Annotated in this window: 214 protein-coding genes, 2 tRNA genes, 2 pseudogenes and 2 CRISPR repeat arrays (2 of these 220 only partly in view); of the genes and pseudogenes, 114 read left to right on the top strand and 104 right to left on the bottom strand. The window is 71.6% G+C overall.

Going from position 1 to position 230686, the window contains the following annotated elements:
* A protein-coding gene (locus OG245_RS20310) for an SURF1 family protein (RefSeq protein WP_371624913.1) crosses the window boundary here: on the top strand, positions 1-659 show its 3' portion. Its footprint begins 244 nt before the window's first position; 659 of the gene's 903 nt are visible here — the last part of the coding sequence; its start codon lies off the left edge, out of view; it ends in the stop codon at positions 657-659.
* A gap of 90 nt (positions 660-749) precedes the next feature.
* On the opposite strand, the gene OG245_RS20305 is transcribed toward OG245_RS20310, so the two are convergent.
* The 6 genes from OG245_RS20305 to OG245_RS20280 form a co-directional block, all read right to left on the bottom strand.
* Complete coding sequence (locus tag OG245_RS20305) at positions 750-2276, bottom strand: hypothetical protein (RefSeq protein WP_371624912.1); 1527 nt, start codon at positions 2274-2276, stop codon at positions 750-752.
* A complete protein-coding gene (locus OG245_RS20300; RefSeq protein ID WP_075025223.1) occupies positions 2273-2935 on the bottom strand; it encodes a SigE family RNA polymerase sigma factor in 663 nt (220 codons plus the stop codon). Before OG245_RS20300 ends, OG245_RS20305 begins: the two co-directional genes overlap by 4 nt.
* A 272-nt stretch (positions 2936-3207) precedes the next feature.
* Positions 3208-4281 (bottom strand): aspartate-semialdehyde dehydrogenase, encoded by a 1074-nt coding sequence (locus OG245_RS20295; RefSeq protein WP_371624911.1) that lies wholly within the window; start codon positions 4279-4281, stop codon positions 3208-3210.
* Complete coding sequence (locus OG245_RS20290; protein WP_274031776.1) at positions 4278-5549, bottom strand: aspartate kinase; 1272 nt, start codon at positions 5547-5549, stop codon at positions 4278-4280. Before OG245_RS20290 ends, OG245_RS20295 begins: the two co-directional genes overlap by 4 nt.
* Before the next feature lie 448 nt (positions 5550-5997).
* A complete protein-coding gene (locus OG245_RS20285) occupies positions 5998-7008 on the bottom strand; it encodes a hypothetical protein (protein WP_371624910.1) in 1011 nt (336 codons plus the stop codon).
* A gap of 318 nt (positions 7009-7326) precedes the next feature.
* Positions 7327-7848, bottom strand: coding sequence for an SgcJ/EcaC family oxidoreductase (locus OG245_RS20280; protein WP_371624909.1), 522 nt, complete (start codon positions 7846-7848; stop codon positions 7327-7329).
* 180 nt (positions 7849-8028) lie between these two features.
* Between OG245_RS20280 and OG245_RS20275 the strand changes: the two genes are divergently transcribed.
* Positions 8029-8871, top strand: coding sequence for an NAD(P)H-binding protein (locus tag OG245_RS20275; RefSeq protein WP_371624908.1), 843 nt, complete (start codon positions 8029-8031; stop codon positions 8869-8871).
* A 136-nt stretch (positions 8872-9007) separates the two neighbouring features.
* Here the strand turns inward: OG245_RS20275 and OG245_RS20270 are convergent, their stop codons facing one another.
* From OG245_RS20270 to OG245_RS20260, 3 genes are all read right to left on the bottom strand, one after another.
* Positions 9008-9667: a DUF5063 domain-containing protein gene (locus OG245_RS20270; RefSeq protein ID WP_018961761.1), complete on the bottom strand. Its 660-nt coding sequence runs from the start codon at positions 9665-9667 to the stop codon at positions 9008-9010.
* A 161-nt stretch (positions 9668-9828) separates the two neighbouring features.
* A complete protein-coding gene (gene recR / locus OG245_RS20265; protein ID WP_097868467.1) occupies positions 9829-10428 on the bottom strand; it encodes a recombination mediator RecR in 600 nt (199 codons plus the stop codon).
* A gap of 145 nt (positions 10429-10573) precedes the next feature.
* Complete coding sequence (locus tag OG245_RS20260; RefSeq protein WP_003967515.1) at positions 10574-10918, bottom strand: YbaB/EbfC family nucleoid-associated protein; 345 nt, start codon at positions 10916-10918, stop codon at positions 10574-10576.
* Positions 10919-11285: 367 nt separating this feature from the next.
* On the opposite strand from OG245_RS20260, the gene OG245_RS20255 reads away from it, so the two are divergent.
* The gene (locus OG245_RS20255; RefSeq protein WP_371624907.1) at positions 11286-12086 is read left to right on the top strand and encodes an SLATT domain-containing protein; all 801 of its coding nucleotides are present in this window, start codon (positions 11286-11288) and stop codon (positions 12084-12086) included.
* Between the two features lie 130 nt (positions 12087-12216).
* Here the strand turns inward: OG245_RS20255 and OG245_RS20250 are convergent, their stop codons facing one another.
* From OG245_RS20250 to OG245_RS20240, 3 genes are all read right to left on the bottom strand, one after another.
* Positions 12217-12867, bottom strand: coding sequence for a hypothetical protein (locus tag OG245_RS20250; RefSeq protein ID WP_371624906.1), 651 nt, complete (start codon positions 12865-12867; stop codon positions 12217-12219).
* A gap of 103 nt (positions 12868-12970) precedes the next feature.
* Complete coding sequence (locus OG245_RS20245) at positions 12971-13729, bottom strand: GntR family transcriptional regulator (RefSeq protein ID WP_371624905.1); 759 nt, start codon at positions 13727-13729, stop codon at positions 12971-12973.
* A 198-nt stretch (positions 13730-13927) separates the two neighbouring features.
* A complete protein-coding gene (locus tag OG245_RS20240) occupies positions 13928-15310 on the bottom strand; it encodes an aspartate aminotransferase family protein (protein ID WP_371624904.1) in 1383 nt (460 codons plus the stop codon).
* Between the two features lie 179 nt (positions 15311-15489).
* Here OG245_RS20240 and OG245_RS20235 point away from each other — a divergent pair, with 179 nt between their 5' ends.
* The 3 genes from OG245_RS20235 (at position 15490) to OG245_RS20225 (ending at position 18957) form a co-directional block, all read left to right on the top strand.
* The gene (locus OG245_RS20235; RefSeq protein ID WP_371624903.1) at positions 15490-16113 is read left to right on the top strand and encodes a DJ-1/PfpI family protein; all 624 of its coding nucleotides are present in this window, start codon (positions 15490-15492) and stop codon (positions 16111-16113) included.
* A complete protein-coding gene (locus tag OG245_RS20230) occupies positions 16106-16615 on the top strand; it encodes a MarR family winged helix-turn-helix transcriptional regulator (protein WP_371624902.1) in 510 nt (169 codons plus the stop codon). The genes OG245_RS20235 and OG245_RS20230 overlap by 8 nt, the downstream gene beginning before the upstream one ends.
* A gap of 578 nt (positions 16616-17193) precedes the next feature.
* Positions 17194-18957: a serine/threonine-protein kinase gene (locus tag OG245_RS20225; RefSeq protein WP_371624901.1), complete on the top strand. Its 1764-nt coding sequence runs from the start codon at positions 17194-17196 to the stop codon at positions 18955-18957.
* Here OG245_RS20225 and OG245_RS20220 read toward each other — a convergent pair.
* Positions 18939-20252: an MFS transporter gene (locus tag OG245_RS20220; RefSeq protein WP_371624900.1), complete on the bottom strand. Its 1314-nt coding sequence runs from the start codon at positions 20250-20252 to the stop codon at positions 18939-18941. The genes OG245_RS20225 and OG245_RS20220 overlap by 19 nt on opposite strands.
* 250 nt (positions 20253-20502) lie before the next feature.
* Here OG245_RS20220 and OG245_RS20215 point away from each other — a divergent pair, with 250 nt between their 5' ends.
* From OG245_RS20215 to OG245_RS20205, 3 genes are all read left to right on the top strand, one after another.
* Positions 20503-21081 carry a TetR/AcrR family transcriptional regulator gene (locus OG245_RS20215; RefSeq protein ID WP_371624899.1) on the top strand — a complete coding sequence of 193 codons (579 nt, stop codon included), beginning with the start codon at positions 20503-20505 and terminating at the stop codon, positions 21079-21081.
* Positions 21082-21267: 186 nt separating this feature from the next.
* Positions 21268-22221, top strand: coding sequence for an aldo/keto reductase (locus OG245_RS20210; RefSeq protein WP_371624898.1), 954 nt, complete (start codon positions 21268-21270; stop codon positions 22219-22221).
* Positions 22222-22287: 66 nt separating this feature from the next.
* Positions 22288-23538: a serine hydrolase domain-containing protein gene (locus tag OG245_RS20205; RefSeq protein WP_371624897.1), complete on the top strand. Its 1251-nt coding sequence runs from the start codon at positions 22288-22290 to the stop codon at positions 23536-23538.
* Positions 23539-23594: 56 nt separating this feature from the next.
* Here the strand turns inward: OG245_RS20205 and OG245_RS20200 are convergent, their stop codons facing one another.
* Positions 23595-24257: a TetR family transcriptional regulator gene (locus tag OG245_RS20200; RefSeq protein ID WP_371624896.1), complete on the bottom strand. Its 663-nt coding sequence runs from the start codon at positions 24255-24257 to the stop codon at positions 23595-23597.
* Between the two features lie 111 nt (positions 24258-24368).
* Between OG245_RS20200 and OG245_RS20195 the strand changes: the two genes are divergently transcribed.
* The 10 genes from OG245_RS20195 (at position 24369) to OG245_RS20150 (ending at position 32439) form a co-directional block, all read left to right on the top strand.
* A complete protein-coding gene (locus OG245_RS20195; protein ID WP_371624895.1) occupies positions 24369-25487 on the top strand; it encodes an IS701 family transposase in 1119 nt (372 codons plus the stop codon).
* Between the two features lie 123 nt (positions 25488-25610).
* Complete coding sequence (locus OG245_RS20190) at positions 25611-26054, top strand: MarR family winged helix-turn-helix transcriptional regulator (RefSeq protein ID WP_371624894.1); 444 nt, start codon at positions 25611-25613, stop codon at positions 26052-26054.
* A 237-nt stretch (positions 26055-26291) separates the two neighbouring features.
* A complete protein-coding gene (locus OG245_RS20185; RefSeq protein WP_371624893.1) occupies positions 26292-27737 on the top strand; it encodes an AMP-binding protein in 1446 nt (481 codons plus the stop codon).
* The gene (locus OG245_RS20180; protein ID WP_371624892.1) at positions 27737-27997 is read left to right on the top strand and encodes a phosphopantetheine-binding protein; all 261 of its coding nucleotides are present in this window, start codon (positions 27737-27739) and stop codon (positions 27995-27997) included. Before OG245_RS20185 ends, OG245_RS20180 begins: the two co-directional genes overlap by 1 nt.
* A 143-nt stretch (positions 27998-28140) precedes the next feature.
* Complete coding sequence (locus OG245_RS20175) at positions 28141-28515, top strand: ectoine synthase (protein ID WP_050362458.1); 375 nt, start codon at positions 28141-28143, stop codon at positions 28513-28515.
* A gap of 81 nt (positions 28516-28596) precedes the next feature.
* A complete protein-coding gene (locus OG245_RS20170; protein WP_371624891.1) occupies positions 28597-29727 on the top strand; it encodes an acyl-CoA dehydrogenase family protein in 1131 nt (376 codons plus the stop codon).
* A gap of 13 nt (positions 29728-29740) precedes the next feature.
* Entirely contained in the window at positions 29741-30472 is a 732-nt protein-coding gene (locus OG245_RS20165; protein ID WP_371624890.1) for a transglutaminase family protein, read from the top strand.
* 92 nt (positions 30473-30564) lie between these two features.
* Positions 30565-31398, top strand: a complete 834-nt coding sequence (locus OG245_RS20160; protein ID WP_371624889.1) for a maleate cis-trans isomerase — start codon at positions 30565-30567, stop codon at positions 31396-31398.
* Positions 31395-31637: a DUF6253 family protein gene (locus tag OG245_RS20155; RefSeq protein ID WP_050362454.1), complete on the top strand. Its 243-nt coding sequence runs from the start codon at positions 31395-31397 to the stop codon at positions 31635-31637. The genes OG245_RS20160 and OG245_RS20155 overlap by 4 nt, the downstream gene beginning before the upstream one ends.
* Before the next feature lie 55 nt (positions 31638-31692).
* Positions 31693-32439, top strand: coding sequence for a 4'-phosphopantetheinyl transferase superfamily protein (locus OG245_RS20150; RefSeq protein ID WP_371624888.1), 747 nt, complete (start codon positions 31693-31695; stop codon positions 32437-32439).
* A 79-nt stretch (positions 32440-32518) separates the two neighbouring features.
* On the opposite strand, the gene OG245_RS20145 is transcribed toward OG245_RS20150, so the two are convergent.
* Positions 32519-33409, bottom strand: coding sequence for a ScbA/BarX family gamma-butyrolactone biosynthesis protein (locus OG245_RS20145; protein ID WP_371624887.1), 891 nt, complete (start codon positions 33407-33409; stop codon positions 32519-32521).
* Positions 33410-33703: 294 nt separating this feature from the next.
* On the opposite strand from OG245_RS20145, the gene OG245_RS20140 reads away from it, so the two are divergent.
* From OG245_RS20140 to OG245_RS20130, 3 genes are all read left to right on the top strand, one after another.
* Entirely contained in the window at positions 33704-34333 is a 630-nt protein-coding gene (locus OG245_RS20140) for a ScbR family autoregulator-binding transcription factor (RefSeq protein ID WP_371624886.1), read from the top strand.
* Between the two features lie 176 nt (positions 34334-34509).
* The gene (locus OG245_RS20135) at positions 34510-35229 is read left to right on the top strand and encodes an HAD family phosphatase (protein ID WP_371624885.1); all 720 of its coding nucleotides are present in this window, start codon (positions 34510-34512) and stop codon (positions 35227-35229) included.
* A 29-nt stretch (positions 35230-35258) separates the two neighbouring features.
* On the top strand, positions 35259-35996 hold the full coding sequence (locus OG245_RS20130; protein WP_371624884.1) for an SDR family NAD(P)-dependent oxidoreductase: 738 nt from the start codon (positions 35259-35261) through the stop codon (positions 35994-35996).
* Between the two features lie 80 nt (positions 35997-36076).
* Here the strand turns inward: OG245_RS20130 and OG245_RS20125 are convergent, their stop codons facing one another.
* The 5 genes from OG245_RS20125 to OG245_RS20105 all read right to left on the bottom strand — a co-directional run bounded on the left by OG245_RS20125 (position 36077) and on the right by OG245_RS20105 (position 39461).
* Complete coding sequence (locus OG245_RS20125; RefSeq protein ID WP_371624883.1) at positions 36077-36490, bottom strand: multidrug efflux SMR transporter; 414 nt, start codon at positions 36488-36490, stop codon at positions 36077-36079.
* A 105-nt stretch (positions 36491-36595) separates the two neighbouring features.
* Positions 36596-36916, bottom strand: a complete 321-nt coding sequence (locus OG245_RS20120; RefSeq protein WP_371624882.1) for a multidrug efflux SMR transporter — start codon at positions 36914-36916, stop codon at positions 36596-36598.
* Between the two features lie 137 nt (positions 36917-37053).
* A complete protein-coding gene (locus tag OG245_RS20115) occupies positions 37054-37533 on the bottom strand; it encodes a nucleoside deaminase (RefSeq protein WP_371624881.1) in 480 nt (159 codons plus the stop codon).
* A gap of 139 nt (positions 37534-37672) precedes the next feature.
* Complete coding sequence (locus OG245_RS20110) at positions 37673-38803, bottom strand: NADH:flavin oxidoreductase (protein ID WP_371624880.1); 1131 nt, start codon at positions 38801-38803, stop codon at positions 37673-37675.
* Position 38804: 1 nt separating this feature from the next.
* A complete protein-coding gene (locus OG245_RS20105; protein WP_371624879.1) occupies positions 38805-39461 on the bottom strand; it encodes a DsbA family protein in 657 nt (218 codons plus the stop codon).
* A gap of 242 nt (positions 39462-39703) precedes the next feature.
* Here OG245_RS20105 and OG245_RS20100 point away from each other — a divergent pair, with 242 nt between their 5' ends.
* A complete protein-coding gene (locus OG245_RS20100; RefSeq protein ID WP_371624878.1) occupies positions 39704-40321 on the top strand; it encodes a GNAT family N-acetyltransferase in 618 nt (205 codons plus the stop codon).
* Here OG245_RS20100 and OG245_RS20095 read toward each other — a convergent pair.
* A complete protein-coding gene (locus tag OG245_RS20095; RefSeq protein ID WP_371624877.1) occupies positions 40310-40717 on the bottom strand; it encodes a hypothetical protein in 408 nt (135 codons plus the stop codon). The genes OG245_RS20100 and OG245_RS20095 overlap by 12 nt on opposite strands.
* Before the next feature lie 156 nt (positions 40718-40873).
* Between OG245_RS20095 and OG245_RS20090 the strand changes: the two genes are divergently transcribed.
* Both OG245_RS20090 and OG245_RS20085 read left to right on the top strand, forming a co-directional pair.
* A complete protein-coding gene (locus tag OG245_RS20090; protein WP_371624876.1) occupies positions 40874-41710 on the top strand; it encodes a Scr1 family TA system antitoxin-like transcriptional regulator in 837 nt (278 codons plus the stop codon).
* Complete coding sequence (locus OG245_RS20085) at positions 41707-41943, top strand: DUF397 domain-containing protein (RefSeq protein WP_371624875.1); 237 nt, start codon at positions 41707-41709, stop codon at positions 41941-41943. The genes OG245_RS20090 and OG245_RS20085 overlap by 4 nt, the downstream gene beginning before the upstream one ends.
* 91 nt (positions 41944-42034) lie before the next feature.
* On the opposite strand, the gene OG245_RS20080 is transcribed toward OG245_RS20085, so the two are convergent.
* On the bottom strand, positions 42035-42415 hold the full coding sequence (locus OG245_RS20080) for a hypothetical protein (protein ID WP_371624874.1): 381 nt from the start codon (positions 42413-42415) through the stop codon (positions 42035-42037).
* A 140-nt stretch (positions 42416-42555) separates the two neighbouring features.
* Between OG245_RS20080 and OG245_RS20075 the strand changes: the two genes are divergently transcribed.
* Positions 42556-43545 carry a transcriptional regulator gene (locus OG245_RS20075; protein WP_371624873.1) on the top strand — a complete coding sequence of 330 codons (990 nt, stop codon included), beginning with the start codon at positions 42556-42558 and terminating at the stop codon, positions 43543-43545.
* A gap of 44 nt (positions 43546-43589) precedes the next feature.
* Here OG245_RS20075 and OG245_RS20070 read toward each other — a convergent pair whose 3' ends face one another.
* Positions 43590-45050, bottom strand: a complete 1461-nt coding sequence (locus tag OG245_RS20070) for a helix-turn-helix domain-containing protein (RefSeq protein WP_371627930.1) — start codon at positions 45048-45050, stop codon at positions 43590-43592.
* Between the two features lie 381 nt (positions 45051-45431).
* On the opposite strand from OG245_RS20070, the gene dnaN reads away from it, so the two are divergent.
* Both dnaN and OG245_RS20060 read left to right on the top strand, forming a co-directional pair.
* The gene (gene dnaN, locus OG245_RS20065) at positions 45432-46559 is read left to right on the top strand and encodes a DNA polymerase III subunit beta (RefSeq protein WP_371624872.1); all 1128 of its coding nucleotides are present in this window, start codon (positions 45432-45434) and stop codon (positions 46557-46559) included.
* 9 nt (positions 46560-46568) lie between these two features.
* Positions 46569-47213: a hypothetical protein gene (locus tag OG245_RS20060; RefSeq protein WP_371624871.1), complete on the top strand. Its 645-nt coding sequence runs from the start codon at positions 46569-46571 to the stop codon at positions 47211-47213.
* Between the two features lie 139 nt (positions 47214-47352).
* On the opposite strand, the gene OG245_RS20055 is transcribed toward OG245_RS20060, so the two are convergent.
* Entirely contained in the window at positions 47353-48234 is an 882-nt protein-coding gene (locus OG245_RS20055; RefSeq protein WP_371624870.1) for a glycoside hydrolase family 19 protein, read from the bottom strand.
* A 308-nt stretch (positions 48235-48542) separates the two neighbouring features.
* On the bottom strand, positions 48543-49364 hold the full coding sequence (locus OG245_RS20050) for a glycoside hydrolase family 19 protein (protein WP_371624869.1): 822 nt from the start codon (positions 49362-49364) through the stop codon (positions 48543-48545).
* 273 nt (positions 49365-49637) lie between these two features.
* Between OG245_RS20050 and OG245_RS20045 the strand changes: the two genes are divergently transcribed.
* Positions 49638-50762 carry a DUF6183 family protein gene (locus tag OG245_RS20045; RefSeq protein ID WP_371624868.1) on the top strand — a complete coding sequence of 375 codons (1125 nt, stop codon included), beginning with the start codon at positions 49638-49640 and terminating at the stop codon, positions 50760-50762.
* A gap of 58 nt (positions 50763-50820) precedes the next feature.
* On the opposite strand, the gene OG245_RS20040 is transcribed toward OG245_RS20045, so the two are convergent.
* Entirely contained in the window at positions 50821-52104 is a 1284-nt protein-coding gene (locus OG245_RS20040) for an adenylosuccinate synthase (RefSeq protein WP_371624867.1), read from the bottom strand.
* Between the two features lie 186 nt (positions 52105-52290).
* Here OG245_RS20040 and OG245_RS20035 point away from each other — a divergent pair, with 186 nt between their 5' ends.
* From OG245_RS20035 to OG245_RS20025, 3 genes are all read left to right on the top strand, one after another.
* Entirely contained in the window at positions 52291-53172 is an 882-nt protein-coding gene (locus tag OG245_RS20035) for a diacylglycerol kinase (protein ID WP_371624866.1), read from the top strand.
* 33 nt (positions 53173-53205) lie between these two features.
* Positions 53206-53478, top strand: coding sequence for a DUF1876 domain-containing protein (locus tag OG245_RS20030; protein WP_371624865.1), 273 nt, complete (start codon positions 53206-53208; stop codon positions 53476-53478).
* Positions 53479-53629: 151 nt separating this feature from the next.
* The gene (locus OG245_RS20025; RefSeq protein WP_371624864.1) at positions 53630-53971 is read left to right on the top strand and encodes a hypothetical protein; all 342 of its coding nucleotides are present in this window, start codon (positions 53630-53632) and stop codon (positions 53969-53971) included.
* Between the two features lie 40 nt (positions 53972-54011).
* On the opposite strand, the gene OG245_RS20020 is transcribed toward OG245_RS20025, so the two are convergent.
* The 18 genes from OG245_RS20020 to OG245_RS19935 form a co-directional block, all read right to left on the bottom strand.
* A complete protein-coding gene (locus OG245_RS20020) occupies positions 54012-55217 on the bottom strand; it encodes a cytochrome P450 (RefSeq protein ID WP_371624863.1) in 1206 nt (401 codons plus the stop codon).
* A 90-nt stretch (positions 55218-55307) separates the two neighbouring features.
* Positions 55308-55976: a response regulator transcription factor gene (locus OG245_RS20015; protein ID WP_050358460.1), complete on the bottom strand. Its 669-nt coding sequence runs from the start codon at positions 55974-55976 to the stop codon at positions 55308-55310.
* The gene (locus OG245_RS20010) at positions 55973-57322 is read right to left on the bottom strand and encodes a sensor histidine kinase (RefSeq protein ID WP_371624862.1); all 1350 of its coding nucleotides are present in this window, start codon (positions 57320-57322) and stop codon (positions 55973-55975) included. Before OG245_RS20010 ends, OG245_RS20015 begins: the two co-directional genes overlap by 4 nt.
* Positions 57323-57451: 129 nt before the next feature.
* Positions 57452-58279, bottom strand: coding sequence for an NAD(P)H-binding protein (locus OG245_RS20005; RefSeq protein WP_371624861.1), 828 nt, complete (start codon positions 58277-58279; stop codon positions 57452-57454).
* Positions 58280-58387: 108 nt separating this feature from the next.
* A complete protein-coding gene (locus OG245_RS20000) occupies positions 58388-59287 on the bottom strand; it encodes an alpha/beta hydrolase (protein WP_371624860.1) in 900 nt (299 codons plus the stop codon).
* Positions 59288-59409: 122 nt separating this feature from the next.
* Positions 59410-60672 (bottom strand): kynureninase, encoded by a 1263-nt coding sequence (gene kynU / locus OG245_RS19995; protein ID WP_371624859.1) that lies wholly within the window; start codon positions 60670-60672, stop codon positions 59410-59412.
* Entirely contained in the window at positions 60665-61513 is an 849-nt protein-coding gene (locus tag OG245_RS19990; RefSeq protein WP_371624858.1) for a tryptophan 2,3-dioxygenase family protein, read from the bottom strand. The genes kynU and OG245_RS19990 overlap by 8 nt, the downstream gene beginning before the upstream one ends.
* 142 nt (positions 61514-61655) lie before the next feature.
* Entirely contained in the window at positions 61656-62069 is a 414-nt protein-coding gene (locus tag OG245_RS19985) for a DUF3151 domain-containing protein (RefSeq protein WP_015609558.1), read from the bottom strand.
* A 99-nt stretch (positions 62070-62168) separates the two neighbouring features.
* Positions 62169-63677, bottom strand: a complete 1509-nt coding sequence (locus OG245_RS19980; RefSeq protein WP_371624857.1) for a DHA2 family efflux MFS transporter permease subunit — start codon at positions 63675-63677, stop codon at positions 62169-62171.
* A 48-nt stretch (positions 63678-63725) separates the two neighbouring features.
* On the bottom strand, positions 63726-64058 hold the full coding sequence (locus tag OG245_RS19975) for a DUF6191 domain-containing protein (RefSeq protein ID WP_371624856.1): 333 nt from the start codon (positions 64056-64058) through the stop codon (positions 63726-63728).
* 137 nt (positions 64059-64195) lie between these two features.
* The gene (locus tag OG245_RS19970; RefSeq protein ID WP_371624855.1) at positions 64196-65359 is read right to left on the bottom strand and encodes a MalY/PatB family protein; all 1164 of its coding nucleotides are present in this window, start codon (positions 65357-65359) and stop codon (positions 64196-64198) included.
* A gap of 94 nt (positions 65360-65453) precedes the next feature.
* Positions 65454-66485, bottom strand: coding sequence for a class II fructose-bisphosphate aldolase (gene fbaA, locus OG245_RS19965; protein WP_371624854.1), 1032 nt, complete (start codon positions 66483-66485; stop codon positions 65454-65456).
* A gap of 143 nt (positions 66486-66628) precedes the next feature.
* Positions 66629-67168 carry an orotate phosphoribosyltransferase gene (gene pyrE, locus OG245_RS19960; RefSeq protein ID WP_371624853.1) on the bottom strand — a complete coding sequence of 180 codons (540 nt, stop codon included), beginning with the start codon at positions 67166-67168 and terminating at the stop codon, positions 66629-66631.
* 48 nt (positions 67169-67216) lie between these two features.
* Positions 67217-68023 (bottom strand): aldose 1-epimerase, encoded by an 807-nt coding sequence (locus tag OG245_RS19955; RefSeq protein WP_371624852.1) that lies wholly within the window; start codon positions 68021-68023, stop codon positions 67217-67219.
* Between the two features lie 58 nt (positions 68024-68081).
* Positions 68082-69110, bottom strand: a complete 1029-nt coding sequence (locus OG245_RS19950) for an SRPBCC domain-containing protein (protein WP_371624851.1) — start codon at positions 69108-69110, stop codon at positions 68082-68084.
* A gap of 66 nt (positions 69111-69176) precedes the next feature.
* Positions 69177-70775: a polyamine aminopropyltransferase gene (locus OG245_RS19945; RefSeq protein WP_371624850.1), complete on the bottom strand. Its 1599-nt coding sequence runs from the start codon at positions 70773-70775 to the stop codon at positions 69177-69179.
* A 67-nt stretch (positions 70776-70842) separates the two neighbouring features.
* Complete coding sequence (locus OG245_RS19940) at positions 70843-71364, bottom strand: DUF2617 family protein (RefSeq protein WP_371624849.1); 522 nt, start codon at positions 71362-71364, stop codon at positions 70843-70845.
* Positions 71365-71682: 318 nt separating this feature from the next.
* The gene (locus OG245_RS19935; RefSeq protein ID WP_371624848.1) at positions 71683-71949 is read right to left on the bottom strand and encodes a hypothetical protein; all 267 of its coding nucleotides are present in this window, start codon (positions 71947-71949) and stop codon (positions 71683-71685) included.
* Positions 71950-72089: 140 nt separating this feature from the next.
* Between OG245_RS19935 and OG245_RS19930 the strand changes: the two genes are divergently transcribed.
* Positions 72090-73286 (top strand): pyridoxal phosphate-dependent aminotransferase, encoded by a 1197-nt coding sequence (locus tag OG245_RS19930; RefSeq protein WP_371624847.1) that lies wholly within the window; start codon positions 72090-72092, stop codon positions 73284-73286.
* A gap of 87 nt (positions 73287-73373) precedes the next feature.
* Here OG245_RS19930 and OG245_RS19925 read toward each other — a convergent pair whose 3' ends face one another.
* Positions 73374-73919, bottom strand: coding sequence for a YbjN domain-containing protein (locus OG245_RS19925; protein WP_371624846.1), 546 nt, complete (start codon positions 73917-73919; stop codon positions 73374-73376).
* Between the two features lie 199 nt (positions 73920-74118).
* On the bottom strand, positions 74119-76704 hold the full coding sequence (clpB, locus tag OG245_RS19920; protein ID WP_371624845.1) for an ATP-dependent chaperone ClpB: 2586 nt from the start codon (positions 76702-76704) through the stop codon (positions 74119-74121).
* 141 nt (positions 76705-76845) lie between these two features.
* Here clpB and OG245_RS19915 point away from each other — a divergent pair, with 141 nt between their 5' ends.
* On the top strand, positions 76846-77247 hold the full coding sequence (locus OG245_RS19915) for a pyridoxamine 5'-phosphate oxidase family protein (RefSeq protein ID WP_371624844.1): 402 nt from the start codon (positions 76846-76848) through the stop codon (positions 77245-77247).
* Positions 77248-77376: 129 nt separating this feature from the next.
* On the opposite strand, the gene OG245_RS19910 is transcribed toward OG245_RS19915, so the two are convergent.
* Together OG245_RS19910 and OG245_RS19905 are read right to left on the bottom strand one after the other, a co-directional pair.
* On the bottom strand, positions 77377-77697 hold the full coding sequence (locus OG245_RS19910) for a hypothetical protein (protein WP_030588701.1): 321 nt from the start codon (positions 77695-77697) through the stop codon (positions 77377-77379).
* Entirely contained in the window at positions 77694-77969 is a 276-nt protein-coding gene (locus OG245_RS19905; protein WP_371624843.1) for a hypothetical protein, read from the bottom strand. The genes OG245_RS19910 and OG245_RS19905 overlap by 4 nt, the downstream gene beginning before the upstream one ends.
* A gap of 128 nt (positions 77970-78097) precedes the next feature.
* On the opposite strand from OG245_RS19905, the gene OG245_RS19900 reads away from it, so the two are divergent.
* The 4 genes from OG245_RS19900 to OG245_RS19885 all read left to right on the top strand — a co-directional run bounded on the left by OG245_RS19900 (position 78098) and on the right by OG245_RS19885 (position 81970).
* A complete protein-coding gene (locus tag OG245_RS19900) occupies positions 78098-79081 on the top strand; it encodes a helix-turn-helix transcriptional regulator (RefSeq protein ID WP_371624842.1) in 984 nt (327 codons plus the stop codon).
* A 232-nt stretch (positions 79082-79313) separates the two neighbouring features.
* On the top strand, positions 79314-80300 hold the full coding sequence (locus OG245_RS19895; RefSeq protein ID WP_371624841.1) for a LuxR C-terminal-related transcriptional regulator: 987 nt from the start codon (positions 79314-79316) through the stop codon (positions 80298-80300).
* A gap of 25 nt (positions 80301-80325) precedes the next feature.
* Entirely contained in the window at positions 80326-81327 is a 1002-nt protein-coding gene (locus tag OG245_RS19890; RefSeq protein WP_371624840.1) for a LuxR C-terminal-related transcriptional regulator, read from the top strand.
* A 118-nt stretch (positions 81328-81445) separates the two neighbouring features.
* Positions 81446-81970 (top strand): hypothetical protein, encoded by a 525-nt coding sequence (locus OG245_RS19885; protein ID WP_371624839.1) that lies wholly within the window; start codon positions 81446-81448, stop codon positions 81968-81970.
* 134 nt (positions 81971-82104) lie between these two features.
* Here the strand turns inward: OG245_RS19885 and OG245_RS19880 are convergent, their stop codons facing one another.
* The 4 genes from OG245_RS19880 to dnaK all read right to left on the bottom strand — a co-directional run bounded on the left by OG245_RS19880 (position 82105) and on the right by dnaK (position 86346).
* A complete protein-coding gene (locus OG245_RS19880; protein WP_371624838.1) occupies positions 82105-82557 on the bottom strand; it encodes a heat shock protein transcriptional repressor HspR in 453 nt (150 codons plus the stop codon).
* A gap of 1 nt (position 82558) precedes the next feature.
* On the bottom strand, positions 82559-83749 hold the full coding sequence (dnaJ, locus tag OG245_RS19875; protein WP_371624837.1) for a molecular chaperone DnaJ: 1191 nt from the start codon (positions 83747-83749) through the stop codon (positions 82559-82561).
* Positions 83750-83845: 96 nt separating this feature from the next.
* Positions 83846-84496, bottom strand: a complete 651-nt coding sequence (gene grpE, locus OG245_RS19870) for a nucleotide exchange factor GrpE (RefSeq protein WP_371624836.1) — start codon at positions 84494-84496, stop codon at positions 83846-83848.
* On the bottom strand, positions 84493-86346 hold the full coding sequence (dnaK, locus tag OG245_RS19865) for a molecular chaperone DnaK (protein WP_371624835.1): 1854 nt from the start codon (positions 86344-86346) through the stop codon (positions 84493-84495). The genes grpE and dnaK overlap by 4 nt, the downstream gene beginning before the upstream one ends.
* A gap of 634 nt (positions 86347-86980) precedes the next feature.
* Between dnaK and OG245_RS19860 the strand changes: the two genes are divergently transcribed.
* The 4 genes from OG245_RS19860 (at position 86981) to OG245_RS19845 (ending at position 92434) form a co-directional block, all read left to right on the top strand.
* Positions 86981-87595, top strand: a complete 615-nt coding sequence (locus tag OG245_RS19860) for a sugar transferase (RefSeq protein ID WP_371624834.1) — start codon at positions 86981-86983, stop codon at positions 87593-87595.
* A 95-nt stretch (positions 87596-87690) separates the two neighbouring features.
* The gene (locus tag OG245_RS19855) at positions 87691-89958 is read left to right on the top strand and encodes a (Fe-S)-binding protein (RefSeq protein ID WP_371624833.1); all 2268 of its coding nucleotides are present in this window, start codon (positions 87691-87693) and stop codon (positions 89956-89958) included.
* Positions 89959-90177: 219 nt separating this feature from the next.
* The gene (locus OG245_RS19850; protein WP_371624832.1) at positions 90178-91326 is read left to right on the top strand and encodes an FG-GAP repeat domain-containing protein; all 1149 of its coding nucleotides are present in this window, start codon (positions 90178-90180) and stop codon (positions 91324-91326) included.
* 118 nt (positions 91327-91444) lie between these two features.
* Complete coding sequence (locus tag OG245_RS19845) at positions 91445-92434, top strand: Yip1 family protein (protein ID WP_371624831.1); 990 nt, start codon at positions 91445-91447, stop codon at positions 92432-92434.
* A gap of 123 nt (positions 92435-92557) precedes the next feature.
* Here the strand turns inward: OG245_RS19845 and OG245_RS19840 are convergent, their stop codons facing one another.
* Together OG245_RS19840 and dcd are read right to left on the bottom strand one after the other, a co-directional pair.
* Positions 92558-93058: a phosphoribosyltransferase gene (locus OG245_RS19840; RefSeq protein WP_007452875.1), complete on the bottom strand. Its 501-nt coding sequence runs from the start codon at positions 93056-93058 to the stop codon at positions 92558-92560.
* 6 nt (positions 93059-93064) lie between these two features.
* Entirely contained in the window at positions 93065-93640 is a 576-nt protein-coding gene (gene dcd / locus OG245_RS19835; RefSeq protein ID WP_003967584.1) for a dCTP deaminase, read from the bottom strand.
* Between the two features lie 511 nt (positions 93641-94151).
* On the opposite strand from dcd, the gene OG245_RS19830 reads away from it, so the two are divergent.
* The 9 genes from OG245_RS19830 to OG245_RS19790 all read left to right on the top strand — a co-directional run bounded on the left by OG245_RS19830 (position 94152) and on the right by OG245_RS19790 (position 107408).
* Positions 94152-94222, top strand: a tRNA-Gly gene (locus OG245_RS19830).
* A gap of 169 nt (positions 94223-94391) precedes the next feature.
* On the top strand, positions 94392-94823 hold the full coding sequence (locus OG245_RS19825) for a hypothetical protein (RefSeq protein WP_371624830.1): 432 nt from the start codon (positions 94392-94394) through the stop codon (positions 94821-94823).
* A complete protein-coding gene (locus OG245_RS19820; protein ID WP_371624829.1) occupies positions 94820-95467 on the top strand; it encodes a hypothetical protein in 648 nt (215 codons plus the stop codon). The genes OG245_RS19825 and OG245_RS19820 overlap by 4 nt, the downstream gene beginning before the upstream one ends.
* Before the next feature lie 3 nt (positions 95468-95470).
* Positions 95471-100237: a putative T7SS-secreted protein gene (locus OG245_RS19815; protein ID WP_371624828.1), complete on the top strand. Its 4767-nt coding sequence runs from the start codon at positions 95471-95473 to the stop codon at positions 100235-100237.
* 8 nt (positions 100238-100245) lie between these two features.
* Positions 100246-100677, top strand: a complete 432-nt coding sequence (locus OG245_RS19810) for a hypothetical protein (protein WP_371624827.1) — start codon at positions 100246-100248, stop codon at positions 100675-100677.
* 1035 nt (positions 100678-101712) lie between these two features.
* A complete protein-coding gene (locus tag OG245_RS19805; RefSeq protein WP_371624826.1) occupies positions 101713-102264 on the top strand; it encodes a hypothetical protein in 552 nt (183 codons plus the stop codon).
* A 130-nt stretch (positions 102265-102394) separates the two neighbouring features.
* Positions 102395-102643 (top strand): hypothetical protein, encoded by a 249-nt coding sequence (locus OG245_RS19800; protein ID WP_371624825.1) that lies wholly within the window; start codon positions 102395-102397, stop codon positions 102641-102643.
* Entirely contained in the window at positions 102640-106626 is a 3987-nt protein-coding gene (locus OG245_RS19795; RefSeq protein ID WP_371624824.1) for an RHS repeat-associated core domain-containing protein, read from the top strand. Before OG245_RS19800 ends, OG245_RS19795 begins: the two co-directional genes overlap by 4 nt.
* On the top strand, positions 106620-107408 hold the full coding sequence (locus OG245_RS19790) for a hypothetical protein (protein ID WP_371624823.1): 789 nt from the start codon (positions 106620-106622) through the stop codon (positions 107406-107408). Before OG245_RS19795 ends, OG245_RS19790 begins: the two co-directional genes overlap by 7 nt.
* Positions 107409-108567: 1159 nt before the next feature.
* On the opposite strand, the gene OG245_RS19785 is transcribed toward OG245_RS19790, so the two are convergent.
* A complete protein-coding gene (locus OG245_RS19785) occupies positions 108568-110307 on the bottom strand; it encodes a GAF domain-containing SpoIIE family protein phosphatase (RefSeq protein ID WP_371624822.1) in 1740 nt (579 codons plus the stop codon).
* A 230-nt stretch (positions 110308-110537) separates the two neighbouring features.
* Between OG245_RS19785 and OG245_RS19780 the strand changes: the two genes are divergently transcribed.
* From OG245_RS19780 to OG245_RS19730, 11 genes are all read left to right on the top strand, one after another.
* On the top strand, positions 110538-110999 hold the full coding sequence (locus OG245_RS19780) for a hypothetical protein (RefSeq protein WP_371624821.1): 462 nt from the start codon (positions 110538-110540) through the stop codon (positions 110997-110999).
* 796 nt (positions 111000-111795) lie between these two features.
* Positions 111796-112326 carry a hypothetical protein gene (locus OG245_RS19775; RefSeq protein WP_371624820.1) on the top strand — a complete coding sequence of 177 codons (531 nt, stop codon included), beginning with the start codon at positions 111796-111798 and terminating at the stop codon, positions 112324-112326.
* A gap of 22 nt (positions 112327-112348) precedes the next feature.
* Positions 112349-112729, top strand: coding sequence for a hypothetical protein (locus tag OG245_RS19770; RefSeq protein ID WP_371624819.1), 381 nt, complete (start codon positions 112349-112351; stop codon positions 112727-112729).
* Positions 112711-113130 (top strand): hypothetical protein, encoded by a 420-nt coding sequence (locus OG245_RS19765; RefSeq protein ID WP_371624818.1) that lies wholly within the window; start codon positions 112711-112713, stop codon positions 113128-113130. Before OG245_RS19770 ends, OG245_RS19765 begins: the two co-directional genes overlap by 19 nt.
* A 41-nt stretch (positions 113131-113171) precedes the next feature.
* Positions 113172-113390, top strand: coding sequence for a DUF6193 family natural product biosynthesis protein (locus tag OG245_RS19760; RefSeq protein WP_371624817.1), 219 nt, complete (start codon positions 113172-113174; stop codon positions 113388-113390).
* Complete coding sequence (locus OG245_RS19755) at positions 113356-113559, top strand: DUF6193 family natural product biosynthesis protein (RefSeq protein WP_371627929.1); 204 nt, start codon at positions 113356-113358, stop codon at positions 113557-113559. Before OG245_RS19760 ends, OG245_RS19755 begins: the two co-directional genes overlap by 35 nt.
* 69 nt (positions 113560-113628) lie before the next feature.
* Positions 113629-113841 (top strand): TetR family transcriptional regulator C-terminal domain-containing protein, encoded by a 213-nt coding sequence (locus OG245_RS19750; protein WP_371624816.1) that lies wholly within the window; start codon positions 113629-113631, stop codon positions 113839-113841.
* Positions 113842-113863: 22 nt separating this feature from the next.
* A complete protein-coding gene (locus OG245_RS19745) occupies positions 113864-114499 on the top strand; it encodes a hypothetical protein (RefSeq protein WP_371624815.1) in 636 nt (211 codons plus the stop codon).
* A gap of 145 nt (positions 114500-114644) precedes the next feature.
* Positions 114645-115229 (top strand): TetR/AcrR family transcriptional regulator, encoded by a 585-nt coding sequence (locus OG245_RS19740; protein ID WP_371624814.1) that lies wholly within the window; start codon positions 114645-114647, stop codon positions 115227-115229.
* Between the two features lie 145 nt (positions 115230-115374).
* A complete protein-coding gene (locus OG245_RS19735) occupies positions 115375-116760 on the top strand; it encodes an MFS transporter (protein ID WP_371624813.1) in 1386 nt (461 codons plus the stop codon).
* A 124-nt stretch (positions 116761-116884) separates the two neighbouring features.
* Complete coding sequence (locus OG245_RS19730; RefSeq protein WP_371624812.1) at positions 116885-117649, top strand: SDR family NAD(P)-dependent oxidoreductase; 765 nt, start codon at positions 116885-116887, stop codon at positions 117647-117649.
* A 117-nt stretch (positions 117650-117766) separates the two neighbouring features.
* On the opposite strand, the gene OG245_RS19725 is transcribed toward OG245_RS19730, so the two are convergent.
* The 3 genes from OG245_RS19725 to OG245_RS19715 all read right to left on the bottom strand — a co-directional run bounded on the left by OG245_RS19725 (position 117767) and on the right by OG245_RS19715 (position 119971).
* On the bottom strand, positions 117767-118249 hold the full coding sequence (locus tag OG245_RS19725) for a hypothetical protein (RefSeq protein ID WP_371624811.1): 483 nt from the start codon (positions 118247-118249) through the stop codon (positions 117767-117769).
* A 473-nt stretch (positions 118250-118722) separates the two neighbouring features.
* On the bottom strand, positions 118723-119496 hold the full coding sequence (locus tag OG245_RS19720; RefSeq protein WP_371624810.1) for a polysaccharide deacetylase family protein: 774 nt from the start codon (positions 119494-119496) through the stop codon (positions 118723-118725).
* Between the two features lie 229 nt (positions 119497-119725).
* Complete coding sequence (locus tag OG245_RS19715) at positions 119726-119971, bottom strand: DUF4287 domain-containing protein (RefSeq protein ID WP_371624809.1); 246 nt, start codon at positions 119969-119971, stop codon at positions 119726-119728.
* Between the two features lie 355 nt (positions 119972-120326).
* On the opposite strand from OG245_RS19715, the gene OG245_RS19710 reads away from it, so the two are divergent.
* On the top strand, positions 120327-121469 hold the full coding sequence (locus tag OG245_RS19710; protein ID WP_371627928.1) for an NADH:flavin oxidoreductase: 1143 nt from the start codon (positions 120327-120329) through the stop codon (positions 121467-121469).
* 70 nt (positions 121470-121539) lie between these two features.
* Here the strand turns inward: OG245_RS19710 and OG245_RS19705 are convergent, their stop codons facing one another.
* From OG245_RS19705 to OG245_RS19685, 5 genes are all read right to left on the bottom strand, one after another.
* The gene (locus OG245_RS19705) at positions 121540-122616 is read right to left on the bottom strand and encodes a D-alanyl-D-alanine carboxypeptidase family protein (RefSeq protein WP_371624808.1); all 1077 of its coding nucleotides are present in this window, start codon (positions 122614-122616) and stop codon (positions 121540-121542) included.
* Between the two features lie 116 nt (positions 122617-122732).
* Complete coding sequence (locus OG245_RS19700) at positions 122733-123989, bottom strand: sensor histidine kinase (protein ID WP_371624807.1); 1257 nt, start codon at positions 123987-123989, stop codon at positions 122733-122735.
* Positions 123990-124006: 17 nt separating this feature from the next.
* Entirely contained in the window at positions 124007-124777 is a 771-nt protein-coding gene (gene cseB, locus OG245_RS19695) for a two-component system response regulator CseB (RefSeq protein WP_371624806.1), read from the bottom strand.
* 115 nt (positions 124778-124892) lie between these two features.
* Positions 124893-125918 (bottom strand): endonuclease/exonuclease/phosphatase family protein, encoded by a 1026-nt coding sequence (locus OG245_RS19690; protein ID WP_371624805.1) that lies wholly within the window; start codon positions 125916-125918, stop codon positions 124893-124895.
* A 172-nt stretch (positions 125919-126090) separates the two neighbouring features.
* A complete protein-coding gene (locus tag OG245_RS19685; RefSeq protein ID WP_371624804.1) occupies positions 126091-129750 on the bottom strand; it encodes a BTAD domain-containing putative transcriptional regulator in 3660 nt (1219 codons plus the stop codon).
* Between the two features lie 159 nt (positions 129751-129909).
* Between OG245_RS19685 and OG245_RS19680 the strand changes: the two genes are divergently transcribed.
* Genes OG245_RS19680 through OG245_RS19670 form a run of 3 tightly spaced genes read left to right on the top strand, consistent with a single transcriptional unit; the run spans position 129910 to position 133801 of the window.
* Positions 129910-131178, top strand: a complete 1269-nt coding sequence (locus OG245_RS19680) for an MFS transporter (RefSeq protein ID WP_371624803.1) — start codon at positions 129910-129912, stop codon at positions 131176-131178.
* Positions 131175-132536: an NtaA/DmoA family FMN-dependent monooxygenase gene (locus OG245_RS19675; protein ID WP_371624802.1), complete on the top strand. Its 1362-nt coding sequence runs from the start codon at positions 131175-131177 to the stop codon at positions 132534-132536. The genes OG245_RS19680 and OG245_RS19675 overlap by 4 nt, the downstream gene beginning before the upstream one ends.
* On the top strand, positions 132533-133801 hold the full coding sequence (locus OG245_RS19670) for an LLM class flavin-dependent oxidoreductase (protein WP_371624801.1): 1269 nt from the start codon (positions 132533-132535) through the stop codon (positions 133799-133801). Before OG245_RS19675 ends, OG245_RS19670 begins: the two co-directional genes overlap by 4 nt.
* A 72-nt stretch (positions 133802-133873) precedes the next feature.
* Here OG245_RS19670 and OG245_RS19665 read toward each other — a convergent pair whose 3' ends face one another.
* Complete coding sequence (locus OG245_RS19665) at positions 133874-134818, bottom strand: carbon-nitrogen hydrolase (protein WP_371624800.1); 945 nt, start codon at positions 134816-134818, stop codon at positions 133874-133876.
* A 340-nt stretch (positions 134819-135158) separates the two neighbouring features.
* Here OG245_RS19665 and OG245_RS19660 point away from each other — a divergent pair, with 340 nt between their 5' ends.
* The 7 genes from OG245_RS19660 (at position 135159) to OG245_RS19630 (ending at position 141818) form a co-directional block, all read left to right on the top strand.
* Positions 135159-136220 (top strand): LacI family DNA-binding transcriptional regulator, encoded by a 1062-nt coding sequence (locus OG245_RS19660; RefSeq protein ID WP_371624799.1) that lies wholly within the window; start codon positions 135159-135161, stop codon positions 136218-136220.
* Between the two features lie 300 nt (positions 136221-136520).
* A complete protein-coding gene (locus tag OG245_RS19655) occupies positions 136521-137777 on the top strand; it encodes an ATP-binding protein (protein WP_371624798.1) in 1257 nt (418 codons plus the stop codon).
* Positions 137774-138178 carry a roadblock/LC7 domain-containing protein gene (locus OG245_RS19650; RefSeq protein WP_007452160.1) on the top strand — a complete coding sequence of 135 codons (405 nt, stop codon included), beginning with the start codon at positions 137774-137776 and terminating at the stop codon, positions 138176-138178. The genes OG245_RS19655 and OG245_RS19650 overlap by 4 nt, the downstream gene beginning before the upstream one ends.
* Positions 138175-138549: a DUF742 domain-containing protein gene (locus OG245_RS19645; protein ID WP_371624797.1), complete on the top strand. Its 375-nt coding sequence runs from the start codon at positions 138175-138177 to the stop codon at positions 138547-138549. Before OG245_RS19650 ends, OG245_RS19645 begins: the two co-directional genes overlap by 4 nt.
* Positions 138524-139114, top strand: a complete 591-nt coding sequence (locus tag OG245_RS19640) for an ATP/GTP-binding protein (protein WP_371624796.1) — start codon at positions 138524-138526, stop codon at positions 139112-139114. The genes OG245_RS19645 and OG245_RS19640 overlap by 26 nt, the downstream gene beginning before the upstream one ends.
* A gap of 66 nt (positions 139115-139180) precedes the next feature.
* Positions 139181-140590 carry a cytochrome P450 gene (locus OG245_RS19635; RefSeq protein WP_371624795.1) on the top strand — a complete coding sequence of 470 codons (1410 nt, stop codon included), beginning with the start codon at positions 139181-139183 and terminating at the stop codon, positions 140588-140590.
* Between the two features lie 262 nt (positions 140591-140852).
* A complete protein-coding gene (locus tag OG245_RS19630; RefSeq protein WP_371624794.1) occupies positions 140853-141818 on the top strand; it encodes a TerC family protein in 966 nt (321 codons plus the stop codon).
* Between the two features lie 303 nt (positions 141819-142121).
* Here OG245_RS19630 and OG245_RS19625 read toward each other — a convergent pair whose 3' ends face one another.
* Complete coding sequence (locus tag OG245_RS19625) at positions 142122-142715, bottom strand: GNAT family N-acetyltransferase (RefSeq protein WP_371624793.1); 594 nt, start codon at positions 142713-142715, stop codon at positions 142122-142124.
* A gap of 179 nt (positions 142716-142894) precedes the next feature.
* Here OG245_RS19625 and OG245_RS19620 point away from each other — a divergent pair, with 179 nt between their 5' ends.
* The 5 genes from OG245_RS19620 (at position 142895) to OG245_RS19600 (ending at position 147649) form a co-directional block, all read left to right on the top strand.
* Positions 142895-143695 (top strand): VOC family protein, encoded by an 801-nt coding sequence (locus OG245_RS19620; RefSeq protein WP_371624792.1) that lies wholly within the window; start codon positions 142895-142897, stop codon positions 143693-143695.
* 163 nt (positions 143696-143858) lie between these two features.
* Positions 143859-144254: a molybdopterin-binding protein gene (locus OG245_RS19615; RefSeq protein WP_371624791.1), complete on the top strand. Its 396-nt coding sequence runs from the start codon at positions 143859-143861 to the stop codon at positions 144252-144254.
* Positions 144255-144292: 38 nt separating this feature from the next.
* Positions 144293-145123 carry a molybdate ABC transporter substrate-binding protein gene (gene modA / locus OG245_RS19610; RefSeq protein WP_371624790.1) on the top strand — a complete coding sequence of 277 codons (831 nt, stop codon included), beginning with the start codon at positions 144293-144295 and terminating at the stop codon, positions 145121-145123.
* A 124-nt stretch (positions 145124-145247) separates the two neighbouring features.
* A complete protein-coding gene (locus OG245_RS19605; protein ID WP_371624789.1) occupies positions 145248-147206 on the top strand; it encodes an ABC transporter permease in 1959 nt (652 codons plus the stop codon).
* A gap of 77 nt (positions 147207-147283) precedes the next feature.
* Positions 147284-147649 (top strand): PH domain-containing protein, encoded by a 366-nt coding sequence (locus OG245_RS19600; RefSeq protein ID WP_371624788.1) that lies wholly within the window; start codon positions 147284-147286, stop codon positions 147647-147649.
* Positions 147650-147675: 26 nt separating this feature from the next.
* On the opposite strand, the gene OG245_RS19595 is transcribed toward OG245_RS19600, so the two are convergent.
* Positions 147676-148446, bottom strand: a complete 771-nt coding sequence (locus OG245_RS19595; RefSeq protein WP_371624787.1) for a peptidoglycan recognition protein — start codon at positions 148444-148446, stop codon at positions 147676-147678.
* Positions 148447-148616: 170 nt separating this feature from the next.
* Between OG245_RS19595 and OG245_RS19590 the strand changes: the two genes are divergently transcribed.
* Positions 148617-150119 carry an APC family permease gene (locus OG245_RS19590; RefSeq protein ID WP_371624786.1) on the top strand — a complete coding sequence of 501 codons (1503 nt, stop codon included), beginning with the start codon at positions 148617-148619 and terminating at the stop codon, positions 150117-150119.
* 1 nt (position 150120) lies between these two features.
* Positions 150121-150545: pseudogene (locus OG245_RS19585) on the top strand (universal stress protein).
* A gap of 22 nt (positions 150546-150567) precedes the next feature.
* On the opposite strand, the gene OG245_RS19580 reads toward OG245_RS19585, so the two are convergent.
* Together OG245_RS19580 and OG245_RS19575 are read right to left on the bottom strand one after the other, a co-directional pair.
* The gene (locus OG245_RS19580; protein WP_371624785.1) at positions 150568-151794 is read right to left on the bottom strand and encodes a cation:proton antiporter; all 1227 of its coding nucleotides are present in this window, start codon (positions 151792-151794) and stop codon (positions 150568-150570) included.
* A 37-nt stretch (positions 151795-151831) separates the two neighbouring features.
* Positions 151832-153373, bottom strand: coding sequence for an alpha/beta hydrolase (locus tag OG245_RS19575; protein WP_371624784.1), 1542 nt, complete (start codon positions 153371-153373; stop codon positions 151832-151834).
* Between the two features lie 242 nt (positions 153374-153615).
* Here OG245_RS19575 and OG245_RS19570 point away from each other — a divergent pair, with 242 nt between their 5' ends.
* Together OG245_RS19570 and OG245_RS19565 are read left to right on the top strand one after the other, a co-directional pair.
* Positions 153616-155883, top strand: a complete 2268-nt coding sequence (locus tag OG245_RS19570) for an MMPL family transporter (RefSeq protein WP_371624783.1) — start codon at positions 153616-153618, stop codon at positions 155881-155883.
* Positions 155884-155933: 50 nt separating this feature from the next.
* A complete protein-coding gene (locus OG245_RS19565; RefSeq protein ID WP_371624782.1) occupies positions 155934-157019 on the top strand; it encodes an acyltransferase family protein in 1086 nt (361 codons plus the stop codon).
* 70 nt (positions 157020-157089) lie between these two features.
* Here OG245_RS19565 and OG245_RS19560 read toward each other — a convergent pair whose 3' ends face one another.
* The 5 genes from OG245_RS19560 to OG245_RS19540 all read right to left on the bottom strand — a co-directional run bounded on the left by OG245_RS19560 (position 157090) and on the right by OG245_RS19540 (position 160583).
* Positions 157090-157302 carry a hypothetical protein gene (locus OG245_RS19560; RefSeq protein ID WP_371624781.1) on the bottom strand — a complete coding sequence of 71 codons (213 nt, stop codon included), beginning with the start codon at positions 157300-157302 and terminating at the stop codon, positions 157090-157092.
* 51 nt (positions 157303-157353) lie between these two features.
* Positions 157354-157716, bottom strand: coding sequence for an SCO5918 family protein (locus OG245_RS19555; RefSeq protein WP_056702005.1), 363 nt, complete (start codon positions 157714-157716; stop codon positions 157354-157356).
* 149 nt (positions 157717-157865) lie between these two features.
* Entirely contained in the window at positions 157866-159437 is a 1572-nt protein-coding gene (locus OG245_RS19550) for a DEAD/DEAH box helicase (RefSeq protein WP_371624780.1), read from the bottom strand.
* A gap of 245 nt (positions 159438-159682) precedes the next feature.
* Positions 159683-159886: a cold-shock protein gene (locus OG245_RS19545; RefSeq protein ID WP_015609674.1), complete on the bottom strand. Its 204-nt coding sequence runs from the start codon at positions 159884-159886 to the stop codon at positions 159683-159685.
* A gap of 349 nt (positions 159887-160235) precedes the next feature.
* A complete protein-coding gene (locus tag OG245_RS19540) occupies positions 160236-160583 on the bottom strand; it encodes a MerR family transcriptional regulator (RefSeq protein WP_371624779.1) in 348 nt (115 codons plus the stop codon).
* A gap of 393 nt (positions 160584-160976) precedes the next feature.
* On the opposite strand from OG245_RS19540, the gene OG245_RS19535 reads away from it, so the two are divergent.
* The 4 genes from OG245_RS19535 (at position 160977) to OG245_RS19520 (ending at position 164099) form a co-directional block, all read left to right on the top strand.
* Complete coding sequence (locus OG245_RS19535; protein ID WP_097924875.1) at positions 160977-161552, top strand: hypothetical protein; 576 nt, start codon at positions 160977-160979, stop codon at positions 161550-161552.
* 10 nt (positions 161553-161562) lie between these two features.
* Positions 161563-162150 (top strand): toxin, encoded by a 588-nt coding sequence (locus tag OG245_RS19530; protein ID WP_371624778.1) that lies wholly within the window; start codon positions 161563-161565, stop codon positions 162148-162150.
* 66 nt (positions 162151-162216) lie between these two features.
* Positions 162217-163488: an MAB_1171c family putative transporter gene (locus OG245_RS19525; RefSeq protein WP_371624777.1), complete on the top strand. Its 1272-nt coding sequence runs from the start codon at positions 162217-162219 to the stop codon at positions 163486-163488.
* Positions 163485-164099 (top strand): hypothetical protein, encoded by a 615-nt coding sequence (locus OG245_RS19520; protein WP_371624776.1) that lies wholly within the window; start codon positions 163485-163487, stop codon positions 164097-164099. Before OG245_RS19525 ends, OG245_RS19520 begins: the two co-directional genes overlap by 4 nt.
* 116 nt (positions 164100-164215) lie before the next feature.
* On the opposite strand, the gene OG245_RS19515 is transcribed toward OG245_RS19520, so the two are convergent.
* Positions 164216-165688, bottom strand: coding sequence for a ParB-like protein (locus tag OG245_RS19515; RefSeq protein WP_371624775.1), 1473 nt, complete (start codon positions 165686-165688; stop codon positions 164216-164218).
* Positions 165689-165961: 273 nt separating this feature from the next.
* Here OG245_RS19515 and OG245_RS19510 point away from each other — a divergent pair, with 273 nt between their 5' ends.
* Positions 165962-166207 (top strand): hypothetical protein, encoded by a 246-nt coding sequence (locus tag OG245_RS19510; protein ID WP_371624774.1) that lies wholly within the window; start codon positions 165962-165964, stop codon positions 166205-166207.
* Positions 166208-166340: 133 nt separating this feature from the next.
* On the top strand, positions 166341-167198 hold the full coding sequence (locus tag OG245_RS19505; RefSeq protein ID WP_371624773.1) for a GNAT family N-acetyltransferase: 858 nt from the start codon (positions 166341-166343) through the stop codon (positions 167196-167198).
* Between the two features lie 86 nt (positions 167199-167284).
* On the opposite strand, the gene OG245_RS19500 is transcribed toward OG245_RS19505, so the two are convergent.
* On the bottom strand, positions 167285-169024 hold the full coding sequence (locus OG245_RS19500) for a SpoIIE family protein phosphatase (protein ID WP_371624772.1): 1740 nt from the start codon (positions 169022-169024) through the stop codon (positions 167285-167287).
* Positions 169025-169101: 77 nt separating this feature from the next.
* The gene (locus OG245_RS19495) at positions 169102-169851 is read right to left on the bottom strand and encodes an alpha/beta fold hydrolase (RefSeq protein ID WP_371624771.1); all 750 of its coding nucleotides are present in this window, start codon (positions 169849-169851) and stop codon (positions 169102-169104) included.
* 227 nt (positions 169852-170078) lie between these two features.
* Between OG245_RS19495 and OG245_RS19490 the strand changes: the two genes are divergently transcribed.
* From OG245_RS19490 to OG245_RS19470, 5 genes are all read left to right on the top strand, one after another.
* Positions 170079-170564: a peroxiredoxin gene (locus OG245_RS19490; protein ID WP_371624770.1), complete on the top strand. Its 486-nt coding sequence runs from the start codon at positions 170079-170081 to the stop codon at positions 170562-170564.
* Positions 170565-170686: 122 nt separating this feature from the next.
* The gene (locus OG245_RS19485; protein WP_371624769.1) at positions 170687-171196 is read left to right on the top strand and encodes a hypothetical protein; all 510 of its coding nucleotides are present in this window, start codon (positions 170687-170689) and stop codon (positions 171194-171196) included.
* 181 nt (positions 171197-171377) lie between these two features.
* A complete protein-coding gene (locus OG245_RS19480) occupies positions 171378-172841 on the top strand; it encodes a flotillin family protein (protein WP_371624768.1) in 1464 nt (487 codons plus the stop codon).
* A gap of 151 nt (positions 172842-172992) precedes the next feature.
* A complete protein-coding gene (locus OG245_RS19475) occupies positions 172993-173511 on the top strand; it encodes a hypothetical protein (RefSeq protein ID WP_371624767.1) in 519 nt (172 codons plus the stop codon).
* 81 nt (positions 173512-173592) lie between these two features.
* Positions 173593-173988, top strand: coding sequence for a hypothetical protein (locus OG245_RS19470; protein WP_371624766.1), 396 nt, complete (start codon positions 173593-173595; stop codon positions 173986-173988).
* A gap of 109 nt (positions 173989-174097) precedes the next feature.
* On the opposite strand, the gene OG245_RS19465 is transcribed toward OG245_RS19470, so the two are convergent.
* From OG245_RS19465 to cbiE, 3 genes are read right to left on the bottom strand one after another with little or no spacing between them, the layout of a single operon-like run.
* Positions 174098-174376: an e9imm peptide gene (locus OG245_RS19465; RefSeq protein WP_371624765.1), complete on the bottom strand. Its 279-nt coding sequence runs from the start codon at positions 174374-174376 to the stop codon at positions 174098-174100.
* Between the two features lie 5 nt (positions 174377-174381).
* Entirely contained in the window at positions 174382-175131 is a 750-nt protein-coding gene (gene cobM / locus OG245_RS19460) for a precorrin-4 C(11)-methyltransferase (protein ID WP_371624764.1), read from the bottom strand.
* Complete coding sequence (gene cbiE / locus OG245_RS19455; RefSeq protein ID WP_371624763.1) at positions 175128-176411, bottom strand: precorrin-6y C5,15-methyltransferase (decarboxylating) subunit CbiE; 1284 nt, start codon at positions 176409-176411, stop codon at positions 175128-175130. The genes cobM and cbiE overlap by 4 nt, the downstream gene beginning before the upstream one ends.
* A gap of 278 nt (positions 176412-176689) precedes the next feature.
* On the opposite strand from cbiE, the gene OG245_RS19450 reads away from it, so the two are divergent.
* Positions 176690-177100 (top strand): YciI family protein, encoded by a 411-nt coding sequence (locus OG245_RS19450; RefSeq protein WP_371624762.1) that lies wholly within the window; start codon positions 176690-176692, stop codon positions 177098-177100.
* Positions 177101-177120: 20 nt separating this feature from the next.
* Entirely contained in the window at positions 177121-178374 is a 1254-nt protein-coding gene (locus OG245_RS19445; protein ID WP_371624761.1) for an RNA polymerase sigma factor, read from the top strand.
* A gap of 31 nt (positions 178375-178405) precedes the next feature.
* Here the strand turns inward: OG245_RS19445 and OG245_RS19440 are convergent, their stop codons facing one another.
* The 13 genes from OG245_RS19440 to OG245_RS19380 form a co-directional block, all read right to left on the bottom strand.
* A complete protein-coding gene (locus OG245_RS19440) occupies positions 178406-179326 on the bottom strand; it encodes a discoidin domain-containing protein (RefSeq protein ID WP_371624760.1) in 921 nt (306 codons plus the stop codon).
* Positions 179327-179754: 428 nt separating this feature from the next.
* A complete protein-coding gene (locus tag OG245_RS19435) occupies positions 179755-180408 on the bottom strand; it encodes a phage tail protein (RefSeq protein WP_371624759.1) in 654 nt (217 codons plus the stop codon).
* A 4-nt stretch (positions 180409-180412) separates the two neighbouring features.
* A complete protein-coding gene (locus tag OG245_RS19430; RefSeq protein WP_371624758.1) occupies positions 180413-182395 on the bottom strand; it encodes a putative baseplate assembly protein in 1983 nt (660 codons plus the stop codon).
* A gap of 106 nt (positions 182396-182501) precedes the next feature.
* Positions 182502-182951, bottom strand: a complete 450-nt coding sequence (locus tag OG245_RS19425) for a GPW/gp25 family protein (protein WP_371624757.1) — start codon at positions 182949-182951, stop codon at positions 182502-182504.
* Between the two features lie 8 nt (positions 182952-182959).
* Positions 182960-183250: a PAAR domain-containing protein gene (locus OG245_RS19420; RefSeq protein WP_371624756.1), complete on the bottom strand. Its 291-nt coding sequence runs from the start codon at positions 183248-183250 to the stop codon at positions 182960-182962.
* Between the two features lie 38 nt (positions 183251-183288).
* Entirely contained in the window at positions 183289-185280 is a 1992-nt protein-coding gene (locus tag OG245_RS19415) for a VgrG-related protein (protein WP_371624755.1), read from the bottom strand.
* Complete coding sequence (locus OG245_RS19410) at positions 185280-186104, bottom strand: LysM peptidoglycan-binding domain-containing protein (protein ID WP_073799773.1); 825 nt, start codon at positions 186102-186104, stop codon at positions 185280-185282. The genes OG245_RS19415 and OG245_RS19410 overlap by 1 nt, the downstream gene beginning before the upstream one ends.
* Positions 186105-186109: 5 nt before the next feature.
* Entirely contained in the window at positions 186110-186547 is a 438-nt protein-coding gene (locus OG245_RS19405) for a phage tail protein (RefSeq protein ID WP_018488496.1), read from the bottom strand.
* A 67-nt stretch (positions 186548-186614) separates the two neighbouring features.
* On the bottom strand, positions 186615-187037 hold the full coding sequence (locus OG245_RS19400) for a hypothetical protein (RefSeq protein ID WP_371624754.1): 423 nt from the start codon (positions 187035-187037) through the stop codon (positions 186615-186617).
* 1458 nt (positions 187038-188495) lie between these two features.
* Positions 188496-188639, bottom strand: a complete 144-nt coding sequence (locus OG245_RS19395) for a DUF6760 family protein (RefSeq protein WP_371624753.1) — start codon at positions 188637-188639, stop codon at positions 188496-188498.
* Positions 188636-189091 (bottom strand): hypothetical protein, encoded by a 456-nt coding sequence (locus tag OG245_RS19390; protein WP_371624752.1) that lies wholly within the window; start codon positions 189089-189091, stop codon positions 188636-188638. Before OG245_RS19390 ends, OG245_RS19395 begins: the two co-directional genes overlap by 4 nt.
* The gene (locus OG245_RS19385; RefSeq protein WP_018960795.1) at positions 189091-189534 is read right to left on the bottom strand and encodes a phage tail protein; all 444 of its coding nucleotides are present in this window, start codon (positions 189532-189534) and stop codon (positions 189091-189093) included. The genes OG245_RS19390 and OG245_RS19385 overlap by 1 nt, the downstream gene beginning before the upstream one ends.
* Before the next feature lie 62 nt (positions 189535-189596).
* A complete protein-coding gene (locus OG245_RS19380) occupies positions 189597-191174 on the bottom strand; it encodes a phage tail sheath family protein (RefSeq protein ID WP_371624751.1) in 1578 nt (525 codons plus the stop codon).
* Positions 191175-191494: 320 nt separating this feature from the next.
* Here OG245_RS19380 and OG245_RS19375 point away from each other — a divergent pair, with 320 nt between their 5' ends.
* The gene (locus OG245_RS19375; protein ID WP_371624750.1) at positions 191495-195208 is read left to right on the top strand and encodes a hypothetical protein; all 3714 of its coding nucleotides are present in this window, start codon (positions 191495-191497) and stop codon (positions 195206-195208) included.
* A 415-nt stretch (positions 195209-195623) separates the two neighbouring features.
* Positions 195624-196391, top strand: a complete 768-nt coding sequence (locus OG245_RS19370; RefSeq protein WP_371624749.1) for a transposase — start codon at positions 195624-195626, stop codon at positions 196389-196391.
* A gap of 27 nt (positions 196392-196418) precedes the next feature.
* Here OG245_RS19370 and OG245_RS19365 read toward each other — a convergent pair whose 3' ends face one another.
* The 5 genes from OG245_RS19365 to OG245_RS19345 form a co-directional block, all read right to left on the bottom strand.
* Entirely contained in the window at positions 196419-197006 is a 588-nt protein-coding gene (locus tag OG245_RS19365) for an immunity 21 family protein (protein WP_371624748.1), read from the bottom strand.
* 231 nt (positions 197007-197237) lie between these two features.
* Positions 197238-199334 (bottom strand): AAA family ATPase, encoded by a 2097-nt coding sequence (locus tag OG245_RS19360; protein WP_371624747.1) that lies wholly within the window; start codon positions 199332-199334, stop codon positions 197238-197240.
* Positions 199331-200161, bottom strand: coding sequence for a Pvc16 family protein (locus OG245_RS19355; protein ID WP_371624746.1), 831 nt, complete (start codon positions 200159-200161; stop codon positions 199331-199333). The genes OG245_RS19360 and OG245_RS19355 overlap by 4 nt, the downstream gene beginning before the upstream one ends.
* 31 nt (positions 200162-200192) lie before the next feature.
* The gene (locus OG245_RS19350) at positions 200193-202214 is read right to left on the bottom strand and encodes a VWA domain-containing protein (protein WP_371624745.1); all 2022 of its coding nucleotides are present in this window, start codon (positions 202212-202214) and stop codon (positions 200193-200195) included.
* A gap of 195 nt (positions 202215-202409) precedes the next feature.
* Entirely contained in the window at positions 202410-203036 is a 627-nt protein-coding gene (locus OG245_RS19345) for a response regulator transcription factor (RefSeq protein WP_371624744.1), read from the bottom strand.
* A 212-nt stretch (positions 203037-203248) separates the two neighbouring features.
* Here OG245_RS19345 and OG245_RS19340 point away from each other — a divergent pair, with 212 nt between their 5' ends.
* Complete coding sequence (locus OG245_RS19340; RefSeq protein ID WP_371624743.1) at positions 203249-204607, top strand: hypothetical protein; 1359 nt, start codon at positions 203249-203251, stop codon at positions 204605-204607.
* A gap of 108 nt (positions 204608-204715) precedes the next feature.
* Here OG245_RS19340 and OG245_RS19335 read toward each other — a convergent pair whose 3' ends face one another.
* Positions 204716-205636: a DUF4157 domain-containing protein gene (locus tag OG245_RS19335; protein ID WP_371624742.1), complete on the bottom strand. Its 921-nt coding sequence runs from the start codon at positions 205634-205636 to the stop codon at positions 204716-204718.
* Positions 205637-205973: 337 nt separating this feature from the next.
* Between OG245_RS19335 and OG245_RS19330 the strand changes: the two genes are divergently transcribed.
* From OG245_RS19330 to OG245_RS19315, 4 genes are all read left to right on the top strand, one after another.
* The gene (locus OG245_RS19330) at positions 205974-206666 is read left to right on the top strand and encodes an HhH-GPD-type base excision DNA repair protein (RefSeq protein WP_371624741.1); all 693 of its coding nucleotides are present in this window, start codon (positions 205974-205976) and stop codon (positions 206664-206666) included.
* Positions 206667-206913: 247 nt separating this feature from the next.
* Positions 206914-208446 carry a M28 family metallopeptidase gene (locus OG245_RS19325; protein ID WP_371624740.1) on the top strand — a complete coding sequence of 511 codons (1533 nt, stop codon included), beginning with the start codon at positions 206914-206916 and terminating at the stop codon, positions 208444-208446.
* Between the two features lie 285 nt (positions 208447-208731).
* Entirely contained in the window at positions 208732-209028 is a 297-nt protein-coding gene (locus OG245_RS19320) for a type II toxin-antitoxin system VapB family antitoxin (RefSeq protein WP_003967677.1), read from the top strand.
* A gap of 251 nt (positions 209029-209279) precedes the next feature.
* Positions 209280-209882 carry a LytR C-terminal domain-containing protein gene (locus tag OG245_RS19315; protein WP_371627927.1) on the top strand — a complete coding sequence of 201 codons (603 nt, stop codon included), beginning with the start codon at positions 209280-209282 and terminating at the stop codon, positions 209880-209882.
* Positions 209883-209991: 109 nt separating this feature from the next.
* On the opposite strand, the gene upp is transcribed toward OG245_RS19315, so the two are convergent.
* Positions 209992-210627 (bottom strand): uracil phosphoribosyltransferase, encoded by a 636-nt coding sequence (gene upp, locus OG245_RS19310; RefSeq protein ID WP_371624739.1) that lies wholly within the window; start codon positions 210625-210627, stop codon positions 209992-209994.
* A 102-nt stretch (positions 210628-210729) separates the two neighbouring features.
* Between upp and OG245_RS19305 the strand changes: the two genes are divergently transcribed.
* The 4 genes from OG245_RS19305 (at position 210730) to OG245_RS19290 (ending at position 212735) form a co-directional block, all read left to right on the top strand.
* Positions 210730-210972 carry a hypothetical protein gene (locus tag OG245_RS19305; protein ID WP_371624738.1) on the top strand — a complete coding sequence of 81 codons (243 nt, stop codon included), beginning with the start codon at positions 210730-210732 and terminating at the stop codon, positions 210970-210972.
* A gap of 217 nt (positions 210973-211189) precedes the next feature.
* Positions 211190-211744, top strand: coding sequence for a hypothetical protein (locus OG245_RS19300; protein ID WP_371627926.1), 555 nt, complete (start codon positions 211190-211192; stop codon positions 211742-211744).
* A gap of 361 nt (positions 211745-212105) precedes the next feature.
* Positions 212106-212534, top strand: a complete 429-nt coding sequence (gene tadA / locus OG245_RS19295) for a tRNA adenosine(34) deaminase TadA (RefSeq protein ID WP_371627925.1) — start codon at positions 212106-212108, stop codon at positions 212532-212534.
* 113 nt (positions 212535-212647) lie between these two features.
* Positions 212648-212735 (top strand) — tRNA-Ser (locus OG245_RS19290).
* 512 nt (positions 212736-213247) lie between these two features.
* On the opposite strand, the gene OG245_RS19285 is transcribed toward OG245_RS19290, so the two are convergent.
* The 5 genes from OG245_RS19285 to OG245_RS19265 all read right to left on the bottom strand — a co-directional run bounded on the left by OG245_RS19285 (position 213248) and on the right by OG245_RS19265 (position 218048).
* Positions 213248-213844, bottom strand: a complete 597-nt coding sequence (locus tag OG245_RS19285) for a dihydrofolate reductase family protein (RefSeq protein WP_371624737.1) — start codon at positions 213842-213844, stop codon at positions 213248-213250.
* Between the two features lie 278 nt (positions 213845-214122).
* Positions 214123-215235, bottom strand: a complete 1113-nt coding sequence (locus OG245_RS19280; RefSeq protein WP_371624736.1) for a methyltransferase domain-containing protein — start codon at positions 215233-215235, stop codon at positions 214123-214125.
* Positions 215236-215580: 345 nt separating this feature from the next.
* Positions 215581-215880: a hypothetical protein gene (locus OG245_RS19275; protein WP_371624735.1), complete on the bottom strand. Its 300-nt coding sequence runs from the start codon at positions 215878-215880 to the stop codon at positions 215581-215583.
* Between the two features lie 300 nt (positions 215881-216180).
* The gene (locus tag OG245_RS19270; RefSeq protein WP_371624734.1) at positions 216181-217365 is read right to left on the bottom strand and encodes a helix-turn-helix domain-containing protein; all 1185 of its coding nucleotides are present in this window, start codon (positions 217363-217365) and stop codon (positions 216181-216183) included.
* Positions 217366-217412: 47 nt separating this feature from the next.
* Positions 217413-218048: an HAD family hydrolase gene (locus OG245_RS19265; protein WP_371624733.1), complete on the bottom strand. Its 636-nt coding sequence runs from the start codon at positions 218046-218048 to the stop codon at positions 217413-217415.
* A gap of 131 nt (positions 218049-218179) precedes the next feature.
* Here OG245_RS19265 and OG245_RS19260 point away from each other — a divergent pair, with 131 nt between their 5' ends.
* The 8 genes and pseudogenes from OG245_RS19260 to cas6e all read left to right on the top strand — a co-directional run.
* Positions 218180-218494, top strand: a complete 315-nt coding sequence (locus OG245_RS19260; protein WP_371624732.1) for a 4a-hydroxytetrahydrobiopterin dehydratase — start codon at positions 218180-218182, stop codon at positions 218492-218494.
* 46 nt (positions 218495-218540) lie between these two features.
* Positions 218541-219126 (top strand): annotated as a pseudogene (locus OG245_RS19255) (HD family hydrolase).
* A 359-nt stretch (positions 219127-219485) separates the two neighbouring features.
* Entirely contained in the window at positions 219486-220577 is a 1092-nt protein-coding gene (locus OG245_RS19250) for a MarR family transcriptional regulator (protein WP_371624731.1), read from the top strand.
* Positions 220578-220844: 267 nt separating this feature from the next.
* Positions 220845-221666: direct repeats of the CRISPR family, unit length 29 nt; unit sequence GTGGTCCCCGCGCACGCGGGGATGGTCCC.
* A 13-nt stretch (positions 221667-221679) separates the two neighbouring features.
* A CRISPR array of direct repeats spans positions 221680-222073; the repeat unit is 27 nt; unit sequence GGTCCCCGCGCACGCGGGGGTGGTCCC.
* Positions 222074-222470: 397 nt separating this feature from the next.
* The gene (gene casA / locus OG245_RS19245; RefSeq protein ID WP_371624730.1) at positions 222471-227132 is read left to right on the top strand and encodes a type I-E CRISPR-associated protein Cse1/CasA; all 4662 of its coding nucleotides are present in this window, start codon (positions 222471-222473) and stop codon (positions 227130-227132) included.
* A complete protein-coding gene (gene casB, locus OG245_RS19240; RefSeq protein WP_371624729.1) occupies positions 227129-227962 on the top strand; it encodes a type I-E CRISPR-associated protein Cse2/CasB in 834 nt (277 codons plus the stop codon). The genes casA and casB overlap by 4 nt, the downstream gene beginning before the upstream one ends.
* 87 nt (positions 227963-228049) lie before the next feature.
* Complete coding sequence (cas7e, locus tag OG245_RS19235; RefSeq protein ID WP_371627924.1) at positions 228050-229309, top strand: type I-E CRISPR-associated protein Cas7/Cse4/CasC; 1260 nt, start codon at positions 228050-228052, stop codon at positions 229307-229309.
* On the top strand, positions 229306-230103 hold the full coding sequence (gene cas5e / locus OG245_RS19230) for a type I-E CRISPR-associated protein Cas5/CasD (RefSeq protein ID WP_371624728.1): 798 nt from the start codon (positions 229306-229308) through the stop codon (positions 230101-230103). The genes cas7e and cas5e overlap by 4 nt, the downstream gene beginning before the upstream one ends.
* A protein-coding gene (gene cas6e / locus OG245_RS19225; protein ID WP_371624727.1) for a type I-E CRISPR-associated protein Cas6/Cse3/CasE crosses the window boundary here: on the top strand, positions 230103-230686 show its 5' portion. Its footprint extends 151 nt past the window's final position; 584 of the gene's 735 nt are visible here — the first part of the coding sequence; the start codon lies at positions 230103-230105; its stop codon lies off the right edge, out of view. Before cas5e ends, cas6e begins: the two co-directional genes overlap by 1 nt.

Below are 230686 nucleotides of genomic sequence, written 5' to 3'. Positions count from 1 at the left end.
ACCAGTTCCTGGTGCCCGGCCGCAAGCTGGACGACCGTCAGGGCTTCTACGTCCTGAACATGCTGCGCACGGACAGCGGCAAGGCCCTGCCGGTGGTACGGGGTTGGCTGCCCGGGTCCGCGACCGGCGCCAGGGTGCCCGCCGCACCGGAGGGCGAGGTCACGGTGACCGGCGACCTCCAGGCCTCGGAGAACTCCCGCAGCGACGGCGTCAACGCCCGGGGCGGGCTCCCCACGGGTCAGGTCGGCATGATCAGCGCCGCGACCCTGGTGAACATCGTGCCGTACGACGTGTACGACGCCTGGGTGACGCTTCCCGAGGCCGAGGCGGGAGGTACGGGCGGTGCGATGAAGCCGGTGCCCGCTGCGGCCCCCGAGGGCAGCGGCCTCGATCTGAAGGCCTTCCAGAACCTGGGCTACACGGGCGAGTGGTTCGTCTTCGCCGGCTTCGTGCTCTTCATGTGGTTCCGGCTGGTGCGCCGCGAGGCCGAGGCCATGCGCGACATCGCGCTCGGCATCGTCCCGGAGGACCCTGCCGCGGCCCCGGAGGGCTCGGCGGCCCCGGAGGCTCAGGCGACTCAGGAGGCGCAGGATGACCCGGCAGCCGCTGAGGCCCCAGGGGCTGCCGAGGCGGCGCGGAAGGCCCCGGCGGCCCCGTAGCGGCGCCTGTGGGGCCCTTTGCCCGTAGGGGTTCCTGTACGGCCCGTGGCTGGAGGGTCCGTGCCACCCGGAGGGCCCGTCGTCGCCGGGCTACGACGTGGGGAGCACGCCCGTGCGGTAGATCGTGCCCGAGCAGGCGTTGGGGATCTTCGTCTCCGCGGTGGGCGCTCCCGACTCCGGGGTGTGCGTCACGGCGATACTGCCCTCCGCGGTGCCCCCGCCGTCATCGTTCAGCGCCTGCGTGTCGACTCCGGAGGGCTGATCGGCGCCCCCTTCGCCGACCGATCCTCCGGCCCCGTCCGCGGACGGGGTCGGGCTCGGTGAGGGGCCCACGGTCGGACAGGTGTCGGCCGGCACCCAGGCGAACCGCACCTCGTACGCCATGGCCGGCTTCAACAGCACCGTGCCCGGCTCCTGCGAGGGGTCGGGCAGTCCGGGGGCCGCGTCGCCCGCGGCGTGCTGGACCACGCCGATCTTCAGCGGGTCGGCCGCGCCCATCGCGGTGAAGCCCACCGTGCCGTTGCTGCTGACCGTGCAGTCCGTGCCGGACACGTTGGCGATCTTGAAGCTGCCGTAGACCGTGCCGTCGGCTCCCGGTGCGCCGGTACCCGCGGACGCGACGCCGAGCTGGCTCGGGTCGCAGACCGGCAGGGAGGCGAACTCCGCGCTCGGGGAGTCGGTCGCCGCGCCCGTCACCGTGCTGTCGGGGTCACTGCCCTCGCCCTCGGTGGGACTGGGATCCGGATCGGCCTCGCCCGCGCTGCCCTCGCTCTCCCGCTCGGTGGGCTCCACCGTGCGCAGGCCGGGCGCGTCGGGGCCGGTCTCGTCCCCGTTGCCGCCCTGGGCCTGCTCGCCGTGCCCGGCGATGGCGGGGCGGGCGTTGGACGGGCCGTCCGAGGTCGCGACGTGGACGAAGGCGGGGACGGCGGTGCCGATCAGCAGGGCCGCCGCAGCCGCCCCGACGACGGCCTGCCGTCGCCTGGCCCGGCGGGCGGGGACGGCGCGGTGGAGGTGGTCGAGGGTCCCGTCGGAGGGGGCCAGCTCGCGCACAGCGCCGTGCAGCATGCGGCGCAGGGCCACCTCGTCCAGCTCGTCGGCGGCGGGGGCGCCCCTGCCACGGGCGAAGAGGTCGGTCAGCGTGCCGGCGAGATCGTCGTCGTCCGGCGCCCCGGAGGTCTTGCCAGGAGCCTTGTCGGGAGCCTTGCCCGGAGCGGAGGCGGAGGTGGAGAGGGTGCCGGAGGCTTCACCGGGTGCGGCGGCCGTCTCCGTATCCGTCTCGTCGGCCGTCTCCGCAACCGCCGCGGACTCCGTCTCCGCATCCGAGTCGGCCGCGGTCTCCGTATCCGTATCCGAGTCGGCCGCGGTCTCGGTGCCCCCCGCGTCCGCCACGGCTTCCGCCGTCCCCGGGTCCCGCTCGTCGGGGTCCTCGGCGGCCTCGTTCTCCACCCTTGCGGGTGACGTCGGCTCCGGGGTCTCGCCCGGCTCGGGCCCCGTGCTCCCGCCGTGCGGGTGGTCCGGATCGGTGTGCGGAGTCTTCTCCGGCCCGTGGTTCACAATTCCGTTTCCCGTCGGGTCATTCTCGTGCCTGTGCTCGTCGCGCTGCTCGGGCCCGCTCATGCCTGGGCCTCCATCACGACGCGCAGCGCCGCGATACCCCGGGAACCGTACGCCTTCACCGAACCGAGCGAGACGCCCAGCGTCTCGGCGACCTGGGCCTCCGTCATGTCCGCGAAGTAGCGCAGCACCAGCACCTCGCGCTGGCGTCGCTGGAGCCCCTTCATCGCCTTGATCAGCGCGTCCCGCTCCAGCTGGTCGTAGGCGCCCTCCTCCGCGCTCGCCATGTCCGGCATCGGCTTGGAGAGCAGCTTCAGCCCGAGGATGCGGCGGCGCAGCGCGGAGCGCGAGAGGTTGACCACCGTCTGCCGGAGATACGCGAGGGTCTTCTCCGGTTCGCGGACCCGGTTCCGCGCGGAGTGCACGCGGATGAACGCCTCCTGCACCACGTCCTCGCAGGACGCGGTGTCGTCCAGCAGCAGGGCCGCGAGGCCGAGCAGGGAGCGGTAGTGGGCCCGATAGGTCTCGGTGAGATGGTCGACCGTGGTTCCCGCAGCCACCGTCTCTTCAGCATCCCCGCGCTGCGAGGGCAGTTGTGCCGGGCGCGCGGCGGGCATGGGCGCGATCACCGGCATGCCACCGGGCGCACGGGGCCGCCGGAGCGGACGCACCGACGCGCCTCGCAACGGGCCCACCACTGTGATGTCGAGAACCTCTGCCACGCCTGTTGGACACGCTGCCCCCCGTCAGGGTTGTACGCGTACGGCGCCACGTTCGACGCTGTGCGACATGCCCTCATACGTACCTGCTCTTCCCCAAATGCCCCGTCATCGCGTCTGGCCACGCGAGAAGTGACCGCATAGACGCAGCCCGGCCGAGGTGCGGTTGCAGAGGGCCGGGAGATCATCGTCGGATACGACAACGTCCCAGCTCAAGAGGTTCAGACCAGCAAATCACTCATAGGGCGTTCACAGATCCTACAAAACAGGTTCGATCATGCCCGAGGGAATTCGGCGGCTACCGATTCGGCGATCTGCGCCACGTTCAAAGCCGCACCTTTTCGGAGATTGTCACCGCAAAGGAACATTTCCAGGGCATGCGGATCGTCCATCGAACGCCGGACGCGGCCCACCCAGGTGGGGTCGGTGCCCACCACATCGGACGGAGTGGGGAAATCTCCGGACGCCGGGCTGTCGAAAAGCACCACGCCGGGGGCGGTCGCCAGGATCTCGTGCGCCTTGTCGACGGCGACCTCGTTCTCGAAGCGGGCGTGGACGGACATCGAGTGCGTGGCGATGACCGGGACGTACACACAGGTCGCGGTGGTCTTCAGATCCGGCAGGCCCAGCACCTTGCGGCACTCCTCGCGGATGGCGATCTCCTCGGAGGACCAGCCGTCCCCGGCGTCCGTGCCGGCCCAGGGCACGACGTTCAGGGCGACGGGAGCGGCGAACGGGCTCCCCGCCGCCTCCGCGCTGTCGCCCAGGGCCCGGCGCACGTCCCCGGGCCGGGTGCCCAGCTCCGTACCGGCCACCAGCGCCAGCTGCTCGCGCAGGGCGGCGACGCCGTCCCGGCCGGCGCCGCTGACCGCCTGGTAGGAGGAGACGATCAGCTCGCGCAGCCCGAACTCGGCGTGCAGCGCGCCGATCGCGACGATCAGCGACAGCGTGGTGCAGTTCGGGGACGCGACGATGCCGCGCGGCCGGAGCCGGGCGGCATGGGGGTTGATCTCCGGGACGACCAGCGGCACGTCGTCGTCGAGCCGGAAGGCCGCCGAGTCGTCGATGACCACGACGCCCTTGGCGGCGGCGATCGGGGCCCAGCGGGCGGACACCTCGTCCGGCACCAGGAAGAGCGCCACGTCGATGCCGTCGAACACGTCCTCGGCGAGCGCGAGGACCTCGCTCTCCTCACCGCGCACGACCAGCTTGCGGCCGGCCGAGCGCGGTGAGGCGACGAGTCTGACCTCGCCCCAGATGTCCGCGTGCTGCGAGAGGATCCGGAGCATGGAACCGCCGATCACCCCGGTCGCGCCGACGACCGCGAGTGAAGGGCGGTGTCCGGTCATCGGCCGGTGCCTCCGTAGACGACGGCCTCGTCGGAGTCGCTGTCGAGACCGAAGGCCGTGTGCACGGCGCGCACGGCCTCGTTGACGTCGTCGGCGCGGGTGACCACCGAGATGCGGATCTCGGATGTCGAGATCAGCTCGATGTTCACGCCCGCGTCGGACAGCGCCTCGAAGAATCCGGCCGTGACGCCCGGGTTGGTCTTCATACCCGCGCCGACCAGGGAGATCTTCGCGATCTGGTCGTCGTAGCGGAGCGACTCGAAACCGATGGTGCTCCGGGTCCGCTCCAGGGCGTCGATGGCCTTGCGGCCCTCTGCCTTGGGCAGGGTGAAGGAGATGTCCGTCAGGCCGGTCGTCGCGGCGGAGACGTTCTGCACCACCATGTCGATGTTGACCTCGGCGTTCGCGATGGCGCGGAAGATCGCGGCCGCCTCGCCGGGCTTGTCCGGGACGCCGACGACGGTGACCTTGGCCTCCGAGACGTCATGGGCGACTCCGGAGATGATCGCGTGCTCCACCTGCTGGTCCCCTTGCGGCTCGTTGCTGACCCAGGTGCCGCGCAGTCCGGAGAAGGACGAGCGGACGTGGATCGGGATGTTGTAACGGCGTGCGTACTCGACGCAGCGGTGCAGCAGCACCTTGGAGCCGGACGCGGCCAGCTCCAGCATGTCCTCGAAGGAGATCCAGTCGATCTTCTTCGCCTTCTTCACGACCCGGGGGTCCGCGGTGAAGACGCCGTCGACGTCGGTGTAGATCTCACAGACCTCGGCGTCCAGCGCGGCGGCCAGCGCGACGGCGGTCGTGTCCGACCCGCCGCGGCCGAGGGTCGTGATGTTCTTGCCCTCCTGGCTCACGCCCTGGAACCCGGCGACGATGGCGATGTTGCCCTCGTCGATCGAGGTCCGGATGCGGCCCGGCGTGACGTCGATGATGCGCGCTTTGTTGTGGACCGAGTCGGTGATGACACCGGCCTGGCTGCCCGTGAACGACTGGGCCTCGTGGCCCAGGTTCTTGATCGCCATCGCCAGCAGGGCCATGGAGATCCGCTCACCGGCGGTCAGCAGCATGTCGAATTCACGGCCGGTAGGCATCGGAGACACCTGCTCGGCGAGGTCTATCAACTCGTCCGTCGTGTCGCCCATCGCGGACACCACGACAACCACCTGGTTGCCGTTCTTCTTGGCGTCGACGACTCGCTTGGCGACCCGCTTGATGCCCTCGGCATCGGCTACGGAGGAGCCTCCGTACTTCTGCACGACAAGGCCCACGTGCGCTCCTCGCTCAGTCATTACTGCGGTCGGCTCAGTTTAACGAGCAGTCCGGAATAGACCCGTCCATACCGGATGATGAGATGTCCCGCTCACCACCCGGTACGGCATGTCGTTCCGAACTGCTCGTACGGGGCTGTTGCCCACCCACCCCGGGAGCACTCCCGTTTGTGTTCCAGCCCACACGATCGGGCACATCCCGCCCCACCTGATCGAACACGTCCCGGACCGGAGTACGGGCACGTCCCAGCCCACACGATCGGGCGAGGTCCGGCGAGCCGGGAGGGTCAGTCGGCGTACTCCTTGAGCTTCTCGGTGTCGAGCGCGAAGCCGACCGGCGCGAGCTCCTCGAACTCCACGACACTCATCCGGGGCTGGGCGGTGGTCCTGGGGGTCATGGCGTCGCCTCCTCGCCTCCATGGTTCCCCGACCGGGATCTCCCGCACGCTCATCGGCGCAGCCTCGGGGCCGGGAGGACCGGGCGGACGGTGGCCGAGCGGAGTTCGGCCATGCGGGCGGCGACGTCGACCTCGGCGCGCGGCCGGGCCAGGAAGGTGTCCGGGACGTCGCCGGTCAGGCCCATCGCCTCGTCGCGGGCGATCTCGGCGCGGCAGTCGGAGCACACGCCGTGGTCCAGCGTGGTCGTCGTCTCGTCCTCGTCGCAGAACAGGCACATCATCACCATGTCCACGATCTGCTCGCCCGGGTGGTCCTGCTCCGGCCGGGGTGCGGGGCTCGGCGGCATCTTGGTCTCCAGTCGCTTGCGAAGGAAGTGCCCGGCGGAGTGCACGGGCGTCGGCAGGCCCGACGTCAGGACCCGGGTGAGCTGTTCGCGGCCGACGCCGCGCGCCAGCCACTCCCCGACCAGGTGTTCCAGCTCCACGCAGTCGCCCTCGGCGAGCTGGAGCCGGGGTTCGCGGCGGCCGAGCCCGGCGAGGACGTCGTACGCCTCCGAGCGCGGGGCCCGGACGCCCGGCTCGGGCTCCCCGGCCGTTTCCGGGGCAGCGGGGGCCGGGGCCCGGCCGGCGGCGGCGGGGGCCGGGGGCTGGCCGGGCGCGTCCATGCCCCGGACGAACCGCACCTGGGCGGCCCACCAGTCGGCGTCGCGGGCGGTCCGGGAGAAGTACGTACGCGTCACCCAGCGCATCTGGCCGTCGGACAGGGTGACCTGGACCCTGATGCGCCGCAGGTGTCCGGCCCGGGTCAGCAGATCCAGCGCGCTGCGGCACGCCTGCTGCCCGTAGTCCGGCAGCTCCTCGGCGAGCGTCTTGTAGCCGATCGCCGCGCCTTCGGGGAGCCGGTCGACGTACGCGGCGATGGCCGCCTCACGCGGCTCCAGACCGGCGAAGTCGTCGGCGCGGGGCGGGGCCTGGTCGGGGGCATGACGCTTTCCGTACCCGGCTTTCGCCATGGGGTGGGCGGGAGTGCGCGGGGCAGCACTAAGGTTGGCGGCAGCCATGAGGGATCGACTCACTTTCGATCTCTTACGGTCAGACCCCGGTCGGTGTTGCGAGCACCACCGGGGTTGTCCGTTTTACGGATAGTGGGTTGCTCATCGCGAACCTAGAGCGTGCGTACGCTCCGGCGCAACCTGGTCACCAAACGTCACCTCCGATCGAATTCGCGCAGCCCGCAGCGCAGTTCGGAACCTGGCCGGGGAGGGAGGGTGGGTGGGTTGAACCCAACCGCCCATTCCTACAGAGAGAGCTCGAAGCCCGGGGCTCGCGGCTCGGGGCTTGAGCCTCGGGCGGACCTGCGGGTTCGCGGCCGGTCCGATTCAGCCCGCCGTCAGCGTCTCCACGTCGAGGACCTGGGTGTTCTGCGCGGCCGCGACGCGCCAGACCCCGTCGTCCTTGGCGAGTACGTACGTCGGGGTGCCGGGGACCGCCTCCGGGTGGGCTGCCATCAGCCCGGAGGGGTCCTCCTGGCCGTGGAAGATCTCGTCCAGGAACCGGCCCCCGTCCCGGGCGACCGGGCGCTGACGGACCTTGACGGCGGCGATGTCGGGGCGGATGAAGAGGATCAGGTCGACCGTGTACGTGGCGGTCACCGGGGAGTTGGCCTGCGGGGGCAGCACCTTGCGGGTGAAGGCGCCGATCTCCGGCAGGCCGGTCAGCCGCTTGCCGTGGGCCGTGGTCCAGATGGCGTCCTCGCGGAAGCCGTCGAGGAAGGCGTCGGGCAGCGCGTTCTGCTGGGCGTGCTGCACGCCGGCGACGAACGCGACGATGGCGTCCACGTCCTCCTGCGGGGCGGGTACGCCGATGACGGTGGGCGAGGTGGCGGGGGTCGTGGCGCTCATGAGGAATCTCCTTGTGGGGCGGGGCCGTCGCGTCGGCCGTTCACCCGGAGCCTCCGCCCTCAAGCGCGGTTGAGGTCAAGGAGTGGTGATCCTGCGCAACCGGCTTGATATCAAGCTTGGTTGAGGTCCTAGCGTTCCCGGCGTCGAACGAACAGCGGCCGGACAGAGGAGCGCTCAGCGATGATTGTGGTGACCGGTGCGACCGGGAACATCGGCAGGGAGCTGCTGCGGCAGTTGTCCGTGGACGGGTACGGGACCGGCGTCCGGGCCCTGACCCGGGACGCGGCGCGGGCCGCGGCCGCGCTGCCCGACGGGGTCGAGGTGGCGGAGGGAGACCTGGGGCGGTCGGAGTCGCTGAAGTCCGCACTGCGTGGGGCGCGTTCACTCTTCCTGATCTCGGGCGTCGGCGACGACGCCCGAGTGCTCGACGCCGCCCGGGACGCGGGAGTCGAGCACGTGGTGCTGGTCTCCTCCATCACCGTCATGACCCATCCGCACCTCGGCCCGGCGCGGGCGAACCTCGCCGTCGAACGCCGGCTGCGGGAGAGCGGGATGGAGTGGACCGTCCTGCGGCCCACGCAGTTCGCTTCCAACACCCTCTGGTGGGCGCCGTCCGTGCGCGACGGATCCGTGGTGCGCGTGCCGTACGCGGACGTCGGTCTGCCGACCGTCCACCCCGCCGACATCGCCTCGGTGGCCCGTGCGGCGCTGACCGGGCCGGGCCACCGGGGGCGGATCTACCCGCTCACCGGGCCGAAGCGGATCAGCCCGCGGCAGCAGGCCGGCGAGCTGGGGCGGGCGCTGGGCCGGGAGGTGGCCTGCGTCGAGGTCACGCGGGAGGAGGCGTACCCGCCGATGGCCGCGATGATGGGGGCCGAGGTCGCGGACAGCGTCCTCGACCTGATGGGCGGGGACGTCAACGACGCGCTGCTGGCCGTGCACGACACCGTGGCCCGAGTCACCGGCTCGCCCGCCCGCCCCTACCGCCGCTGGGCCGAGGAGAACGCCGACGCGTTCAGGTGACCTCCGCGCGTGTTCCGGAGACCTCCGTTGCGTGGGCCGGTGACCTCCCGCATGGGCCGGTGACCTCCCGCATGGGCCGGTGACCTCCCGCATGGGCCGGTGGCCTCCGTGCGTTCAGGTGGCCCGCCGGATCCGGCTACTTCACCGGGCGCAGGCCCAGCGGCCCCGCGATCTCCTCCAGCATCACGCGGCCCGCCTCCTCGGCAAGGTCCTCCTCGCCCGGGTCCTGGTCGGTGTCCAGGCCGTCCAGCTCCTCCAGGGGCTGGCCGAGGCGGATGTGGGCGACCAGGGACTGGAGGGCGCGGAGGGTGGCGGAGGCGGTGGAACCCCAGTTGGAGAAGTACGAGAACTGCCACCACCACAGCGCCTCGGCGGTGCGCTCGGCGTCGTAGTGCGCGAGGCCGTGGCCGAGGTCGGTGACCAGGTCGGCCAGGTCGTCGGAGATCCGGTGCGGGACCGGGGCCTTGCGGGGCTCGTACGGGTCGAAGACCTCGGAGTAGACGTCGATCGGCTCCAGCAGCACGGCGAACCGCTCGCGCAGGCCGTCCGCGTCCGGCTCGGGGCCGAGGTCCGGTTCGTACCGCTCGTCGGGCAGGACGTCCTCGTACGCGCCGAGGCGACCGCCCGCGAGCAGGAGCTGCGAGACCTGGAGGAGCAGGACCGGGACGGCCTCTTCCGGCTCGTCGACCTTGGACACCTCCGTGACCGCGACGATGAACGTCTTGATCTGGTCCGCGATCTGGACGGCGAAGTCGCCCGGGTCCTGCGTGACGGAGTTCAGCGTGGCGTCAGACATCGAGGGGACCTCCCGTGGGCGCGGTCACAGACGGTGAAGCGGACGACAAAGGCGACGTCGAAGGGCACGTCGAGGGGCACGTCGAGAAGGACGACGAAAGGGACGACGCAGGGCGCGGCAGAGCGGAGTGCGGTACGGGACGGGGGCGTACGACGGTGGTGTCAGACATCCAGCAGCCGCCTCCCCTCGAAGGCGCGGCCCAGGGTGACCTCGTCGGCGTACTCCAGGTCACCGCCGACCGGCAGGCCGCTGGCCAGCCGGGTCACCCTGAGCCCCATCGGCTTGACCATCCGCGCCAGGTACGTCGCGGTGGCCTCGCCCTCCAGATTGGGGTCGGTCGCGAGGATCAGCTCCGTGATGGAGCCGTCCGCGAGCCGCGCCAGCAGCTCGCGGATGCGCAGGTCGTCCGGGCCGACGCCCTCGATGGGGCTGATCGCCCCGCCCAGCACGTGGTAGCGGCCACGGAACTCACGGGTCCGCTCGATCGCCACGACGTCCTTGGGCTCCTCGACCACACAGATGACGCTCCGGTCGCGGCGCGCGTCCCGGCAGATCCCGCACTGCTCCTGCTGCGCGACGTTGCCGCACACCTCGCAGAACCGGACCTTGTCCTTGACCTCCAGGAGCGCGTGCGCGAGCCGGCGTACGTCCGTGGGCTCGGCCTGCAGGATGTGGAAGGCGATCCGCTGCGCGCTCTTGGGACCGACGCCGGGCAGCCTGCCCAGTTCGTCGATGAGGTCCTGAACAACGCCTTCGTACAACGGAACGCCTCTCTTTGCTTCCTGCTCCGTACCGTAGTGGGTACGGGTCGGTACCAGTAGGCCCGCGGGCCCGCCGGTGGCCGGTCCGGTCCGGTCCGGTCGGAACGTCCGTCCCGGCCGGCCCGGTCGGTTCCGGTCGGTCCGGTCAGAACGGCAGGCCGGGGATGCCGCCCCCGCCGCCCAGGCCCTGCGCCAGCGGGCCGAGCTTCTCCTGCTGGAGCGCCTGCGCGTTCTCGTTGGCCGCCTGGACGGCCGCGACGACGAGGTCGGCGAGCGTCTCGGTGTCCTCCGGGTCCACGGCCTTCGGGTCGATCACCAGGGCGCGGAGCTCGCCGGAGCCGGTCACGGTGGCCTTCACGAGACCGCCGCCCGCCTGTCCGTCGACCTCGGTCCTGGCCAGTTCCTCCTGGGCCGCCGCGAGATCCTGCTGCATCTTCTGGGCCTGCTGGAGCAACTGCTGCATATTGGGCTGACCACCACCGGGAATCACGGTCACTCCTGGCATTTCGACGACAAATGTTTCGGTAAGCCGAGCCTACGTGCTCCCCGGTCACCGCGCTCCACCCGCCAGGGACCAACTCTTTCGGGTGAGATTCAGGAACCGGCGTGAGTGCTCCTATACCTGACCAGCGGCCGTGCGCAGGCGGGAATCCCGCGATTTCGACCCCGGGGCCCACCATTCGGCGGTAGGAAGGGCATGCGCATCGGCACACGAGCGTGCATGTGTGGTGACGCAGAGTTACTCCGCGGGGGTAGTCGGTCGTGCGGGCCGCCCCGCCCGCTCCGGGCCGGTCGAATCCGGTTCCGGGAAGCCCTACGCGTCCGTCCCGTCCGTCAGAGTGCAGAGGAGTGCCCCGGTGAGTCAGCCGGAGATGCAGCCCGAGGGGCCGCCCCGCAAGGAGTCCGATGCGGGATCCGGTGAGAACGGAGCTGAGCATTCCGCTTCTGGTCCGAGCAGGGGACGCCCCGCCGGGCGTGATCTGACCGGACGCCCGTTCCCCCTCGGCGACTGGGGCGAGCCCGCCGAGCGGCTCGACGAGCTCTACCGCTGGGTCGAGACCGGCGCGCTGGACACCGCCGACTGGTATCTCAACGACCGCGTCCGGAAGCGCCGGGCCGCCAGGGCGCTGCGGATGGGCACCGCCGCCGGGGTGGTCGCCGGGGCCGCCCTGCCGCTCCTCGACCTGACCGGCACGCTGAGCGGCTCGGCGGGCTGGGGCTATCTGTGCCTGTTGCTGGGGGCCGCCTGCATGGGCTGCGACCGGTACTTCGGTCTCACCTCCGGCTGGATAAGGAACCTCGCCACGGCCCAGGCGGTGCAGCGACGGCTCCAGGTGCTCCAGTTCGACTGGGCCTCGGAGTGCGTACGGGAGATGCTCGGGCCGACCGAGGGCACGGCCAGCGAGGCGGCCGAGCGGTGCCTGGGGGTGCTGCGGAGGTTCTCCGAGGACGTCACCGAGCTGGTGCGGTCGGAGACGGCGGACTGGATGGTGGAGTTCCGGGCGGGGCCCGCGCCGATGGGCATGCAGGCCCTGGCGACGGGGAGTGCCGGGGGGCGCGGGGAGTCGGGGGCGGCGCCGGGGCGGTTCTCGATGCCGTCCGTGGCGGCGCGGCCGAACATGCCGCGGCAGCGGCCGCCGGAGTCGCCGCCGCGGTGAGGAGTCCGGGGGCGGAGTGCGGGGTGCGGGCTTCGGAGGGCTGCCCCCGGACCCCCGGTTCTCCATCGCCGGACGGGCTTGCACGCGGCACCCCGGCCCGCGACGGGACGCGGAGAAGCCGGGTGTCGTCCTAGCTGAAGATGATCATTGAGCCCTGGGCCAGGCTGCGCGTCGCCGCCGCGTGGAGGCCGAGCCAGACGTGGCGTTCCCGGGCGAACGGGCTGTCGTCGTAGGGGATCGGTTCCGCGGGTTCCTCCAGGGCCGTGGGGCCGGAGGGCGGCCGCGGGGCGGCCGGCGGGTTGGCCGGGTCGATGCCGATGGACGGGGCGACGAACTCCAGCTCGCGGAGCAGCCCGTGCGCGGAGCCCAGCGGTCCGCCGCCCGCCAGGAGCGCGTCGTCGGAGAGCGGGGCCGGGAAGTCCACCGGGACGTACGCCCCGGCGTGGTCGAAGTGCCAGACCAGGTGCGACTGCTGGGCGCTCTGTTCGAACATCTCCAGGAGCTGTTCGTAGTCGCCGTCGAGGCCCGCGACGGGGGTGACGGCGAGGCCGCTCAGCTGGAGGAGGTAGGCGCGGCGCAGGAAGTGCAGGGCGTCGTAGTCGAAGCCGGCCACGGGAGCGACTTCCCCGTTGAGGCCCGGCATGTAGGCGTAGACGGGAACGGGCGGCAGCCCGGCGGCGTTCAGCGCCTTGTCGTAGACGGCGATCTCTTCGGCGAACGGATTGTCGGCGCTGTGGCACAGCACGTCGACGAGGGGGACCAGCCACAGGTCACAGGCCACGAAGTCTCGCTCTCGGAAGGGTTCGGGCGATCGTCGGGACAGCGTAATGCGGGGCGAACCTCACGCACAGTGCCCCGGAGACTTCCGGTGCCTCCCCGGATTCCTAGGTATCCGGGGAATCCAGGGGACGCGGGGAATCCAGAGGGTGCGGGGAGTCCGTGGGATCCGAGGGGCCGGGGCCGCCGCCCTCGGGCGCCCGCGCCTCCAGACGGTCCGCCCAGGCGAGCGCGTGCGCGTAGTAGGAGTGCATGGCGGCGCGGACCTGCTCGTGGTCGCTCCGGGAGAGGGCGTCGACCAGCTCCTCATGGCCGAACCACAGCACACCCTCGTCCATGCCGTCGCGGCGCAGCCGGTGGACGGCGAACACCCAGGCCTGGACGCGGAGCCGGGCGAGGAAATCGGCGATGTACGGGTTGCGGACGAACTGCCCCAGCTCCCGCCAGAACCGCAGGTCGTACCCGATCAGCACGTCGAGGTCGCCGCCCTTCGCCGCGCGGACCGCCTCCGCGGCCCGGCGGCGGATCGGGGCGAGCCCCTCGGGCCGGACGTCGACCCCCTCGGCGTAGTTGCGGAAGAGGCCCTCGACGACGAGGGCGCGGGCCTCGGCCATCGCGCGGTAGTCGGCGACGGTGAACTCGCGCACCTGGAAGCCGCGGTGCTGGTCGGAGGCGAGGAGCCCCTGTGCGGAGAGGTCGAAGAGCGCCTCGCGGACGGGCGTCGCGGAGACCCCGTACTGCTCGGCGATCTGCTTGACGGTGAACTCCCGGCCCGGCGGAAGACGCCCTGCCAGCACCTCGTCACGCAGCGCGTCGGCGATCTGCTGGCGCAGGGTGTTGCGCGTCACACCTCCGCTCGGACTCATACCGGCCCCCATCCGTCCGTCTGTCCCTGTCCGTCCCCGTTCGCCGACGTTTTTCGGCGGGGGGCCATTTCTGGCTCGGGTCACCTTAAGCCAGGGCCACCGCCGTGCCCGATTCCGGGCACGGCGGGGATGCGCACAGGGCCGATCGCGTACGGAACAAGGTCGTCCGGCTACTCGGCGTACGGGGAGGGCGTGCCGTTACGCGCCCTGCACCGTGTACGTGTCGGCGACGGAGAGGGCCACGTCCAGGGCCGCGAGCCCTTCCTCGGCCTCGGCCTCGGAGACGTTGCAGGCCGGGACGGCGTGGGTCCGGTTCATGTTGATGAACGGCCACAGCCCCTGCTTCTTCGCCGCCGCGCCGAAGGCCGCCATCGGGGCGTTGGCCTCGCCCGAGGCGTTGTACGGGACGAGCGGCTCACGGGTCTCCCGGTCGCGGACCAGGTCCAGCGCCCAGAACGCTCCGAGGCCGCGCACCTCGCCCACCGAGGGGTGGCGTTCGGCGAGTTCGCGCAGACCGGGACCGAGAACGGTCTCGCCGATCCGGGCCGCGTGCTCGACGACCTTCTCGTCCTCCATCACGCCGATGGTGGCGACGGCGGCGGCGCAGGCCAGCGGGTGTCCGGAGTAGGTGAGGCCGCCGGGGTAGGGGCGGGTCTCGAAGGTCGCGGCGATCTCCGCGTTGATGGCGACGCCGCCCAGCGGTACGTAACCGGAGTTGACGCCCTTGGCGAAGGTCAGCAGGTCCGGCACGACGTCGAAGTGGTCGGCGGCGAACCAGGCGCCGGTGCGGCCGAATCCGGCCATCACCTCGTCGAGCACGAAGACGATCCCGTACCGGTCGCAGATCTCACGGACGCCCGCCAGATAGCCCGGCGGCGGGGTCATGATGCCCGCCGTGCCCGGGATGGTCTCCAGGATGACCGCCGCGACGGTGGCCGGGCCCTCGAAGGCGAGGGTGTCCTCCAGGTGCTGGAGGGCGCGGGCGCACTCCTCGGCCTCGTTCGCCGCGTGGAACGGGGAGCGGTAGAGGAACGGGGCCCAGAAGCGGACGACCCCCGCCGAGCCGTTGTCGGAGGGCCAGCGGCGCGGGTCCCCGGTGAGGTTGATCGCCGTGGAGGTGGCCCCGTGGTACGAGCGGTAGGCGGAGAGCACCTTCGTACGGCCGGTGTGCAGCCGGGCCATGCGGATGGCGTTCTCGACGGCCTCGGCCCCGCCGTTGGTGAAGAAGATCTTGTCCAGGTCGCCCGGGGTGCGCTCGGCGATGAGGCGTGCGGCCTCGGAGCGCGCCTCGATCGCGAACGCGGGCGCGAAGGTGGCGAGCTTGCCCGCCTGCTCCTGGATCGCGGCGATCACGGTGGGGTGCTGGTAGCCGATGTTGGTGTAGACGAGCCCGCTGGTGAAGTCCAGGTAACGGTTGCCGTCGTAGTCCCAGAAGTAGGACCCCTCGGCGCCGGCGACGGCGAGCGGGTCGATGAGGCCCTGGGCGGACCAGGAGTGGAACACGTGCGCGCGGTCCGCGGCCTTCACGGCCGCACCGGCCTCGGGGTCGGCGGACGGGACATGAGGGGCATGAGGGGTCATGCGGCGAGCGTAGGCGCTGGTGGAGGCCGCCTCCATGGCCACCTTGTACGGCCTGGGGCGGATGGGTCGGCAGGGTGTCGGGTCCGGGGGCGACGGCGGACCCTTTCCTCCAGCACCTCAGCGATTGACAGCATGCTGTCGTGATGACAGTCTTCTGTCATCGAGCCGAGGAGGCCATCATGACCAGCAGCAGCGGCAGAACCGCACATCTCGCCGTCTACGACACCTTCGCCGACTGGGAGACCGGGCACACCACGGCCCATCTCACGCAGAACGGCTACACCGTGCGGACCGTGGGGCTGACCCGGGAGCCGGTGACGACCATGGGCGGCCTGCGAATCCAGCCCGACCTGGCGTTGGACGAACTGCGCCCGCAGGACAGCGCGTTGTTGATCCTGACCGGTGCGTCCGAGTGGGACGAGGGGGACGGTCTCGCCCCGTTCGCGCGGACGGCCCGGGCCTTCCTGGACGCGGGGGTCCCGGTCGCGGCGATCTGCGGGGCGACGGCCGGGCTGGCCCGCGAGGGGCTGCTGGACGACCGGGGGCACACGAGCGCGGTCTCCTTCTACCTCGCGGCGACGGGGTACGCGGGCGGCGCGCGGTACGTGGACGCCGACGCGGTCACGGACGCCGGGGCGGCCGGGGGCGGCGGGCTGATCACGGCCGGGCCGACGGAGCCGGTGGCGTTCGCGCGGGAGGTGTTCGGCCTGCTCGGGGTGTACGACGCGAAGAAGCTGGACGCGTGGTACCGGCTGTTCCACGACTCGGACGCGAGCGCGTACGAGGTGTTGCAGGGTGAGTGAGGGTGCGGGGCGCGTCTCGTCCGAGCAGGAGTTGCTGAGCCGGGCCGCGGTGACGGTGTTCCGGCTGAACGGGCAGTTCCTGTCGGTGGCCGACGAGTTGGCGCGGCCGGGCGGTCTCACGGCGGCCTGGTGGCAGGTGCTGGGGGCGGTGACGCGGGAGTCGTTGCCGGTGGCGGGGATCGCCCGGGCGATGGGGATCACCCGGCAGAGTGTGCAGCGGATCGCGGACCTGCTGGTCGGGCGGGGGCTCGCGGAGTACGCGGAGAACCCGGCCCACCGCCGCGCGAAGCTGTTGCGGGCGACGGAGGCGGGGCGGGAGGCGGTCTCCCGGATCGGCCCGCCGCACGCGGAGTTCGCCGCGCGGCTGGCGGGGGAGCTGGGGGTGGAGGGGCTGGCGGAGACGGTGCGGGTGCTTGAGCGGTTGTCGGGGGCGTTGGAGAACCTGACCGCTGCGGGGTCGCCCGCTTCCGGTCCGGGGCGCTCCGGTCCGTCCGGCGCCTGAGGGCGTCATCGGTGCGAGGCCGGCCACCCCGAGCCCGTCCGGCGCTTGAGGACGGAACCGGGACGGTGGCGGGTCCCTGCCTGACCGTGTCGGCTCCTCCGGGGCACCGGCGTCGTTGCGTGCGTCGCCCTCGTCCGATCAAGGGTTCCGTCCTCAAACGCCGGACGGGCTGGAGGGTGCGGAGGGTGCGGGGTCGCCCCGTCCCGGTCGACGGGTCCGTCCTCAAACGCCGGACGGGCTGGAGAGGGCGAGGGTGCGGGGCCGACCCGGCCCGGGTTGGAGGGGCATCCGTGGGGGTGGTGGAACCGGGCGGCCGGGGTGTCGTGTCCTAGGTCCTGTCGTCGAACTGCCGTCGTCGCCCGAAAGGGCGGCCCTGCGGGGTCAGGTGCGTGCTCCCGGTGTGCCGGGTGCGGGTCCTCGTACGGGACGTACTCGGGCCTGTGCCCGGTGCGGCGGGAGCGCGTGCATGGCGCCGCGGGGCAGGCGGCAGTTCGACGACAGGGCCTGGACCGGGAGCCGGGGCCCGCGCCGGATGGCGGCGCTATCCTCGTGCGGGCCGCACGGGGAGGAAGCGCACCATGGACAAGCTCGGGTCCCACGACCCGCACCGCATCGGTGCGTACCGTCTCCTCGGCCGCCTCGGCGAGGGCGGCATGGGCCAGGTCTTCCTCGCCCGCTCCGACCGCGGCCGCACCGTCGCCCTCAAGCTCGTCCGCCACGAGCTGGCCGAGCGGCCCGAGTTCCGGGCCCGCTTCCGCCAGGAGGTCCGTGCCGCGCACCGGGTCGGCGGCGCGTGGACCGCACCGGTGCTGGACTCCGACACCGAGGCACCCGTCCCCTGGGTCGCCACCGGCTACGTCGCCGGACCCTCCCTCCAGCGCGTCGTCTCGGGCCGCCCCGGCGCCCCGGTCACGGACTCGGGGGCGTACGGGCCGCTGCCCCCGCGTTCCGTTCGGTTCCTCGGCTCCGGGCTCGCCCACGCGCTCCAGCACATCCACGGGGCCGGGCTCATCCACCGGGACCTGAAGCCCTCCAACGTCCTGATGACCATCGACGGCCCCCGGGTCATCGACTTCGGCATCGCGCGCGCCCTGGAATCCGTGCCCGACGGCGATCTGACCCGCACCGGGGCCCTGGTCGGCTCGCCCGGGTTCATGGCACCGGAGCAGGTACGCGGCGAGCGCGTGACCACCGCGTGCGACGTGTTCTGCCTCGGGTCCGTCCTCGCGTACGCCGCGTCGGGCCGGCTGCCCTTCGGTACGACGGAGAGCGGCGGGGTCCATGCCCTGATGTTCCGGATAGCCCAGGAGGACCCGGACCTGACCGGGGTTCCGGACGACCTGGCCGACGTCGTCCGGGACTGTCTGGCGAAGGACCCGGCGGCCCGCCCCGGCACCGGCGAGATCCTGGCCCGCCTCGGCGAGGCGGAGGCGGACGAGCCCTGGCTTCCCGCCACCCTCATCGCCCAACTCGGCCGCCATGCCGTGGGGCTCCTCGACGCGGAGGACCCGGAGGACCCCGAGGACCCGGAAGTCCCGAAGGCCCCGGAGGGCCCGCGTGCCCCACAGGCCCTGCACGCCCCACAGCAGCCGCAGGCGGCCCGGACGAGCCCGGGGCCGCCGGGGGTACCCGCGCCCCCGCCCGCCGCCCCGGTACCGCCTGGCCCCCACCCGTACGCGCGGCACCACGCGCCGTACGGCGGCCCCGCCGCCCCGCAGCATTCCGCCCCGCACCCGGCGCCCGGCCCTACCGCCCAACAGTCCTTCCCTCCGGCCTACTTCGCGCCCACCCCTCCCCCGCCGGCCCGGGAGCGCCGCTCCCCCTGGGCCACCGTCGCGCTCATCGCCGTCGCCGTGGCCGTGGCGATAGGGGCGGGCGGATCGGTGTACGCGTATCTGAAGGGCGGCGCCCCGGGCACCACCGCCTCCCCCGGGCCATCGGGCTCCGGCGGGTCCGGCGGCGGGCAGCAGGGCGGCGGGGGAGGTGCCGTGCCGAAGGAGTTCCTGGGCACCTGGACCGGCTCCATACCCGGCGAACAGGGCTCGGCCTCACAGACGTTGACCATCCGGCAGGGGAAGGTGGGCGACCAGGTCCTCACGCTCACCGCCGAGGGGCCCCTCGCCTCCGGAGCCACGTACCACTGCGAGTTCACCGCTTCCCTCGCCGACCGGCCCGCCGGGGACGGCCCGGTCCGTATCGGCCCCTCCACGGTGTCCTCCGGTCAGCCGGCCTCCTCCTGCACGCCCGGGAAGCCCACCGAACTGACCCTGCTCCCGGACGGGGACCTGCGCCGGTCCACCGCCGGGACGGGCGAGAGCCTGACCTACACCAAGTCGGACTGAGCGGCTCCGGCAGCCCGCGCACCGGACGGCTCCCCGCCCGCCCCGGGGGCCGGCGTCCGCAGCGCCCGGGTGATCAGCGCCGCGCCGCCCAGCAGCACGAGCACCACCACCATCGCGTTGCGCAGCCCCACCTGGTCGGCCAGGAAGCCCAGCGAGGGCGGGCCGACCAGGAACGCCGCGTAGCCCGCCGTCGAGACCGCCGCGACGCGGGCCGAAGCATTCCGCACGCCCTCGCCCGCCGCCGAGATCGTGACCGGGAAACCGAGCGAGGCGCCGAGGCCCCACAGCACCACCGCCGCCCCGGCGAGCAGCGCGTTGTCGGAGAAGATCACCAGGGCCACGCCGACCGCCGCCACCAGGGCGCTGGCCCGGACCACGGCCGCCGGGCCGTAGCGCACGAGCAGCGGCCCGCCGGTGAACCGGCCCGTCGTCATCGCGACCGCGAACAGCATGAACGTCAGCGAACCGGCCGTCGCACTCGTCCCGTGGCCGTCCACCATCAGCAGCGGCAGCCAGTCGTTGGCGGAGCCCTCCGCGAAGGCCATGGCCAGCACGACCAGGCCGATCAGCACCAGCCGACGGTCCCGCCAGACCGCCAACTGCCCGCGCATGCCGCCCGGATGCCTCCCGCCGCCGGCCTCGGAGGAGCCCGCAGCGCCGTCCGGGCCGCCGGAGCGGCCGGCGCCCTCGGGGGCCGCCTCCTCCTTCCCCGTACCCGCGGGCACCGCCCGTACGGTCCACACCCCGGCCGCCGCGACGGCGACGGCGATCGCCGCCAGGTGCCAGCCGACCGGGAAGCGGGCAGCCGTCAGCGCCATCCCGAGCAGCGCGCCGACCACGGTCCCCAGGCTGAAGCAGCCGTGCAGGACCGGCAGCACCGGCCGGCCCAGGGTCCGTTCGACGGCCGCGCCCTCGATGTTGAACGCCACCTCCGCCAGGCCCATCCCGGCGCCGAACAGCGCGAGGCCGCAGAAGACCCCGGCCGACACCTCCAGCGCCGCACCCCCGGCGATCACCAGCAGCCCGGCGACGAGCAGCCCCGCCCCGACGGCGATCACCTGCCGCCCGCCGCGCCTGCGCACCAGCCCGCCGGAGGCCAGCACTCCGGCCATCGACCCGATGGAGAGCCCGAACAGCACGAGGCCCATCGATCCGGTCGTCACGTCCAGCGCGTCCCGCACGGCCGGGGTGCGGGCGACCCAGGACGCCATGCTCACCCCGGTGGCGAGCATGAAGAGGAAGAGCGCCGCGCGCCAGCGGCGGGTGGTGGCGTCCATGACCGGCGGGTTCTTCATAGGAGTCGAGCCTCGGGAGGTGGGGTGGGCACGGGAGGAGGGCGCGAGCTTCGGACGCACGGCGGCACCCGTGCGCGCGCGTACGCGTACTCGTAACCGCGCGTACTCGTGCTCGCGCGCACAGACGTACGAGCGTACGCCTGAAGCGTACGTCCGTACACTCTCGCTTCCGCTTCCGCCCCCGCCACCCCTGACGCCCCCTCCCCGCCCTCTATGCTGCGCGGAGGACCGAGCCCACCGAGGAGGCCGCGTGGCGACAGGGCGCACCGACCCCGAACGGCGGGACCGCATCATCGACGCCGCGCTGGACCTCATCGTCGACGAGGGCGTCGCGGGCGTCTCGCACCGTAAGGTCGCCGCCCGCGCGGGCGTGCCGCTCGGCTCGATGACGTACCACTTCTCCGGCATGGACGAGCTGCTGCACGAGGCGTTCACGCGCTTCTCCGGCACGATCGTCGCCGTCTTCGAGGAACGCCTCGGCGCGGCGAGCACCCCCGACGAGGCGCGTGAGGCCGTCGCCGACCTCGTCCACCACCTCTCCGGCGGCAACCAGCGCGAGCTGATCCTCACCCACGAGCTCTACACGCTCGCCGCCCGCCGGCCCGCCTACCGCGAGCTGACCCGCACCTGGATGGGCCGCAGCCGCCGCGCCCTGGAATGGCACTTCGACCCGGCCACCGCCCGCCAGCTCGACGCGCTCATCGAGGGCCTGTCGATCCACCGCGCCCTGGAGACCGAGCCCCACGAGCGCGCCCTGACGGTCGAGGCGATCGCACGGATCACGGCGCCGGCCCCCGCCGGGGACGAGGGGCCCGGACAGCGCGACTGAGCACCGTACGTGGCGCGTGCGGCCTGCGTGCGGCGCCCGGCTCCCGAACGGGTCGGTAACGGGTCAGCGGGAACATGCCGAAGTCGTCCGAGGTCGGCAAGTAGTAACGGGCTGCTGGGCTCAGACCTCCCGATCTGTTGCCATGAAGGGGTCGCTTTCCTCTGTGGAGAAGGGAGTTCTCGCAGGATGCGAACCACAACACTGGGCAGGGACGGGCCGGTCGTCGGACGGCTGGGACTGGGCGCGATGGGGCTCTCGTACCGCTACGCCCCGGCCCTCAGGGACAGAAGCAAGGCCGTATCGCTGGTCCAGGAGGCACTGGATCTCGGGGTCAACCTCGTCGAGACGGCCGCCGCCTACGCGGCCGGGGACAACGAGCGGCTGATCGGTGAAGCCATTCGCGGGCGCCGGGACGAGGTGGTGCTGTGCACCGGCGGCGGCCTGCTCGGCGACGCCGACGGTGTGCTGCGGCCCGCAGGCGGTCCGCAGGCGCTGCGGGCCGCGGTCGACGAGAGCCTGCGCCGACTGCACGTCGACCACATCGACCTCTATCTGCTGCGCCGCGTCGACCCGGGCGTGCCGCTGGAGGAGAGCTGGGGTGCGCTGGCCGAGCAGGTCTGGGCGGGAAAGATCCGCATGCTGGGGCTGCCCGTCGTCACCGTCCAGGAGGCCCGCGCCGCCGAGGCCGTGCACGAGGCGGCGGCGATGGCCGCCGAGGTGTCGCTCTTCACCCGCTGCGGTCTCGACGACGTCGTGCCGTACGCGGTGGAGCGCCGGATCGCGCTGCTGGCCGGCGCCCCGCTCGGCCGCGGTCTGCTGACCGGCGCGCTGTCACGCTCCGACGACCTGACCCCGGACGACTGGCGGCGCACCCAGCCCCGCTTCGCCCCGCGCGCCATCCGCCACAACTACGCCCTCACGCAGGCAGTCGCCCAGGTGGCCGCCCGGCATGAGGCAACCTCCGCGCAGGTCGCCCTGGCGTGGCTGCTCCGGCTCGGCGAGCACGTGGTGGCGCTGCCCGGCACCACGGTGCCGTACCACCTCGCGGAGAACCTCGGCGGCGACCGGATTCGCCTGACCGAACAGGACCTGACCGACCTGGAGTTCCTTCCCTACCCGGCGGGCGCTCCCGAGGTGTGAGCCGAGCCCGGCCCGCGCACCGCCCGCCCCCGTCCCTGACTCCCCACCACTTCTGGAGTTCTTGACATGACGACCTCTCTGGTACGGCAGGTCCTCCCGCGGCCCAGACCCCGTCCGACGACGGCCGGCGTCCACGGAACCACGGCGCCCGGGTTCGGCTCCGTGCGCCATGCCTTCGAACGGGCGTGCCGGGACGCGGGTCCGGCCGGTTCCCAGGGGGCCGCGCTGGCGGTCGTGCGGGACGGTGAAACGATCGTCGACCTGTGGCACGGCACCGCCGACCCGGTCACTGGGACCCCGTGGGCCGGCGACACCCTCGTACCCGTGCTGACGGGCTCCCACGGGATTCTGGCCACGGCGGTCCTGCTGCTCGCCGACATGGGCGCGCTCGCGCTGGACCGGCCCGTCGCCGACTACTGGCCGGAGTTCGCGGTGCGCGGCAAGGGCACGGTGACGCTGCGGGACGTGCTGACGTTCACCGCCCGCCTCCCGGGCATGGCGGCGGATCTCGACCAGCGCGATGTCGAGAACCCTCAGATGATGGCCGCGCTGCTCGAACTGCACAGCCCCGAGGAGGATCCGCGGGCGGGCGGCGTGCTGTACGGGCCCTGGACCGCCGGGTGGATCGCCGCCGAGGTGATCCACCGGGTCGACGGCCGGGATCTCGACCTGTTCTTCCTGGAGGAGATCGCGGGCCCGCTCGGTCTCGATATCCATTTCGGGCTCGTGCCCGACCAACTGCCGTACGCGGCACGGATCTCGTACGATGCCGGCTTCCGCGCCCGCTTCCCGTCGTCGGGACGCAGCGGGGCGGGCGGCAGCGGGGCCGACCTCGCCGGCCGGGTATGGAACAACCCGTCCCCGTTCCCCGCGGACCCCGGGGTGTGGAGCGAGAGCCGACGGCGGTACGCGGTCATCCCCTCGCTGGGGGCGTACGCGTCGGCCCGCGGTCTCGCCCGGCTCCAGGGCGTCCTGGCGGCGGACGCCGTACGGGCACCGGGCGAGGAGCCGCTGTTGTTGTCGCGCCGCACACTGGACCAGGCGCGGAACTTCTGGGCCGAGGGCCTTGATCCGCTGCTCGGCGGGGTCAGCGCGTACGGCGAGGGCGGCCTCCAACTCCTCGACGAGGGCCTTCACCCGGACGTCCGCTCCGGCGCCTTCGGCCACCAGGGCCCCGGCGGAATCGCCTGCCAGACCTGGCCGAAGGCCGGAGTGGGCGCAGCGCTGGTCCGCAGCCGGCTGACGGCGGGTCCCGGCGCGCAGGTCCTGGACGAGGTGGCGGACGCGGTGGCCGGATCACCGCGGACGGCCTCCTGAGATCGGCCGGAACGGGGCCGGAGCCGGCCTTCGGGCGGGTTCCGCCCCGCGCTCGGTCAAGTCGGCCGCGTCGGGCAGGTCTGCGGCGTCGGACACAACCGCGAGGTCGGCACGTCCGTCGTGGCCGCCCGGCCCGTCTGCCCCGCCCTCCCCGCCTGACCGGCCCGGTCCGCGGCGAGGCCGTGCAGGACGACGTTCCAGACCGAGTCCCAGGCCGAGTCCCGGGTCGCGCCGTGTGCGGCCATCGCGCCCTCCGCGAGATGCGCCAGCAGGGCCACCGCGTCCTCCGGAGACACTCCGGGGCGCAGCCGTCGCGCGTCGTGGGCCCGGTCGAGCAGGTCGCGGAGCACGGGGAGCCAGACCTCGGTCAACGGCGGTACGCCCTCGGGTTGGTCTGCCTCCAGGCGGCGCGCGGCGCGCGCAAAGGGGTCCTCGTGCGCCAGCCGGGCCAACGCACCGATGAGAGTCCGCAGTTCGCGTAAGGGGTCGTGGGCGGCCGCAAGGTCCTCCAGACAGCGCTCGAAGCGGGCGCGCCCCGCCGTGTGCACCTCCTCGGCCAGGGTGGTCTTGTTCCCGAAGTGAAAGGTCACAGCACCGACCGAGGTCTCGGCCCGCCAGCCCATCCGCTGGAGGGAGGCGCCCTCGTAGCCGCGCTCGGCGAACTCGTCGGCGGCCGCTTCCAACACGGCCTGGCGCGTCCTGGCCGCCCGTTCCTGCATGCGCGTTCTCCTTGGACCTCGGCAAGTAGTCGTGCCCTCTGAAAGAAATATAACGAACATTCTCTATGTTTGTTAGTCTGCTCAGCGACGCTCACCTGGGAGGGACCTGCAGTGACGACGACGCACGAGACGCCCGACATGGCGATCGGCCGACCGCCGGGCGATCTGTCCCGGCTCCTGTTCGGCCACCTACACCGCTCCGACCAGCAGCGTTGGGGGAATGTGTACCTCCAGGGACTACTGCGGACGACCGGAAAGAAGACCGTGCGCCGGATGGCGGCCGTCGTGACCGGATCGGAGGCGGCGTCCAGCTCGCTGCACCAGTTCGTCAACGCCAGCCCGTGGGCCTGGGCCCCGGCGCGCGGCGAGCTGGCCCGCTGGGCCGCCGGGTCGCTGCCGGTGCGGGCCTGGACGCTGGCGCCGGCGGTGCTGCCCAAGCGCGGCAACTGCTCGGCCGGGGTGCACCAGCGCTTCCTGCCGGAGTCCGGACGCACCGTCAACTGCCAGCTCGGACTCGGCCTGTTCCTGGACGCCGGGCGGACGCACGTCCCCGTCGACTGGCGGCTCTTCCTGCCTCCCCGGTTCACTCGGGACGAGGCCGTGCGCGACCGGGCGAAGATCCCCGCGACGACGCGGGCCCAGCCGCTGTGGGACCACGCCCTGCGCCTGGTCCAGGAGATGACGTCCCGGTCGCAGGGACGGACGGCGCCGGTGGTGGCCGACCTGACGGCCCTGTGCGACGTCGCACCCCTGGCGCAGCGGTTACAGGGCTCCGAGCACGCCTTCCTCCTCGCCATCCCGGGCCAGACCACCCTCGCCGGGCCCGAACTGCCCCCCGCGGAGCGGGAGTCGGCTCGGGGGATGCTGTTACGCCGGGGCGTACGGCACCCGGCAGGGGCGGGCCGGCAGATCATCTCGCACGACACACCGGTACACGGACTGCGCCCGGACGGCGAGCGCAGCCGCGGTGCGGGCCGGCTGATGGCCGAGTGGGACGCGGGCAGCGGGCGCCCGGGCCGCATCTGGCTGACGAACATCATCGACCGCCATCCGGTCGAACTGATGGAGCTGGCCCGCTCGCCCCGGGGGGCACGGGCCTCGATCGACCGCATGGGCGAGGACTTCGGACTCCTCGACTTCGAGGGCCGCTCGTACCCCGGCTGGCACCGGCACATGACGCTCGTCTCGGCCGCTTACGCGTGCAGCACCCTGGAGGGCATGAACAACTGACCCTTTACTTGCCCCTGCAACTATAAATGAGCCAGAGCCCCTTTCGCGAGCACCAGCACTCCCCAGATGATTGCATGGGCATGTATCTTGTTGTTCATCGCAGTCGAGAAGGGGAGCCGTTCCATGACGATCCACAAGCAGCCGCGCGCCGCCTCCGATCAGACCATGTGGGAGGCCGTCCTCGGCCTGCACGCCTTCGTGGAACGTCAGCTCGCACACACCCTGCAGCGCCGCTACGGCGTCGGCCTCTCCGAGTACCGCGCCCTGGAGGCCCTCACCCAGGCCGAGAACGGCGAATGCCGCATGCAGGAGCTCGCGGACCGCGTCGGCCTGGGCCAGAGCTCCGTGACCCGCCTGGTGGGACGGCTGGACAGCGCCGGCTACGCCTACAAGGACAACTGCGCCGACGACAAGCGCGGCGTCTTCGCCGTCATCACCGACGAGGGCCGCAAGCACTACCAGGACGCCCGCTCCACGTACGCCGACGTCCTCAGCTCGGCCCTCAACACGGCGAGCGCCGACGACCAGCTCGCCCGCGCGGTGCAGGCGCTGCGCAGCGCCGCCTGACCAGACCACGACAGACGGCGGGAGGCGTCCGGGCGACCGGGCCTCCCGCCGTTTTTGCATGCTCGGGGTTCTTCTCCACGAGCTGAGGCCCCTGTGACCTGGATCACTCGATCCATCAATTTACTTGCTTGACCATGCAAGTAGAACCCCGTAGGTTCTCTCTCGTAGCCAGACTGCCCATCCATCTAGGGGGGACCGTTGCCTTCGCCTCGCCTGTTGCAGGCATTCGACAGACACGTGCAGGAAAGGCCCGACAGCACCGCGCTCGTCTCCGCCGGCCGGCGGGTCACCTACGCGGAGCTCGACCGGCTGACCCACCTCGCCGCCACGGACCTCGACGGCGTCGGCCGCGGATCCGTACGCGCCCTGTGCGTTCCGGCCCACAAGTCGCCGGAGACCGTCGCACTGCTGCTGGCAGCCTGGAGCCGGGGGATCAACACCCTGGTCCCGTCGCCCGCCCTGGGCGCCGCCGCCCTGTCCACGCTCATCGCCCAGGCCCACGGCCCGCTGTCGGCCACCGCGGTTCCCGGCGGCGGTGCGACCCTGTCGCGGGAGGAGGCCGACCCCACGCTGTCGGACGGCTTCAGCGCCCCCGACCCCGGGGAGTCGCTGCTGACCCTCACCACCTCCGGCTCCACCGGCGTGCCCAAGCTCGTCCCGGTCCGCACCGAGGCCTTCGACCGCTTCGGAGACTGGGCCACGGAGAGGTTCGGGATCGACGGCACCACCAGCTCGCTGAGCTTCTCGCCGCTCAACTTCGACCTGGCCCTGCTCGACGTCTGGACCGTGCTGGAGGCCGGCGGCACCGTCGTCCTGGCCGACCCCGGAGCCAGCGGTGACGCCGGCTATCTGCGCGAACTCACCCAGCTCAACGAGGTGACCCTGGTCCAGGGGGTTCCGCTGCTGCACCGGCTCCTGGCCGCGGACGACGCCCGCTATCCGACGGTGCGCACGGTCGTGTTCACCGGGGAGGCCGTCTCCGAGCAGGAGCTGCGGGACACGTTCGCCGCCTGCCCGGCCGCCCGCTTCCACAACGTCTTCGGCTGCACGGAGACCAACGACAGCTTCATCCAGGACATCGATCCGGCCGCGTACGTGCACCCGTTGCCCATCGGCGCACCGATCGAAGGCACGGACGCCGTGCTGCTGATCGAAGGGCCCGAAGGCACCGAGGTCCTGCGCGGACCCGGCACCGGCGAACTGCTGGTGCACACTCCCTTCCAGACCTGCGGATACCTGGAACAGGCCCGCAACGCCCACGCGTTCATGCCCGATCCGCGCGGCGGCGGCGCCATGTTCTACCGCACCGGCGACCTCGTCCACCGCGACGCCGACGGCCGCTACTTCCTCCAGGGGCGCACCGACTTCCAGGTCAAGGTGCGCGGCGTGCGCACCAACACGCTGGAGGTCGAGACCGTCCTCGGAGCGCATCCGGACGTCGTCGAGGCCTGTGTCGTCGCCCTGCCCTGCCCCGAGGCCGGCAACCGGCTGCACGCCGAAGTGGTGCGCCGGGACGGCACCTCCCTCAGCTCACTGGGACTGCGGGCGTACGCGGCGAAGCACCTGCCGCGGCACGCCGTGCCCAGCTCGGTGGGGCTCGCCTGCACCCCACTGCCGAAGACCGCGACCGGCAAGCCGGACCGCAACTCGATCAAGAAGACCCGACTGAACGGAGACGTTTGATGAGCACCGTCACCAACGACCCGATCCGCGCCTACATCGTCAGCGAGTTCCTGGCCGGCGAGGACGCCGAGGACCTGACCGACGACTTCGACCTCATCGAGAGCACCGTCGTGAACAGCCTCGGCCTGGTCCGCCTCATCTCCTGGATATCCGAGACCTACGGCATTCCCGTCGACGACATCCCGCTGGAGCCGGCCGCCTACCGCACGCTCGCGGACATCCGCGGCTTCGTCGGCCGGGCCGCTCCGGCCGGGGTCTGACAAGCCTTCCCCTCAGCACGCAAGCCCCACACCCCACAGCCCCACACACCCCACAGCACCACAGGTCCCCCCTGGCACTGAGCCCCCCACACGCATCGCAGCAGCACGCACGTCCAGAAAACAACGATGACAGGAGTACTTCCATGATCGTCCGTTCTCTCTCCGACGTCCCCGCGATCGAGTGGGGCAGCGGCACCAGCCACCGCCTGCTCACCGAGGCCGACGGAATGGGCTTCACCGTCTGCGAAACGCTGGTCCGCCAGGGCACGTCGAGCGCGCTGCAGTACCTCGGCCACCTGGAGGCCTGCTACTGCATAGGCGGCTCGGGCGAGGTCGTCACCGTGGACGGCGCACACCACAAGATCACGACCGGGACCATCTACGCCCTGGACAAGAACGACGCCCACCACCTGATCGCCTCCGACGACGAGGACCTCCTCCTCGTCTCCGTCTTCAGCCCGGCGCTGCGTGGCGACGAGAAGCACTCGCTCTCCGAGGACGGCTTCTCCCGCTACTGATCCGCACAGCCGGGGGCGGGGCCGCGACGGCGCGGCCCGCCCCCGGCCCCCGCGCCCAGCGAAAGGCAAGGCGAGACACCCATGGCAGCAGAGAAGGCCCCGGACACGTACGGCATCACAGCGCCCTACGCCGACGAGCTGAACGACGACATCACGCACTGGGACCGGGTCGGCGAGTTCCCGCACGACAAGTGGAAGCCGCTGCAACGGTCCGGACTGTTCACCCTCCCCTTCGCCCCGGAGTACGGCGGCGCCGGCCGGACCCTCACCGAGACCATGGCGGCGCTGGAGGGTCTCGGCCACACCAGCCGGGACGCCGGCCTGAACTTCTCGGCGTCCACGCAGATCGTCAGCGTCGGCATCCCGCTCCAGGCGTTCGGCTCCGAGGACCTGCGCGGGCGGTACCTGCCGCAGGTCACCTCCGGCGAGGCCATCACCGCGCACGCGATCACCGAGCCGAGCCACGGCTCGGACGTGATGAACATCCGGACCACCGCCGTCCGCGAAGGCGACGAGTACGTCCTCAACGGCGGCAAGATGTTCATCACCAACGCCCCCGTCGCCGGCCTCTTCCTGCTCTACGTCCGCACCGGCAAGCCGGGCGCCTTCGGGCTGAGCACCTTCCTCGCCGAGCGCGACACCCCGGGCCTCACCGTCGGCGAGCCGCTGGAGACGATGGGTCTGCGCACCTCCCCGATCAGCGAGGTCACGCTGGAGGACGTACGGCTGCCCGTCGGCAACCGGCTGGGCAGCGAGGGCGCCGGCTTCCTGATCATGGACTACGTGATGAAGCGGGAGGTCCTCTTCTCCTTCGCCGTGAACCTCGGCGAGATGGCCCACCGGCTGAAGCGGGTGGTCGAACACGCGACCACCCGGCAGCAGTTCGGCAGCGCCATCGGCAAGAACCAGGCGGTCGCCCACAAGATCGCCGACATGAGGATCGCCGTGGAGACGGCCCGCAAGTGGCTGTACGACACGGGCCTCAAGGTCGAGCAGGGCAAGGACGCCTCGCTGGACGTGGCCGCCACCAAGATCGTGGTCAGCGAGGCCAACCAGCTCACCGCCCGGCACGCCATCCAGATATTCGGCGCCCGCGGCTATCTGACCGGCACGGGCATCGAGCGCGAGCTGCGCAACGCCACCGCCGGCTCCATCTACTCCGGCACCAACGAGATCCAGCGCAACTGCATCGCCGCCCTGATGGGCCTGTGACGAGAGGCATCCCATGACCGACACCCTGGCACCCACCCCGGCCCCCGCCCTGTCCGAGCAGCCGGCCGCCGACGACCTCGCCCGCCTCACGGCGGCCACCGACTTCCTCGACTACGAGCACCCGGAAGTCAAGGCCTTCGTCGACAAGGCCCTGGACGGGATCGACCGCGAGACCGCCACCCAGGTCGACCTCGCCGTCGCCCTCTACTACGCGGTGCGCGACGGCATCCACTACGAGGTCTACGGCGCCGACCTGTCGCCCGAGGGCCTCCGGGCGTCCAGCCTCATCGCCGGCGGCAAGGGCTTCTGCCTGCACAAGTCCGTCCTCTACGCCGCCTGCTGCCGCGCCGTCGGCATCCCCGCCCGGCTGCACTACAGCGACGTCCGCAACCACCTCGCCTCCGACCGGCTGCGCTCCTACATCGGCGGCGACGTCTTCTTCCACGGCCTGGCCACCGTGTACCTCGAAGGCCGCTGGCTCCAGGTCACCCCGGTCTTCAACAAGCTCCTGTGCCGGCTCTACGGCATGACCCCTCTGGAGTTCGACGGCCGCTCCGACAGCCTCTACCACCCGTTCGACGCGCAGGGGCGGCAGAGCATGGAGTTCCTCACCGACCACGGCGACTTCGACGACGTCCCGTACGCGTTCGTGATGGCCACGATGCGCCGCAAGCACCCGAAGTTCCTGGACGAGGACGGCACCGGCACCGTCAGCGGCGGCTCGCTCGCCGACGAAGCGGCCTGATCCGCGCCCGTATCCGTAACGCCGCGGCAGACAGCGGACACACAGCACACAGCAGGCACAGCAGAAGAACGGCAGAAGAGGAGAAGCACCCCATGACGCAGTTCCAGGCGCGCGAGGACGGCTGGGGCGCGGTCGCCCGCGTCGGCGTCGTCGTTCCGCACGCGGACGTCGGGCCCGAGTCCGAGCTCCAGGCGATGGCGCCGAGCGACGTCTTCATCCACGGTTCACGCGTCCACTTCGGGGCGATGCGCCCCGGTGGGGAGATGGACCCGAAGATCCCGCACGACCCGGTACGCGCCTTCATCGACCCGCCCTTCATCGACGACGCCGTCGAGCTGCTCGCCGCCTCCCCGCTGGACTCCATCGCCCTGGGGTTCACCAGCTCCGCCTACGTCCTGGGCGCCGACGGCGAGCAGAAGCTGTTCGAGCGCCTCTCGGAGCGGACCCGCGGCATCCCGCTCACCGGCACGACGCACGCGGCCGCGGCCGGCTTCCACGCCTTGGGCGCGGAGCGGATCGCCCTGGTCAACCCGCCGTGGTTCGACGACGAGTTGTCGGCGCTGGGCGCCTCCTACTTCGGCGAGCGCGGCTTCGACGTGGTGCACCACGCTCCCTGCGGCCTGCCCAGCAACCAGAAGCTGATCACGCCGGAGGCGCTGGTGAAGTGGATCGAGACGGCCGTCGCCCCGCAGCAGCCGCAGGCGGTGCTGGTCGCCGGCAACGGCATCCGCGCCGTGGGCACCATCGCGGGTCTGGAGGAGCGGCTCGGGTTTCCCGTGCTCACCGCGAACCAGGTGCTGTTCTGGCACGCGCTGCACGCCGCGGGCGGGAGCGAGGCGGCCGCGCGGATCACCGATTACGGAGCGCTGTTCGGCGTCCGCCCCGAAGGCGCGGCCAGACGCGTCGCCGTGGGGGCGGCCCGATGAGCCTGCTGCCCGCGTACGGCTACCAAGCCGCCGTGCAGGAGACCTGCGACACGCCGGAGTACCACCTCCCGCTCGTGTGCTGGCACGACGACGGGACGGGTGTGCGCGGCATGGTGCTGTACCGCGGAGCGCTCCGCCCGGCGGAGCAGGTGCCGGGGTTCCGGCGCTATCTCGCCTCCGAGGACCTGGAGCAGTACGCCACGACCGGCCCGTGGCCGCTGCTCGCAGCAACCGCCTGATCCGACCCGTGGCGGGGGCCGGCCGGGTCCCCGCCGCATCAGGAGCCGTATCGACATGACACACGACCTCAAGTGGTCCGACGCGCCTCCGGGGGAAGTCCTCGATCCGGTCGGCATCTGGATCGTCCGGGCCCCGGCCGGGCAGCTCCTCACGCCCGGTGAGGCCCCGCCCGACTGGCTGGACGAGAAGGAACGGAACCGGCTGGCCTCGATACCGCAGCAGGCGGGCCGGGACACCTACGCCTTCGCCCACTGGGCGTTGCGGAGCGTTCTCGGGACCTCGCTCGGCTGCTCCCCCAGCAGCGTCGGCTTCGTGCGGCAGCCGTGTCCCGGCTGCGGCGGGGCGCACGGAAGACCGGCCATCCGCGATCCGGGCCCGGACGGCGAAGCGCCGGAGTTCTCGATGTCGCACAGCGGGGACCACGTCGCCATCGCGGTCGCCGAGGCCACCATCGGCATCGACATCGAGTCCTGGCCGACCCCGGAATCCGTCGCCGGGTATCTGCCGTTCCTCCATCCGAAGGAACAGCAGTGGCTGGGCGGCCGTCCGGAGGACGAACTCGTCCGGGACTTCGCCCGCCTGTGGACCCGTAAGGAGGCCATGGCCAAGGCGACGGGACAGGGCATGGCCGCCGTCATGAACCGGCTGGACCTCACCGGCCAGCCGCTCGGTTGGCGGGTGCGGCAGCTGCTCGCACCTCCCGGGTACGAGGCCAGCTTCGCGGTCCCGGCCTCGGTGCACGTCACGGTCACGATGCACGAGGAGCTTCCGGAGCCGATGCCGGAGCCGGTGCGGGCCTGACGCCCGTCGGCGGGCGGCCGTTATCCCCACGGAGGGGTACCGGCCGCCCGCCGCGTCGCGGGGTGCGGCAGGACACGCCCTACAGACCGGTCGGCCCCTGGACGGTCACCCCGGAGGTGAAGACGCGGACGCCGTGCTGCTCGATCGACACGTTCACGCGGCTGCGGCCCGTGCGGTCGGGGACGGGTGTCCCGACCACGACGACGGCGGGGGCGTCGAGTTCGACGTACCGCGCGAAGTTCGTGCTCATCCCGGTGACGGTCGACGCGCCGTCGCAAGCGGCGTTCGCGGCCTGGCGGGCGGCTTCGAGGAGCAGCATCCCGGGCACGTGATCGACCGCGTGGTCGAACAGCACCGGGTGCCCGGGGTCCACCCGTAACATCCAGCGGCCCGGCGCCATGCCCGGAGCGGGTGAGAGCACCACGTCGGCCGGGGAGTCCCGGCCCACCCGGAGCGGCTCCACGGGCGGACCGGCCGGGAGGCAGGCGGCGAGCGCCTCGTCGGATTCGGCGTAACCCCCACGCAGCCGCCGGTATATGGCCGGCGGCTGGTTGTTGAAGCGGGTGAGCGCGGTGCCCATCAGCCGCTCCCCCAGGTGGACGTCGACGCGCATCGTCATACCGGCGAACCTGCTGCCGCGGCGGACCACGTCCGAGGAGGACACCACCAGGCGCACCTCTTCCTCGACGGTGGTCACCAGCGACGCCGACGGCTCCACCGTGAAGCTGAAGTCCTCCCACGCCTGCTTGTACTCCCGCGGGACGTCGTGCACCGCGTGGGACAGCAGCGGGACCGTCTGGCGCACGCTCTCGGCGACCAGCATCGGGTCGTACGACCCCCCCGACGGACGGTAGAAGGCGTGCCCCCGCGGCCAGCGCGCGGTGACTTCGTAGCACCCCGGAGCCGACTCGGCCCACGACGTGAGCAGGACTTCCTCTCCCCGAAGTTTGTGCACCTGCCACTGGTGCACCTGCTGCCGCTGGACTGGTCTCGCTTCACGGTTCCGAACGGAAACAGACAACTTGGCCCCCCAAGATCGATTGTTTCGGCGATCGGCTACGCAGAGGCGCAGGAGCGGCACTCCGCGTGCTCGGTTCCAAAAATAATGTTCCTTTTCTTTTTTCGCGTCAAGGGGGGTGAAGGTGCGAATCTCACTTGTGGTGATTTGTTGATCTATACAAACCAAGCCCACCAGAACGGACTTGCCCGCACCTCCCCCCACCCGGATAACATAAGGAGCATTCTTTTTGAGAGGGTGAGAGGTATGGCACTGAAGCAAGAGCGGGCGGAGCAGACCCGTCGGGCACTTCTGCTCGCCGCGGCCGAGGTCTTCGACGAGTACGGGTACGCGGGGGCCAGCATCACGCGCATCCTCAAGCGCGCCGGGGTGACGGCGGGGGCGCTCTACTTCCACTTCGGCTCCAAGGAGGACCTGGCCAAGGCGGTGATGAACAGTCAGCCGGACACCCTCGTCCCGCTGCTCGCCGCCAGCGGGCTCCAGCGGCTCATCGACCTCACCCTCGTGTGGTCGTGGCAGTTGCAGCGCGACCCGCTGCTCCGGGCCGGCGTGAGGCTGACGAACGAGCAGTCCTCCATCGACGGCTCCCTGAACGCCGATCCGTACGAGAAGTTCCGCGGGATCATGGGCTCCTGTCTTGACGAGGCGCGGGAGCGCGGCGAGCTGCAGCCCGGCATCGAATCGATCATGGTCGCGGAGTTCGTGATCTCCGCCTGCACCGGGATGCAGATGTACTCCAACGTCGTCAGCGGCCGCAGGGACCTCCCCGAGCGCACCCAGCAGATGTGGAACCTGCTCCTCCCGGGCATCGCGGTCCCGGCCGTGATCACCCGCGCCGAAGCCACCCCCGCACGCGGCGCCGCGATGACGCCCTGAGCGCCGGACCGCCGGCGCGCCCGACCCGGTCCCGCCCCGCCCGGTCCCGCCCCGCCCGGTCCTGCCCCGTCCCGGCCCCGCACTGACCTGACCTGACCTGACCTGAACTGACCGCCCTGGCTGTTGTGCCTGCTCTGCCTGTACCGAACGTCCACGACGATCATCTACGGAGCCGCATGATCTCCCTGCGCCTGGCCGCCCTCAACATCGACGGTGTCCTGCTCAACGACACCTTCAGCCCGGTCATCCACCACTTCGTCGTCAGCAGAGGCGGTACCTACTCCGCCGACCTGGAGCGATCGATCTTCTCCCAGCCGCAGCACATCGCCGGCCGGCTGCTTTCGGCCGCCGTGGGCGGCGGCATGACGGGAGAGGAGGCACTCGCCGCGTACTTCGAGGACCGCACCGCCCACCTCGACCGCCACCCGGTCACGGTCACGCCGGGCACGCGCGACCTGCTCCTCCGACTGCGGAGCGCGGGTCTGCGCACGGTCTGTTACGGCGGTCTGGGCAAGGATCACTTCGACCGCCATCTGGGCCACTACGCCGACCTGTTCGACGGCCCCGGCTACGTCTGCACCAACGACATCCGACCCGGCCTCAGGGAGGTGACCGAGGACGTGTTCGGGCTCCGCCCCGGCCAGGCCCTCTTCGTCGACGACGTCGCCCGGGTCGCCGACGTGGCCCGCGAGCTCGGCACCGCTTTCGTCGGCCGCCCCTCCTCGTTCGTCCACAGCCACCAGTCCGCTCTGATGCGTGAGGCGGGCGTACGCCACGTGATCAGCGGTCTCGACGCGCTCGACGACGAGCTGCTGCACCGGATCGACCGGGAGATGAGCTCGGAGACGTTCTGGAGATCGCCGCTGCCCGCGGTCGGACCGGCCCGGTGCGCGTGACGCCGGGGGGGCACCTGCTGCAAGGGAAAGTGGCGCTGATCACCGGTGCCTCCAGCGGCATCGGTGCCGCGGCGGCCCGGCACTTCGCCGACGAGGGTGCCACCGTCGTGCTCGTCGCCCGCAGGGCCCGGCTGGTCGAGGAGGTGGCCGAGCGCATAAGGAAGGACGGAGGCCGGGCGGTCGCCGTACCGGGCGACGTCACCCGCCGGGCGGACATGGAGCATGCCGTGGCCATCGCGGTCGCCCGGTTCGGCAGGCTCGACTGCGCGTTCAACAACGCCGGTTACGTCAGCACCGGAACCGTCCTGCACGAACTGCCCGACGACGCCTTCGACCGCACCATGGACGTCAACGTGCGCGGTGTGTGGAACTGTCTGCGCGCCCAGATACCCGCCATGCTGCCGAGCGGGGCCGGCTCCGTCGTCAACACCTCCAGCGTCGCGGGCGTGCGCGCGACCTCCGCCTCGGCGCCCTACGTGGCCGCGAAACACGCGGTCATCGGGCTGACCAGGGCGGCGGCAGCCGAGTACGGCGAGCACGGCATCCGCGTCAACGCGCTCGTGGTGGGCAGCACCGACACGGAGATGATGGACGGTGTCCTGTCGGCCGGCCCCGCCGTGAGCTCCGGCTTCGGTGGCAAGGCGATCCAGCAACGCCTCGCCGATCCGACCGAGATCGCCCGTGCCGCCGCCTGGCTCTGCTCGGACGCCTCGTCCTTCACCACCGGATCCGCCCTCGCGGTGGACGGCGGCAGAACCGCGAAGTGACGGGGGTACGCCGCAGGCGCCCGCGGCCCCCTGGTGAAGGGGCGGCGGGCGCCTGCGGCGTACCGGCGGAGGGAGGAACGTCAGACCTGAACCGCGGTGGGCCGGTCCCCGATCTGCTCGGAGCGGGGCGCGGTGGCCGCCTCGGGCTTCGTACGGTCGGCGAGCTTCAGCCAGATGACCCCGACGATGATGACGGCCAGCCAGATGCCCTTGGCCAGGGTGAGGGTCTCGTCGAAGAAGAGCGGGCCGAGAACCGCGGCGCCGACCGCGCCGATTCCCGCCCAGACGGCGTAGCCGATGCTCACGTCGATCGTGCGGAGAGCGAGGCTCAGCGCGTAGAGCGTCAGCAGGAAGAACACCACCGCGACCAGGGACCAGGTCAGGACGGTGAAGCCCTCGCTGCCGCCGACGGCGAGCGCGTACCCGATCTCGAAGACTCCGGCGAGCAGGAGGGAGAGCCAGGCATTGGTGGAGCTCTTGGCTTCGTTGGACATGGGAGGTGAGTCCTCTCTCAGGGAGGTCGTCAGGTGGTTGCGGGGGGGGTGCGCGGACTGCGCCGTGCGTGCGAGGCGTACGGGGCCGGGAGTCGGGCTCCGGGCTCAGGCGGAACCGCTCAGCTGCAGGCCGACGACGCCGCCGATGACGAGGAGAATGCCGATCGCCTTGTTCACGTTCAGACGCTGGCCGAAGAACAGCGCTCCGAGGATGGTGATGCCGACGCCCGCGACGGACGTCCACAGGGCGTAGCCGACGCCGACGTCGAAGGTCAGCAGCGCCTTGCTGAGGAAGAAGGTCGCGGCGGCGCCGCTGGCCAGGGTGATGCCGGTCCACTTGCGGTTCTTGAAGCCCTCGGCCTTTCCGGCGGCGATGGCGACCAAGATCTCGAAGGCGACGGCGATGGCGAGGTAGAGCCAGTGCATGGGAGTTCCTTCCGTGCGGTGAATGGGCGGGGATGAACGGGGTGAGCGGGAAGTACGAGTCAGCCGGGAGTACGGGGAATCGCGGCGAAGGGCGCCGGGCTGCGGTGCCGTGAGGCCACGCGGCGGAGGTCCGGTTGCTAGCGCGGGGAGCGGCTCAGGGTGAGGAAGTCCTGGAACGGCTGTTCGGCCTCGGGGAGTTGCAGCGCGGTGACCTTGACGGGCCACTTCTCCGGGTCCTCGGCGAAGACGGCGTACGAGCTCGTGTAGTCGAAGCCGTACCGGGCGGCGGTCCTGCGGTCGGCGGCGTGCACGATGTGACCGATGCCGGCGAACCGGGCCGCCAGATAGCACAGGGCGCAGGGCTCGCCCGAGGCGATCAGCGTGGCGCCCGCCACGGCGTGGATGCCGTACTTGGCGGCGGCTTCCCTGAGGGCCACGACCTCTGCGTGCGCCGTCGGGTCGTTGTCCTCGCGGACCCGGTTGAAGCCCGTCCCCAGGATGCGCCCACTGCCCACGACCACGCCGGAGAAGGGGATCCCGCCCTGCGCGACGTGCTCGCGGCTGATCCGGACCGCCTCGTGGGCGTAGGCCAGCAGTTCGCTTTCGTTTGTACCCATGAGCAGTTCGTCTCCCGAGTTGCCCTGCATCGATCGCCCTGTGCGGCCATTTGCCTGCACATGCAAGCGGTAGCTTTCACAATTCCCCGCCGGCAACGTGCCCTGCGGGAACTAATCTTGCATGTGCAAGTAATCACTGTCAAGCGTGTGCGTGCGCACGGGCGTTGTCCAGGGTCGCCAGCGGCTCCAGCACCCGGGGGTCGAACGCGGCCTGGACCGTCCCCGCGGCCACCCTGCGCGGCAGGTCGGGGTTGGCCAGCGCCCCCGTCCCCACGGCCAGCACGTCGGCGTGCCCCTCGTCCAGCACGCGCCGCGCCACGGCTTCCTGGTGCAGCCCGCCGTTGGCGATCACGGGCAGTCCGGTGGCCGTCCGGGCGAGCGCGGGCAGCGTCCGCCCCTCCGGGAACCAGTCCCGTCCGCTTCCCGCCAGATGCAGGTAGTCGGCCCCGGCCGCGGCGGCCGTCGTGAAGACCGCTTCCGCCTCGGCGTCCCCGCCCGGCCATCGCCAGGCCGGATCGTTGATCTTCCCCTGCGAGAAGCGGACGCCGACCGGGAAACCGGCCCCGGTCGCACCTCTGACCTCGGCCGTCACCTCCCGTACGAGCCGGAGGCGTTCCTCGACCCCCCCGCCGTACTCATCGGTGCGCAGATTGGTGTACGGGGTCAGGAACTGGTCGAGCAGATAGCCGTTGGCGGCGTGGATCTCCACCCCGTCGAAGCCGACGTCACGGGCGCGTGCCGCCGCGGCGGCGAAGCCGTGCACGGCCTCGGCGATCTGGCGGCGGGTCATCTCCATCGGCACGGGCCAGGGCCCCTCGCCCCGGTACTTGGCCAGTTGCTCGCCCAGCGGCCGTACCGACGACGGGCCGGCGGCCCGGTCGCGGAACCGGTTGCCCTGCGAGACGGCCCCGGCGTGCATCAGCTGGAGGACGACGCGCGCGCCCGCGGCATGCGCTCCCTCGACGACGGGCCGCCAGGCGGCGGCCTGCGCCTCGTCCGTGATTCCGGGCTGGTGCAGGTAGCCCTGGCTGAAGGCCCGGTCGGTGTAGGTCCCTTCGGTGATCAGGAGCCCGAAGCCGCCCTCGGCGTACGCCGCGTAGTACGCGGCCATCTCCTGGGTGGCCCGGCCGTCCTCGGTCGCGGAGACCCGGGTCATGGGGGCGACGGCGTACCTGTTGCACAGCTCCAGCCCCGCGAAACGGCAGGCCGTGAGCGCGGGATGCGTGCCGGGCCGGTTGCCGGAACCCGCGGCGGGATGCGTGGCGGCCACCTCAGCAGCTCCCGTCGATGCCGCAGGAGGCGCCGTAGACGTCGCCCTCCGCCTGCTGCGCCCGGGCGTCCAGGATCGCCTTCCGCAACTGGGCCGGACGCGGAACTCCCTCGATCCGGGTGTCGCCGACGAGCAGAGTGGGAACCGACTGCACCCGGTGGGCCGCCGCCTCCCGCAGGGCCTCCTGATGCCTGGCGCGATAGGTGCCGTCCGCCAGCGCGGCCCTGAACCCTCCCTCGTCCAGGCCGATCTCGCCGGCCAGGGCGACGAGGACGTCGATCTGCCCCAGGTCCTGGTTCTCCTGGAAGAAGGCGCGGAACATCCGCTGGTTGTAGGCGGTCCCCAGGTCGTGCTCGGCCGCGTACTGATAGCCCTCGAAGGCGAGAGCCGTGTACGGCTGGGGGGACACGGCGGGGAGCGTGATGTCGACGCCCAGGCGACGGGCCATGGGGTAGACGGCCCGTTCCCAGATGCTGGGCAGGTACTCGTCCTCCGGCCGCAGGGTGGGCTGGGGGTGGGGACGCAGCTCGAAGGGCATCCACTCGACCTCCACCTCGGCGCCGACGTCCTTGATCGCCTCTTCCAGCGGGCCTTCGGCCAGCATGCAGAAGGGGCAGACGTAGTCGGACCAGATCTTGATCTTCACGGGTTCAGCCATGCGCCGACCTCCAGGTCATTGATCGCGCAAGCAACAACATCCCGCGACGGCGCGGCAGGAGTTGACGGACGACCAGAAGGTTGCAGGATCATGCAGTTTTATGTCAAGTCTCCCCGCGTCCGATGAGGCGGCTGGCCGGGAGAGCCGACCGGAACCGGCCAGAAGCACCGACAGCGGAGGGGGCGGCGGCACGTAGTGGGAAACCCCTTGCGAGAGCGCTCCCACACCTGAAAGATCCCCGCATGACCTCTCCGTCGCCCCTGCTGCGCCCGTACCGCCCCGAGGACCGCGAGGCCCTCTTCGACATCTGCGTACGTACGGGGCACGTGGGCGAGGACGCCCGCCACCTCTACCCCGACCCCGATCTGCTGCCGAACATCTTCGCCGCGCCCTACGCCGCCCTGGAGCCGGAGCTGGCGTTCGTGGTCGAGGACGGCGGGCGCGCGGTCGGCTACATCCTCGGTACGGCGGACACCGCGTCCTTCGTCGACCGCTACCGCGCCGAATGGCTCCCCGGCCTCGCCGAGCGCTACCCGGCCCCCGGGCGCCAACCCGCTTCCCGCGCGGAGGAGATGACCGCCCTGATGCACGCCCCCGAGCGCATGATCGTGCCGGAGCTGGCCGACTATCCGGCCCACCTGCACATCGACCTGCTCCCGACCCACCACCGGGCGGGGCACGGGCGGCGGCTCATGGCGGCCTTCCTCGACGCCCTGAACGAACAGGGCGCCAAGGCGGTCCACCTGAGCACGCTCACCGCCAACACCCGGGCCCGCGCCTTCTACGACCGCGTCGGCTTCCACGAGATCGCCGTTCCGGACGCGGGGACCGTGACGTATCTGGGTCGCTCAACTCAGTAACGCATAGGCCGCGTTGAACAGGATCAGCGTATGCACGAACCGCCCCGTGCGCGTGGGCGGATACCGCCACGCCAGCGGCCAGGTGTCACCCCCCAGCGCCGGTACGGGAACGTAACTGATGCGGCCCGTAGCCGCGTTGAACGTCGTCACCACACGCGGCCACGGCCGCCCGACCGTCGAGCCCGGCGGCACGAGGAAGTACACCCCGCGCCGCCCGTTCGACTCGGTGACGACGGGTCCCGGTTCGCCGCCTACCAGCTCCTCCATCAGGTCGGCCAGCCGCCGCCCGTCGTCGCCGTCCACGCGGACGGCGTCGAATTGCACGCCCGCCTTGCGGAGATGAAATCCGGAGTCCGGAATCCACTCGGCCCTCAGCCCACCATTAAGTGCGTTCACGAGACGATTGTGACCCCGATCACCTAGCGTTCTCGCTACCTGCCGAGGTGCGTCGCACAGCCGTTGACCTGCTCGAACTTCTCTGAAGTGGGGTGGAATTCAACGACTTCGCTTAGTGACCGGTTGAGTTCGGTTGAGTCGAAAAGAGATCGCGTAATGGCGAGTGCTGAGAACAAGCAGACCGCGAGCCCGATGGCCCTCATGGTGGCGGAAGTGGCCCGGACGATGCGTATCCAGCGGGGCTGGACACAGGAACAGCTCGGTCACGAGCTCGGCTACTCGGCAGCGGCCGTCAGCGCCATGGAGACGTGCGCGCAGCCCGCGAGCGACGCGATGCTGGTCGAGTTGGAACGGGTGCTCGGCAACGGGACCTCCCTGTTCGAGAGCGCGCGGCGGTTCATGCGGATGGAAAAGTACCCGCGCCAGTTCCAGGACTACGCGCTGCTGGAGCAGGCGGCGATCAGTCTCCAGCTGTTCGCTATGACCGTCATCCACGGGCTATTCCAGACGGAGGCCTACGCACGCGCGCTGATCGGCGGCGCGTACCCGCCGCTCTCCGACCAGCGCGTGGAGGAGCTGGTCCAGCTGAGGATGGAACGCAAGGTCCTCTTCGACCGCGAGCCGGTTCCGATGATCGAGGTCATCATCGACGAGGCCGTCCTGCGCCGCGTCATCGGCAGCGAGGAGATCATGCGGGAGCAGTTGCTCCATCTCGTGGAGTGCGCTCGCCGCCGCAATGTCACGCTTCTCGTGCTGCCGCTGGACGCCGGTAAGTACGGGGAGTATGCAGGAGATCGCGGTTCGATGAGCCTGCTGGAGACTCCGGCGCACGAGCATCTCGTCTACCTGGAGCCGCAGGACGAGAGCTTGCTGATCAGCGAGCCGGCAAAGGTGAGCATCTACGCGCAGCGCTATGCGATGATCCGGTCACAGGCCCTGGGTCCTCGTGAATCGCTGGACCTCATCAAGCGGTTGGCAGGAGTAGCGGTATGAGCAGCACCCTCCGATGGTTCAAGTCGAGCTACAGCAGCGGCAGCGGCGGCGAGTGCATCGAGGTCGCCTTCGCCTGGCACAAGTCCTCGTACAGCAGCTCCAGCGGCGGCGAGTGCATCGAGGTCGCCACCTGCCCCCACGCCGTCCACGTCCGTGACTCCAAGGTGCCCGACGGGCCCGCCTTCGCCGTCGCACCGGACGCCTGGTCCGCGTTCCTCGGCTGGACGGGCTGACAACCCTCCATACCAGCCCTGGTGGTCTGCCTCCTGGCGTGCGTCAACCACCACGCCAGGAGGCAGACCGCTCACCGAAGGTGTGACTCCGTCACGGAGCCAGCTTGACGGAGTTGATCGGCGTGAAGTCGTAGTCGTAGTACGTGCCGGCCGCCTGGTTGCCCCCGCAGCCGGTGCCGTTGGAGCCCGTGCACCGGTACGCCTTGGCTCCACCGGTCTGGTTGTTGAACCAGCGCTTCATGCCGATCTGGTCGTAGATCCTGTGGGTGCCGTACGAGTAGAACGCGTGGCTCGGCTGGTCGCCGTTCCAGCTCGCGTTCGGGTAGAGACAGACGGCCCCGGACGGGCAGCCGTGGACCGTGGCCGCCGCCTCCACCGCGGTGGCGGTTCCGCCCAACGTGAGGACGGCACCCGTGGCGAGCGCCGTCGCGGCGATAGCAGTCCTCGTGATGGTGCTCCGAATCTGACGCATGCGCGTTTTCCCCCATCTGGTTGGTCTTCAGTCGCTCATCGCACGTTGAGGAGCGTCTACCACGATGATGAGGAAGCCCGCGCAAACGGGTCCAAGGGTTTTCATCGCACGGAAAACGGATGCGTTCATTCGGGGGATCCATGGAACTCCGTATCCATTTCACAGCAGACGACCTGACACGCATCACGGTGGCTCCCCGGCCCGACCCCATGTGGGAGCTGGTCAACAGCCTGCACGCCCTCCAGGCCCGGCGCACCGCCCCCGCCCACGCTCCGTGGCTGGAGCATGTCCGCGGACGTCTGGCCAGAAGCGACCTGAGGGAGCCGATCCGGCTGCTCACCACGCTGGTGCCGGCCCGGGGGAGGTTCCCCGACTTTCTGACCCCACCCCACAAGGGCGGGATGGAGGTCGCCCGTGACCTGATCCGCTCCACGCCGACGGATCGCGTGCGCGCCGAGCTTGCCGCATGCCGCACGCAGCGGACGCCGCCCGACCGGCTCCGGCGGCTCGCGGAGGGCGACCGCACCGCCCGGCAGGAGCTCGACCTCGCGCTGACCGTCTACTTCCGCGAACTCCTCGTCCCGCAGCGGCAACTGATCGACGACGTGGTGCACAGCGACCGCGCGCACCACAGCCGGGACCTGCTGGAAGGAGGCGCCGAACGGCTGCTGAGCACGCTGTCGCCCTGCATCCGCTGGGAGCCGCCGACGCTGGTCGCCGCCTATCCGCGCGACGGCGACCTCCACCTGCGCGGTCGCGGCATCTCGCTGATCCCGTCCTTCTTCTGCACCGGGCGTCCCATCACGCTCATCGACCCCGGCCTCCCACCCGTCCTGGTCTACCCGGCGAGCCGTCGCTCCGGCTGTACGGAGACCCTCGACGCCCTGCCCGAACTGCTCGGCCGCACACGGGCCATGGCTCTGTGCGCCCTGGCCTCACCCTGCTCGACGGGCGAACTGGCCGTGCGGATCGGTGTGTCGATCGCGAGCGCGAGCAAGCACGCGTCGGTGCTGCGCAAGGCAAGGCTCGTCACCAGTACGCGCAGGGGCTGCGAGGTCGTGCACGCGCTGACCCCGCTCGGGCGTGAGGTGGCACAGGGGCGGAGGCGCGGATCGTGGTGCGGTGAGTGACGGCTGCCGCCCCCGGCCGCACATCGACGGCAGCTCCTATTCCGCTATTCCGCCGCGGCCAGGTCGCGGGCCCTCAGCGCCAGCCACAGGTCGTAGCGGGCGCTCGGGGGCCGGAGCAGCGAGCGCTGGAGGACCGTTTCGAGGCGGGTCAGGCGTTTGCGGGCGCCGGGCACGCTGATGCCCAGCTCGGCGGCGGCCGGGCCCAGGCGGCCCTCGCAGCGCAGCCAGGTGCGCAGGGTCTCCTCGGCCCCGAGGACGGGGGCCAGTTGCTGGTCGGCCCAGTGCCGTACGGCGGGGCGGCGCAGGATCTCGTCGAGCGCCCGCGCCGCCTCCCGCGTACCGGCCCCGGTGGGGGCGTACGGGGCGGGCTCGGTGGTGCACGCCGGGGCGGGGGTGGCGCGGACGCGCAGGGCCAGGTCGAGGGCGGCCTGGTCGGCGAGCCGGTGCAGGTCGAGGCCGAGCAGCTCGCCGATGAGCCGCAGCCGGGCGGCCAGGGTGTTGCGGTGGACCTTGAGGTGGTCGGTCGCGTGCGACGAGAACGCCAGCCAGGAACCGGCCGTGGCCGCCAGCTCCTGGGCCCCGGGGTCCTGCGCGCGGCGCGGCACATGGGTCAGGAGCGGGGTCAGCAGGCTGTTCGCCCAGTGCCGCCCGGCGGGCCCGACGACGTACGCGGGATCCGGCGAGATCCCGAACCGGGCATGCCGGGAAGGCAGTTCGCGGGCGACGGCCAGGGCGTGGAAGGCCTGTCGGTAGCCGGTCGCGGTGTCGGCCAGCGGCACCGGTTCGCTGACGCCCACGACGCAGTCCCCGACCCGGGCGGCGACCGCCTCGTCCGTCGGGCCGGAAACCGGATCCGCCGCCTCCGCGGGCATCACCAGGATGAGGTGGCGGGCGTAGACGGGACACCGCACGATCCAGGACCGGCCCCCGTCCGCGTCCGCGCAGACCCGGGCCACCTCGTCGCGGCCGTCGCCCGAGCACTCCACGACACACACCCGTACCGGATCGGGAAGCCGGGGGCGCAGCGCCCCGGCGACCTGCTGCGCGATGGAGAGCTGGCCCGTCATCAGCAGGTGCAGCACCGCCTCGCGGCCCCGGGACTCCGCGAGGTCCACCCGGCGGCGCTTGCGCTCCAGGGTCTCGGCCTGGCGGCACACGGACAGCGGCAGGACCACGTCGGCGAGCAGCGTGGCGAGCCCGGCGGCCGCGGGCCGGGGGGTGACGACGGCGAGCACGGGGGCGGTGCGGTCGTCGGCGCTCAGCGGGAACAGCAGGGCGGTGTGCGCACCGGTGTCGAGGGCGTACGACCGGGCCCCGCGCCCGGTGAGGGCGCTCGTGCCCTCGGCGACGAGCCCGGCGACATCGGGGACCACCGCGCGTGCCGTACGGGCCGCCGCGTGCAGCACCGTCCCGTCCGGTCCGACGAGCCCGGCCCAGCCCCCGGCCCGCCCGGCCAGCCAGCGCAGCAGTTCGGCCGTTCCGCCCGTGCGGGCCAGCCGGTGCATCAGCAGAAGGTCGTCCGCACGCTCCTGTGCTCGCACCTGGTTCCCCGTTCCCCGCCCCGGAAGCGGCCGTAGCGCGGGCGGACCGTGCCGCACGGCTGACTGTGCGGACGGTTACCCCGGCGGCCGCCCCACTGGGCGCATTGAATCTCCCGTCTCCCTACCCTGCGTTCTATCGTCCCAACGTGTTCCAGCCAGTCGGGGGGCGGCTTCGGAACAGGGGGTACGGGGGTACGGGAACGCGGCGGCAGCGGCTCACGGGGGTGGTCGCTGTCGTCGGTTTCCCGCCCCGCTCCGATTGTCAGTGGTGCCTCCTATCGTCGATGCCACGGGAGCCGGAGCCGGTCTCCGGCTCCGGCTTTCGACGTGCCAGGAAAGGCCCCCATGGAGTTCCGGATCGAACGCAGTGCCCTGACCGACGCCGTGTCCTGGGCGGCCCGTGTCCTGCCCGTGCGGTCGCCCGTCCCCGTGCTCGGCGGACTGCTGCTGGACACGGAGGGCGGCGGCGAGGGCGGCGGCGGGCCCCTGCGGATCTCCGGGCTCGACTACGAGGCGTCCGCGCGCATCGACGTGGACGCCGAGGTCGTACGGCCCGGGAAGGTGCTCGTCATGGGGCGGCGGCTGCTGGACATCTGCAAGGTGCTGCCCGAAGGTCCCGTGGAGTGCGCGGTGGAGGGCTCGCGGTTCACGGTGTCGGGCGACGGGGCCCGCTTCGGCCTCTCCGTGCTGCCGCTGGACGACTACCCGGCTCTGCCCCCGCTCCCGCAGGTCCGGGGCGCGGTGGACGCGGAGCTGTTCGCGGCGGCCGTGGCCGATGTGGCGGTGGCCGCGGGGCGCGACGACACCCTGCCCGCGCTCACCGGAATCCGGCTGGAGCTCGACGGCGACACGATGACGCTCGCCGCGACCGACCGCTACCGCTTCGCCGTACGGACCCTCCCGTGGAAGGCGACCGCTCCGGGCGAGGCCGCCGACGTCCTCGTCTCCGCCCGCCGCCTCACCGAGATCGCCCGCTCGCTGGGCCGCTCCGGCCTCGTGAGCGTCGCTCTGGACGCCGGTTCGGCGGGCTTCGAGCACGCCGGGACGCGGACCACGGTGCGGCTGCTGGAGGGCCGGCTGCCGCGCCACGAGAAGCTGTTCGCGATGGCGGACCCGGCGGTCGCGCTGGTGGACCGGGCCCGGCTGACCGAAGCCGTCAAGCGGGTCTCCGTCGTCGCCGACGGGGACGGCCCGGTGCAGATGACCTTCTCCCGTGCCGACGGCTCCGTGACCCTCCGCGCGGGGTACGAGGACGACGTGGCGTCCCAGCGGCTGCCGGCCGCCCTGGAGGGGGCCGAGGAGCTGACGGTGGCCTTCAACCCCGGCTATCTGGCCGACGCCCTGGCCTCCTTCACGGAGCCGTCCCTGCGGCTCCTGCTGCTGGGGGCCGGACAGCGCGCGATGATCACGGACGAGGCGGGCACGGACGTCCACCGGCACCTGCTGATGTCGGTGAAGCCGCAGTTGGGGTGAGATGACGAGGTGAACGGGACGGGCGGGACGAGCGGGTTCGACGGGACGGGCGAGACAGGCGAGTTCGGCGACGCGGGCGTGACGGGCGAGTTCGACGGGACGGCCCTGCGCCGCGATCTGGCCGAGTTGCTGGCGGGGGCCGGCGTCCTCGACGTGGACATCGACGACGCGATCGCGGACGAGCACGTGCGATCGTCCGCGTACCGCCGCGTCGTCCTGGCGACCGCCGCCTCACGGAGCCGGGAGCGGGACCGCGCGGTCGTGGCCGCGATCCTGCGCGATCCCGACGAGACGGCGTCCAAGACGGCGGTGGTCGCCCTCGTGGACGGGATCGCGATGGAGGCGACCGGCCCCGCCGAGTTCCGGCAGTGGTCGGCCTGGCTGCTGCCGGAGACCGGCCGGCTCAGGACCGGGGCGTACCGCGCGTTCATCCGCCGCCGGGTCCACGACTGGCTGTTCCGCCTGTCCGTCGAGGACGGTCACGTGCCGGCCCGCGCCGAGCTGGCGGAGGTCACGGACTGGATGCAGCGCTGCCTCGCCGAGAAGTCGACGTCGCCGGCGGTGCTCGCCCTGCTCGCCGAGTCGGGCGGCACGAGGAAGATCCGGAACATCGCGGAGGACCGGGCCCGGAAGCGCGGGACGGGAGCGCGCTGACCACGCTCGGGACGCCGAAAGGGGGCGCGCCCGGCGTGAGCCGGACACACCCCCGTTCGGGTGGGGTCTCTCGGAAGTCCTCAGGGCCTCACGGGCCGTTCGGGACCGCCGCCGCACCTGCCTTCGGTGCGGTACGGAGTCAGCAGCTCAGGTTCGGACCGGTGGTGGTGCCGAGGATCTGGGTGAACTGCGTGAACTTGTTGATACGGCTCTGGACCTGCGCCGGGTTGCCGCCGTTGCACTCCAGGGCGCCGTTGATCGAGCGGATCGTCTCGCCGAAGCCGGCGTTGTTGACGATGGCGTTGTGCGGCGTCATGGTGCCGGGGCCGTTCTGGGTGTTCCAGTACCAGAGGCCGGTCTTCCACGCCACGGCGGGATCCTGCTCGACCAGGTACGGGTTGGCCAGGAGGTTGATGCCCAGGGCGTCACCGGCGGCCTTGTAGTTGAAGTTCCAGCTCAGCTGGATCGGGCCACGGCCGTAGTAGGCGGCCTGGCCGGCCGGGCAGCCGTAGGACTGCGTGGTGTCGCAGTAGTGCGGGTAGTTCGCCTCGTTGACTTCCTTGATGTAGAAGAGGCCGCCCGTCTCGTGGCTGACGTTGGCGAGGAAGGCCGCGGCCTCGCGCTTCTTCACCTCGTCGCTGCCGGTCTTGGCGAAGGCCGGGAAGGCGCTCAGGGCGTCGGTCAGGCCCTTGTAGGTGTAGAAGGCGTTCCGGTTCGGGAACATCTGGTTGAACTGGGCCTCGCTGACGACGAAGCCGTTCCCGCCCGGGTTCTCGCTGCCGGAGCCACAGGCCCCCTTGTCGGCCCAGACGTCCGACGTGCCCGGACGCTCGTTCTGGGTCCACCACTTCGCGGTGTAGTTGCGGCCGTTGTACGAGACCGCGCCCCCGTTCGTGTAGACGGAGGAGGAGCTCCAGGCCGTGGCGCAGGTGGCTGCCTGCGCCGTGGCGGCGGGAAGAACGACGAGCGCCGCGACGATCGCGCTGAGCGCGACCAGCAGACTCATGACACGTCGGATCACGTGATCACACTCCTTAGACGCGGCGCGACGTCCGGCCTCGCCGCCGTGGGGGGTGCCGACACTCAAGCGATAGTGGTCTGGACCTGTCAAGGTCTAGACCAGCATCGGTAAAGGTGCCGGTCCCACCGGTTTCCAGCCGCCGCCACCCCCGCCGATCACGTCAAGAGGGCCCTCAACAGCCGCTATTCCGGGAGGAGTACATCCGCATCCCCCGCGAACGGGGGCGGAACCGAAGGTAAAATCTTCCGGCTCCGCCCAGCATGCGGACGGGTCGGGACCGTTCCGGACGGCCCGCGGACCCCGCACGCTCAGCAGGTGAGTCCGGACCCCGGGGCCACCCCGACGATGCCGGTGATCCGCTCGTACCGCTCCACCCGCGCGGTCACCGAACCCGGGTTGCCGCCGTCGCACTCCAGGGCGCCGTTGAGCGAGCGGATCGTCTCGCCGAAGCCCGCGCCGCCGACCATCGCGTCGTGGGACGTCATGGTGCCGGGGCCGTTCTGGGTGTTCCAGTACCAGAGGGCGGTGGCCCAGGCGACGGACGGATCCCGCTCGACCATCCAGGGGTCGTTCAGCAGGTCGAGCCCGAGGGCGTCCCCGGCGGCCTTGTAGTTGAAGTTCCAGCTGAACATGATCGGGCCGCGCCCGTAGTACGCCTCACGCCCCGCCGGGCAGCCGAAGGGCTGGGTGTCGTCGCACTTGCGCCAGTAGTTGGCCTCGTTGATCTCCTTGACGTACCTCAGCCCCACCGACTCGAAGTCCGCGTGCGTCAGGAACGCCGCCGCCTCCCGGGCCCGCGTCTGCGGCGTACCGACGTTGGCGAAGCGCGGGTAGGCGTGCAGCGCGTCGATCAGCCCCTGGTAGGTGTAGAAGGGGTCGCGGTCCGGAAAGATCTCGTCGAACCGCTGCTCGCTGATGACGAAGTCGGACACCCCGCCCGCGCAGGCGCCCCGGTCGGCCCAGGCGGCGCCGGCGCCCGGGTTCTCGCCGTGCGTCCACCACTTGGCGCTCCAGTTGCGCCCGTGGTGGGAGACGGTGTCCCCGGCGCGGTAGTCGGCCGAGGCTCTGTGGAGCGGTGCGCAGCGCTCGGCGGCGGGGGCGGCGGCCGACGCGGCGGGGGCCGCCGTCACGAGAGCGGCGGCGAGGGTGGCCAGGGCCGCCGGAACGGTCAGGAACCTCTTGGCGCGAGCGAGGCGGTCGGTATGAGCGAGGCGGACGAGGCGATCGGCACGGGCGATGCGAACGGTGCGAACGATGCGATTCAGGGCTGCTCACTCCTTCGGCGCGGCACACCGAGCACCCCGGCAGGCCGACATGACGGGCCACCACCCAAGCCCGCATGGTCTGGACCTGTCAAGGTCTAGACCATCAACCGCCGTACTGTCCGCCTAAAGTGAGTCACCGTGGACGACACCGACGACGGCACCGGCAACGAATCCGGCCGCTTCCCGTGGCACACGGCCCAGCGACACGCCGCACAGGGCGACTCCCGCCAGGTGGCCGACCTGGCGGTGGAACTGACGGAACGGATCGACACCGCCACCAAGGAGACGGACGAGCACCGGCGTCAACTCGCGCATCTCGTCCGGGTGCTGGCCATCACCCCCGGCCAGGACAGCCTGACCCGGCTGCTCCGGCTCTTCGACCGCCAACAGGGCCACGGGGTCGACCTCGCGCCCCGGTTCGTCGCCTCGCTCCTGGCCGAGCACCGGGAGGCGGCCGACCTGGTCGGCCCGGTCTCCGAGCGCGACGCGCAGGGCCGGCTGGACGAGCTGCGCATCTGCCTCTTCCACGAGCTGCTCCTGCGGGGCGTGGACGTGGACGTGTTCGGGCAGATGAGCGACTGGACGCGCGTGATGCACGGCGGCCATCCGCTGGCGTGGCTGCCACGGCACCGCAGCGCGCTGGAGACCCGGATCGTCCTCCCCAGCAGGTCGGTCGACGGCGGCGCACGCAGTGTCGGCGTCACCCTGCCGGCCGAGGACCGTGTCGACCCGCCGGCGCCCCGTACGACGGAGCGGTCGGCGCTGGTGGACTCGGCGACCCTGGACCTGCATCGGACGATCATCGCCGCGCCGGAGGCGGGCGGCTGGGGGCACTCGGAGGCCTGGCTCTTCCGGACGGACGAGGACGTGGAGCCGGACCGGGTCCCCGCGCTGCTGCCCACCCTGCCGATGGGATGCGTCGAGGGCCTCGGCGCCACGGGCCGCTTCGAGATCGCCCGCCGTCCCGCCGACGCGATCTGGAGCCTGCTCTTCGCCACCGCGTCGCTCGGCAGCGCGTACCACCACGGGGCGCACGGCGCGTTCGGGCGGCTGTGGGCCTGGAAGTCGATGGCGGCCCTCGGCGGGGCCCCGGCGGACGCGAGCGCGGAGGAGGTGGAGCGCCACGTCCGGCGGACGACGTGGTTCCACTTCGAGTCGGACGCGGAGTGGTTCTGCAACGACGCCTTCACCGACTACGGCATCGCCGCCCTCTCCCCCGACCGCCGCCGGATCACCGTGCTCGCGGCGACCGACACCGACTGAGGCGGCGGACGACGCGTCGTGCCCGTCGTCCGCCGCCGCGGTGTCGCTCGCCCGTTCCCTAGAGGAACGAGTTGATCTCGATGGTCTCGGTCCGGCCGGGGCCGACGCCGATCGCGGAGATCGGTGCGCCCGACATCTCCTCCAGGGCCTTCACGTAATCCTGCGCGTTCTTCGGCAGGTCGGCGAAGGTCTTGGCCTTGGTGATGTCCTCGGACCAGCCCGGCAGGTTCTCGTAGATCGGCTTCGCGTGGTGGAAGTCGGTCTGGTTGTACGGGAGTTCCTCGACACGCTTGCCGTCGATCTCGTACGCCACGCAGACCGGGATCTGCTCCCAGCCGGTGAGGACGTCCAGCTTGGTGAGGAAGAAGTCGGTCAGGCCGTTCACCCGGGTCGCGTACCGCGCGATCGGGGCGTCGAACCAGCCGCAGCGGCGGTCACGGCCGGTGGTGACACCGCGCTCGCCGCCGATGCGCCGCAGCGCCTCGCCGTCCTCGTCGTGCAGCTCCGTCGGGAACGGACCGGCCCCGACCCGCGTCGTATAGGCCTTGAGGATGCCGATGACCCGGCTGATCTTCGTCGGGCCCACACCGGCGCCGGTGCAGGCGCCGCCCGCGGTCGGGTTCGACGAGGTGACGAAGGGATACGTGCCGTGGTCGACGTCGAGCAGGGTGCCCTGGCCGCCCTCGAAGAGGACGACCTTGCCCTCGTCGATGGCATCGTTCAGGATCAGGGTCGTGTCGGCGACGAACGGCTTGATCTGCTCCGCGTACTGGAGCATGTCCTCGACGACCTTGCCGGCCTCGATGGCCCGGCGGTTGAAGACCTTGGCCAGGAGCTGGTTCTTCTGCTCCAGGGCCGCCTCCACCTTCTGCTCCAGGATCGACTCGTCGTAGAGGTCCTGGACGCGGATCCCCACCCGGTTGATCTTGTCGGCGTACGTCGGACCGATGCCCCGGCCCGTCGTGCCGATCTTGCGCTTCCCCAGGAAGCGCTCGGTCACCTTGTCGAGCGTGACGTTGTACGGAGTGATCAAATGAGCGTTGCCGCTGATCAGAAGCTTGGACGTGTCGACGCCTCGCTCGTTCAGACCGCTCAGCTCGGAGAGCAGGACCGCCGGGTCGACCACGACACCGTTCCCGATGACCGGGGTACACCCCGGCGACAGGATTCCGGAGGGGAGGAGATGCAGTGCGTACTTCTGGTCGCCTACGACGACCGTGTGACCGGCGTTGTTACCGCCTTGGTATCGCACGACATAGTCCACGGATCCACCGAGGAGGTCGGTGGCCTTCCCCTTGCCCTCGTCACCCCACTGAGCACCGAGCAGCACAAGTGCGGGCACAGGCGTACACCCCTTCCGGGCGGGGCATGTCCAAGGTCAGGGGGCGTACGTAAAGGTCGTACCTGCCGTACGACGATGTACGGCAAAGCCTGAGCCGTCGAACCGGGTGCCCCGGAATAGACGAAGCCCCTGGCGCAATAGCGCAAGGGGCTCTTGCACCAAGATGCTACCCGAGGAAGGACCGAGGTGTCGGCTGCAGAGCCCCCCGGCGACGGCGACGACCAGCTCCTGGTGGTCATCGACCCGGTCGCCCGCCGGACCGACGGCGAGTCCGTCCGTATCGCGAAGGACGTGCTGAGCGCCGGTTCACACGCCAAGATCTGCCTTCCGGACACCCCCGAGGAGTTCGCGCGGGCCCTGTCCCGGCGGGGTTCGCGCAGGCCCGTGGTGGTCGGTGACGATCGCGCGCTGCTGCGCGCGGTGGCCCATCTCCACCGCGAACGGGAGCTGGCCGCCGGCGTCCTCTCCCTGATCCCCGTCGGCGCGGCGCACGCCCTGGAGGTCGCCCACGCCCTCGGCGTCCCCCGGGGCGCGGTGGCGGCAGCACGGACCGCGCTGGACGGTGCGGTGCGGCGCCTGGACCTCCTGGTCGACGACAGCGACGGCGTGGTCCTCGGCCGGCTGCGCATCCCCGCCCCGGCCCCGCAGCCCGGCTCCGGGGGCCCGCACACGGGCGTCACGGCCGTCTGGGACACCTGCCGCTCGCTGATGACGTCCCTGGTCCGCCCGGCCCCGGTCGCCGCCTCCACGCACCCGGGCACGCACCGGCTGCGCATCGAGGCGGACGGGGTGCTGCTGAGCGACCTGGACACGCCGGTCCGGGGCGTCTCGGTGACGTCCCAGGGCGGCGGGGGCCTGGCCGACGTCGTCGTCCGCACCGCCTCGGGCGAGGACGTGACGGCGGAGGCCAAGGCCGTCACGGTCTCCGGCGCGGACTTCCGCTACCGGGCGGACATACAGACCGCGGGGCCGGTGCGCACCCGGACCTGGACGGTCCGGGCGGGCGCCTGGGGGCTGATGCTGCCGGGCCCGGCGAGCGCGGCCGGCACCGCGGGCGCACGCTGGTAGGAGACGGCCCGAGACGTCCCGGAGGTGACCGTCATGACCAGGATCGCTGTCGGATGGCACATCGACCTCGCATTCGAGGAGGACACCCACCGCACCCGCGCGGCGGCGCTCGTCCGCCTCTCCGACGGAACAGAGGTACGCGCCCACGGCTACGCCAGCCGCCATCCCTCGGACACCGACCAGCAGCGGGTCGGCGAGGAGATCGCGGGGGCCAGAGCGCTCAACGAACTGGCGATGAGACTGCTGACCAAGGCGCACGACGAGATCGACGAGGCGTCGGGCAGGTCGTCGTACCCCCTGACGTGACACCGGGCTCCGGGCGCGGCACACCGGGCGTTGGGCGCGGCGCACCGGGCGTTGGGCGCGGCACACCGGGCGTTGGGCGCGGCACACCGGGCTCCGGGCGCGGCGCACCGGAAGCGGAACCGCGCCCGCGCGCCCTCGCGTCCCCCCGGGCATGGAGATCCAGAACTCGCGGCGGGAAGCCCTCCTCGGAACCGCCGGCTGCCTGACCGCTTTCGCCGGAGCGCTCGCGGGCATCGTGCTCTGGGCGCCGCACGGCAAGGGCGGACTCCTCGACGGCTTCGAGGGCGCCTCCAACTGGAACGTGCTCTGGGTCGGCCTGCCCCTCATGGTCCTCGGCGGGATCGCGGCCGCCCTCGCCGTGTTCTTCCTGGTCCGGGGCGACTGGAAGCGGGCGCTCGGCCTCGTCGCGGCCATCGCCGTCCTCTTCGGCCTCGGCGTCGGCGTGGACGCGCTGGCCGGAGCACCGAGGCCGGAGTGCTACGACCCGTGCTGAGCCGTAGGCCGAGCCGCCCGCTGAGCCACCGGCCCGTGCGCTACACCTCCGCCCGCAGCTCCTTCAGCCCCCGGATGACATAGCCCGGCTGCCACTCGGGCTCCGCCGTCATCCGCAGCGCGGGCGCCTTGCGGAGCAGCTCACCGAAGGACGCGGCCAGCTCCAGCCTGGCCAGGGGCGCGCCCAGACAGAAGTGGATGCCCGCGCCGAAGGTGATGTGCGGGTTGTCCTGACGGGACAGGTCCAGCGTGTCCGGGCGGGCGAACCGCTCCGGGTCCCGGTTGGCCGAGCCGAACAGCAGCGCCACCTCCGCGCCGCGCCCGATCACCTGGCCGTCGATCTCGATGTCGTCGAGCACCCAGCGCTCGAACATCTGCAACGGGGTGTCGTAGCGCAGGAGTTCCTCGATCGCGCGGGGCAGCAGCGCGGGGTCGGCGCGCAGGGCGGCGAGCTGCTCCGGGTGGTGGAAGAGCGTGCGCCAGCCGTTCACGGTGGTGTTCACCGTCGCCTCGTGGCCCGCGTTCAGCAGGAGCACGCAGGTCGAGATCATCTCCTGCTCGGTCAGCCGCTCGCCCTCGTCGTGGGCGGCGATGAGCGCCGAGACCAGGTCCTCGCCGGGGTCGGCGCGCCGCTCGGCGATGAGCCCGCGCAGATACGCGGAGAAGTCCACGGAGGCCCGGACGGCGGCCTCGGCCGTCTCCTCGGAGGGGTTCAGCTCGAACATCCCGCAGATCGCCGCCGACCAGGGCCGCAACAGTCCCCGGTCCGCCTCCGGGACGCCCAGCATCTCCGCGATGACCGCGACCGGCAGCGGCTCCGCCACCTCCGCCAGCAGGTCCCCGCCGCCCTTCGCCACGAAGGCGTCGACCAGCCCGGCCGCCAGCCGCCGTACGGTCGGGGCGAGGTTCTCGACCGTACGCGGGGTGAACGCCTTGGAGATCAGCCGCCGGATCCGGGGATGGTCGGGGGCCTCCAGATCGAGGATGCCCTGCCCGTTGAGCGTGGTGAACGGCTCGTGCGCGGCCGGCGGCGGGGTGCGGCCGAACTCCTCGTGGCTGAAGCGGTGCAGATACGTCCGGCCGAGGCGCCGGTCGCGCAGCAGGGCCGACACGTCGGAGTGGTGCGGGATCAGCCACTGCCCCGTCGGCTCGAACCAGTGCGCCCGGCCGGCGGCGCGCAGCGCGGTGTAGGCGGGGTAGGGATCGGCGACGAACGCGGGCGACCAGGGGTCGAAGGACACGTGCATGACCCGACGCTACCCGCGCCCGCCGCCGGCGCAGGAGGTGTCCCCGCCCGCGCCGCCCGCCCCGGCCGTACGGGGATGCTGCCCGGGGTGCTACCCCGGCGTGACCAGCCGCGCCTCGTACGCGAACACCGCCGCCTGCGTGCGGTCGCGCAGCCCCAGCTTCACCAGGATGCGGCTGACGTGCGTCTTGATCGTGGACTCGGCGACGATCAGGTGCGAGGCGATCTCCGCGTTGGAGAGCCCCTGCGCGATCAGGACGAGCACCTCCGTCTCGCGCTCGGTGAGATCACCGATCCGGGCCAGGGCGGGCGGGCGCGGGGTCTCGGCGAGCTTGGAGAACTCGGTGATCAGCCGGCGGGTCACCGTCGGCGCGAGCAGCGCCTCGCCCGAGGCCACCACCCGTACCCCGTCGGCGAGCTGCCGGGCGGAGGCGTCCTTGAGGAGGAAGCCCGAGGCCCCGGCCCGCAGCGCCTGGTAGACGTACTCGTCGAGGTCGAAGGTCGTCAGCACCAGCACCTTCGCGTCGGCGTCCCGCGCGACGATCTCGCGGGTCGCCTCGATGCCGTTCATCTCCGGCATGCGGATGTCCATCAGGACCACGTCGGGACGCAGGGCGGTGACCTGGGCGAGCGCCTGGCGCCCGTCGACCGCCTCGCCCACGACGGTGATGCCCGGCATCGCGTTGAGCAGGACCGAGAAGCCCTCGCGGACCATCATCTGGTCGTCGACGATCAGGACCCGGATGTCGGTGTCGCTCATGCGCCGCCGCCCCGTTCGACGACGACCGTGTCCGCGTCGCCCGTCGCGCCCGCCGTGAAGCCGGCCGTCTCCCGCGGCTCCGGACCGTCCGACAGCGGTACGGGGAGGAACACGGCGATCTCGTACCCGCCGTCCTCGGTCGTCCCGGCCGTCATCTCGCCGTTCAGCATCGCGACCCGCTCCCGCATCCCGGTGATCCCGTGCCCGGCCCCCGGCGAGGGCTTGACCAGGCCGCGCGGGGGTCCGTTGACCACGCGCAGCCCGAGCCCGCCGAGGACGTAGCCCAGCTCGACCCGGGCGGAGGAGCCCGGCGCGTGGCGCAGGCTGTTGCTCAGGGCCTCCTGGACGATCCGGTACGCCGACAGCTCGACGCCCTGCGGCAGTTCGCGGACGGCCCCGGTGATCACCTTCTCCGTCTCCAGGCCCGTCTCGCGGACGTTGTCCAGGAGCCCGTCGAGCGCGGCGAGGGTGGGCTGCGGGGCGTCGGGCGCCTCGTAGTCCTCCGCCCGGACGACCCCGAGGACGCGGCGCAGCTCGGTGAGGGCGGCCACGGCGTTCTCCCGGATGGTGACGAAGGCCTGCTCCAGCTCCGGCGGCGGGTTCTCGACCCGGTAGGGGGCGGCCTCGGCCTGGATCGCGACGACCGACATGTGGTGGGCCACCACGTCGTGCAGCTCCCGGGCGATGGTGGTGCGCTCCTCCAGCAAAGTGCGGCGGTCGCGCTCGACGGCGGTGACGGTGCGCTGCACGGTGACCTCGCGCTCGGCGTCGCGCCGGATCTGGACCACGGCGACGACGAGCAGCGCGAAGGCGGAGAGCGTCACCACGGGCGCGGTGATCGACGGGTCGCCGCCCTCCAGGAAGACCCCGAACAGCAGAATCAGCAGCCACATCCAGGCGGCCGTACGGGGCCTGGTCCGGGCGGCCACGACCACCAGGACCACGATCTGGGCCATGAAGGCGCTCGGCCCCCACAGCCCGTCGCTGCCCAGCACGGCACAGAGGACGGTCCCCAGGATCGAGGCCCAGAACGCGGCGACCGGCCGTACCAGGGTCATCGCGACCGGGATCGCGGGCACCAGGCCCATCAGCAGGCGGAACTCCCACTCGCTGAACCCGGCCATCATCACGAGGAAGGCGGCGAACAGCACCAGGGTGTGCGGGGTCCAGACAGCCACCTTCCGCAGCCCCTCGGGCAGCCGCCGTATCAGCCGGCCGTCGGGGTTGAGCGGCGGCAGCGGCCGGTAGGCGAGCACATCGCGCATCAGGTCGTTCCGCAGGCCGTCCATCGCTCCTGCGGCCGCCCGGAACTCCGGGCTGCTGGTCTTCGTCTGGGTCTCGGTCACGCTTCCACGGTAGGCGGCGGCGGACGGCGGGTCGTCCGCATCGCTACGGATTCCGGGGCATCCCCCTCAAGGACTACCCGCCTCCGCCGTACCGCGTCAGGGGCCGTAAAACCCCTGGTGGCAGCCCTCTCAGGCGCCCGCACGGAAGTGGTCCGCGTGCTCCCTCGCCCACTGGGCGAAGGTCCGCGCCGGCCGGCCGGTGACCTTCTCCACCGTGTCGAGCACGGTCCGGCCCTCCGGCGGCGTGTCCCGGTAGACGTCGATCAGGAACGCGATCACGTCCTCCGGCATGCCCTGGCCCCGCCAGACCTCCAGTGCCTGCTCCTCGGTCAGCTCGACCAGTTCCACGTCCGCGCCCCGCGCCGCCGCGATGGCCGCCGTCTTGTCACCGACGGTCAGCGCCTGCGGGCCGGTGATCAGGTACTCCCGGCCGCCGTGGCCGTCCTCGGTGAGGGCCGCCGCCGCCACCGCCCCGATGTCCCTCTCGTGGACCATCGCGCTCAGCCGGCCCACGAAGGGCTCGCGCACCACGCCCTCGCTCCTGATGCCGGGCGCCCACTCCAGGGCGTTCGCCATGAACTCCACCGGCATCACGACCGTCCAGACGAAGTCGCTCGCGCGCACCGCCGTCTCCATCGGGGTCTCCCCGCCGCCGTGCAGCACGGTCACCCGGCGCACGCCCGCCTTCCGGGCCAGGGCGAGGATCTCCTCACCGGTCTCCAGCGGGGCGGAGAACTCGCCGCCGAAGGTGATGAGGTGCAGCCCGCTCACCCCGTCCAGCGCCGGGCCCAGCGACGCCGGGTCCGTGAGGTCGCCCCGGACGACGTCGACGCCGTCCCGGAACTCCGCCCGCGCCGGGTCGCGGGTCAGGGCCCGGACGTGCTCGCCGCGCTCCAGCAGCTGCTCGACCACGCGGCGGCCGACCGTTCCCGTGGCTCCGGTCACCAGGATCGTCATGAGGTTCCCCTTCGTCGGTACCGGCTCCGTCCGACCGGCAACACGGCCAACGTAGAGACCCTTGCGGACACCTTCCGTCCGCAACCGGGCGGAGGGCCCGGCGGGAATTCACCAGGCGAGCTGGGTGATCTCCTCGGCCACGACGGCGCAGGCGTCGGCGGCCGGATCGATCAGTGGGAAGTGCCCGACGCCGCCGAGCAGCGTCAGCCCCACCATCTCGCCGGACCTGGCCGCCGCGTCGACGTACGCCTCGGAGACGGCCTGCGGTACGACGATGTCCTCGACGCCCTGCACGATCGCGGTGGCGATCCCGGTCGGCAGCAGCACCCCGGGGTCGGCCTGTGCCGCTCGGACCTCGAAGTCGGCATCCCCGCCCAGGAGTTGGGCGACAGCACCGCCGCACACGCCCAGCCCGGCCGCCGTCGTGAAGTCCGCGATCGGGGCCAGGGCGACGACCCCGCGCAGCGGCGGCGGGGCGGGCAGCCGCCACGGCGACCCCTCGGGCAGGACGTGCCGCGCCGCCGCCCACAGGGCGAGGTGCCCGCCCGCCGAGTGCCCGGTGACCACGATCCGCCGCACATCGGCCCCGGGCAGCTCGCGGGCGGCCAGCACGGGCATCGCGTCCATCGCCGCGGCCACGTCGTCGAAGGTCTCCGGCCAGCGCCCCGCGACCGGGTCGGCACCGCTCGGCCGGGTGCCCTCCCCGCCGCGCTGCTGCGGGATGTCGCCGCCGCGCCGGTACTCCACGCTCGCCACGGCGAAGCCCCGGCGGGCCAGGAAGTCCGCGAGCGGGGAGACATGGGCCCGGTCGTACGGGGCCCGCCAGGCGCCGCCGTGCAGGAGGACGACGAGCGGGGCGCCGGTGCGGCCGTCGCGCGGCGCGTAGAAGTCGACGACCTGGTCGGGGTGGTCCCCGTAGGCGGCGGTCCGGTCGGGTGCGACCTCCGGATGCGCGAACGCCGACTCCGTCTCGGCGACGTCCCGATCACGCGCGGCAGAATCCGACATGCTGCTCAACCGTCCTATGCCTGTGTCCAGTGCCTGTGCTCTTGCCCAACTGGGCTGACCTGCGGGGACGGTACCAGCACTCGGCACCGTCCCCGCCCGGTCGAACAGACGGTGACGTCCCGTCAGCCGACGGTGTCCCCGTCGAGCACCTCGGCGAGGATCCGCGCCGCCCGCTCCGCGTCGGCGAACCCCACGTACAGCGGGGTGAAGCCGAACCGCAGCACGTCCGGCCGCCGCAGATCGCCGACGACGCCCCGCTCGATGAGCCGCCGCATCACGGGCTCCGCCCCGTCGCAGCGCAGGGCGACCTGGCTGCCGCGTTCGGCGTGCGCGGCCGGGGTGACGGAGGTGACCCGGCCCTCGGGGACGTACGCCTCGACGCACTCCAGGAAGAAGTCCGTCAGGGCGAGGGACTTGGCCCGCACCGCGTCCACGGAGACCCCGTCCCACACGTCGAGCGCCGCCTCCAGCGTCAGCATGGAGACGATGTCGGGCGTGCCGACCCGGCCCCGTACGGAACCGTCCGCAGGGGTGTAGCCGGGGGTCATGCCGAACGGGTCGGCGTGCGAGTTCCAGCCCGGCAGCGGCGAGTCGAAGGCGGCCTGGTGGCGCTCGGCGACGTACAGGTACGCGGGCGAACCGGGGCCGCCGTTCAGGTACTTGTAGGTGCAGCCGACCGCGAGGTCCACCCCGTGCCCGTCCAGTCCGACGGGCAGCGCGCCGGCGCTGTGGCAGAGGTCCCACACCACGACCGCACCCGCCGCGTGGACGGCGGCGGTCAGTCCGGGCAGGTCGTGCAGCCGGCCGGAGCGGTAGTCGACGTGGTTGAGCAGCACGGCGGCGGTACGCGGGCCGAGCGCGGCCGGGACGTCGGCGGGCGCGACGGGCACGATCCGGTGGCCGGTGAGCCGGGCGGCGGAGGCCGCGATGTACCCGTCCGTGGGAAAGGTCGTGGCGTCAACCAGGATCTCGTCGCGTCCCTCCCCCGCGAGCCGGCCCGCGGCGACGACGGCCTTGAAGACGTTCACGCTGGTCGAGTCACCGACGACGATCTGCCCGGCGGCGGCCCCGACGAGCGGGGCGATCCGGTCGCCGATCCGCTCGGGCGCGGTCCACCAGCCGCTCTCGTCCCAGGACCGGATGCGCAGCTCGCCCCACTGGCGGGTGAGGACGTCCTGGACCCGGGCGGGGACGTGGACGGGCAGCGCGCCCAGCGAGTTGCCGTCGAGGTAGACGCCGTCGTCGAGCGCGAAGAGCTTCCGCCGCGCGGCGAGCGGATCGGCGGCGTCGAGGGCGGCGGCGCGCTTGCGGAGGCCCTCGGTCGCGTTCGCGTTCGCGTTCGTGTCCGTGGACGGGGTCGTGGTCGTGGTCGTGGGCTCAGACATGGCTGCGCGCCGTCCACAGCTCGGGGAACACGTTCTTCGTGGCGCGCTTCTCCAGCCAGGCCACCCCGGCGGAGCCGCCGGTGCCGGTCTTGGAGCCCATCGCGCGCCGGGTGGCGACGAGGTGGTCGTTGCGCCAGCGCCACACCAGCTCGCCGACGTCGGTGAGCAGCTCGCCGAGGCGCACCAGCTCGTCGTTCTGGTCGTCGGAGGCGTAGATCTCCGCCCAGGCGCCCTCGACCTCGGGCGACGGTTCGTACCGCTGGGTCAGGTCCCGGCCGGTGACCGACTCGGGGATCGCGTACCCGCGCCGGGCCAGCAGGGCGAGGGTCTCGTCGTACAGGCTGGGCTCCCCGAGCGCCTTCTCCAGCTCGGCGTACACCCGGGGCGCGCCCCGGTGCGGCACCAGCATGGAGGCGGACTTGTCACCGAGCAGGAACTCCATCCGCCGGTACATCGCCGACTGGAAGCCGGAGCCCTCGCCGAGGGAGCCCCGGTAGGAGTTGAACTGGGCGGGGGTGAGTCCGGCCAGCGGCCGCCAGGACTCGTTGAGCGCCTCCAGCTCGCGCAGCGAACGCTTCAGCGCGTCGCGCGCCACGGGTATGCGGTCCTCGCGCAGGGCGCGGGTCGCGGTCTCCCACTCATGGACGATGACCGTGAACCACAGCTCCATGACCTGGGTGGTGACCAGGAAGACCATCTCGCCGGGATCGTCCGAGCGCAGGTGCTGGAGGTGGGTCAGGACATCCGCCTGGACATAGTCCTCGTACGGAGTCGTTCCCGCGAAGTCCAGGTGCGGGGTGTCCGCACCGGTGGCTTCGGGGTCGGGGTGGTTCGTCGACATTTCTGTCTCCTCGACACGAGCTTCCGGGTAGCGGTCCGCCCCTTCCGTGAGGTGATGGAGCTCCGGTCCCCTGCTCGCATACTAAGCCGCTCCCCGCCCGATGTGCTCGGGCGGGGAGCGGCTCCGGAGTACGTACCCGGGTTCAGCTCAGGATGTCGGCGGCGGTCGGCGAGGAGTCCCGCAGGAACGTCGAGCAGCGCTCGTGCTCCTCGGTCTCGCCGATCGACCCGGCGGCCCGCGCCAGGGCGTGCAGGGCGCGCAGGAAGCCGCGGTTCGGCTCGTGCTCGAACGGGACGGGGCCGTGGCCCTTCCAGCCGGCCCGGCGCAGGGAGTCGAGGCCGCGGTGGTAGCCGGTACGGGCGTACGCGTACGACTCGATGACCCGGCCGCCCTCGAACGCCTCGTCGGCGAGCTGCGCCCAGGCGAGCGAGGAGGTGGGGTACTTCGCGGCGACCTCGGCGGGCGGGGTGCCGGCGGCGAGCAGCTCGCGCGGCTCCGGGTCGTCGGGGAGGTGGGTCGGGGCGGGGCCCCCGAGCAGGTTCTCGTGGATGGACATGGCTCAAGTGTGCCTGCCGCGACGCCCCGGCGGCACCGCGCCCCGTCCCCGTGGCCCAGCGCGCTCCCACGGGCTCCGGGCCCCTCGCCGGGGCACGGGTCACGGCTCGGCGCGGGACGCGCGCTCCGGCTCCAGCGGCGGCGCGGTGACCCCGCAGTGCACGGCGCACTCGGGCCGCTCGCCCCGGACGGCGGCGGCCGGGGCGCGCACCGTCCACCAGGCGATGACCGCGCCCGCCACCAGCAGCCCGGCGCACATCGGCATCGCCCGCCGGAAGGTCGCCGCGAACTCCCCCGCGTCCCGGTACGCCTCCGGCCCCATCCCGGCGAGCAGCGGCAGCGCGGCCACCGCGATGAGCCCCGCGGCCCGCGCGGCGGCGTTGTTGATGCCGCTGGCCAGCCCCGCCCGCCCGGCGTCCACGGCGGCCAGGACGGTCGCGGTGAGCGGCGCGACGACCACGACGAGCCCGGCGCCGAGCACCAGGACGGCGGGCAGCACCTCACCGGCGTACGAGCCGACGGACGGGGTGCCGGGCCCCACCCGCAGCATCAGGAGCATCCCGGCGGCGGCCAGCAGCGGCCCCACGGTGAGGGGGATGCGGGGCCCGATCCGCCGCCCCAGCTCACCCGACCAGGCGGAGAACAGCAGCATGAGGACCGTGGTCGGCAGCAGCGCGGTCCCGGCCCCCAGCGCCGAGTATCCGGCCACCACCTGGAGCTGGATCGCGGAGAGGAAGAAGAAGCCGCCGAGGGCCGCGTAGACGCAGAAGGTCACCAGGTTGACCGAGGTGAACAGCCGGGAGCGGAAGATCGACGGCGGCAGCATGGGATCCGCCCGCCGCTGCTCGACCAGGACGAACGCCACGCCGAGGGCCACCCCGCCGAGGGCCGACCCGATCACCGTCGGCGACGCGCCCCGCCCCGGGGCCTCGATCAGGGCATAGGTCACCCCGGCGAGCGCCAGTGCCCCGAGGACGGCCCCCAGCACGTCGAACCGGCCGTGCGCCGCCGGATCCCGTGACTCCGGTACGTGCCGGAGCGCGACGGGCACGCAGATCGCGGCGAGCGGCACATTGAGCAGGAACACCCAGCGCCATCCGGGCCCGTCGACGAGCCACCCGCCCACGAAGGGCCCCACGGCCGCCCCGACCCCGCCGAACCCGGACCAGAGCCCCACGGCCCGCGCCCGGTCGTCCGGATGGAAGCTCGCCTGGATGAGCGCGAGGGACCCCGGCGTGAGCAGCGCGCCGCCGACGCCCTGGAGGGCCCGTGCGGCGACGAGGACGCCCGCGTTCGGCGCGATCCCGCAGAGCAGGGAGGCCAGCGCGAACCACACCACCCCCACCACGAACACCCGTCGCCGCCCGTACCGGTCCCCGAGCGCCCCGCCGAGGAGGATCAGCCCGGCGAGCGTGAGCATGTACGCGTTGACGGTCCACTGGAGCGCGGCCATGTCGGTGCCGAGGTCCTCGCCGATGCGGGGCAGGGCCACGTTGATCACCGTGGAGTCCAGCATCGCCATGCTGGAGCCGAGCACGGTGGTCAGCACGACCCACCGCCCGACGGACGAGGCGACCCGGATCTCTCCGGGCGCGGGGGCATCAGCCATGGGAGCAGCATCCCGGCTGCTCCCGCCCCCTGCCACCGGGACCGGCCGTCAGCCCGCCCGCTGTCCCCCGGCCCGGGGAAGCCGCACCACGGCCGTCCCGCCGTCGAGATCGACAAGGGTCCGGTGGGGCGGCGCCCCGTCCTCCTCGTCGTCCCGCAGGAGCAGGGCGGACTGCCGCTCCTTGAGCTCGCTCTGCTTGCCCGGCGAGAAGGTCGCGTGGAGCTGCTCGAACCCGGTCGCCGATATCTGCCCCTGCCTGGCGCTGTTCCGCCACGGCAACAGCCCGGCCCGCCCGGCGCGCAGCAGAAGCTGATCGAGGAAGGCGAGGGCTGTCAACAGGATGACCAACCCGGGCAACGTCAGGAACACGAGAAAGGCCATACGCCCGAGTGTGCCTCCCCCTCAAGCCCTTCCGCACCTCCCGGGCCGCAATCCAGCCCCTCCGGCGGTTGAGGAGCGGGGGCGCGGGGGCAGAGCCCTCGCCACGGGGGCCCGGGGCGGCGCCCCCGCAACCACCGCTACCGCACGGCCCCCACCGCTCGGATCAGCGCCTCCACACCCAGCTCGGCCTTCCCCCGGGGACACCCCACGTTCAGCCGGACGAACCCGGGCGCCCCGTAGACGGAGCCTCCCATGATCGCCACCCGCTCCCGCTCCACCAGCACCCGCTGCAACGCCTCGTCGTCCACCCCCAGCGGACGCAGGTCGATCCAGGCCAGATACCCGGCCTGCGGCGGCTCCCAGCCCAGCTCGGGGAGGGCCGCGCCCAGCCGCTCCGCGACGTGGTCCAGGTTCCCCGCCACATACGCCCGTACCGCGTCCAGCCACGCCGCGCCCTCCCGGTACGCCGCGATGTGCGCGGTCAGCGACAGCACGGCCGGCGACGCCAGCCCCTCCCCCGTCTCCATCCGGCGCAGATACTCGGCCCGGTCGGCCGGATCGCCGATCAGCCCGTACGAACCGGTCAGCGCCGGAAAGTTGAACGCCTTCGACCCGGAGGAGATGAGCGCCCAGCGCCCGCCGCCCGCCACCCGCGTCCACGGCACATGGCCGCGCCCCGCGCGCTCCTCGTGCACGAAGTCCGCGTGGATCTCGTCGCTGATCACCGCGACCCCGTACCGCTCGGCCAGCGCGGCCGTCCGGGCCAGCTCGTCGGCCGTCCACACCCGACCCGTCGGGTTGTGCGGCGAGCACAGCACCAGCACCTTCGCGTCCGCCCGCGACAGCGCGCGCTCCAGCGCCTCCTCGTCCCCCACCGGCACCCCCCGCAGCTCACGCCCGAGCCCGGTGATCGCCTTGCGGAAGCCGTCGTACGTGGGGGTGTGGACGACGACGCCGTCCCCCTCCGCCGTCCACATCCGCAGCAGCTGGGAGAGCTGGTTGAGCACGGACGGGCCGTAGACCAGCTGCCCGGTGTCGATCGTGGTGTCGTACCGGGTCGCGTACCAGTGGGCTATCGCCGAGCGGAAGTCGTCCTGCTGCCAGGTGGTGTAGCCGAACACCCCGTGCTCCAGACGGGCCCGGAGCGCGGCCAGCACCTCGGGGGCGGTGGCGAAGTCCATGTCGGAGATGGTGAACGGCAGCAGCCCGTCGACCCCGAACCGGTCGGCGACCCCGTCCCACTGGACGCACCAGGTGCCCCGGCGGTCGACGACGGTGTCGAAATCGTAAGTCGCACCCACAGCGGGGCCTCGTTTCTCTCTCCCGGCACGGCAACGGGCCCGGCCCTCTGGAGGAGGACCGGGCCCGACACCGTACGTCCGTGCGGACGGGTGGTTACTTCAGCTTCGTACCCGTGGAGCGCAGGTGCCCGCACGCCTCGGTGACGCGCGCGGCCATGCCCGCCTCGGCGGCCTTGCCCCAGGTACGGGGGTCGTAGGTCTTCTTGTTGCCGACCTCGCCGTCGACCTTCAGGACACCGTCGTAGTTGCGGAACATGTGGTCCACGACCGGGCGGGTGAAGGCGTACTGGGTGTCGGTGTCGAGGTTCATCTTCACGACGCCGTTCTCCAGCGCGGTGGCGATCTCCTCGGCGGTGGAGCCCGAGCCGCCGTGGAAGACGAAGTCGAACGGCTGGCTGCCGGCCGGCTTGCCGTACTTCTCGGAGACGCCCGCCTGGAGGTCCTTCAGCAGCTCGGGACGGAGCACGACGTTGCCCGGCTTGTAGACGCCGTGGACGTTGCCGAAGGAGGCGGCCAGCAGGTAGCGGCCCTTCTCGCCCAGGCCGAGCGCCTCGGCGGTGCGCAGCGCGTCGTCGACGGTCGTGTACAGCTCGTCGTTGATCTCGTGCGTGACGCCGTCCTCCTCACCGCCGGTCGGGGTGATCTCGACCTCGAGGATGATCCTGGCGGCGGCGGCCTTGGCCAGCAGCTCCTGGCCGATGGCCAGGTTGTCGGCGAGGGTCTCGGCCGAGCCGTCCCACATGTGCGACTGGAACAGCGGGTTCAGACCCTTGGCGACGCGCTCCGCGGAGACGTCGAGCAGCGGACGTACGTAACCGTCCAGCTTGTCCTTGGGGCAGTGGTCGGTGTGCAGCGCGATGGTGACGTCGTACTTCGCCGCGACGATGTGCGCGAACTCGGCCAGGGCGACCGCACCCGTGACCATGTCCTTGCTGTACTGGCCGCCCAGGAACTCCGCACCGCCGGTGGAGATCTGGACGATGCCGTCGCTCTCCGCCTCCGCGAAGCCGCGCAGGGCGGCGTGCAGGGTCTGGGACGAGGTGACGTTGATGGCCGGGTAGGCGAACTTGCCCGCCTTTGCCCGGTCGAGCATCTCGGCGTACGCCTCGGGGGTTGCGATGGGCATCTGACCGCTCCTTGGGATGTGCGGGTGTGCAGGCTGTGAGTCCCTGACCTGGGGGCGACGTCATCGTCGCCCCCATCTTCCCAGACTCCTCATCCGGCTCCACCCGGCGGACCCGGTTTCACGTGAAACCGGCCGCCGCGGGCTCAGCCCAGGTCGAGATCGGCCACCGAGTAGACGTGGACGTAGGGCAGACCGGCCTCGGCGATCGCCGGGGCGGCACCGCGCTCCACGATCACGGCGACGGCGACGACCTCGCCGCCCGCCTCGCGCACCGCCTCGACGGCGGTCAGCGGCGAACCGCCCGTGGTCGACGTGTCCTCGACGACCAGGCAGCGGCGGCCCTTCACGTCGGTGCCCTCGATCCGGCGCTGCATCCCGTGCGCCTTCTGCGCCTTGCGGACGACGAACGCGTCCAGGCTCCTGCCCCGGGCGGCGGAGGCGTGCAGCATCGAGGTGGCGACCGGGTCGGCGCCGAGCGTCAGCCCGCCGACGCAGTCGTAGTCCAGCTCGGCGGTGGCGTCGAGCATGACCTGGCCGACCAGCGGCGCGGCCCTGCCGTCCAGCGTGATCCGGCGCAGGTCGATGTACCAGTCGGCTTCCAGCCCCGAGGAGAGGGTCACCTTGCCGTGCACCACGGCCTTGTCCTTGATCTGCTGGAGCAGGTCAGCGCGTACGTCAGTCATGTCCACGAGGGTAAGCGGTGTCGCACCGGCCCTCTGCCGGGCACCGGCTCAGAGCCGCGTCCAGCTCCACGTCGTCGTGATCTCCAGCGGGTCGATCGGGGTCACCAGCCGGGGCGCGGTGTTCAGCCCGTTCGGCGGCCCGGACTGCGGCTCGACGCAGACGGCCTCGTCCTGCTCGTCGTAGACGACCACCCACGCGCTGCGGCTCTTCACCCTCAGCTCCAGCCGCTCCGGCCAGGTGAGCTTCACGTCGACGCCGTCGGGCATGCCGAAGCAGTCGTCCCACGGGCCGGGCAGGGGGTCGATGCGACGGCCGGTCGGCAGATGGTCCGCGCCGCGCTCCTCCTGCCAGGCGGCGTCGAAGGACAGCTCGGCGGCCACGCCGTCGACGGTGCGGTGGAACCACGGGTGCCAGCCGGCCTGGGCGGGGAAGGAGTCGCGTGACGTCTCGACGGCGAGGCCCAGCGTCAGCGCGTCCCCGGTCAGCTCGAAGGTCTGCGTCACCCGGCCCCGGTACGGCCAGGGCTCGGCGAGGTCGTAGTAGAACGCGGCCCGCCCCTCGTCCAGGTCGGCGGCCGTGAACGCCGGCTGCCAGGAGGTGTCCCGGCCGGTGCCGTGGATGGCGTGCGGCGGGGAGTTCAGCGGCAGCCGGTGGAGCTCGTCGCCGTTGCGGAACTGTCCGTTCCCGGTGCGCCCGCACCAGGGCACCATCGGGAAGCAGCCGTAGCGCTCGCCCTGGCGGAGCAGTTCGGTGCCCCCGATCCGCAGGCTGCTGATCCGGCAGCCGTGCCCGGGGTCGACGGTCAACTCGGCTTCGCCGACGGTCAGCCTGACGTTCTCTTCGCTCCTGCTCACCCGACGACCCTACTGGCCCGCCCCGCCTCCGGCGCCCGTCGCCTCCGCCGCCCGCCCCTCACCTCCGGCGACGCAACGCCCGGCCGAGCACCACGGCGGAGGCGAGCGCGAGGGCGGCGGCGGGGGCGACCCACCGCAGGGTGGTGCTCGCCCCGCCCGCCTCCGGGGAGGGCACGGGGGCGTAGCGGCCCCGCGGGGGCGCGTGGTCGACCTCCTCGGCGCTGCGCCCGATCATGGTGCGGCGGGCGTGCGCGGCCTCGGCGGGCGGTTCGTCCGGAACGGTGAACTCCACCCCGGCGACGGGATCGAGCGAGGGCGGCGGCACGGGCGAGTCGAACACGGACCCGGACTCCTCCGCATCGGGATCGCGTACCTCGGCCTCCGCACCCGCCTCCGCCTCGGCCCTGACCTCCGCGCCGGACTCAGCGCCGGCCCCGGCACCGTCTCCGGCCTCCGCCCCGGCACCGGAAGAACCAGCTCCGTCCCCGGCGCCGTCGGCCGCCTCCTCATCACCCGCGAGCCCCTCGGCGACCGCCGAGCCGTCCCCGTCCCCGTCGCCGTCCCCGTCCCCGTCGCCGTCGCCGTCGCCGTGGCCGTCCCCGTCGTCGCCGTCGCTCTCCGCGCCCGCGTCCCGCTCCGCCAGCGACTCCGTCACCAGCTGCTGGGTGAAACGGTCCAGGAGCCGGTGGGCGGCCGCGAGCGCCGCGCCCTCCTCCAGCTCGACCAGCCGCCCGTCCCCGCTCGCCGTGCCGCTGTAGGCGAGCGCCGTCCCGCCGTCCGCCTCCGTGAGGCCGATGGCCAGAACCAGCTCGACCGCACCGGCGCCCCGGGCCTCCACGCCCCGCCCGGTCACCGAGAAGCGCGGCCCGCCCGAACCTCCGGGCTCCTCCGGACCGGTGAGCCGCAGCTCGCCCCGGTAGGTGATGGTGTGGCCGCCGGCCCGCAGCTTCAGCCGGCCCGCCAGGGGCGACGCCGACGCGTCGGCGTCCTGCTGGAGTCCGGGGACGCAACGGGCGACCCGGGCGGGGTCGGCCAGCGTGCGCAGCAGCGTCGGGACGGGAACCGGAACGAACACCTCATGCTCCATGGAAACCGAGCCTAATCGGCCATGGCCCGGACGTCAGCGCTTCCACCCGCCGAAAGCCGGGCGCGCTCACACGTCCTCCCGGTAACGGGGGTGGACCAGCGTCGACGGAATCAGCCCGGGGAGCCGGGCGTCGTCCGCCGCACGCGCCCCCTCCCGCAGTTCCCGGCCGCCCAGCGACCGCGGCACGGGCCCGCCGGCGGCCAGCGAGGGCTGCGGCGCCGCGCCCGGTCCGGCGAGGAGGAAGCCCCAGTCCTCCCGCTCCCGGTCCTCGCCGCCGCCCCGGTCCGGGCCGGTGGCGAGGCCCGTGTACCGGCCGGTGACGCTGTACGGGCGGGTCGCGAGGCCGCCCGCGCGCATCGATGCCTCCACCGTCCAGAAGGTCTGCGGCCGGGTGCCCAGCGGCCCCGCGTGCACCACGAGCCGCCCGTCCGGGGCCAGGGCCTCCGCGACCAGCCCGTAGAACTCGGCGGAGTACAGCTTCGTGCTGGCGGTGATGCCCGGGTCCGGGAGGTCGGAGACCACCACGTCGTAGCGCCCCCGGTCGGCCCGGAGCCAGGGGAACGCGTCCGCCCCGACCACCGAGACGCGGGGGTCGCGGAAGGCGTGGCCGTTCAGCTCGGAGAGAGCGGGGTCCGTGCGGGCCAGTCGGGTGACGCCCGCGTCCAGTTCGACGACGGTGACCGAGCGGACGTCCCGGTAGCGCAGCACCTCGCGGGCGGCCAGTCCGTCGCCGCCGCCCAGGATGAGCACGCGGGCGCGGGGCCCGTCCATCGCGGGGTGCACCAGCGCCTCGTGGTAGCGGTACTCGTCGCGGGCGCTGACCCGCAGCCGGCCGTCCAGATAGAGGTCGAGGGAATCGCGGTCCGCGCCGGTCAGGACGACCTCCTGCACCTCGGTCTGCACGGCGACCCGCACCTGGTCCCCGTACACCGCCCGCCGCGCCGCCCGCTCGAAGTCGTCGACCAGCACCGTGGCGACGGCCAGGACCGCGATCACCGAGCCGTTGACCAGGACGAGGAGCCACCGGGAGCGGGTGGTGAGGTCGCGCCGGAACACCCACAGGACCAGCGCGGCGCCCGCCGCCGCGTTGATCCCGCCGGTGAACAGCGCACCCGTCAACTGCCCCAGCAACGGCAGCAGCAGGAACGGGAACGCGAGCCCGCCGACCAGCGCGCCCACGTAGTCGGCGGCGAAGAGGTCGGCGACGGTCCCGCCCGCGTCCTGCCGGTCGACGCGCTGGATCAGCGTCATCAGCAACGGGATCTCCGCGCCGATCAGCACCCCGATCGTCAGCGAGAACCCGACCAGGGCGTACTGCGAGTCGCCGAGCCAGGCGAACGAGGCGTAGAGCACCAGCGCGGAGGAGCCGCCGATCAGCGCGAGGGCCGCCTCGACCATGCCGAAACCGACGGCGGCATGGCAGCGCAAACGTTTCGCGAGAAGGGAGCCGATGCCCATCGCGAACACCATCACGGAGAGCACGACGGAGGCCTGGGTGACCGAATCGCCGATCAGGTAGGAGGCGAGCGCGACCAGTTCGAGCTCGTAGACGAGACCGCACGCGGCGCAGACGAAGACCGCGGCCAGCACGAGGAACCGGCCGGTCCTCGGCCGTACGGGAAGCCGCGCCGCGCCCCCTCGCAGCGATATCTGCTGGTCGATCATGGTGCGAACGCTACGTCACCGCACCATCGCCGCCTGTCACCCACACGGGTGTAAGTGCCCCCGCCGGTCACGCCGCGGGCGCCGGAATCCGCACCCCCACCCTGGTCCGGGTCACCACCAACTGCCCCTCCTGCGGGTAGGCGTGCCAGGTGCGCCACCGCACCTGGCCCTCGGTGCGCTGGGCGAGCATCGCGGTGAAGGCGTACGGGCTGCCGGGGAAGGTGCCCGCCAGGCCGTGCGGGTGGTCGCTCACGAGCGCGAGCAGTTCCTGTGCCCGCCCGGCGAACTGCCCCTGGGTCAGGGTCTCGACGCGGGCGGCGAATTCGTACTCCCAGTCCCCGAGCCGCTTCGCGACGCCGAGGGGCAGGGGGGTGCTGCTGCCGGGCATACAGGCCACGGTCTCGGAGCAGACACCGCGGTCCTCCTGGAGGAGGACCTGATGGGAGGCGCCGAGCAGCCTCAACTGGACTTCGGCGCCGTCGAGCTGGAGGTCGAGGACCGCCAGGGCGGGCAGCGGCTCCCGTCCCAGCATCCAGGCCAGGTCGGCGGCGCGGGTATCGGTGTAGGCCGTCTGGAGGGTGGTGAGCATGGGTGGGCTCCGCAAACACGCATGGACACCTGGACAGCAGGGCGCCCCGGATGACCGCACGTGGGAGGTGGGGAGCGCCCGATCTGGTCCAACTGGGGTCCGAGGGCTGATTGTTCTCTTCCACGAGGGAATCACGAGTTACGCGCACTCACAGCGTTTTCGCCCAACTTGCCGTGGTTTCCATCCCCTCGGGGGCCCAAGGGTTCACTTGTTCAACAAAAAGCGTCCGAGTCGCTCAACGAAAGAGCGTCCGGAGGGAGTTCACCCTCCGGACGCTCGGCGTCATGTCACTTCCGGTGACCGCGCGACGGTGTCCCGTCAGCTGCTGCCTCCGCCGCAGCCGCCCCCGCCGCCCCCGCACGACGAGCCGCCGCCGCAGGAGTGCCCGCCGGAGCCGTCGCCGTTGGAGTCGCCCCCCGACCACCAGCCCCCGGAACTGCCCCCGCCGTCGGCCGAGGCCCCGCTCGCGGAGCGCCGGCGTCCGGGCCGCGACTTCGACGGCCCGCTCCCGCCGGTGGCCCGCAGACCGGCCAGCAGCGCTCCGACGACGACCACCGAGACCAGCACCGCGATGAAGACGCTCATGCTCCCCACCCGCCCTTCTCTTCCCCCGAAGCGAGGTCCCCCGTCGCTTCCCCGTTGTTGTGTGACAGGGGGATTCCCCAGCCATCCTCGCGCCAAAGCGGACTTGAGCAACTCCAGAGCTTCGGCCCAGGATGGCGCCCATGACACAGGGACGAGCGACACAGGGAACCCCGGCGGAGAAGCGGCCGCTGCTCAACCGCAGCCTCGCCGGGTTCGGCACGACGATCTTCGCGGAGATGTCCGCGCTGGCGGTGCGGACCGGCTCCATCAACCTCGGCCAGGGCTTCCCCGACACCGACGGACCCGAGGAGATCCGGGAGGCGGCGGTCCGGGCGCTGCGCGCCGGGCACGGCAACCAGTACCCGCCGGGCCCCGGCGTCCCGGAGCTGCGCACCGCCGTCGCCGCCCACCAGGAACGCTTCTACGGCCTGACCTGGTCCCCGGACACGGAGGTCCTGGTGACGACCGGCGCCACGGAGGCGATCGCCGCCTCCCTGCTCGCCCTCCTCGAACCGGGCGACGAGGTCATCGCGTTCGAGCCGTACTACGACTCGTACGCCGCCTGCATCGCCCTGGCGGGCGCGAAGCGCGTACCGCTCACCCTCCGCGCCCCGGACTTCCGCCCGGACCTCGACGAACTGCGCACCCTGATCACCCCGCGCACCCGCCTCCTGCTCCTGAACACCCCGCACAACCCGACCGGCGCGGTGCTCACCTCCGACGAACTCGCCGGGATCGCCGCCCTGGCGGTGGAGCACGATCTGCTGGTGGTCACCGACGAGGTGTACGAGCACCTGGTCTTCACCGGGGCGCACCACCCGATCGCCGCGCTGCCAGGGATGCGCGGGCGCACGGTGTCGATCTCCTCGTCGGGCAAGACGTTCTCGTACACCGGGTGGAAGATCGGCTGGGTGACCGGGGACGCGGCGCTGGTGGCCGCCGTGCGGGCGGCGAAGCAGTATCTGACCTTCGTGAGCGGAGGCCCGTTCCAGTACGCGATCGCCGAGGCGCTGGCCCTGCCCGACGCCTTCTTCACCGACTTCCGCGAAGGCATGCGCCGCAAGCGGGACCTGCTGGCGAAGGGGCTGCGCGCCGCGGGCTTCCGGGTGTACGAGCCGGAGGGGACGTACTTCATCACCACCGACATCTCCCCGTTCGGCGACGAGGACGCGGGCGCCTTCTGCCGCGCGCTCCCCGAGCGCTGCGGGGTGGCGGCCGTGCCGAACTCGGTCTTCTACGACGACCCGGAGGCGGGCCGCAGCCAGGTCCGCTTCACCTTCTGCAAGAAGGACGAGGTGCTGGAGGAGGCGGTGGAGCGGCTGGCCCGGCTGGGCTGAACACGCGGACGGCCCGGCGGCCGGTCGTGACGACCGGCCGCCGGGCCGTTCCCGTTCGCTGCGGGGAACTAGGAGCCCTGCGGGGAACTAGGAGCCCGCGGGCTCCTCGCCCTCCGTCTTGCCCTCGGCGGGCTGGATGCCGAGGCGCTCGACGAGCCACTTGTCGAACTCGATCGAGGCGCGGACCCAGCTCACCGTCGAGGAGACGAAGTGCTCCAGGCTGACGCCGGTGCCGATGAGCATCTGCGCCTCACCGATCAGCCGGACGGAACCCGCCTCGCCCTCCTCGCCCTCGTGGGCGTGGGTGTAGACCTTGGGCCACAGGGTGCGGCGGTTCCAGTCGTCGATGGCGTCCAGCAGGACGGGACGCTGGTCGAGGTCGTGGGGGCGGTCGTAGAACGTGCGGACCGAGAAGACCTGCTGCTCCTCCTCGCCCCGGAACATGAAGTACGTCCGGAACTCTTCCCACGGCGCCGCGAGGTCGCCCTCGTCGTCGACGACGTACTTCAGCTCCATCTGGTCGAGGAGCTGCTTGACGAGGTCCTGGTCAGGGACGACGGGGCCCTCCGGTCCTGCCGCCTGCGGTTCGGGCTGGCCCCCGAAATTAGGAATCGAGGACGGATCGATGCTCACCGTTATTTCCCTTCGTGCGGTTGCGGCCATCCTCTCCCATGGCGGGCGGGGCATGGCAAGCCCGGACGGCCCCTATCCGCCACAAGCTGACAGAGAGCGGGTGGGGACGGGAGCCGCCGGGCACGTCTCCACGGACTGCGATGTTCCGTGACCGGCGGTGACGACCTGCTGGGGCCGTCGGGGCGACCGGGTGGGGTCGTTACGAGGCGGGGCCGACGCTCAGCCCGTCCTCGACCCGCTCCACCCGTACGGTGTCACCGTCGCGGACCTCTCCGGAGAGGATCTCCTTCGCGAGCCGGTCGCCGATCGCGCTCTGGATGAGCCGGCGCAGCGGCCGCGCCCCGTACGCCGGGTCGTTGCCCTCCTCGGCGAGCCAGGCCAGCGCCTCCGGGGAGACCTCCAGGGTGAGCCTGCGGTCGGCGAGGCGCTTCGCCAGCCGGTCGATCTGGAGCCCGGCGATGTGCGCGAGCTCCTCGCCGGACAGGGCGGAGAAGACCACCAGGTCGTCGAGCCGGTTGATGAACTCCGGCTTGAAGGAGGCCCGCACCACGTCCAGCACCTGCTGCTTCTTGACCTCGGGCTTGACCAGGGGGTCCATCAGGAACTGGCTGCCGAGGTTGGAGGTGAGGACGAGGATGGTGTTGCGGAAGTCGACCGTGCGGCCCTGGCCGTCGGTGAGCCGGCCGTCGTCGAGGACCTGGAGCAGGACGTCGAAGACCTCGGGGTGGGCCTTCTCGACCTCGTCCAGCAGCACGACGCTGTACGGGCGGCGGCGGACGGCCTCGGTGAGCTGGCCGCCCTCCTCGTAGCCGACGTAGCCGGGCGGGGCGCCGACGAGGCGGGCGACGCTGTGCTTCTCGCCGTACTCGCTCATGTCGATGCGGATCATGGCCCGCTCGTCGTCGAACAGGAAGTCCGCGAGCGCCTTGGCCAGCTCGGTCTTGCCGACGCCGGTGGGGCCGAGGAAGAGGAACGACCCGGTGGGCCGGTCGGGGTCCGCGATCCCGGCGCGCGTGCGGCGTACGGCGTCGGAGACGGCCTGCACGGCCTCGCTCTGCCCGATCAGCCGCCTGCCCAGCTCGGACTCCATCCGCAGCAGCTTCTGCGTCTCGCCCTCCAGCAGCCGCCCGGCCGGAATGCCGGTCCAGGCGCCGACGACGTCCGCGATGTCGTCCGGGCCGACCTCCTCCTTGACCATGGTGTCCTTGGAGGCTTCCTGCTCCGCCTCGGCGGCCTCCTCCAGCTCCCGCTCCAGGCCGGGGATCTCCCCGTACAGCAGCTTGGAGGCGGCGTCGAAGTCGCCGTCACGCTGGGCGCGTTCGGCCTGGCCCCGCAGCTCGTCGAGGCGCTCCTTCAGCTCACCGACCCGGTTGAGGCCCTGCTTCTCCTTCTCCCAGCGGGCGTTGAGGCCGCGCAGCTCCTCCTCCTTGTCGGCGAGGTCGCGGCGCAGCTTCTCCAGGCGCTGCTTGGACGCGGGGTCGGACTCGTTCTTGAGGGCCAGCTCCTCCATGCGCAACCGGTCGACGGAGCGCTGGAGTTCGTCGATCTCCAGCGGTGAGGAGTCGATCTCCATACGGAGCCGGGAGGCGGCCTCGTCGACGAGGTCGATGGCCTTGTCGGGGAGGAAGCGGGAGGTGATGTAGCGGTCGGAGAGGGTGGCGGCGGCCACCAGCGCCGAGTCCGCGATCTGCACCTTGTGGTGGGCCTCGTAGCGGCCCTTGAGCCCGCGCAGGATCGCGATGGTGTCCTCGACGGAGGGCTCGGCGACCAGCACCTGCTGGAAGCGCCGCTCCAGGGCGGGGTCCTTCTCGATCCGCTCGCGGTACTCGTCGAGCGTCGTCGCGCCGACCATGCGCAGCTCGCCGCGGGCCAGCATCGGCTTGAGCATGTTGCCCGCGTCCATGGCGGAGTCGCCGCCGGCGCCCGCGCCGACGACGGTGTGCAGCTCGTCGATGAACGTGATGATCCGGCCGTCGCTCTCCTTGATCTCGGAGAGGACGGTCTTCAGACGCTCCTCGAACTCGCCGCGGTACTTCGCGCCGGCGACCATCGCGCCGAGGTCCAGCGAGACGAGACGCTTGTTCTTCAGGCTCTCGGGAACGTCGCCCTTGACGATGCGCTGGGCGAGCCCTTCGACGACGGCGGTCTTGCCGACGCCGGGCTCACCGATGAGCACGGGGTTGTTCTTCGTCCGGCGCGACAGCACCTGCACGACGCGGCGGATCTCCTGGTCGCGGCCGATGACCGGGTCCAGCTTGCCCTCGCGCGCGGCGGCCGTGAAGTCGGTGCCGAACTTCTCCAGGGCCTTGTACTGGCCCTCCGGGTCGGGTGTGGTCACCCGGCGCCCTCCCCTGCTCGTCTCGAATGCCGCCAGCAGCTTCTTCGCACCGGCGCCCTGCCCGTCGAGGATCTCACCGGCGCGGCCGCCCTTGGCCGCGATGCCGATCAGCAGGTGTTCGGTGGAGATGTAGTCGTCGCCCAGCTCCTTCGCCCGCTGGGCGGCGTCCTGGATGACGGCCAGCAGCTCGCGGTTGGGAGCCGGCGGGGCGACGGTGGAGCCGGTGACGCTGGGCAGGCCCCCGAGCAGCCGCTCGGTCCCGCCCCGCACCGCGGCCTGGTCGGCCTCGACGGCGGCGAGCAGGTCGGTCACGTTCTCGTTGTCCTGGCCCTCCAGCAGCGCGAGCAGCAGGTGCCCCGGGGTCAGATCGGCGTGCCCGTCCTTCACGGCCCTGCTGGTGGCCGCGTTGATGGCGTCCCGGCTCTTGTTGGTCAGCTCGGCGTCCACGTGTGGTTACTCCTCCTCGCAGCTGGTGGGTCGTACGTCTCCGTTGACTCGATCAACGTACACAAAGTTGAGTCTATTCCACTCAAGGCGATGCGCGCACGCGCCGCGCGCACCCGAGGACCGGCCTCGTACGCTGCCCCCATGGCAGACGTACACGACCCCGCTCCCGCCTACGTCGCGTTCTGGCGCGAGAGCCACCTCTCCACCCTGACGACCCCACGCCCGGACGGCACGCCGCACGTGGTGCCGGTGTGTGTGACGTACGACCCGGAGGCAGGGGTGGCGCGCGTGATCACCGACGGCGGCAGCCGCAAGGTCGCCCACATCCGGGCCGCCGGCCCCGGCGGCGCGCGCGTGGCCGTCTGCCAGATCGACAGGGCCCGCTGGGCGACCCTGGAGGGCCTCGCGGTCGTCCGCACGGAGCCGGAGGCCGTCGCGGACGCTGAGGCCCGCCACGAGGCGCGCTACGGCCGCGCCCCGCGGATCAACCCGACCCGGGTCGTCATCGAGATCGCCCTCGACCGGGCGCTCGGAAAGGTCTGACGGGTCCCCCCGGACACCGCCCCCGCAACCCCGTACGGGAACAGCACAACGGCGCCACCGTGTTCAGGTCACGGTGGCGCCGCTGTGTGGGGGAAGCGCCGGAGCGATAGGTGACGACGGGGGAATCGCTCAGGCACTGCGGGGGGTGGCGGAAAGGGGTTCTGCGTCGAACAGCTCGTGGTCCCGCTGATCGAGGTTGACGAAGATCATGCCGTACCTGACGGCACAGCGGACCGGCTGCGGCGCACCGCGCGGCCGACGGAGACAGCGATAGGCGCGGACGTCCTCGTCCTCTTCCATCACCACGACGATCGGCTCTCCGAACAGGGTGACCATCAACGAGTCGCCACGGCGGGGGAGGGCCGTGAGCAGATCGATGAAATGCCACCCTGAGCGATAGGCGGTTGCCATCTCGCGCCGGAAGGTGCGGTCGTCCGGCGGGGTGGTCATGCGACCGTGCGGGCCGGAGCGACCCAGCCGATGTCACCCGGGGTCGCGGCGGGCGAGACCCAGCCGATGTCGCCCTTGACCGCGGCGGGCGAGACCCAGCCGATGTCACCCTGGACCGCGGCGGGCGAGACCCAGCCGATGTCACTGGGCGCTGCGGCCCGAACAGTCTTCTGCTCGCCGCTGCCGCCCATGGCGCCGACGCCCGTCAGCCCGAGTCCAAGGGCCGCGACGAACGAGGCGGCAAGCGCCGAGCGAAGCATTCGCTTGTACATAGTCGGCTTCGTCCTCACTTGTGGATTCTTCTCCCCCGCACCTAAGACGATGTCCCACCTGGGCACGCGAACACCACTGGGTCGATGCATCATGTTCCTGAATGTTCAGGAACCTGGGGGGTGGAGAAATGACCACAAGCCACACAAAGAAGACACATCCTCACGGGATCACCGAACTGTGCGAGGCAGGGGGACGTCTTTACGCCACCGCACTCCGGTCCGGCCGCATCGCCCGGTCCGAGCTGGAACCCGCTCCGTGCCTGATGGAGTTCGCCCTGCTCCATCCCGACCCGGACGACGCCGGCTGGCTCCGGCCGGTACCGCCGTCGGCGGCGCTGGCCCAGCATCTGCATCCCATAGAACGCGAGATCCAGGAACGCCGACGCCATTCGGTGGAACTGACCGAGTCCTTCGAGCCTTTCATGGACATCAGCGCCCAGGGCCCGCCCACGACGCACGCCATCACCGTGCTGGAGGGCGTCAACCGGATCAACGCGGCCCTCGACCTCGCCACCACGGAGTGCCGGGCCGAGGTGCTCACCGTCCAGCCGGGCGGCGGACGCAACGAGGACCAGCTCAGCAAGTCGCTGGAGCGCGGACTGTCCGTCGTCCACCGCGGGGTGCGCATCCGCACCCTCTACCAGCACACGGTGCGCCACAGCCCCAGCACCCTGGCCTACGCCGAGCGCATCGCCAACGACAACGTGGAGATCCGGACGCTCGAAGAACTCATCGAGCGCCTGATCGTCTTCGACCGCACGGTCGCCTTCATCCCCGCCCAGGACGACCGCCAGGTCGCCCTCGAACTGCGCCACCCCGGCCTCGTCGAATACCTCGTGAAGGTCTTCGAACAACTGTGGACCCGTGCCGCACCTCTCCTCGAAGAGGTCAAGTACGACCCGATGCCCCAGGGAATCAGCGGCGTTCAGCGTTCCATCGCCCAACTCCTCGTCGAAGGGCACGTCGACGATTCCATCGCCCGCCGGCTCGGCATGAACGTCCGCACCTGCCGTGCGCACGTGGCCAAGCTCTCCGCCGCTCTGGGCAGCAGCAGTCGCGCCCAACTCGGCTACCTGATCGCACGTTCGGGAATCCTGGACCACACCCCCTGAACCCCCGGGCGCTCCCCTTCTCCCTCCGTCCCCGCTCCCCCGTCCCCGCTCCCCTCCCACCCGGAACACGGCCGCACAAGCCCACCCGGAACGCGACCGCACAAGGGGGAGTAGGCGGCCGCGTCCCGCGCTGTCGGGACCCCCCCGGAATCCCCGACAGAGCGAGCCTTTCGCGCCCTCTAGGCTTTGGCCACCGTCATCTTGTTGCAGTGCGAGAAGTGGGGGGCCCACAATGCACACGGAGGGGACGAACCGGACCCACGCGCACGGGAACAGGGAACTGTGCCCGCCCGCCGTCCGGCTCTACGGGACAGCGCTCCGCGACGGCCGCGTCGCCCGCGCCGCGACCGGGCCGGTCCCCTGCCTCATCGAGTCGGCCCTTCTCCAGCCCGACCCGTTCGACGACGCGTGGCTGCGCCCCGTACCGCCGTCGGCCGCGCTGGCGCACCTCCTGGGACCCATCACCCGCGAGATCGACGAACGCATCCGGCTCACCGCCGCGCTGAGCAGTTCACTCGCCCCGCTGACGACGGTGGCCGTCGACGACCCGAACCTCGCCATCACCGTCCTCGAAGGCGAGAGCCTCATCGCCGGCTCCCTGCGGAACGCCTCGGCCGCCGCGAGGGAGGAGGTCCTCACCGCGGAGCCGGGCGGCAACGGCCCGGCCGACGGCCTCCGGGAGTGCCTGGAGAACGCACGGACCGTCATCGCGGCCGGCGGCCGCGTGCGCCACCTCTACCAGCACCCCGCGCGCCACAGTCCGGAGATCGCCGCCTACGCGGCCCAGCTCCCGGCCGACCGCCTCCAGGTCCGCACCGTGGAACGGACCATCGAACGGCTGACCGTCTTCGACCGGACGGTCGCCTACGTCCCGGCGACGGCCGAGCGCACCGCGGCCCTGGAGATCCGCCATCCCGCGCTCGTCCGCTACCTGGTCCAGGTCTACGAAGTCCTGTGGGCGCAGGCCACCCCGTACAGGCGACAGCCCGCCACCACCGCCCCCGTCACCGACGTCACCGCCGTCCAGCTCGGCATCGCCCGCCTCCTCGTCGAAGGCCACGTCGACGACGTCGTCGCCCGCAGGATGGGCATCAGCGTCCGCACCTGCCGCGCCCACATCGCCCGGCTCACCCGGACACTCGGCGCCACCAGCCGCACCCACCTCGGCGCACTCCTCGTCCGGTCAGGCATCGTCGACGCCGACCCGCCCGGACCCTGACCACCACCAGCCGAAAGGGCGACCGATGCGCACCGGGGCCGACGACCCACCCGCAGCTCCACACGTCCCGCACTCCCCGCACGAACTCTGCCCACCGGCGATCGGCCTCTACGCCGAGGCGCTCCGCACGGGACACGTCCCCGAGCCCGACGCCGCCCGCGCGCCCTGCCTCGTCCCGCTCGGGCTGCTCCGCCCCGACCCGGACGACCCGGGCAGGCTGCTCCCCGTACCGGCGGCCGCGGCGCTGACCCGGCTCCTCGGGCCGCTCGCCCGGGACCTGGACGAGCGGCTGGCCTCCGCCGCCGCCCTCGTCGACGCGCTGACGCCGCTGGCCTCGATCGCGGGCCCCGCCCACGGCTCCACCTTCACGGTGCTCGAAGGAAAGCCCGCCATCCGGTCGTCCATCGAGGAAGCCGTCCACGCGGCCGAGAAGCACATCCTCACCCTCCACCCCGGCAGCAAGCGCCCCGGGGCTCTCCTGGTCCGGGCGAGGAACGAGGCCCTGGCACCTCTGCGACGCGGCGTGCACATGCGCCACATCTACCAGCACTCCGCCCGCTACCACCCGAATCTGAAGGACTACGTGGACCGGCTGCCGGAGGAGCGGCTGGAGATCCGCACCATGGAGCAGACCCCGGAGCGGATGTTCGTCTTCGACCGGACCACCGCCTTCGTCGCCGCCTCCGCCGACCGCGACATCGCCCTCCGCATCACCCACCCGGCCGTCGTCCGCTACCTCGTCCACGTCTACGACGTCCTGTGGGCCGGAGCCACACCGTTCGAAGCGCCCCTGGAGACCGCGCTGCCCGGCGCCCCCGTCACCGCCGTCCAGCTCGGCATCGCCCGCCTCCTCGTCGAAGGCCATGTCGACGACGTCGTCGCCCGCAGGATGGGCATCAGCGTCCGCACCTGCCGCGCCCACATCGCCCGGCTCATGCAGGCCCTCGGCGCCACCAGCCGCACCCACCTCGGCGCACTCCTCGTCCGGTCGGGCATCTCCGAGACGGACCGGCGGACACACGGCTGACCGGCGGCAGCCGGACGACGGCCCCCCGAACTCCCCGGCCACCTGCGAGAATCCCGCACGTCAGGCCTGACCGACCTGACGCATCACCGCCACGCGACCGAAGGACCACGAGAACCGGATGACCGACACCACCCCCCTACCCGCCGCCGTCGAGGACGACCACCACGGGGGCATCGTGGTCGAACTCACCGGAGAGCACGGTGAGATGCTCGTCGTGAGCGGCGAGGGAATTCCCCGCGTGGTCCTCACCCGCGCACCCGGCACGGAGATCGACGACCACATCGCCATCGGCACCCGCGACCCCCGCCGGCTCACGCTCACCGTGGACGGCCGGGAAGCGACGATCAGGCCGGGCAAGGGAAAGCTCCGCCGCCGGTCCTACCGGGTCGACGTCCGCTGCGCGGGTACGTCCTACCGGCTCGTGCCCGACTCGATCCCGAGCAGTCGGCTGACCCGGGCCGGCAAGCACCTCGGGGACTTCTCCTCGGACGGCGATCGGCGGGTGATCGCGGAGTGGCGGGCCGGAGCCGCCGTCGAGCCGGCCGACGCCGCGATCGGCTACGCGCTGGCCGCCGCGTTCGGCACCGGCGGCCTGCCGATGTGGATGATGGCGGTCGAAGCGGTCAGCGAGCTCCTGCCGTAGGCACCACGCTCGGCACACGTCAAGGGGCCGGGAGAGCGGATGAACGCTCTCCCGGCCCCTTGACGTGTACGGAGCGTACGAAGGAAGCCGCTGGACTCCGGTCCGTCGGCCGCCGACCGGTCCGTCGGCCGCTTCTAGTCCGTCGGCCGCTTCGGCTTCGGCCGCCAGACCACCAGCGCGCTGGTCTGCTGCACGTCCTGGTACGGCACCAGGTCCCGGCGGTACGAGGCGTGCACCTGGGCCTCGCGCTGCTGCATGGCGACCGCCGCGCCGTCCACCGCCGCCGAGAGCTCGGCGACGCGCTGCTGGAGGGCCGCGACCTGGTTCTCCAGCTCGATGATCCGCTTGATGCCCGCGAGGTTGATGCCCTCGTCCTGCGACAACTGCTGCACGGCGCGCAGCAGCTCGATGTCGCGGGCCGAGTAGCGCCGGCCGCGCCCGGCCGTACGGTCGGGGGAGACCAGGCCGAGACGGTCGTACTGACGCAGTGTCTGCGGGTGCAGGCCAGAGAGCTGGGCCGCGATCGAGATCACGTACACCGGTGTCTCATCGGTCAGCTGGTACGGATTGCGTCGACGGCCGTCCATCTCAAGCTCCCTTCGCAGCCTGGAACAGTTCCGCCCGCGGGTCCTCGTCCGCGGTCGCCTTCCGGTAGGCCTCCAGGGCGTCCCTGGCCTCCTGGCCGAGGTCCCGGGGAACCGCGACCTCCACGGTGACCAGCAGATCGCCGCGGGTGCCGTCCTTGCGCACCGCGCCCTTGCCCCGGGCGCGCATCGTACGCCCGTTGGGAGTGCCGGCGGGGAGCTTCAGGGTGACCGGGGGGCCGCCGAGGGTGGGGACCTTGACCTCGCCGCCGAGCGTCGCCTCCGGATAGGTGACGGGCACGGTGACCGTGAGGTTGTCGCCCTTGCGGCCGAAGACCGGATGGGCGTCGACGTGGACGACGACGTACAGATCGCCGGCCGGGCCGCCGCGTTCGCCGGCGCCGCCCTTGCCGCGCAGCCGGATCCGCTGGCCGTCGGAGACGCCCGCCGGGATCCTCACCTGCATGGTGTGCGCCGACTTCGCCCGGCCGCTGCCCTTGCAGACGTCGCAGGGGTCCTGGGCGATGAGGCCCCGGCCCTTGCAGTCCACACAGGGGTCGGTGAGCGAGAAGCCGCCGCCGCTGCCGCGCGAGACCTGGCCGGTGCCGACGCAGGTCGGGCAGACCCTGGGGGTGCCGTTCTTGTCGCCGGTGCCGGAACACGCCTTGCAGGGCGCCTGGCTGGACATCCGCAGCGGGACCGTGGCCCCGTCGACCGCCTCGGTGAAGCTGAGCGTCACCTCGGACTCGATGTCCTGGCCGCGCTTGGGCTGGACCCGGGTGCCCGTGCCGCCGCGGTTGAACAGCCCGCCGAAGACGTCGCCGAGACCGCCCCCGCCGCCGAAGCCGCCGGCCGCGCCGCCCTGGGCACCGCCCGGGGCGCCGCCTCCGAAGAGGTCGCCCAGGTCGAAGTTGAAGTTGCCGCCGGCACCACCGGGGCCGGGGCGGAAGCCGCCGTTGCCGAAGAGGGCGCGCGCCTCGTCGTACTCCTTGCGCTTCTTGGGGTCACCGAGGACGTCGTTCGCCTCGGAGATCTCCTTGAAGCGCTCCTCCGCCTTGGCGTCGCCCTTGTTGGCGTCCGGGTGGAACTCGCGGGCGAGCTTCCGGTACGCCTTCTTGACCTCGGCGTCGGTGGCGTCCTTGGGGACGCCGAGGACCTTGTAGTAGTCCTTCTCGACGAAGTCCTTCGTGCTCATCGACGTCCCTCCTTCCGGACGATCGGCCGAGCGGCCGGCCCGTGGGCCGGCCGCCGGGCCGGTCGGTGGACACCGTGGTGGTCAGACGCGTTGCCGTCAGACCTCCTCGGTGCCACCGCTCTCCTCGTCGTCTGTCTTCTCTTCCTTGGCCGCGGCGGGCGTGGCGCCCGGCTGCGGCTCGGCGACGGCCACCCGCGCGGGGCGGATGGTGCGCTCGCCGATGCGATACCCCGGCTGCAGGATCGCCACGCAGGTCGTCTCGGTGACGTCCGGCGCGTAGCTGTGCATCAGGGCCTCGTGGATCGTCGGATCGAAGGGCTCACCCTCCTTGCCGAACTGCTGGAGGCCCAGCTTCGCGACGGTGGTCTCCAGCGATTCGGCCACCGACTTGAAGCCGCCGACCAGCTCGCCGTGTTCCCGTGCGCGGCCGACGTCGTCGAGGACGGGCAGGAGCTCGGACAGGAGGTTCGCGACAGCGATCTCCTTGACCGTGACCCGGTCCCGCTCGACGCGGCGGCGGTAGTTCTGGTACTCGGCCTGGAGCCGCTGGAGGTCCGCGGTGCGCTCACCGAGCGCGGTGCGTACCTGGTCCAGCTGTGCGGTCAGACCGACGGTCGGGTCGAGGTCCCCGGCCGGGGCCGCCGTCTCCTCCTCGGAGGAGTCGGCAGCCTTCGGCTCGGCGTCATCAGGGGTGGCGCCGGAGGGGACGTCGGGCTTCTCCTCGAAGCCCGGAGTCTCCTCGGTCACGCCGCACCGCCCTTGGTGTCCTTCTCGTCGTCCACGATCTCGGCGTCGACGACATCGTCATCGGCCTTGCCCTGGGCGTCGCCCGGGGCGTCGGCGCCCGGGGTCGCACCCTCGGCCTGGGCGTTGGCGTACATCGCCTGGCCCAGCTTCTGGGAGACGGCCGCGACCTTCTCGGTGGCCGTGCGGATCTCGGCGGAGTCCTCGCCCTTGAGCTTCTCCTTCAGCTCGCCGACAGCGGTCTCCACCTCCGTCTTCACGTCACCGGGGACCTTGTCCTCGTTGTCCTTGAGGAACTTCTCCGTCTGGTAGACGAGCTGCTCGCCCTGGTTGCGCGACTCGGCGGCCTCGCGGCGGGCGTGGTCCTCCTCCGCGTACTTCTCGGCCTCTTCGCGCATCCGGTTGACCTCGTCCTTCGGCAGCGAGGAGCCGCCGGTGACGGTCATCTTCTGCTCCTTGCCGGTGCCGAGGTCCTTGGCGGCGACGTGCATGATGCCGTTGGCGTCGATGTCGAAGGCGACCTCGATCTGCGGCACACCGCGCGGGGCCGGCGGCAGACCGGTCAGCTCGAACATCCCGAGCTTCTTGTTGTACGCCGCGATCTCGCGCTCGCCCTGGTAGACCTGGATCTGCACGGACGGCTGGTTGTCCTCGGCCGTCGTGAAGATCTCGGAACGCTTGGTCGGGATCGTGGTGTTGCGCTCGATGAGCTTGGTCATGATCCCTCCCTTGGTCTCGATGCCGAGGGACAGCGGGGTGACGTCGAGGAGCAGGACGTCCTTGACCTCGCCCTTGAGGACACCGGCCTGGAGCGAGGCGCCGATGGCGACGACCTCGTCCGGGTTCACACCCTTGTTGGCCTCCTGGCCGCCGGTCAGCTCCTTGACGAGCTCGGCGACGGCGGGCATACGGGTGGAGCCACCGACGAGAACGACGTGGTCGATCTCGGAGAGCTGGATGCCCGCGTCCTTGATGACGTTGTGGAACGGGGTCTTGCAGCGGTCCAGGAGGTCCGCGGTCAGCTGCTGGAACTGCGAGCGCGTGAGCTTCTCGTCCAGGTGCAGCGGGCCCTCGGCGGACGCCGTGATGTAGGGCAGGTTGATCGTGGTCTCGGTCGAGGACGAGAGCTCGATCTTCGCCTTCTCCGCGGCCTCGCGGAGACGCTGGAGAGCCATCTTGTCCTTGGACAGGTCCACGCCGTGCCCGTTGGCGAACTGCTTCACCAGGTAGTCGACGACGCGCTGGTCCCAGTCGTCACCACCGAGGTGGTTGTCACCGTTGGTGGCCTTCACCTCGACGACGCCGTCGCCGATCTCCAGGAGGGACACGTCGAAGGTGCCGCCACCGAGGTCGAAGACGAGGATCGTCTGGTCGTCCTTGTCGAGGCCGTACGCCAGCGCGGCGGCGGTCGGCTCGTTGACGATGCGCAGGACGTTCAGGCCCGCGATCTCGCCGGCCTCCTTCGTCGCCTGACGCTCGGAGTCGTTGAAGTACGCCGGGACGGTGATGACCGCGTCGGTCACCTTCTCGCCCAGGTAGGACTCGGCGTCGCGCTTCAGCTTCTGCAGGATGAAGGCGCTCATCTGCTGCGGGTTGAAGCTCTTGCCGTCCAGGTCGATCTTCCAGTCAGTGCCCATGTGGCGCTTGACGGAGCGGATGGTCCTGTCGACGTTGGTGACCGCCTGGCGCTTCGCGACCTCGCCGACGAGCACCTCGCCGTTCTTGGCGAAGGCGACGACGGACGGCGTGGTCCTGGCGCCTTCGGCGTTGGTGATGACGGTGGGCTCGCCGCCTTCGAGAACGCTGACGACGGAGTTAGTCGTGCCCAGGTCGATGCCGACCGCACGTGCCATTTCAATTCCTCCAACTGACTACTTGAGTGGATCTGACTCAAGAATGCATGACGCCGACGTCGGAGTCAACAGACCTGAGTCTCTTACGCTCAACTTAAGTGCTCACATAGAGCACACCCAGGGCACACCCGCCCTCCGCCCGCCCTCCTGGGCCACCCCACGACCGCACCCGCGCACGCCACACCCCTCGCGCACCACCCGACCCACCGTCTCACCGTGGGATCGTTCTGTCACAAAATGCCGCGAGACGGCCACAACCGTCCCCGACTGGCAGGTTTCACCGTGGATCGTCACACCATCGAACCTCGAACCCCGGGCGGGCGCGATGCAGAACGCGAGGAAGCCGCGCGTACGGCGGAAGAACCAGAGAAGCCTGAAGAGCAACCAGAGAGGCCAGCAGGACCAACAGGTTCAACAGGGCCAGAAGAAGGCCCACAGGAACCCACAACCTGAGCAGCCCCAGCAACCTCCACAACCTCAGCAACCTCCACAGCCCCGACAGCCCCAGCGGTCGCAGCAGCCCCAGCGGCCGCGACGCCCCCGGCCGACACCTCCGCACCCCCGGCCACCCCAACCCTCACCCCCGTACAGGAGCGAGACGGGCACGGTCAGGGGCCAGTTCCCGTCACGCCCCGTGGCACGCCTGGCCGGCCTCGCCGACCGGGCCGGGCGGCTGGCGGACCGCTTCCTCCCGCGCACACCGGCCGAAAGGGTCCTGGACCTGGCCCTCGGAACCGCCCTGCTGATCCTGACCGCCCCCGCCGTAGCCGTCGCGGCCCTCGCCCTGAGCGCGCGGCACACGCCGGGCGGCGCCTGGGACCGCCGCCCCAGGACCGGCCTGGGCGGCCGGGTCTTCGAACTGCGGACCCTGCGCACCCGGAGGCTCCGGCTGGACCTGTTCTCCCGCCTGCCCCACGTCGTACGCGGCGACCTCTCCCTGGTCGGCCCCGCCCCACTGGCCCCGGGCGACCCACGGGCCACGGGGCCCGGAGCCCGGCAGTGGCGACAGGAACTGCGGCCGGGGCTGACCGGACTGGCACAGGTACGCGCCCGTTCCGGCATGCCGTGGGACGACCCCGCTCTGCTGGACCAGCACTACGCAGAGCACCATGGAGTGGTGCTCGACCTGGCGATCCTCGCCGAAGCCGCACGCGCCCCCCTGCGGACGCGGCTCCGGAAGGCCCGCCGGACCAAGGCACACCTGAGCGACGCAGATCACCGACGACCCGGCTACAGCACGGTGGAATAAGTGGATAGTGTCAGCACAGACTAATTAAGTTACTGCTTAGTAGTAGCGGGTAGCAGGAACAGAACCCCGCTCTCGCAGGCCCGAGGAGCCCCGAAATGCAACTCGCCGCGATCATTGTGTCGCTGGTGCTGACGGTCGTCGGCGTTGCGCTCATCACCCGAGCCGTCGCGCAGATCTACCGCTTCGTCCGTCTCGGACAGCCGGTACCAGCAGGCAGCCGCACCGACGACCCCAGGCAGCGGACGATCACCCTGATCAAGGAGTTCGTCGGTCACACCCGCATGAACCGCTGGGGAATCGTGGGCGTCGCCCACTGGTTCGTCGCGGTCGGCTTCCTGACCCTGGGCCTGACGATCGTCACGGCGTACGGCCAGCTGTTCAAGGCCGACTGGGTGCTGCCGTACATCGGCACCTTCCTGCCGTACGAGGTCTACATCGAGTTCATCGCGCTCGGCACGACCCTCGGCATCCTCGTGCTGATCGCGATCCGCCAGCTGAACCTGCCCTCGCGGGCGGGCCGCAAGTCGCGCTTCACCGGTTCGAAGATGGGCCAGGCGTACTTCGTCGAGGCGATCATCCTGATCATCGGCGCCGCGATCATGCTGCTCCGCGGCCTTGAGGGCGCGCTGCACCACGTGGACAGCTACGGCCCCGCCTACTTCGCCTCGTACCCCCTGGTGCTGGCCTTCAAGGGGCTGAGCACCGAGACGCTGCAGAACCTGGTCTACCTGTTCGCGATGATCAAGCTCGGCACGACGATGATCTGGGCGATCACGGTCGGGCTGAACACCAACATGGGTGTCGCCTGGCACCGCTTCCTCGGCTTCCCGAACATCTGGTTCAAGCGGAACGCCGACGGCGACGTCGCGCTCGGCGCGCTCCAGCCGATGACGACGGCCGGCAAGGAGATCGACTGGGAGGACCCGGCCGAGGACGCGGTCTTCGGCGTCTCCCAGGTCGAGCAGTTCTCCTGGAAGGGCATCCTCGACTTCTCCACCTGCACCGAGTGCGGCCGCTGCCAGTCGCAGTGCCCCGCCTGGAACACCGGCAAGCCCCTCTCCCCCAAGCTCCTGATCATGTCGCTGCGCGACCACGCGCACGCCAAGGCCCCCTACCTCCTGGCCGGCGGCGGCAAGGACATGGAGGGCAACGAGAAGGCCACCGAGGAGCAGCTGAGGGACGTCCCCGCGGCCGCCCTCGCCGAGGCCGAGCGCCCCCTCATCGGCACCGCCGAGGAGAACGGCGTCATCGACCCGGACGTCCTGTGGTCCTGCACGACCTGCGGCGCCTGCGTCGAGCAGTGCCCGGTCGACATCGAGCACATCGACCACATCGTCGACATGCGCCGCTACCAGGTGATGATCGAGTCCGCGTTCCCGTCCGAGGCGGGCACGATGCTCAAGAACCTGGAGAAGAAGGGCAACCCCTGGGGGCTGGCCAAGAAGGCACGCGTCGAGTGGACCAAGGAGGTCGACTTCGAGGTCCCGATCGTCGGCAAGGACGTCGAGGACCTCACGGAGGTCGACTACCTGTACTGGGTCGGCTGCGCGGGCGCCCTGGAGGACCGGGCCAAGAAGACCACCAAGGCCTTCGCGGAGCTGCTGCACATCGCGGGCGTCAAGTTCGCGATCATGGGCGGCGACGAGAAGTGCACCGGTGACTCCGCCCGCCGCCTGGGCAACGAGCCGCTGTTCCAGCAGCTCGGCCAGGAGAACGTGGCGATGCTGAACATGGCGTACGGCGAGGACGAGGACGAGCCGGAGACGAAGAAGCCCAAGTCGTCGAAGAAGATCGTCGCGACCTGCCCGCACTGCTTCAACACGATCGCGAACGAGTACCCGCAGCTCGGCGGCGAGTACGAGGTCATCCACCACACGCAGCTGCTCCAGCACCTCATCGACGAGGGCAAGCTGATCCCGGTGACCCCGGTCGAGGGCCTGATCACGTACCACGACCCGTGCTACCTGGGCCGTCACAACAAGATCTACACCCCGCCGCGCGAGATCATCGCGAAGGTCCCGGGGCTGCGGAACGAGGAGATGCACCGCCACAAGGAGCGCGGCTTCTGCTGCGGCGCCGGTGGTGCCCGGATGTGGATGGAGGAGCGGATCGGCAAGCGCGTGAACAACGAGCGCGTCGAGGAAGCCCTCGCCCTCAACCCGGACATCGTCTCGACCGCCTGCCCGTTCTGCCTCGTCATGCTGACCGACTCGGTCAACGGCAAGAAGAACGACGGCCAGGCCAAGGAGTCCATCCAGGTCGTGGACGTCTCGCAGCTCCTCCTGGAGTCGGTGAAGACCCCGGCCGATCCGGCGGGCGAGCCGGAGCAGGTGGACGCGCCGGAGCCCGAACCGGCAAAGTGACCTGACGCACCGAAGCGATGAGCGGCCGGACCTGCCTCGGGGGCAGGACCGGCCGCTTTTCCGTGGGGCGCGGGAGCTCCGCCCGCCGGACGTGACGACCGCCGCAGGCGAACGGTGAACCCCGGCATGTACGCGACGACGTATCTGGAGCATCATGTGCCCCGGAGCCGCCCGCCACGACTCCCGGACTACGTACGACGAACGACGAACGAGGCCCCCGTGCGCCCACGCACCCGCACCCGCCGCACCCGCACCGAACACCCGCGGGAAGCGGTCACCAGCAGGCTGACGCCCGCCCTCGCCGCGGGCTGTACCGCCCTGCTGCTGACGCTCACGGCCTGTACGGGCGCGTCCCCCGCGTCCGGCGGCAAGAACGGCGACACCCCGCCCCGGGCGCGGACACGGACGCAGGCGGAGACAGGGAGCGCCCCCGTCCCCCGCGGCACCGGCAGCCGCGTCCCGTACGACTTCAACGGCGACGGCCACCGCGACCTGGTCATCGACGACCTGGTGAAGGCCCCCGAGGACAGCCACGGCGACGACGCGGGCATCGGCGTCGTCTACGGCTCCGACGACCGCCCCCTGGACCCGGCCACCCGGCAACTGCTGAGCGCCCGGGCGAACGCGGCGAAGTCCGGCGACACCCTGCCCGCCGCGTTCGACGCCGAGGCGGCCTGCGACCTGGACCGGGACGGCTTCACCGATCTGATCGTCTCCACCGACCCCCCGTACAACGGCGTCGGCGCCCCGCCCGTCCCCCTCCAGATCCTCTTCGGCTCCCCGGAGGGCCTGACCGGCAAGGCGGTCACGATACGCATCCCGGCGCAGGCCCGGTTCGGCGACGAATGGCCCGAGCATCCGGTCTGCGGCGACTTCGACGGCGACGGCGAGGCCGACCTCGCGGTCACCGCCAGCGCCGGCCGGATCACCTTCCTGCGCGGCCCCTTCACCCGCACCGGTGCCCCGAGCGGCGCGGAGCTGCTCCCCGACGGCAGCCCGTACCTCTACGCCCCCGAGCCCCGGGCCGACACCGACGGCGACGGTTACGACGACCTCGTCGCCGCCGCCCGCCCGCACGCCCCCGGCCGGCCGGGCAAGGGCACCCTCCTCCTCGGCTCCGCGAAGGGCCCGGTCCGGCCGGGCGGCGCCTACGCGTTCCGGGCGGAGAAACTCCCCAGCGCGCCGTTGAAGGCCAAGGGCACCACCCGCACCGTCCTCCTGGACCACGGCGACTACGACGCCGACAAGAAGCCGGACACGGTGGTGCGGACGTACCGGGGCGAGCGGCAGGACCTGATCGCCCTCTACACGGCGGGTAACACGGACAGGCCGGTACTCACCTTCTCCACGGCGCTGTTCCTCCCCTGAACTCCCCCTCCCGGGGCCCGGGGTGCGGCCCCTAGGGGATGTCACAGCTCGGCCGCAAAGGCGGACGGGTTCCCCCGGCCCCCACCCCCCACCCCCGGGGACCAGGTACGTTCGACGGGTGGCTGGATTCAGGATCGGACGCGGCCGGGACAACCGCACCCCGCAACAACCGCAGCAGCAGCGGCAGCAGCCGTACGGAGGGCAGGCACCACAGCCGCCGTACGGTGCTCAGCCGTGGCCGACGGCAGGAGGCCCCGCCAACGGCGGAGCGCCACCGCCGTACGGGCCGCCGCAGGGCGCCCCGTACAACACGGGCGGCGACTACGCGGGCCCCGGACCGGGCGGACACGGCGGACAGGCAGGACACGGCCAGGGCCAACCCCACGGGCACGGTCCCCACGGCGGCCACGGCGAGCCGGAGTACTTCGGCGACCCGTACGCGGACCCCGCGCCCCATGACCCCTACGCCAACAACCCGGGTCACACGCAGGCGTTCCGCGTCGACGAGGACCCGTACAACGGCGGCAACACCTACCAGGCGGGCTCCGCCCCCGCCCAGCCGACAGGCCCGCGCCTGCGCTGGAAGGAACTGCTGACAGGCATCGTGGCCCGCCCGGGAGCGACGTTCTGGCAGATGCGGGACTACCCGGTCTGGGGCCCGGCGCTGGTCGTCACGTTCGTCTACGGCCTGCTCGCGCTGTTCGGCTTCGACCAGGCGCGCGAAGAAGCGATCAACGCGACGATCTCGACGGCCATCCCGTACGTCCTGTTCACCGGCGTCGGCTTCGTCATCGGCGGCCTGGTCCTCGGCGCGGTGACCCACACCCTGGCCCGCCAGCTCGGCGGCACGGGCTCGTGGCAGCCGACGGTGGGCCTGTCGATGCTGATCATGTCGATGACCGACGCCCCGCGCCTCCTCTTCGCCCTCTTCCTGGGCGGCGAGAACTCCCTGGTCCAGATCGTGGGCTGGCTGACCTGGCTGGCTGCCGGGGCCCTGTTCACGTCGATGGTCAGCAAGTCGCACGACCTGCCGTGGCCGAAGGCGCTGGGTGCGTCGGCGATCCAGCTGATCGCACTGCTGTCGATCATCAAGCTGGGCACGATCTGAGGAACGGCGTGAGAAGGCCGAGAAGGGCCCCGGAGTGCGGAACGCGCACTCCGGGGCCCTTCTCCCACACTGGCACTGCGCACGCACCTGGACACCGCACCCGCACGTACGCACACCGCGAGATCAGGAGTCGAGAACCTGCCCGTCCCGCCGCACGACGGGCTTCTCCACACTCCACGGGAAGTTGATCCACTGATCGGTCTTCTTCCACACGTACTCGCACTTCACGAGGGAGTGGGACTTCTCGTAGATGACGGCGCTGCGCACCTCGGCGACATGGTCGACGCAGAAGTCGTGGACGAGCTTCAGCGTCTTGCCCGTGTCAGCGACATCATCCGCGATCAGCACCTTCTTCTCGGAGAAGTCGATCGCGTTGGGGACGGGCGCCAGCATGACGGGCATCTCCAGGGTGGTCCCGACCCCGGTGTAGAACTCCACATTGACGAGGTGGATGTTCTTGCAGTCGAGCGCGTACGCAAGCCCGCCGGCGACGAACACCCCGCCCCGGGCGATGCTCAGCACGACGTCGGGCTCGTACCCGTCGTCGGCGACGGCCTGCGCCAGCTCGCGCACGGCCCGCCCGAACCCCTCGTACGTCAGATTTTCCCGCTCGTCACTCGCCATGATTGATCACACCTGGGTCCGATGGAAGTTCTGGAACGACCGCGACGCCGTCGGCCCCCGCTGCCCCTGGTACCGCGACTCGTACCGCTCGGAGCCGTACGGGAACTCGGCGGACGAGGTCAGCTTGAACAGGCAGAGCTGCCCGATCTTCATGCCAGGCCAGAGCTTTATGGGCAGGGTCGCGAGATTCGACAGCTCCAGGGTCACGTGCCCGGAGAACCCGGGGTCGATGAACCCGGCCGTCGAGTGCGTCACCAGCCCGAGCCGCCCGAGCGAACTCTTGCCCTCCAGCCGCGAAGCCAGGTCGTCGGGGAGCGAGATCACCTCGTAGGTGGACGCCAGCACGAACTCCCCGGGGTGCAGGATGAACGCCTCATCGCCCTCCGGCTCGACCGTACGGGTCAGATCGGGCTGTTCGACGGCCGGATCGATGTGCGGGTACCGGTGGTTCTCGAACACCCGGAAGTAGCGGTCCAGCCGCACGTCGATGCTCGACGGCTGCACCATCGAAGGGTCGTACGGATCAATACGGACTCGGCCGGCGTCGATCTCGGCCCGGATGTCCTTGTCTGAGAGAAGCACCCACCGAGGATACGCAGAACGCGCGAGCCCGCCCCAACCGGACCACCCGCGCGCCCGCGGAACACCTCCGCCCCGCTACATCTCTTTCCCGCTTCCGCCCGCTACCGCTTCTCGAACGCCACCGGCACGGCCTGCCGCAACCGCGCACACCGGGGACACCGGATCAACCGCCCGGGCCCGATCCGGCCGGCCCCGAGCTGCTGCATCGGGAACGACGAGGTAGCGAAAACATGCCCTTCGGCACAGCGGACGACGGTGCGCTCCATCGACTCCATCAAGTCCCTTCCCCAACCACATATGGACGAGAAAGCCACATTAGGGGATGAACGAGACGCCACTCCACGCGGCACTCCGACCACCCACGCTACGCCCCCAACTCCCGCCCATCACACCCCCGTCCACCAGCCCTCCCCCACCGGGCACACGACACGGAGGCCCCACGGCTCATCCGCCGGGGGCCTGGCATGGGGTAGAGTGTGGAACGATGCAGCGCCGGTGATCGGCACGCTTCGCGGGTGTAGTTTAATGGTAGAACATGAGCTTCCCAAGCTCAGAGCGCGAGTTCGATTCTCGTCACCCGCTCTTTGATGAAGGCCCTGGTCGGAGACCAGGGCCTTTCTTGCGTTCGGTCGGCTCGGCATCGTGTGTGGAGGCCGTGCGGGCGGTTGGAACCGCGTGGTTGCGGATGGGCGTGGTGCCCTAACGTGTGCGGAAGAGAAGGGTGACGAGCCGCGTACGGGGGAGGCTTCCGGTGGGTGACGAGTCAGCGCTGGTGGATCGGATAGCCGAGCGGCGGGCTGGGTTCGGTGACCCGGAATCCCTGGTGGGAGAGCTGCGGCGGGCCTTGGTGCTCGTACCGTACGACCGAGGCGGGTTGTGGACCGCCGAGTTCGGTGGGATCCGGTGGGTGTGCGGGTTCACCGACGAGGCTGCGCTGGCCCGATTCGCCGAGGAGCGGGCTGCCGTGGAGGGGGCCGGAGTCGCCTCGCGGAGCTGGGAGTATGCCGCGTTCCGGGGGGCGCGGTTGCTGGACGAAGTCATTCCGGCGATGGGGGTGCCGGCCGGGGTCGCGGTGAATGTGGCCGATCCGGACGGTTCTATGTTGTTTCCGCCGGTGGTGGGGATCGTGCCGGATGCCGTCGCCGTCGATGCGGACGTACCGAGCGGGGGGCAGGACTGGTGAGCGGTACGGGGGCGGAGGACCTCAACGTCGATCCGGTCAGTGTTCAGCTGATCACCACCGGGCTGCGTGAGGCCGTGGCGGAGTTGAAGGAGGTCGGCACCGGTACGGGGGCCGTGCTGGGCAAGGGGCTGTCCGAGCTGTCGATGACCGGCATGGAGGCCGGGCATCACGGGCTGTCGGTTGATTTCGAGGACTTCTGCGAGCGGTGGGAGTGGGGGGTGCGGGCGCTGGTCCAGGACGCCAACGCGATCGCGGCGAAGCTGGGGCTTGCGGCGGGGATCGTGTGGGAGGAGGACCAGTACGTCGAGGGCACGATGAAGATCGTCGTGAACGCGGGCGTGGGGAATCCGCATGCGTCGGAGGACGAGATCGTCAAGCAGGACTGGGGCGATGTCTTCACCCCGGACTATCTGAGCCCGGACTACAGCCACGAGTCGTTCGAGCGGACAGCAGACGAGGCCGGGCAGACCTGGAAGGACACCGGGCGGGCGCTCGTCACCGAGGGGAACGGCGGACGTCAGGCGGACCAACTGAACGAGATGTTCGGCGTGGACCAGGACGCGTTCGACCGGTCCGTGGACGACACGTTCGGGCCCTCACCCGAGGAACGCGCCCGGCAGCAGCAGGGCGGCGGGGGGAGATAGGTCGTGGGGTTCAAGGATTTCGTCAGTGACATCACGCCCGATGTCGTCGAGGACGCGGTCGAGGACGGTGTCGAGTGGGCCGGTGACCGAGTCGAGAACGCCGGGAACTGGGCCGGTGACCGGCTGGACGACGCCGGCTGGGAGTCCGGAGCCGACTGGGTCCGGGAGAAGTCCCGATCCGTCGCGAACCGGATGGGCGCCGAGGTCGACGAAATGGACCTCGGGCAGACCGAGGACAAGACGAAGCTGATCTACGGCAGCCCGTCCGAGATCCGGTCCACCGCAACCCATCTGCGTACGTTGCAGGGCTCGTTCGACAAGGTCGGCGGCGGGCTCAAGGGAGTCGACTCCTCCGCGCTCAAAGGACAGGCGGCTGATGCGTTCCGGGACTCCGTGTCGATCGAGCCGCCGAAGTGGTTCAAGGCCGCCGACGCCTTCGAGAAGGCCGCCGGTGCGCTCGACTCCTTCGCCGGGACCGTGGAGTGGGCGCAGGGGCAGGCGCAGACCGCGATCGACAAGTGGAAGGCCGGGACCAAGGCGTCCGAGGACGCCAGGGACGCGCACAACGCGAAGACGACCACGTACAACAAGGCCGTCGACGCCTACAACGCCAAGCCCGCCGCCGACCGTGACCCTTCCTCGCTGCCGCCCAAGCCCGGCGCCTTCAACGACCCGGGCACGGGGCGGATGGAAGAGGCGCAAGAGCTGCTCGCGGAGGCGCGTAAGCAGCGCAACACGGCGGCCGAGACCGCGCGCAAGGCGGTAACGGCTGCGCGGGACACCGCGCCGGCGAAGCCGCGGTACTCCGAGCAGGCCATGGACGGCCTCGCCGAGTACCAGGTCATCAAGACCCATATCGCCGGCGGCGTCTTCAAGGGCGCGGCGGGGATCCTGAACTTCGCGCGCAGCGTCAACCCCACGGACCCGTACAACATCACGCACCCCGCGGAGTACGCGCTCGCGCTCAACAACACCGCCGCCGGGCTCGTCCGGGTCGCCAACGACCCCTGGGGCACCGGAAAGCAGATGATCGACGGGTTCATGAAGGACCCAGCCGAGGGGTTCGGGCGGCTTCTGCCCGACCTGGCCCTCACCGCCGCGACCGGCGGCGCGGGCGCCGGTGTCAAGGGCGCTCGGGTGGTGAAGGAAGCTGCCGACCTCGCCTCCGACGCACGCAGACTGGAGCGCGCCGCACCCGACGGCACCCACAACCGCCCTGACGGCATTCGCACTATCCAGGGCACCGACCCGGTCGACCTCGCCTCCGGGCGCATGTTCCTGCCCCAGACCGACGTGGTCCTGCCCGGTGTCCTGCCCCTGGCCTTCACCCGCCGGGTGGAATCGGGCTACACCGCGGGCCGGTTCTTCGGCCCCTCCTGGTCTTCCACCGTTGACGAACGCCTGGAGATCGACGCGGCCGGGGTCATCCACGTCACCGACGACGGACTGCTGATCACCTACCCCCATCCCGTGCCAGGGCTATCCACGCTCCCGGGCTCCGGGACCACGCGGGGCATCCTGGGCCGCGACGTAGACGGCGACTACACCGTCGCCGATCCCTCAACCGGTCTCGTACGCCACTTCGCGGCTCCGCCCGGATGCGAACCCGGTGGAGACGGTGCTGCCTGGCTCGTCCAGATCACCGACCGGAACGGGCAGACCATCTCCATCGACCGCACCGAGGACGGCACCCCCCTGGCGCTCGTGCATGCGGCGGGATACCAGATCCGGACCACGACGGACTCCGGACTCGTCACCGCGCTCGACCTCGTCGGTTCACCGCGCACGGCGAGCGACCACGTCGACGGTGACGCGCCGAAGCGCCTCATGGGGTATGGCTACGCGGATGGCAACCTCGTCACCGTCACCAAGCCGTCGGGCGCGTCACTCACGTTCACCTACGATGGCCGCCGCCGGGTCACTTCGTGGACCGACTCCAACGGCTCGCGCTACGCGTACGCCTACGACGACCAAGACCGGGTGGTCGCCGAAGGGGGCGAGGCAGGGCACTTCCAGCTCACTCTCACCCATGGCGAGCCGGATCCCTCAACCGGTCGACGGCTCACCACGCTGACCACGACCGACGGGCGCAGCACGAAGCACCTGATCGATGGCGCGTGCCGCATCCTGGCCACCACCGATCCGTTGGGCAACACCACACACTTCTCCTACGATGACTCGGGCCGTCAACTGACCCGTACCGACCCCGTCGGGCACACCACCGCCTTCGCCTACGATGCGGCGGGCAGACTCACCTCGATCATCCGACCCGACGGCAGCGAACAGCGCACGGACCGCAACCAGCTCGGTCTACCCAGCCGGTTCACCGGGCCCGACGGCGCCCGCTGGGAGCAGGAGTTCGACGACCGAGGCAATCGCGTCGCTGTGACCGACCCCGCCGGGCAGAGCACTCGCTACGGCTTCGACACACAGGGCCGTCTCGTCTCGGTCATCGACCCGCTGGGACATGTCACCAAGGTGAGCTGCGACCCGGCCGGGCTGCCACTGGAGGTCACCGACCCCCTGGGTGGCGTGACCCGCCACGAGCGGGACTCCCTGGGCCGCACCGTGCGCGTGACGAACCCGGTGGGGGCGGCCACCGTCTTCACATGGACTGCCGACGGCCATCTCGCGCAACGCACTGAACCCGACGGCACGACGGAGACCTGGACCTACGACGGTGAAGGAAACCGCCTCGCCCATACCGACCCGGTCGGCGGTATCACCCGTTTCGAATACACCCACTTCGACCTGCTCAAGGCACGAACGGGCCCGGACGGCGCGCGCTACGAGTTCACCCACGACGCGGAGCTGCGGCTGACCCAGGTCACCAATCCGCAGGGTCTGACCTGGTCGTACACCTATGACGATGCCGGGCGGCTCGTCTCCGAGTCGGACTTCGACGGTCGTGTCCACGTCTACCACCGGAACTCCGCCGGACAGATCAGCGCGCGCACCAATCCGCTTGGCGAGACCATCACCTACACGCACGACGCACTCGGCCGGGTGGTGGGGAAAGACGTTGCGGGCCGGAGCACCGCGTATACCTATGACCGGGCTGGACGTCTGGTGGAGGCTTCCGGGCCGGACGGCGATCTCATGTACCAATATGGGCGCGGGGGGCACGTCAAGACGGAACTGGCCGACGGTCGTGTGCTCACCTTCGCGCACGACGCCTTGGGTCGCCGTACCCACCGGACCACTCCCACCGGGAAGCGCACCACCCGCGAGTACGATCCGGCCGGACGTCTCACCGGTCTGAACAGCGGCGACCACCGCGTCACCTTCGCCTACAACGCCATCGGTCGCGAGGTACAACGCGCCTTCGGTGACACGGCCACCCTGACCTCGGCCTGGGACGAGGCGGGCCGTCTGTCCGCGCAGCACCTGCTGGCGGGCGATCGCTTGGTGAACCGCCGCTCCTACAGCTACCGGGCCGATGGTCATCTCGAGGCGTTGGACGACGCCTCGCGCGGCCTTCACCGCTTTGGCCTCGACGAGGCAGGCCGAGTCACCAAGGTCACCGCCGCCAACTGGACCGAGACATACGCGTACGACACCGCGGGCAATCAGACTTCAGCCTCTTGGCCCTCGTTCCACCCTGGCAGCGATGCGACCGGCGCGCGCGAATACGCGGGCACGACCCTCGTTAAGGCCGGGAAGGTGCGCTACGAACACGACGCAGCCGGGCGTATCGTCCTGCGCCAGATAGCCCGGCTCTCCCGGAAACCCGACACCTGGCGTTACGCCTGGGACGCGGAGAACCGCTTGGTCTCCACCGTCACGCCCGACGGCACCCGTTGGCGCTACCGGTACGACCCCTTGGGGCGGCGCACAGCGAAGCAGCGTCTCGCCCAGGACGGCGAGACGGTGCTGGAGGAGACCCGTTTCACCTGGGACGGCACCACCCTCTGCGAACAGTCCACCGACTCGGCCGATCTGCCCCACACCGTCACCCTGACCTGGGACCATCAGGGCACCCGCCCCTTGGCACAGACGGAACGTCTCCTGGATGCGAAGGCGTCCCAGGAAGCGATCGACGAACGCTTCTTCGCCATGGTCACCGACCTTGTGGGCAGTCCCACCGAACTCGTTGACGAGGTGGGCGCCCTTGCCTGGCGCAGTCGCACGGCCTTGTGGGGTACGACAGCCTGGGCCAAGGGCAGCACCACCTACACGCCGCTACGGTTCCCGGGCCAGTACTTCGATCCCGAAACCGGCCTCCATTACAACCACCACCGTCACTATGATCCCCAGACCGCCCGCTACCTCACCCCGGACCCTCTGGGGCTGACTCCCGCTCCCAATCCGTCCACCTATGTTCACAACCCTCACACCTGGGCGGACCCACTGGGGCTCGCTCCCGAATATCACGAGTTCTACTCCGTCCAGGATGCTGCCAACGCGACTCGTCTGCGAGGAGACGGAACACCCTGGCCGACAGAAGATATTCGTGGACAATACGGAGAAGGCGTCTACTCATGGGGGTCAGCGGAGGAAGCGGCTCGCTACGCGGAACGGCTCCGCGGCCGTGGAGCCGACGTCGAAGTTCTGAGATTCAGAATATCCGACTCAGATTTTTCGTCGCTACATAAAGCCGATGTCGTGGAGATGTCTCCTGCTGAGGCAGAAGCGTTCATGGACCGGTACAGTCGCCTGTACGGAGACGGAAAGCCTCACGACTTCGACTATATCCGCGGCCACACAGGGATGGGCGACGAGCACTACTTCCACAGGAGAATTTTCGATCTTCTCAATTTCGGCGACTGAGGGAAATCATGACCGAAGTATTCAAGTTCCGCTTCCGAGGTCCAGCAGGTGGGATCGCGGTCAACCTACGGGCAGAAGCCGCCACACTTGAAGGCGGGATCCCACCGCACAGCATGCAGATCTATAAAAAAGTCTGGCTCGGCCTACCCGCATCCGGCCTGCACTGGAAAGACGCCGCCTGGCTGGCGTTCGGGGTTTCCATTAACGCTCCCGCCCTGAGCGAACTCCTGCCCGACGGAATCTTCATTCACGCATCTTCACTCGATTACCCCTTGAGTGATTATCAGTCCGAGGCGGCGGCATTGGCCATGGACGGGTGGCTTCATGAGCGATTTGATATCGGAAGTTCAGGCGCTACCGTCAGGTATGAGGTTTCGGAAGGCCAGTTCACATTCACTTGGGGAGAAACTACCCACCCCTTCTCCGATGCGCCGAGCTGAAGTCCTCTGACCGATATCCTCAAGGACCCGCCTCACCGTCACATGTTCCAGCGATCAGGCTGCGGAGGCGCGCAAGCTCACAGGCAACGTCTCCGGCTATGCGGCAAAATCCGTAGCCCGCGCAGATGCGGCATCAGCATGTGGGCGACGACGCAGAGCTGCGTCAATGCGCGGCATCCCACTGCTCCGAGGGCCAGCCGTCGTGATGCCGTAAAGGCCAGCGGCGGATTCGGCTCCCAGCGGCCGAGAGCCGGGCGTCTCCGGTGCTGGTGCCCACGCTTCCCGGTCATGCCCCATCCGTGCCCAGCGGAGCGGACAGCAGCGGTCGCGTGCGGTACGTGGGAGGCCATGCCAACCTCGCACGTCTCGACCAAACACACAGGTCAGAGCCAATACGGCGTTCGAGCACCGCTGATTCCCAAGCTCAGAGCGCGAGTTCGATTCTCGTCACCCGCTCCATGAAAAAGCCCCAGGCCAGCGGCCGGGGGTTTTTTGTTGTCTGGACCAGTCCGTACCTCGTACCTATCTGCGCCACACGCCTGGTCGTCCGCCGCTTCACGCCGGGCCCACACGGGCTGGTCGAGGCCGGCCTCAACCTCGCGCTGCCGCTCCAGACGACAAAGGCAGCAGGACGACGAACCGCATGCCCGCTTCTGACGTGGTGGCCCCTTCAGCCCGCCTACCCGTGGTCAGCTCCGCAGTCTGCCTGGCACAGACGGTGAGATTGTTCAGACCGATGCCCTTTCGACACAGTTCAGCCTGTTCCTGGGGGCCAAGAGGTCCGTCCGCACCGCCGTAGACTATGTGAATTGCATCCGGCGTCTGGTCTAGGTTCTTCCTGTGAACCACAGCCGTTCCAACGCCGGAGCACCCCGCGGGCCTGACTTGCCGCTGTACCAGGTAGTCCTGTCGGAGACTGATTGGGGTTCTCTCGAGACGCCTTTTGGGAACGGTCAGGACCTTCCCGAGGTCCTCGGACAGCTGTTGACGCCCGACCCCAGGGCCCAGGTCCACGCTCTGTCAGAGCTAGGTGAGATGGTCGGCCACCAGAACACCATCTACGAAGCCACTGCTCCCGTCGCCATGTATGTCGCCGGCACCCTCACCCACCCGGCGGCTGCGACCCCCCGGCCGTATCGCAACGTCCCCATCCGCGCGGCACTGTTGAACTGGTTGGTTTCAACGGCTTACGACGCCTCCGACGAGGTTGCGAGCCGGACGGAGCAGTACTCCCCTGGCTTCCTGGCCCCCGGCACCGTCGTGGCGTCCTTCCGGGACCTGCGCCCGATGCTCTACCAGGCCGTCTCGCCCTTCCTCCGAGACAGCCACGAGGACGTGCGCGAAGCCGCCGTCATCGCCGCGCTCATCCTCGGCGAGCACCCCGCGCTCGCCGAGCACCGAGATCACCTCGCCGTGCACGCGCGCGCCATCCTGGACACCAGCAGCGACGCCCCCAACCGGCGTGTTGCCCGAAAGGCGCTCGAAGCGTGGGGCCACGACGCCCCCGCCTCCGAGCCTTTCCTGGAGGAGTCCTGGGACTGGGAGCCGCACGGTGATGGCCCCAGCTATCTCGAACCGCCCTTCTGACCGATACGCGCGTGGTCGGCGGGCTCGCACTCCCGGCGCCGGAAACCGCACCCTCCGGTCGCGAAACCTTGACCAGAAGGATCGGTGCCGCAAACCCAAGCCTGCACGCATACTCCAGCATGCTTACCGCATGTCCTCAACGACTCGCATCACCGTCACGCTCCCCAGCGACCAGGTGGCGGAACTACGCAAGCTCACGGACAACGTCTCCGGCTACGTGGCGGAAGCCGTAGCCCGCCAGATCCGGCACCAGCTCCTGGGCGACGACCTCCGCCACCACGAGGAAGAGCACGGAGGCTTCAGCAACGAGGAGCTCGCCGAAGCCCGCGCGAGGATCTTCGGCTCCGCCGGCTCTTCCAAAGGCGCGGACGCCGCGTGAGCGAGCGCATCGCGACCGTCGTCCTGGGCTCGGAAGGGCTCTCCGCCTGCGAGACCGCGCGCAAGGCGGTGACGGCAGCGCGGGACACCGCCCCTCAGAAGCCGCGGTACGCCGAGCAGGCCATGGACGGGCTCGCCGAGTACCAGGTGGTCAAGACCCACCTCGCGGGCGGCGTCGTCAAGGGCGCGGCAGGCATTCTGACCTTCGCGCGCAGCGTCAATCCCATGGATCTGTACAACATCACCCACCCCGCCGAATACGGGCTCGCGCTCAACAACACCGCCGCCGGACTCGTCCGGGTCGCCAACGACCCCTGGGGCACCGGCAAACAGATGCTCGACGACTTCATGAAGGACCCTGCAGAAGGCTTCGGCCGGCTCCTGCCCGACGCCGCCCTCACGGTTGCCACCGGCGGCGCCGGGGCCGGCGTCAAGGGCGCCCGGGTGTTGAAGGAGGCCGCCGACGTCGCCTCCGACGCCCGGAGGCTGGAGAACCGCTCACCCGAAGGTACCCATAACCGGCCCGACAGCGAGCGCACCAGCGGAGGCACTGACCCGGTTGACCTCGCCTCCGGTCGCATGTTCCTTCCTCAGACCGACGTGAGGCTCCCCGGCGTACTGCCCCTGGCGTTCACACGTCGCTTCGAGTCCGGTTACAGCGCCGGCCGGTTCTTCGGACCCTCCTGGTCCTCAACCGTCGACGAGCGCCTGGAGATCGATGCCAACGGCGTCATTCACGTCACCGACGACGGACTGCTCATCACCTACCCCCACCCCCTGCCCGGATTGCCCACCCGCCCGGAATCCGGCACCTCACGGAATTCCCTGAGCCGTGATGAAACCGGCGACTACACCCTCACCGACCCCGACACCCGACTGACCAAGTACTTCGCCGCGCCTCACGGAACAGAACCCGGCCAGGACGCAACCGCCTGGCTCGTCCAGATCGGTGACCGCAACAACAACGTCATCAGCATCGATCGCACCGCCGACGGCACACCGCAGGAACTCGTCCACTCCGCTGGGTACCGCCTGTCGCTCACCAGCACCGGAACAGTGATCACCGTACTGAGTGTGAGAGATGAGACCGGGGCAGCGATCCCCATCAGGTCCTACGGCTACAGAGGCGGCGATCTCACCACCGTCACGAAACCGTCCGGCGCCACACTCACCTTCATCTACGACGATCGGGGGCGGATCACCGCCTGGATCGACTCCAACAACCACCGCTACGACTACACCTACGACAACAACGACCGCGTGATCGCACAGGGAGGCGAGGGCGGACACCTGCAGATGACCCTCGCTTACACCGATCCGGACACGGCGACCGGCCACCGCACGACCTCTTTGACGACCGCGCGCGGTCACACCACCCGCTTTCTCGTCGGCAGAGGCAGCCGCATCCTCTCCACGACGGACCCGCTCGGCCATACCACTCGCTTCACCCACGACGCCCGCGGACGGCTGCTCACGCTCACCGACCCACTCGGTCGCGCCACAACTCACCAGTACGACGAGGAGGGGAGACAGACTGCGGTCCTCCACCCCGATGGCAGTGAGGAGCACATCGCCTTCGACCGGCTCAGCCTGCCAACTCACTACACGGCTCAAGATGGTGCTCGTTGGCTGCAGGAGTTCGACGACCTCGGTAATCGGACCGCCGTCACCGATCCCATGGGCCACACAACGCGCTACAGCTACGACGCTGCCGGTTTCCTGACCGGGATGACCAACCCGCTCGGAGCGGTCACCTCGATACGGTGCGATGCGTCAGGGCAGCCCGTGGCGGTCACGGACGCCGTCGGTGCCACCACCCGTTACCAGCGGGACCTCCTGGGTCGCCCTGTCCGGATAACCGACGCACTGGGTGCGACCACTGTCCTGGAATGGTCAGCCGACGGACAGCTGGCCAGTCGCACCACCTCTGACGGTTCCAAGGAGTCCTGGACCTACGACGGCGAAGGGAACTGTACGCGTCACGTCGACGCGCTCGGACGGGAATCCCACTTCGAGTACACGCACTTCGATCTCCTCTCGGCGAGCAGGTCACCTGGAGGAGCGAGTTTCGAGTTCCAGCACGATGGCGAACTCAACCTCACGCAGGTGCGGAACACGCTGGGCTCGGTGTGGTCGTACACACGCGACCCTGCGGGGCGGCTCGTTTCGGAGACGGACTTCGACGGCCGCACGCTCACCTACGAGTCGGACGCTGCCGGACAGGTAGTCACGCGCACCAACTTGCTGGGTGAGTCCATCACGTACGAGCGTGACGCGTGCGGCCGAGTTACCCGCAAGGACGCGGCCGGCGCGGTGACGACCTTCTCGTACGACCGAGCGGGGCGTCTGCTCCATGCTGTGGGGTCGGAAGGCGAACTGCTCTATCAGTACAACCGAATCGGTCGTGTGAAAGCAGAGATGGCCGACGGCCGAGCCATCACCTATACCTACGATGCGCTGGGCCGCCGGACCCAGCGCATGACACCCACCGGTCAGCGCACCAGGTACGCCTATGACGCCTCCGACCGGCTCGCCGAGCTGATCAGCGGCAACCGGACCATCGCATTCACCCACGACCTGGCGGGCCGCGAACTGACGCGCGCTTTCGGGCCCGAGCTGACCTTCAACTCGGCCTGGGACGGCGCCGGCAGGCTGGTCGCACAGCACATCTTCCGTGGCAAAGACACAGTGAGCCGCCGGTCCTACACCTACGACGCCGACGACCGGCTCACAGCGGTCGACGACACACTGCGCGGCATGTCGCGCTTCACCCTGGACGCTGTCGGCCGGGTCGTGTCCGTTACGGCGGACCAATGGGCCGAGAGCTACGCCTACGATGCCGACGGAAATCAGACTTCGGCGTCCTGGACTGCCTCCCATCCCGGCCAGGAGGCTACGGGGCCTCGTTCCTATACCGGCACGGAGATCATTCGGGCCGGCGCGATCCGCTTCGAGCACGATGCTCTGGGCCGGGTCACCGCCCGCCGGAAGGCACGGGTGTCCCGCAAGCCCGACACCTGGCAGTACACGTGGGATGTTGAGGACCGTCTGACGGCGGTGACCACCCCGGACGGCATCACGTGGCGCTACCGCTATGACCCTCTTGGCCGCCGCACAAGCAAAGTCCGGCTGTCCGACACGGGTGACCCCATGGGCGAGGAGGTCCGTTTCTCCTGGGATGGCACCACGCTCTGCGAGCAGACCACGTTGTCTTCGGAGCTTCCTCGTCCAATCACACTCACCTGGGATCACGACGGTATTCGCCCGATCGCCCAGACCGAACGCATCCTGTGCTCGACCACGCGACAGGACGTGATCGACGAGCGATTCTTCGCGATCGCCACCGACCTGATCGGCACCCCCACCGAACTCATCGATGAGACCGGGAACGTGGGGTGGCAGTCCCGCGTGGCTCTCTGGGGCAGCACGACATGGCCGAGGGACAGCACGACGTACACGCCGCTCCGCTTTCCCGGCCAGTACTACGACCCGGAGAGCGGCCTGCACTACAACCACCATCGGCACTACGATCCGCAGACCGCGCGCTACCTCACAGCCGACCCTCTCGGTCTTTCGCCCGCGCCCAACCCCCGTACCTACGTCCACAACCCCCACACCTGGTCCGATCCGCTGGGGCTCGGACCCTGCCCCCGAGGAGGGTGGGAAGAAAAAGCCGACTTCTCCAGCCAGAGTGTGATGAGCAAGAAATTCCACGCCCATGCGGGAGATTTCTTGGACGAGCCGGGTAATCTTAAAAAAGCGAATCTCCAAAGGTTCGAAGATAGTATGCGGGCTCACATAAAAGCGGATGACACGAAGATTTACCGATTCGACTACAGAGGCCAAGGGCAAGCGATCGGCTTCATTGACCCGACCACTCAGAAGATGGTCATGCTGCACGCGGACACCGGAAAATTCTGGTCGGGCTATAAACTGGGCGACAAGCAATTTCAGAGCATCATCGATAAAGGGTTCCTATGGTGATTGAGTCGAACGAGGGCGGAACTGAAAGCGCCATGACTGTTCTCGACAGGCAGGGCGCCTTCAGCGGACAATGGCTCGCGGCAGGAGAGAAGAAGATCGCCCCGGTGCCGGCAGGCAGCCGCACGGACGACTCTCTCGTCAGGCGTATCACCGAGGGATGCCGGACTGCAGGAGCCGACGCCGTCCTGGTGATTCACCCCTCCGCCGGGGCAATCGCCCCTGCGGACAGCCTGCCGCCGGCCGATCCGGGCCTTGTCTCGCTGCCTGCGGATCTTCTGCTCGTCGCTGCGAACCTGGAGGGCGCGGTCCTCTTTCCCGGGCCGGGCTACGCCTTGGTCGCCGGCACGTCGGCGTTCCTCGCGGGAGCGGCGCCGGAGGGAGTGGACCAGGCGCGTGCTCGCTTCGCCCGTTACGCTCGGGCAGCAGCACGGAAATGGCCCGCCCTGGAGTCGACCGCTCGATCGTTTCCTCCCGGACACATCGCCTGGAAGTACCCGAGGGACGTTCCTGAGGCCACCGCCACGGGCCAGCAGCTGGCACTTATGAGAGATGTAGCAGCCGGGCGCTGCACGGGGGCGGAATTCGCCGTCGGTTGGCTGGACGCACGTCGTCGTTCGCAGCAGCAGGGCGAGCGGGTCCGCGATCCGTTGGAGACTCTTCTCGATCGTGTCTTCTCGCTGCTGGAGGACTACTCCATCGACCCGCAGTTCAAGGAGCCGGAAGATTTGTCGGATGACGAACTGAAGAACGCCGTCATCGAACTGCTAAGAAAAGCGGAATGACCAGCGTGAGAGACCTCTGGGGACCGGCCACCATGGAGGCTGGTGCCGGGGTCGGCTCCTCGCGGGCGAGAGCCGGGCGCCTCCGGACGTGGCGTCCGATCCATTCAGGTCGTGCCCCATCCGTGCCCAGCAGAGCGGACAACAGCGGTCAGGTACAGCCTCCAGAGACCATGACAGTCCAAGCTTCCTCACGAGGAAACGCAGGTCAGACCCATTCCAGCGGCCCAAGAACCGCTGATTCCCAAGCTTAAAGCGGGAGTTCGATTCTCTTCACCCGCTCCACGACTGAGGCCCAGGTCATCGACCCGGGCCTTGTTTGTTGTCTGGACTCGTCTACATGCTCTCCCCTGACCGGAACTGAGCGAGGACATCTCTGACCGGAAAGTCGCACTGGCTCTTATCTTGCTCCCAGAAAGCGATCACCTGAGCCGTAGCCTCCGCCGTCTCCGGAGGCTACGGCTCAGGTGATCGGAGCGTATCGGCGACTTCTGCCGTCTCGGGCGCCCAGCGCCGGGCCCGGCTAAGGGCTGTCCCTAATCCCTGGTGGATCAGCGTGCGGCGTCAGATGCGGTGCATCGCAAGGCGGAGGGGCGTCCGCATACTGGATGTATGGGGATGTTCCGATAACGCGGCGAGGTGCCGTAGCTGTCGTCGCGCGCCCGCCAGGGATCACGGGACAGCCCTTAGGCACGCTCGGTACGCACTCGAGGTCGGAGAGGATCGCGCACATCATGACCTCGAATTCGGCCGTGAGTTGATCCCCGACTCAATGGGCGCCTGCGAGCGCGTGACCGGCTGTCCAGTGGTTGTCGATCATGAATGTCCGCCCGTACGGAGCCGGGGTGTGTCCGGGTACCGGGCCCGTGTGCCTCGCCCGGTCCGGTGCTGTCGGCCACACGGTGGAGCTGCACGAGGGTGTTGTCGCCCTCACGGCTGATGGTGCCCGACCCCAGGGCTCTCCGAGCAGGAAGCTCTCGACGCTGCCGCTGGACGGCTTTCGGCTTCCCTGAGGGCGCCGACGCTGTCACGCCCGCGGTCCCGAATGCCATGGCCGGAGCCGTGGCGCAGAGAGTCGCGGCAGCCGACGTTTCCAGCTGCGGATGGCTGTGGCACGGGTAACGGCGCGTGAGGTCCGCGCTTATCAGGAGCCGGCGTTCCGTCATAGCTCCGTCCGGGTGACCCGGACGGCGAGTACCGCCACGTCGTCCCGTTGCGGGATGTCCGCCAGGCCCTCGGAGAGGGCTTCCAGGAGGAGGGGCAGGGGTTTGCCGTAGTGGCGGGCGAGCACGGCAGTCGTGCGGGCGGTGCCGACGTCGATGTCCGCGTCGCGGCGTTCGACCAGGCCGTCGGTGTAGAGGAGGAGCACGCTGCCCGGCGGGAGGTCGCGCGTGTGGTCGTGGCGGGGCGGGTCGCCCTCCGACGTGCCGAGGAGGAGCAGATCGTGGTCGCCCAGGGACAAGACGCCTCCTTCCGGGGTGTGCAGCAGCGGCGGCGGGTGTCCGGCGTTGGACCACGTCAGCCGCCACCGACCGTCGTCGAGGTCGAGGCGGGCGTGGACCGCTGTGGCACCCAGACCCAGGGGCAGGGTGCCGATGGCCCGGTCGATCGCGTCGAGGGCGGCGGAGGGAGAGTGGGCCGGGTCGTCGAGGCTCGCCTGTCGGAGCATGCTGCGGATCTGGCCCATCACTGTGGCGGCCTGGACGTCGTGCCCGATGACATCGCCGATCGAGACCATCAGGGCGGTCCGGTTCGCGGGCGGCACCGTCGGCAGCGGATACGCGTCGTACCAGTCGCCGCCGACCATGTCCTGGTCGGCGGCCGGCAGGTACAGGGCCGCCATGTCCAGGCCCGGCACGTCCGGCAGCTCGGTGAGCATCGCGGCCTGCAGCTGCTCCGCGGTGCTCAGCCGGTTGGCCACGAAACGAGTGCGCTCCACCGCCTGGCTCACGTACCCCGCCACCGTGGTGAGGACGGCCTCCTCTGTCGGCGCCAGCACATGGGGGCGGGACCAGCACCACGTCAGGACACCGCGCCGGTCCGGCAGAGGAACGCACATCACGGACTCCAGACCCAGCGAGTCGTACCCGGCGACGGCCTCAGGCCCGAAGCCGCGCAGGAGCGTGGGGCGGTCCGGTACGAAGACGGCGCGTTGCTCGCGCATGGCCAGGGCGCTGGGGAAGGAGGCGTCCCACCCCAGATGGTCGATGGCGCTCTCCACCGGCCGTACGTCCTCCGGGTCGATCACGCGCCACAGCTTTCCGCCGTCCGCCAGGAGCAGGCCCACGAACGTGGGCTCGGCCGGCCCCTGGAACAGGTGGCGCAGGCGCCGGGTCAGATCTGTGAGATCGCGGGCGTGGGCGAGCTCGATGGCCGCGCGCAGAAGGAGGCCGGCGTGGTCGCGGTCCCGCTGGATCAGCTCCGAGGCGATCCTCAGCCTCAGCTCCATCGAGCAGGCCGCGGTCAGATCCTCAAGATCGCGCATCTCGTCCGCCGTCCACTCGCGAGGCTCGTGATCGATGGCGCAGAGCGATCCGAGGACATGCCCGTCCGCGTCGGTAAGGGGCATACCGGCGTACGCGACCACCTGAAGGTCGGGGATGGCGAGGCTGTCGCAGGTGCGGGAAGACGACCGGGTGTCGCTGAGGATCAGCGGCTTGCCGTCCGCGACGACGTGCTGGCAGAAGGAGTGGCTCAAGGGGGTTTCGCGCCGGGCCGCCCAGACCCCGGACAACCCGACCATCCCGGGAAACACCTGCCGGTCGGCCTCCAGCAGCGAGACCAGGGACACCGGAACGCGCAGAACGCGCGTGACCAACCGGGCGAAGCGGTCCATGCCGGGGTCGGCCGCCGCGGTCAGCCCCGCCAGCCGCAGCGCCTCCAGCCTCCCGGAGTCCTTCATCCTGCGGCCTCCGTCGACCTGGCGGGGGAAGACGTGACCTCTGTTGAGCGCATTATCCAAATATAAAAGGAAAAACCATGATGCCCCAGCTAGGGCCTGTCGTTTGAATCGAGCTCTAGACTGCCCGCATGACATCGGACGCGACGCCTGCCGAGGCTGGCGTGGCGGCCCCACCGGCTCCGCCGGAAAAGCCGTCGCGGGGCCGGAGCCGTACGGTGCTTCGGCTGTCTGTGGGGTTTTACCTGCTGGCGGCCGCGCTGATGCTGACGACCGGCCTGCTCGGCGCGCGCGAGTGGTACGTCGCGCTGGGATGCTGGCTGGTCGGCTCCATCGCGGTGCCGGTCGGCCACGGGGTGCGCGCGGGAGGGGAGATGGGCCGGGAGGCGTGGCGGCTGCGCACCCGCGGCGTCCTCGTCGAGGGGCGCCGGGTGTACGCCCGAACCTATGAGTTCACCGATGCCGCGGGGCGCACCCGCCGCCTCACCGACGACTACACGTCCGGTGAGCGAGTGGAGATCCTCCACGATCCCGCCCCAGATTGGGACACGGCCCAGATCGGCCGCCGCACCACGGGAACTCTGGTCTTCGCCGGCTGTGTCTGCCTGCTGTCCCTCGTCATGGCCGCGGCCCTGGTCGCCATCGGTCTGGCGGGGCCGCTCGCCGCTCTGGACGTCATCTCCCTTGGCCTGTAGGGGGCCCGCGTGAGGAGCGGCGATCCCAACAGGGCCGCCGGACGTCGATCGGACTGCCTGGGGCCTCTCGATTGGCTCAGGCCGACTCGCGGGGTCCGACATGATCCAATTCCGCGGCACACAGTCCGCATCCATCCGGCTCTGACTCTGACCCGCCGGACCACCACCGAGCACACCCCCCGCCAGGGTCCGCCGCACCGCTGCCTTGGTGCCCCATCCTTGCCCAGCAGACCCGCGGATCACGTTCTGCACTTCGTCAACGGTGACGACGATGACCTGATCTTCTGGAAGCGGCCGGGCGACGCGGTGGCGACGCTGCTGCTCAGTACCCGGGAATGGGAGCCTGCTTGGGTCACTCTGGAGTCGCTGATGCGGTCCGAGCTTCCGCTGCCGGAGTCCTCGGACTGCCTCGATAACCCGAACATTGATCTGTGGACCGCCGAGGAACTGGGCCTGGACCGAACCGAGCTCATGTGGGTGGCTGCGTGCTTCGCCTCCACCCGGCAGGCCGACGAAGGCCAGGAGAGTGAACTCGTCGCGTGCGATGGATGCCCGAGCTGTACCGGCGAGGAGCCCGAAGAACACGGCAGTATCGAAGCCGACGTCATCCACGTCTACGTACTCCCACGTCTACGTACTCCCCATCGACGAACAGGTCCGCATCGTCTGACGCGTCCCGGAGCCCACGACACCCCCGTCACCGGCTCCGTGAGCGCGAACGCCGTCCGGGGTGGGCCCGCGCGCGGGAGGTACGTGGTTCGTTTCGCGGCTGATCGAGGACTACGGGAACGAGTGAGTGGGGACAGCGATGCGAAGCAATGGTCGGATGCGGGAAATCCTGTGGGCGACGGACGTCGGCGAGCTGAATGACCAGGACGCCCCTCCCCTGTTCCGTGAAGTCGCCGGGCAGGGATGGTCCGTCACCGCATCCGGGGGGCGCGTGCTGACCGGTCTCCGTTCGGAGACGCCTGGCGCCTACGTCGACCGGCTCGCTGAGGAGACAACGGTCAACGGGAGAGGAATGACCGACTACGACCTCCCTGCCGCACCGCACGAACGCACGCCACTCCTCGTCCGGAGGTGCCTGGCGTACGTGTGCGCCTGCCTCCGGAAGGCGCAGGAGGAATTCGGCGACACCGAAGTGAGGGCGTACGTCTCCCTGTCCTTCGCCGACACGGATGAGGGCCTCCTCACCTCGAACATCACCTTCTGCACTCCGCTTCCCGACGTACGCCCCTACATCGCGGATCTTGAGGCCGTCACGTACTCGGCTGTCGCGGAGATCTCCGTGGAGGACTGTTCGGCGTGGTCGTCACCGCAGTGCTGAGGGCATCCCTGGAGAGCGCAAGATGGTCGAGATCGATGACGTCGGCAGAATTGCGGCAGGAGACGAACGTGGAAAGTTCGTCAGGATCGACGAACTTCCCGACGATCCGCCCAGCTACGTGATCCTCCTCGCCGAGGACCCGGAGTTTCTCAACGGGTGCGGTGATTACTGGGTGGAGAACCGCGAAGACCTGGGCAGGTTCTTCACGAAGCCCGTTGGGAAGTCGCACGGTCCCATCGTCGATGACCTATGCGTCTCGTACGGCCCCGTGATCACAGAAGATCTACGGCGCACAGGACCGACCATCGGAGAAGTCCCCAGCTCAGAGCGGGAGTTCAGCTCTCGTAAGGCCACGGTTGAGCGCGTGCGCGCTAGAATCCGCAGGTGGACGATGACAGGCTGATTACGGCGCGTGTTCGTATCCAGCTCGTACCGGCGGTGCTGGCACTGGCCAATCCGCCCTGGCAGCGGGATGTGTGGCTCGATCCGTCCACGTTCGAGAACCTGGACCATATCTTCCATGTCCTCTTCGACGACTTCTGCGATGCCGAACACCCGGAGCGGTACCTCGGCATCGGCCTGCGCACCGAAGAAGAGGTCGCGCTCATGCGGCAGCTCGGCGCCGCGCTCGACACCGCCGGGACGGAGGCGCCGGGCGAGACCGACGTGGAATACCTGCGCGCCGGCAGTTGGCCCCAGGTCGTGGCCGTCGCCGGTCGCCTCGCGCAGGTCATGATCGCCAATGACCTTCTTGAACTTCTCGCACTGCATGAGGACCGGGTCGCGGCCGAGGCGCCGCAGTAGGGCCGGGTGCGGCACCGTCCGGAGAGGCCGACAGCATCGGAGTGACCCACGTGGACGAGGAGAGCGCGGTGCGCTCCCTGAGCGCTGCTGAGATCGTGGCTGCGGCGTGGTCCGCTGTGCTGTCCTACGGGCCCGATCTCATCGATCCGGCTGTGCCCCGAACCGCCTGCGCCCACCCGCCCTTGCGGTGCCTCCACCCCCTGGTGAGCCACGGCGTCCTGGTATCTGAGCCGGTGCACCCGGTGGCCGCGGACACATGACGTCGGTACGGTCTATCCGCTGGCCGAAGGCGGCTACCGCGTGCGCCGGGAGTCGGACAGAACCCTTCTCGGCGAGGTCGACTCGGTGGAGGCGGCCTACGAGTTGGTCGCCGCCCGTCTTCCGGACGGCTGCGGGCCCGCGATCGACGGAGCCTCTGACGACCTGTGATCATGGAACACTCCCGCGAACCCCGCATGCGGGGGCCTCGGCTCCTGGCCGGTCTGCCCCTGGGGGCCGGTGCCCGCCCTCCGAAGGAGGGGGAGTTGCTCCGGCGAGGTCCCGGACGATACCGATCAGGCCCTCGCCGCCCTTGAACTCCACTCCCTGACGGAGGGTCTGGCCCTGCAACTCGGATCCGACCCCGACGCCGCCGCCTCCCGCGCCGCCCTCACCCTCGTCACCGCACGCGTCCAGGCCGTCTTTCCGGGGCGTTGCCGCCAGTACGAGTAGCCCAAGGAGGGAAGAGCCTCACATGATGCACACCCGTGAGAGCCTGTCCGCCGAACTCCGGCTGCTCCGGGACCGCCCGAGCGCAGGAGGCGGAGCCGGTGCGGGTGCCGGTGCTGGTACGCATGCGGGCGCCGATGCCGGTACGCATGCGGGGGCCGGTGCCGCGCCGCCCGTTCTCTCCCTCTTCGCCGTCGACGTGTCCGGGGACGGCGCGGCGTACGAACAGCGTCTGCGGTCGGTGCTGTCCGCAGCCGTACGCATCGGCGGCCGCGCGGAGTCCGAGCAGGAGAGCCTGCCGGTCCACGGCGTGCCGGACTGGTTCATCGCGGCGAGTTCCGGGGGCGAGGAACGGGCCCCGCAGTTCGCACGGGCCGGGCGGGGCCGGTACGTGGAGCACACCGGGGGCGGCCGGCCGTGGGAACTGCGGGACTGGCTCCACCGCTTCGGGCCCGACGAGGACTCCCGGGGCTGGGCCTGGTGGGACGCCACACAGGTCGGACCGTCCCGCGTCCACATCTGGGTGGACAGCTGGGGGGAATCCTTCTTCGGGTGCCAGGATCTGCTCTGGGCCGCCCATGTGGCGGGCGCGGTCCGCGTCGACGGCCCCACGGTCCACCGCTCCGGCGTGTGGTCGGCGGAGCGCAACGCCACGCACTGAAGCGGCTACCGGCCCCATTCCGGCGGCGGGCGGGCGCCCTGGGCCCGGCCACCCACCGCCCCGCCACGCATCGCCCGACCATCCGCCGCCGCCGCCGCCGCAGTGATACTTGACCGATCGTTTCACTATCGCCTAGAGTTCAACCGTGGCCAGAACCAAGGAATTCGACCCGGAAGCCGCACTCCAGTCAGCGCTCCAGCTGTTCTGGCAGCGCGGCTACGAGGCGACCTCGATGGCGGACCTCGTCGAGCACCTCGGCATTGGACGCGCCAGCATCTACGCCACCTTCGGCAACAAGCACGAGCTGTACCTGAAGGCGCTGGACCGCTACAGCGAGAACAGCGACTCGGACCTGCTGCGCGAACTCTCCCAGCCGGGCTCCGCACTGCCCGCCGTGCGGACGGCGGTGCGGCGGTTCGCGGCCGAGGCGAACGCCGACGACCTGCGCGCCAGAGGCTGTTTCATCACCAACACAGCCGCCGAACTGGGCCCGCACGACCCGGCGGCGGCCCGCCGGGTCGAGGCGAGCTGGGACCACATCGAGACGCTGCTGCACTCGGCGCTGACCCGGGCCCAGGCGCAGGGCGAGCTGCCCGCGGACCGTGATCCGCAGGCACTCGCACGGATGCTCCTGGTGCTGATGCAGGGCCTGCGGGTCGTCGGCAAGGCGACGAAGGAACCCGGCCGCGTGCGGGACGCCGCCGAGCAGGCATTGAGCCTGCTCGACTGAACAGCACCGCCGCGAACGACACCTCTGAGCAGCACGCGCAGCACCGCACGGCACCGCACCGCACCGCACCGCCGAACAGCACCTCCCACGGAGGGGTGTCTGCATGACTTCATAACAGAACGTTCAGTCAAATATCGGGGGAGAAATGGCCGGCCAGCAGAGCTGGAGCACCACGACCGAAAGAGCCGCCTCGGCAGCACCCGGGCACGCCCCCGGACCTGCCCCCGGACCCGCCTTCATCCTGCTCGGCGTCGTCCAGATGTCGCTGGTCTTCACGCTCACCTCGCTCGTCGTGCCGCTGCCCCGGATAGGCGACGCGTTCTCGCTCGACCGGAGCGACCTGATCCTCCTCAGCTCCGCCTACGGCCTGGCCTTCTCCGGGCTCCTCCTCTTCGGCGGTCGCGTCGCGGACCGTTTCGGCGGGCGTCGCGCCCTCACCGCCGGGCTGTTCGTCTTCACCGCCGCGTCCCTCGCCGCCCTGCTCGCCCCGGGCGCGGGGACCCTGCTCGCCGCCCGCTTCGCGCAGGGCGCCGGCGCCGCCCTCGCCGCGCCCGCCGCCATGGCCGTACTGCGCGCGTCCTTCCCCCGACCCGAGGCGTACGGGCGGGCGATGGCCACCTGGGGCGGGCTCTCGGTCATCGGCGCCACAGCGGGGCACCTGATCTCCGGGGTCATCTCGGCGCTCGCGTCCTGGCGCCTCGCCCTGGCCGTACCGGTCGTGGTGGCCGCCCTCGCCCTCGTCCTCGCGCCGCGGCTGCTGCCGGCGACCCCGGCCGGTGCGGGCCGTTCCCTGGACCTGCCGGGCGCGCTGCTCTCGACCGCCGGGATCACCCTGGCCAGCTACGGCCTCGTCCTCACCGAGGCCCGCCCCTGGGGATCGGCGGCCGTCCTCGTTCCGCTCATCGCCGGGGCCGCACTGTTCACGGCCTTCCTGGTCGTCGAGCGCCGGCTGCGCGACCCGCTGCTGCCCCTCGGATTCCTCCGCGACCGTCGCCGGGCCCTCGGGCTCGCCGCCATCGGGCTGACGGCCGCCGGGACCGCCACCACGTTCACCCTGCTCTCGCTCCACCTCCAGCAGGACCGCGGCTGGTCGGCGCTGGCGACCTCCGCCGGCTTCGTCCCCTTCGCGGTGGCGCTGCTCGTCTCCGGCCGTACGGCGGGCCCGCTCATCGCCCGGTACGGGGCGCCCGCCGTGACCGCCGCCGGGCTGGCGGTGGCCTCGGCGGGCCTCGCGCTCATCGCGCTCACGGGCCTGGCGCCGCACCACCCCTACGCCTACGGGCTCCTCCCCGGTCTGCTCCTGCTGCCGGCCGGCGCTGCCGCCGGCTTCGCGGCGGCCTCCGTCCTCGCGACGGACGGGGTGGAGCCGCGACGGACCGGGCTCGCGGGCGGCGTCATGAACACCGCGATGGAGCTGGGCCCGACCTTCGTCCTCGCCGCCCTGCTCACGCTCGGTTCCGACAGCACCTCACTCGCGGCGACGGCGGTCCTCCTCGCCGTCGCCGCGTTCATCAGCCTCCGTACCGAGTAGCCCGAACGAGCAGGCTGCCCTCCGGCCGCCCCGTGGCCGCGCGAGCGCCTCGCCCCTCAGCCGAACACTCCGACACCTCGTACCGCACGTCTCATATCTCGTACCGTCAAAGGGAGTCATCGCCATGCCCGCACGCTTCACCGACAAAGCCGTTCTCGTCACGGGAGCGGGATCCGGCATCGGCCGGGCCGTCGCGCTCGCCTTCGCCGCCGAAGGGGCCTCGGTGGTCGTGGCCGGACGTACCGCCGCACCGCTCGACGAGACGGTCGCCCTCATCCGGAAGGAGGGCGGCTCGGCGGTCGCGATCCCCGCGGACGTGACCCGCTCCGAGGACGTCAGGGTGCTGGTCCGCCGCACCGTCGAACACTTCGGGAGCCTCGACGTCGCCGTCAACAACGCGGGCGTCTTCCGCGGCGGCACCACCGTCACCGACCTCCCCGAGGAGGACTGGCGCACCCAGCTCGACATCAACGTCACCGGGGTCTTCCTCAGCCTCCAGGCCGAGATCGCCCGGATGCGCGACCAGCCCACCGGCGGCGCGATCGTCAACATCGCCTCCAACCTCGGCGCGCACACCCGTATCCCGGGCGCGGCCGGCTACCTCGCCACCAAGGCGGCCGTCGCCGCCCTGACCCGGGCCGCCGCCCTGGACCACATCGCCGACGGGATACGCGTCAACGCCGTCAGCCCCGGCGCGACCGCCACCACCATGTCGCTGCATCCGGGCGAGACCGAAGCCGGCCGCGCCGCCCGGATGAAGGACGAGTCGCCGCTGGGGCGGGTCTCCTCCACCGCCGAGGTCGCGACCGCCGTGCTGTATCTGGCCTCGCCGGACGCCGCTTCGGTGGTCGGCAGCGACCTGGTCATCGACGGCGGCGCCTCCGCCTGACCGCGGTCCCGGAGCGTGCGGCGGGCGCACCGGGACCGGCCGGCCGGGTGTCCGGGTGCCTCGACGTCCGGGCGCGTTATGCCTGGACGCCCCAGGGTGCCCGGACGCCCGCGTGCGTCAGCCGTGCATCGCGGAGGTGTACGCGAACAGAGCGATCACGCCGGCCACGCACACGAGGATCACCCAGGAGCTGAACCCGGTGTGCCTCCCCCTGCCGTTCCGCCGCTGGGACCTGCGGGACGTGCGGGACTTCCCGGACCGCCGGGGCCGTCCGGTGTCCTCCCCGTCCGGAGCGGGCCGCGAGGCGTCGGCGGCCGCGTCGGCCAGCAGGCGCCGGCAGGCCGCGGCGAGCACGCCCGTACCGGCGGAGAGGGGCACCACGGCCTCCGAACGCGCCGGTGCGGTGGTGCCGCCGTCCAGGATGCGCCCCGCGCGTACGAGGATCTCGTCCCGGCCGCCCGCCGGAGCGAGGCTGATCCACCGCCGCACGTGCTCGCCCCGGATGACCATCCCCCCGGACCGCTCCCGGTACACGGTGTGCTCCCGCCACAACAGCGTCGCCAACTCCTGCGCGATGTCTCTCAGTTGTGCGCCCACCATCCGTCCCCCCACCTCGCATCGAATCGAACAAGCATCGAACTCTACTGGCGGGCACGTCTGGGCGGGCATCAGCCCCACACTCCACCCCTCACGACCGCCGCACCCGTACCGCCCGGAAGCTCCGCCGGGCGGCTCCATCGGGCGGCTTCATGGGACCGGTCGCGGCCGGTGGTGGTCGGTGCAGTGACCGTCGAAGGCGCGGGTCAGCGGTGGACTTCGGCGTGATGGGCCCGCTGATCGCATGGCGGGCGGGCGTACAGCTGGAACTGAGCGCGCGGAAAGGGAAGTTGCTCCTGGCGGTGCTGAGCCGACCGGGCCGGCCGGTCGGCCTCCTCGGCTCCAGGGGACGCGGCACGTTTCGAGGACCGGCGGGCGCGGCCCGGACGGCGCGCTGCCGACCGGTGAACGGAGCCTCCCCCACCGCACGGGGCTTCGCTCAGCGCATGCGGATTCCCCCACCGCACGGGCTTCGCTCAGCGCACGGGGTATCCGAAGGAGTAGCCCTGCTCCTTCAGCCAGGGCAGCACCTCGCGCAGCGCGGCCAACGTCTGCGAGCGCTCCCCGCCCGCGTCGTGGAAGAGGACGGTCGGGCCGTTGGAGACCTCGCGCTTGACGGTGGCGACCATGGTGTCCGCGCCGGGGTGCTCGAAGTCCTTGGTATCGACGTTCCAGCCCAGCGGCCGCATCCCGTGGGACGCGGCGAGCTGCCTGCTGTACGGGGTGAACGCGCCGCCCGGGGCCCGGTAGTACTGGGAGCGGACGCCGCCGGACGCCTTGGTGATCATGCGTTCGGCGTCCAGGATCTGCTGGGACTGGTAGGCCTCGGGCTTGGTGTCCATGGCGGTGTCGTGCGAGACGGTGTGGTTGCACAGCCGGTGGCCGTCCGCCACGACCTGCTTGACCAGGTCCGGGTAGGCCCGGGCCTGGGTGCCCACCATGCAGAACGTGGCCTTCACGCCTTCGTCCTTCAGCAGGCGCAGCACCTGCGGTGTCCAGACCGGGTCCGGTCCGTCGTCGATGGTGATGTTGACGCCCCGGGCCCCGCGGTCCGAGGCGTGGGCGATGTCCACCGCCACCTTGTCCACGGGCCGGTCGCGCTCGTCCGGCGAGGCGACGCTCACCGCCGGACGCCCCCCGGTGGTGTCGGCCTGGGCGGTCCACACCGAGGTGGCGGCGGCCAGCGCCGTCACGCCGAGCGCCGCCGCGAGGAGCCGGCTGTGCCATGCCCTTCCCTTGTGCTTGCCCATGTCCGCCCGCCCCTTTTGCCGTCTTCACCGATGCCGTGCACCCATCCAGACAGGCGAACGTTCCGGTGGGCTGCCTCGGTTACCGATCGCGGACACAGCTGGAGGGAGCCGGCGACAAACGAGGCCCGTGGAGAGAACGAGGGCCGCGGAGAGACCGGAGGCCATGGAGAGACCGGGGCCGTGGAGAGACCCGGGCCGTGGAGAGACCCGGGCGGCGGGCCGTACCGGGTCAGCGGGCGGAGGCCGGTTCCGTGGCGTCGCCCCCGGGCCGGTCGCCCTCGGCGAGGGTGTGCGCGACCAGGGCGTTGGCGTGGCCGTGGCCCAGTCCGTGCTCGGACTTGAGCCAGGCGACCAACTCCATGTGCTTGGTCAGCGGGGAGGTGCGGATGAGGCCCTTCCACTCGGAGACCGGGCGGCCGTACTTCTTCTCGATCGAGGGGAAGTAGCTGGCAGGGCCCTTCACGGCGTCGGTCATGACGTGTCCCGTCTGTAGTGCCCTCCCCGTCCGGAAGGCGTCGGAGATATGACCGGGAGTGGACGGTGAAGTCATCGGCACACGGCAGTGGTTCAGGTCACATCTCCGCCCCCGTGCGCCGCGCCTCCGGCGACCGGACACCGGAGGCCGACTCCGTTCTTTGCTCAGGCTTTACCCGGATCGGGGCCGGCGCCGGGATGCCCACGCGGCGGGAGCGCGTTGGGGCCGGGTGGACACCCCGGCTAATCGACAGGAAACCGACGTGACAGACGTGACGACCGACGTGAAGAACGATGTGACGAGCGATGTGACGAGCGATGTGACGAGGGACGTGTCCAACGGCCTGGCCACCGACGTGACAGGCGCGGCAGCCCCCACGAGCGCCGAGGCGTCCGCAGCCCGCGCGGCCGACGCCCTCTCCCGCCCGTTCACCGTCCGCGGACTCACCAGCCGGAACCGGATCGCGATGGCGCCCATGACCCGGCAGTTCTCCCCGAACGGCGTTCCGGGGCGGGACGTGGCCGACTACTACACCCGGCGGGCCGCAGGTGACGTCGGGCTGATCATCACCGAGGGCACCTACGTCGACCACGCGTCCGCCGGGACCAGCGACCGCGTCCCGCGCTTCCACGGCGAGGAGGCGCTCGCGGGCTGGGCCGACGTGGCGGACTCCGTGCACCGCGCGGGCGGCGCGATCATCCCGCAGTTGTGGCACGTGGGCGTCACCCGGACCGAGGGCGCCGGGCCCGTTCCGGACGCCGAGCCGGTCGGCCCCTCGGGCCTGTCCCTGAGCGGCGAGCCCAAGGGGCGCGCCATGACGCAGCAGGACCTCGACGACGTCATCGCCGCCTTCGCCGACGCGGCGGCCACCGCCGAGCGCATCGGCTTCGACGGCATCGAACTGCACGGCGCCCACGGCTACTTGATCGACCAGTTCCTGTGGTCCGGCAGCAACCGGCGTACCGACGCCTACGGTGGCGACCTGGTCTCGCGGACCCGTTTCGCGGCCGAGATCGTCGCGGCCTGCCGCGCCGCCGTCTCCGACGCCTTCCCTCTCTTCTTCCGCATGTCGCAGTGGAAGGCGGACGCCTACGACGCGAAGCTCGCCCGGACCCCCCAGGAGCTGGACGACCTGCTCACGCCGCTGGCCGAGGCCGGTGTCGACGTCTTCCACGCGTCCACCCGCCGCTACTGGCTGCCGGAGTTCGAGGGCTCCGACCTGAACCTGGCAGGATGGGTGAGGAAGCTCAGCGGCAGGCCGACCCTCACCGTCGGCTCGGTCGGCCTGGACGACGACTTCTTCAGCGCCTTCCAGGGCAACGATTCCAAGGTCACCGGCATCGAGCAGCTGCTGGACCGCCTGGAGCGCGACGAGTTCGACATGGTCGCCGTCGGACGGGCGCTGATCTCCGACCCCGAGTGGGCGGCGAAGACCCTGCACGGGCGCACCGCGGACATCACCCCGTTCACCGCGGAGATGCTGACGACCCTGCACTGACCCGCGCGCCGCCGAGCTGCGCGCCGCCGGGCCACCGCGCCGCCGCGCCACCGAGCTGGCGAGCCGGCGCCTACGCCCTCTTCGCCGCCGCCGGGAGGCCTGCGCGGATCGCGGTGATCAGGGCGCGGCTGGCCTCGTGGGCGGCGGCGCTGCCCTCGGCGGGGGTGGTGCCGGCGCGCTGGTGCAGGACGACCCCGAGGACCAGGCGGGAGACTCCGGCGACCTCCTGCGTGGTGGCCCAGACGAGGTTGCCGCCGGCCGGGGTGGAGGAGCCGGTCTTCAGGCCGATGACCCCGTCGCGCCCGAGCAGCTTGTTGGTGTTGCGGAAGGTCACCCCGGCGCCCGGGGCCGTGACGGAGGCGGTCGCCACGATCCGCCGGAAGGCCGGGTCCTTCATGGCGGCCCGGGCCAGCCGCAGTTGGTCGTCCGCCGTGCTCCGCGTACTCGCCTCCATGCCGCTCACCCCGGTGTACGTGGTGGCGCGCATACCGAGTCCGGCGGCGGCCCGGTTCATCTTCGCGACGAACGCCTTCTCGTCTCCCGCGTCCCAACGGGCCAGCAAACGGGCCACGTTGTTGCCCGACGGGACCATCATCAGTTCCAGCAGCCGCCGTTGGGTGTACTCCCGCCCGGCGGCCACCGGGGCGGTCGTCTCGACGGAGGAGTACGACTCGTCGGCCGCCCGCCGGTCGGCGACCACCGTCGCGCCGGGGGCGCCGGCCCGCATCGGGTGGCCCTTCAGGATGACGTAGGCCGTCATGATCTTGGTGACGCTGGCGATCGGGACCGGCTTCTGCTCGCCCCGGGTGCCGAGGCTGCCGATCCCCTCGACCGCCACGCTCGCCTGGCCCTCACGCGGCCAGGGCAGGTGCATCGACCTGGCGAGCGGCGCCACCTTCTCCCCCGGCCCGGCGGCGGGGGCCGGCCCGACCGTGGACCTGTCGCCGCCGGCCGCGTACCAGCCGCCCGTACCGGCCACGAGCACCACGGCGGCGGTCAGCGGTACGAGGACCGAGCGGCGGGGTCGGAAGCGGGCACGTATACGGGGGCCGAAGCGGGCGCGGAAGCCGCTCCCGGCCTCCGGGGCGGGGCCAGGAGCGAGAGCAGGCACGGCGGGGGTGTCGGGAACGGCGGGGGTGTCGGGCATGGGCTCCTCCAGGTGACCGGTGCGGTTTCCCGTACCTCTGTCACCTTCGAGGAGCCGTTCTTCCGCACCCGTACAGCGCCGTTTCCGCACCCGCGAGAGTGCGTTTCGGTTCCGTATCAGGCCGGGCCCGGGGTCAGGTCGAGGGTCGCGAGCGCTCCGCCGCCCGGGACGTTCGCGAAGGTCAGGCGGGCTCCGAGGACTTCGGACTGCCCCAGGGCGACCGTCAGGCCGAGACCGTGTCCCCGGCCGCGTTCGCTCGCGCCGGTGCGGAAGCGCTGCGGGCCCCGCTCCAGCAGGTCGGGCGGGAAGCCCGGTCCGTGGTCGCGTACGGCGATCCGCGCCCCGGTGACGGTCACCTCGACGGGGGCCGCTCCGTGCCGGTGGGCGTTGGTCACGAGGTTGACCACGATCCGCTCCACCCGGCGCGGGTCGGTCTCCACCACCTCGGCGGCCCCGGCGTCGAGGTGGGTGTCCGTGCCCGTACGCCGCACCACGTCCGTGACCAGCTCGCCCAGCGGCACCGGGTCGAGGCGGGCCCGCTCGACGCCCGCGTCGAGGCGGGAGACCTCCAACAGGTCCTCGACCAGCGCGTTCAGGGCCCGCAGCCGGTCCCGTACGAGGCCGGTCGCCTCGTCGTCGTCGGGCAGCAGCCCGGCGGCGGTGACCAGGCCCATCAGCGGGGTGCGCAGTTCGTGCGCGACGTCTGCGGTGAACCGCCGCTCGGTCTCCAGCTTGCGCTGGAGAGCGCCCGCCATGTCGTCGACGGCCGCCGACATCTCGGTGATCTCGTCGCGGGCCCGCCCCGCGGAGCCGATGCGCGCGTCCAGGTCGCCGTCGGCGATACGGCGGGCGGTACGGGCTCCGTGGCGCAGCCGCCGATTGACCGGTTCGGTGGCGAGGGCGGCGAGGGGGACGACGAACAGGAGGGCGACGAGGACGGATTTCACGATGCTGCGGTCCAGGAGCTGGAGGCTCCGGACCTCGGTGCTCATGTCGTCCCGGACGACGAGGATCCGGTCGTCGTCGACGGCCACGGCACCCCACATCCAGTACCAGTTGGGCGGATCGACGTCGTACCAGGTGGCGTATCCGCCGTCGGTCTCGGGACGGCGTTCGGCGAGGTCGCGCGCCAGCGGCGGAGGCAGTTCGGCCCTGGTCCGCACGTCGATGTCGGCCGGTGCCCTCCCCGTACGGGAGAACTCCCGCTCGGCGGCGATCAGCCGGGTGAGGGTCCGGTCGTGGCCGACGCGCAGCCCGCGTTCCCGGGTCGCGTCGTGGACCAGGAGGCCGACGACGGCCGCGACCGCGCAGCAGGCGGCGGCGGCCAGTGCCGCGATCTTCCAGCGCAGGGCGCGGGGGTTGAAGAAGTCCACGGCGTCCGCCCGGCCGCTCAGCCGCGGACGAGTTTGTAACCGAAGCCGCGGACGGTCTCGATCCGCCCGCTGCCGATCTTCTTGCGCAGCCGCAGGACGCACAGGTCGACGACCCGGGTGTCGCCCTCCCAGCCGTAGTCCCACACGTCGCGCAGCAGCCGTCGGCGGTCGAGCACCGAGCCGGGCGCGGCGGCGAACTCCAGCAGCAGGCGCAGCTCGGTCGGCGTCAGCGACACGGTCTCGCCGGCCCGGCGCACCTCCATGCCGAGCGTGTCGACGCTGAGGTCTCCGAAGACCAGGACGTGTTCGGACCGGCCGGGCTTCCCGGCCGGTCCGGGTCCCTCCGCGTCCGGGCGGAAGGTGGCGCGGCGCAGCAACGCGCGGATCCGGGCGACCATGACCCCGGTGTCGACGGGCTTGACGACGTAGTCGTCGGCCCCCGCCTCCAGACCCGCGACCACGTCGAGGGCGTCGCCGCGGGCGGACATCATCAGGACCGGGACGGGGCTCTCCTCGCGGATACGGTGGCAGAGGCCGATGCCGTCGAGCGCGGGCAGCATCACGTCGAGGATCAGCAGGTCGTGCGCGCCCGCCCGGAAGGCCTCCAGGCCGGTGAGCCCGTCGGCGGCCACGTCCACCCGGTAGCCGTAGCGTTCCAGGGCCAGTTGGACGGCGCGGCGGATGGTGGCGTCGTCCTCGACCACGAGCACGCTGACGGGGGCCGGGCCCCGGGCTTCGGACACGCTGCCTACCTGGGCATTCGAGGTCTTCGAGGTGTTCAGGGTCATGGGTTTCGCTCGCATCGTAGTCGGGGGAGGGCGCGGGCCCCGGTCACCGGTCCACCCCCGCGGCGGCGGATTCGTCACCCGGGCGTCACCGGGACACCGTGGCCGCCACGGGACGTCACCGGCTCACCGTGGCCGCGACCGGGAGGTGGTCGCTGCCGGTGGCGGGCAGGGTCCAGGCGGCGCGCGGGGTCATCCCCCGCACCAGCACGTCGTCGATGCGGACCACCGGGAACGCGGCGGGCCAGGTGAACCCGAGCCCGTCGCCCGCCTCCCGTTGCGCCGAACGCAGCTGCGAGGTCACCGGGGCCAGCGCGCCGTCCTCGTACGTCCCGTTGAAGTCGCCCAGCACCACGACCCGGGGCGCGGTCTCCGCCCGGAGCGCGGCGGCCAGCTCGCGGGCCGCCTCGTTGCGCCGGCCCGTCGTGAAACCGGCCGCCGAGACCCTCACCGACGCCAGATGGACCGCGTACACGGCGACGGGCCCGTCCGGGGTCCGGGCCGTGGCGCGCAGGGCGCGGGTCCACGGCATGATCGGCACCGCCTCCACCTCCGCCAGCGGATATCTGCTCCAGATGCCGACCCCGCCGACCACCGCGTGGTGCGGGTAGGCGGTGGCCAGTTCGCGGGAGTAGACGGTCGCCGACGCGTCGGACAGCTCTTCGAGCGCCAGCACGTCCGCGCCCGCCCCGGCGAGGATCCGCGCGGTCCCGGCCGGGTCGGTGTTCCCCTCGCCCACGTTGTGGCTGACCACCGTCAGATCACCGCCGCCCGAACGCTTGTCGGTGAGCGCGCCGCCGAAGAGCGTGGCCCAGAAGACGGCGGGCACGAGCGCCGCCGCGACGGCGGTCCGGGACCGGCGTACGGCGGCGAGCCCGAGCAGCACCGGCACACCGAGGCCGGTCCAGGGCAGCAGCGTCTGGAAGAGACTGCCCGCGTTGACGCCCGCGTTCGGAATCCATCCGTGCAGCGCCATCGCCGCGGCCCAGACGAGCGCTGCGGCGGCGAGCCACGGACCGGGGCGGCGGGCGGCCCGACCGGCCCGACCGGCCCGACCGGCCCATCGGGTGGGGCCGGTGGGGGCGGGCCCGGGGGCGGGCTCCGCGTCCGTGGGAAGCGCTGCGGCCTCCGGTGGGCTCGGCACGGCTCTGCTCTCCTGACGTTCGCGCACACCGGGGATCGGGTACGTCGACAGCCTCCGGGAGCACCGCTTCCGGCTGGTCAGGGGTGTGCTTCGAGCACCGCACGGCTCTGTATCGGGTAGGTATCGGCAGGTGCTCGGGGGCGCGGTGTCAGGGCGGCCTGGCGGCGCGTTGTCAGGGGCGCGGAAGGCTCGGGGTCGCGGAAGGCCCTGAGGGCTCGGAGGTCCATGAAGGCTCGGGGGGCGCGAGGGGCTCGGGGGGCGCGGAAGGCTCGGGGCGGGCCAGCAGCGCCCGCGCCTCGCGCACCGCGTCCTCGGCGCTCTCCCCGCCACCCCGGTCGAACGCCTCCGTGAACGCCGGTCCGCCCAGGACGGCCCCGGCCGCCGCCGTGACGCGGTCGACGTCGGCCCGTTCGGCGGGCGGCAGCGGGGCTCCGGCACGGCGTCGGGCCGCGGCGGCCGCGCCGAGGAGGCGGGCGGCGCAGTCGGCCTCCGGCACGCGCCCCACCAGGGCCGCCGCCCCTGCCAGGCCCTCCAGCGACAGCGCCAGGGCGCGCGGCTCGGCGAGCACGCGGGCGACGGCCAGGCCACGCAGGTGGTGCGCGGCGGCCGGGCCCGCCTCGCCCCGGAGTTCGGCGATGAAGCCGAGCTCCGCGCAGAGCAGGTGGTCGCCCGCCCGGGACGACACGGCGGCGAACCCGTCGCGGATGCGCAGGAGGTGCGCCTCGGCCACGTCGAGGTCACCGGAGCGGCGGGCGCCGAGGGCGAGGCCCATTCCGGAGTGGATCTCGCCGTACGTGTAGCCCTGCTCGGCGGCGATGCGCCGCGCCCGCTCGTGCAGGTCACGGGCCCGGTCCCAGTCGCGGGCGAGCAACGCCAGCCGGCCGAGCCCGGAGAGCCGCGCCGACACCTCCGCCTCAAGCCCCAGCTCCCGCGCCATCCGCAGGCCCTCGTGCTGCCGTCGCCCGGCCTCCTCGTAAGCGCCCCTGATCTCGGCGAGCGCGGCGAGTGGCGACACCGTCTGCAACTCACCCCAGCGATCGCCCAGTTCGCGGAAGAGCGCGGCGCTGCGCAGCCCGTCGCGGCCCAGGCCCGCCAGGTCCCCGCCGACCAGCGCGAGCGTCGACCGCAGGCCGAGCGCGGCCGCGGTGCCCCACGGGTCGTCCGCGGCGGTGAACAGGGCGAGCGCCCGGGCGTTCAGCGCCTCGCCCCCGGCTGTGTCACCCGCGCTGAACAGGCCGTACGCGCACAGCCACAACGCACGGGCCCGCCGCACGGGGTCGACGACACCCTCGGCCGTGACCTCGATCCCGGCCCCGGTCCCGGCCTCGGTCCCGGCCCCGCCCTCGGCCCCGATCCTGGTCCCGCCCTCGGTCGCACCGGCGTCTCCGGCATCTCCGGTGAGCAGGGCGAACGCCCGGTGCAGGAGCACGAGTTCGGCCGTGTCCGCGGATCCCCCGGGGACGGCCGTCAGAACCGCCCGCAGACTCCGCCGCGCCTCGGTGAGGCGGCCTCGCAGCAGCCACCACCAAGCCAGCGCCGCGGCCGGCCGCACGACCTCACCCGCCGCAGCCTCCGCACCCGCCGCACCCGCCGCACCCGGGGCGGTCGGGGCGGTCGGCGCACCGGGAGAGGCCGACGCGCCCGGGGAGGCCGACGCGCGGCGGACCGCCTCGTCGAGGGCCGCCCGCAGATTCCCGGCCTCGGCGTCCAGCCGGTCCAGCCAACGGCGTTGCTCCGCGCCGCGCAGCCGAGGTTCGGCGCGCTCCGCGAGCGCGAGGTAGTGCCGCAGATGACGGTCGCGTACGGCCGCGAGGCCCTCCGTCGCGTGCAGTTGCTCCGTCGCGTACGCGGCGACGGACTCCAGGAGCCGGTAGCGGGGCCCGTCGGGACCGTTCGCCACGACCACGAGGGACCGGTCGACGAGCCGCCCGACGAGGTCGAGCACGTCCTCCCGGGCGACACCGTCCCCCGCGCACACGGCCTCGGCCGCGGCGAGATCGCAGCCGTCCCGGTGGACGGCGAGACGGCGCAGGACCACGCGCTCGGGTTCCCCGAGCAGCTCCCAGCTCCAGTCGATCACCGCCCGCAGAGTCTGCTGGCGGGCCGGGGCGCCCCGCTGTCCGGTGGTCAGGACCCGGAAGCGGTCGCTCAGTCGCGCCGCCAACTCCCGTACTCCCAGCACCCGTACGCGGGTGGCGGCGAGTTCCAGTGCCAGCGGGATGCCGTCGAGGCGGCGGCATATCTCGACGACGGCCTCGCGCTCGGGCCCGTCCGGATCGCGGGGGAAGCCGGGGGCGGAGGACCCGGCGCGCTCCACGAACAGCCGGGCGGCGTCGGCGGGCGGGAGCGGCTCGACCAGGAACACCGCCTCGCCCGCCAGGCCGAGGGGCTCCTGGCCGGTGGCGAGGACGCGCAGCCCGGGTGCGGTGCGCAGGAGCAGCTCGGCGAGTCCGGCGGCGGCGTCCACGACGTGCTCGCAGTTGTCCAGGACCAGCAGGGTCCGGCGGTCGCGCAGGGCGGCGGCCAGGCGGTGCGGCAGGGACAGGGCGCCGGGTCCGACGCCCGGCGCGGCGCTCGCGGCGTCGTCCCGGACGCCCAGGGCGGCGGCAACGATCTGGGCCAGGTCGGCGGGCGTGCCCGTACGGACGCCCGCGAACTCGACGAGCCAGACGCCGTCCCCCGGGCCGCCGCCTCCCGGCCCGTCCCCGCGACCCTCGCCGTCCGTGCCGTCCCTGCCGCCCACACCGTGCCCCGGGCCGCCCGCCGCCGCACGGTCCCTCTCGGCGGTGGCCGCGGCGACCGCCAGCCGGGTCTTGCCGACCCCGCCGGGCCCGGTGAGGGTCACCAGCCGCTCGTCGGCCAGGAGCCGGGAGATCCGGGCGAGCGCCCGGCGGCGGCCGACGAGGGGCGTGAGGGGCAGCGGAAGGTTCCCCTGAGGCCCGCGGGAAAGCCGAGGCGCCGGAGGACCTTGAGGTGCCGGAGGAGTCGGTGGAGCCTGAGGAGTCGGAGGAGCCTGAGGCGTCCGGGAAGCCTGAGGTGTCCAGGCAGACTGAGGCACTTGGGACACCTGGGATACCCGGGACACGTGAAGTCCCATCAGCAGCGGGTCCTGCCGGAGCACCGCCCGGTGCAGGGACGCGAGTTCGGGGCCGGGGTCGACACCCAGCTCCTCGACGAGCCGGCCCCTGAGGTCGTCGTACGACGCGAGCGCCTCGCTCTGGCGCCCCGCCGAGTAGAGCGCCCGCATCTGGACCGCGCGCAGCCGCTCCCGCAGCGGGTGCCGGGCGACGAGATCGGCCAGCTCTCCGGCGAGCAGCACGTGGTCCCCCGCCTCCCAGCGTGCCTCCGCCTGCTCCTCCAGCACGGACAGCCGCTGTTCCGCGAGGCGCTGGACGGCCTCCCGGGCGAACGCGGCGTCCGCGAAGTCCGCGTACGCGGGGCCCCGCCACAGCCCGAGGGCCTCGGTGAGCAGGGCGGCCCGCGCGTGGGGATCCCGTACGGGGCGGGCCTCGGTCACCAGGGCCCTGAAGCGGTCGGCGTCCACCTCGTCCGTACCGCGCTCCAGCCGCAGCCGGTACCCCGGGGGCTGGCGGACCACGCGGTCGCGGCCGAGCACCCGGCGCAGTTGGGAGACCTTGGCCTGGAGAGCACCCGAGGGATTCCCGGGCGGTGCGTCGCCCCAGAGGTCGTGGATGAGCCGGTCGGCGGCGACCGGGCCGCCGTCGTGGGCGAGGAGGTCCGCCAGCAGGGCCCGGACCTTGCGCTCGGGGACGACCACGTCGTTCCCCTCGCCGTCCCCCACCACCAGTGGCCCGAGCACCCCAAACCGCATACGCGCCACCGTACATGCGGGGAAAGGAGCCGGTCGTCAGCGTTCCCGAAGGTTTCCCGAAGCCCTGCGGCGCACAGTCGTGCCGTCACCCGGCCACCTGACCGAGCCACCTCACCGAGCCACCACCACCCGCCACCCCGGCCCCTTGGAGCAGCCCGCATGAGCACCGCACCCGACACGGCCGCCGCCTCCCCGGCGGCACCGGAGCCCCGGAGCGGGGACAGGGCGCAGCAGAAGCTCCCGCTGCTCGCCCTGCTCGCCCTCGCCACCGCCGTCTTCATCACGAGCCTCACCGAGACCCTCCCCGCGGGTCTGCTCCCCGCGATGAGCGCGGACCTCCGGGTGAGCGAGTCCGCGACCGGTCAGACGGTGACGGTCTACGCGATCGGCACCGCCCTCACCGCGATCCCGCTGACGGCGGCCACCGCCGCATGGCGGCGCAAGCGGCTGCTGCTCGCCGCGATGGGCGGCTTCGCCCTCGCCAACACCGTCACCGCTCTGTCGTCCGTCTACGAACTGACGATGGCGGCACGGTTCGTCGCCGGGGTCGCGGCCGGTCTGGCCTGGGCGCTGCTCGCCGGGTACGCGCGGCGGATGGCCCCCGCGCACCTCCAGGGCAAGGCCATCGCCGTCGCCATGGCGGGGATCCCGGTGGCCCTCTCGCTCGGTGTGCCCGCCGGTACGTTCCTCGGCGACGCGCTCGGCTGGCGGGTGGCGTTCCTCTCCATGACCGGGCTCACCGTGCTGCTCCTGCTGTGGATCTCCGCGGCCGTGCCGGACTTCCCCGGGCAGGGCCGCGGCGAACGGCCGAAGATGCTGCGGACCCTGCGCATCCCGGGGGTGAGCCCGGTCCTGTTCGTCACGCTGGTCTTCGTCCTCGCCCACACCATCCTGTACGCGTACATCGCCACGTATCTGGAGGACCTCGGCCTCGGCGGCTCCACCGGGCTGATCCTGCTGGTCTTCGGAGCCGCCTCACTGGCGAGCATCTGGATCACCGGGGTCCTGATCCACGACCGGCTGCGCGGCCTGACCATCGCGGGCGCCCTGCTGGTCGCCGTCGCCGCGGCCCTCCTGGCCGTGCTCTCCGACACCACCGCGCTCGTCTACGCCGCCGCCGTGCTGTGGGGCCTGGGCTGGGGCGGGATGCCCACCCTGCTCCAGACCGCCGCGGGCGACGCGGGCGGGGAGTCCGCCGACGCGGCCCAGGCGATGCTGGTCACGCTCTGGAACGTCGCGATGGCGGCCGGCGGCATCGTCGGCGGGATCCTCCTCGACGCCACCGGCAGCGACTCCTTCCCCTGGGCCGTCCTGCTGCTCCTGCTGCCGGTGATCGCGGTCGTGCTGTACGCCCGTGGCGCGGGCTTCCCCACCCGGCGGAACGTCACCGCGACAGCTACGACCGCCGGCAAGGAGGGGCAGGCATGAGACAGATACACCTCGCCGCCCAGCTGCCCGGGATCCACAACGTGACCGTCTGGTCGGACCCCCGGTCCGGGAGCCAGATCGCGATCGACTCCTTCGTCCGGCTCGCGCGGACCGTCGAGCGCGGGAAGTTCGACTTCTTCTTCCTCGCCGAAGGACTGCGGCTGCGCGAGCACAAGGGGCAGGTCTACGACCTGGACATCGCGGGACGCCCGGAGAACCTGACCGTGCTGAGCGCCCTGGCCGCCGTCACCACCCGCCTCGGGCTCGCCGCCACGGTCAACGCGACCTACAACGAGCCGTACGAGGTGGCGCGCCGGTTCGCGACGCTCGACCACCTCAGCGGCGGGCGGGCCGCCTGGAACGTGGTCACCAGCAACGACGCCTTCACCGGCGAGAACTTCCGCCGGGGCGGCTTCCTGCCCGAGGCCGACCGCTACTCCCGCGCGGCCGAGTTCCTCTCCGTGGCCCGCCTGCTGTGGGACAGCTGGGAGGAGGACGACCTGCGCGCCGACGCCGCCTCGGGGGTGTTCGCGCGGGCCGGGGCGGGCCGCTTCGCCCACCGCGGGCGGCACTTCGACGTCGCGGGCCGGTTCACCACCCCGCCGGGCCCGCAGGGGCGCCCCGTGATCATCCAGTCCGGCGAGTCCGACGCGGGCCGCGAGTTCGCCGCCGCGGAGGCAGAGGTCGTCTTCAGCAAGCACAACCGGCTCGACGCGGCCCGCGACTTCTACCGGGACGTGAAACGGCGTCTCGCGACGTACGGGCGGAGCCCCGACGAGCTGCTGATCCTCCCCACCGCCAACGCGGTCGTCGCCGACACCGACGCGGAAGCGGCGGCGTACGCGGACGAGATCGCCCGCGACCTGGTGAGCCCGCAGACCGCCATCGCCCACCTGGAGGCCGTCTGGGGCCGTGACCTGTCCGCCTACGACCCGGACGGACCGCTGCCCGGCATCGAGCCGCAGGACGACGCCCACTTCCTGAAGGGGCACTCCGTCTTCCGCCGGGACCGGGCCGCGACCGCCCGGCGGTGGCGCGAACTCGCCGGGGAACGCGGTCTGTCGATACGGGAGCTGGTCATCGAGGTCGGCGGCCGTCCGACGTTCGTGGGCAGCCCGCGCACGGTCGCCGACGCCATCGACCACTTCGTGCAGACGGAGGGCGCCGACGGTTTCGTCCTCGTCCCCCATCTGACCCCCGGCGGCCTGGACGACGTGGTGGACCGGGTGGTGCCGCTGCTCCAGGAGAAGGGCTCGTTCCGCGCGGACTACACGGGAACGACCCTGCGGGACCACCTCGGCCCGCACTCCGGTACGCCCCGGCGGGCCCCGGACGAGGAGAAGGAGAGCCCCGCATGACCGACCACACCCCGCTGCGTCTCGCCGTCGCACTCGACGGCGCGGGCTGGCACCCGGCCGCGTGGCGGGCCGCCGGCGCCCGGCCCTCGGAGCTGCTCTCGGCCGCGTACTGGGCCGGGCTGGTCGCCGAGGCCGAGCACGGCCTGCTCGACTACGTCACCTTCGAGGACGCGCTCGGCCTTCAGTCCGCCGCCTTCCACCGGCCCGACGACCGCACCGACCGGGTCCGGGGCAGTGTGGACGCGGTGCTGCTCGCGGCCCACCTCGCGCCGCTCACCACCCGCATCGGGCTGGTCCCGACCACGAACGTCACGCACACCGAGCCGTTCCACGTCGGCATCGGCATCGCCACGCTCGACCACGCGAGCGCGGGACGTGCGGGCTGGCGGCCGCAGATCTCCTCCCGCGCGGCCGACGCACGGCACTTCGGCCGGCGCCACACCCCGCAGCTCACCGAGGACGACGTGACCGACCCGGAGTCGATCGCCGCCCGGCTGAGCCCGCTGTTCTCGGAGGGTGCGGAAGCGGTGGAGGCGGTGCGGCGGCTGTGGGACAGCTGGGAGGACGACGCGGAGATCCGGGACGCGGCCACGGGCCGCTTCCTCGACCGCGACAAGGTGCACCCCATCGACTTCCGGGGCACGCACTTCTCCGTCAAGGGCCCCTCGATCACACCGCGCTCACCGCAGGGCGCGCCCCCGGTGGTGAGCCTCGCGCACGCCTCCGTGCCGTACGAGTTCGCGGCGCTCTCCTCGGACGTCGTGCACCTCACGCCGCAGGACCGGGCGGGTGTCCCGGCGGTGCTCGCCGAGGTCGGCACGGCGGTGGAGCGCACCGGCCGGGACGTACGGGAGCGGCCGCTCCTGCGCTTCGCGGACCTGCTGGTCCTCCTGGACGAGGAACCGGGAGCGGCCGGCCGCCGCAGGGCGCGTCTGGACGAGTCGGCCGGCGCACCCCTCGCCTCCGACGCCCCGGTCTTCACCGGCACGCCCGGCGAACTGGCCGACCTGCTGCTCGACTGGCGTGACGCCGGGCTCGACGGATTCCGGCTCCGCCCCGGCGTCCTGCCGCACGACCTCACGGCGATCACCCGGGGCCTGGTGCCGGAGCTCCAGCGGCGCGGCGCCTTCCGGACGGCGTACGGCGCGACGACGCTCCGCGGCCACCTGGGCCTGGCCCGCCCCGAGAGCCGCTACGCGGGTCGCTGGAACCGGGCCGGCGCGGCCGGGCCCGGACCCGTACCCGGGGTCAGCGGGCCTCGATGAACGGACCGTGCGCGTCCGGGCTCAGCGGATCCCGGTCAACGGCCGTACGCATCCGGGATCAACGGATCCCGGTCAGCGGATCTCGGTCAGCGGGCCGTACGCGTCCGGGCGGCGGGTGGTCAGGAACGGGAACAGCTCCAACCAGTCGCGGCGGGCGTCGAGATCGAGGTCGGCGACCAGCACGGCGGGCTCGTCACGGGGGGCCTGGGCCAGGACGCGGCCGTACGGGTCCACGATGAAGGAGCTGCCGTAGAAGGTGAGCCCGTTCTCGGCGCCGACGCGGTTCGGCACGATCATGAAGGTGGCGTTGGCGATGGCGTTCCCGGTGATCACCTTCTGCCACAGCGGCTGGGAGTCGAAGCCGGGGAAGCCCGGCTCGGAGCCGATGGCGGTCGGGTAGACGAGGACGTCGGCCCCGGCGAGCGAGTAGGCGCGCGCCAGCTCCGGGAACCACTGGTCCCAGCAGGTCGGCAGGCCGAAGCGGGCCTCGTCGACCGTGACCAGCGGGAAGGCGTCGTCACCCGCCGGGCCGGGGCGGAACCAGTGGTCCTCGTAGTACCCCTCGGTGACCGGGATGTGGGTCTTGCGGGTGCGCTGCGCGAGGGTGCCGTCGGGGGCGACGAGGATCGCGGTGTTGTAGCCGAGGCCGTCGTCCTCGCCACCGGGCGCCGGGGCCTTCTCGTACAGCGAGGCGTGCACGTACACACCGTGCTCACGGGCGGCCTCGGCCGCGAACGTGAAGGTGGGGCCGGTCAGCAGCTCCTCCGGCCCGGTGGGCCCCGGGTGGTCGGCCCGGCGCACGACGGCGAAGTACGGCGACAGCGTCAGCTCCTGGAGGCAGACCACGCGGGCGCCCTCGGCCGCGGCGAGCCGGATGCCGTCGAGCAGGGCGGCCCGGTGCTCGGCGGGGTCGCGGTGCCAGCGCTGCTGGACCGCCGCCACCCGCAGGGGGGCGCGTTCGGCGGGGCGGGTCCGGGTCGGGGACGCGGGCGGGTTGTACGCGGTGATCAGACGCATGGCGGTTCCTGGGGAGGGGGCCGGCGGGGCGGGCACGGGCGGAGCGGCTGCGGGGACTCGGGCACACGAGGTGCGCCACGCGTGCCGGAACGTTCCGGCACGGACCGAACCTAACCCTGCCGGAACGTTCCGGCAACCCTTCGACCCGCCCTCCGGCGAACGTCTAGGGTCTTTCGTTCGGATCAGGTCGGACCAGGGAGCGGGGTCCGGTGCGTGCGGCTGCAAGGCGGAGGAGGGAGTCACTGCGGAGCATGGGCGACTGACGACAACGCCGCAGGTGCGCGTGCCGGGCCCCGCGAGCCTGTCATGATCCAGACGAGAGACCCTAGACTTCACCCCCGTGACCTCCCGGACCGTGACCCTGCTCGATGTCGCCCGCGCCGCCGGGGTCTCCAAGAGCACCGCGTCCGACGCGCTCCAGGGCTCGGGACGGGTCGCGGAAGCCACCCGGGACCGGGTCCGCGCGGTGGCCGAGGGGCTTGGCTACCGCCCCAACAGCGCCGCCCGGCGGCTGCGCCGCGCCAGCACCGGAGCCGTCGGGCTGCACCTGCCGGCGACCGCGACCCGGCTGGACTACTACATGAACCTCGCCTTCGGGGCGGTCGAGCGCGCCCAGGAGGACGGGCTCGACGTGGTGCTGCTCGCGTCCTCGGGGGCGCCGGGCGGACGGATCGCCTCGCGCGTGGACGGCCTGCTGGTGATCGACCCCGAGGCGGGCGACAGCGCGGTGCCGGCGCTGCTCGACGCGGGCGTGCCGGTGGTGACCGGCGAGCGCTACCTCGGCCCGGCCGCCGGCCCCAGCGCGGCGGTGGTCTGCGACAACGCCGCCTCCCTGACCGCCCTCCTCGACCACGTCACCGAGCGCGGCGCCCGCCGCCCCGCGCTCCTGGCGCCCGCGGGCTCCTCCGCCTGGGCGACCGCGCTGCGCTCGACGGCCCGGGCCTGGGGGCTGGCCCACGGGGTGGAGGTGGCGCTGCGCACCGTGCCGTTCGCGGCGACCCCGGGGGAGGCCGAGGCGACCGCCCGGGAGCTCCTCGCCGCCCACCCCGCCGTGGACGCCGTGATCAGCGCCCCCGACGGCTCCGCCCCGGGCGTCCTGCGCGCCGCGGCGGCCCTCGGCCGGACGGTCGGCGCACGCGGCGGAAGCGAGGACAGCACCCGGGGTGATCCGCTCGGCGACGCCCCGCTCCGCGGCGGCCTGCTCGTCGCGTCCTGCGTCGACGGCGCCGCCACCCGGGGCGCGCAGCCGCCCGTCACCGCCGTCGACCTGCGCCCTGCCGCGTACGGCCGCGCCTGCGCCGAGCTGCTCTGCGACATCCTCGCGGACCGCACGGCCCCCGACACCGTCCGGCTGCACGCCTGGACCCTGGAGACCCGCGCCTCGACAGGGTCGCCGAGCTGACCAACCCCCGCCGAACGGCGGCCGTTTGCCGTCCTCCGCGTCTCCGCAATGTGAACGTTGTGAGTCGACTCGCAACTGGCGTGGCGGCCTTGACATTTCACGGTGCGGCCGATGATAAGATCATCTTACTTCCAGTGGGCTGATGGCGTGTGGGGGCATTCCGGGAGGGATGAAATCCTCGGCCCCACCTTCGGAGGGGCACCTCCCGAAGCGGCGCACGGTCCTGGCGAACGAGCCGTGACTGCGTGCCGCCTGACGGGGTGTCAAGCCGTTTCCGCCATGGCACTTGAAGTGAGTCTCATGACATTTCCACAGGGCCCCGTCTTCTGGGCGCTGGTTGTCGTAGCACTGGTCGCCGTGGGTGCCGTTCTGCGGGCTCGCGCGACCAACGTCAAGCTCCGCAGACACCATGCCGAGCTGCGCCAGGAGCGCGACGCGCTCCTGCACCAACGGGACGAACTCCACGTCGTCCACAACGGCCTGCTCCAGCGTCAGTCCACCGAGCTGGCAGAGGTCCGCAAGGACGCCGAGGAGGAGACCAAGGCCGTCCTCAAGGCCGCCGTCCGCACCCTCCAGGGCCTCGCGGACGAACAGCAGGTCGTGATCGAGAAGGCCCAGCGCAAGTACGGCGACGACCCCGGGATCCTCGCCGACCTGATGGCGATGGACCACGCCAACAGCCAGTTCGGCCGGCGCGCCCAGGGCATCGCCGTGCTCTGCGGCGGCTGGCTCGGCCGGCGCGAGACCGTGGCCTCCGTCTTCGACGTGGCCCGCAGCGCCCAGGGCCGTATCCGGCACTTCGACCGGGTCCGGGTCAACGGCCAGGTGAACTTCTCCGTCGTGAGCCGGGCTGTCGAGCCGGTCGCCGTGGTCCTCGCCGAGCTGCTCGCCAACGCCACGAACTACTCCGCACCCGGCACCCCGGTCGAGATCAACATCCAGGCCGTGCCGACGGGTGTCTGCCTCATCGTCGACGACGCCGGCCTCGGCATGGGCCAGGAGGAGAAGGACCGCGCGGCGGCCCTCCTCTCCCCCCAGGCCGCGATCAGCGTCTCCAGCCTGGGCATCCCGCCGCAGTTCGGGTTCGCCGTCTCCGGGATGCTCGCCGCCCGCTACGGCTTCCGGGTCTCGGTGGACTCCGTTTCCCCCTATGGAGGCGTACGCGCGGTGGTCCTCATCCCCGACGAACTGCTCACCACCGAGGCGCCGCCGGCCGCGGCGCCCGCCGAAGCATCCGAAGCGGCCGTTCCCCCACCGCCGCAGATGCAGCAGGTGCGGCAGCCGGACCAGTGGCAGGCCCCGGCTCCGGCGCCCACCCCGCTCTTCCCGCCGGCCCCGCAGCAGCCCGACACCGCCACCCAGCCGCTGGCCCAGATCACCACCACCGCCGGGGGACTGCCGAAGCGTCGTCGTAAGAGCCCGGTGTCCGCCGTGCCCTCGGCGGAACCGGAGCCCGTGCGCAGCAACGAGGAGACCGCCTCCCGACTCGGCGCGTTCCAGCGCGGCACCCGGTCCGGACGCGACACGACGACGACGGAAGGACCCGAGTTCCAGTGAACCCCGATCTGTCCTGGGTACTCAACGACCTGCTCCAGGTACCCGGCGCCCGGCACGCGATCCTGGTGTCCGCCGACGGCCTGCTGCTCGCCAACTCCAGCGAGATCGGCCGGGACGACGCGGAGACCGTCGCCGCGGCGATGAGCTCCATGCAGTCCCTCAGCCGCGCCGTCGCCCCCTTCATCGGAACCCGTGAACCGGGCCGCTGGCGGCAGACGCTCCTGGAGTACGAGGACGGCTGGATCTTCCTGATCGCCGCCGGCACCGGCGCCTACCTGGCCGCCACCGCCGCCGCCGACGTGGACATGGAGGCGATGTCCTTCCGGATGCAGCAGCAGGTCACCGCACTGGGGAAGGCGATGACCACGCCGCCCCGCCAGAACGCGAGCAGCGAGATATGACGGCGCCGGGCGAGGAGCAGCAGGTCAGCAGCGGGTTCGTCCGGTCCTACGTCATCACCGGCGGGCGGGGGCTGCCCGACGCGGAGGATCTCTCCCTCGTCACCCTGGTCACCCTCGCCCCCGACCGCCAGGCTCCGCCGAACCCGAGCCCCGAGGTCAAGGCGATCTGGGAGCTGTGCTCCGGCGGCTATCTGTCGGTGGCCGAGGTCGCCGGCCACCTCGGCCTGCCGGTCGGGGTGGCCCGTCTCCTGCTCCAGGATTTACACCAGCAGGGACACCTGCTGCGCCGGAAGGCGCCGCCGCCTGCCCAGCTCGTTGACAGGAAGATCCTCGAAGAGGTGTTGCATGGACTCCAAGTCCGGTTCGGCTGAGAGCATCTATGTGCCGGACGCGGTGCAGCGCGCGGCGAAGATCCTCGTCGTCGGGCACTTCGCCGTGGGCAAGACGACGCTGATCGGCACACTGTCCGAGATCACGCCGCTGCGCACCGAGGAGCGGATGACCCAGGCCGCGGCCCAGGTCGACGATCTGCGCGGGGCACCCGACAAGACGACGACGACGGTCGCCCTGGACTTCGGGCGCCTGACGCTCAGCGACGAACTGGTGCTGTACCTGTTCGGCACGCCGGGCCAGCAGCGGTTCGTGGAGCTGTGGGAGGACATGGCGCGCGGCTCGCTGGGCGCGCTGCTCCTGGTCGACCCGGCGCGGCTCGCCGACACCTTCCCCGTCATCGACCTGGTCGAGACGTACGGGCTGGAGTACGCGGTCGCCGTCAACAGCTTCGACCCGTACTCGCAGCACGCCGAGAACGAACTGCGCGAGGCGCTCGACCTGCTGCCGGACACCCCGGTCGTCTTCTGCGACGCCCGGGACCAGAACTCCTCCGCACAGGCCCTGATCACCCTGGTCCGTCACCTGCTGGCGCACGCCGCCTGACGCACCCCCAGACGTATCCCGAGCCGGGGCCGACCGGGCCCCGCGATCACACCGAGGAAGCCGACCATGGACCCGCAGCCGGGAGCCACCCCGTACAGCGCGCCCGCCGGGTGCCCCATGCACCAGCAGCGGACGTCGCTGTACGGACCGGAGTTCGCCGCCGATCCGCACCGCTTCTACGACGCGGCCCGGGCGCACGGCCCCGCCGCGCCCATCGAGCTGGCCCCCGGGGTGGACGCCACGCTGATCGTGCAGCACGAGGCGGCGCTGCGGGTGCTCCAGAACCCGGCGTTGTTCGCCCGCGACTCGCGGCGCTGGGCCGCGCTGCGCGAGGGCGCCGTCCCCATGGACAGCCCCGTCCTGCCGATGATGGTGTACCGGCCCAACTGCCTGTTCACCGACGGCGCGGAGCACCTGCGGCTGCGCAAGGCGGTCACCGAGTCGCTGTCCCGGCTGAACAGCTCCAGGCTGAGCCGGGACGTCGAGCGGATCGCCGACTATCTGATCGACCAGTTCATCGAGCGCGGCACCGCCGATCTGCTCAACGAGTACGCCAAGCTCCTGCCGCTGCTGCTGTTCAACCAGATCTTCGGCTGCCCCGGCGACATCGGCGACCGGCTGACCCGCTCGATGTCCGCCATCTTCGACGGCGAGGACGTGCTCCGTGCCAACGCCGAGCTGAACGACTGCCTGATGGAGCTGGTCGCGATCAAGCGCCGCCAGCCCGGCGAGGACATCACCTCCTGGCTGGTCCAGCACCCGGCGGGGCTGCGGGACGAGGAGCTGAAGGACCAGCTGGTGATCCTGATGGGCGCGGGCGTGGAGCCGGAGCGCAATCTGATCGCCAACGCGCTGCTGCTGATGCTCGCGGGCGACGAGCCGGGCGCGCCCGAGCGGCGCGGTTCGGGGCTGCTCGTCGAGGACGCGCTGGACGACGTCCTGTGGAACAACCCGCCGATCGCGAACTACGCGACGCACTTCCCGGTGCGGGACATCGAGCTGGACGGGATCGTGCTGAAGGCGGAGACGCCCGTACTGATCAGCTTCGCCGCCGCGAACAGCGACCCGGGGCTCACCGACGCCCGCCACACCCTGAGCAAGGGCGCCCACCTGGCCTGGGGCGCGGGCCCGCACGTGTGCCCGGCCAAGTCGCCCGCGACGCTGATCGCGCTGACCGCGATCGAGAAGATCCTCAACACCGTTCCGGACCTCGCACTGGCCGTGCCCGCCTCGGGTGTGGCCTGGCGGCCGGGCCCGTTCCACCGGGCCCTGGTCGCGCTGCCCGTACGGTTCACCCCGACGGCCGCACGGCATGCGGGGACCGTGGCGCAGCCCCCGGCCCCGACCTCGGCCCAGCTGCCCGACCCGTTCCGGAACACCCCCTCCGCTCCTTCGGCGGCGCCCCGTCACGCCCAGGATCAGGCCAAGAAGCAGAAGGGCTGGTGGAGCTCGTTCCTCGACGTGTTCCGCGTATGACCCACGGGACGCCCGACGGACGGCGCGCGGTCATCGGTCCGCTCCGCGGACTCGGCTCCCCGGAAGGACGGGCCGCGCCGTACGCGACACTCGCGGAGCCGCGGGCGACGGGTGACGTCGTCCGCGCTCCGTGGAGCGGGTAGGCCGTCACCGGCTTCGGCTCCGAGGACCGCTCTGCGACGGTACGCGCCGGACGTCCCTCGGCGGGCGGCAACGGAACGGGCGGGTCACACTCGTAGGACCCGAGGGTGAGGAGCCCGGCGTGGACGTACCGGTGTGGCTCTGGATCGTGTTCGTCGTGACCGTCGTCGTCTCGCTGACGGTCGACCTCCTGGCACACCGCAAGGCGCATGTCATCGGCTTCAAGGAGGCCGGGCTGTGGAGCGCGTTGTGGGTGAGCCTCGCGCTGGTCTTCGGCGCGGTCGTCTTCCTGACGCTCGGAAGCACCGCCGGAACGGAGTACACGACCGCCTGGCTGCTGGAGAAGAGCCTCTCGGTCGACAACCTCTTCGTCTTCGCGCTGATCTTCGCGTATTTCAAGGTGCCCCGGGAATATCAGCACCGGGTGCTTTTCTTCGGCGTCATCGGCGCACTGGTCTTCCGCGCGGTGTTCCTGACGCTCGGTGTCGCGGTGGTCAACCGCTTCACCTTCGTCCTGTTCCTCTTCGCCGCGATCCTTTTCTACAGCAGCTACAAGATCCTCAGCGGCCAGGAGGAGAATTTCGACCCGGGCAAGAGCTTCGCGGTACGGCTGCTGCGCAAGGTGATGCCGGTCCAGGACCACTATTCCGGTACGCACTTCGTCGTCCGGGAGGAAGGCCGGCGGGTCGCCACTCCGCTGCTCGCGGTGGTCGCCGCGATCGAGGCGGCCGACCTGATCTTCGCGGTCGACAGCGTGCCCGCGGTGCTCGCGGTCAGCGACGACCTGTTCATCGTCTACACCAGCAACGCCTTCGCGATCCTGGGGCTGCGGGCCCTGTACTTCCTGCTGGCGGGGCTGCTGGACCGGTTCCACTACCTGAGCCACGGGCTGGCGGTCATCCTCGCCTTCATCGCGGTCAAGCTCGTCCTCCAGGCCTGCCACAAGATGATCAGCACCTCGATCCCGGAGATTCCGTCGCCGGTGAGCCTCGCGGTGATCATCGTCATCCTGGCGGTGTCGGTGACGTTGAGCATGCGCCGCCCGGCGAAGAACACGGACGCCTCCGGCAGCGATACGGACAAGTAGGGTCACGGAAAGCAACGCCATTCCCCGGTAACGCAAAGGGAAAGACTTTCCAAAATCTCCCGCCCCGCCTATCGTGAATAAATGGCCAGCAAAGAGCGTGACACCCGACAGCGGGCCGCTTTCATGTGCCCGACCTGCAAACAGCCCGTCCCTTCCGAGATACACCGCCACAAGTCCCTCGGGATCTTCGTCCCCGTCTGGCGCGCGGGCCCCTGCCAGAATCGGGAATGCGCGGAATACGCCCTGGAGGAGCGGCCCGCCCGGCACCGGACCGGCTCCTCCTGACCGGGAGCCCCGGCCCGCTCAGCCCGCGGCCAGACGGGCGGTGAGACGCAGCTTCGCCGCAGGCCACTCGTCGGCCAGCAGCGAGAAGTAGACGCTGTCCCGCCAGCTCCCGTCCGGCCGCCGCCGGTGCCTCCGGAGCACTCCCTCGCGCCGCGCCCCGAGCCGGGCGATGGCCGCCTGCGAGCGCTCGTTGCGGTGGTCGGTCTTCAACTGGACGCGGCCCATGCCCAGCTCCTCGAAGGCGTGCGTCAGCAGCAGGAGCTTCGTCTCGGTGTTCACCGCCGAGCGCCAGTGGGCCCGGCCGTACCAGGTCCAGCCGATCTCCAGGCGTTCGTCGTGCACCACGACGTCCATGTACGTGGTCCAGCCGACGGCCCGCCCGCTCGGACGGTGGACGACGGCGAACGGCACGTACCCCGCGTCGCCCAGCACCTCCTCCATGCGCTCGCGCAGCTCCTCGCGGGTCCGCGGCGCCGGGCCGCCCTGCCAGCGCCACACCTCCTCGTCCCCGCCGCCCGCCGCGAAGAGGTCGTCGAGGTGGCCGAGGGCCAGCGGGACCAGGTGGACGTGCTGCCCGGTCAGCGTCACGGGCTGTGGAGCAAGTGCGGACATGAACCCGATCCTAACCCCTGGCCGCCTTCGTACTAGCGCACACCTCGTACGCACTAGTGCATAACAGCTCCGGATCGCCCGACGCGCGGACCGGCCCCCCTCTGACTAGCGTTGCCGGTGCGGGCGGGGGCCCGTACGGGCGGGGCCGAGGACAGGGACTCCAGGGAAGGACCGGCACCATGGCTGTACAACCCGAGGGCACCCCGTGCTGGGCGGACGCCATGTTCGCCGACGTCGAGGGCGCCAAGAGCTTCTACGGTGACGTGCTCGGCTGGACGTTCGGCGAGAGCGCGTCGGAGTTCGGCAACTACACCCAGGCGTACGCGGGCGGAAAGGCCGCTGCCGCCGTCGTCCCGCCGATGCCGGGCGCGGAGGGCCAGTCGGCGTGGTGCCTGTATCTCGCGTCGCCGGACGCGGCGGCCACCGCGGCGAAGGTCCGCGCGAGCGGCGGCGAGGTGCTGATGGAGCCGATGCGGGTCGGCGACTTCGGCACGATGGCACTGGTCCGCGACCCCGGTGGAGCCGTCTTCGGCATCTGGCAGGCCGGCAGCCACGAGGGGTTCGAGACGGAGATGGGCGCGCCCGGCGGGTACTGCTGGGGCGAGGTCTTCACCCGGGACCCGGAGAAGGTGGACACGTTCTACCCGTCGGTCTTCCCCTACACCGTGCGGAAGTTCGACGACGAGTCGATGCACTTCTCCATGTTCGACGTCCGGGGGGAGACGGTCCTCGGCCGGATGGCGATGGACGACGACTTCCCGCCGGAGGTCCCCTCGTATCTGAACGTGTACTTCGCCGTGCCGGACTGCGACGCCACCGTGGCGAAGGCGACCGAGCGCGGCGGGGTGCTGCGGTTCGGGCCGGTGGACAGCCCGTTCGGCCGGTTCGCGACGCTCAGCGACCCGCAGGGCGCCTGGTTCACCGTGATCGACGTGACCACCACCAAGGGCGAGATGCCGGCGACGAGCCAGGTGACCTGACCCGGGGCCACCCCACCTCCCGGGCCGCGACCTGAGAACCGGCGCGGCCCGCACGCACGCCCCGCACCCCCACCCGTACGTTCCTCCGATACCTCTCGCATCTGCGGTGGATCATCGTCCAGAGAATGGTAAATGCAAGCCCAAATGGCCTAGCGTGTTGCACATGCAGTCCTACACAATCGGTCAGGCAGCACGACTTCTCGGGGTCAGCCCCGACACCGCACGCCGCTGGGCGGACGCCGGCCGGGTCGCGACCCATCGCGACGAGGCCGGCCGCCGTCTGATCGACGGCCGCGCGCTGGCCGCCTTCTCGATCGAGGTCGGCCAGGGCACGGACGGCGAGGACGAGGCCGCGTACACCTCGGCCCGCAACGCGTTCCCGGGCATCGTCACCGCGGTGAAACTCGGCGACGTCGCGGCCCAGGTCGAGATCCAGGCCGGTCCGCACCGGCTCGTCTCGCTCCTGACCCGGGAGGCGGTGGAGGAACTGGGGCTGGAGGTCGGCATGCGGGCGACCGCCCGGGTGAAGTCGACCAGCGTGCACATCGACCGCGTCTGAGACCGGCCGACGACGAAATCCAAGGAGCCCAGACCCTCATGTCCCTGCTGATCAGCCACCGCCGTGTGATCAACCCCCGCCGCGCGGCCGCCGCCGTCCTGACCACCGCCCTCCTGATCCCGCTCGCCGCCTGCGGCGACGACTCCGGCCCGGCCAAGGACAAGGGCGAGGGCAGCGGCCCGGCAGCCGCGACGGGCGCCCCGAAGGCCGACCTGACCGTGCTGGCCGCCTCCTCCCTGACGGACGTCTTCAAGGCGGCGGGCGCCGCGTACGAGAAGGAGAACCCGGGCACGAAGGTGACGTTCTCCTTCGCCGGCTCCCAGGAACTGGCCGCCCAGGTCAAGCAGGGCGCCCCCGCCGACGCCCTGGTCACCGCCGACACGAAGACGATGGACGGCCTCTCCGGCGACACCGGAAAGCCGACCGTCATCGCCAAGAACCGGCTGGTCATCGCCGTCGGCGAGGGCAACCCCGAGAAGGTCGGGAGCCTGAAGGACCTCGCCGACCCGAAGCTGAAGGTCGTCCTGGCCGCCCCCGAGGTACCGGTGGGCCGCTACAGCGCGCAGATCCTCGACGCGCAGAGGATCGAGGTGAAGCCGGTCTCCCAGGAGCCCAACGTCCGCGCGGTCCTGTCCAAGGTCTCGCTCGGCGAGGCCGACGCCGGGCTCGTCTACAAGACCGACGCCGCGACCGCCACCGACAAGGTCGACGCGATCGACATCCCGGACCAGCAGAACGCCATCGCCTCCTACCCGGCCGCCACGCTGAAGACGTCGAAGCACAGCGAGGCCGCCGAGGCGTTCGTCGCCTGGCTCTCCACGCCCGCCGCGCAGAAGATCCTCCAGGGCGCCGGCTTCCAGCAGCCGTAGCCGCACCCCGCCGGCACGGGCCACCGCACCTCGCCCCGGCAGACCCGTACCGCCCGGCAGACCGTCCCGTCCGACGGGCCTGCCCGGCACCGCACCGCACTCCGAGCCCGACGAGGTCGAACCGATGAGACGTCCCGGCCGCCGCACCGCGGGGGCCCGCGCACCCCTGCTGCTGACGGTGCCCGCGCTGCTGGCCGTGGCGTTCCTGATGCTGCCGCTCGCCGGGATCCTGGTCCGCACCTCCTGGGGCGAGCTGGGCGCCCACCTCACCGCCGAGGGCACCACCGAGGCGCTGCGGCTCTCCCTGCTGGTCTCCCTGTGGGCGCTCGGGCTCTCCCTGCTGCTCGGGGTGCCGCTGGCCTGGCTGCTGGCCCGGGTGCCGTTCCCCGGCAAGGCGTCTCTGCGCTCGCTGGTGCTGCTGCCGATGGTCCTGCCGCCCACGGTCGGCGGCGTCGCCCTCCTGCTGGCGTTCGGGCGGCGCGGGCTGCTCGGCCCCTGGCTGGAGGACACCTTCGGCGTCACGCTCCCCTTCCACACCTCGGGGGCCGTGCTGGCGGCGACGTTCGTCGCGATGCCGTTCCTGGTCATCTCGCTGGAGGGCGCGCTCGGCGGGCTGCGGCCCCGGTACGAGGAGACCGCGGCCTCGCTGGGGGCCTCGCCGGTCCGGGTGTTCCTCACCGTGACGCTGCCGATGGTCGCCCCGGGGCTGATCGCCGGAGCCGCCCTGACCTGGGCGCGGGCGCTCGGCGAGTTCGGCGCGACCATCACCTTCGCCGGGAACCTCCCCGGCACCACGCAGACCCTGCCGCTCCAGGTCTATCTGCTGCTCCAGGACTCACCGGAGGCCGCCACCTCGGTCTCCCTGCTGCTCCTGGCCATCGCGATGATCGTCCTGATCGCGCTCCGGGGCCGCTGGACCGGCACCCCGGGCGACCACCGGGACCCCGCGAGCCGTGCGGCGGCGGCCCGCCCGGAGGAACCGGCGGCCACGGTCCCGGACCCGCTCCCGGCCCCCGCCGCCGACCCGCTGACGAAGGCCGTGTCCGAGCCCTGGCCGCTGCACGCCGACGTCACCGGCTTCACGCAGCTCACGCTGGACGCCCCGGGCTCCACGACCATCGCGGTGGTCGGCCCCAACGGCGCGGGCAAGACGACGCTCCTGCGGGCCCTCCTCGGCCTCACCCCCCGCGCGCACGCCGCCCTCCGCCTCGGCGACGACGACGTCACCGCCCTCCCCCCGCACCGCCGGGGCGTCGCCTGGGTGCCCCAGGACGGCGCGCTCTTCCCGCACCTGAGCGCCCTGGCCAACACGGCGTACGGGCTCCGCGCCCACGGCGTGCCCCGCGCCGCGGCCCGGCGCGAGGCCCAGGACTGGCTGGACCGCCTCGGGGTGGGCCACCTGGCGCACCGGAAGCCCGCCCAGCTCTCCGGCGGCCAGGCCCAGCGGGTCGCCCTGGCCCGCGCGCTCGCCGCCCGCCCCCGCCTCCTGCTGCTGGACGAACCGCTCGCCGCCCTCGACCAGACCACCCGGGCCCGGGTGCGGCACACCCTGCGCGGGCACCTCGCGGACTTCGGCGGGGTCTGCCTGATCGTCACCCACGACCCGGTCGAGGCGGTCTCGCTGGCCGACCGGGTCCTGGTGCTGGAGGACGGCCGGGTCCTCCAGGACGAGCCGCCCGCCGAGGTCACCCGCCACCCGCGTTCGCCGTGGGTGGCCCGGATGCTGGGCCGCAACGCCTGGCCCGGCACCGCCACCGCCGACGGCCTGGCCCTGGAGGGCGGCGGACACCTCGTGGTCGCCGAGCCCCTCCCGGCGGGCACGGACGCCCTCGCGGTCATCGCGCCGGAAGCCGTCTCCGTACACCGGGAGAGGCCCACCGGCTCCCCCCGCAACGTCTGGCCCGGCACCGTCCGTGAGATCACCTCGGGCGGCAGCCGGCTGCGGCTGCTGATCACCTCGGCCGAGGCCCCGGACCTGGTCGCGGAGATCACCCCGGGAGCCGCCGCCGACCTGGGCATCGCCGACGGCAGCACCGTCTGGACCAGCGTGAAGGCCACCGAGGCGACGGCCGTCCCGCTGTAGGGGCGCCAGGCCCGTACGGGAACCAGAACCGCGCCCCGCACGTACTCCAGTACGACATCACAGAGAGACGGGAACCCATGGCACTGTTCGGCAACGCCCACACGATCGACCCGGCCACCGCACAGCAGGACTACGCGCGACTCCTCGGGCCGGACGAGCAGATCCACGCCGCGTTCCTGCTGATCCGCGACACCATGCTGTTCACGGACCGGCGGCTGATCCTCGTCGACAAGCAGGGCATCACCGGCAAGAAGGTGGAGTACCGCTCCGTCCCGTACCGCAGCATCACGCAGTTCGCCGTGGAGACGGCCGGGACGTTCGACCTCGAAGCGGAGCTGAACATCTGGATCGCCGGCAACACGATCCCGATCCAGAAGACGTTCACCAAGGGCGTCGACATCTACGAGGTACAGGCCATACTGGCGCAGTTCGTCGCCCGGTAGCACCGCCGCGGAAGGCTCCGGGAGGCTCAGACGTACGGGCGCAGCCGGGCCGCCGCCGAGTGCCCGGGGGCGGCGGCGCGCAGCTTCGCGGCGCGCTCCCGCAGCTCGGACAGCAGCCCGTAGAGCGCGTCGCCCGGGCAGCGGGTCTCGAAGCTGTCGCGGTGCCCGGAGATGACGTGCAGCCGGGCCACCTGGCCCTCGTCGAAGCGGCTCTCGTCGTTCGTCGAGACCAGGTCGACCCTGCCCAGCGGATCCGCCCCGGGCCGCAGTTTCCAGGCCGCCAGCTTCACCAGCGCGTCCATCATCGGCTTCGGGACCTCCGCCCCCGCGCCGAAGTTCCCGATCGCCGCGATGCCGACGGTGTCGGTGTTGAACCCCTTGGTGTGCGCGCCGAGCACCGAGCGGCCGACGCCGCCGGCGCGGCCCTCGTAGATGGTGCCGCAGCGGTCGACGAGGAAGTTGTAGCCGATGTCGTCCCAGCCGTCCTGCCGGACGTGGTCGCTCTGGACGGCCCGGATCAGGTCGGGGGCGTCCGCGCAGTCGTAGTCGTTGGGATTGCCGGTGTGGTGGACGAACACCGCCCGCGCCGGGGCCGTGTAGTGCGGCCCTTCCCGGACCAGGCCCTCGTCCGCGCCCCAGTCCCGGCGGCTGACGACGGCCGGCTGCGGGAGTCCGCGCGGCGGGCGGGGCCCGGAGGCCAGCTCAGCCCCCGGCGCGTGGAACGCCGGACCGTCCCCGAACACCAGGAGGGCCAGGGGCAGGAGCAGAGCGCCCAGGACGAGTCGGCGGGACCACATGCACTCCACCCTGCGGTCTGACCTCCGGCTTCGCAGAGGAGCGGGCCATTCGGGTGACAGGTCACCGGCGGAGCCGTTTCGTCCGGAATGCGGGTATCGCCGGTTCTCCCTACGATGAGATCCGGATCATCGCCCGCTCCCGGCGGGGATGCCCGGCGGAGCGAGGAACCATGGCCCACGACCGTGTGCGGGAAGAACCGGCGGTCGGCCTCCGGCCGGACGCGATCGGGTTCGTCGACGCGCTGGTCATCGGCCTGAACGCGACCTCTCCGGCGTACTCGCTGGCCGCCGTCATCGGCCCGATCGTCGCCCTGGTGGGGATCTACGCCCCGGGCGTCATGTTCGCCTCGTTCGTACCGATGCTGCTGATCGCCTCGGCGTTCTACTACCTGAACAAGGTCGACCAGGACTGCGGCACGACGTTCTCCTGGGTGACCCGGGCGATGGGCCCCTGGGCGGGCTGGCTGGGCGGCTGGGCGATCACCATGACCGGTGTCCTGGTGGTGGGCTCGCTGGCCGACGTGGCGGTGAGCTTCACCCTGCTGGCGGTGGGCCTGGACGGCTGGGTGGAGAACGACTTCGTACGCCAGCTCCTCACGGTCCTCCTGATCATCGTGATGACCGGGCTCTGCGTCATCGGCACCGAGCTGTCGGCGAAGGTGCAGAACGTGCTGATCCTCCTCCAGATCGCGTTCCTGCTGGTCTTCGTCGTGGTGGCGCTCTACCGGGTGTACGCGGGCACGACGGGCTTCGACTCGATCGAACCCTCCCTCGGCTGGCTGAACCCGTTCGGCGCGGGCGGGGCGGCGCTGACCGGCGGGCTGCTGCTCGGGGTGTTCATCTACTGGGGCTGGGAGTCCGCGGTCAACCTCACCGAGGAGACCGAGAACTCGGCGAGCGCCCCGGGCCGGGCGGGCCTCTGGTCGACCGTCGTCCTCCTGGTCACCTATCTGTCGGTCGCCATCGCGGTCGTCGCCTTCGCCGGCACGGCGTTCCTGGCGGAGAACGCGGGCGAGGAGGAGTTCGTCTTCGCCCAGCTCGCCGGGGACGTGCTCGGCGGCTGGGACTGGATCCTGCTGCTGGCGGTGGCCACCTCCGCGATCGCCTCGACCCAGACCACGATCATCCCCGCGTCCCGGACCGCCCTGTCCATGGCCCGCCGCCAGGCGCTGCCGCGGCACTTCGGGCACATCAGCCCCCGGTTCCGCACCCCGGACGTCAGTACGTGGTGGGTCGCCGGGATCGCCATCGCCTGGTACGTGGTGGTCAACCAGATCTCCACCAACGCGCTCTTCGACTCGCTCACCGCGCTGTCGCTGCTGATCGCCTTCTACTACGCGCTCACCGGGGTGGCCTGCGCCGTCTACTACCGGCGCCACCTCACCGAGAGCGTGCGCAACTTCCTGCTCATCGGCCTCGGCCCGGTGGCCGGCGCCGGGCTGCTGACCTGGCTGCTGGTGCGCTCGGTCGTCGACATGTCCGACCCGGCCAACTCCTACAGCGGCACCTCCTGGTTCGGCCTCGGCCCGCCGCTCGTCATCGGCATCGTGATCTCCCTGGTCGGCGTGGTCCTGATGGTGGTGTGGCGGCTGCGGGACGCGGTGTTCTGGCAGGAGCGGCCGGGGGTCGCGGACCCGGACCTGGTGCACGCCCCCGCCCGGAAGGGGCGTTGAGATGTCGGTCGTCCTCGGTTGCGACGAGTCCCCCGGCGCGGCCCGCGCCCTGCGCATCGCCATCGAGGTGGCGGCGGCGTACGGGGAGGAGCTGGTGCTCGTCTACGGGGCCGCGGCCCCCGGGCTGCGCGACGGGGCGGAGTACCGCAGCCACTACGAGGCGATCCGGCAGGCCGGCCGCACCGGCCTGGAGCACGCGCTCGCCGCGGCCCGGGAAGCGGGCGTACCCGCGAGCGTGGAGGTGCTGGACGAGAGCCCCGCCCAGGCCCTCCTGGAAGCCGCCGAACGGCACGCGGCCCGGGTCATCGTGGTCGGCACCTGGGGCGAGAGCCCGATGCGGGGGCCCTGCTGGGCTCGACCCCGCACAAGCTGCTGCACATGTCGACGGTCCCGGTCCTGTGCGTACCGACGGAGGACAGCCCTTAGAGCCGCAAGGAGGCGCGGGACCTCACCACGCCTCACCGGTCTCCGCCGTCCGGCCCGGGACGGCCTTGCCCCCGCCGCCCTCGTCCCGGCGCAGCAGCCGGAACGCCAGCAGGGGGAACACCAGCACCGACACCATCGCGGCGGCGACCAGCGCGGCGGCCTCGCCCGCCCCGATCACCTTCTCGTCCAGGCCGATCGCGGTGATCGCGACCACCAGCGGCAGACAGGTGGACGCGAACAGCCCGAGCGCGGACCGCGAGGCGCGTCCCGTCAGGTCGCGCGGGGCCAGCAGATACGCCGGGACCCCGCGCACCAGCAGGAACAGCAGCAGGAAGACCGGCAGGAGCAGCAGCGGGCGCCCGCCGTCCAGGAGCGCCGCGAGGTCGAAGTCGATGCCCGTGACGATGTAGAAGAACGGCACGAGGAAACCGAAGCCGATCGCCTCGATCCGCTCCAGGATCTCCCCGCTGCGCTCGGGCACCGCCCCCTGGAGGACGAGCCGGGTCAGCATCCCCGCGGCGAACGCGCCGAGCAGGGTGTCCAGGCCGAAGACGTGGGCGAGGCCCAGCATCCCGGCGAGCAGCAGCATCACGAAGCGGACCGCGAACTGGCCGCTGGAGTGCAGGGTCACGGCGATGAGCCGGGCGAACCACGGCGGCCGGGGGCGCATCGCCCAGAACACCGCGCCCACCGTGACGACCGCGAACACGGCCAGCACCGCGCTCGCCGCACCCGGGCTCCGGCCGCTGAACAACAGGGCCATGGCGATGATCGGGCCGAACTCCCCGACCGACCCGAACGCCATCACCACCGACCCGAACCGCCCCTCCAGCCGCCCCGAGTCCCGCAGGATCGGCAGCACCGCGCCCAGCGCCGTACTGGTGAGCGCGGTGCCGATGACCAGGCTCTTCGCCAGGTCCGCCCCGCTGAGCAGCAGGGCGACGCCGAGCCCGGCGGCGAACGAGAGCACCCAGGCCCCGCCGGCCCGGCGCAGCGTGTCACCGCGTACCTCGGCGAACCGGATCTCGTAACCCGCCAGGAAGATCAGCATCGAGAGCCCGAGGTCGGACAGGGTGTCGATGACCTGGTCGTGGTGGGCCCAGCCGAGCACATCGGGCCCGGCCAGGATCCCGAGGACGATCTCGAAGATGACGACGGGGACCGGCAGCCACCGCCCGGTCGCGTAACCGAGCAGCGGGGCGAGAACCGCCAGGGCCATGATCAGGACGAGGGTCCCGGGGTGCTCCATCGCTCGTGTATAGCAAGGAACACCCCGGAATCATCCGTTATGACACCCTGTCGGACGCAGCCCGGTCCGGGCAGTGGGCATCCCGGGCGGGCCGCTCCCCGGTCACCAGGAAGTCGCTGACCACCCGGTCGCCACAGGCGTTGCCGTTGCCCAGGTACATCCCGTGCCCGCCCTGTCCGACGGTGACCATCCTGGCCCGGTCGCCGAGCGCCGCCCGCATCTTCAGGGCCCCGGCCAGCGGGGTGGCCGGGTCGCGCAGGCTCTGGATCATCAGGACGTTCGAGGGGCCCTCGTCGGTGATCCGGGCGGGCCGCGGCTCCTCGTCGTACTTCCAGAAGGCGCACGGGGTGATATTCACCGGCATCCCGCCCGTCAGCGGATGGCGCGCCCGGTCGGCGGCGACCCGGCCGGCGTACCCGGAGGCCGGCCCCGGCCAGCGCACGTCGTTGCAGACCACCGCCATCGTCAGCGCCGCGTCCTCGTCCGGCAGCGCGCCCGCGAGCTCCCGGGGCAGCGCCGGACGGGCCTCCGGGTCCTGCGCCGACCGGATCAGCCGGGCCAGCGGGGCGAACGCGGAGTCGCTGTACAGGGCGAGCTGGAGCGCCTGCCGCAGCCGGATCCCGGTCAGCGGGACACCGGGCACGTCCGACTCCCTCGGCGCACGGTCCAGCTCCCGGGCCAGCGCGAGGAACAGCGGCTCCACGCCCTCGGCGTGCCGGGCCAGCCGGAGCCCCTCGGCGTCCCGGGCGGGGTCCGCCGCCCACGCCGCGAAGTCCGGGAAGCGGTCCGCGGCGCCCGGCGCCATGTTGGACAGCCAGCCGTACGCCACCCGCGCCGGGTCCGGGTCGCCGGTGCTGTCCAGGACCAGCCGGTCGACGCGGCGCGGGTGCTCCTGCGCGTACACGGCCCCGACGTAACTCCCGTACGAGGAGCCCCAGACGGACAGCTTCCGCTCGCCCAGGGCGGCACGGAGGCGGTCGATGTCGCGGACCTCGTTCCGGGTGGTGAAGGACCGCAGCTCCGGGCCGCCGGCGCGGGCGCACGCGTGCGCGGTGCGGCGGGCGCGTTCGACGTTCTCCGTGATCGAGCCGTCCGCCGCGGGCCAGGAGCGCAGTGTCACCAGGTGCCGGTCCGCCGCCGGGATCCCGCAGCCCGCCCGGGTGGACCGGCCGACCCCGCGCGGATCCAGGCTGACCAGGTCGTACGCCCCCTCGGTCGCCGCCCGTAGCGCCTCGCCCTTCTGCGCGAGGCGCTGGATCCCCGAGGAGCCGGGGCCGCCGGGGATCACCACCAGCGTCCCGCGCCGGGCCTCGGGCCGGTCGGTGCGCAGCCGGGTGACCGCCACGTCGACGGTGCGCCCGCCGGGGACGCGGTAGTCCAGCGGAACGCGGAGCGTCCCGCACTGCTGCCCGTCGGGGGCGGGCGTCCCCGCGATCGGGGCGCAGGGCCCCCAGCCGATCGGCGGGGTGGCCGGGCCCGCCGGGCGGCCGTGCGCCACGGGTGTGCCGACGGCGGTCAGCGTCCCGGCCGCGGCGGCGGAGACGGTGAGGAGTAAGGCCTTCCGGGTCCAATTCGTCATGGACGAAGCCTTGTCGAAGCGGGGAGCGATGCCCATCCGGGAGCCCGGTGGACCGGGGTGGGGACATCCGCAGGACCACCCCCGGGACCACCCTCCTGCCCACCCCCCTGACAGCCCCCGCCGCAGTCGTCACCCGTTCCCCCGCACCGGCGTGCCGGCCGGCGGCCGAAGCCGTTGAATGCGAAGTCCGAAGCGTCTCGGCCGAGGACCTCACGCCGGAACGGGCAGGAAGCAGGCACCGCATGCCCTCGTCACAGGCCCCCACCGGCGGGGAGGACACCGCACACCGCCGGGGAGCGCTGCGCCGCACCGGCGAGTGGTGCGCCCGGCACTTCGTGACCGTCCTCGTCCTGTGGGTGGCCGCGCTCGCCGGGCTCCAGGTCCTCCAGCACGCGTACGGCGGCGACTACTCCGACGACTTCTCGCTGCCCGGCACCCAGTCCCAGGACGGCCTCGACGTCCTGAAGGCGCACGCCCCCTCGGCGGGCGGGTACAGCGCGCAGGTGGTGCTGCACGACGCGGACAAGCCGCTCACCTCCTTCTCCGACCAGGTCGCCACCGCCGTCACCGACCTCCAGAAGCTCCCCGACGTGCTGTCCGCGCAGAACCCGCTGCCGCCGTCCGGGTCCACCCCGCCCCCGCCGCCCGACCCGAACACGGGGCCGCTCTCCACGGACCAGAAGACCGCCTACATCACCGTCCGCTTCAGCGTGCAGCCCTCCACGCTCGACCCGTCCTATCTCGACGGGGTCGACGACGCGGTGCAGCCGCTGCGGTCGGCCGGGGTCACGGTGGAGTACGGCGGATCGCTCGGCGAGCTGGCCCGGCCCGAGCCGGACGACCGCACCAGCGAGGCGATCGGCTTCGGGGTGGCGATCGTGGTCCTGCTGATCGGCTTCGGCAGCCTGCTGGCCGCCCTGCTGCCGCTGGTCACCGCGCTGGTCTGTGCCCTGTGCGGGCTCACGCTGCTGGGGCTGCTGGCCGCCGCCGCGACCTTCGCGACCGTCTCCCCGACGCTCGCCACGATGATCGGCATCGGCGTCGGCATCGACTACGCCCTCTTCCTGGTCACCCGCCACCGGCAGAACCTCGTCGACGGCCGGGACCCGGTGACCGCCGCCGGGAACGCCGCCGCCACCAGCGGGCACGCGGTGCTGCTCTCCGGCTGCACGGTGATCATCGCGCTGTCGGGCCTGTGGGTCTCCGGCATCGGGTTCATCGGCAAGCTCGGCCTCGCCGCGGCGGTCACCGTCGTCACCGCGGTGCTCGGCGCCCTCACCCTCGTACCGGCGGCGCTCGGTCTCATCGGCCGCCGCATCGACCGGGTGCGCGTCCGGAAGCCGGTGGCCGAGACCGTACCGGCCACCGAAGGTGCCGAACCCGGCGGCTGGCACCGGTACGCGCAGCGGGTGGAGCGGCGGCCCTGGTGGTTCCTGGCCGGCGGGGTGGTGCTGCTGGCCGTCCTGTCCTTCCCCGTCTTCTTCATCCAGCTCGGCCACATCGGCGACGGGGCCGACCCGAAGTCGTTCACCGACCGACGCGCCTTCGACCTGATGTCCACCGCCTTCGGCCCCGGCTCCAACGGCCCGCTGACCCTCGTCATCGACCAGAGCGAGGTGTCCTCCTCCGACCGCTCCGCCCTCGCCGACCAGGCGCGGAAGGCGCTGACCGGCGTACCGGACGCGGCGGTGATCACCTCGCTCACCGCCACGTCGGACGGTGACGTGCTGACCGCCACCGCCTACTCGGTGGCCGCCCCGCAGGACGGGCGCACCACCTCCCTGACGAACCGGCTCACCGACGACGTCCTGCCGCAGGCCGTCTCCGGCTACGACGCGAGCACCTACGTCACCGGCACGACCGCCGCCCAGGTCGACTTCCTGGACATCGTCTCCAGCCGGCTGCCACTGATCATCGCGGTCGTCGTGGGCCTGGCGTTCCTGGTGATCCTGGCCGTCTTCCGGGGCCTGCTCGTCGCGGTGAAGGCCGCCGTGCTCAACGTCCTGTCGATCGCCGCCTCGTACGGGGTCGTGGTGGCCGTCTTCCAGTGGGGCTGGGGCGGCCCGGCCCTGGGGGTGTCCGGCGACGTCCCGATCGAGAGCTACGTGCCGATGATGATGTTCGCGATCGTCTTCGGGCTGAGCATGGACTACGAGATCTTCCTGCTCTCCCGCATCCACGAGGCGTGGGTGCGCACCGGGGACCCGCGCGCGAGCGTGGCGCACGCGCTGGAGATCACCGCCCGGGTCATCACCTGCGCGGCGCTGATCATGGTGAGCGTCTTCGCCGCGTTCGTCATCAGCGACAACATCGTGGTGAAGATGCTGGGACTCGGGCTGGCCGCCAGCGTGCTCATCGACGCCACCGTCGTACGGCTGCTGCTGGTCCCCGCGGTGATGACCCTGCTGGGCCGGGCCGCGTGGTGGATCCCGGGCCCGCTGGACCGGATCCTGCCGCACCTGGACGCCGAGGGGGACGCCGAGCCGTCCGAGCGGGTCGCGCGAAGGTGATGAGCGCCACAGTGGGCGGAAGGAACGCCTCCGCGTTCTAGGGTGTCAGAATGCCTTCCCCCCTCACCTCCGAGCAGCCGCACCCCACCGCCGCTGCCGGCGCCCCGGCGACCGGAAAGCCGCCGTCCGGCGGCCGGGACCACTTCTTCGACAACGCGAAGTACCTGGCGATCGTGCTGGTGGCGATCGGGCACGCGTGGGAGCCCCTGCCCTCCGGCCGCCTCGTGGAAGCCGCGTACACCTTCGTCTACACGTTCCACATGCCGGTGTTCATCCTGATAGCGGGCTACTTCTCGCGGAACTTCGAACTGCGGCCGGACCGGGTGTGGAAGCTGGTCACCAGTCTACTGGTGCCCTATGTCCTGTTCGAGATCCTGTACACGCTCTTCCAACGGGCGGCACACGACCCGGACTACGCGCTCTCGCTGCTTCAGCCCTACTGGCTGCTGTGGTTCCTGCCCGCCCTGTTCTTCTGGCGGCTGTCGACCCCGGTGTGGCAGTCCGTGCGCTTCCCGGTGCTGGTCTCCGTCGCCATCGCCGCCCTGGCGACGGTGTCTCCGGCCGCCGACGGGAGCCTGCAGATCCAGCGCATCCTGCAGTTCCTGCCGTTCTACGTGCTCGGCCTGCGGCTGCGCCCGGAGCACTTCGCGGCTCTCCGCTCCACCTGGGTGCGGGTCGTCTCGGTGCCGGTGTTCGTGGCCGGGATGCTGCTGGCCTACTGGCTGGTGCCCCGGACCTCGACCTCGTGGTTCTTCCGGAAGAACAGCACCGAGAAGCTGGACGTCGCCGAGTGGACGGGCCCGACCGCCACGGTCCTGCTGTTCGTGGCCGCGGTCGTGCTGGGCGCGTGCTTCCTCGCCTGGGTGCCCAAGGGCCACAGCTGGATGACCACGCTCGGCACCTGCACGCTGTACGGGTATCTGCTCCACGGCTTCGTCGTCCGGGGGCTGCAGTACGGCGGCTTCTACGACGACCCGTTCTTCGACACCACGCTGGGCACGGTCGCCGTCACGCTGGGCGCGGTCGTCATGATCACCCTGCTGTGCACGCCCCCGGTCCGGCGGCTCCTGCGTCCGCTGCTGGAGCCGCGCATGGAGTGGGCCCGGCAGAAGCCACCGGCCGCCCGCGCGTCCTGAGACGCCGAACGGCCGGAAGACGGGGAAGGTTCGGGGGAAGGTTCCGGGGGGCCGGGGGTTCCGGGGGAGGTCAGTCCACGATGATGTTGTGGCCGAGGACCGCGACGTGCTCCAGCACGTCCTCCAGCGGATCGTCGATCTGACCCGTCGAGATCAGGGCCACCTGCGGACCGTTGTGGGCGTTGGTGTGCGTCTCGTCGGCGTGCGCGGCGTGGGCGGGCAGCACGAACGCCACCTCCAACGCGACCAACGCGATCAGCTTCCTCATCATGGCGGCGATCATCGCACGCCCCGCGACGCCCGAAGTCGGCGTCGCGGGGCGGGGAGGCGGGTCTCAGACCCCGTCGGCCCGGGGGGCGGACACCGCTCCGGGAGCCTCGCTCCGCGCCTCGGCCGGAGTCCCCAGGAGCGCGGAGGCCGTCTCCAGCGGGGTACGGGCGGGGGCCGGCGCGGGCACGGCCGACTCGGCGGTACGGCAGGTGAAGCCGAGCTTGGACAGCGCCCGGACCACCTCGGCGGAGCTGAAGTCCCGGCGGTCCTGCCGGGTGATGACCTCACCCACCTGCTTGACGGGGTAGACCCGGCGGCTGATGACCACCGCGTCGCCGGTGACGGGTTCGGGCTTGATGCCCTTCATCGAGTCCTCCACCTCGTTCTTGAACAGATCGAAGGGGAAGCGGGCGATGACACAGCGCATGGTTCCTCAACAGGGATCGAGTGCACGGGTGATGTGTCGAGTGCACGGAGGGGACTTGAGGGGGGCCGGGCGAGGGGCCCGGTGCACGCGCCGGCGAGGGGATCGCCGGGCGTGCGGGGCGGCCGGCGGCGGACCGCCGGCCGCACGGATCACGCGGCGCGGTTGTTCCGGCGCTGCGCCGCGGCCGCACGGGCCTCGGGCGTCGGCACGCCGGGACCGCGGCGCCGGGCCGGGGCCACGCCGCCGCGCTTGGTGCCGCGGCCCATGAACGCGCCGCCGCGGCCGCTGCCGCGCTCCTTGGCCGGGGCGGAGATGACGACCGGGACGCCGGAGGGGGCCTGCGCACCGGTGATCCGGCTCAGCTCGGCCTCGCCGGAGCGCACCTGGGCGATCTGCGGGGTGATCCCGGCGTCCGCCATCAGCCGGGTCATCTCGCGGCGCTGGTTGGGCAGCACCAGCGTGACGACGCTGCCGGACTCCCCGGCGCGGGCGGTACGGCCGCCGCGGTGCAGGTAGTCCTTGTGGTCGCTCGGCGGGTCCACGTTGACGACCAGGTCGAGGTTGTCGACGTGGATGCCGCGCGCCGCGACGTTGGTGGCGACCAGCACCGTGACGTGCCCGGTCTTGAAGCGCTCCAGGGTGCGGGTGCGCTGCGGCTGGGACTTGCCGCCGTGCAGCGCCGCCGCCCGGACCCCGCTGTGCAGCAGGTGGTCGGTGAGCTTGTCCACCGCGTGCTTGGTGTCCAGGAACATGATCACGCGGCCGTCGCGGGCCGCGATCTCCGTCGTGGTGGCGTACTTGTCCGCGCCCTGGACGTACAGGACGTGGTGCTCCATCGTCGTGACGGCGCCGGCGGCCGGGTCGACGGAGTGCACGACCGGGTCCTTCAGGTACGTCCGGACCAGCAGGTCGACGTTGCGGTCCAGGGTGGCCGAGAAGAGCATCCGCTGCCCGTCCGGGTTCACCTGGTCGAGCAGCTCGGTGACCTGCGGCATGAAGCCCATGTCGGCCATCTGGTCGGCCTCGTCGAGGACGGTGATGGTGACCCGGTCCAGCCGGCAGTCGCCGCGCTCGATCAGGTCCTTGAGGCGGCCCGGCGTCGCGACGACGACCTCGGAGCCACCGCGCAGCGCGCTGGCCTGGCGGCCGATGGACATGCCGCCGACCACGGTGGCGATGCGCAGCTTCAGCGACCGGGCGTACGGGGTGAGCGCGTCGGTGACCTGCTGGGCCAGCTCCCGGGTGGGGACGAGGACCAGGGCGAGCGGGCGCTTGGCGTCGGCGCGGCGGCCGGCGGTGCGGGCCAGCAGCGCGAGGCCGAAGGCGAGCGTCTTGCCCGAGCCGGTGCGGCCGCGGCCCAGGACGTCCCGGCCGGCCAGCGAGTTCGGCAGGGTGGCCGCCTGGATCGGGAAGGGCACGGTCATGCCCTCGGCGACCAGCGCCGCCTTCAGCGGTGCGGGCATCTCCAGCTCGCCGAAGGTCTCGACGGCGGGGAGGGCCGGGGTGACGGTCACGGGCAGGGCGAACTCGCCCTTGACGCCGGAGGCGGAGCGGCGGCCGTAGCCACCGGACCGGCCGGAGCCGCCGGAGCGCTTGGGACCGCCGCCGAAGCCCGCGGCGCGGCGCTCGCCGCCGCCGCCGCCACCGGAGTAGCGGGGCGCGCCGCCGGAGCGGGTGCGGGAAAATCGGTCGTTCGAGCGGGGCGTGCGTTCGCGGTTCATTCAGAACCTTTCCTCGATGGGGCACGTATCGAGGGATTCTTTTTCGGGAAGCGACCGTGAACGGCACCCAGAATCGCAAGAACGAGCCGATGAAATGACAAAAGAAAACGAAGCCCGGCCGCCGGGAAAAGCTTCACCGGACGCGGCTCCGTCGGGGGGCGCGCAGAGCGGGCCCCGGAAACGACAACGAGCCGGGGCCCGCACCCCTAGGTGCGGGCCCCAGCTGCGCCGTGCTGCCTGAGTGATCAGGCGGGGGTGATGTTCTCGGCCTGCGGGCCCTTCTGGCCCTGCGTGACGTCGAAGTTCACCTTCTGGCCCTCCTGCAGCTCACGGAAGCCGGAGGCGGCGATGTTGGAGTAGTGGGCGAAGACGTCGGCGCCGCCGCCGTCCTGCTCGATGAAGCCGAAGCCCTTTTCCGCGTTGAACCACTTCACGGTGCCAGTAGCCATGTCATATCTCCTTAGGGGCAGAGCCCGCGGGTCCACACTGTGCGGACCCCACGTCGCCGCGATGATTACCCCGTCCGGAAAAACACCGGAAATACAAAAGTGTGCCCGCCGACATCTGACCGGCAAGAACACTTGAAGTTTTTGGGAACCACAACTGCAACTGAGATCAACACTAGCACGATGGGACCGGGAGAGGCGGGTGCCTAATATCACCGGCCGCGTCGGAACAGACCGGGAAGAGAAAAGCCTCATCGCACATTGCGCGAAATTCTGTGCTGACGATTGCAGATATCTCCCCGGGGTCGCGCGAGACCCGCGCGACCTGCGGCGCGGCGCCCGCCGGCGCCCGTCAGCGCTCGGCCGGGCCGCCGGAGCGGGCGGACCGGCCGCGCAGCTCCTCGTTGAGGCGGAGCGCCTCCTCCAGCTGGTCCTCCAGGATGACGATGCGGCAGGCGGCCTCGATGGGCGTGCCGGCGTCGACCAGGTCGCGGGCGCGGGCGGCGATGCGCAACTGGTAGCGGGAGTAGCGGCGGTGGCCGCCCTCGGACCGCAGGGGGGTGATCAGCCGGGCTTCGCCGATCGCCCGCAGGAACCCCGGCGTCGCACCGATCATCTCCGCGGCTCGCCCCATCGTGTAGGCGGGGTAATCGTCGTCGTCGAGCCGGCCGGTGGCGTGCGAGGGGGTCTCCGGGGGCATCTGCACCTCTTCCGTCACGCGCGACCGGAGGAGCCGGGCGCCGTACGCCTGCGGGGTGCGCCTCTGCTGCGTACACCTGTTTCACGTGACTGCACAAGAAACCCTAATCGCCGGGCAAGGTCATGTCTATCGCGGCCGGAACAGGTTTGGACCACCGGGAAGGGCACGGTGGACGCACTCCGGCAGGTCACTGACCGACCGGTCAGTTGTCGCCGGGAGGACCCTGGGGCCATAATGCACGCGTAGCCCTTCACGCATCCCCCGTCGTGAAGGGCTACACCCCTGTCCGGAGCCCGCTCCGGGCGCCGCGGGGCACAGGATCATTCACGGGCAAGGGACTCCCCTCGTGGTCCCCTGCCCGTGTTTTTTCGAGTTAACAGTGACGTAGAGTGTTTGCGCAAGCTCAGTTCCGACTCCGAGGTGATCGTGGAGGCCCGGATGGCCATGGACGACGGCGACGAACGCGGTCCGCAACCCGTCGAACCCCCCGGTCCGGACGAGCTTCCCCGCCTCGGCTCGCTGCGGGAAAAAGTCGAGTACATGGTCGAGAAGACCTTCCCCGGCCAGAAGATCTCGGGCCGGGTCTTCGCCGAGCTGGTCCGCGACCGCGGCGGCTCGCTGTCGCACAGCTACTTCTCCAACATCCTGGCCGGCAAGGTCACCCAGCCCTCCGAGGACATCCTCAAGGCCCTCGGCCTGGGGTTCGGCGTGGACTGGCGCTTCTTCAAGGAGGAGTCCGAGGTCGTCGACGACGTCGTCGCCGGACTCCAGTTCCTGGCCAAGCGGCGCACCGGGGAGATCAGCGGCCTGGCCGGCCGGGGCCTGGACGACGACGGGCTCCCGCCGGAACTGCTGCGGTTCGCCCTGTCCCTGCTGGAGGACGCGGCCCGGGAGAAGGACGGGCCGGAGGGGCAGAGCGGCGGCAACGATTCCGCCGTGAACCACCGCCCGGCGGGTCCGGCGGCGTAGCGTCTTGGTCATGTCCCTGCGGCAACTGCGGAAAGAGTGCGAGGCCGGGCTCGCCGACCTGCCCATCCCGGTTCCCTTCACGCTGGACCAGCTCGTCGCCAACATGGAGGAGGCGAGCGGGCGCACGATCCGGCTGCACGAGATGCCGGACCGCCTCGCCCGCGTCAACGCCGCCTGCGGGCTGCGTCTGAAGGCGGGCGGCACCAGCCTCGTCCTCTACCGCCGCAGGCCGACCGCCTACCAGACCCAGCACGTCATCCTGCACGAGCTGTGCCACGAGTGGTTCGACCACGGGACGACGCTCGACGCGGAACAGCTCCGCACGCTCCTCCCGGTCTTCGACACCTCGCTGATCGCCCGGATGATCTCCCCGGCCGCCGCCGCGTCGTTCGCCTCCGGCGGCGGCACCGTCCAGGCCCGCGCGCAGTACGCGACCCACGACGAACGTATGGCCGAATTCGGTGCCTCGTTGATCCCCCGGATGGCTCGGGATCTCACCACCGATGACATGGTGGGGCGGCTGGACAACTCCCTGTCCCGCCCGGTGGCCCACCGGCGGCGCGGCCTCTTCCCCGGAAAACGGTCCGGCGACGCCTGACACGTGCCACCGACCCACCCGCGGGCCCCACGCCCCGCGCTCCCGACCCCGAGGACGAACACCGCCGTGACCCCCCTCGATCTCGCCGGCTACCTGATAGCCGGCCTGATGACGGCCGTTGCCCTGTGGCGTATGCCCGCTGCCCTGTGGGGCGACGAGGAGGACCGCAGACGGCGGGCCCTGTGGGGCTGCTACGCCGGATTCGCCATCGCCCTGTGGACGAAGACCGAGGTGGTGCGCATCGGCCTCAACAACAGCGCGGTCACCGACCTCGCCGTCCTCATCAAGCACTACACCGCCACGGTGGCAATTCTGGCCATCCTCAGCTACATCGTGGCCATCTACGGCAGCTACCCCGAAGAGGGCGCGGTCCCCCGCCACGTACGGTTCGCGCGGCTCGTCCAGAAGCTGGCGGCCAAGGCCTCCGTCGCCACGCTGGTCCTGCTGACCGTCCTCTTCTTCACCGTCGTCGACCGCTCCGAGCCCTCGGACCGCTTCGTCTCCGACCACGCCGGGGAGTGGGGCGCCACGCTCTACATGAGCGTCTTCTACCTCTACCTCGGGGCCGCGTCCGCCGTGTGCGCCTTCCAGTGGGCGCTGGCCACCCTCGACACCCGGCGGCGCCATCTGCGCATCGGGCTCGGGATGATGACGTTCGCGATGTTCATCGGCGTCGGCTACACCGTCAGCCGCACCCTGTTCCTCTGGATCAGCGTGGTGGACGAGCCGAGCGAGGCGTTCGCCCTGCGGTTCGACCAGGTCACCGAGGCCGCGCAACTGGTGCTGTTCGCCTTCTTCGCCCTCGGCGCGTCCGTCCCCGCCTTCGCGGCCGGCGCCCGCCGGGCCCGGCTGTGGCGGGCCCAGGTCCGGCTGCACGCCCTCTGGTACGAGCTGATGGCCGCGTTCCCGGACCAGCCGTTCGACCCGCCCGCCCCGCTGGCCCGCGAGCTGACCCGCTTCAACGTCCCGGCCGACCTGCGGGTGGACCGCTGGGCCGCCGACATCGCGGACGCGGCCGAGAAACTGCGCCACTACGTGCCCGACGGGCTGCTCGACGCCGCCGGCAGGGCCGCCGCCCGCGACACGGACGACCCGCGCGGGACCGAGTCCCTCACCGACGCCTACTGGATCCGGGCCGCCCTGCTCGCGAAGGACTCCGGCGCGCCCGCCGGGGCAGCCGCGCCGGTCGCCGCCCAGCACGCGGCGGACCAGGACGGCGAGGTGGCCCGGCTGGTCCGGGTCGCCGCCGCCTACCGGACGGTCGACGAGGAGCGCGCCCGCGCCGTCCTCGCGGCCGCGACGGCCGACACCACCCGCACGACGGAGACGAGCGCATGAGCGGCACCACGACCGGCGAGGGGATCCCCACCGCCTCCGCCCGCACGGCCTCCGCGGCGCGCACCGTCACCGACGTCCTCCAGCCGCGCAACGTCCTGCTGGCGGGCATGCTCGGCATCGGCCTGGCGGCGGCGGGCGACTGGACGGGGCTGCTCTGGGGCTTCCTCGGGGCGCTCTGCGCCGGGCTGATCCCGGCGGGCTACATCGAGTGGGAGCGCGGGCGCGGGACCTGGGGCGACCGCCATGTGGTGGACCGCACCAAGCGGGCGCCGATCTTCTTCGTGATCCTGGGCTCGATCGGCGCCGGCTCGGTGGTGATGGTGCTGGGCAACGCGCCCACCGGCATCCTCGTCGCGATGCTCGGGCTGTGGGTGATGACGATCGGCCTGCTGGCCGTCAACACGGTGTGGAAGATCTCGGTCGACTCGGCGGTGGCCTCGGCGTCCGTCTCCCTCCTCGCCGTCGTGCACTCCCCCTGGTGGATCGCCGCGTACGCGGTGACGGCGGCGGTCTGCTGGTCCCGGGTCGCCCTCGGCTACCACACCGTCGCCCAGACCGTGGCGGGCGCGGGCCTGGGCGCCGCGACGACGGTGGCGTACGTGTTCGTCTGAGGGCGACCGGGGCGATGCACCGGGTCACGGTGCCCGGGTCACGGTGTGCCTGGGTCACGGTGCCCGAGTCAGGTCACGGTGTGCCCGGCCGGCGTCACCGGGCCGGCGTCACCGGGTCAGAGCGCCGCGCACTGGCCGGTGCGCGGTCCGCTCACCTCGCCCGCGCGCCCCGTGTCGTCCACGCCCGGCCGGTTGCCGGAGCACACCAGCGGGCCGGTGACCGTGTTGGCGGCGAACAGCACGCCGCCGGTGTTGCCGGTGAGCACGACGGGGCCGGCGACCGTGTTCGCGGTGCAGCCCGGACCCCCCACCCGTACGGAACCGGTCGTGCGGCTCACGGAGACCGGTCCTTCGACGCGTGAGCCGCAGAGGTGGACCGCCGCCGCCCGGTCGGCCTGGAGCGGGCCGTCCAGCGTGGAGCCGGTGACCACGAGCGCCGCTCCGGGGCGGACGACGACCGGACCCCGCTGGGCGGCGCGGTCCAGGCAGGTGACGCCGCTCGTGACGGTCAGCGGGCCGGTGCGGGGGCCGGTGACCGTACGGGTGCAGGCGGGGGCGGGCAGGACGCCGGCCTTGTAGCCGAGGGCCTCGGCGAGCTTGCCCGGCTTGGGATCGCTCAGCGGCCTGCCCAGCTTGGCGAACTCCCCGCCGGTCTCCTTCTTGCCGCCGTTCCACGCGTCGATCCGGCCGAGCTGGGCGGCGGTCCTCCCGTCGTCGACGACCGCGTCGGCGTCCAGGGCCGCCATCGACTTCGAGGCGCCCTTCACCAGGTCGAGGTACGGGCCCGGGGCCGTCAGGTCGTACGCCTTCGTGTCGTGCTCGCCGCGCAGCCACGCCCCCCAGGAGAACTCCAGGAACTCCGTGGCCCCGTCCGGGACCTCGTAACCGATGTCCCGGGTGAAGTAGACGAGGCTTCGGTACGGGTCGTCGCGGAAGTGCGTGATGCCCAGCCGGTCCGGCAACCGGTCGACGCCGAGCGGCCGGTTCTCCTCGTCGCGCAGCCACACCTTCCTCTGCTCGGTCATCCGCTGCCAGAAGGCCGGGGTGGACAGGGAGCTGAAGTTGTCGGTGACGCGGAGCCGGATGCGCAGGTCGGCGGAGCCGTCGGGGCCCTCCAGGAACGACGTCAGCGTGTGGTGCCCGTCGGTGAGGTACAGCCTGCCGCCGGGTCCGACCACGGCCGTCTTCATCGGGGCGATCGTCGCGGGGGTCTCCTGCCCGACCGGGACGGTGCAGGAGAAGCTCGACGGGTCGTCCAGGCGGGCGCCGGGACCGGCCGTGGCCGCCTCCTCCTGGCCGTTGGTCTCGCACCAGTCGTCGAACCGCTTGTTGACGTCGCCGGCCGCCTCGTCGCGGTCGCTGCCGTACCGGCCGAGCTTGTAGAAGACCTGGTCGAAGCCGAGTACGGCCTGCGTCGGGTGCAGTTCGCCGAGGCGGACGTCGATCAGGTCCCCCGGCTGCGCGCAGACGCGCGGCAGCGGCCCGCTCCCGGTGCACGGGTCCGCGGCGGCGGCTCCCGTGCCCGCACCGGCCACGACCGTGCCCGCCGCCAGCGCCCCGGCCAGCAGCAGCGCCCCGATCCTCGGCATCCGTGGACCCCGTGGCATCCGTGCCCCCGCCCTCGGTCTGTTCATGGACGTTCCCTCCCGCGTGATGGTCTTCCGCAGGGACGATCGCAAGGCGCGACGACCCCCGCGCGGACGTGGTGTGAACGAGAGATGGCGCCGGGACGCCACGGCGGGACGGGGACCGGCGCGGCCGACTCGCGGGCCGTCCCGTTTGCGGGGGCGGCGGACACCCGGTTACGTGTACGGGGAGGGCGGCCCGCGAACGGGACGGCCCGCAGGCTGGAGGTACTTCCGATGGCGAAGAACCGGTCCGCGCCCGCCAAGGGACTGCGCGGCAGCAAGGCCGGGCTCGTGCTGAGCCTGGGCAGCAGCGCGCTCGCGGTCATCAGGGCGTCCAAACAGGTCCGCCGGGCCAGGGGCTCGCACGACAAGCTGAACACCGCCGACGCGGTGGCGGGGCTGCTCCCGCTGATCACCTCGGCCGCCCTCGTCCTGCGTCAACTGCGCGGCCGGCGCCGGGAGGACCCGGAAGCGGCCTGAGCGCCGACCGGGCCTTCCAGGTCCTCCCGGAGCCGGCCCGAGGACCGCCGACCCTACGCGGCTCCGCCCGAAAGGCCGGAAATCGCCCCGTCGTCGATCACTGAAGCGGCTCCGCCCGGGGTACGACTGTGCCGTGCCGAACCCTTTCGAGATCACCGCGGCCCGTGCCGAGGACATCGTGACGCTGGGCGAGTGGGCCCACGAGGAGAGCTGGAACCCCGGTCTGCACGACGGCGGGGTGTTCTTCGCGACCGACCCCGGCGGCTTCCTCTTCGGCCGACTGGACGGCGAACCGGTCACCTCCGTGTCCGTCGTCCGCTACGGCAGCGACCACGGCTTCCTCGGCTTCTACCTGACCCGCCCCCACCTGCGCGGACAGGGCTACGGACTGCGGACCTGGCAGGCCGGCACGGCCCGGCTCGCCGGGCGCGTCGTCGGGCTGGACGGGGTGCCCGCGCAACAGGACAACTACCGCCGCTCCGGCTTCCGCACCTGCTGGAGCAACGCGCGGTACGAGGGGACGCCCCCGCCCCCCGGGGACGTCCCGCCGCCGCCGGGCACCGAACTGGTCGACGCCAGGAGCGTGCCGTTCGACCTGATCGCCGCCTACGACCGCCGGCACTTCCCGGCCGCCCGGGACACCTTCCTGGCCTCCTGGATCACCGCCCCGGGCCGCACGGCCCTGGCAGCGGTCCGGGACGGCCGGCTCCAGGGCCTCGCGGTGCTGCGGGCGTGCCGCGCCGCGTCCCGGATCGGCCCCCTGTACGCCGCGTCCCCCGCCGTGGCGGCGGCCCTGGTCGCCGCGCTCGCGGCCACCGCACCGGACACCCCGGTCGCGATCGACGTGCCCGACGTCAACCCGGCGGCGGTCCGGCTGGCGGAGGGGCTGGGCCTGACCCCGTCGTTCGACACGGCGCGGATGTACAGCGGACCGGAACCGGTCGTCGACCGGACCGGCCTGTACGGCATCACGAGCCTCGAACTGGGCTGACCGGTACGGCGGGCCGGCACGGCGAGGAGGTGCGGGACGGGCTCGGGCGGAAGGCCGGTCCGTCGATCGGCCGATCGGCCACTCGCTCACTCCGGAGGAGTCGGCCGCACCACCGGCGGGCCCTCGCGGATCCGGGAGGCCAGCACGGCGATGTCGTCCTCCGCGTCGTCGCCGAACCGGTCCAGCACCTGGTCCAGCAGGTCCTCCAGGCGCCCGCTCCGCGGGAGGGTCAGCGAGGCCAGCCGCCCCACGGACACGTCGATGTCCTCGCCCCGGCGCTCCACCAGGCCGTCGGTGTACATGAACAGCACGGTCCCGGGGCCGCAGGGCACGGACGCGGTCCGGTACCCGCCGAACCCGGTGCCGAGCGGCGGCCCCACCGGCACCTGCACGACCCGGGACCCGGCGGGGGCGGGGTCGATGAAGACCGGGGGCAGATGGCCCGCGCTGGCCACCTCGCACACCCCGCCGAACCGGTCGACGACGGCGAGCAGACAGGTCGCCGCCCGGTCCAGGCCCGACCGCTCCACCATGCCGTCGAGCTGTTCCAGGATCTGGTGGGGGTGCAGGTCGTCCCCGGCCAGCAGCCGCAGCAGCGAGCGGTACTGGCTCATGGCGACGGCAGCCTCCACTCCATGGCCCATCACGTCGCCCATCGCCTTGAGGTGCCGGCCGTCCTTGAGCGGTACGACGTCGAACCAGTCGCCGCCGACCAGGACGCCCTCGTCGGCGGGGAGGTAGCGGGTGGCGATCTCGACGTGCGGGTGCGGGCCCCAGGGCTCGGAGAGCAGGGAGCGCTGGAGTTCGCGGGCGATGCTGTGCTCGTGGTCGTAGCGGCGGGCGTGGTCGAGATCGACGCCCGCCCGGACGGCGAGTTCACGGGCGACGGCCACGTCCTGGTCGCTGAAGGCCGACGATCCCTCCGCCCGGACGAGGGTGAGCGCGCCGAGCGGCCGGCCGCGGGCGGTGAGCGGAACGACGAGCGCCTCGCGCAGCCCGAGCGCCCGGGACGCGGTGATCCGGTCCGCGGTGAGGACGCTGCGCCCGCTGCTGTGGTCCTCCCAGTGGTCGAGGACCGGCTCGTTCTCCGCCAGGCAGCGGGTCACCGCGGAGTCCGCCGCGAAGTCGACGTACTCCCCGGGGTGACCGAACCGCTGCACCTGCTCGTCGAGTTCGCCGCCGCCCCGCACCGCGGCCCGCCGGAGCCGTACGACGCCGGGCTCGGCGCGGCGTACGGAGTGCCCGACCTCCGCCGGGAACACGTCGATCGCCGCGACGTCGGCGAAGTCGGGCACCACGAACGCGGCCAGCTCCCGGCAGGTGGTGTCCATGTCGAGCGTCGTGCCGATCCGGACGGCGGCGGTGCTGAGGAGAGCGACGTGACCGCGGGCCTCCGCCAGCTCCTCGCGCTGGCGGGTGAGGTCGGTGATCTCGACGACGATCGCCATCAGACCGCACGCCGTCCCGTCGGAGTCCAGTCGGCTGTACGTGGCGCGCCAGAACCGCTGGTCCGCGCCGTCCACCCCCTCCGCCGCCCAGGTCTGCCCGTGGATCGTCTCCTCGCGGGGCTTCCCGTCGGCCAGGACCTCGCGCAGGGCGGAGGCCTGACCGCGTAGCCCGGGCAGCACCTGGGAGAACGTCCGCCCGATGTGGGAGCCGGCGGAGAGGCCGTTGAGCCGTTCGAGGGCCGGGTTGACGTAGGTGTAGCGGAGATCGTGGTCGAGGACCGCCACGGCGGCCGGGTTTCCGTCGAACAGGGACGCGACGGTCCTCGGGTCGAAGAAGGACGGCATGCCGTCGTCGCACGTGTCGGCCTGCAAGGGCATGCCTCCCGCCGTCGTCGGCTCTCCCGGTCCTCCATCGTCGGCCGCCCGTTCCCGTACCGCATCCGGAGCGCGGCCGGTCAGCGCGGGGCGCCCGTCCGGTCCCGGAACGGGCCGGGGCCGCGCCCGAGGTCGAGATCGGCGTCCAGGTCGAGGGTGCCCTCGGTGGCCTCGGCGGTGGGCGGCAGGGCGAGGGCCTCGCCTACCGGGCCCGGCAGACTGCCGGAACCGAGCAGTCCGGCGACCAGCACGGTGGTGAGCCGGTGCCAGGCCGCGGACCGGCGGATCATGGCGTGGTCGCCGCCCCGGACGGTGACCATGCAGCTACGGGCTCCGGCGCGACGGGCCCGCGCTGTGAGGGACTGGGTGGCCTGGGGGCTGGTCATCCGGTCCCGGTTGCTGTGGACGAGGACGACGTCACGGCCCGCGAGCTGGGTGACCGGGTCCCCCGGCGGACACCAGGGGGCGAGCCCGACGACGCCCCGCACCAGGGGGTGCCCGGCGGCGCGGAGGGCGGCGCGCGCACCCATGGAGTGGCCCAGGAGCACCACCGGCAGCTCCTCGCCCGCTTCCCTCCGCAGCGCGTCGAGAGCGGCCACGGCGTCGTGGAAGGGGTCCGCGCGGACGCCGTTCCAGCCCCGGTGGGCGTACCGCACCTGCCTCACGAGGACGTCCTCGCCGGCCGCGCGGGCGGTACGGACGACGGCCCGGACGAAGGGGCGCATGCGGACACCGGGCAGATTCAGCACCCCCGCAGGCGGGGGTTCCGTACCGGACTCGCGGCCCCCGTGCAGAACGAGAACCGCTGCCGACGGCGGTCGTTGGGCCACACGTACCTCCAGGTGCGGGTGCGGGGCGCGCTGCCCCTCCCCCGGTATTCGGCGCCGAGGCCGCTCCGGATGGGCGCGCGGGGTCAACGGATCGGAGGACCGTCATCGACGGGCCGACGGGCCTGCGGCCCGGCCGGGAGCCCGGTGCCCTCCACTGTACGGTCACGATCGCGGAACCATCGGTGCCCTCGGCACCATCCCCGTAGACGAAAGCGAAGGAGCCTCCCATGGCATCAGGCCCTCAACTCGGCAGCACCGCACCGGACTTCACCCTCCCCGGCGGAGCCCTGTCGGGCGACGCCTTCGAGCGAGCCGACTACCGGCTGTCGTCCGCACGCGGCCGGTCCGTGGTGCTGGCGTTCTATCCCGGCGACAACACCGCCGTCTGCACGAAGCAGTTGTGCTCGTACTCCTCGGGCATGGAGGCCTTCGAGGGCCTCGACGCCGACGTCTGGGGAGTCAGTCCACAGGGTGTGGACAGCCACGAGTCGTTCGCCCGCTCCTTCGGGCTGCGCATGCCGCTGCTGGCCGACGAGGGCCGGGAGACCGCCAGGGCGTACGGAGTCTCCGCCCCGGGCATCGGGGTGCGGCGGGCGGTCTTCCTCATCGGCCCGGACGGAGTCCTGCGCTGGAAGCACGTGGCCCTGCTCGGTGCGACGTTCCAGTCGCTCGCCACGCTCACGGACCGCCTGTCCGGCATCAAAGACGCATAAAGATTGCCGGGATCCGGCAGTGACCGAAGTAGGTGCTGTATGGAATCATCCAGTCAGATCGACGGAAAATGCCCGGGGGAAGTCAATAGCAGGGGCAACGGGGACACCAGGGGAGTGATCGCGTGACCATCTTTCTCGGTCTCGGCATTGCGGGGATCGTGCTGCTCGCGCTCTCCCTGATCTTCGGCGGGATCCTCGAAGGGCTCTTCGACGGTGTTCTCGACGGCCTCTTCGACGGACTGCTCTCGCTTCCGGTGATCGCCGGGTTCATCTCGATGCTCGGCTTCGGCGGAGCGATCGTGCTCGGCTCGACGGGTGCCGGAACGTTTCTGGCCACCGCGGTCGGCGTCGCCGCAGGCCTGGCGGCGGCCTGGCTCACCTGGAAACTCAGCCAGGCCCTGATGCGCGACCAGACGCACGCCACCCCGCGCGGCTCCGACCTGATCGGCAGCTCGGGGTCCGTCGTGACGGCCATCCCGGCCGAGGGTTACGGCGAGGTGCTGCTGCGACTGGGCGGCCAGCCCGTGAAGTACGCGGCCAAGTCGGCGGCTCCCGTCGCGCGCGGGACCGAGATCTGGGTGGAAGAGGCGCTGTCGACCACGTCGGTCGCGGTCCGCCCGGTGGAGCGCTGACCACGCGGCCACCGCGCCTCATCTCCGTATCCGCGGCCACGCACCCGCCCTGCACGCACCGCACGACACGCCTCACGCACCTCACGCACCTCACGCACCTACCGATTCCACCGATTCCACCGCACCGCCCAGCTCCACAACAATCTGCCGTCCCCCACGGGAGGCAGGGGGGACACATCACATGAGTCCAGTAGTCATCGCCGTCATCGGCATCGTCGTACTCCTCGTTCTGCTCGGCCTCGTCGTCATCACGCGCTACAAGGTCGCCGGGCCCAGCGAGGCGTTCATCATCACCGGCCGCCGGGGCAAGAAGTCGACGGATCCGGTCACCGGCCTCACCAGCATCGACAACAGCGGCCAGAAGGTCGTCGTGGGCGGCGGCGTCTTCGTCGTGCCGTTCGTCCAGCAGAAGTTCACCCTCGACCTGTCCAGCCGGCACATCCCGATCGCCGTGCGCGGCGCGGTGACGCTGCGCGGCGTCAAGTCGAACCTCGAAGGCGTCGCGATCGTCAAGGTCGGCGGCAGCGAGGACGCGATCCGCGCCGCGGCCCAGCGCTTCCTCCAGCAGCAGGACGGCATCGTCGGCTTCACCCAGGAAGTGCTCTCCGGAGCGCTCCGCGCGATCGTCGGCCGGATGTCGGTCGAGGACATCATCCGGGACCGGGCCGCGTTCGCCGGGCAGGTCGCGGAGGAGGCCGAGGCCAGCCTCTCCGGCCAGGGCCTGATCCTGGACGCCTTCCAGATCCAGGACATCACCACCGAGGGCTCCTACCTGGAGGACCTCGGCCGCCCGGAGGCCGCCCGCGCCAAGCAGGAGGCGGACATCGCCGAGGCCATCGCGAAGCGGGCCTCGGAGCAGGCCCGGCTGAAGGCGGCCGAGGAGATCGCCATCGCCGAGCGCACGTACTACCTGAAGCAGGCCGAGATCAAGGCCGAGACGGAAGCCGCCGCCGCCAAGGCCAACGCCGCCGGTCCGCTCGCCGAGGCCGCACGCCAGCAGGAAGTGCTCCAGGAGCAGGAGAAGGTCGCCGAGCGCCAGGCCGCACTGACCGACCGCGAGCTGGACACGAAGGTCCGTAAGCCCGCCGACGCCGCCCGCTACCAGGCCGAGCAGGAGGCGGAGGCCCGCCGCATCGCCCAGGTCAAGGAGGCCGAGGCGGACGCGGAGCGCTCGCGCCTGACCGGTCAGGGCGAGAAGCTGCACCGTTCGGCGCTGGCCGACGCGGTCCGCATCGAGGGTGAGGCGGACGCCGCGGCGATCGCCGCCAGGGGTGCGGCCGAGGCGGAGGCCATGCAGAAGAAGGCCGACGCGTTCGCGCGGTACGGCGACGCGGCCGTCCTCCAGATGCTGGTCGAGGTCCTCCCGAGCGTCGTGGCGAAGGCCTCCGAGCCGCTGAGCGCCATCGACAAGATGACGGTCATCTCCACGGACGGCGCGAGCCAGCTGGCCCGCACGGTCACCGACAACGTCGCGCAGGGCATGGAACTGCTCACCTCGACGACGGGCGTGGACATGGCGTCCCTCCTCCAGAACCTGAAGGGCCGCGTGGGCAGCGGTAGCACGGTGCCCGCTCCCGCCGCCGCGGACGCTCAGGAGACGGGCTCCGCGACCTCGAAGAACGGCGAGATCGAGATCAAGGGCTGACGGGCGCGGCCCTTACCCGGGGCTGAGCCGGTCCCCCGCCGCCCTCGCCCGTTATCCGTGCCCGTGCCCGGCAGCGACGTGTTCGCCGCCGGGCACGGGCACGTCCGCGTCCGCTTTCGGCCCCTCCGCCTGCCGGGCGGCGGCAGCGGCGGTGGCAGCGGCCAACCGCCCCCTCCACCCGCCGAGCTGCTCCTGCGCCTGCCAGTCATCGGCGTCGCCCCCGAGGTCGGCGATACGGTGCTCGGCCCAGCGGGAGTATCTGCGCACCCGGGATCCGAACCTCCTGCTGGCCGGGAACGGGCCGTACCTCGTCGACCGCGTCGACGGAAGCCTGCACTGGATCGGTGTCGTCTCCGCGGTGACCGACGCATGGGAGACGGACTACCGATCGCGCATACGCGGGCAGGTCACGCGCACCGCGGTGGACGAACTGCACGATGAGGTAAGGGCGGTGGCAGACGCGCGGGGGCGGGTTCACGCCATGCACATCCTGCGCGGCAGAGTGCCGGCGCTCTCCCACGCCCAGACCATCGAGTACGTGACGGCCCTGCGACGCGGCGACGCTCCGGCACACCTGGCAGAAATCGCCACCGGAGCACTGGTACCGCCGACCGACCCGTTCTACTCCGTGACGACCATCCGCGGAGCCGAGCACCACCGGCCACCCTGACCCACCGCCGGCGCTCATCCGGTGCTCGTTCGGTACTCCTGGCACGCATGGGCACGTGCCTCACCTGGTAGAAAGCCCGCCATGACGTACTACGCAGATCTGACTCCGTACACGTACCGGGGCCCCGAAGCCTCAGGCTTCTGGCGGGGCGTCCCGGTGCTGAACGTGGGCTGGCTCCGACGCGGCAAGAGGTACGCGCGGGGCGCTCCGCCACCGAGTCTGGCGGAGGCGCTGAAGCGCATGACCCGCACACACCGGGCGGAGCCGACACGTGGCTTCCACTTCTGCCCCTGGTGCGCCTCGCGGCTGTTCTCCCGGCGCCCGGACAGCCCCGGAGGAAGCGCTGAAATACGCGTGATGGGAAGTGGTGTCGCGTACGCGGCCCCCGAACTCATCGCCCACTATGTCGAAGCCCACGGCTACCTTCCGCCGACTGACTTCATCGAGGCGGTGTTGTCCTCCGAGGCTGTCTCCTGAGATCGGACATCAGGGAGCCGCGCAACGCCCTCTCGCAGGCGTCTCCCACGCGCTCGCCCGTACGACGGGAGGAGCGAGACCCCGCGCAGCTGATCGGGTCATGATCGGGTCAGAGCGCTATCGGTCGGTAGGCCAGTGCTCGGTCGACGATCTGCTCGGGGTCGGGGTCCGGGTCCGGACTCCAGTAGATGTAGTCGCTGACGTGCGGGCATGCGAGCCCGCGTTCCAGGGCGTCGAGGATCTCGTCCCCCTCCGCCTCCTCGGCACCGTCCAGCAGACGCCGCACGAGAGACAGCGCCTCCTCACGGCTCATCCTCCGGTGCGTCCCCGCGCTCATGCCGTCCGCGTCGGACGAGGGCCGCCCCGCCTCGTCGCCCGCGCTCCGCACGCCCCTCAGCACTCCCCCCGGTCCCGCCCCACCGCATACAGATGGCTGTCCCGGAACTGTTCCGCGCCCAGCGTCCGGCCCACCATGATGACCGCCGTCCGGATCACTCCCGCCGCCTTCACCTGTTCGGCGATCGAGTCCAGCGGGCCCCGCAGGATGATCTCGTCCGGGCGGGACGCCATCGCCACCACCGCCGTCGGGCAGTCCGCCCCGTAGTGCGGAAGCAGTTCGTCGACCACCCGGTCCACGTACCGCGCCGCCAGGTGCAGGACGATCAGGGCGCCGCTGCGGCCCAGGGTCGCCAGGTCCTCGCCCTCCGGCATCGCCGTGGCGCGCTGCGCGACACGGGTCAGGATGACCGTCTGGCCGACCGTCGGGACAGTCAGCTCGCGCTTCAACGCCGCTGCCGCCGCCGCGAACGCGGGCACGCCGGGGACCACTTCGTACGGGACGCCCGCCTCGTCCAGGCGCTTCATCTGTTCGTTCACCGCGCTGAACACCGACGGGTCGCCCGAGTGCAGCCGCGCCACGTCGTGGCCGTCCGCGTGGGCCCGCACCAGCTCGGCGGTGATCTGCTCGATGTCCAGATTCGCCGTGTCGATCAGGCGGGCGTCCTCCGGGCACTCGGCCAGCAGCTCCACCGGGACCAGGCTGCCCGCGTACAGGCAGACCGGGCTGGCGGCGAGGATCCGGGCGCCGCGCACCGTGATCAGGTCGGCCGCGCCGGGGCCCGCGCCGATGAAGTACACCGTCATGATCGATCTCCCTTGTGCGAACGTGCCCCGGAACCCGAGGACTTGACTGCCGACCACTGCGTCACGGGCATGGCCTGGCGCCAGCCGGTGAAGCCGCCGACCGGGACGGCGTGGGACACCGCCAGGCGCACCAGCTCGCCGCCGTGCGCCTTGTGCCGCTCGGCCAGCAGCGCCTCCGACTCCAGCGTCACCGTGTTCGCGACCAGCCGGCCCCCCGGCCGCAACGCCTCCCAGCACGCGTCGAGCAGGCCCGGCGCGGTCAGGCCGCCGCCGATGAACACCGCGTCCGGCGCCTCCAGTCCGGCCAGCGCTGCCGGGGCCGGGCCGGTGACGACCTCCAGGGCGGGGACTCCCAGGCGTTCCGCGTTACGGGTGATCCGCTCGGCCCGCACCGGATCCCGCTCCACGCTCACCGCCCGGCAGGACGGGTGTGCCCGCAGCCACTCGATCGCGATCGAGCCGGAGCCGCCGCCCACGTCCCAGAGCAGCTCTCCGGGCGCGGGCGCCAGCGCTCCCAGCGTGGCGGCCCGGATGTGGCGCTTGGTGAGCTGGCCGTCGTGTTCGTACGCCTCGTCCGGGAGGCCCGGTACCGTGCCCAGCCGCAGCGCTTCCGCCGACGCCCGGCAGTCGATCGCGACGACGTTCAGACGGTCTCCCGGGGGGTGCTCCCACGTCTCCGCGACGCCGTCCACGCAACCCTCGTCCTCGGCGCCCAGTTGTTCCAGCGCCCGCAGTCCGCTCGGACCGAAGCCGTGCGCCGTGAGCAGGGCGGCGACCGTCGCCGGAGTGCTCGCGTCCGCGCTCAGCACCAGCAGGCGCCGCCCCTCGTGCAGCGACGCCGCCAGGCGCGCCGCCGGGCGGCCCACCAGCGTCACGACCTCCGTGTCCTCCAGCGGCCAGCCGAGGCGCGCACAGGCGTACGAGACGGACGACGGGTGCGGCAGCACGTGCAGCCCCTCCGGGCCCAGCTCCTCCGCCAGCGCCCGCCCGATCCCGTAGAACATCGGGTCCCCGCTCGCCAGCACCGCGATCCGGCGCTCCCGGTGCTCGGCCAGCAGCCGGGGGACGGCGGGCCTCAGCGGGGACGGCCAGCTCACCCGGGCGCCGGCGCACTCCGGCGGGAGCAGGTCCAGCTGGCGCGCCCCGCCGATCAGCACCTCCGCTGCGCACAGCACCTCGCGTGCCGTACCGGACAGGCCGGGCCAGCCGTCCGCCCCGATCCCCACGACGGAGACGGGGTGCGGGAGAGCGGCAGGGGCGGAGACGGGGGCGGCAGGCACGGTCGGGACCTCGTTCGGCGCGGCAGGGAGGAGTCAGGGGGAGGGCCAGCAGGAGGAAGGGCGGGAGGAGGAAGGGCGGGAGGAGGAAGGGCGGCAAATGGCGCGGGGCAACGCTGCCGAACTCTACTGAACCTCGTGTTCCGCCCCCTCCAGCGGGTGAATCCGAAGAAACTCCGCGCGTGGTGTCGAGAACCCCGCACCGGCCCCGACGTCCCCTGTGTAAGAGGAAGAAGCAGCACCGAGCAAGCGACCGAACGAGCGAACAGGAGGCGACGGTCATGAAGTATCTGGTGATGGTCCAGGGCAGCCAGGCGGACTACGACGCGCAGACCGGCAAGGGGAACGCGGACAGCCCGGCCTGGGACAAGGAGGCCATGCAGGAGATGTTCGCCTACATGGGCAGCATCAACGACGACCTCGCCGAGTCGGGCGAGCTGGTCACCGGCTACGGGCTGCGGGAGCCCGCCTCGGGCCGGGCCGTCAGCCTCGACTCCGAAGGCCGTCCGGTGGTCTCGGACGGGCCGTACAGCGAGACGAAGGAGCTGCTCGCCGGGTTCTGGGTGCTCGACTGCGAGAGCCTGGAGAGGGTGACCGAGATCGCGGCCCGCGTGGCACGCTGTCCGCAGCCCGCCGGGGCGCCCGACTACCCGGTGCTCATCCGGCCCGTCGACGGCGGGATCGACGACTGACGCGACACCCGGGGACGCGGATGGATCGTACGGCCGACGTCATCATCGAGGACCTGCTGCGCCGCCACGCGCCGCAGGTCCTCGGCGCGCTCGTACGCCGGTACGGGCACTTCGACCCGGCCGAGGACTCCGTCCAGGAGGCCCTGATCGCGGCCGCCGAGCAGTGGCCGCGGGACGGGGTCCCCGACAATCCGCGCGGCTGGCTGATCCGGGTCGCCTCCCGCCGCCTCACCGACCGGCTCCGCAGCGACGAGGCCCGCCGCAGGCGGGAGGAGACGGCGGCGGCCCTCACCCCGGCGGACGCGTTCGTCACCCCGCCGCCCGGGGAAGGCCCCTCCGGCATGGGCCGGGCGCCCTCCGAGGACGACACGCTCACCCTGCTCTTCCTCTGCTGCCACCCCGCGCTCTCGCCCGCCGCCCAGATCGCGCTCACCCTCCGCGCGGTCGGCGGTCTCACCACGGCGGAGATCGCCCGCGCCCATCTCGTGCCGGAGGCGACGATGGCGCAGCGGATCAGCCGGGCCAAGCGGACGCTGCGCGGTACGCGGTTCCGGCGGCCGGACGCCCAGGACCTCGACCAGCGGCTCGGCGCCGCGCTCCAGGTCCTCTACCTGATCTTCAACGAGGGCTACACCGCCACCGCCGGCCCGGACCTGCACCGCACGGACCTGGCGCGCGAGGCGATCCGGCTGACCCGCGCCGTCCGCCGGCTGCTGCCCCACGAGGGGCGCGTGACCGGGCTGCTGGCGCTGATGGTCCTCACCGAGGCGCGCACCCCGGCGCGCACCGGGCCTGCCGGCGAGCTGATCCCGCTCGACGAACAGGACCGGGCGCTCTGGGACCGTACGGCCATCGCGGAAGGCACCGCGCTGGCCGAGGAGTCGCTCGCGCAGGGCCCGGCCGGCGACTACCAGCTCCAGGCCGCCGTCGCCGCCCTCCACGACGAGGCGGAGCGCGCAAAGGACACCGACTGGCCGCAGATCCTCGCCCTCTACGAAATCCTCGTGCGGCGCACCCCCGACCCCGCCGCCGCGTTGGGCCGGGCGGTCGCCGTGGCCATGGTGGACGGGCCCCGGGCGGGGCTGGCGGCGGTCGACGCCCTGGCCGGGACGGTGGAGCCGCACTTCCGCCTCGACGCCGTACGCGGGCATCTCCTGGAGCGGGCCGGGGAGCCGGCCGCCGCCCGCGCCGCCTACCGCGCCGCCGCCGACGGCACACTCAGCGAACCCGAGGCCCGCTACCTGCGCATGCGCGCGGACCGGCTGGAACCGTGACAAGCAGCGTTCTCAAGCCCGTGAGGACCGTTCACTCCCGCCTCCCGAAGAATTCGATCTCCGCGACCGCCGTCCGCCGGTCCTTCCCCGAGCCGTACGCGGACTCGACCGTGAGCCGGGCCTTGACCGTGTCGGAACCCCGTACGTCGAAGGTCTGCTGGCCCGCCTGGTCACGCAGTCGGATCGTCCGGTCGGTCTTCTCCCCGTCCTCCGACGTCAGCTCCACCGTGAGCCGCGCCGGGCGGCCCTGCGTCAGGAACTCGTTCTGGCGGGCCGACGTCCCGGAGAACACCACGATCTTCATCATCCGCACCGGCTGAGCGAAGTCGCACTCCAGGTGCTCCCCGACCCCTTCGCCGGTCTTCTCCGGTGCCCAGTAACGGTTGTTGAACCCGTCGAACGCCGCCGCCGCCGGGTGCCCGCCCGCCTCGCTGGAGCCCCGGCAGACAGCGGGCGGCACGGACTCCGGGGTTCCGGTCTCCTGTTTGGCGAAGCCGAACAGACCCGAGAGATGCGGCAGCGCGAACCAGACGCCCACCGCCAGCAGGATCAGCACGATGGGCAGCCCGACCCTCGGCCGCCGCCACCCGCGCCGGGGACGCGACCCCGCCACGCGCGCCTGCCGGGGCCGACGGCGCAGGATCCGCCGCCACCACGGCAGCCGGCCCTCCGGGACGGGCCCGGGGTCCAGGAGCAGGGCGCAGTGGACGCAGAGCGTGCGGCCCGGGGCGTTCTCCGTACGGCAGTTGGGGCAGACGACCGGCGTGCCGACGGGTTCCGTGCGGCGGGGCGGCCCGGTGGCGGTCCCCGCCCCGGTGTCCGGCCACGCGTCGGGACCGGGAGCCGGACCGGGCGGGCCGTCGCCCGGACGCCGGGGGGCCGCTGCCTGCGGTGGCGGCGGGGGTCCGGGGTGCGTCGCGGGCGCCGGGGGCTGCGGGGCCGTTACGGGCATGGGCGCGGGCGACGCCACGGGGGCGGGCCCGGGCGGCGTCACGAAGGGAGAGGCGGGTGGCTCCGCGGGGGCGGGCCGTGCTCCGGGACCGGGCGCGGGCCGTGCCCCCCGAACAGGCGGCGTTACGGGACCGGGCGCGGGCCGGCCGGAAGCGGGAGCGGGCCCGGCGGAAGCGGGCGTGGACGGGCTCGAAGCGGTCGGCCCGGCGGAAGCAGCAGGCCCGGCAGAAGCGGCAGGCCCGGCGGAAGCGGCAGGCCCGGCGGAAGCAGCGGAAGCAGCAGGTCCGTTCGGCGCAGGCGGGCCCGACGCGGTCGGTGCGGCAGTCTCGTTCCGCGCGGGCGAGCCCTCCCCCTCCCACCCCAGGAACGCCTCGCACGCCACGCAGAACTCCCGGCCCGGCGGGTTCCGGTGTCCGCACTCGTCGCAGATCACAGCAGCTCCAGGGTGAATCCGACGTGCGCCGGGACCTCCGCGCCGATCAGCTCCTCCAGCCGCACCCGGTCCGGCTGCCGCGCGCCGGGCCCGGACCGGTCACCGTCGACGCCCCCGCTGTCGCTGCCGTCTCCGCCGTCCCCTCCGTCCCTGCCGTCTCCGCCGTCCCCTCCGTCCCTGCCGTTCCCGCCGCCCCCGCCGTCCCCCGTCGTCCGGATCCGAACGGTCACCCAGGGCCGGCCCTGGCCCGGCAGCGGCGTGCCGGGTCCGGTCGACCAGGCGGTGCCGCCGCTCTCGACGATCTCCGGTTCCGTACCGGTCTCCAGCCGGAGCGCCTCCGCCAGGCCGCCCACCGTGCCGCGCCGGGCGTGCCGGGCGACCGCGCCGCGCACCGCCGCCCGGCGCAGCTCCGGCGGGCTGCCCCCGTGGAGGTCGGCGGCCACCCACTGGGCCAGCCAGTCGAGGAAGTCGTCGGGGGCGCTGCGCGGGTCCAGGTGCGCGGGCAGGTTGTCGATGGAGAGGAGGACCGGGGCGAGGACGTCGTCCAGGGCGGCCAGGAAGCGCTGGAGGAAGTCCTGTTCCAGGTAGACGGCGGGGAGCCGGTCGATCAGGGGGTGCGGGGTCGGGAGACCCGGGATTCCACCGCGCATCGGATCAGGCCCCCCTCACCCGGAGCTGGTGCTCGTAGCTGAAGACCAGCGCGTGCGGGTCCAGCGCGATCTTGGCCGTGGCGTCGGTGCGTTCGCCGGTGACCGGGTCGGCCCGGTACAGCCGGACGTCCTCCACCAGGTCGACCCCCGGCACCCGCTGGAGCACGGCGAACGCCTCCCCGGACTGGACGGGCCTGCCGAACGGCCAGCCGTCCCCGGCCGGCCCGCCGGTGAGCGGGTTGAAATACCCGTACAGCGCGGCCAGCGCGCTCATCCGGACCTTCTCCGCGACCGCCCCGCGCTCCGCCTGGACCAGGGCGACGACGGTGACGCCCTGGTAGAACGGCGGCTCGACGACCAGCCGGGCCCCGATCGGCCGCCGGGCGTCCAGGTGCCCGGCGATCAGGGCGAGCGTGTTCGCGGGCGGGATCAGCTCGTCGAACGCGATCCGGCCCTGCTCGTCGCCGCTCCCGGCGGGGACGACGAGCAGCCGCACCCCGCCCGCGTCGGACGCCTCCGCGCCGTCCTGCGTACCGGCCCTGATGCAGTGGACCCGGGCCGCGTCCGGGGCGATCTCCCGGGCGAGGAGTTCGTAGTCGTGCGGGACGACCGCCCGGTGCAGGGTGCGCAGGGTCATGGGCCCGCGCACCCGTGCGCTGTCGACGCTCTCGCCGTCCACGCCCCCGAGCGCCGGGCGGCGGTTCTCGACCCGGGCGACGTACGGGATGGCGCTGCGCAGGACGCGGAGCGTGGAGCGGGCGACGTTGCCGCGCAGCCCGCCGCCCCTGCGGTAGGAGCGGACCCGGACGGTGGCGCCCTTGACCGGGACCCGGCCGTAATGGCGTACGGAGCCGTCCCGTTCGCGTACGGCGGGGCCGAACTCGACGCGTCCCGCGTTCGGGTCGAGCGTGATGTGCCGGTCCTCGGGGCCGGAGTGCGCGAAGTCGTCGACCCGGGTCCAGCGGGTGACGTCCGATCCGGCGGCGGCGTCGGGCGCGGCCGGGTCGGTCACCTCGACCACGAACTCCCCCGGCACCACCGGCGGCCTGGCCAGCCGGAACACCTGCCCGGGGACGCCTTCCGCCTGGCCCAGCACCTCGTCGGTGACCGTCTCGGCGTGCTCGGCGGCGACGGTCGCGCCGATGGTGAACGCGGTGATGCCGCGCACGACGGGCGGGGCCATGTACGTCGGCTGGCCCGGCTCCGCCTCGATCAGCCGGCAGCGCAGCCAGCCCCCGGTGCGGCGGACGACGGCCGCCGGGACATGGGTGCGCGGGAGGTGGAGGATCAGCTCGCCGGACCGGTTGAAGCCGCCGGTGTCGTCCTTCTCCACCTCGCAGACCGCCCAGCTCGCCCCGTCCCAGGCCTCCCAGAGGATCGGCGGCCGGGCCGGGTCGACGCCGACACCGTCCACCGTGCAGTCCAGCCGGAGCGCCAGTACGCCTGCGGGCACGGCGGCCGACAGGCCGACGTACAGGCAGTCGCCGGGAGCGGGCGTGGCCCCGAAGACCGGCACGTCCCGGCCGAGCGTCAGCTCCTCGGTCCGGTCCACGGCCTCCCCGGGCGAGGGCCAGGTGGCCAGGTGGGCGAAGGCGCACGGGACGATGGAGAGCGGCTCGGAGGTGGTGAAGACGACCGCCTCCTCCGTCTCCGTACGGACGGTGGCGACCTCCGTGCCGACGCGCACCAGCACCGGTTCGGGGCGGGGTGCGGAGAGCCGGAACGTCACCTCGGTGTGGGCGGCCGTCGGCGGGTGGAGCTGTACCCCGATCAGGTCGAGGAAGGTCAGATAGCTCTTCTCCGGAACCCGGTTCACCCGGTAGACGAGCTGGTCGACCATGGTCGCGAACGCCTCGATCAGCGTCACGCCGGGGTCGGAGACGTTGTGGTCGGTCCACTCCGGGCAGCGCTGCTGCACCAGGCGCTTCGCCTCGTCGACCAGGCCCTGGAAGGTGCGGTCGTCCAGATGCGGGCTGGGCAGGGTCACGCCCTCGCCTCCTCTACGTACGAGCCTTCGTGTGCGCCTTCGTGCGGGCCTTCGTGCGGGCCTTCGTGCGGGCCTTCGTGCGGGCCTTCGTGCGGACCGGGCAGGGTCACGCGCCCGCCTCCTCGGTGTCGGCCGATGCCCCGGCGGACTCGGCGGACTCGGCGTGCTGCGGGATCACGTAGAACGGGAAGACGAGGTTGCGGGGGTCGTTCGCGCCGCGCACGGTGTAGCCGATGTCGATGTAGAGGACGCCGTTGTCCGCCTCGTCGAACCGGACGACGACCTCGGTCACCTCGATCCGGGGCTCCCACCGCTCCAGCGCGAGCCGCACCTCGTACGCGAGCTGCCCGGCGGTCCCCGCGTCCGCCGGGGCGAACACGTAGTCGTTGACCGCGCAGCCGAACTCCGGCCGCATGGGCCGCTCCCCCGGCGAGGTCGCCAGGATCAGCCGGATCGACTCCTCCAGCTCGTGCTCGCCGCGCACCAGGGCGATGGAACCGGTGGCGTCCGTGCGCGGCGGGAACGCCCAGCCCGCGCCGATGAACTGCTGTCCCATGGTCCGGATCACCCGCCGATCAGTACGGTCGGGCAGCCGGAGAGCACCGGCGAGCCGCAGCCCGCCAGGTCCCCGACACGGGCGGCCGGCCGCCCGCCGATGAACACCGTCGAGCTGCCGGGCGGTGCGAGGACCGTCGGCGGATGGGCGGCGGGGGAGGAGCACAGGTGGGCGGTCCCGACGGTGGCGGCGGGCTTCCCGCCGATGAGCACCGACAGGACTCCGGGCGGCCCGACCGTGCCGGGATGGCCCGTGGGGTCGCCGACCCGGGCCGCCGGAGCGGCTGTTGTGTCGGACATGCTGTGCACTCCTCCCGCACGCGACGAATGACGTACTGTCAATTCAGTTTCACCATGGGCGCGTTGACCTTCACCGAGCCCCCGCTCCTGATCTCCGTGCCGCGGCTGCCGTCGACCGTGACCTCGCCGCCCCGCACCTCCACCGGGCCCTGCGCCGCGAGGCCGACCTTTCCGGTGCCGCCGTCCACGGAGACGCCCTTCCGCGCGGTCAACGTGACGCTCTCACCGGTCAGTTCGAGCGTCCCTCTGCCCGCGTCCAGGGCGACGCCGTCGCCCGCCCGGATGGAGACCTGCTCCTTGGCCTCGATGGTCACGCTGCCGTCGCTGCCGATGACGATGGCGGTGCCCTTGCGGTCGAGGTCGATGGTGAGCTTGCCGTCACCGGTACGGAGCCGGACGCCCTGCGGTCCGTTCGCCGCGTCCAGCAGCTCCAGCTGGTTTCCGCTCTTCGAAGCGAAGGCACGGCGGTTCACCGCGCCGGTGGTGGGATCGACGAGTTCCTCCCCGCCTCCCGAGCCTCCCGCACCTCCCGCACCTCCCGAGCCCACAGCCGCAGCCGCACCGGGAGCACCAGCGGCACCGGAGGCACCGGGCGCGCCAGGGGCTCCGGAGCCGCCGGGCGCACCGGCGGACGCTCCACCGCCCCCGCCCCCCGGCCGGTCCACCCCGTTGTACAGCCCCGCCAGGACGTACGGCCGGTCCAGATGCCCGTGCTCGAAGCCGACCAGCACCTCGTCTCCCACCTCCGGGATGAACGCCTCGCCGCCCCCCGTGCCGCCGGACTGCGCCGTGCGCGCCCAGTCGCTCGCGTACTCGTCGGACAGCCACGGGAACCGCACCTTGACCCGCCCGGACCCCTCCGGATCCTGCGTGTCCGTCACCGTCCCGCTGACCAGCCCCGCGCACCGCGAACCGCCCGCCGCCGCCGGGGAGCCGCCCGTCAGCCCGAAGAGCGACCGCTCCTGCTGCCCCGACACGGTGATCCAGGTCTCGTACCCGCGTACGGCGTCGAAGACATGGCGCGAGGTCGTCACCGTGTACCGGCCCTCGAACGGCGCGCCCACCGCGTTCAGCGCCACCGCACTGCCCGCCCGCACCTCCGGGTTGCCCCGGATCACCGCCTCCAGCTCCGCGAACGACCCGGCGATCCGCTCCGCCAGCGCCTTCGCCGCCTGGTCGACCTCGGCCTGCGCCCCGTACGCCGCGTCGGTCACCACGAACCGGGCCTCGCCGAACGGGGCCGACACCTCCGCCGCCGTCACCCCCAGCTCCAGCGTCGGGGACGTGCCCGCCGGGGCCCGGCCCACCAGCGGCTGCTTCGCCCGCACGTCCCAGCCGCGCACCTCCACCTCGGAGACCTGCTCGGCGGCCGACACCCCGGCCCGGCAGCGCAGCAGATTGCTGCCCAGCTCCAGGACCAGCGGGTCGCGGTCGGCGCGCGCCGAGGCGTCGGGCGCGCCGCCCGCCTCCGCCGGCTTCGTGATGTGCAGCTGCCCGTCCCGTACGTACGCCTGCGCGCCCGCCTCCTCCGCGAGGCCGCGCACGAACTCCCAGTCGGTGATGTTGGGTTGGGCGATGTGCTCCAGGACGGGCCCGGCGATGTCGACCGGGCCCGGCTTCAGCCCGGCGCGCTGGGCGACCTGGCCGCAGATGTCGGCGAGGGTCATGTTCTGGTAGCTGGCCACCCGGCGGCCCCGGAACAGCCGGTGCGACTCGTCGAGCCCCCGGACGACGGTGAACGTGCCGGACTCGTCGAGCTCCACCTCCAGCGCGGTGACGACTCCCTCCAGCAGCGGCTTCGGCTCGGTGCCGCCGCCCGCGCGGGCCAGCAGCCGGGCCTCGGTGCCGATCTTCAGCCCGGCCTGCTCCAGCAGCACCCGGTCGGGGTCCCGGAACCGCAGCAGGAACAGGTCGGGGAGCGTACGGCTGTCGTCGACATAGCCCTCGACCAGCGTGTTCACGAACTTCGCGGGCAGCGGCGTACCGCCGAACTCCACCGTCAGCGCCGTGGAAACCCCCTGCTGCGCCATCAGCCCCGCCCCCTGCCGCGCCCGGCCCCGGAGGCGTCCCGACCCGAGGTGTCCCTGAGCCGCGCCAGCTCGTCCAGGGCCGGCAGCAGGAGCTGGGTGCCGGGCGCGAGCCGCATCGGGTCGTCGATCCCGTTCGCCTCGGCGATCACCCGCCAGGCCCCGGGGTCCCCGTACTCCCGGTGGGCGAGCGAGGGCAGCGAGTCGCCCGAGCCGACGCGGTGGACGCGCCGGGCGGCCAGGGCGCCCGAGGTCGGGTTCTGGCCGGGCGTCTCGCCGCTGATCTCCTCCATGGTGACCTGGCAGACCGCCCGGATCGGCACCCCCGACGTGGTGAACAGCGTGTACTTGGCGGCGACTTGGCTCACGTAACCGGGGAATCCCGTCAGCCCGCCCCAGTGGAAGACGACCCACGGCGGCGACGACCGCTGCTGCTGCCGGGTCTCGTCCGTCGGTACGCAGCACGCGAAGAGCTGCTCCACCGAGGTGACGACCCGGGTGTCCTGGGTGTCACTGGCGTCGAAGAACATCTCGACGGTGAGCTTGCTGGGCTGCGATCCCTGGTACTCCGGCGGGCCCGAACTCTTCGCGCCCTTCGCCGGACTCCGCTTCCAGGAAGCCGCCTTGGTCAGGCTCAGCTCCTTGGGGTTGAACTGGAAGTCGATCCGCCCGCACGGCCCGCCGGGCGTCAGCCCGCCCCCGGTCGGCGGGGTCCGCAGCTCCAGGTAGGCGTGCTCCAGCTTGGGCCGTGCCGAGCCGCCCTTCGCCGCCGAGGCCACCCCCGACGTACCGGCCGCGCTGAACGCGATGGGACCCGCACCGCTCATCGCCCTCAGCCCTCCATCACGTAACCGTGGTGCGCGATCTCGATGGTCTCCATCGCGACCTTGGGCGACTCGGGCGTGAACGAGGGCCCGGTCCACCGCACGGGCACGACCTCCAGCAGTCCCCACTGGGCGACCTTCTGCCCGTCCCCGGTCCGCGCCTCGATGTGCGCGGTCTTCCGGCTGAACCCGGTGGTCATCGTGGCGAACCAGCGCGCCACCTTCTCCGTCTCCCGGGTGAGCGGCCGGGACAGCTTCACGTTGCTGTACTTCAGCCGGGTCGGCAGCTGCCACAGATGCCCGTTGTTGCCGCCCTCCTCCCGGGTTTCGAGGACCACTTCGCAGCCGAGGCCCTCGCACGTGTTGAACGACCCGAGCTCGATGTCGTCGATGGTCACGACGAAGCAGACGCTGACGGCGGGGTCGCTGTCCTGGGCGGTGGCCATGACACGTACCTCTCAGTTCGGTCGGGCAGCCGATCGATCAGGCTTGGTCCGAGCTTCGACTCGGCTTTCAGTGGCGGGTGTTGATGAGATGGCCGGCGCGTTCGCGTTCCAGCCGGAGATCGTTCTTCAGGAGCCGGCTCAGCGGGGCGTACAGGGCCCGGACCAGCTCGTCCGTGACGGCGGGAGCACCCTTGCCGTCCTTCGGAGCAGCCCCGGCTCCGCCTCCCGACTCCGTCACGGGGCCGGGCCCGGCCTCCACGCCGCCCTCCGGTTCCGTTACGGGGTCGGGCTCGGGAGGCGGCGGTTCCTCGACGGACTCGGCCACCTCGGAGTCCCGCTGGACGACCGGCCGCGAGGTTCCGGAGAACGGCGCGCCCCCGAAGACGACACTGCCGTCGGCCATCCGCTGCGCCACCCCGGCCGCCACCGCCACGGAACCGGCCGAGGGCAGCCGACGCCCACTGCCGGAACCCGGCAGGGAACGCGCCACCGAGGCCGGCACCGGAGGCTCTCCGGCGGCCCGACGCTGGAGGGACGCGAAGGGCGGTCCGGCGGGGGCGGACAACGAAGGCGCGGGCCCCACGGAGACACCGGGCCCGGCCACCTGCCCCCCGCCCTCCGCCCCGATCCACCGGACCGGCACCCCTTCGGGGGGCGGGGCTGACGACCCGCCGGGCTCCGACGCGGGCCCGGAAACCGGCGCGGCTGCACGCTGTACGTCGACGTTCCGCGGAACCAGGGGCCGGTCACCCAGGAGGGGGGCGATGGGGCCGCTGTCAGCCGGGGCGGGAGGCGCGGGAGGCTCGGGAGGCGCGGACGACGGACCGGAGGGGGCGGGCGGACCGGCCGACCTCTGGAGGGAACTTCCGGCATCCCCGGCACCTCCGCCCCCCTCGGCCCCACCCGCACCGCCCACCAAGCCCGCATCACCGGCACTGCCCACACCGCTCACATCACTCACAGAGGCAGGCGCCCCCACTCCAAGATCATCGGGACGGCTCGGGAACACCTCCCCCACCAGCGGATCGTCACCGAGCAAGGGAGCAGTGGGCTGGTCCGCGCCTCCCGGCGACACGGCCTCGGACGGGCCGGGCGCAGCAGGGGCAGCAGGCGGCACCTGACTCCCGGCGGCTTCCGGGCTGGAGGCGGCCCGTCGCTGGGCGGTCGGCGGCAGACCGGGCAGGGGCGCACCGAGCCCGGGCGCCCGCCGGGGCCGTTCCCCCGCCGGAGGCACCGAAGCCCGCTGAACGCCGACACCGCCGGAGGCCGGGGCGGGCGGCAGGTCGGACGGCGGGGCGGACGATGGGTCGGACGACGGAACCGGAGGCGCGGGCTCCGCCGCGACGGACCGCTCACCCACCAGGCGCCGCACGGGCAACTCCTCCTCGCCCCCGGGGCCGCTCTCCGCCCCGGGGGCGGACGTCATGGCCGAGTGCTCACCGCCATACAGACGCTGTACGGGTACGGGCGGGGGCGCGGATAGGGGCGCGGAAACGACCCCCGGCACGGCCTCGGGCCCGCCCACCCGCCCGAAGTGGGTCACCGCGCCCCGCACCGGCATGTCCACGGACCGCTGAGCAGCGACCGACGACGGCACCGGCGCGGACTCCGCCACACCGACCCCGCGCACCAGCCCGGCCGGGGCATCGGGGCTCACCAGGTGCCCGAGCGGAGTCCCGAGGGCCGTGTCCTGGCGGGTGGTGAGCGACGCCTCGAACTCCGCCGGCCCCACCGTCAGTCGCTGCCCGGACACCACCCGCTGGATCGGCTCCAGCCGGTTCAGGTCAACCCGTTCGCCACGATCGGCCACAGGCACGGGCGCAGGGGCGAGGGCGGGCGCATCGCCGGAGCGGTCAGCACCGCGGCCGCCTCGCAGCCAGGACATCAACCCCATGAGCTCCTCGTCCTCCCCTGCGCGGTGTATCCCGCCCGGCCGTCGGGCAGGGCCTCAGTGCCCGTTGAGGCGGGCGACCTGCGCGACGAACTTCAGGCGTTCCGGGTGTTCCAGGTCCAGCAGATCGTCCAGCTGCCAGTGGAAGTGGTAGGCGAGGTACGCGACCTCCTCGTAGAGCAGGTCGGCCGCGTACGTCACGATTCCCCCAGGCGGCCACCGGCGAGATTCACCGCGAACTCCTCGTCGCAGGATGGGCAGGTGACGGCGGCGCGGGTATGGCCCTCGGCGTTGATCCGGCGGTAGAAGTCCTGGAGGAAGGCCAGGTCGGAGGCGAACAGGTCCTCGATGACACCGGGATGGATGTCCTCGACCGTGCCGATGCGCGTCACGACCCGGGAGATGAGGACCACCGACAGATAGGCGGAGTTCTCCCTGACCCGGTCGTCCCGCAGGGGGACGAGTTCGTCGCGAGCGGTGGCGAGGCGCATCACGCCGGTGCGGTGGACCGCACCCGTCTCGTCGACGTAACCACGGGGCAGTTCGAACCCGAACTCCGTGCGCAAGGGCTCCCGCTGAACCGTCGAGCCGCCCCGTGTCCCGGCCGTGGCCTCGACCTGCTCCGGGCTCTGGAACTGGACCGAGCGGCGCATCAGTCGAGTTCCATGGCCTCGTAGGTGATCGCCAGCTTCTCGGTCAGCACCGAGGTGTCGCCGGCCTTGAGGGTGCCGATCTCCAGGGACTTCGGCCAGGCGTTGATGAGCTTGTACCGCTTGATCGGCAGGCCCTCGTAGTCGTAGACGATGACGGCGCCGTTACGGCGGGCGTTCGTCATGCGGCCGAACCGCGAGTCCTTGATCCACCGCTCGAAGCTGTTGTCCTCGGTGAGCCCGCGCGTCACGGTGACCTCACCGGCCTTGGGGCGGCCGGGCAGCTTCTTGATGGCGTACTTGCCGTCGAAGGTGTTCTGCTTCAGCTCGATGACGTCCTGCTCCATCTTCAGACCGCTGACCTCGGTGATCTGCTTGATGATGACGCTGTCGAATTCGAGGCCGAAGGAATGCCCGACGGAACTGTCGAGATCGGGAAGTGGCACAGCGGACTCCTTACGCCGGACTCAGGAACGGGCTGTCAGCGGCCGACGGGGGCGGCGGCCGGTCATTCGTCGACACCACCGCTGCCGCCGGTCAGCTGGGAGAGCCGGAACACCACGAACTCGGCCGGTTTGACGGGGGCGACCCCGATCTCGCAGATGACCTGCCCCGCGTCGATGCTCTCCGGCGGGTTCGTCTCGCGGTCGCACTTCACGTAGAACGCCTCCTCGGGGGTCAGCCCGAACAGCGATCCCTTGCGCCACTCGTTGACGAGGAACGCCGAGACGGTGCGCCGGACACGGGCCCACAGGGCGTCGTCGTTCGGCTCGAAGACGACCCACTGCGTACCGGCGAGGATCGACTCCTCCAGGTAGTTGAAGAGCCGCCGGACGTTCAGATACCGCCAGGCGGGGTCGGACGCCAGCGTCCGCGCGCCCCACACCCGGATGCCCCGGCCGGGGAAGGCGCGGATGCAGTTCAGCCCGATCGGGTTGAGGAGGTCGTGCTCGCCCTTGGTGAGCTGGGTCGCCAGCGCGACGGCTCCCCGGACGACCTCGTTCGCCGGGGCCTTGTGCACCCCGCGCGTGTCGTCGTTGCGCGCCCAGACCCCGGCGATGTGCCCGCTGGGCGGTACGAGGGTGGCGCGGCCGGACGCGGGGTCGGCGACGCTGATCCAGGGGTAGTAGAGCGTGGCGTACTTGGAGTCGAAGTTGGCCTGCCCGGTGCGCCAGCCGCGGATCTGCTGCGGGGTGAGCCCGGGCGGCGGGTCGAGGATGGCCACCCGGTCGCCCATCAGCTCGCAGTGGGTGATCAGCCCCTGCTGGACGGCGATGACCGACTCCAGGTCCAGCAGCCCGCGTTCGTACGCGCTCATCAGGTCGGGCACGGCGATCATGGTGACCTCGTCGACCGCTTCGAGGCCGCCGAGCCCCGTACGGCGGTCGGCGTCGCCGACGTACACCTCGGGGGCCATCGCTCCGGAGCTGCCGGCGGCGGGGGCGGCCGGAGCGAGGACCACCGTCTGCGGCGCGGGCGGGGCGGGGGCGGCGCCGCGCCCCGACTCCCGTACCTCGATCAGCTCGGACGTGGCGTTGACGCGGGTGGCGACGTTGTCCTTGCTGCGCTTGGTGGTGACGGAGGGGTACGTCTCCACGACCTGTCCGTCGCGCTTCACGAGGAACCGGAAGACGTCGGCGGGCGGATCGTCGCTCTCGACCGGGGCGACCTCCACGCTGATCTCGCCGCTCACCCCCGGCCGGGGCCGTACGGCGTAGGGCCCGACCGGGACCTCGGCGCCGACGGGCAGCTCGCCGGTCCCACGGGCTTCCCCGGTGTCGCCCGCCTCGGCCCCGTCGGCCCCGATGTGAGCCGCCGTCGTGCCGTCGTCGACGCGCACGACGTAACAGACCCCGCCACCGTTGGCGAAGAAGCCGTAGACGGAGGAGGCGAGGTAGGTGCCGTCGACGAAGTCGCCGAACGTGGCGACGAACTGGCTCCAGTTGGTGATCAGCGTCGCCTCGTCGAACGGGCCCTTCTGGGCGAATCCGACGAAGGCGGCGACCGAGGTGCCCACCCCTTCGATCGGCCGGGATCCGGACTCGACCTCTTCGACGTAGACGCCGGGGGACAGGTACGACGGCATAAGGGCCTCTCCTCGACACACTCCTGAACGCACTGCCTGAACGCACTGCCGAAACGCACGGCTCGACCGGGTGACGCGGGCCATTCTCGTCACGGGGGCGATCACCGGGAACGGACGGTCGGCCGCCCCGCCGCGCATCGAGGGCTGCCCGATGAGGCAACACGACCGCGCCGCGGGTGCCGCCCCGCCCTGCCCCGTACGCGGCACGCGCGCGCTGCGTACGTCCCCGGCTCCCCCGGCACGGTGGCAGCCACCACGCATGCACCACATCCGGGCGGCCTCCTGGCCGGCGGGAGCGGGAGAGGCGGGAGGGTCGGCGGATGAAGGCGGTTCCGGAGAAGCCTTCCGCCACGCCACCACGTCACGACGCCGTACGCACAGCGGACCTGGACGCGGTGCACGCCCCGCACCTCGATGCCGTACGCACCCCGGACTTCGACGCCGTACACGCCCCGAACCTCGACGCCGCACACGCCGCGGGTCACGGGGCGGCCCTCGAAATCTCCCGCTCGGAAGCGCCGCGTACGGAGCGTGCCCCCGCGGCCCCGCGCCCCGACCGCCGCTCCATCCAACGGCTGCAACGCATGGCGGGGAACGGGGCGGTGTCGCGACTGGTCGCCCAGCGCTACACCTCGCCGGTGAAGACGCCGCCGGCGCAGTCGGCCCGCTTCCGCACCATGAAGGCGGATGTGGCGGGGAAGAAGACCCGGCTCGCAGCGCACGCCCCGGCGGCGGCGGAGTCGAAGGCCTCGCAGGACGCGGCGGTGGCCCCGCCGGACGACAAGGAGGCCCAGGGCAAGGCGGCGAATGCCGAGAAGATGAACGCGGCGAAGCCCGGGGAGTTCGACAAGAAGGCGTTCATCGACGCGGTGAACAAGGCGATCGACTCCCAGGCCCCCAAGAACCTCGACGAAGCCGACAAGTTCGCCAAGTCCGGCAAGGCGGACCAGGTCAAGGCCGAGGTCGACGGCAAGGTCACCGACGGCAAGGAGACCTCCGCCAAGGACATCGACACCGCCACCAAGGCCCCGCCCGACACCTCGGCCGCCAAGGACAAGGAGGTCACCCCGCTCTCCCCCGACCAGGCTCCCGGCAATCCGGGCGCACCGTCCGCCCCGGACGCGGTGCCCGAGAAGCAGCCCGCGGCCGTCACGGACTTCTCCGAGGGGCCGGCCGAGAACGACAAGGCGATGGCGGACGCCGAGGTCACCGAGGAACAGCTGGCCAAGGGCAACGAACCGGAGTTCACCGAGGCGCTGTCGGCGAAGAAGACCTCCGAGGCGGACGCGGCGAAGGCCCCCGCGAAGGGAAAGGCGGCGGAGGACCAGCAGCTCTCCACCGCCAAGGAGAACGCGGCCGCGTCCGGAGCCCAGGCGATGGCGGGACTCACCGCGACCCGGGCCAGCGCCGGCAAACAGGTGGACGGCGGCAAGAACGACACGAAGTCGAAGGACGAGAAGAAGCGCGCCGAGGTCACCGCGAAACTCCAGAAGGTCTACGACGGCACGAAGAAGGACGTCGAGGACACCCTGTCCGGCCTGGACAAGAAGGTGGACTCGGCGTTCACGTCGGGCGAGAAGTCAGCGCGGGACGCGTTCACGGCCGACCACAAGAGCCGGATGAAGAAGTACAAGGACAAGCGGTACTCGGGCCTCATGGGCAAGGGCCGCTGGATCAAGGACAAATTCGCCGGCCTGCCGAAAGCGGCGAACGACCTGTACCAGGAGTCCCGCAAGCTCTACGTCTCCCGCATGCAGACGGTCATCTCCTCGGTCGCGGACATCATCGGCGCCGAACTCGGCAGGGCGAAGGCCCGCATAGCCAAGGGCCGCACGGAGCTGAAGGCCGAGGTCGACAGACTCCCCGCCGACCTGAAGCAGTTCGGCGAAGAGGCGGCGAAGGACTTCGCGGGCAAGTTCGACGACCTGGAAGCCACGGTCGACGAGAAGTCGGAACAGCTCGTCCAGGACCTGGCCCAGAAGTACACCGCCGCCCTCAACAAGATCGACGAGGAGATCAAGAAGCTCCAGGAGGCCAACAAGGGCCTGATCGACAAGGCGAAGGACGCCATCGTCGGAGCCATCAAGACGATCAACGAGCTGAAGAACCTGCTATTGGGCATCCTCGCCAAGGCCGCCTCCGCGATCATGAAGATCATCAAGGACCCGATCGGCTTCCTGGGCAACCTGGTGAAAGCGGTCGGCGCGGGCCTGAACCTCTTCATCACGAACATCGCCGACCACCTGAAGACCGGCGTCGTCTCCTGGCTCCTGGGCACCGCGGTCAAGGCGGGCCTGGACCTCCCGGCCAAGTTCGACCTCAAGGGAATCATCCAGCTCATCGGCTCGATGCTCGGCCTGACCTGGGACAACATCCGCACCCGCGTCACCCGCAAGGGCGTCCCCGACGAAGCGATGAGCGCGGTCGAAACCTCGGTCCCGGTGGCAAAGAACCTCGCCGCCGAGGGCCCAGCCGGCGCGGTCAAGGAGATCCAGGCAGAGACGGGCGACCTCAAGGCCACCATCCTCGGCAAGCTGACGACCTACCTGATCCCCACCGTCCTCATCGCGGGCATCACCTGGATCATCTCCCTGCTCAACCCCGCCTCGGCGTTCGTCCGCGCGGTCAAGGGAATCATCGACATCGTCACGTTCATCGTGACGCAGGGCGCGCAGATCGCGGACTTCGTCAACGCGGTCCTGGACGCGGTCATCGCCATAGCCAACGGCGGCCAGGCCGGCGTCCCCAAACTCATCGAAGCCGCCCTCGCCTCTAGCGTCCCCCTCCTGATCGGCTTCCTCGCCGCCCTACTGGGCATCGGCGGCCTCGCCAACAAGGTCAAGTCGGTCTTCCAGTCGGTGTCACGACCGGTCACGCGAGCCATCGACAAGATCGTCGACTTTATCGCCAAGAAGGGGAGGGCGCTGTGGCAGAAACTGAAGCGCCCGGACCACAGAGGCACGAAGCAGGCTAACGCATCGGGCGAGCGTGAGAGAAAAATATCGGACGCGGAACTGAACTCCCGAGTTTCCAGGGAACTCAAAAACAGGAACCTCAAAGGCGCTTCAGCAGACGAAGTTCGCCAAATTCTTGATGCGGTGGTCCGGAAGTTCAAAAAGTTTGGACTCAAGGAAATTTCGACCTCCTCCACAGGAGAGGGAGAGTCGAAGGTAAGCATTACCGCGAGTCCGTCCAGAGTGATTATGACGCTCCGCTTCCTTCGCGCTCTGGTCAGTGGTCTTAGCGCTCGTTTCAGACTGGATGATCTGCGCGGTGGAGCCTATGGCAGTAAGAAATCTAAGCCAAAATATGGATGGATAACCGCCAGGGTACCCACAGTGGCCATCGGCGCACTGAAGCGGTCCGACGGGTTTCGGGAGTACATTCGAGGGGAAAGCAAGAGCAGCACCAAAGCCTTCAAGAAAGCGGTGGAATCATACTTCAAGGCGCACCCGAACAGCAACAAGCCGATACCAGACATAATAGCTGATGCAAACCATCGCGGCTGGCATGCAGAGGAACAGATACTTGGCGTTTTCGCCGGCAACCTCACGTCGTATCTCTCGTCGCCAGCCGAGATCGCAGAGAGGTCGCCGAACCTGGATCCGTGGGCGAATCTGATGATCAAAGTTACGCGTAGCCCGTGCCCCTTGTGCGCCACTCTGATGGATGCCACACAGAAGAATGTCCGTCAGGACTGGCATAAGAACTTCAAGATTGTCACCAGTTCCATCGGGCTCTACGCCGGAGGGGAGCAAGATTTCACTTTCCGCCGCCCGGTGCCCACAACGGGTCCCAGAGACGGCGGGAACGTGGGCATGGGGATTCTACAGAATGCAGGTATCGAACAAGAGGTTCTCACACTCCATGACACTTCATTCGACGACATATACGCAGCATACGAGGCCGGAAGGATATCGAGTGCCGACATGGCGGGGTTCGTGAAAATGATATTCGCCCGGAACGATAAATACGCAAATGCTTTACGGGACACACTGGGGCAAGTCAACTACACGACGCGTAATTCTTTCTGAAGAGTGAGGTCACATGTCTGGGAAAAGCATTTCCCTTGCACTCAAGACGAAGGGATGGAAGGGCGCCTCGAGCGTCTCCGAGACTCTTGGATTCCTTGACCTGTTGGCACCCTACTCGGGGTGGATAGTTCGTCTGACCGAGAACCCCAGTGCCGGACTGGTGCTGATGACGATGACCCGAATGTCCGCGGAACCGGAAGAGCCTTCCTATCTATGGGTAGACATTCCTCATGAAAGCCAGGAGCAGGAATTCTGCGAGGCCCTCGACAATTTGCGGCAGCGGGACGAATTCAGCCCTGTAGTGATTCTCGAGAGCCTTACGGCAGAGGGATTCTCCGTACACACGGAATACCCGAGCTGATCGAAACCTAAGGGCTGTCCCGTAACGGCTGACCACAGATAAGATGATCTTAATGTGGCTGGTGTGATCACGGTATCGGAGCCGTCTTGGATAGGCCCGTTCACCGGCTTGAGCCCGCGCTGTTTCCGTATGTTGGTCACTGCGCTGCGCCGTGAAGGGGCTGATGCAGTGCGTCGGGGTCGGCCGTGGAGCCTGTCGTTGGAAGACCGGGTGCTGCTGGTCACGACTTACTGGCGAACGAACTTGACGATGCGCCAACTGGCTCTGCTGTTCGGGATCTCGAAGTCCGCGGTTGACCGGATCATCGATCGGGTTGGCCCCCTTCTCGCGCTGCGGCCCCGACTTCGCTTCGCCAAGGGCACCGCGCTCATCGTGGACGGCACCCTGGTTCCCACCCGCGGCCACACGGTGGCCGAACAGTCCAAGAACTACCGGTACTCCACCAACCACCAGGTCGTCATCGATGCCGACACCCGCCTCGTCGTCCTAGTCGGCCAGCCCCTGCCGGGCAACCGCAATGACTGCAAGGCATGGGAAGAATCCGGCGTGAAGGCCGCCGTCGGCAAGACCATGACCATCGCCGACGGCGGCTATCCCGGCCCTGGTGTCGTCATGCCACACCGTCGACGGCCGGGCGAGGAACTACCCACCTGGAAGCAGGAGCACAACCGCTCGCACAAGCAGGTCCGCGCCCGCGTCGAACACGCCTTCGCGCGGATGAAGACCTGGAAGATCCTCCGCGACTGCCGGTTGAAAGGCGAAGGTGTCCACCACGCGGTGCTCGGCATCGCCCATCTGCACAACCTTGCGCGCAGCACGTGACCGCACTCGACCAAAGCAACTGACCGCTCAAGAATCGATGGGCAGCATCTGGACCAGGCCGACCCAGTTCTCCTCGTCCGCCTTGGTATGGGTGGCTCGGACCCTCCAGCGGCCGGCGGGCAGCGCAACCGACGCTTGTGAGGGCATCCCGCCGCCGGGATATCCGGTGTCCAGCGCGGAACCTGCTTCGGCAGAGTCCATGAGTGTGGCTGGACCGTCCGATGACCACGTGCCGCACTCCTCCCACTCGGTGGCGGGGTCTGCAAGAACAGCCCTGGCCGCCGCCTTCAGCCCGGCCTCGGAGTCAGCCGCAAGCCACCGCAGGAAGGCCCGATGCTCGGGCAAAAAACAGCTGGTGGCCGGCTCGTCCGCCAACACCAGTGCCTGCGCACAGTCCTCGCCAACGTTGATCACACCGGCCAGACCGTCCACCGCGCAGACCCGGTCGTAGTCGTCTGGAGCGGTGGCGTCCCCCACCATGACCCCGGTCTCCGTACACCCACGCCATGCAGCCAACGCGGAGACGGGGACGACGATCAAAGGCCCGCCCATCGACTCCACCCAGACAGGGGAGGTGCAGGACGCATCGGCTTCGGAAGACGAAGAAGCGCTCATGACATCAGTGTGCCCTCGCCCACTGACAACGCCCACGGTGGCGACCGGCACCAGGGCAAGAACGGCCCAGGGTCTGCCGCACCCGCAGCTAAGGGACAGCCCTTAGGTTCGCCACCGTCTACGGAAGCAGTACGCCCTGTTTCTCGTTGGTAGAGCGTGTTGTTGCCCGCTGGAGTGACCTCACCGTCGCCGCGTGCTCGAGGAAGTCAAGGCTGTCCAGCATGCCAAGAGTCAGTTACAGGATGGCCGTTGATCGAGCATTTCCAGATACGGCCCGAACTCCGAGGCCAGCGTCAGCCGCCCCAGCTTCTGGTACTCCCGCTGGATCGCGTGGATCACCGTCTCCATCGTCACCGCGTCCCCCGCCTCCGCCGCCAGGTACGCCGAAGTCACCGCGATCGAACGGATGTTGCCGCCCGCCAGTTCGAAGTTCTCGGCGCAGAAGGGCAGGTCCAGGTCCGTGCCGCGCGGGAGGGTCGGGCCCAGGCAGCGGTCCCAGAGGAGCAGGCGTTGTTCGGGGTCCGGGACCGGGAAGTCGATGACCAGGTCCAGGCGGCGGGTGAAGGCGTCGTCCAGGTTGGCGCGGAGGTTGGTGGCGAGGATGGCCAGGCCGTCGAAGGACTCCATGCGTTGCAGGAGGTACGCGCTCTCCACGTTGGCGTAGCGGTCGTGCGCGTCCTTCACGTCGGAGCGCTTGCCGAAGATCGCGTCCGCCTCGTCGAAGAGGAGCACGCCGTTCACGCCGGCCGCCTCCGTGAAGATCCGCTCCAGGTTCTTCTCCGTCTCGCCCACGTACTTGTCGATCACCGTCGCCAGGTCGACCGTGTACAGGTCCAGCCCCAGGTCCGCGGCGATCACCTCGGCCGACATCGTCTTGCCCGTGCCGGAGTCGCCCGCGAACAGCGCTGACACCCCTCGGCCCCGGCCCCCGCCCGGCCGCATCCCCCACTCCCCCAACACCCGGTCGCGGTGCCGGGCGCGGGCCGTGAGTTCGCGGAGCTGGGTGTGGGTGTCGGGCGGGAGGACCAGGTCGTCCCAGGTCACCGTGGGTTCGATGCGGCGGGCCAGCCGGTCCAGGCCCGCCGCGTTCTGGGCGCGGGCCCCCCGCCGTACGTGGTCCGCGGTGAGCTCGCCGCCCGCCAGCCGGGCCGCCTGGGCGGCGGAGCGGGCGGCGCCGGTGATCTGTTCCGGGGTCAGGAGGAACGGGGCCAGCAACTGGTCCGGGGCGATGGCGGCCGGAAGCGGCGCGTCCTCCCGGAGCCGGTACGCGTCCCGCCACAGCGCCCCCCGCGCCGACGGCTCCACCCGGGGCGCGTGCAGCAGCAGGGGCGGGGCGACCGACCAGGACGCGTCCCAGGGCGCCCGGCCCACCAGGACCGTGGGGACCGGCGTCGCCGTGAGGAGCCTGAGCAGCCCCGGGCGCTCCCGGGACACCGCGTCCAGCGGCGCGCAGACCAGGCCCGCCCCCGTCAGGCGCGCCTCCCGGACCAGGGCGTTCACCGCCTCGGCGGGCGACGGGTCCTCCGCCAGGCGGGCCAGGTCCAGGCCCAGGACGCCCCGGCCAGCCCGCGTCAGCGCCGACGCTGCCAGCGCCGTGCCGGCTCCGCCCTGGTCCTCGCTCAGGTAAGCGAGCCGGACGCCGTCGGCGAGGACCCCGGCGAGCGGGGCCGGGTCACCCACTCCGGGCACGGCCTGCCACGGGGCCAGCAGGTCCGCCAGTCGCGGGTCCGGGGTGTCGTCGCCCAGCAGGTGCGCGGCCACCCGGTCCGGCACCCGCAGCGCGCGGCTCAGGAACGGGCGGTTCAGGTCTTCCGCCAGGAGCAGCCCACCGGCCCGGAGCGGTGCTCCCGCGGCCAGCCGGGCACGGGCCGCCGGGTCGGAGAGAGCCACTCCGCACAGGCCCAGGGCCAGCCCGATGGACGGGCGGCGACGGGACACGTCGTCGTTCAGATAGCCGTAGAACGCCTCGAAGCGGTCGTCCAGATCCGGTACGAGCGCGATGAGCAGGATCTCCGTGTCGAGCGGTGTGAGCCCGAACTCCCGAGCGAGCGAAGCCAGTCGGGAGTCCGCCTCCGCCCCGGCGGCCCCCTCCCCGGCCGGCGGACCCTCGGCCGAGGAACCGTCCGGCGTCGGGAACCCCCTCGCCCCCTCCTCGTCCAGCAACCGCACGATGCTGTCGTCCGTGAGATACAGCCCCCGGAAGTCGTCGTCCGGGTCCGGATCGGTGGTCCGCCGCAGCTCCACCGCGTGCCGGATGCGCCGCTCCACGGCCGCCGCCCGGGCGAGCAGATGGCGGAGGTCCGGGTCGACGGCGTCCCGCGCCGTCATACGTCCCCGCCCTCGGGCGGCGTGGCCCGCCCCTCAGGTGGCAGTGGCATGGCCCGTTCCTCAGGTGGCGTGCCCCGCCGCTCCGTGATCCGCAGCGACACCGCCCGTCCACGCGCCCCGCCCGTGGACGCGGACGCGGTGGAAGACTCCCGAGCCGGGCGGCCGGGACGCGACCCGTACACCGGCAGCCCCGGCCGGCCCGGCTGCGCCTCCGTCGCGCCCGCACCCGCGCCCTCCCCGGAAACCGGCGCGGGCACGTCCCCGAACTGCGCCCGCAGTCCCTCGTCGCCCACCGGCGGGCCCGCCTCGTAGACCGGCGAGGCCGTCACCGGAACGCTGATCACCAGGTCCAGCGAGGGTTTCAGCTCGCCCCCGAGCGCGCTCCACACATCGGCGAACGACCGGTCCTCCGGCGGCGGCAGGGCGATCGACATCGGGACGGCGGCCCCGACCTCGGCCAGCGAGCCCGCCAGCCGCTCCGGCGGCAGCGCCTCGTACCGCAGCAGACAGGCCAGCAGCGAGGAGAGCAGCCGGTGTTCGTCCTCGGGGCGCTTCGTCCACGCCGTGATCAGGTACGACAGCTTGAAGAAGCGGGGCGGGCGGCGGCGCGCGACGATCGCCCCTCGCTCGTCGTACTCGTTGTGCAGGCCGCGCTCCCGCCGCCGCATGTCCTCGCGGATGTCGTAGAGGTAGAGGTTGACCATCGGGGCGTTGACCTTGGCCGCCCACTCCCGGGTCGGGGCGTCGAAGACCACCGCGATCTGACGGCCCTCCAGCACCTCGGCCCGGATCAGGGTCCGCAGGACGTCGTCCACCTCATGGATCATCCGGTGACCGCCTCCGAGGCGAAGAGCCCGCTCATGACCGGCCCGCGAAGTCCGGGGGCTGGAGGTTGTGCTGCACGACCAGGACCGGTTTCCGCAGGCGCGGCAGATCGCGGGCCTCCGCCCGCAGGACACGCGGGCCCAGCGTGTCCTTGCGCAGGACCAGCACCTGCACCTCGAAGGTGCCGTCCCGGCCGACCCGTACGCCGGACCGGTCCGCGGTGATGCCGATGTTCCACGTGAAACGTACGGTCTCGCCCGGCGGGAAGTCCTTGCCACGGGCCAGTACCGGCTGCCCCGGCTTCGCCACCTGCGGAGTGACCGTCAGCGAGGGCTTGAGGACCCTCAGCCGGTCCAGGTCCCGGTTGTTCGCCGTGCGCCCGTCGGGCAGGGTTCCGCGCACGGTGGCCCGCACGTCACCGGTGACCGCCGCCCGGTAGGTCGCCCTCTGCGTCACCTCGATCCGGTCCCCGGCGGCGATCGTGCAGGGCCGCGCCGCCGTGCACCGGCTCGGGCCGGCCAGACTGCGGTCCTTCGACGCGTCCGTCCTCGGCCAGGCCGTCCCGAGGACGACGCCGGTCGCCGTGTCCGGGCCCGCGTTGGTGATCGTGAACCGGGCGGTGGCGGGCCGTCCCACGTACGTACGGTCCGGGCTGACCTCGGCCCGTACCGCGATATCGGAGGCGGGCGGCGGAGGGGGTGGCGGCGGAGCGGGCGGGTCCGGCGGGACGACGGGTTCCAGCACCTCGAACCGGGCGGTGCCCGCCCCCGTGTTGCCCGCCGAGTCCGTGGCGGAACAGGTGACCGTCGTCGTTCCGACCGGGAAGAGCGATCCGGACGGCGGGGCGCAGGTCACCGGCAGCGCCCCGTCCTGCGGGTCCGTCGCCGTGGCCGTGTAGTCGATGCGGGTGCCATCGTCGTCGGGCGCCCTGGCCGTACGGTCGTCCACGGTGACGACGGGCACGTCGACGTCGTTCACGGCGATGCTGATCTGCTGCTGGAAGTCCGGATCGGCCACCGCGGCCGGCCCGACGCTGTCCGTCCCCGGGACCTGGGTGCCGAGCAGGAACTGCACGGTGCAGGTCAGCGTCGTGCCCTGGGGGGCGTCCTCCGCCACATCGACGGTCTCCGCGAAGTGCGCGGTCTCGCCGCTGGTGAGCTGCCGGGTGGGCGGGTCGAGGGCGACGGTCAGGTGAGGGTCGCAGGCGTCCAGGCGGTAGCCGACGGATGTGGGCAGGTTCTGGAAGCCCTCGATGACGGCTTCGGTCACCCCGTCGTCCGGGATGCCGCTCAGCATGCGGCCGCCGGTAGCGGCGACGATCCGCTTGGCCTGGTCGGGCTCGTGGTAGGGATCCTGGTAAGTGGGGCTGCTGTAGCCGTCGCCGTTGAGCCCGTCGCCGTCCTCCGTCGTCACGTCCACGGCGATGACGCGTACGCCCGCGTCCTGAAGGGCGAACACCGCTTCCTGGAACGGGATTCCGTTACTCGGGTCGTGGCTCGACGCGTCGCCGACCAGGACGACCACGGGGCTCGCCCCCTCGCGGAAGACCGTCTTGCCGTCCGCGCCGTTCGCGACCTTCCACAGGGCGTAGATCCAGTCTTCTGACGGCCCCTTGCTCTTGAATCCGCGCGAGGTGTTGAGCTGCTTGACCCCGTCCTCGACCTCCTTCATGTTGTCCGTCAGTTCCTGGAACACGGCGAACTCCGCCGTCGGATCGTCGATCTCGTCGCCGTAGGTGGCCACGGCGAAACGCGATTCCGGCTGTTCCGCGAGAACCGTCTTGGTGATGTCGTTCAGACCCTTCTGCACGTCCTCGATCGGATTCTTCATGCTTCCGGTACCGTCCACCAGCAGGACCACATCCGGCCGGGGCGGGATCGCCGGGGTCCTCACCTGCTTGTCCACACCCGTCGAACCGCCCGGGTCGAGGGCCTCCTCCAGCGTCGCCGGGGTGACCCACGGCTCCGGCGGCACGGGCACGGCCGACGCCACACCGCTCACGCCCGAGGCGGGGGCGAGACCGGCGGCCAGCAGCAGGAGAACGAGCCCGGCCACTCGCCTTCGCGGTCCCGTTCCTGGCTGAAACCACCGCACAGCGTTTCCCTCCCCGCGCCCCGCCCGACACCCGGAGGCCACCGTCGCGCACCGGCCGGCCGCGGGCGGAGAGAGACGAGCCACTTCCGCGGGAAGGCCGGACTGCCCGATGGTGCAACGGTGCTCATGATGAGGATCTCGGCTGGACGCGACGCGTCAGATAAGGCCCTGCCGCATCGCGTACGCCACCGCGTGCGAGCGATTACGCAGTTGCAGACGGGTCATCACCGAGTGCAGCACGTTCTTGATCGTGCGCTCCGAATACGCCAGCTTCGTCGCGATGTCCGCGGTGTCGTATCCCTCGGCGACCAGGCGCAGCACGTCCACCTCGCGCGCGGCCAGGCCGGTGAAGTGCAGGCCGCGCGGACCGAGCACCTGGCCCTGGAGCCTGCCGACCTCTTCGAGGAGGCGTCCGAGCAGGTCGGAGGGGAGATGCCCCTCGCCCCGGGCCACCGTGCCGATGACCTGCACCAGATGGTCCGGCGTCGACTCGGACCGCCTGACGACCCCCGCGACCCCGCACTCCGCCGCGCTGACCAGCTTCTGTTCGTCGATGTCCGTGGTCACCAGCACCGTGCGGCAGGTGCTGGTGCGCTGGATGTTGCGCAGGACGCGCAGGACCTCGTCGTCCACCGCGTCGACCACCATGACCACGACCTGGGGCGCGGGCTCGGCGTCATCGCGGTCAACGACGGCGACCTCGGGACGGGCCCGTAACTGGCTGGCCACTCCGGCCTGGGAAATCGGGTCCTGCGCACGTAAAACGACCGTGATGCGCTCCATGCGAATGCTCCCCCTGGGCACCAGCCGGAAGCATCACACTGCAGGCACAAGCTCCACAGCTGTATTCGTCCGCCCCATCCGTTGTGAGGCGGTCAGAGGATTCCCGTTCTTACTCGTGAGGAAACTGAAAGGTTGCCTCGGGCATCACATCTGCCCGAAAGTGTTCCTCCGTGACCGGTGCCCGCCCTCCGGCCCGGTCCTACGGTCCGCGTATGAGTCTTACCGCAAGCCTCGACGCGTCGTCCGTCACCGTCGCACCGGGCGAGGAGACGACCCTTCCCCTGCAGATTCTCAACTCCGGCCGGACCGTCGAGGAATACCACTTCGAGGTGGTCGGGACCTGTGCGGCCTGGTCGGCGATGGAGCCCGCGGTTCTCTCCCTCTACCCCGGTGACTCCGGAACCGTCTCCCTCGTCATGCGCCCGCCGCGCGAGGCGACGGTCCTCGCGGGCGAGAGCACGTTCGGGATCCGGGTGATGCCGACCGGCGAGCGGAGCGACACGGTGGTGCCCGAGGGCCGGGTGACCGTTCTGCCGTTCACCGAGACCACCGCCGAGCTGGTCCCGCGCGGCTCGAACGGCTCGCGGAGCGGACGGCACCAGCTCGCCGTCGACAACCGGGGCAACACCCCGGTGACCGTACGGCTCGGAGCCCAGCCCGGCACGGAACAGGCGCGGGTGGTGTTCGCCGCGTCCGAGCTGCGGATCGAGCCGGGGCACGCGGAGTTCGCGAAGCTGCGGGTCCGCCCGGCGAAGCGGATGTGGCGCGGTACGCCGGTGACGCACGCCTTCCAGGTGTTCGCCGCCCCGCAGCCGCCCGAGGGCGAAGAGGCCCCGGCCCCGGTGCTGGTGGACGGCTCCTACCAACAGGATCCGATCCTGCCGCGCTGGCTGCCCCGGGCCCTGCTCACCGCCGCTCTGCTGATCCTCGTACTGGTGGGGCTCTGGTACGCGCTGCTGCGCCCGGCGGTGAAGTCCGCGGCCCGGGAGGCGGTCACTCCGGAAGCGGTACGGTCGGCCGCCGCGGCCGACAAGAGCAAGGCCCCGACGGAGGGCGAGCAGGGCGGCGCGGACTCCGGAGGCGGCGATTCCGCCGGTACGGATACGGGTACGGGCGGCGGCTCCGGTCCCACTCCGTCACCGGGTCCTTCCGCCTCGGGCGGCAGCGGCGGGGGCGGCGGCGGCGACACGGCGTCGGGCGCCCCGACCAGCGCGCAGACCCGGGTGCGGGACGCTGTGGGCGGCGGTCCGAACACCGGGACGGCCCTGGAGGTACCGGCCGGCCAGACCTTCCAGCTCACCGACATCGTGGTGCAGAACCCGCAGGGCGACGCGGGGACGGTCACCGTCACGGCCGGCGAGGGCACCCGCGTCCTGAGCCTCGGGCTGGAGAACTTCCGCGACTCCGACTACCACTTCGTGACCCCGATCCTGGTGCCCGCGGGCGGCAAGGTCACGATGACGATCGACTGCCGGCGGGTCGGCAAGCCGGTGGGCGCCCCGGCCCCCTCGCGGTGCTCGTCCTCGATGTTCCTGGGCGGGACGATGCGCGCGGACGCACCGGCAGGCTGAAGCCCCACGCCGGGAACGGCCGACCGGGCCCACCGGCCCGCCAGGTCACCGACCGACCAGCGCCTCTGGCCGGCTGGCCAACCGGCCGGCCGGCCGAAGCGGACTCCCTCAGACCGGGGGCTTCTCCTCTTCCTCTTCCTCCCCCGGTTCCTTCTCCGTCGCACGCTGCACGAACGATCCCTGTACGTCGGCGGGTTGCTCGTCCTCGTCCTCCGTGGCCGCCCGCTGCACGGCGGGAGCGGCGGCTGGAGCGGGAGCGGACACGGGGGCGGCGACAGGGGCGGCCGGGGCGGCCTCCGGCGCGGGATCGGACAGCACCCGGTCAGCGTTCGCGACGGCTTCGCGCTCGAACCGGTCCGAAGGGTCGCTGACCCGGATGCCGCCCGGGGCCTCGGTCCCCTCCACCGGGCCGTTGCGCTGCTGGATCACATGGGTCAGCTCATGGGCCAGCGTGGTGCGGCCCTGCGGCGAGCCGGGATCGTAGGCGTCGCGCTGGAACACCACGTTGTTGCCCACGGTGTACGCGTGCGCCCCGACGCCCTTCGCCGACTCGTGCGCGGCGGAGTCGTGGTGGACGCGCACGTCGGAGAAGTCCGCGCCCATCCGGCTCTCCATGTCCGTACGGGTGTCGGTGTCCAGGGGCGTACCGCCGGAGGAGACCACGTCGTGCACCGGCGACCGCTGCTCCTCGGCCTGCCCCGCCCGCCCCGTCGCCCCGGCCGGCTCGACCTGCTCGGCGGCGGTCTCCGCGGCCCCGGACCGGGCCCGCTGGACCATCGCCCCGATCGCCCCGTTGCCGGCGGTCCGCTGGAGCAGCCGCATCCCGGCCGCCCCGACCACATCGGCCCGGCCCGCCGCGGCGGCGCGGAAGACGTGGTGGTCCCGCTCACCGGGCGCCTCGGCGGTGGTTTCGCCGCGCCGCTCATCGCGCTGGTGGGCCTGGTCCCGCCCGCCGTGTCCGTGGTGTCCACCGTGTCCGTGGTGCTCGTGGTGCTCTTGGTGCTCCTGCTCGATGTCGTGCGCGTCCATCCTCATCTCCCCTGACCGCACCGTCCTCGGCATTCCACGATCACGGCGCGGCCCTCGGGCCGTCCAGCCCGAGCCCTGGCCCGGCCGGGGCATCCGGAACTGCCTCATCGGGCAGCACGGCGGCGCGGACGGACGCGCACACCATGGCCGCCGCGCTCCTCCTTGCTCGGCCGCCCCGCTCCTCCCTGCTCGACCACCGCGCTCCTCCCTGCTCGTCTTCCCCGTTCGCCCCTGCTCGGCCCGCCCCGCTCCTCCTTACTCCCTTCGGCCGACAGGGAGGAGGCCATCGGCGCAGTACCGCTCGCCGTCGTCCGCCGTGCTCGCGATGATCGGCACCATGACCACGAGCGACAGCGGCAAGGACATCACCCTGCGGATCGCCCAGAATCCGGAGGCCGACGAGCTTCTCGGCCGCAGCCCGCTGGCCGCCCTGGTCGGCATGCTGCTGGACCAGCAGGTTCCGATGGAGTGGGCGTTCACGGGCCCGTACACCCTCGCGGAACGCATGGGCTCCGACGACCTGGACGCGGGGCGGATCGCCGCCTACGACCCGGACGCCTTCACCGAGCTGTTCACCACCAAACCGGCCCTGCACCGCTACCCCGGTTCCATGGCCCAGCGGGTGCAGCACCTGTGCCAGTTCCTGGTGTCGGAGTACGGCGGTGACGCCAGCGCGGTGTGGCGGGACGCGGCGACCGGCGCCGACCTGCTGAAACGGCTCAACGCGCTGCCCGGCTTCGGCGAACAGAAGGCGCGGATCTTCCTGGCGCTGCTCGGCAAGCAGTTCGGCGTACGGCCGACGGGGTGGCGGGAGGCGGCGGGCCCGTACGGCGAGGCCGGATCGCACCGGTCGGTCGCCGACATCACGGGCCCGGAGTCGCTCGTGGAGGTGCGCGCGTACAAACAGGAGGCGAAGGCGGCGGCCAAAGCGGCGAAGAAGGCGACCGAAGCGGCGAAGAAGCCGAGCGGGCCTTCGCCCAGGAAGTCGGGCGGGTCGTCACCCAAGAAGTCGGGCGGGCGGTCGGCCTGATCCGCGGCTCGACCGGGAAGTGACGTCGTCGAGCGCCGGATCAGGCCGACACACCCCTCTCGCCGATCAAATCCGGCCACATCTGTTCACAGGCGTCACCCCACTCGCTAGCTTTCGCAGCACATTCGTTCAGCCGTCCAGCCACTGAGCCGCTCGGAGCACCGGCGGTTCGGCCGGTACTGGGCCGCTCAGAGCACCCGCCGTTCAGACCGGAAGGACTCCTGTGCACGCAACACGTCGCAGAGCCATGGCTGTCGTGGCCGCCACCGCCCTGGCCACGCCGCTCCTCCTGGCCGCGTCCCCGCACCCCGGACGCCCCGCTCCGCACGACCCCGGCAAGGAAGCGGCCAAGCTGTCGAGGGAGTTGGTGAGGAACGCGTCCGCACGCGACGCCTACCGCCACCTCCAGCAGTTCCAGGCGATAGCCGACTCGACCGACGGCCACCGTGCCGCCGGCTCGCTGGGCCACGACGCCTCGGCGGCGTACGTCTACCGCCAGCTCCAGCGCGCCGGGTACAAGGTCTCGTACGAGAGCTTCCGCTTCACCTACACGGAGACGCTGGCCGAGAAGCTCTCCGTGGTGACGCCGACGCCCCGCGACGTCACGATCAAGGCCATGACGTACACGCCGTCGACCGAGGTGGGCGGCCTGACGGCGGCGCTCGTCGCGGTGCCCGTCGACGGAACGACGGGCTGCGAGGCCACCGACTACGCCTCCGCGACCTTCACCGGCAAGATCGCGCTGATCAAGCGCGGCGGCTGCTCCTTCGCCGACAAGCAGGCGGCCGCCGCCGTGGCGGGCGCGGCCGGGGCGGTCATCTACAACAACGTCGAGGGCGTCCTGTCCGGCACGCTCGGCGAGGTCGCGGCCGGCAAGATCCCGACCGGCGGCCTCACCCAGGCGGAGGGCGAGAAGCTCGTCGCCGACCTCGCGGGCGGCGAGGTCACGGTCTCCTTCGAGATCCGCGAGTTCCAGCAGGACCGCCCCACCCGCAACGTCATAGCCGAGACGCCCGGCGGCAGCACCGCGCGGACCGTGATGCTCGGCGCCCACCTCGACTCGGTGACCGAGGGCCCCGGCATCAACGACAACGGCTCCGGCTCCGCCGGCCTGCTCGAAGTCGCCCTGGACCTGGCGAAGTCGAAGAGCAAGCCCGCCAACAAGGTGCGGTTCGCCTGGTGGTCTGCCGAGGAGAACGGCCTGATCGGCTCGGAGAAGTACGTCGCGGCGCTCTCCGAGAAGCAGCGCAAGGAGATCGCGCTCTACCTGAACTTCGACATGATCGCCTCGCCGAACGGCGTCCAGTTCGTCTTCGACGGCGACAACTCCGACCAGGTCGGCGAGGGCCCCGGCCCGGAGGGCTCGGCCCAACTGGAGCGTGACATCAACGAGTTCCTCGACGGCAAGGGCAAGCCGCACGAGGGCACCGACTTCACCGGCCGCTCGGACTACGGGCCGTTCATCGAGGTCGGCATCCCGTCCGGCGGTACGGACACCGGGGCGGAGGGCATCAAGACGGCGGCCCAGGCCGAGGTGTTCGGCGGCGAGGCGGGTATCGCGTACGACCCCTGCTACCACGCGGCCTGCGACGACCTGGACAACATCGACATGGGTCACTTCGACACCAACATCGACGTGATCGCCAACGCCGTCGGGACGTACGCCCACGACCTGCGCTCCCTGACCCGCCCGGTCACCCCCGACACCGGCACGGGTACGCCCGGCAGCGGTGGCAGCGGTGGCGGCCTGCGCGAGGGCCACGGCCGCGACACGGAGTAGCGGCCGGCGGCCGGCGGCCGGCGGCCACCGCGGAACGGCCCCCGCGAGCGACGAACCGACGCGGCGACCGTAAGCGGTGAACCGTCGGCGCAGTGAACCGAACAGACAGGGGCCCGGTGCGGGATCCGAGGTACGCCTCCCGCACCGGGCCCACTCGCGTACCACCTGCCCCCGTACCCCCAGTCTCGATATCCTCCCTTACGGTCTGCTATGCGGCCTTTGCACCGGCACCACGGCGAGCTTCCCTGGCTGCGCCCGGTGGCCCTTGCCCGGTAGGCTTTCCGTGTGATCTTCAAGCGCATCGGAAATGGGAAGCCATACCCCGACCACGGCCGGGAAAGCACCCGCCAGTGGGCGGACGTCGCGCCGCGTCCGGTTCGCCTGGACCAGCTCGTGACCACCAAGGGCCAGCTGGACCTGGAGACCCTCCTCGCCGAGGACTCCACGTTCTACGGCGACCTGTTCGCCCACGTCGTGAAGTGGCAGGGCGACCTCTACCTGGAGGACGGGCTGCACCGGGCGGTCCGGGCCGCGCTCCAGCAGCGCCAGGTCCTGCACGCCCGCGTCCTCGACCTGGGCTGACGCCACCTCCCGGCCACCCACGCGCACCGCCGCGAGAGCGCCGGCACGCCTCCCCCGGCTTCCCGCCTCACCCGGGCTTCCACACCCCACCCGGGTTTGCACGCCCCGCCTGGGTTCCCCACCTCATCGGGGCCCGATTCGGGCCTTTCGGGTGTTTTCGCGCTCATCCGGGTGCCATGCGTTGATCATTTTGTACGCGTCATCACCGGCCGCACTACGCTGCGTCCATGAGCATGCTCACTCCCCCCGGCATGGGCGGAAAGTACCGCATCACGGGCGACGCCTATCCCCGTATGCGTCGCCCCCCGCACCGCCGCAGGCTGGTCCTCGCGGGCATCGGAGCCGTCGTCGCCCTCAGCCTGGCCGGCTGGGGCACCTTGCAGCTCATCGACGTCTTCACCGGCGGCGACAAGAGCGCCAGCGCGGCCGACCACAAGCGGGACTGCCCCACCGCGAAGCCGTCGGCGGCCCCGGCCAAGGCACTGCCGAAACCCGCCGCCATCAAGGTCAACGTCTACAACGCGACGACGCGCGGCGGACTGGCCAAGTCCGCGGCCGAGGAGCTCAAGAAGCGCGGTTTCACCATCGGCGAGGTGGGCAACGCGTCGAAGGCGTACGACAAGAAGGTGCCGGGAACGGGCGTGCTGCTCGGCGCGCCGACCGCGACGAACGGCAGTTTCACGGTGCTCGGCACCCAGCTGGCGGGCACCGTGCAGAAGACCGACACCCGCACAACGGGCGAGGTCGACCTGATCCTCGGGGCGAAGTTCAAGGCGTTCAGCACCCCGAAGGAGGCCACCGCCGCGATGACGGCCCTGACGAAGCCGGCCCCGGCCCCGTCCCCCTCCTGCTGAACCCCGCACACGAAAGCGCCCCGTCCCGGCACCGTACGCATACGTACGAGCCGGAACGGGGCGCGAAACCGTGGAACGGCCCTACCCGGCCCCTCGGCGCCCGGAGGACCTACTCGGCCGTGCCGTACATCCGGTCGCCCGCGTCCCCGAGGCCCGGCACGATGTAGCCGTTCTCGTTGAGCCGCTCGTCCACGGAGGCGGTGACGACGGTGACCGGGGTCCCGGCCAGCTCGCGCTCCATCACCTCGACGCCCTCGGGCGCCGCGAGGAGGACGACGGCGGTGACATCGTCGGCGCCGCGCCTGATCAGCTCGCGGATGGCCGCGACGAGGGTGCCGCCGGTGGCCAGCATCGGGTCCAGGACGTAGACCTGGCGGCCGGAGAGGTCCTCGGGCATCCGGGTCGCGTACGTCTCCGCCTGGAGCGTCTCCTCGTTGCGGATCATGCCGAGGAAGCCCACTTCGGCGGTCGGCAGCAGCCGCACCATGCCGTCCAGCATGCCCAGACCGGCGCGCAGGATCGGGACGACCAGGGGCCGGGGGTGCGAGAGCTTCACCCCGGTCGTGGGTGTCACCGGGGTCTCGATGTCGACCTGCTCGGTGCGCACATCCCGGGTGGCCTCGTAGGCGAGAAGGGTGACCAGCTCGTCGGCGAGCCGCCGGAAGGTCGGGGAGTCGGTGCGCTTGTCGCGCAGCGTGGTGAGTTTGTGCGCCACCAGCGGGTGGTCGACGACGTGGATCCGCATGTGTCAACAGTAACCGCGCCGCCCGATGCTCTGCGCTGGCATCAACCACCTGTTCGGAGGGAAGGTGGGGGCATACGGACCCAGCACTGGGGTGGTGTGTGGATGGCTGACGGGGAACTGCGGAGCGACCCGGCCTCGCGCGGGCCGCGCGAAGGGCGCGACGCCGAGGGCGCGACGAACGACGTCGAGGACGCGCAGGAGAGTGACGCCGCCCGCCGCCGGCGACGCGCCCAGTTCCTCCGCGAACTCCACGAGGCCAAGCAGCTGCGCGACCGGGTGCAGCCGCGCCGCGCCCGTGCCGCCCGTATGCGGCAGCAGATGCGGATGCGCACGTTCCGCTGGTGAATCCTCCTCGTACCACCGGCGCACTCCCCCGCCGATCGGCTCGTCAGGGAGACGGCCGACCAGGCACTCCTGGAACTGATGGCCGACGCAACGGCCGAAGAGGTCTCGCACGGCGCTTGTTTCTGCCACGATGCCGATTGGGCGGGGCTCAGGACGGACGGATCACCGTTCGCCCTCCCGCCGGACCGATTCGCCTATGACCAGTGGGAGAGTCACGGTGTACTTCGCCGCACTGCTCGCGCGCACCGAAGACGGGTGGGAAGCGAGCGATACAGAGCTCGACGATGTGGAGACCCTGTCCGATCTGACGGATCTGGCCCGGGAGGCCTCGGTGGACGAGGACACGGTCCTGGTCTACATCGAGCAGGAGGACGCCTGGTTCGGCGTCGTCCGGGTGGACGGTGAGGAGGACCCCCGAATCTACGTCTCGGACGCGTCCGCCGCCGCCCGCTCCTCGTACGGGGAGATCCTGCTCACCGACGAAATCCTCGGCCGTGAATCAGGGGCCGAGGACGAGATCGCCGCCCTGGAGGAGCTCGTCGACCTCGACGGCACCGAGGACGGCGAACCGGAACGGTCCGCCCCCGCGGCCGTCGACCCGGACGAGGACGGCCCCGACCCGGACGCCGTGCCGGCGGGTCCGATCGGGGAGCTCGGGGTCCTCGCGGACCTCGGGATGTCCGAGAAGGAGCTGCTCACCCTGCAGACCGACGCACTCGCGGAGATCGCGGAGGCCGTGGGAGCGGCGGAGGTCCTGGAGTCGGTCCGCTAGGCCGGGCCGACAAGCGTTCGGTCCCGCCGTACGCCTGCCTCAATCCCCTGTCCCTGTCCCTGCCCCTGCCCCTGCCCCTGTCTCTGTCCCTGTCCCTGTCCCTGTCCTGCCGCTTGTCCGCCCCCGTCGTGGATCCGTCCGCGTCGTGGATCCGTCTGCGTCGCATGTCGTTTCTCGCCGTGGATCCGTCCCCGGCGTGGATCCGTCCCGTCGCGTGTCCGTCCCCGTCGCATGTCCGTCCTGTCCCGTCCGTTAGGGTCCGCGGGTGACCGCCGGACCGCCGAACCCCTCACCCGAGCCCGCCCCGGATCCCGTACGCGTACCCGAGCCCGACCCCGTACGCGATCCCTGGCAGGCACCGATGCGCCGCGCCCTGGCCGAGGCCGGGCGGGCGGCGTCGGCCGGCGATGTGCCGGTCGGCGCCGTCGTCCTCGGCCCCGACGGCGCGGAGCTGGCCGCCGCCCACAACGAACGCGAGGCCACCGGCGACCCGACCGCACACGCCGAGATCCTGGCCCTGCGCCGGGCGGCCGAGTCCCACGGCGCGTGGCGCCTGACCGGCTGCACGCTGGTGGTCACCCTGGAGCCCTGCACGATGTGCGCGGGCGCCCTGGTCCAGTCCCGTGTCGCCCGGGTCGTCTACGGAGCCCGCGACGAGAAGGCGGGCGCGGCCGGCTCCCTCTGGGACGTCGTCCGCGACCGCCGCCTCAACCACCGCCCGGAGGTGATCGGCGGCGTCCTGGAGGACACCTGCGCCGAGCAGCTGACGGCCTTCTTCCGCACGCTCTGACCAGGTACGCGCTGGCCGACCGACCAGGTACGGCCCGGCCGCCCGACCGGGTAGGGCCCCGCTCCCGAGAACCGATTTCTGTCCACGCCCCGGGATGGTCTAAGCTCTCTCTCGGTAGCGTGTCCGAGCGGCCGAAGGAGCTCGCCTCGAAAGCGAGTGTGGCGTAACCCGTCACCGTGGGTTCAAATCCCACCGCTACCGCTCTTACACCCCCTTGATCTGCGGAGACGCGGTCAAGGGGGTTTTTTGCGTACGCCCGGTGATGCACGGCCGCGAAAACGCGAGACCACCGTCAGAAGTCCGTCACCATCCCCAGATCGCTTGCGAGCGAGGTCGAAGCCAGCACAGGCGCCCGGGGCTTCTCCCGCTTCGTCTCCGACGCCGCCGAACACGCCCTCGCCGGCTCTATTCGCCAGTAGTGCCGTCAGTTGTTCACGGGTTTGGGGGGCACTCAGATCCACGGTCGGGTGGTGTTCACGAGCTTCGACAGTACTGGGGGGCTTGCGAGGGCAGCATCGCGATGTTCTCCGGGAAAAGTCATGATCATGCCCAGAGCCGAAGGTCGCGCCCCCGCGAGCCAACTCGGGCGCCCCGCGCTGCTCGCCTCTGTTGCAGCCGTCCACGGCCTTGGCGCCGCGGCACGGCGGCGCTTGCGTGACCCTCTGAGGCGCGCCCGCGCCCGGCCTCCACGAGCCGCCGCTCGTCCGGGGCGTTCAGCTTCCGACGCGCGTGTACGTGAGGAACACCGCGCCGCTCTTGAGGGCGGTGTGGTCTGCGAGTGTCCAGGTGCGCGGGTCGAAGGCAGCCTTGCGGGAGAACAGCGGGATCCCGTCGCCGATGGTCAGCGGGCCGAGTTTGAGGATGAGTGTGTCGATCTCGGCGTACAGGGAGCCCGCGAGTTCAGCGCCGCCCAGGAGCCAGATGTCCTTGCCGTCCTGCTGCTTGAGTTCGCGCACGGTCGCCACCGGGTCGTCGGCGACCAATTCGACGGCCGGGTCCGGGCTCTCGGTCAGGGTCCGGGAGAACACCAGGTGACGAAGGTGGGGGTAGGCGTCGGTGATGCTGGCCGCAAGACCGATCTCGTAGCTGCGCCGCCCCTCCAGCACGGTGTCGAAGTGCGTGCCCTCCGCCGTGACGGACAAAGCCTGCCGGGCCTGGACGGGCAGCGTCTCCGGGTACTCGGCCACGAGGTGCTGTATGTAGTCCTCCGGTATGGGCCAGAAGCCGTTGGGACCGGTGGGGTCCCCGCCGTCCGGGCCCGCGATGAAGCCATCGAGGGTGGTGGCGATGTAGTGGACGAGTCTGCGCATGCCGGGTCGGTCCCTTCCGTTGGTCACGCTGTCGCACTACGGCCCGGCACTGCCGGATGGCATGCCGAGGTGCGAGGCCGCTAAGCGATCATGGCATCCGTCCACCCGGAGCGGGCACCGTGCCGTCAAACTCGTGAACATTCGCCCGCGCGCCAGGGTTCAACTGCTGCCCGAGCCAGCCGCGGAGGTCGAGGAAGCCCTTGTCCGTCGCTACCCCGGTCGCGTCTCGCTCGCCGAGTGGGCACGTAGGCACAGAGCAGGAGGGCTGCACAGGTGGCCTAATACGGGTATGCCCTGCTGGGCCGGATGACCTCGCCCGGATCCCGGAGCCATACGTACTGACCGCGGCCGGTCACGGTCAGCCCGAACTGCCCGGCGTCGGGCCGTCCCGCCGCCTCGTACTCCCACCAGACCTGCTCGATCTCCTCCCACAGGAACCCGGGCCCGTACTGCCACACCTCATCCCCGGAGGCGGCCATCGCTCCGGATCCGTTCTCCCGGGACACCCAGACCCGGGCGCCTTCGGCCGTGCTCTGGTGGATGAGCCGTACACCGGGGAGGCGCGCCCCGGCGAACAGGGCGAACCCGAGATCAAGCAGCCGGGCGGGGTCCAGGCCCGCCGCACGGGACCGCCCCTTGCCCCGCACGTCGTGGAGGTCGGGCAGACGATGGGCGCGCATCGGCATGTACGTGGCCCCGCCGCAGAACGGCCCGGTCGCGGTGCCGTCGTCCTGTACGCGGAGCTGGACCAGCGCTCCGGACCAGAACTCCCGGGCGAGCGGGGCCACGGCGACCCCACCGGGGCGGACCTGCCGGAGCAGGGCGTACGGGACGTACCGCAAGGCGCAGGTGGCGATCAGCCGGTCGACGGGCCCCAGTCCGGGCCAGGGCTGCTCGCCGTCCCCGACGCGCAGATGCGGCCGGTATCCGGCCTGCGCGAGGGCGTCGGCCGCCTGCCGGGCCACGACCGGGTCCAGCTCGACACTGTGGATGAGATCGTCACCGAGCCGCTCGCAGAGCAACGCGGCGACGTACCCGGTGCCGGTCCCGATCTCCAGTACCCGCTGCCCATCGGAGACTTCGAGGAGGCCCAGCATGCGGGCGACCATCGAGGGCATCGAGTTCGACGACGTCGCGACACCCGGCCCGCCCACAGCCCCGTCGTCGAGCTGCGTGACGACCGGCTCGTCACTGTTCACCAGCGCCAGCCACGCATCTGTCCCCACCACCGCCTCACACCGGTCGGGCAACTGCCGCCACACAGCCTCCGGGACGAACCGGCTGCGCGGCACGGCCTCGAACACCCGCCGCCACCGGGCAGTGAGCAATCCACGATCGGCCAACTCCCGTACCAGGGATGGGTAGGTGGGTGCCGGGTGTGCGGTGCTCATGGCTGCGGGAAACACTGGGGGCGGCTGCCGTCCGGAGACGGCTTCGGCTCCGACGGCGGCGTCCACGGCTTGTCCGACGGCTGCCCACCGTGCTTACCGGCATCGGCCCGTACGGGGTTGAAGGTCATCGTCCATCTCCTCTGATCGGTGAAGCTGTTTGGTTGGCAGGACGGTGCAGTCGGTAGATGCCGTACGGAGGGAAGAGATCGACCCGGCGCGGACAGCCACCCTCGGCACACGCCCGGCACAGAAGGTCCCGCCCGCCCCCGGTGCGCCGTACGGCGGCGACCGGTGCGCGCCAACAGGCCTCGCACGTACGGACATCTGTTGCCGAGAAGTTGATGCTCATCCGGCTTCGCGAAGAGCGGTGGCCACGGCATGGCACGGGCAGACACAGTCCGGCCGCAGGCAGAGGGCGTGCACGTCGGCCAGACCCGTCACCAAAGCGCTGCGGCAGACAACGCCGTACGGACCGGCCGCACCCGCCGACAACCCGGCCAGATCAGCCACCGAACCCTGAGGCACATCAGCTGAGGTGATCGGGTCACCACGCCATAGCAACGTCACCTCATGCTCCGGGCAGTAGGCCCCGGGGCCGTCCGCGATCGGGATGTCGTGCGCATCCCCCTCCGCGAAACACCTCATACGCGTCGGGCCTCCCGCCAGGCACGGCCAAGACGCACAGCAGCCGAACAGGAGGTCACGGCACGGCAGGTGGGGCAGCCATGGGTGTGGCCGAGCCAGATCCTGTACGCGGTGTCGCCACCCTCGCAAGGACTGCTCTTCCTGGCGCTTGCCCCGTCATGTGGCCGGGCGATGCGCTGTCTCTCAACGAGCACGGGAATGGTCATCCAGTCTCCTCAACTACCTGTCTGGCGCGGACGGGTAGAGCATGGAGGCCATAGCCGGGCACGACTGCTACGGCCTGTAGCAGCGAGGTGTGGTTCAGACCGCTCCGACCCAGTGGGCGAAGTGCGTCAGACTCTCGGCGTCAGAGCGATGGAAGCGGCGTAGGTTCCGGGCGACCTCGCGCGCCCAAGGGTGCTCACGCGTGTGCTGGGGTGCCGCAGCACGTGCCATCCGGAGGCTGGTGAAGGCCTCTACGGGGCGGCCTGCCCAATCCTGAGCCCTGGCGAGTTCGATGTAGAACCCGCTGCGGCGCTCGGCCGGCAGATCGATGCCCGGTGTCCATGCCGCTGCGGCGCGGAGAGCCCGGTCGGCGTGGCCAGGTCCGAGGCTGACCGCGACGGACACTTCGTGGATGCGGACACTTTCCGGCCCGAAGGCCGTGCCCAGGTAGCAGCCTTCTTGACCGACCTGTTTGCTCAGCTGTCGGGCATGAGCCAGGTGAGTGTCGGTCGCCCCTACGTTCTGGGCGCGACTCGCGATCACTGCTGCCCTCATGTGAAGTGCGCCGCGAGCGGCTGCCTGCGTCCGCCCGTCCGGTGCCGGAGCGGCCTCGATGGCCTGCTCCAGCGCTACCAGGCCGGCAGCGTGAGCGCGGGCGGCAAAGAACGTCTCGGCGCGAACGTATGAGGCGGTCGCCTGGACGAGAGGGTCCGCAGCACGGTCCGCTGCCCAGCGCATCAGGTCGATGAGGCGCGCGGAGAGGTCGTGTGCCCCGTGCTTGTAGGCGACGGCATCAGCGGTTCGAGCTGCAGAGGCCAGCATCCGCGCGGCACCCTGTTGTTCGGCACCGGACGCAGTATGGACGTACCGAATCGCATCGGTCAGCAAACCGGGGATGACGGTGGCGATGCGGCCGTACTGGGCGGCGAGACGCCAGCCCACCGCCGTGGAGATGCCATCGGCCAGTTCTTCCGGTCCACGCAAGGGTGGTCCCAGGGCCAGGTCGTAACCAGCGATCGCTTCCGACAGGGCAGGCAGCGCCCGGTGGACACGTCGCTCCGTGCCGACGTGATCCGTGCGCAGACGCGTGACATCCACATCGAGGGCGTCCGCGATCGCTTCGAGTACCTCGTCGCTGGGGCGGCGGACACCTCGCTCGATGGCGCGGACCATGGCGTAGGACACATGGGAGGCCGTCGCAAGTGCGGTTTGGGTGTACCGGTGTGCACGGCGGCAGGCAGCGATCCGCCTGCCGATCTCCTGCGGGCTGTCGGAAGACACCCACTGACCGTACGTGCGCGATGACGGTGTGGAACCTGATTCCTCTACTATTCGGCGATCGCGGTGAGTTCTGTGAGCGACTGGATCACCCAGTCGGCAGTCGCGTTCACCTGGTCGTCAGCGCCCCATAGGTGCCCCCAGGGGCCGCGGCGGATATGTACGGTGCGGAGCCCGGCCCGAGCTCCGGGGAACGTGTCGTTCGCGGGGTGATCACCGACGTACACGGTTTCTCTCGCGGGGGCACCGGACGCTTCGATGACCCGCTCGAAGAACTCCGCCGAAGGCTTGGCGCAGCCCCATTCCTCAGAGGTCACGACGAGATCAGCGGGCAGGTCGAGTGCCCGAAGCAACTCACCCGCACGCACGGTCTGGTTGCCTGCGATGACGACCCGCATCCCGAGTTGCCGTAGCTTCGCAAGCGTGGGGCGGACGTCTACGTACAGGTCGGACTCATCGAGGTGTTCACCCCGTCCGGCTGCCTCGCGGGCGGCGTACTCGGCCGGAATATCGATGCCCGGCTTCACCAGCCTCAGCGCTTCGGAGTTGTCGAGCCCCTGAGCGGTCACAGCACCGACCAGGGCGGACAAGGTATGTCTGGGCAGGCCGAGCCAGTCGGCCCAGGAACCCCAGTAGCGGTCGTCGCGGACGAGGGTCTCACCAATGTCGAACACGAACGTCTTCACACGTCGAGCCTAGGGCGACCGTCAGCCACCGCGTCATGTTCCCGGCCATGGGTTCGGGCTCCGTGGCACGATGCCCCGGTCGGCCGGGGACTTGCGGACATCCCGGTGCCGGTGATCGAGGGGAGCTGACGATGGGCAAGGATCCACTGCCGGACGAGGAGATCGTCCTGAGGCTGGCCGATCTACCGGGCTGGGTTCGCGAAGGGGACATGATCACCCGCACGTTCGGGATTCGGTACCACGGCGGTGTCGCACTGATCGTGAACGTCGCGGACCTCGAACGGCTCGTCGGCCACCACGCGGACATCGACCTGCGCTGGGACCATGTGCGGTTCGCCATTACGACGCACGACGCCGGGCACCGGCTCACCGCAGCCGACTTCGACCTGGCCGCACGGATCGACCGCATCGCGGCGGCCCACCAGGCACACCCTCACAACTCCTGATCAGCGCAGGCAGATTTGCTTCGCCGAGGCGTGAGAGGAGAGGGTCGTGGCTGACGACCTGTCCGCGGTTGGCCGCTTCCTGTACGAGGCGGGCACGCTGAAGCAGACGCGGCGCACCGGCTGGTGGATGGCTGGGGTTCGTGATCCCGAGAGCGTTGCCGAGCGCTCGTGGCGCACGGCACTGATCGCCACGATCATCGCGAAGCTGGAGGGCGCGGATCCCGCGCTCCGCCTATCTCGCCGTCTGGCACGACACCCAGGAGACCCGGGCCGGGGACGTGAACCACCTCGGGAAAAAGTCAACGCCTGCCGGTGACCCGCAGGAAGTCACCGTCGACCAGACGGCCGTCAGGACCGACGTGGTCGCCTCGGCAGTCCGAGAATTGGTCGCGGAGTACGAGGCCAAGGAATCACCCGAGGCGGTCTGCGCCCGGGACGCGGACAAACTGGAGTGCATGCTCCAGGGCATCGAATACAAGGCCCAGGGCTACGAGAACGCCCAGCGCTGGATCGCCAACAGCCGCAGCCGCCTGGTCACCAACACCGACACCGGGAACCGCCTGGCCGACGAACTTCTGGCACATGGAAGCCTCGACTGGCTGCGGGCAGTCCTGGGCGAGGGCAAGAAGTAACCCTCCCCCCGAAACTCGGATCCCGATCCCTGAGCTTCGGGCTTCGGGTCGGTCGGGTCACTCTTCCGGGGGGTACGTGAGCGGGTCCCCGGTCCGAAGCTCGGGTGCCGGGACTCGGGCGTCGGGATGCGGGACCCGGGGTTCGAGCGCCTTCTTTAACCGGTAGGCAGAAGAGGGGGTTTGGGGAAAACCTCCCCTACCTCCCTGCCCCGTCACGGTCAGGAAGTATGACTAATCGTGACAGCTTGCGGCACAGCGTCACGGCTGCTTACGGTGCGAGAACCAAACGACCCCGACACGGTGTTGTCGCACCAGGCCGGGGTCTCACCGCAAGATCGATACCCTAGAAAGACGATCCCGTGGCTACCCAGCACCCTAGCTCCGCCCTGCACGCACCCGCACGCTCCGCCGCGTACCCGATGGCCAAGCCCGGCTACGGCAAACGCTCCGCACCGGACCAACAAGCCCGTACGCGGCACGACTTCGCTCTCCTGCCGACCCGCGAGCGGTACGTCGCCGGGTTCGTCGACCACCTCCCCGAGGGTGCGGCGATGAGCGTGAAGACCCTCGCGAAGCAACTCCCGCTCTACGGCCAGCAAGCCATCTCCACCGCCCTGACCGCCTTGTCCGTCGCCGGGCACCTGCGGCGCGTACGGTGCGCGGCCGGCGCGGGCGACGAGACCCGCTGGGTCTTCCGCACGTTCTGGTCACGCACGGCACGCGACAACGAGTGGTGGAACACCTACCTCGCCACCGAGAAGGCCGCGCTGGCGGCAGCGCCCGCACCGGCGATGTCCGCCCCCGATATGACACCGCCGCCATCTTGGGGCCCAGCCGAGGAACCACTGCCGCCCGCCCCGGAGAGCCTCGACACGGACCGGACCCCCGACCCCACCGCCGTACCGCAGCAGCGCACCCCGACCCCCGCACCGGACGCCGAACCCGCACCGGACGCTGCGGACGCCGCTCCCGTGAAGCCCCACCCCTCCGAAGCCGGCCGGTCTCCCGCCTACCTCGCCCTGGCCCGCCTCGGCCGCAACGACCACCGCCTGGCCCTCTCCGCCGACGACTGCACCGCCCTCGAACCGCAAGCGGCGCAATGGCTCGCCCGGGGCGTGAGCATCGACTACCTGACCCACGCCCTCACCGCAGGACTCCCCGCCCAGGTCGACAGCCCCCTCGGCTTCATCCGCCGCCGCCTCACCGACAAAATCCCACCCCAACTGACCACGGAGAACTCCCGGGCCGCCACCCCCGCCCCAACCCGCCGCCTCCTCATGGAATGCACCGACTGCGGACGCCCAGGCCAGCCAGAAGCCCTCCCCGACGGCCTCTGCCGCCCCTGCCGCACAACCCACACCCGAAACAATGAGCACACAACCCACCCCGCCGAAATCGCCACCGTCAAAGCACACATGAACAACCTCCGCGACCTACTCAAACCCGCCTGACCCCCACAGTCCGGCCGGTCCCACGGCCCTGGCATACCGAAGCCCCCAGCAAGCTGCACTCAGCGAGACCAAAGCCCGCTTGCGACCGGCCAATGACCACCCATCCCCTCAACACACCACCCCTCAAGGCCCCGGAAAGGGCAGAATCACCCCCAAGCCTGTAAAGCTTCGAGCAAAGCCATTCGCACCACAGAGGGCAATATGTCCGTTTCTCAAGAAGTGGGTAACTTCCGCCCCGCCGCCACATAAACCCGCAGGTCACGAACTGTGGTCCCCGCGCACGCGGGGATGGTCCCGGGCTCTACCTGCAACGCAACTATTTGGCCGTGTGGTCCCCGCGCACGCGGGGATGGTCCCCACGCCGGGGGTGGTGACCCGCGCGTGCTGGAGTGGTCCCCGCGCACGCGGGGATGGTCCCCTCCGGCTCGTCGTCCGGCACGGCCGCCAGGCGTGGTCCCCGCGCACGCGGGGATGGTCCCAGCCCGCGATCACCCCGAGCACGCCCCCGCTCGTGGTCCCCGCGCACGCGGGGATGGTCCCTGGGCAGCCACATCAACGCGTCGTCGGACAGCGTGGTCCCCGCGCACGCGGGGATGGTCCCCTCCTTCTCACCCGCGAGAAGGACCAGGGCCGGTGGTCCCCGCGCACGCGGGGATGGTCCCCAGACGGCCGCCGCGGCCTGCCACGTGCCGTGGTGGTCCCCGCGCACGCGGGGATGGTCCCGACCTGCTGACGGTCGACGACGGGTACGGGCAGTGGTCCCCGCGCACGCGGGGGTGGTCCCAAGCTCGCGCGCACCATGCAGTGATCTCCCCGGTGGTCCCCGCGCACGCGGGGGTGGTCCCCCGCCGTCGCCGTCGCCGCAGGCGTCGTCGTCGTGGTCCCCGCGCACGCGGGGGTGGTCCCTTCACACGCGAGGATCGGTGGCCGCCGGTCGCGTGGTCCCCGCGCACGCGGGGGTGGTCCCTGCCACCGGCGGACGTTCGTCACCACGGTGGCGTGGTCCCCGCGCACGCGGGGGTGGTCCCCGCAGCTCGACCTCGAACCGCCCGGGGGCGGAGTGGTCCCCGCGCACGCGGGGGTGGTCCCCTCGCCCGCGCGGGCGCCGCGCCGACGGGACGGTGGTCCCCGCTCGGCGAGGATCTGCTCGGCTGCCTGCTCGTGGTCCCCGCGCACGCGGGGGTGGTCCCATTCGCGCGTGCACGGTCCCGTCCGCGAGTCTGTGGTCCCCGCGCACGCGGGGGTGGTCCCAAGAGGACGAAGGTGCCCGATCCGAGACCAGGGTGGTCCCCGCGCACGCGGGGGTGGTCCCGGGTCCCGAGCCACCGGCGAGACCGCGTTCCCGCGGTCCCCGCGCACGCGGGAGTGGTCCCTGCACGCAGACCTTCGTGCCGGACGGGTACTCGCGGTCCCCGCGCACGCGGGGGTGGTCCCCGTGCCGTTGCACACGTCGCAGTCGCAGGTGTGGTGGTCCCCGCGCACGCGGGGATGGTCCCGTCGAGAGCGCGGTCCGCCGCATCGTAGGGTGTGGCCCCGCCGGTCGACCGGCATGGTCAGCCCTCTTCGTGGTCCCGGCCGGGGGGAGGGGGGAACACGTGCGAATCAAGCCGCCGTACCTCAGCGAGGGGTGCCGCTCGCGGTAGGGCACTCGTTCTCCTGCCGCTCCCGCCATGCCCCCACACTCCGCGAGTCGACCAACGGAGCCCCGCGTCCAACGGCACCCGGCAACCAACGGAGCCCGGCAACCAGGCTCACCGCCGCCTCCAGCCGCCACCGAGCGCGGCATGCACCAGCAGTTCTCTCTCCGACCGCCACACTCGATCAGATGAGTGCACTTGCGCTCATTCTCGATCAACGCAACCGTCGGCGACTTCCACGATGTCCAATACGCCCATGAGCCGCGATCATCCGGAAAGCCTTTCGGCTTACGCCCGTCTGTCCCCAGCGTCCCGCACCGCCTGGGGCAAGCACGACCGGCAGACCGAACAGTGGCTCCCCCTCTGGCGGCACATGGCGGACAGTGCCGCCGTAGCAGGCCGGCTCTGGGACGAGTGGGTGCCCGACAACGTCAAAGTGCTCATCGCGGACGCATTCCCCCACGGCGGGCAGGACGCGCGACAAGTGGCCGTCTACCTCGCCTGCGTCCACGACATCGGCAAGGCCACCCCCGCCTTCGCCTGCCAGGTGGACGGGCTCGCCGACCGGATGCGGGCGGCCGGGCTCTCCATGCCGTATCAGAAGCGGTTCGGGCTGGACCGCAGGATGGCGCCGCACGGGCTGGCCGGGCAGTTGCTCCTTCAGGAGTGGCTGGCGGAGCGGTTCGGGTGGAGTGAGCGGGTTTCCGGGCAGTTCGCCGTCGTCGCGGGCGGGCACCACGGCACACCTCCGGATCACCAGCAGATCCATGATCTCGGGCTCCGGCCACAGCTGTTGCGCACCGGAGGAGAGAGCGAGGGCGGCTGGCGGGACGTCCAGTACGAGTTGATGGATGCCTGTGCCGTGCGGGCCGGCGTGGACGAGCGATTCGACGCGTGGCGGTCCGTCCGCCTGCCGCAGCCCGTCCAGGTCGTGCTCACCGCGATCGTCATCGTCTCGGACTGGATTGCCAGCTCCTCCGAGCTGTTCCCCTACGATCCCGCCTCCTGGGCCCCCGTGGGCCCGGAAGGGGAAGGCCGCCGGCTCGCGGCCGCCTGGGCGGGGCTGGACCTTCCCGGGCCATGGCGTGCCGATCAACCCGTCGGCACCGCTGCCGAGTTGTTCCGGGAACGGTTCGAACTTCCGCAGGGCGCCGCGATCAGGCCCGTACAGGAAGACGCCGTGCGGGTCGCCCGGGAGCTGCCGGGACCCGGACTCCTGATCATCGAGGCGCCCATGGGCGAAGGCAAGACCGAGGCCGCCTTCGCGGCTGCGGAGATCCTGGCTGCCGGTTCGGGTGCCGGAGGATGTCTCGTAGCGCTGCCGACCCGTGCCACCGGCGACGCCATGTTCCCCCGACTGCTGCGCTGGCTGGAGAAGCTGCCCGCGGACGGGCCCCGCTCCGTGGTCCTCGCCCATGCCAAGGCCGCCCTCAACGAGGTGTGGGCCGGGATGACGAAGGCCGACCGGCGGACGATCGCGGCCGTCGACCTGGACAGCCCGGTGGAGGACGTCTCCCGTGCGGGGGGCGCGCGCCGCGTCAACCCCGCCTCCCTCCACGCCCACCAGTGGCTCCGCGGCCGCAAGAAGGCGCTGCTCTCCTCCTTCGCCGTCGGCACCATCGACCAGGTGCTCTTCGCCGGGCTCAAGAGCCGGCACCTGGCGCTGCGGCACCTCGCCGTCGCGGGCAAGGTCGTCATCATCGACGAAGTGCACGCCTACGACGCGTACATGAACGCCTACCTCGACCGCGTACTGGAATGGCTGGCCGCCTACCGGGTGCCCGTCGTCATGCTCTCCGCCACCCTGCCCGCGCGGCGCCGCCGCGAGCTGGCCGCAGCGTACGCCGGGGAGGAGACCCCCCAACTCGCCGATGCCCTCAACCTGCCCGACGACGCCTACCCGTTGATCACCGCCGTCGCCCCCGGGGGCCCCGTCCTGACGGCCCGCCCCGAGCCCGCCTCCGGGCGGCGCGCCGAAGTGGTTCTGGAGCGGCTGGACGACGGCCTTCTCCCGCTCGTACAGCGGCTGGACGAGGAGCTGCGGGACGGCGGCTGCGCCCTCGTCGTACGCAACACCGTCGACCGGGTTCTCGAAGCCGCCGAGCACCTCCGCGCCCACTTCGGCACGGAGGCTGTCACCGTGGCGCACTCCCGGTTCATCGCAGCCGACCGGGCGCGCAATGACACCGACCTGCGTGAGCGGTTCGGGCCCGGTGGCGACCGTCCCGCCGGGCCGCACATCGTCGTGGCCAGCCAGGTCGTCGAACAGTCCCTGGACGTCGACTTCGACCTGCTGGTCACCGATCTCGCCCCCGTCGACCTGGTGCTCCAGCGCATGGGGCGGCTGCACCGTCATCCGCGTACCCGACCGCCCCGCCTCTCGCAGGCCCGCTGTCTGATCACCGGGGTGGAGGACTGGAACGCCGATCGGCCCGCGCCCGTACGTGGCTCCCTCGCCGTGTACCAGGGGCCGCACACCTTGCTGCGGGCGCTCGCCGTGCTGGGTCCGCATCTCGATGGCGTACCGCTGGTGCTGCCCGACCACATCAGTCCGTTGGTGCAGGCCGCCTACGACGAACGACCGGTCGGGCCCGCGCACTGGGCCTCCGCACTGGCGGAAGCCCGGCGGCAGTATCTGACCCGGCTGGCCGAGAAGCGGGAGCGGGCCGATGTGTTCCGGCTGGGGCCGGTACGGCGGGCGGGCCGGCCCCTGTTCGGCTGGCTCGACGGCAACGCCGGGGACGCGGACGACAGCCGCGGAGGGCGCGCGCAGGTACGGGACAGCGAGGAGAGCCTTGAGGCCCTGGTCGTCCAGCGCCGCGCGGACGGCCGGCTGACCACCGTGAGCTGGCTCGACGGCGGTCGCGGTGGGCTGGATCTGCCGGAGCACGCCCCGCCGCCCCGTCGGGCCGCCGAGACCGTCGCCGCGTGCGCGTTGACGCTACCCAGGGCGCTCACTCATCCGGGTGTGATCGATCGGACCATCGCAGAGCTGGAGCGCTTCGTCGTACCGGCCTGGCAGGTGAAGGAGTGCCCCTGGCTCGCAGGGGAGTTGCTGCTCGTTCTGGATGAGGACTGTCAGACCCACCTGTCAGGGTTGGAGGTCCACTACAGCGCCGACGACGGACTCCGGGTGGGTCCTGTCGGCGCGCGCAGCGCAAGCAGAGCAAAGGGGCTCGAAGCTGTGGCGTCCTTAGTACCTTCTTTCGACCTGGTCTCCCGGCCGTGGCTGCCCGTCCAGTACGAGGACGGCTCCACCGGCGAGCTCTCGCTGGGGGACGTCTTCGCGCGGGCGGGCGAGGTGCGTCGGCTGGTGGGCGACCTCCCGACGCAGGAACTGGCGCTGCTGCGACTGCTGCTGGCGATTCTGTACGACGCGTTCGACGAGGCCGAAGGCCGATCGGGCGGCGCACCGGCGCAGTTGGAGGACTGGGAAGCGCTGTGGAACGCCCCGGGCTCCTTCGAGATCGTCGCCGGCTATCTCGACCGGCACCGGGACCGCTTCGATCTTCTCCACCCGGAGCGGCCGTTCTTCCAGGTGGCGGGGCTGCATACGCAGAAGCACGAAGTCGCCTCGCTGAACCGGATCGTGGCCGACGTGCCGAACGGCGAGGCGTTCTTCTCCATGCGCCGGCCCGGTGTCGATCGGCTCGGTCTCGCCGAGGCCGCCCGCTGGCTCGTCCACACCCACGCGTACGACTCGTCCGGGATCAAGTCCGGTATGGAGGGTGACGCACGGGTCAAGGGGGGAAAGGTCTACCCGCAGGGCGTCGGCTGGGCAGGCGGCCTCGGTGGCGTCTTCGCGGAGGGCGCGTCCCTGCGCGAGACCCTCCTGCTGAATCTCATTCCGACGGATGAGGACATCCTGACGTCGGAGCCGAAGGCCGATCTCCCCGTATGGCGCCGTGAGACGCCCCCGGGGCCCGGTGTGGTGGAAGGCGACCCTTCCGCGCCTCGCCCGGCAGGGCCCCGCGATCTCTACACGTGGCAGTCCCGGCGGGTTCTCCTCCACACGGAGGGCCCCGACGTCATCGGGGTCGTCCTCGGTTACGGTGACCCGCTCGCCCCCGCCAACCGGCTGAAGGCGGAGCCGATGACGGGCTGGCGCCGCAGCCCCGCGCAGGAGAAGAAGCTCGGCCGCCCGCTGATCTACCTGCCGCGTCAGCACGACCCCGCCCGGGCGGCGTGGCGTGGCCTGGCGAGCCTGCTGAACGCCCAGCGGCAGGACGGCGACACGACCGGGCGGGGCACGGACCGGAGCCGGCCGCCCGGGGTCGTGAGATGGCTGGCCCTGCTCAGTACCGAGGGCGTGCTGCCGAGAGGATCGCTGATCCGTACGCGGTTGGTCGGGGCGGTCTACGGGACGCAGCAGTCCGTGGTGGACGAAGTGGTGGACGACGCCATCGCCCTGCCGGTCGTTCTGCTCCACCAGGACCGCCGCCTGCACGGGGCGGTCGCGGTCGACGCGGTCGCCGACGCCGAGCGGGCCGTGTCCGCGCTGGGGCACCTGGCCGGGAATCTGGCGCGTGCGTCCGGTTCGGGGGCCGGGCCTGCCACAGCCACCGCCCGGGACCAGGGCTTCGGTGCGTTGGACGGACCGTACCGGCGCTGGCTGGTGGACCTCGACGAGGACACCGATCTGGAGCGGGCGCGCGCCGCGTGGCGAGCCACCGTCCGGCACATCGTGCTCGGCCTCGGCCATGAGCTTCTCGACTCGGCGGGCCGAGGTGCGGCCGAGGGGCGGGTGATCGAGTTGCCGGGCGTGGGCAAGCGCTGGATCGACAGTTCGCGGGCGGACCTGTGGTTCCGGACCCGCATCAACAAGGTGCTGCCCAAGCCGCCACCGGAAGCACCCGCTCCGGCCGCCGCCGGCCAGGCCGACCGCGCCGACGAAGCTCCTTCGGAGGAAACCGCATGACCATTGCCCCTACGACGACCGGCGCGGGCGCCTCGCCACCTTCCCAGGACGGCGGGCGGCCGAACGAGCGGCTGCCCGCCCATCGGCTGGTCGCCCGCGCGACGGGCTCGTACATCGCGCGGATTCAGCCCCAGTACCTGTCCGACACGTCGGCCGCCGTGGCGGAGCTCGCCCGGCTGCGGCGCGGCGCCGGAAAGCGGGTCCACCAGGTGCAGGACCTGTGGGGCGTCGGAGGGACGGAGGAGCTGGCCCGGCTGCTCGACGGCCGGAAGGAGTTCATCCGCCTCGAATACGCCGAGGAGGCCGTCTTCCTCGCCTCCACCCTGTGGGCCCTGCACCAGCAGTCCGGCCGCGACGCAGGCATGCACGACCCGAGACAGCACCTGGGCGGTGCCGTCCGCGCGCTGATCCGGCTGAAGGGGGCCTCGGGCGAGGACGAGGAGGACTCCCCACTGCGCAAGCGCCTGGTGCGCGTCGGAACGGCCGAATCCCTCGACTCGGTCGCCGTACGGCTCAGAGAGATCGTGCTGCTCCTGCGCGGCGCGCGGGAGCCTCTCGACTACGCGCGCCTGGCCGGTCAACTCTACCGCTGGCAGCACCGCCCCGACCGGGCCGGGGTTCAACGGGAATGGGGCCGCGAATTCCACCTGGCCGCAGCCTCGGCCTCGGCTTCGGTCGCGGTCGCGAGGAAAGGCAAGCCGTCCTCAGGCGTCGATACCGGCGATACCCGCGACACCAGCGACACCGGCGATAGCGGCGATAGCGGCGATGCGATCGACCGGGCTTTGGCCCCGGATGAGGAATTCGGCGGTTACGCGGCAGGAGAGTGACGCTCCGCGCTCAAAAGCCCCTGGCCTGCCCCCCTTCGTAGGACATCTCTCGCGCACGACGAACAAAGGAATTGAGCACGCGTGGCCCTGAACCGGACGATTCTCGACATCCACATTCTCCAGACCGTTCCGCCGAGCAATCTGAATCGCGACGACACGGGGGCGCCGAAATCGGCGACGTACGGGGGCGTGAGGCGCTCCCGTGTGTCCAGCCAGGCGTGGAAGCGGGCTACCCGCACGGCCTTCGCCGAGCTGCTCGACCCATCCGAACTCGGCATCCGCACCAAGAAGGTCGTGGAGGTCCTCGCCGACCGGGTCCTGGATCTGGACCCGTCGCTGTCGCGTGCCGCGGCGCAGAGCCTGGCCGCGGAGACCATCACCACGGCGACCGGCTCGAAGGTCGCCGTCCCCGCGCGAAAGAGCAAGCAGGACGTGGAGGACCCCGCCGCCGAGTCCACCTACCTGATGTTCCTGAGCGGCCGGCAGTACGACGCCCTCGCCGCGATGACGATCGAAGGCGGGAGGGGCGGTGACGTCAAAGCGCTCAAGGAGTTCTTCAAGGACAAGGAGAACAAGTCGCGGGTCAAACAGCTCGTTCTCACCGAACACTCCGTGGACATCGCCCTGTTCGGACGCATGGTCGCGGATTCGACCGATCTGAACGTGGACGCGGCGGCCCAGGTCGCCCATGCGCTGAGCGTGCACGCGGTGGAGGTCGAATCGGACTACTACACCGCGGTCGACGACAAGAACACGAACGCCGAAACCGGCGCAGGAATGATCGGCACCGTCGACTTCAACTCCGCCACCCTCTACCGCTACGCCGCACTCGATGTGAACCGCCTCCAGGAGAATCTGGGCGCCGGGCACGACGATGCCCGGCCGACAGAGCCCACCCGGCGGGCCGTCACGGCGTTCCTCGAAGGCTTCATCACGTCCCTCCCCACCGGAAAGATCAACTCCTTCGGCAACCAGACCCTTCCGGCTGCGGTGATCGTGAAGCTCCGCTCCCGGCGTCCGGTCAGTTACGTGGCCGCGTTCGAGGAGCCGGTGGCCGTGGGCAGGGAAGGCGGCTTCCTCACGGGGAGCTGCGAGAAGCTGGCCGAGTTCGTGCCGGACATGGAGGCGAGCTTCGGCCTCTCCGACGGCCCGGAGGGCTGGGTCGTCCGGGTGGGCAAGGAGACGAAGGCGCTGGAGACGCTGGGCAGGTCCGTGAGCCTGCCCGAGCTGCTGACCGCCGTGGGGGACGCTGTGGTCGCCCGGGTGGCGCCGGAGGGCACAGGGCGTGCCACCGGCGTCCCCGGTGCGCGGGGCGCCTCGGGCCTCGTGCCGGAGCCCGGGGCATGACCGTGCTGCTGTTGCGGCTCGCGGGCCCCCTCCAGTCCTGGGGATCGGCTGCCCGCTTCACCCGCCGCACCACGGAGAGCGCGCCGACCAAGAGCGGTGTCATCGGCCTCCTCGCCGCGGCTCAGGGGCGCAGGCGGGACGCCGACCTCACCGACCTCTCGGCGCTGGAGTTCGGCGTCCGCATCGACCAACCGGGCACCCGGCTGCGCGACTTCCAGACGGCGCACCACAGCGGCACGCTCAAGGCGATGCCGCTGTCGGAGCGCTTCTACCTCGCCGACGCGGTGTTCGTGGCCGGTGTGAGCGGTGAGGCCGGGCTCGTACAGCGGCTGTACGAGGCGCTGCTGGAGCCGGTGTTCCTGCCCTACCTGGGCCGTCGTTCCTGTCCGCCGTCGCAGCCGGTGACGATCGCGGAGCCGCTGGACGGAGAGCTGGAGCAGAGCCTCAGGGAAACGCCGTGGGAGGCGTCCGGGTGGTATCGGAACCACCGTGACGCCTCGTTCCGTCGCCGGGGCCAGTCACCGCCCGCCGACGTGCGACTGGACCTCCTGCTGGACAGCCCGCCCGGCCCCGGCCGGCTGCCGGACCTCACCCTGCGGGACCTTCCGGTGAGCTTTGATCCGCGCCACCGCCGGTACGGGCTGCGGGGCGTACGGACGACCGAGGCCCGCGTGCCCACAGCGGCCGGGGCCCGATCGGCACGGCCGCCGCATGAACCCACATCCCTGCTCACGCCCGTCTTGCCCGTCACGCCCACCACGCCCACCACGCCCGCCGCAACGAGGACCGACTGATGTACCTCACCCGATTCCGTGTGAACACCGGCCGGTCAGAGGGCCGACGGCTGCTCGGCTCACCGCACCGTGTCCACGGCGCGGTGAACGCCTCCTTTCCCACCCCGCCCTCCCGCGACGGATCCGGCCCCCGCGTGCTGTGGCGGGTGGACCGCAACGGGACCTCCGAGACGCTGCTCTACATCGTCAGCCCCAGCCGCCCCGACCTGACCCACCTGGTCGAGCAGGCGGGCTGGCCCGCCTCGGACGAGCCCGGGTGGACGACGTTCGCGTACGCCGATTTCCTCACCGCGCTCCACCCGAACGACACGTGGGGATTCAGGCTCACCGCGAACCCCGTGCACAACATCCGCCACGCGTACGTAAAGGAGGGCGAGCGGACGAAGAGAGCCGCGCACCAGACCCCCCGCCACCAGATGAACTGGCTGCTGAAACGGCAGGAGAAGGCCGGCTTCGAGGTCGTTCACAAGCCCGCGGAACAACGCCTGCTGCCCGAGGGCGACGAGTACGAGCTGATCGTCCGCGACCAGATCCCCCTTCAGTTCCGGCGTACGTCGGAGGCGACTCGCGGGAACAGCGACGT

Source organism: Streptomyces sp. NBC_01116 (assembly GCF_041435495.1).
Taxonomy (GTDB): domain Bacteria; phylum Actinomycetota; class Actinomycetes; order Streptomycetales; family Streptomycetaceae; genus Streptomyces.
Note: the sequence above shows the minus strand (reverse complement) of the source record. Positions and strands in the feature narration are given on the sequence as shown.

Excerpts from the sequence above, each read along its gene's own strand:
- OG245_RS20135 (WP_371624885.1), top strand. The coding sequence starts at position 34,510 with ATGATCTCCCTGCGCCTGGCCGCCCTCAACATCGACGGTGTCCTGCTC.
- OG245_RS20220 (WP_371624900.1), bottom strand. The coding sequence starts at position 20,252 with ATGAAGAACCCGCCGGTCATGGACGCCACCACCCGCCGCTGGCGCGCG.
- OG245_RS19260 (WP_371624732.1), top strand. The coding sequence starts at position 218,180 with ATGGGCAAGGATCCACTGCCGGACGAGGAGATCGTCCTGAGGCTGGCC.
- OG245_RS19950 (WP_371624851.1), bottom strand. The coding sequence starts at position 69,110 with ATGGAGCATGAGGTGTTCGTTCCGGTTCCCGTCCCGACGCTGCTGCGC.
- OG245_RS19515 (WP_371624775.1), bottom strand. The coding sequence starts at position 165,688 with ATGCCGAGGATCGGGGCGCTGCTGCTGGCCGGGGCGCTGGCGGCGGGC.
- OG245_RS19595 (WP_371624787.1), bottom strand. The coding sequence starts at position 148,446 with ATGTGGTCCCGCCGACTCGTCCTGGGCGCTCTGCTCCTGCCCCTGGCC.
- OG245_RS20175 (WP_050362458.1), top strand. The coding sequence starts at position 28,141 with ATGATCGTCCGTTCTCTCTCCGACGTCCCCGCGATCGAGTGGGGCAGC.
- OG245_RS19530 (WP_371624778.1), top strand. The coding sequence starts at position 161,563 with ATGTCCCTGCGGCAACTGCGGAAAGAGTGCGAGGCCGGGCTCGCCGAC.
- casA (WP_371624730.1), top strand. The coding sequence starts at position 222,471 with ATGAGCCGCGATCATCCGGAAAGCCTTTCGGCTTACGCCCGTCTGTCC.
- tadA (WP_371627925.1), top strand. The coding sequence starts at position 212,106 with ATGCGCCGCGCCCTGGCCGAGGCCGGGCGGGCGGCGTCGGCCGGCGAT.
- OG245_RS19355 (WP_371624746.1), bottom strand. The coding sequence starts at position 200,161 with ATGATCCATGAGGTGGACGACGTCCTGCGGACCCTGATCCGGGCCGAG.
- OG245_RS20235 (WP_371624903.1), top strand. The coding sequence starts at position 15,490 with ATGACCAGCAGCAGCGGCAGAACCGCACATCTCGCCGTCTACGACACC.
- OG245_RS20140 (WP_371624886.1), top strand. The coding sequence starts at position 33,704 with ATGGCACTGAAGCAAGAGCGGGCGGAGCAGACCCGTCGGGCACTTCTG.
- OG245_RS19855 (WP_371624833.1), top strand. The coding sequence starts at position 87,691 with ATGCAACTCGCCGCGATCATTGTGTCGCTGGTGCTGACGGTCGTCGGC.
- OG245_RS20225 (WP_371624901.1), top strand. The coding sequence starts at position 17,194 with ATGGACAAGCTCGGGTCCCACGACCCGCACCGCATCGGTGCGTACCGT.
- OG245_RS19930 (WP_371624847.1), top strand. The coding sequence starts at position 72,090 with ATGACACAGGGACGAGCGACACAGGGAACCCCGGCGGAGAAGCGGCCG.
- OG245_RS19435 (WP_371624759.1), bottom strand. The coding sequence starts at position 180,408 with ATGCGCGGTGGAATCCCGGGTCTCCCGACCCCGCACCCCCTGATCGAC.
- OG245_RS20160 (WP_371624889.1), top strand. The coding sequence starts at position 30,565 with ATGACGCAGTTCCAGGCGCGCGAGGACGGCTGGGGCGCGGTCGCCCGC.
- OG245_RS20285 (WP_371624910.1), bottom strand. The coding sequence starts at position 7,008 with ATGGCTGCCGCCAACCTTAGTGCTGCCCCGCGCACTCCCGCCCACCCC.
- OG245_RS19840 (WP_007452875.1), bottom strand. The coding sequence starts at position 93,058 with ATGGCGAGTGACGAGCGGGAAAATCTGACGTACGAGGGGTTCGGGCGG.
- OG245_RS19900 (WP_371624842.1), top strand. The coding sequence starts at position 78,098 with ATGACCACAAGCCACACAAAGAAGACACATCCTCACGGGATCACCGAA.
- OG245_RS19915 (WP_371624844.1), top strand. The coding sequence starts at position 76,846 with ATGGCAGACGTACACGACCCCGCTCCCGCCTACGTCGCGTTCTGGCGC.
- OG245_RS19745 (WP_371624815.1), top strand. The coding sequence starts at position 113,864 with ATGATGCACACCCGTGAGAGCCTGTCCGCCGAACTCCGGCTGCTCCGG.
- OG245_RS20080 (WP_371624874.1), bottom strand. The coding sequence starts at position 42,415 with ATGCGTCAGATTCGGAGCACCATCACGAGGACTGCTATCGCCGCGACG.
- OG245_RS19790 (WP_371624823.1), top strand. The coding sequence starts at position 106,620 with ATGGTGATTGAGTCGAACGAGGGCGGAACTGAAAGCGCCATGACTGTT.
- OG245_RS19905 (WP_371624843.1), bottom strand. The coding sequence starts at position 77,969 with ATGTACAAGCGAATGCTTCGCTCGGCGCTTGCCGCCTCGTTCGTCGCG.
- pyrE (WP_371624853.1), bottom strand. The coding sequence starts at position 67,168 with ATGACTGACGTACGCGCTGACCTGCTCCAGCAGATCAAGGACAAGGCC.
- fbaA (WP_371624854.1), bottom strand. The coding sequence starts at position 66,485 with ATGCCCATCGCAACCCCCGAGGCGTACGCCGAGATGCTCGACCGGGCA.
- OG245_RS19335 (WP_371624742.1), bottom strand. The coding sequence starts at position 205,636 with ATGGACGCGCACGACATCGAGCAGGAGCACCAAGAGCACCACGAGCAC.
- OG245_RS20270 (WP_018961761.1), bottom strand. The coding sequence starts at position 9,667 with ATGTCTGACGCCACGCTGAACTCCGTCACGCAGGACCCGGGCGACTTC.
- OG245_RS19670 (WP_371624801.1), top strand. The coding sequence starts at position 132,533 with ATGACCGACCACACCCCGCTGCGTCTCGCCGTCGCACTCGACGGCGCG.
- OG245_RS20280 (WP_371624909.1), bottom strand. The coding sequence starts at position 7,848 with ATGAGCGCCACGACCCCCGCCACCTCGCCCACCGTCATCGGCGTACCC.
- OG245_RS19725 (WP_371624811.1), bottom strand. The coding sequence starts at position 118,249 with ATGGTGGGCGCACAACTGAGAGACATCGCGCAGGAGTTGGCGACGCTG.
- OG245_RS20030 (WP_371624865.1), top strand. The coding sequence starts at position 53,206 with ATGACCAGGATCGCTGTCGGATGGCACATCGACCTCGCATTCGAGGAG.
- OG245_RS19685 (WP_371624804.1), bottom strand. The coding sequence starts at position 129,750 with ATGCGGTTTGGGGTGCTCGGGCCACTGGTGGTGGGGGACGGCGAGGGG.
- OG245_RS19275 (WP_371624735.1), bottom strand. The coding sequence starts at position 215,880 with ATGAGGTGTTTCGCGGAGGGGGATGCGCACGACATCCCGATCGCGGAC.
- dnaN (WP_371624872.1), top strand. The coding sequence starts at position 45,432 with ATGGAGTTCCGGATCGAACGCAGTGCCCTGACCGACGCCGTGTCCTGG.
- OG245_RS19935 (WP_371624848.1), bottom strand. The coding sequence starts at position 71,949 with ATGAGCGTCTTCATCGCGGTGCTGGTCTCGGTGGTCGTCGTCGGAGCG.
- OG245_RS19800 (WP_371624825.1), top strand. The coding sequence starts at position 102,395 with ATGTCCTCAACGACTCGCATCACCGTCACGCTCCCCAGCGACCAGGTG.
- OG245_RS19390 (WP_371624752.1), bottom strand. The coding sequence starts at position 189,091 with ATGCGCCGCTCGGTCCAGTTCCAGAGCCCGGAGCAGGTCGAGGCCACG.
- casB (WP_371624729.1), top strand. The coding sequence starts at position 227,129 with ATGACCATTGCCCCTACGACGACCGGCGCGGGCGCCTCGCCACCTTCC.
- OG245_RS19420 (WP_371624756.1), bottom strand. The coding sequence starts at position 183,250 with ATGTCCGACACAACAGCCGCTCCGGCGGCCCGGGTCGGCGACCCCACG.
- OG245_RS20180 (WP_371624892.1), top strand. The coding sequence starts at position 27,737 with ATGAGCACCGTCACCAACGACCCGATCCGCGCCTACATCGTCAGCGAG.
- OG245_RS19305 (WP_371624738.1), top strand. The coding sequence starts at position 210,730 with ATGGCTGACGGGGAACTGCGGAGCGACCCGGCCTCGCGCGGGCCGCGC.
- OG245_RS19285 (WP_371624737.1), bottom strand. The coding sequence starts at position 213,844 with ATGCGCAGACTCGTCCACTACATCGCCACCACCCTCGATGGCTTCATC.
- cobM (WP_371624764.1), bottom strand. The coding sequence starts at position 175,131 with ATGACGGTGTACTTCATCGGCGCGGGCCCCGGCGCGGCCGACCTGATC.
- OG245_RS19570 (WP_371624783.1), top strand. The coding sequence starts at position 153,616 with ATGCCCTCGTCACAGGCCCCCACCGGCGGGGAGGACACCGCACACCGC.
- OG245_RS20150 (WP_371624888.1), top strand. The coding sequence starts at position 31,693 with ATGACACACGACCTCAAGTGGTCCGACGCGCCTCCGGGGGAAGTCCTC.
- OG245_RS19480 (WP_371624768.1), top strand. The coding sequence starts at position 171,378 with ATGAGTCCAGTAGTCATCGCCGTCATCGGCATCGTCGTACTCCTCGTT.
- OG245_RS20245 (WP_371624905.1), bottom strand. The coding sequence starts at position 13,729 with ATGAGTCCGAGCGGAGGTGTGACGCGCAACACCCTGCGCCAGCAGATC.
- dnaJ (WP_371624837.1), bottom strand. The coding sequence starts at position 83,749 with ATGAGCACGAAGGACTTCGTCGAGAAGGACTACTACAAGGTCCTCGGC.
- OG245_RS20240 (WP_371624904.1), bottom strand. The coding sequence starts at position 15,310 with ATGACCCCTCATGCCCCTCATGTCCCGTCCGCCGACCCCGAGGCCGGT.
- OG245_RS19315 (WP_371627927.1), top strand. The coding sequence starts at position 209,280 with ATGGGCGGAAAGTACCGCATCACGGGCGACGCCTATCCCCGTATGCGT.
- OG245_RS19590 (WP_371624786.1), top strand. The coding sequence starts at position 148,617 with ATGGCCCACGACCGTGTGCGGGAAGAACCGGCGGTCGGCCTCCGGCCG.
- OG245_RS20275 (WP_371624908.1), top strand. The coding sequence starts at position 8,029 with ATGATTGTGGTGACCGGTGCGACCGGGAACATCGGCAGGGAGCTGCTG.
- OG245_RS20070 (WP_371627930.1), bottom strand. The coding sequence starts at position 45,050 with ATGCACCGGCTGGCCCGCACGGGCGGAACGGCCGAACTGCTGCGCTGG.
- OG245_RS19635 (WP_371624795.1), top strand. The coding sequence starts at position 139,181 with ATGGACCCGCAGCCGGGAGCCACCCCGTACAGCGCGCCCGCCGGGTGC.
- OG245_RS20125 (WP_371624883.1), bottom strand. The coding sequence starts at position 36,490 with ATGTCCAACGAAGCCAAGAGCTCCACCAATGCCTGGCTCTCCCTCCTG.
- OG245_RS19560 (WP_371624781.1), bottom strand. The coding sequence starts at position 157,302 with ATGATCGCCGCCATGATGAGGAAGCTGATCGCGTTGGTCGCGTTGGAG.
- OG245_RS19470 (WP_371624766.1), top strand. The coding sequence starts at position 173,593 with ATGACGTACTACGCAGATCTGACTCCGTACACGTACCGGGGCCCCGAA.
- OG245_RS19545 (WP_015609674.1), bottom strand. The coding sequence starts at position 159,886 with ATGGCTACTGGCACCGTGAAGTGGTTCAACGCGGAAAAGGGCTTCGGC.
- OG245_RS20100 (WP_371624878.1), top strand. The coding sequence starts at position 39,704 with ATGACCTCTCCGTCGCCCCTGCTGCGCCCGTACCGCCCCGAGGACCGC.
- OG245_RS19985 (WP_015609558.1), bottom strand. The coding sequence starts at position 62,069 with ATGTCCATCCACGAGAACCTGCTCGGGGGCCCCGCCCCGACCCACCTC.
- OG245_RS19440 (WP_371624760.1), bottom strand. The coding sequence starts at position 179,326 with ATGCCCGTAACGGCCCCGCAGCCCCCGGCGCCCGCGACGCACCCCGGA.
- OG245_RS20075 (WP_371624873.1), top strand. The coding sequence starts at position 42,556 with ATGGAACTCCGTATCCATTTCACAGCAGACGACCTGACACGCATCACG.
- OG245_RS19510 (WP_371624774.1), top strand. The coding sequence starts at position 165,962 with ATGGCGAAGAACCGGTCCGCGCCCGCCAAGGGACTGCGCGGCAGCAAG.
- OG245_RS19640 (WP_371624796.1), top strand. The coding sequence starts at position 138,524 with ATGGACTCCAAGTCCGGTTCGGCTGAGAGCATCTATGTGCCGGACGCG.
- OG245_RS19805 (WP_371624826.1), top strand. The coding sequence starts at position 101,713 with ATGGTCGGCCACCAGAACACCATCTACGAAGCCACTGCTCCCGTCGCC.
- OG245_RS19625 (WP_371624793.1), bottom strand. The coding sequence starts at position 142,715 with ATGTCCGCACTTGCTCCACAGCCCGTGACGCTGACCGGGCAGCACGTC.
- OG245_RS19410 (WP_073799773.1), bottom strand. The coding sequence starts at position 186,104 with ATGAGCGGTGCGGGTCCCATCGCGTTCAGCGCGGCCGGTACGTCGGGG.
- OG245_RS19555 (WP_056702005.1), bottom strand. The coding sequence starts at position 157,716 with ATGCGCTGTGTCATCGCCCGCTTCCCCTTCGATCTGTTCAAGAACGAG.
- OG245_RS19550 (WP_371624780.1), bottom strand. The coding sequence starts at position 159,437 with ATGAACCGCGAACGCACGCCCCGCTCGAACGACCGATTTTCCCGCACC.
- OG245_RS19600 (WP_371624788.1), top strand. The coding sequence starts at position 147,284 with ATGGCACTGTTCGGCAACGCCCACACGATCGACCCGGCCACCGCACAG.
- OG245_RS19705 (WP_371624808.1), bottom strand. The coding sequence starts at position 122,616 with ATGCCCGACACCCCCGCCGTTCCCGACACCCCCGCCGTGCCTGCTCTC.
- OG245_RS19540 (WP_371624779.1), bottom strand. The coding sequence starts at position 160,583 with ATGCCCCCGGAGACCCCCTCGCACGCCACCGGCCGGCTCGACGACGAC.
- OG245_RS19735 (WP_371624813.1), top strand. The coding sequence starts at position 115,375 with ATGGCCGGCCAGCAGAGCTGGAGCACCACGACCGAAAGAGCCGCCTCG.
- OG245_RS19500 (WP_371624772.1), bottom strand. The coding sequence starts at position 169,024 with ATGCCCTTGCAGGCCGACACGTGCGACGACGGCATGCCGTCCTTCTTC.
- OG245_RS20190 (WP_371624894.1), top strand. The coding sequence starts at position 25,611 with ATGACGATCCACAAGCAGCCGCGCGCCGCCTCCGATCAGACCATGTGG.
- OG245_RS19945 (WP_371624850.1), bottom strand. The coding sequence starts at position 70,775 with ATGATCGACCAGCAGATATCGCTGCGAGGGGGCGCGGCGCGGCTTCCC.
- cseB (WP_371624806.1), bottom strand. The coding sequence starts at position 124,777 with ATGACCCTGAACACCTCGAAGACCTCGAATGCCCAGGTAGGCAGCGTG.
- OG245_RS19605 (WP_371624789.1), top strand. The coding sequence starts at position 145,248 with ATGAGACGTCCCGGCCGCCGCACCGCGGGGGCCCGCGCACCCCTGCTG.
- OG245_RS20085 (WP_371624875.1), top strand. The coding sequence starts at position 41,707 with ATGAGCAGCACCCTCCGATGGTTCAAGTCGAGCTACAGCAGCGGCAGC.
- OG245_RS19575 (WP_371624784.1), bottom strand. The coding sequence starts at position 153,373 with ATGACGAATTGGACCCGGAAGGCCTTACTCCTCACCGTCTCCGCCGCC.
- OG245_RS19340 (WP_371624743.1), top strand. The coding sequence starts at position 203,249 with ATGAGTCTTACCGCAAGCCTCGACGCGTCGTCCGTCACCGTCGCACCG.
- OG245_RS19715 (WP_371624809.1), bottom strand. The coding sequence starts at position 119,971 with ATGACCGACGCCGTGAAGGGCCCTGCCAGCTACTTCCCCTCGATCGAG.
- OG245_RS20205 (WP_371624897.1), top strand. The coding sequence starts at position 22,288 with ATGACGACCTCTCTGGTACGGCAGGTCCTCCCGCGGCCCAGACCCCGT.
- OG245_RS19415 (WP_371624755.1), bottom strand. The coding sequence starts at position 185,280 with ATGGCGCAGCAGGGGGTTTCCACGGCGCTGACGGTGGAGTTCGGCGGT.
- OG245_RS19655 (WP_371624798.1), top strand. The coding sequence starts at position 136,521 with ATGACATTTCCACAGGGCCCCGTCTTCTGGGCGCTGGTTGTCGTAGCA.
- dnaK (WP_371624835.1), bottom strand. The coding sequence starts at position 86,346 with ATGGCACGTGCGGTCGGCATCGACCTGGGCACGACTAACTCCGTCGTC.
- OG245_RS19665 (WP_371624800.1), bottom strand. The coding sequence starts at position 134,818 with ATGCGTCTGATCACCGCGTACAACCCGCCCGCGTCCCCGACCCGGACC.
- OG245_RS19580 (WP_371624785.1), bottom strand. The coding sequence starts at position 151,794 with ATGGAGCACCCCGGGACCCTCGTCCTGATCATGGCCCTGGCGGTTCTC.
- OG245_RS19380 (WP_371624751.1), bottom strand. The coding sequence starts at position 191,174 with ATGCCGTCGTACCTGTCCCCCGGCGTCTACGTCGAAGAGGTCGAGTCC.
- OG245_RS19520 (WP_371624776.1), top strand. The coding sequence starts at position 163,485 with ATGAGCGGCACCACGACCGGCGAGGGGATCCCCACCGCCTCCGCCCGC.
- OG245_RS20025 (WP_371624864.1), top strand. The coding sequence starts at position 53,630 with ATGGAGATCCAGAACTCGCGGCGGGAAGCCCTCCTCGGAACCGCCGGC.
- OG245_RS19325 (WP_371624740.1), top strand. The coding sequence starts at position 206,914 with ATGGCTGTCGTGGCCGCCACCGCCCTGGCCACGCCGCTCCTCCTGGCC.
- OG245_RS19450 (WP_371624762.1), top strand. The coding sequence starts at position 176,690 with ATGAAGTATCTGGTGATGGTCCAGGGCAGCCAGGCGGACTACGACGCG.
- OG245_RS19890 (WP_371624840.1), top strand. The coding sequence starts at position 80,326 with ATGCGCACCGGGGCCGACGACCCACCCGCAGCTCCACACGTCCCGCAC.
- OG245_RS19810 (WP_371624827.1), top strand. The coding sequence starts at position 100,246 with ATGACCGAAGTATTCAAGTTCCGCTTCCGAGGTCCAGCAGGTGGGATC.
- OG245_RS19680 (WP_371624803.1), top strand. The coding sequence starts at position 129,910 with ATGAGCACCGCACCCGACACGGCCGCCGCCTCCCCGGCGGCACCGGAG.
- OG245_RS19405 (WP_018488496.1), bottom strand. The coding sequence starts at position 186,547 with ATGGCCACCGCCCAGGACAGCGACCCCGCCGTCAGCGTCTGCTTCGTC.
- OG245_RS19910 (WP_030588701.1), bottom strand. The coding sequence starts at position 77,697 with ATGACCACCCCGCCGGACGACCGCACCTTCCGGCGCGAGATGGCAACC.
- OG245_RS19720 (WP_371624810.1), bottom strand. The coding sequence starts at position 119,496 with ATGGGCAAGCACAAGGGAAGGGCATGGCACAGCCGGCTCCTCGCGGCG.
- OG245_RS20005 (WP_371624861.1), bottom strand. The coding sequence starts at position 58,279 with ATGACGATCCTGGTGACCGGAGCCACGGGAACGGTCGGCCGCCGCGTG.
- OG245_RS19615 (WP_371624791.1), top strand. The coding sequence starts at position 143,859 with ATGCAGTCCTACACAATCGGTCAGGCAGCACGACTTCTCGGGGTCAGC.
- OG245_RS20105 (WP_371624879.1), bottom strand. The coding sequence starts at position 39,461 with ATGGCTGAACCCGTGAAGATCAAGATCTGGTCCGACTACGTCTGCCCC.
- OG245_RS19345 (WP_371624744.1), bottom strand. The coding sequence starts at position 203,036 with ATGGAGCGCATCACGGTCGTTTTACGTGCGCAGGACCCGATTTCCCAG.
- OG245_RS20115 (WP_371624881.1), bottom strand. The coding sequence starts at position 37,533 with ATGGGTACAAACGAAAGCGAACTGCTGGCCTACGCCCACGAGGCGGTC.
- OG245_RS20090 (WP_371624876.1), top strand. The coding sequence starts at position 40,874 with ATGGCGAGTGCTGAGAACAAGCAGACCGCGAGCCCGATGGCCCTCATG.
- OG245_RS20170 (WP_371624891.1), top strand. The coding sequence starts at position 28,597 with ATGGCAGCAGAGAAGGCCCCGGACACGTACGGCATCACAGCGCCCTAC.
- OG245_RS19330 (WP_371624741.1), top strand. The coding sequence starts at position 205,974 with ATGACCACGAGCGACAGCGGCAAGGACATCACCCTGCGGATCGCCCAG.
- OG245_RS20165 (WP_371624890.1), top strand. The coding sequence starts at position 29,741 with ATGACCGACACCCTGGCACCCACCCCGGCCCCCGCCCTGTCCGAGCAG.
- OG245_RS19730 (WP_371624812.1), top strand. The coding sequence starts at position 116,885 with ATGCCCGCACGCTTCACCGACAAAGCCGTTCTCGTCACGGGAGCGGGA.
- OG245_RS20305 (WP_371624912.1), bottom strand. The coding sequence starts at position 2,276 with ATGAGCGGGCCCGAGCAGCGCGACGAGCACAGGCACGAGAATGACCCG.
- upp (WP_371624739.1), bottom strand. The coding sequence starts at position 210,627 with ATGCGGATCCACGTCGTCGACCACCCGCTGGTGGCGCACAAACTCACC.
- OG245_RS19785 (WP_371624822.1), bottom strand. The coding sequence starts at position 110,307 with ATGAAGGACTCCGGGAGGCTGGAGGCGCTGCGGCTGGCGGGGCTGACC.
- OG245_RS20210 (WP_371624898.1), top strand. The coding sequence starts at position 21,268 with ATGCGAACCACAACACTGGGCAGGGACGGGCCGGTCGTCGGACGGCTG.
- OG245_RS19880 (WP_371624838.1), bottom strand. The coding sequence starts at position 82,557 with ATGGACGGCCGTCGACGCAATCCGTACCAGCTGACCGATGAGACACCG.
- OG245_RS19445 (WP_371624761.1), top strand. The coding sequence starts at position 177,121 with ATGGATCGTACGGCCGACGTCATCATCGAGGACCTGCTGCGCCGCCAC.
- OG245_RS19490 (WP_371624770.1), top strand. The coding sequence starts at position 170,079 with ATGGCATCAGGCCCTCAACTCGGCAGCACCGCACCGGACTTCACCCTC.
- OG245_RS19375 (WP_371624750.1), top strand. The coding sequence starts at position 191,495 with ATGAAGGCGGTTCCGGAGAAGCCTTCCGCCACGCCACCACGTCACGAC.
- OG245_RS19645 (WP_371624797.1), top strand. The coding sequence starts at position 138,175 with ATGACGGCGCCGGGCGAGGAGCAGCAGGTCAGCAGCGGGTTCGTCCGG.
- OG245_RS19885 (WP_371624839.1), top strand. The coding sequence starts at position 81,446 with ATGACCGACACCACCCCCCTACCCGCCGCCGTCGAGGACGACCACCAC.
- OG245_RS20295 (WP_371624911.1), bottom strand. The coding sequence starts at position 4,281 with ATGACCGGACACCGCCCTTCACTCGCGGTCGTCGGCGCGACCGGGGTG.
- OG245_RS19895 (WP_371624841.1), top strand. The coding sequence starts at position 79,314 with ATGCACACGGAGGGGACGAACCGGACCCACGCGCACGGGAACAGGGAA.
- OG245_RS20200 (WP_371624896.1), bottom strand. The coding sequence starts at position 24,257 with ATGCAGGAACGGGCGGCCAGGACGCGCCAGGCCGTGTTGGAAGCGGCC.
- OG245_RS20155 (WP_050362454.1), top strand. The coding sequence starts at position 31,395 with ATGAGCCTGCTGCCCGCGTACGGCTACCAAGCCGCCGTGCAGGAGACC.
- OG245_RS19975 (WP_371624856.1), bottom strand. The coding sequence starts at position 64,058 with ATGGCCTTTCTCGTGTTCCTGACGTTGCCCGGGTTGGTCATCCTGTTG.
- OG245_RS19280 (WP_371624736.1), bottom strand. The coding sequence starts at position 215,235 with ATGAGCACCGCACACCCGGCACCCACCTACCCATCCCTGGTACGGGAG.
- OG245_RS19980 (WP_371624857.1), bottom strand. The coding sequence starts at position 63,677 with ATGGCTGATGCCCCCGCGCCCGGAGAGATCCGGGTCGCCTCGTCCGTC.
- OG245_RS20120 (WP_371624882.1), bottom strand. The coding sequence starts at position 36,916 with ATGCACTGGCTCTACCTCGCCATCGCCGTCGCCTTCGAGATCTTGGTC.
- OG245_RS20020 (WP_371624863.1), bottom strand. The coding sequence starts at position 55,217 with ATGCACGTGTCCTTCGACCCCTGGTCGCCCGCGTTCGTCGCCGATCCC.
- OG245_RS20015 (WP_050358460.1), bottom strand. The coding sequence starts at position 55,976 with ATGAGCGACACCGACATCCGGGTCCTGATCGTCGACGACCAGATGATG.
- OG245_RS19675 (WP_371624802.1), top strand. The coding sequence starts at position 131,175 with ATGAGACAGATACACCTCGCCGCCCAGCTGCCCGGGATCCACAACGTG.
- kynU (WP_371624859.1), bottom strand. The coding sequence starts at position 60,672 with ATGTCTGAGCCCACGACCACGACCACGACCCCGTCCACGGACACGAAC.
- OG245_RS19565 (WP_371624782.1), top strand. The coding sequence starts at position 155,934 with ATGCCTTCCCCCCTCACCTCCGAGCAGCCGCACCCCACCGCCGCTGCC.
- OG245_RS19425 (WP_371624757.1), bottom strand. The coding sequence starts at position 182,951 with ATGGGACAGCAGTTCATCGGCGCGGGCTGGGCGTTCCCGCCGCGCACG.
- OG245_RS19940 (WP_371624849.1), bottom strand. The coding sequence starts at position 71,364 with ATGCTCACCACCCTCCAGACGGCCTACACCGATACCCGCGCCGCCGAC.
- modA (WP_371624790.1), top strand. The coding sequence starts at position 144,293 with ATGTCCCTGCTGATCAGCCACCGCCGTGTGATCAACCCCCGCCGCGCG.
- OG245_RS19365 (WP_371624748.1), bottom strand. The coding sequence starts at position 197,006 with ATGAGCGCTTCTTCGTCTTCCGAAGCCGATGCGTCCTGCACCTCCCCT.
- OG245_RS19990 (WP_371624858.1), bottom strand. The coding sequence starts at position 61,513 with ATGTCGACGAACCACCCCGACCCCGAAGCCACCGGTGCGGACACCCCG.
- OG245_RS19620 (WP_371624792.1), top strand. The coding sequence starts at position 142,895 with ATGGCTGTACAACCCGAGGGCACCCCGTGCTGGGCGGACGCCATGTTC.
- OG245_RS20000 (WP_371624860.1), bottom strand. The coding sequence starts at position 59,287 with ATGTCGGATTCTGCCGCGCGTGATCGGGACGTCGCCGAGACGGAGTCG.
- cas5e (WP_371624728.1), top strand. The coding sequence starts at position 229,306 with ATGACCGTGCTGCTGTTGCGGCTCGCGGGCCCCCTCCAGTCCTGGGGA.
- OG245_RS19360 (WP_371624747.1), bottom strand. The coding sequence starts at position 199,334 with ATGACGGCGCGGGACGCCGTCGACCCGGACCTCCGCCATCTGCTCGCC.
- OG245_RS19770 (WP_371624819.1), top strand. The coding sequence starts at position 112,349 with ATGGTCGAGATCGATGACGTCGGCAGAATTGCGGCAGGAGACGAACGT.